General features: G+C 37.6%; 224 protein-coding genes, 6 pseudogenes and 1 riboswitch (1 of these 231 cut by a window edge). Of the genes and pseudogenes, 99 read left to right on the forward strand and 131 right to left on the reverse strand.

Annotated elements, in window-relative coordinates; all coding sequences use genetic code 11:
• Window positions 1-427 (forward strand): annotated as a pseudogene (locus G6R09_RS00005) (ISNCY family transposase); the annotation flags it as partial.
• Window positions 428-540: 113 nt separating this feature from the next.
• Here the strand turns inward: G6R09_RS00005 and G6R09_RS00010 are convergent.
• Complete coding sequence (locus G6R09_RS00010; RefSeq protein WP_065176414.1) at window positions 541-855, reverse strand: hypothetical protein; 315 nt, start codon at window positions 853-855, stop codon at window positions 541-543.
• A 145-nt stretch (window positions 856-1000) separates the two neighbouring features.
• Between G6R09_RS00010 and G6R09_RS00015 the strand changes: the two genes are divergently transcribed.
• Together G6R09_RS00015 and G6R09_RS00020 are read left to right on the forward strand one after the other, a co-directional pair.
• Window positions 1001-1519 (forward strand): hypothetical protein, encoded by a 519-nt coding sequence (locus tag G6R09_RS00015; RefSeq protein ID WP_240345669.1) that lies wholly within the window; start codon window positions 1001-1003, stop codon window positions 1517-1519.
• A 374-nt stretch (window positions 1520-1893) separates the two neighbouring features.
• The gene (locus G6R09_RS00020; protein WP_163919933.1) at window positions 1894-3954 is read left to right on the forward strand and encodes a P-loop ATPase, Sll1717 family; all 2061 of its coding nucleotides are present in this window, start codon (window positions 1894-1896) and stop codon (window positions 3952-3954) included.
• A 368-nt stretch (window positions 3955-4322) separates the two neighbouring features.
• Here G6R09_RS00020 and G6R09_RS00025 read toward each other — a convergent pair whose 3' ends face one another.
• From G6R09_RS00025 to G6R09_RS00040, 4 genes are all read right to left on the reverse strand, one after another.
• Complete coding sequence (locus G6R09_RS00025; RefSeq protein ID WP_163919935.1) at window positions 4323-4703, reverse strand: DUF3653 domain-containing protein; 381 nt, start codon at window positions 4701-4703, stop codon at window positions 4323-4325.
• A gap of 98 nt (window positions 4704-4801) precedes the next feature.
• Entirely contained in the window at window positions 4802-4945 is a 144-nt protein-coding gene (locus G6R09_RS00030; protein ID WP_163919937.1) for a hypothetical protein, read from the reverse strand.
• 77 nt (window positions 4946-5022) lie between these two features.
• A complete protein-coding gene (locus tag G6R09_RS00035; RefSeq protein ID WP_163919939.1) occupies window positions 5023-5517 on the reverse strand; it encodes a hypothetical protein in 495 nt (164 codons plus the stop codon).
• Between the two features lie 27 nt (window positions 5518-5544).
• A complete protein-coding gene (locus G6R09_RS00040) occupies window positions 5545-5910 on the reverse strand; it encodes a hypothetical protein (protein ID WP_163919941.1) in 366 nt (121 codons plus the stop codon).
• A gap of 371 nt (window positions 5911-6281) precedes the next feature.
• Here G6R09_RS00040 and G6R09_RS00045 point away from each other — a divergent pair, with 371 nt between their 5' ends.
• Together G6R09_RS00045 and G6R09_RS00050 are read left to right on the forward strand one after the other, a co-directional pair.
• Entirely contained in the window at window positions 6282-7055 is a 774-nt protein-coding gene (locus G6R09_RS00045; protein WP_163919943.1) for a nuclease-related domain-containing protein, read from the forward strand.
• 130 nt (window positions 7056-7185) lie between these two features.
• The gene (locus tag G6R09_RS00050; RefSeq protein WP_163919945.1) at window positions 7186-7920 is read left to right on the forward strand and encodes a hypothetical protein; all 735 of its coding nucleotides are present in this window, start codon (window positions 7186-7188) and stop codon (window positions 7918-7920) included.
• 790 nt (window positions 7921-8710) lie between these two features.
• Here G6R09_RS00050 and G6R09_RS00055 read toward each other — a convergent pair.
• Together G6R09_RS00055 and G6R09_RS00060 are read right to left on the reverse strand one after the other, a co-directional pair.
• A complete protein-coding gene (locus G6R09_RS00055) occupies window positions 8711-9463 on the reverse strand; it encodes an endonuclease (RefSeq protein ID WP_065167683.1) in 753 nt (250 codons plus the stop codon).
• 146 nt (window positions 9464-9609) lie between these two features.
• Window positions 9610-9801 carry a YwbE family protein gene (locus G6R09_RS00060; protein WP_065167485.1) on the reverse strand — a complete coding sequence of 64 codons (192 nt, stop codon included), beginning with the start codon at window positions 9799-9801 and terminating at the stop codon, window positions 9610-9612.
• Window positions 9802-10001: 200 nt separating this feature from the next.
• Here G6R09_RS00060 and G6R09_RS00065 point away from each other — a divergent pair, with 200 nt between their 5' ends.
• A complete protein-coding gene (locus G6R09_RS00065) occupies window positions 10002-10472 on the forward strand; it encodes a protease inhibitor I42 family protein (protein WP_163919947.1) in 471 nt (156 codons plus the stop codon).
• A gap of 77 nt (window positions 10473-10549) precedes the next feature.
• Here G6R09_RS00065 and G6R09_RS00070 read toward each other — a convergent pair whose 3' ends face one another.
• From G6R09_RS00070 to G6R09_RS00085, 4 genes are all read right to left on the reverse strand, one after another.
• Window positions 10550-10888 (reverse strand): hypothetical protein, encoded by a 339-nt coding sequence (locus G6R09_RS00070; RefSeq protein WP_065167487.1) that lies wholly within the window; start codon window positions 10886-10888, stop codon window positions 10550-10552.
• Window positions 10889-11004: 116 nt separating this feature from the next.
• Window positions 11005-11892 carry a LysR family transcriptional regulator gene (locus G6R09_RS00075; RefSeq protein WP_065167488.1) on the reverse strand — a complete coding sequence of 296 codons (888 nt, stop codon included), beginning with the start codon at window positions 11890-11892 and terminating at the stop codon, window positions 11005-11007.
• A 124-nt stretch (window positions 11893-12016) separates the two neighbouring features.
• Window positions 12017-12793 carry a helix-turn-helix transcriptional regulator gene (locus tag G6R09_RS00080; protein ID WP_163919949.1) on the reverse strand — a complete coding sequence of 259 codons (777 nt, stop codon included), beginning with the start codon at window positions 12791-12793 and terminating at the stop codon, window positions 12017-12019.
• Between the two features lie 101 nt (window positions 12794-12894).
• On the reverse strand, window positions 12895-13374 hold the full coding sequence (locus G6R09_RS00085; protein WP_163919951.1) for a YbhB/YbcL family Raf kinase inhibitor-like protein: 480 nt from the start codon (window positions 13372-13374) through the stop codon (window positions 12895-12897).
• Between the two features lie 200 nt (window positions 13375-13574).
• Between G6R09_RS00085 and G6R09_RS00090 the strand changes: the two genes are divergently transcribed.
• The 3 genes from G6R09_RS00090 to G6R09_RS00100 all read left to right on the forward strand — a co-directional run bounded on the left by G6R09_RS00090 (window position 13575) and on the right by G6R09_RS00100 (window position 14827).
• Entirely contained in the window at window positions 13575-13988 is a 414-nt protein-coding gene (locus G6R09_RS00090; RefSeq protein ID WP_065167491.1) for a hypothetical protein, read from the forward strand.
• Window positions 13989-14100: 112 nt separating this feature from the next.
• Window positions 14101-14349: a DinI-like family protein gene (locus G6R09_RS00095; protein ID WP_163919953.1), complete on the forward strand. Its 249-nt coding sequence runs from the start codon at window positions 14101-14103 to the stop codon at window positions 14347-14349.
• A 100-nt stretch (window positions 14350-14449) separates the two neighbouring features.
• On the forward strand, window positions 14450-14827 hold the full coding sequence (locus G6R09_RS00100) for a cupin domain-containing protein (RefSeq protein ID WP_065167493.1): 378 nt from the start codon (window positions 14450-14452) through the stop codon (window positions 14825-14827).
• Window positions 14828-15206: 379 nt separating this feature from the next.
• Here G6R09_RS00100 and G6R09_RS00105 read toward each other — a convergent pair whose 3' ends face one another.
• Window positions 15207-15566, reverse strand: a complete 360-nt coding sequence (locus G6R09_RS00105) for a hypothetical protein (protein ID WP_065167494.1) — start codon at window positions 15564-15566, stop codon at window positions 15207-15209.
• A 282-nt stretch (window positions 15567-15848) separates the two neighbouring features.
• Between G6R09_RS00105 and G6R09_RS00110 the strand changes: the two genes are divergently transcribed.
• Genes G6R09_RS00110 through G6R09_RS00120 form a run of 3 tightly spaced genes read left to right on the forward strand, consistent with a single transcriptional unit; the run spans window position 15849 to window position 18573 of the window.
• On the forward strand, window positions 15849-16838 hold the full coding sequence (locus tag G6R09_RS00110; RefSeq protein WP_235859658.1) for a substrate-binding domain-containing protein: 990 nt from the start codon (window positions 15849-15851) through the stop codon (window positions 16836-16838).
• Between the two features lie 17 nt (window positions 16839-16855).
• Window positions 16856-17596, forward strand: a complete 741-nt coding sequence (locus G6R09_RS00115; RefSeq protein ID WP_240345670.1) for an ATP-binding cassette domain-containing protein — start codon at window positions 16856-16858, stop codon at window positions 17594-17596.
• A complete protein-coding gene (locus G6R09_RS00120; RefSeq protein WP_065176426.1) occupies window positions 17593-18573 on the forward strand; it encodes an ABC transporter permease in 981 nt (326 codons plus the stop codon). The genes G6R09_RS00115 and G6R09_RS00120 overlap by 4 nt, the downstream gene beginning before the upstream one ends.
• 61 nt (window positions 18574-18634) lie before the next feature.
• Here G6R09_RS00120 and G6R09_RS00125 read toward each other — a convergent pair whose 3' ends face one another.
• Window positions 18635-18982, reverse strand: coding sequence for a hypothetical protein (locus G6R09_RS00125; RefSeq protein ID WP_065176427.1), 348 nt, complete (start codon window positions 18980-18982; stop codon window positions 18635-18637).
• 320 nt (window positions 18983-19302) lie between these two features.
• Here G6R09_RS00125 and G6R09_RS00130 point away from each other — a divergent pair, with 320 nt between their 5' ends.
• The gene (locus G6R09_RS00130; RefSeq protein WP_163919957.1) at window positions 19303-20751 is read left to right on the forward strand and encodes a tyrosine-type recombinase/integrase; all 1449 of its coding nucleotides are present in this window, start codon (window positions 19303-19305) and stop codon (window positions 20749-20751) included.
• 130 nt (window positions 20752-20881) lie between these two features.
• On the forward strand, window positions 20882-21148 hold the full coding sequence (locus G6R09_RS00135; RefSeq protein WP_065167499.1) for a hypothetical protein: 267 nt from the start codon (window positions 20882-20884) through the stop codon (window positions 21146-21148).
• Between the two features lie 49 nt (window positions 21149-21197).
• On the opposite strand, the gene G6R09_RS00140 is transcribed toward G6R09_RS00135, so the two are convergent.
• Window positions 21198-22442, reverse strand: coding sequence for an Nramp family divalent metal transporter (locus G6R09_RS00140; RefSeq protein ID WP_373423667.1), 1245 nt, complete (start codon window positions 22440-22442; stop codon window positions 21198-21200).
• Between the two features lie 464 nt (window positions 22443-22906).
• On the opposite strand from G6R09_RS00140, the gene rpoS reads away from it, so the two are divergent.
• Window positions 22907-23785 (forward strand): RNA polymerase sigma factor RpoS, encoded by an 879-nt coding sequence (gene rpoS, locus G6R09_RS00145; protein ID WP_065167500.1) that lies wholly within the window; start codon window positions 22907-22909, stop codon window positions 23783-23785.
• A gap of 66 nt (window positions 23786-23851) precedes the next feature.
• Window positions 23852-24397 carry a DUF1439 domain-containing protein gene (locus tag G6R09_RS00150; protein ID WP_065167501.1) on the forward strand — a complete coding sequence of 182 codons (546 nt, stop codon included), beginning with the start codon at window positions 23852-23854 and terminating at the stop codon, window positions 24395-24397.
• Between the two features lie 41 nt (window positions 24398-24438).
• On the opposite strand, the gene G6R09_RS00155 is transcribed toward G6R09_RS00150, so the two are convergent.
• Window positions 24439-24735: a hypothetical protein gene (locus tag G6R09_RS00155; RefSeq protein ID WP_065167502.1), complete on the reverse strand. Its 297-nt coding sequence runs from the start codon at window positions 24733-24735 to the stop codon at window positions 24439-24441.
• Window positions 24736-24898: 163 nt separating this feature from the next.
• Window positions 24899-26050, reverse strand: coding sequence for a chromate efflux transporter (gene chrA, locus G6R09_RS00160; RefSeq protein WP_163919959.1), 1152 nt, complete (start codon window positions 26048-26050; stop codon window positions 24899-24901).
• A 237-nt stretch (window positions 26051-26287) separates the two neighbouring features.
• Here chrA and G6R09_RS00165 point away from each other — a divergent pair, with 237 nt between their 5' ends.
• Complete coding sequence (locus G6R09_RS00165) at window positions 26288-27211, forward strand: LysR family transcriptional regulator (RefSeq protein ID WP_065167504.1); 924 nt, start codon at window positions 26288-26290, stop codon at window positions 27209-27211.
• Window positions 27212-27265: 54 nt separating this feature from the next.
• Here G6R09_RS00165 and G6R09_RS00170 read toward each other — a convergent pair whose 3' ends face one another.
• Window positions 27266-28381 (reverse strand): 1-acyl-sn-glycerol-3-phosphate acyltransferase, encoded by a 1116-nt coding sequence (locus tag G6R09_RS00170; protein WP_065167505.1) that lies wholly within the window; start codon window positions 28379-28381, stop codon window positions 27266-27268.
• Window positions 28382-28642: 261 nt separating this feature from the next.
• Here G6R09_RS00170 and G6R09_RS00175 point away from each other — a divergent pair, with 261 nt between their 5' ends.
• The gene (locus G6R09_RS00175; protein WP_163919961.1) at window positions 28643-29320 is read left to right on the forward strand and encodes an AraC family ligand binding domain-containing protein; all 678 of its coding nucleotides are present in this window, start codon (window positions 28643-28645) and stop codon (window positions 29318-29320) included.
• 74 nt (window positions 29321-29394) lie between these two features.
• Here the strand turns inward: G6R09_RS00175 and G6R09_RS00180 are convergent, their stop codons facing one another.
• Together G6R09_RS00180 and G6R09_RS00185 are read right to left on the reverse strand one after the other, a co-directional pair.
• On the reverse strand, window positions 29395-29946 hold the full coding sequence (locus G6R09_RS00180; protein ID WP_163919962.1) for a hypothetical protein: 552 nt from the start codon (window positions 29944-29946) through the stop codon (window positions 29395-29397).
• 3 nt (window positions 29947-29949) lie between these two features.
• Window positions 29950-30492 (reverse strand): nicotinate-nicotinamide nucleotide adenylyltransferase, encoded by a 543-nt coding sequence (locus G6R09_RS00185; RefSeq protein WP_060997882.1) that lies wholly within the window; start codon window positions 30490-30492, stop codon window positions 29950-29952.
• 243 nt (window positions 30493-30735) lie between these two features.
• Here G6R09_RS00185 and nadE point away from each other — a divergent pair, with 243 nt between their 5' ends.
• Window positions 30736-31572, forward strand: coding sequence for an ammonia-dependent NAD(+) synthetase (gene nadE / locus G6R09_RS00190; protein WP_065176433.1), 837 nt, complete (start codon window positions 30736-30738; stop codon window positions 31570-31572).
• Between the two features lie 81 nt (window positions 31573-31653).
• Here nadE and G6R09_RS00195 read toward each other — a convergent pair whose 3' ends face one another.
• The 12 genes from G6R09_RS00195 to G6R09_RS00250 all read right to left on the reverse strand — a co-directional run bounded on the left by G6R09_RS00195 (window position 31654) and on the right by G6R09_RS00250 (window position 43738).
• Complete coding sequence (locus G6R09_RS00195; protein ID WP_065167509.1) at window positions 31654-32181, reverse strand: HD domain-containing protein; 528 nt, start codon at window positions 32179-32181, stop codon at window positions 31654-31656.
• A 158-nt stretch (window positions 32182-32339) separates the two neighbouring features.
• Complete coding sequence (locus G6R09_RS00200) at window positions 32340-32525, reverse strand: YoaH family protein (RefSeq protein WP_065167510.1); 186 nt, start codon at window positions 32523-32525, stop codon at window positions 32340-32342.
• An 84-nt stretch (window positions 32526-32609) separates the two neighbouring features.
• Window positions 32610-33809, reverse strand: a complete 1200-nt coding sequence (locus G6R09_RS00205; RefSeq protein WP_306439997.1) for an NnrS family protein — start codon at window positions 33807-33809, stop codon at window positions 32610-32612.
• A 140-nt stretch (window positions 33810-33949) separates the two neighbouring features.
• A complete protein-coding gene (locus G6R09_RS00210) occupies window positions 33950-34834 on the reverse strand; it encodes a DUF2861 family protein (protein ID WP_163919964.1) in 885 nt (294 codons plus the stop codon).
• An 18-nt stretch (window positions 34835-34852) separates the two neighbouring features.
• Window positions 34853-35512: a response regulator transcription factor gene (locus tag G6R09_RS00215; protein WP_065167511.1), complete on the reverse strand. Its 660-nt coding sequence runs from the start codon at window positions 35510-35512 to the stop codon at window positions 34853-34855.
• Entirely contained in the window at window positions 35487-36926 is a 1440-nt protein-coding gene (vxrA, locus tag G6R09_RS00220; protein ID WP_065167512.1) for a sensor histidine kinase VxrA, read from the reverse strand. The genes G6R09_RS00215 and vxrA overlap by 26 nt, the downstream gene beginning before the upstream one ends.
• 172 nt (window positions 36927-37098) lie before the next feature.
• Window positions 37099-38475, reverse strand: coding sequence for a Re/Si-specific NAD(P)(+) transhydrogenase subunit beta (gene pntB, locus G6R09_RS00225; protein WP_065167513.1), 1377 nt, complete (start codon window positions 38473-38475; stop codon window positions 37099-37101).
• A gap of 10 nt (window positions 38476-38485) precedes the next feature.
• Entirely contained in the window at window positions 38486-40039 is a 1554-nt protein-coding gene (locus G6R09_RS00230) for a Re/Si-specific NAD(P)(+) transhydrogenase subunit alpha (protein ID WP_065176435.1), read from the reverse strand.
• Between the two features lie 374 nt (window positions 40040-40413).
• Window positions 40414-40692, reverse strand: coding sequence for an HlyU family transcriptional regulator (locus G6R09_RS00235; RefSeq protein WP_065167515.1), 279 nt, complete (start codon window positions 40690-40692; stop codon window positions 40414-40416).
• Window positions 40693-40941: 249 nt separating this feature from the next.
• A complete protein-coding gene (locus tag G6R09_RS00240) occupies window positions 40942-41136 on the reverse strand; it encodes a hypothetical protein (RefSeq protein ID WP_163919966.1) in 195 nt (64 codons plus the stop codon).
• A gap of 226 nt (window positions 41137-41362) precedes the next feature.
• Window positions 41363-43111: a bifunctional UDP-sugar hydrolase/5'-nucleotidase gene (locus tag G6R09_RS00245; protein ID WP_065167517.1), complete on the reverse strand. Its 1749-nt coding sequence runs from the start codon at window positions 43109-43111 to the stop codon at window positions 41363-41365.
• A 231-nt stretch (window positions 43112-43342) separates the two neighbouring features.
• Window positions 43343-43738: a VOC family protein gene (locus G6R09_RS00250; protein ID WP_065167518.1), complete on the reverse strand. Its 396-nt coding sequence runs from the start codon at window positions 43736-43738 to the stop codon at window positions 43343-43345.
• Between the two features lie 148 nt (window positions 43739-43886).
• Between G6R09_RS00250 and G6R09_RS00255 the strand changes: the two genes are divergently transcribed.
• Together G6R09_RS00255 and G6R09_RS00260 are read left to right on the forward strand one after the other, a co-directional pair.
• The gene (locus tag G6R09_RS00255) at window positions 43887-45557 is read left to right on the forward strand and encodes a DUF2813 domain-containing protein (protein WP_065167519.1); all 1671 of its coding nucleotides are present in this window, start codon (window positions 43887-43889) and stop codon (window positions 45555-45557) included.
• A 171-nt stretch (window positions 45558-45728) separates the two neighbouring features.
• A complete protein-coding gene (locus G6R09_RS00260; RefSeq protein ID WP_065167520.1) occupies window positions 45729-46724 on the forward strand; it encodes a sensor domain-containing diguanylate cyclase in 996 nt (331 codons plus the stop codon).
• A 37-nt stretch (window positions 46725-46761) separates the two neighbouring features.
• On the opposite strand, the gene G6R09_RS00265 is transcribed toward G6R09_RS00260, so the two are convergent.
• The 12 genes from G6R09_RS00265 to rlmF all read right to left on the reverse strand — a co-directional run bounded on the left by G6R09_RS00265 (window position 46762) and on the right by rlmF (window position 57585).
• Window positions 46762-47331: a DUF3833 domain-containing protein gene (locus tag G6R09_RS00265; protein ID WP_306440003.1), complete on the reverse strand. Its 570-nt coding sequence runs from the start codon at window positions 47329-47331 to the stop codon at window positions 46762-46764.
• Window positions 47332-47403: 72 nt separating this feature from the next.
• Window positions 47404-47901 (reverse strand): chalcone isomerase family protein, encoded by a 498-nt coding sequence (locus G6R09_RS00270; protein ID WP_065167521.1) that lies wholly within the window; start codon window positions 47899-47901, stop codon window positions 47404-47406.
• Window positions 47898-48413: a DUF2878 family protein gene (locus G6R09_RS00275; RefSeq protein WP_065167522.1), complete on the reverse strand. Its 516-nt coding sequence runs from the start codon at window positions 48411-48413 to the stop codon at window positions 47898-47900. The genes G6R09_RS00270 and G6R09_RS00275 overlap by 4 nt, the downstream gene beginning before the upstream one ends.
• A 2-nt stretch (window positions 48414-48415) precedes the next feature.
• Entirely contained in the window at window positions 48416-49651 is a 1236-nt protein-coding gene (locus tag G6R09_RS00280; RefSeq protein ID WP_065167523.1) for a cyclopropane-fatty-acyl-phospholipid synthase family protein, read from the reverse strand.
• 14 nt (window positions 49652-49665) lie between these two features.
• Window positions 49666-50484, reverse strand: coding sequence for a DUF1365 domain-containing protein (locus tag G6R09_RS00285; RefSeq protein WP_065167524.1), 819 nt, complete (start codon window positions 50482-50484; stop codon window positions 49666-49668).
• On the reverse strand, window positions 50471-51814 hold the full coding sequence (locus G6R09_RS00290) for an NAD(P)/FAD-dependent oxidoreductase (RefSeq protein WP_163919967.1): 1344 nt from the start codon (window positions 51812-51814) through the stop codon (window positions 50471-50473). The genes G6R09_RS00285 and G6R09_RS00290 overlap by 14 nt, the downstream gene beginning before the upstream one ends.
• Window positions 51811-52557 (reverse strand): SDR family NAD(P)-dependent oxidoreductase, encoded by a 747-nt coding sequence (locus tag G6R09_RS00295; protein WP_065167525.1) that lies wholly within the window; start codon window positions 52555-52557, stop codon window positions 51811-51813. Before G6R09_RS00295 ends, G6R09_RS00290 begins: the two co-directional genes overlap by 4 nt.
• Window positions 52554-52991, reverse strand: a complete 438-nt coding sequence (locus G6R09_RS00300; RefSeq protein WP_065176445.1) for a nuclear transport factor 2 family protein — start codon at window positions 52989-52991, stop codon at window positions 52554-52556. The genes G6R09_RS00295 and G6R09_RS00300 overlap by 4 nt, the downstream gene beginning before the upstream one ends.
• A 26-nt stretch (window positions 52992-53017) precedes the next feature.
• Complete coding sequence (gene phrB, locus G6R09_RS00305) at window positions 53018-54505, reverse strand: deoxyribodipyrimidine photo-lyase (protein WP_163920984.1); 1488 nt, start codon at window positions 54503-54505, stop codon at window positions 53018-53020.
• A 48-nt stretch (window positions 54506-54553) separates the two neighbouring features.
• On the reverse strand, window positions 54554-55351 hold the full coding sequence (locus tag G6R09_RS00310) for a MerR family transcriptional regulator (RefSeq protein ID WP_065167528.1): 798 nt from the start codon (window positions 55349-55351) through the stop codon (window positions 54554-54556).
• Window positions 55352-55398: 47 nt separating this feature from the next.
• Window positions 55399-56346: a 2-thiouracil desulfurase family protein gene (locus tag G6R09_RS00315; protein ID WP_065167529.1), complete on the reverse strand. Its 948-nt coding sequence runs from the start codon at window positions 56344-56346 to the stop codon at window positions 55399-55401.
• Window positions 56347-56562: 216 nt separating this feature from the next.
• Entirely contained in the window at window positions 56563-57585 is a 1023-nt protein-coding gene (rlmF, locus tag G6R09_RS00320; protein ID WP_065176448.1) for a 23S rRNA (adenine(1618)-N(6))-methyltransferase RlmF, read from the reverse strand.
• 235 nt (window positions 57586-57820) lie between these two features.
• Between rlmF and G6R09_RS00325 the strand changes: the two genes are divergently transcribed.
• Entirely contained in the window at window positions 57821-58954 is a 1134-nt protein-coding gene (locus tag G6R09_RS00325; RefSeq protein WP_163919969.1) for a transporter substrate-binding domain-containing protein, read from the forward strand.
• Window positions 58955-58997: 43 nt separating this feature from the next.
• Here G6R09_RS00325 and viaA read toward each other — a convergent pair whose 3' ends face one another.
• Window positions 58998-60455, reverse strand: coding sequence for an ATPase RavA stimulator ViaA (gene viaA, locus G6R09_RS00330; RefSeq protein ID WP_065167531.1), 1458 nt, complete (start codon window positions 60453-60455; stop codon window positions 58998-59000).
• 58 nt (window positions 60456-60513) lie between these two features.
• Window positions 60514-62169 (reverse strand): ATPase RavA domain-containing protein, encoded by a 1656-nt coding sequence (locus tag G6R09_RS00335; protein ID WP_163919971.1) that lies wholly within the window; start codon window positions 62167-62169, stop codon window positions 60514-60516.
• Between the two features lie 399 nt (window positions 62170-62568).
• Here G6R09_RS00335 and G6R09_RS00340 point away from each other — a divergent pair, with 399 nt between their 5' ends.
• Window positions 62569-63390, forward strand: coding sequence for a phosphate ABC transporter substrate-binding protein (locus G6R09_RS00340; protein ID WP_065176450.1), 822 nt, complete (start codon window positions 62569-62571; stop codon window positions 63388-63390).
• A 117-nt stretch (window positions 63391-63507) separates the two neighbouring features.
• Here G6R09_RS00340 and G6R09_RS00345 read toward each other — a convergent pair whose 3' ends face one another.
• The 3 genes from G6R09_RS00345 to G6R09_RS00355 are packed head-to-tail and all read right to left on the reverse strand — an operon-like array spanning window position 63508 to window position 65816.
• A complete protein-coding gene (locus G6R09_RS00345) occupies window positions 63508-64365 on the reverse strand; it encodes a sulfurtransferase (protein WP_065176451.1) in 858 nt (285 codons plus the stop codon).
• 16 nt (window positions 64366-64381) lie between these two features.
• Window positions 64382-64936, reverse strand: a complete 555-nt coding sequence (locus G6R09_RS00350; protein ID WP_065167535.1) for a nucleotidyltransferase family protein — start codon at window positions 64934-64936, stop codon at window positions 64382-64384.
• Window positions 64937-64967: 31 nt separating this feature from the next.
• Window positions 64968-65816 (reverse strand): DUF5718 family protein, encoded by an 849-nt coding sequence (locus tag G6R09_RS00355; protein WP_373423693.1) that lies wholly within the window; start codon window positions 65814-65816, stop codon window positions 64968-64970.
• Between the two features lie 182 nt (window positions 65817-65998).
• On the opposite strand from G6R09_RS00355, the gene G6R09_RS00360 reads away from it, so the two are divergent.
• On the forward strand, window positions 65999-67123 hold the full coding sequence (locus G6R09_RS00360; protein WP_163919973.1) for a serine protease: 1125 nt from the start codon (window positions 65999-66001) through the stop codon (window positions 67121-67123).
• Between the two features lie 102 nt (window positions 67124-67225).
• Window positions 67226-68167 carry a bifunctional precorrin-2 dehydrogenase/sirohydrochlorin ferrochelatase gene (locus G6R09_RS00365; protein ID WP_163919975.1) on the forward strand — a complete coding sequence of 314 codons (942 nt, stop codon included), beginning with the start codon at window positions 67226-67228 and terminating at the stop codon, window positions 68165-68167.
• A gap of 88 nt (window positions 68168-68255) precedes the next feature.
• On the opposite strand, the gene G6R09_RS00370 is transcribed toward G6R09_RS00365, so the two are convergent.
• A complete protein-coding gene (locus tag G6R09_RS00370; protein ID WP_060997916.1) occupies window positions 68256-68717 on the reverse strand; it encodes a DUF1097 domain-containing protein in 462 nt (153 codons plus the stop codon).
• A 239-nt stretch (window positions 68718-68956) separates the two neighbouring features.
• Between G6R09_RS00370 and nagZ the strand changes: the two genes are divergently transcribed.
• Window positions 68957-69961 (forward strand): beta-N-acetylhexosaminidase, encoded by a 1005-nt coding sequence (gene nagZ, locus G6R09_RS00375; RefSeq protein WP_065167539.1) that lies wholly within the window; start codon window positions 68957-68959, stop codon window positions 69959-69961.
• Window positions 69962-70020: 59 nt separating this feature from the next.
• On the opposite strand, the gene G6R09_RS00380 is transcribed toward nagZ, so the two are convergent.
• The 5 genes from G6R09_RS00380 to G6R09_RS00400 all read right to left on the reverse strand — a co-directional run bounded on the left by G6R09_RS00380 (window position 70021) and on the right by G6R09_RS00400 (window position 75629).
• Complete coding sequence (locus G6R09_RS00380; RefSeq protein WP_240345672.1) at window positions 70021-71580, reverse strand: EAL domain-containing protein; 1560 nt, start codon at window positions 71578-71580, stop codon at window positions 70021-70023.
• A gap of 559 nt (window positions 71581-72139) precedes the next feature.
• A complete protein-coding gene (locus G6R09_RS00385) occupies window positions 72140-73054 on the reverse strand; it encodes a cation diffusion facilitator family transporter (RefSeq protein WP_065167541.1) in 915 nt (304 codons plus the stop codon).
• Window positions 73055-73287: 233 nt separating this feature from the next.
• Entirely contained in the window at window positions 73288-73770 is a 483-nt protein-coding gene (locus G6R09_RS00390; RefSeq protein ID WP_065167542.1) for a hypothetical protein, read from the reverse strand.
• Window positions 73771-73931: 161 nt separating this feature from the next.
• Window positions 73932-74618 carry a VC0807 family protein gene (locus tag G6R09_RS00395; RefSeq protein WP_065167543.1) on the reverse strand — a complete coding sequence of 229 codons (687 nt, stop codon included), beginning with the start codon at window positions 74616-74618 and terminating at the stop codon, window positions 73932-73934.
• A 246-nt stretch (window positions 74619-74864) separates the two neighbouring features.
• Complete coding sequence (locus G6R09_RS00400; RefSeq protein WP_065167544.1) at window positions 74865-75629, reverse strand: hypothetical protein; 765 nt, start codon at window positions 75627-75629, stop codon at window positions 74865-74867.
• A 558-nt stretch (window positions 75630-76187) separates the two neighbouring features.
• Here G6R09_RS00400 and nagA point away from each other — a divergent pair.
• Window positions 76188-77321: an N-acetylglucosamine-6-phosphate deacetylase gene (gene nagA / locus G6R09_RS00405; protein WP_163919977.1), complete on the forward strand. Its 1134-nt coding sequence runs from the start codon at window positions 76188-76190 to the stop codon at window positions 77319-77321.
• A 111-nt stretch (window positions 77322-77432) separates the two neighbouring features.
• Here the strand turns inward: nagA and G6R09_RS00410 are convergent, their stop codons facing one another.
• Window positions 77433-77852, reverse strand: a complete 420-nt coding sequence (locus G6R09_RS00410) for an NADH:ubiquinone oxidoreductase (RefSeq protein WP_065167546.1) — start codon at window positions 77850-77852, stop codon at window positions 77433-77435.
• 899 nt (window positions 77853-78751) lie between these two features.
• Between G6R09_RS00410 and G6R09_RS00415 the strand changes: the two genes are divergently transcribed.
• The 4 genes from G6R09_RS00415 (at window position 78752) to G6R09_RS00430 (ending at window position 81986) form a co-directional block, all read left to right on the forward strand.
• A complete protein-coding gene (locus G6R09_RS00415; protein ID WP_235860136.1) occupies window positions 78752-79387 on the forward strand; it encodes a hypothetical protein in 636 nt (211 codons plus the stop codon).
• A 188-nt stretch (window positions 79388-79575) separates the two neighbouring features.
• Complete coding sequence (locus tag G6R09_RS00420) at window positions 79576-80496, forward strand: DUF368 domain-containing protein (protein ID WP_065167548.1); 921 nt, start codon at window positions 79576-79578, stop codon at window positions 80494-80496.
• A gap of 173 nt (window positions 80497-80669) precedes the next feature.
• Complete coding sequence (locus tag G6R09_RS00425; protein WP_163919979.1) at window positions 80670-81287, forward strand: SCO family protein; 618 nt, start codon at window positions 80670-80672, stop codon at window positions 81285-81287.
• Between the two features lie 435 nt (window positions 81288-81722).
• Window positions 81723-81986 (forward strand): Lpp/OprI family alanine-zipper lipoprotein, encoded by a 264-nt coding sequence (locus G6R09_RS00430; RefSeq protein ID WP_036790326.1) that lies wholly within the window; start codon window positions 81723-81725, stop codon window positions 81984-81986.
• Window positions 81987-82268: 282 nt separating this feature from the next.
• Here G6R09_RS00430 and G6R09_RS00435 read toward each other — a convergent pair whose 3' ends face one another.
• The 3 genes from G6R09_RS00435 to G6R09_RS00445 all read right to left on the reverse strand — a co-directional run bounded on the left by G6R09_RS00435 (window position 82269) and on the right by G6R09_RS00445 (window position 85174).
• Window positions 82269-83174, reverse strand: a complete 906-nt coding sequence (locus G6R09_RS00435) for a L,D-transpeptidase family protein (protein WP_065167550.1) — start codon at window positions 83172-83174, stop codon at window positions 82269-82271.
• Between the two features lie 291 nt (window positions 83175-83465).
• The gene (locus G6R09_RS00440; RefSeq protein WP_163919981.1) at window positions 83466-84599 is read right to left on the reverse strand and encodes a fatty acid desaturase; all 1134 of its coding nucleotides are present in this window, start codon (window positions 84597-84599) and stop codon (window positions 83466-83468) included.
• Between the two features lie 89 nt (window positions 84600-84688).
• Window positions 84689-85174: a hypothetical protein gene (locus G6R09_RS00445; RefSeq protein ID WP_163919983.1), complete on the reverse strand. Its 486-nt coding sequence runs from the start codon at window positions 85172-85174 to the stop codon at window positions 84689-84691.
• Window positions 85175-85365: 191 nt separating this feature from the next.
• Here G6R09_RS00445 and msrP point away from each other — a divergent pair, with 191 nt between their 5' ends.
• From msrP to G6R09_RS00460, 3 genes are all read left to right on the forward strand, one after another.
• Window positions 85366-86379 carry a protein-methionine-sulfoxide reductase catalytic subunit MsrP gene (gene msrP, locus G6R09_RS00450; protein WP_065167553.1) on the forward strand — a complete coding sequence of 338 codons (1014 nt, stop codon included), beginning with the start codon at window positions 85366-85368 and terminating at the stop codon, window positions 86377-86379.
• Window positions 86379-87050: a protein-methionine-sulfoxide reductase heme-binding subunit MsrQ gene (gene msrQ, locus G6R09_RS00455; protein ID WP_163919985.1), complete on the forward strand. Its 672-nt coding sequence runs from the start codon at window positions 86379-86381 to the stop codon at window positions 87048-87050. Before msrP ends, msrQ begins: the two co-directional genes overlap by 1 nt.
• A 203-nt stretch (window positions 87051-87253) precedes the next feature.
• Window positions 87254-88585: an MATE family efflux transporter gene (locus G6R09_RS00460; RefSeq protein WP_163919987.1), complete on the forward strand. Its 1332-nt coding sequence runs from the start codon at window positions 87254-87256 to the stop codon at window positions 88583-88585.
• A gap of 117 nt (window positions 88586-88702) precedes the next feature.
• On the opposite strand, the gene G6R09_RS00465 is transcribed toward G6R09_RS00460, so the two are convergent.
• Both G6R09_RS00465 and G6R09_RS00470 read right to left on the reverse strand, forming a co-directional pair.
• On the reverse strand, window positions 88703-90085 hold the full coding sequence (locus G6R09_RS00465; protein ID WP_065167556.1) for a peptide MFS transporter: 1383 nt from the start codon (window positions 90083-90085) through the stop codon (window positions 88703-88705).
• A 615-nt stretch (window positions 90086-90700) separates the two neighbouring features.
• A complete protein-coding gene (locus G6R09_RS00470; RefSeq protein ID WP_240345673.1) occupies window positions 90701-92269 on the reverse strand; it encodes a phospholipase D family protein in 1569 nt (522 codons plus the stop codon).
• Between the two features lie 379 nt (window positions 92270-92648).
• On the opposite strand from G6R09_RS00470, the gene pflB reads away from it, so the two are divergent.
• Window positions 92649-94946, forward strand: a complete 2298-nt coding sequence (pflB, locus tag G6R09_RS00475; protein ID WP_163919989.1) for a formate C-acetyltransferase — start codon at window positions 92649-92651, stop codon at window positions 94944-94946.
• A 267-nt stretch (window positions 94947-95213) separates the two neighbouring features.
• Window positions 95214-96689 carry a DASS family sodium-coupled anion symporter gene (locus tag G6R09_RS00480; RefSeq protein ID WP_065176458.1) on the forward strand — a complete coding sequence of 492 codons (1476 nt, stop codon included), beginning with the start codon at window positions 95214-95216 and terminating at the stop codon, window positions 96687-96689.
• A gap of 82 nt (window positions 96690-96771) precedes the next feature.
• Here G6R09_RS00480 and G6R09_RS00485 read toward each other — a convergent pair whose 3' ends face one another.
• Complete coding sequence (locus G6R09_RS00485) at window positions 96772-97785, reverse strand: methylenetetrahydrofolate reductase (protein WP_065167559.1); 1014 nt, start codon at window positions 97783-97785, stop codon at window positions 96772-96774.
• 376 nt (window positions 97786-98161) lie between these two features.
• Between G6R09_RS00485 and G6R09_RS00490 the strand changes: the two genes are divergently transcribed.
• From G6R09_RS00490 to G6R09_RS00500, 3 genes are all read left to right on the forward strand, one after another.
• Window positions 98162-98743, forward strand: a complete 582-nt coding sequence (locus tag G6R09_RS00490; RefSeq protein ID WP_163919994.1) for a DUF1471 domain-containing protein — start codon at window positions 98162-98164, stop codon at window positions 98741-98743.
• A 181-nt stretch (window positions 98744-98924) separates the two neighbouring features.
• Window positions 98925-99281: a YibL family ribosome-associated protein gene (locus tag G6R09_RS00495; protein ID WP_065167561.1), complete on the forward strand. Its 357-nt coding sequence runs from the start codon at window positions 98925-98927 to the stop codon at window positions 99279-99281.
• Between the two features lie 170 nt (window positions 99282-99451).
• Window positions 99452-99559 carry a 3-ketoacyl-ACP reductase gene (locus tag G6R09_RS00500; protein ID WP_107204498.1) on the forward strand — a complete coding sequence of 36 codons (108 nt, stop codon included), beginning with the start codon at window positions 99452-99454 and terminating at the stop codon, window positions 99557-99559.
• Here the strand turns inward: G6R09_RS00500 and G6R09_RS00505 are convergent, their stop codons facing one another.
• The 3 genes from G6R09_RS00505 to G6R09_RS00515 form a co-directional block, all read right to left on the reverse strand.
• Window positions 99560-100318, reverse strand: a complete 759-nt coding sequence (locus G6R09_RS00505) for an SDR family oxidoreductase (RefSeq protein WP_065167563.1) — start codon at window positions 100316-100318, stop codon at window positions 99560-99562.
• 105 nt (window positions 100319-100423) lie between these two features.
• The gene (locus G6R09_RS00510; RefSeq protein ID WP_163919996.1) at window positions 100424-101623 is read right to left on the reverse strand and encodes an enoyl-CoA hydratase/isomerase family protein; all 1200 of its coding nucleotides are present in this window, start codon (window positions 101621-101623) and stop codon (window positions 100424-100426) included.
• 164 nt (window positions 101624-101787) lie between these two features.
• Complete coding sequence (locus tag G6R09_RS00515; RefSeq protein ID WP_065167565.1) at window positions 101788-102069, reverse strand: hypothetical protein; 282 nt, start codon at window positions 102067-102069, stop codon at window positions 101788-101790.
• 255 nt (window positions 102070-102324) lie between these two features.
• On the opposite strand from G6R09_RS00515, the gene G6R09_RS00520 reads away from it, so the two are divergent.
• Entirely contained in the window at window positions 102325-103431 is a 1107-nt protein-coding gene (locus tag G6R09_RS00520) for a hypothetical protein (RefSeq protein ID WP_240345674.1), read from the forward strand.
• Between the two features lie 69 nt (window positions 103432-103500).
• Here the strand turns inward: G6R09_RS00520 and G6R09_RS00525 are convergent, their stop codons facing one another.
• Complete coding sequence (locus G6R09_RS00525) at window positions 103501-103854, reverse strand: hypothetical protein (RefSeq protein ID WP_163919998.1); 354 nt, start codon at window positions 103852-103854, stop codon at window positions 103501-103503.
• Between the two features lie 121 nt (window positions 103855-103975).
• The gene (locus G6R09_RS00530) at window positions 103976-104446 is read right to left on the reverse strand and encodes a hypothetical protein (RefSeq protein WP_065167567.1); all 471 of its coding nucleotides are present in this window, start codon (window positions 104444-104446) and stop codon (window positions 103976-103978) included.
• A gap of 312 nt (window positions 104447-104758) precedes the next feature.
• Here G6R09_RS00530 and G6R09_RS00535 point away from each other — a divergent pair, with 312 nt between their 5' ends.
• Window positions 104759-106414, forward strand: coding sequence for a P-loop NTPase fold protein (locus G6R09_RS00535; protein WP_163920000.1), 1656 nt, complete (start codon window positions 104759-104761; stop codon window positions 106412-106414).
• Between the two features lie 64 nt (window positions 106415-106478).
• On the forward strand, window positions 106479-107507 hold the full coding sequence (gene rhuM / locus G6R09_RS00540; RefSeq protein ID WP_163920002.1) for a RhuM family protein: 1029 nt from the start codon (window positions 106479-106481) through the stop codon (window positions 107505-107507).
• Between the two features lie 293 nt (window positions 107508-107800).
• On the opposite strand, the gene ppiC is transcribed toward rhuM, so the two are convergent.
• Complete coding sequence (gene ppiC / locus G6R09_RS00545; protein ID WP_060997947.1) at window positions 107801-108082, reverse strand: peptidylprolyl isomerase PpiC; 282 nt, start codon at window positions 108080-108082, stop codon at window positions 107801-107803.
• 566 nt (window positions 108083-108648) lie between these two features.
• Here ppiC and G6R09_RS00550 point away from each other — a divergent pair.
• From G6R09_RS00550 to G6R09_RS00560, 3 genes are read left to right on the forward strand one after another with little or no spacing between them, the layout of a single operon-like run.
• Window positions 108649-108999: a PepSY domain-containing protein gene (locus G6R09_RS00550; RefSeq protein WP_065167569.1), complete on the forward strand. Its 351-nt coding sequence runs from the start codon at window positions 108649-108651 to the stop codon at window positions 108997-108999.
• Complete coding sequence (locus G6R09_RS00555; protein ID WP_065167570.1) at window positions 108996-109655, forward strand: response regulator transcription factor; 660 nt, start codon at window positions 108996-108998, stop codon at window positions 109653-109655. Before G6R09_RS00550 ends, G6R09_RS00555 begins: the two co-directional genes overlap by 4 nt.
• Window positions 109645-110982: an ATP-binding protein gene (locus tag G6R09_RS00560; protein ID WP_065167571.1), complete on the forward strand. Its 1338-nt coding sequence runs from the start codon at window positions 109645-109647 to the stop codon at window positions 110980-110982. Before G6R09_RS00555 ends, G6R09_RS00560 begins: the two co-directional genes overlap by 11 nt.
• A gap of 84 nt (window positions 110983-111066) precedes the next feature.
• Here G6R09_RS00560 and G6R09_RS00565 read toward each other — a convergent pair whose 3' ends face one another.
• The gene (locus tag G6R09_RS00565) at window positions 111067-111360 is read right to left on the reverse strand and encodes a hypothetical protein (protein WP_065167572.1); all 294 of its coding nucleotides are present in this window, start codon (window positions 111358-111360) and stop codon (window positions 111067-111069) included.
• A 252-nt stretch (window positions 111361-111612) separates the two neighbouring features.
• Here G6R09_RS00565 and ltaE point away from each other — a divergent pair, with 252 nt between their 5' ends.
• Window positions 111613-112617, forward strand: a complete 1005-nt coding sequence (gene ltaE, locus G6R09_RS00570; protein ID WP_202906638.1) for a low-specificity L-threonine aldolase — start codon at window positions 111613-111615, stop codon at window positions 112615-112617.
• A 212-nt stretch (window positions 112618-112829) separates the two neighbouring features.
• On the forward strand, window positions 112830-113291 hold the full coding sequence (locus G6R09_RS00575) for a hypothetical protein (RefSeq protein ID WP_163920003.1): 462 nt from the start codon (window positions 112830-112832) through the stop codon (window positions 113289-113291).
• Between the two features lie 10 nt (window positions 113292-113301).
• Here the strand turns inward: G6R09_RS00575 and G6R09_RS00580 are convergent, their stop codons facing one another.
• Both G6R09_RS00580 and G6R09_RS00585 read right to left on the reverse strand, forming a co-directional pair.
• Window positions 113302-115008 carry an SgrR family transcriptional regulator gene (locus tag G6R09_RS00580; protein ID WP_163920005.1) on the reverse strand — a complete coding sequence of 569 codons (1707 nt, stop codon included), beginning with the start codon at window positions 115006-115008 and terminating at the stop codon, window positions 113302-113304.
• A 622-nt stretch (window positions 115009-115630) separates the two neighbouring features.
• Window positions 115631-116638: a transposase gene (locus G6R09_RS00585; protein ID WP_163920007.1), complete on the reverse strand. Its 1008-nt coding sequence runs from the start codon at window positions 116636-116638 to the stop codon at window positions 115631-115633.
• A gap of 187 nt (window positions 116639-116825) precedes the next feature.
• Between G6R09_RS00585 and G6R09_RS00590 the strand changes: the two genes are divergently transcribed.
• The 3 genes from G6R09_RS00590 to G6R09_RS00600 all read left to right on the forward strand — a co-directional run bounded on the left by G6R09_RS00590 (window position 116826) and on the right by G6R09_RS00600 (window position 119489).
• Window positions 116826-117617, forward strand: coding sequence for a nitroreductase family protein (locus G6R09_RS00590; protein ID WP_163920009.1), 792 nt, complete (start codon window positions 116826-116828; stop codon window positions 117615-117617).
• Window positions 117618-117803: 186 nt separating this feature from the next.
• Window positions 117804-118976: a MerR family transcriptional regulator gene (locus G6R09_RS00595; RefSeq protein ID WP_163920011.1), complete on the forward strand. Its 1173-nt coding sequence runs from the start codon at window positions 117804-117806 to the stop codon at window positions 118974-118976.
• 3 nt (window positions 118977-118979) lie between these two features.
• Entirely contained in the window at window positions 118980-119489 is a 510-nt protein-coding gene (locus tag G6R09_RS00600) for a GNAT family N-acetyltransferase (protein ID WP_163920013.1), read from the forward strand.
• Between the two features lie 95 nt (window positions 119490-119584).
• Here G6R09_RS00600 and G6R09_RS00605 read toward each other — a convergent pair whose 3' ends face one another.
• Together G6R09_RS00605 and G6R09_RS00610 are read right to left on the reverse strand one after the other, a co-directional pair.
• Window positions 119585-122905: an Ig-like domain-containing protein gene (locus tag G6R09_RS00605; protein ID WP_163920015.1), complete on the reverse strand. Its 3321-nt coding sequence runs from the start codon at window positions 122903-122905 to the stop codon at window positions 119585-119587.
• Window positions 122906-123225: 320 nt separating this feature from the next.
• Window positions 123226-123657 carry an Ivy family c-type lysozyme inhibitor gene (locus G6R09_RS00610; RefSeq protein ID WP_065167621.1) on the reverse strand — a complete coding sequence of 144 codons (432 nt, stop codon included), beginning with the start codon at window positions 123655-123657 and terminating at the stop codon, window positions 123226-123228.
• Window positions 123658-123876: 219 nt separating this feature from the next.
• Here G6R09_RS00610 and G6R09_RS00615 point away from each other — a divergent pair, with 219 nt between their 5' ends.
• From G6R09_RS00615 to G6R09_RS00625, 3 genes are all read left to right on the forward strand, one after another.
• On the forward strand, window positions 123877-124419 hold the full coding sequence (locus tag G6R09_RS00615; protein ID WP_240345675.1) for a hypothetical protein: 543 nt from the start codon (window positions 123877-123879) through the stop codon (window positions 124417-124419).
• A 175-nt stretch (window positions 124420-124594) separates the two neighbouring features.
• The gene (locus G6R09_RS00620; RefSeq protein ID WP_065167623.1) at window positions 124595-125134 is read left to right on the forward strand and encodes a heme NO-binding domain-containing protein; all 540 of its coding nucleotides are present in this window, start codon (window positions 124595-124597) and stop codon (window positions 125132-125134) included.
• A 1-nt stretch (window position 125135) separates the two neighbouring features.
• Window positions 125136-126875 (forward strand): ATP-binding protein, encoded by a 1740-nt coding sequence (locus G6R09_RS00625; protein ID WP_065167624.1) that lies wholly within the window; start codon window positions 125136-125138, stop codon window positions 126873-126875.
• 45 nt (window positions 126876-126920) lie between these two features.
• On the opposite strand, the gene mrdA is transcribed toward G6R09_RS00625, so the two are convergent.
• Window positions 126921-128900: a penicillin-binding protein 2 gene (gene mrdA / locus G6R09_RS00630; RefSeq protein WP_163920017.1), complete on the reverse strand. Its 1980-nt coding sequence runs from the start codon at window positions 128898-128900 to the stop codon at window positions 126921-126923.
• 233 nt (window positions 128901-129133) lie between these two features.
• Here mrdA and G6R09_RS00635 point away from each other — a divergent pair, with 233 nt between their 5' ends.
• Both G6R09_RS00635 and G6R09_RS00640 read left to right on the forward strand, forming a co-directional pair.
• Window positions 129134-129748, forward strand: coding sequence for a PolC-type DNA polymerase III (locus G6R09_RS00635; protein WP_065167626.1), 615 nt, complete (start codon window positions 129134-129136; stop codon window positions 129746-129748).
• A 130-nt stretch (window positions 129749-129878) separates the two neighbouring features.
• Window positions 129879-130925: an endonuclease/exonuclease/phosphatase family protein gene (locus G6R09_RS00640; protein ID WP_240345676.1), complete on the forward strand. Its 1047-nt coding sequence runs from the start codon at window positions 129879-129881 to the stop codon at window positions 130923-130925.
• Window positions 130926-131028: 103 nt separating this feature from the next.
• Here the strand turns inward: G6R09_RS00640 and G6R09_RS00645 are convergent, their stop codons facing one another.
• Entirely contained in the window at window positions 131029-132483 is a 1455-nt protein-coding gene (locus G6R09_RS00645; RefSeq protein ID WP_065167628.1) for a DEAD/DEAH box helicase, read from the reverse strand.
• A gap of 165 nt (window positions 132484-132648) precedes the next feature.
• Window positions 132649-132843 (reverse strand): DUF2986 domain-containing protein, encoded by a 195-nt coding sequence (locus G6R09_RS00650; protein WP_163920018.1) that lies wholly within the window; start codon window positions 132841-132843, stop codon window positions 132649-132651.
• A 184-nt stretch (window positions 132844-133027) separates the two neighbouring features.
• On the opposite strand from G6R09_RS00650, the gene G6R09_RS00655 reads away from it, so the two are divergent.
• A complete protein-coding gene (locus tag G6R09_RS00655; protein ID WP_065167630.1) occupies window positions 133028-133645 on the forward strand; it encodes a DJ-1/PfpI family protein in 618 nt (205 codons plus the stop codon).
• A gap of 11 nt (window positions 133646-133656) precedes the next feature.
• Here G6R09_RS00655 and G6R09_RS00660 read toward each other — a convergent pair whose 3' ends face one another.
• Window positions 133657-133977: a DUF1840 domain-containing protein gene (locus G6R09_RS00660; protein WP_065167631.1), complete on the reverse strand. Its 321-nt coding sequence runs from the start codon at window positions 133975-133977 to the stop codon at window positions 133657-133659.
• Window positions 133978-134158: 181 nt separating this feature from the next.
• Between G6R09_RS00660 and G6R09_RS00665 the strand changes: the two genes are divergently transcribed.
• The gene (locus G6R09_RS00665; protein WP_065167632.1) at window positions 134159-135592 is read left to right on the forward strand and encodes a hypothetical protein; all 1434 of its coding nucleotides are present in this window, start codon (window positions 134159-134161) and stop codon (window positions 135590-135592) included.
• A gap of 4 nt (window positions 135593-135596) precedes the next feature.
• Here the strand turns inward: G6R09_RS00665 and G6R09_RS00670 are convergent, their stop codons facing one another.
• The gene (locus G6R09_RS00670) at window positions 135597-136100 is read right to left on the reverse strand and encodes a hypothetical protein (RefSeq protein ID WP_163920020.1); all 504 of its coding nucleotides are present in this window, start codon (window positions 136098-136100) and stop codon (window positions 135597-135599) included.
• 502 nt (window positions 136101-136602) lie between these two features.
• A complete protein-coding gene (gene aroG, locus G6R09_RS00675) occupies window positions 136603-137655 on the reverse strand; it encodes a 3-deoxy-7-phosphoheptulonate synthase AroG (protein ID WP_304622178.1) in 1053 nt (350 codons plus the stop codon).
• A 451-nt stretch (window positions 137656-138106) separates the two neighbouring features.
• Here aroG and G6R09_RS00680 point away from each other — a divergent pair, with 451 nt between their 5' ends.
• The 6 genes from G6R09_RS00680 to G6R09_RS00705 all read left to right on the forward strand — a co-directional run bounded on the left by G6R09_RS00680 (window position 138107) and on the right by G6R09_RS00705 (window position 143557).
• The gene (locus G6R09_RS00680) at window positions 138107-138844 is read left to right on the forward strand and encodes an amino acid ABC transporter ATP-binding protein (RefSeq protein WP_304622172.1); all 738 of its coding nucleotides are present in this window, start codon (window positions 138107-138109) and stop codon (window positions 138842-138844) included.
• Between the two features lie 10 nt (window positions 138845-138854).
• Window positions 138855-139655: an amino acid ABC transporter permease gene (locus G6R09_RS00685; RefSeq protein ID WP_065167637.1), complete on the forward strand. Its 801-nt coding sequence runs from the start codon at window positions 138855-138857 to the stop codon at window positions 139653-139655.
• A gap of 37 nt (window positions 139656-139692) precedes the next feature.
• Window positions 139693-140508 carry a transporter substrate-binding domain-containing protein gene (locus G6R09_RS00690; RefSeq protein WP_065167638.1) on the forward strand — a complete coding sequence of 272 codons (816 nt, stop codon included), beginning with the start codon at window positions 139693-139695 and terminating at the stop codon, window positions 140506-140508.
• Between the two features lie 2 nt (window positions 140509-140510).
• Window positions 140511-141449 (forward strand): amino acid ABC transporter permease, encoded by a 939-nt coding sequence (locus G6R09_RS00695; RefSeq protein WP_163920022.1) that lies wholly within the window; start codon window positions 140511-140513, stop codon window positions 141447-141449.
• A 394-nt stretch (window positions 141450-141843) separates the two neighbouring features.
• Window positions 141844-142680: a hypothetical protein gene (locus tag G6R09_RS00700; RefSeq protein ID WP_163920024.1), complete on the forward strand. Its 837-nt coding sequence runs from the start codon at window positions 141844-141846 to the stop codon at window positions 142678-142680.
• Between the two features lie 64 nt (window positions 142681-142744).
• The gene (locus G6R09_RS00705) at window positions 142745-143557 is read left to right on the forward strand and encodes a DUF2797 domain-containing protein (protein ID WP_065167641.1); all 813 of its coding nucleotides are present in this window, start codon (window positions 142745-142747) and stop codon (window positions 143555-143557) included.
• Between the two features lie 86 nt (window positions 143558-143643).
• Here the strand turns inward: G6R09_RS00705 and G6R09_RS00710 are convergent, their stop codons facing one another.
• Window positions 143644-144342 (reverse strand): RimK/LysX family protein, encoded by a 699-nt coding sequence (locus G6R09_RS00710; protein ID WP_065167642.1) that lies wholly within the window; start codon window positions 144340-144342, stop codon window positions 143644-143646.
• Window positions 144343-144438: 96 nt separating this feature from the next.
• Window positions 144439-145329, reverse strand: coding sequence for a phosphotransferase (locus G6R09_RS00715; RefSeq protein WP_065167643.1), 891 nt, complete (start codon window positions 145327-145329; stop codon window positions 144439-144441).
• Between the two features lie 598 nt (window positions 145330-145927).
• On the opposite strand from G6R09_RS00715, the gene G6R09_RS00720 reads away from it, so the two are divergent.
• The 3 genes from G6R09_RS00720 (at window position 145928) to G6R09_RS00730 (ending at window position 151117) form a co-directional block, all read left to right on the forward strand.
• Window positions 145928-147574: an ABC-ATPase domain-containing protein gene (locus G6R09_RS00720; RefSeq protein WP_065167693.1), complete on the forward strand. Its 1647-nt coding sequence runs from the start codon at window positions 145928-145930 to the stop codon at window positions 147572-147574.
• Between the two features lie 194 nt (window positions 147575-147768).
• A complete protein-coding gene (locus G6R09_RS00725) occupies window positions 147769-149067 on the forward strand; it encodes a DEAD/DEAH box helicase (protein ID WP_163920026.1) in 1299 nt (432 codons plus the stop codon).
• Window positions 149068-149437: 370 nt separating this feature from the next.
• A complete protein-coding gene (locus G6R09_RS00730) occupies window positions 149438-151117 on the forward strand; it encodes an ABC transporter substrate-binding protein (protein ID WP_065176590.1) in 1680 nt (559 codons plus the stop codon).
• A 103-nt stretch (window positions 151118-151220) separates the two neighbouring features.
• Here G6R09_RS00730 and G6R09_RS00735 read toward each other — a convergent pair whose 3' ends face one another.
• Window positions 151221-152240: an HAD family phosphatase gene (locus G6R09_RS00735; protein ID WP_240345677.1), complete on the reverse strand. Its 1020-nt coding sequence runs from the start codon at window positions 152238-152240 to the stop codon at window positions 151221-151223.
• A gap of 79 nt (window positions 152241-152319) precedes the next feature.
• Window positions 152320-154170 carry a beta-ketoacyl synthase gene (locus G6R09_RS00740; protein WP_163920028.1) on the reverse strand — a complete coding sequence of 617 codons (1851 nt, stop codon included), beginning with the start codon at window positions 154168-154170 and terminating at the stop codon, window positions 152320-152322.
• A gap of 164 nt (window positions 154171-154334) precedes the next feature.
• Between G6R09_RS00740 and G6R09_RS00745 the strand changes: the two genes are divergently transcribed.
• Window positions 154335-155315 (forward strand): GlxA family transcriptional regulator, encoded by a 981-nt coding sequence (locus G6R09_RS00745; RefSeq protein WP_065167648.1) that lies wholly within the window; start codon window positions 154335-154337, stop codon window positions 155313-155315.
• Window positions 155316-155393: 78 nt separating this feature from the next.
• Here G6R09_RS00745 and G6R09_RS00750 read toward each other — a convergent pair whose 3' ends face one another.
• Window positions 155394-155675, reverse strand: coding sequence for a hypothetical protein (locus tag G6R09_RS00750; RefSeq protein WP_163920030.1), 282 nt, complete (start codon window positions 155673-155675; stop codon window positions 155394-155396).
• A 256-nt stretch (window positions 155676-155931) separates the two neighbouring features.
• Complete coding sequence (locus G6R09_RS00755; protein ID WP_065167650.1) at window positions 155932-156546, reverse strand: histidine phosphatase family protein; 615 nt, start codon at window positions 156544-156546, stop codon at window positions 155932-155934.
• Between the two features lie 435 nt (window positions 156547-156981).
• Between G6R09_RS00755 and G6R09_RS00760 the strand changes: the two genes are divergently transcribed.
• Complete coding sequence (locus tag G6R09_RS00760; protein WP_163920032.1) at window positions 156982-158868, forward strand: FAD-dependent oxidoreductase; 1887 nt, start codon at window positions 156982-156984, stop codon at window positions 158866-158868.
• A 112-nt stretch (window positions 158869-158980) separates the two neighbouring features.
• Here the strand turns inward: G6R09_RS00760 and G6R09_RS00765 are convergent, their stop codons facing one another.
• The 5 genes from G6R09_RS00765 to G6R09_RS00785 all read right to left on the reverse strand — a co-directional run bounded on the left by G6R09_RS00765 (window position 158981) and on the right by G6R09_RS00785 (window position 162002).
• Window positions 158981-159271, reverse strand: coding sequence for a putative quinol monooxygenase (locus G6R09_RS00765; RefSeq protein ID WP_065167652.1), 291 nt, complete (start codon window positions 159269-159271; stop codon window positions 158981-158983).
• Between the two features lie 3 nt (window positions 159272-159274).
• Window positions 159275-159928 carry an oxygen-insensitive NAD(P)H nitroreductase gene (gene nfsB / locus G6R09_RS00770; protein ID WP_065167653.1) on the reverse strand — a complete coding sequence of 218 codons (654 nt, stop codon included), beginning with the start codon at window positions 159926-159928 and terminating at the stop codon, window positions 159275-159277.
• A gap of 134 nt (window positions 159929-160062) precedes the next feature.
• The gene (locus G6R09_RS00775; RefSeq protein ID WP_065167654.1) at window positions 160063-160908 is read right to left on the reverse strand and encodes a patatin family protein; all 846 of its coding nucleotides are present in this window, start codon (window positions 160906-160908) and stop codon (window positions 160063-160065) included.
• Window positions 160909-161146: 238 nt separating this feature from the next.
• Entirely contained in the window at window positions 161147-161407 is a 261-nt protein-coding gene (locus tag G6R09_RS00780) for a 4Fe-4S binding protein (protein ID WP_065167655.1), read from the reverse strand.
• Complete coding sequence (locus tag G6R09_RS00785; protein WP_082955699.1) at window positions 161400-162002, reverse strand: molecular chaperone TorD family protein; 603 nt, start codon at window positions 162000-162002, stop codon at window positions 161400-161402. The genes G6R09_RS00780 and G6R09_RS00785 overlap by 8 nt, the downstream gene beginning before the upstream one ends.
• Window positions 162003-162149: 147 nt before the next feature.
• Between G6R09_RS00785 and G6R09_RS00790 the strand changes: the two genes are divergently transcribed.
• The 3 genes from G6R09_RS00790 to G6R09_RS00800 are packed head-to-tail and all read left to right on the forward strand — an operon-like array spanning window position 162150 to window position 166077.
• A complete protein-coding gene (locus tag G6R09_RS00790; protein WP_163920034.1) occupies window positions 162150-164594 on the forward strand; it encodes a DmsA/YnfE/YnfF family dimethyl sulfoxide reductase in 2445 nt (814 codons plus the stop codon).
• Window positions 164594-165223, forward strand: a complete 630-nt coding sequence (locus G6R09_RS00795) for a DMSO/selenate family reductase complex B subunit (RefSeq protein WP_065167657.1) — start codon at window positions 164594-164596, stop codon at window positions 165221-165223. Before G6R09_RS00790 ends, G6R09_RS00795 begins: the two co-directional genes overlap by 1 nt.
• The gene (locus G6R09_RS00800; protein ID WP_107272691.1) at window positions 165223-166077 is read left to right on the forward strand and encodes a DmsC/YnfH family molybdoenzyme membrane anchor subunit; all 855 of its coding nucleotides are present in this window, start codon (window positions 165223-165225) and stop codon (window positions 166075-166077) included. Before G6R09_RS00795 ends, G6R09_RS00800 begins: the two co-directional genes overlap by 1 nt.
• An 85-nt stretch (window positions 166078-166162) precedes the next feature.
• Here the strand turns inward: G6R09_RS00800 and G6R09_RS00805 are convergent, their stop codons facing one another.
• The 4 genes from G6R09_RS00805 to G6R09_RS00820 form a co-directional block, all read right to left on the reverse strand.
• A complete protein-coding gene (locus G6R09_RS00805) occupies window positions 166163-166549 on the reverse strand; it encodes a DUF2541 family protein (protein ID WP_065167658.1) in 387 nt (128 codons plus the stop codon).
• A gap of 267 nt (window positions 166550-166816) precedes the next feature.
• The gene (locus G6R09_RS00810) at window positions 166817-167113 is read right to left on the reverse strand and encodes a hypothetical protein (protein WP_163920036.1); all 297 of its coding nucleotides are present in this window, start codon (window positions 167111-167113) and stop codon (window positions 166817-166819) included.
• Window positions 167114-167197: 84 nt separating this feature from the next.
• Window positions 167198-167458 (reverse strand): hypothetical protein, encoded by a 261-nt coding sequence (locus G6R09_RS00815; RefSeq protein WP_065167660.1) that lies wholly within the window; start codon window positions 167456-167458, stop codon window positions 167198-167200.
• A 307-nt stretch (window positions 167459-167765) separates the two neighbouring features.
• Window positions 167766-168362 carry a hypothetical protein gene (locus G6R09_RS00820; protein ID WP_163920038.1) on the reverse strand — a complete coding sequence of 199 codons (597 nt, stop codon included), beginning with the start codon at window positions 168360-168362 and terminating at the stop codon, window positions 167766-167768.
• Window positions 168363-168761: 399 nt separating this feature from the next.
• Here G6R09_RS00820 and G6R09_RS00825 point away from each other — a divergent pair, with 399 nt between their 5' ends.
• Window positions 168762-171359 carry a hypothetical protein gene (locus G6R09_RS00825; RefSeq protein WP_163920040.1) on the forward strand — a complete coding sequence of 866 codons (2598 nt, stop codon included), beginning with the start codon at window positions 168762-168764 and terminating at the stop codon, window positions 171357-171359.
• A 225-nt stretch (window positions 171360-171584) separates the two neighbouring features.
• On the opposite strand, the gene G6R09_RS00830 is transcribed toward G6R09_RS00825, so the two are convergent.
• The 9 genes from G6R09_RS00830 to G6R09_RS00870 form a co-directional block, all read right to left on the reverse strand.
• Entirely contained in the window at window positions 171585-172211 is a 627-nt protein-coding gene (locus tag G6R09_RS00830; protein WP_065167663.1) for a YoaK family protein, read from the reverse strand.
• A 203-nt stretch (window positions 172212-172414) separates the two neighbouring features.
• Window positions 172415-172924 carry a superoxide dismutase family protein gene (locus tag G6R09_RS00835; RefSeq protein ID WP_163920042.1) on the reverse strand — a complete coding sequence of 170 codons (510 nt, stop codon included), beginning with the start codon at window positions 172922-172924 and terminating at the stop codon, window positions 172415-172417.
• A gap of 26 nt (window positions 172925-172950) precedes the next feature.
• Window positions 172951-173424, reverse strand: a complete 474-nt coding sequence (locus G6R09_RS00840; RefSeq protein WP_163920044.1) for an ankyrin repeat domain-containing protein — start codon at window positions 173422-173424, stop codon at window positions 172951-172953.
• Window positions 173425-173506: 82 nt separating this feature from the next.
• The gene (locus tag G6R09_RS00845) at window positions 173507-175015 is read right to left on the reverse strand and encodes a catalase (protein ID WP_163920046.1); all 1509 of its coding nucleotides are present in this window, start codon (window positions 175013-175015) and stop codon (window positions 173507-173509) included.
• A gap of 375 nt (window positions 175016-175390) precedes the next feature.
• Entirely contained in the window at window positions 175391-176632 is a 1242-nt protein-coding gene (efeB, locus tag G6R09_RS00850) for an iron uptake transporter deferrochelatase/peroxidase subunit (protein ID WP_163920048.1), read from the reverse strand.
• Between the two features lie 18 nt (window positions 176633-176650).
• Window positions 176651-177604, reverse strand: coding sequence for an EfeM/EfeO family lipoprotein (locus G6R09_RS00855; protein WP_240345678.1), 954 nt, complete (start codon window positions 177602-177604; stop codon window positions 176651-176653).
• Entirely contained in the window at window positions 177540-178376 is an 837-nt protein-coding gene (locus G6R09_RS00860; RefSeq protein WP_163920050.1) for an FTR1 family protein, read from the reverse strand. Before G6R09_RS00860 ends, G6R09_RS00855 begins: the two co-directional genes overlap by 65 nt.
• A complete protein-coding gene (locus G6R09_RS00865) occupies window positions 178373-178720 on the reverse strand; it encodes a cupredoxin domain-containing protein (protein WP_163920052.1) in 348 nt (115 codons plus the stop codon). Before G6R09_RS00865 ends, G6R09_RS00860 begins: the two co-directional genes overlap by 4 nt.
• A gap of 71 nt (window positions 178721-178791) precedes the next feature.
• Complete coding sequence (locus G6R09_RS00870; RefSeq protein ID WP_163920054.1) at window positions 178792-179343, reverse strand: iron transporter; 552 nt, start codon at window positions 179341-179343, stop codon at window positions 178792-178794.
• 355 nt (window positions 179344-179698) lie between these two features.
• Here G6R09_RS00870 and G6R09_RS00875 point away from each other — a divergent pair, with 355 nt between their 5' ends.
• Window positions 179699-180544 carry a hypothetical protein gene (locus G6R09_RS00875; protein WP_163920055.1) on the forward strand — a complete coding sequence of 282 codons (846 nt, stop codon included), beginning with the start codon at window positions 179699-179701 and terminating at the stop codon, window positions 180542-180544.
• Window positions 180545-180661: 117 nt separating this feature from the next.
• Here G6R09_RS00875 and G6R09_RS00880 read toward each other — a convergent pair whose 3' ends face one another.
• The 7 genes from G6R09_RS00880 to G6R09_RS00910 all read right to left on the reverse strand — a co-directional run bounded on the left by G6R09_RS00880 (window position 180662) and on the right by G6R09_RS00910 (window position 188026).
• Window positions 180662-180835 carry a hypothetical protein gene (locus G6R09_RS00880; protein ID WP_156673539.1) on the reverse strand — a complete coding sequence of 58 codons (174 nt, stop codon included), beginning with the start codon at window positions 180833-180835 and terminating at the stop codon, window positions 180662-180664.
• Window positions 180836-181017: 182 nt separating this feature from the next.
• Window positions 181018-181353, reverse strand: a complete 336-nt coding sequence (locus G6R09_RS00885) for a hypothetical protein (protein ID WP_163920057.1) — start codon at window positions 181351-181353, stop codon at window positions 181018-181020.
• A 264-nt stretch (window positions 181354-181617) separates the two neighbouring features.
• The gene (locus G6R09_RS00890; RefSeq protein WP_065167674.1) at window positions 181618-182835 is read right to left on the reverse strand and encodes an MFS transporter; all 1218 of its coding nucleotides are present in this window, start codon (window positions 182833-182835) and stop codon (window positions 181618-181620) included.
• Between the two features lie 559 nt (window positions 182836-183394).
• Complete coding sequence (locus tag G6R09_RS00895; RefSeq protein WP_163920059.1) at window positions 183395-183997, reverse strand: putative adenosine monophosphate-protein transferase Fic; 603 nt, start codon at window positions 183995-183997, stop codon at window positions 183395-183397.
• On the reverse strand, window positions 183990-184445 hold the full coding sequence (locus tag G6R09_RS00900; protein WP_012535201.1) for a YhfG family protein: 456 nt from the start codon (window positions 184443-184445) through the stop codon (window positions 183990-183992). The genes G6R09_RS00895 and G6R09_RS00900 overlap by 8 nt, the downstream gene beginning before the upstream one ends.
• 490 nt (window positions 184446-184935) lie before the next feature.
• Window positions 184936-186660, reverse strand: coding sequence for an AAA family ATPase (locus G6R09_RS00905; RefSeq protein WP_163920061.1), 1725 nt, complete (start codon window positions 186658-186660; stop codon window positions 184936-184938).
• A gap of 442 nt (window positions 186661-187102) precedes the next feature.
• A complete protein-coding gene (locus G6R09_RS00910; protein ID WP_163920063.1) occupies window positions 187103-188026 on the reverse strand; it encodes an arginase family protein in 924 nt (307 codons plus the stop codon).
• A 252-nt stretch (window positions 188027-188278) separates the two neighbouring features.
• Here G6R09_RS00910 and G6R09_RS00915 point away from each other — a divergent pair.
• Window positions 188279-188500, forward strand: a pseudogene (locus G6R09_RS00915) (phage integrase N-terminal SAM-like domain-containing protein); the annotation flags it as partial.
• A gap of 299 nt (window positions 188501-188799) precedes the next feature.
• Here the strand turns inward: G6R09_RS00915 and G6R09_RS00920 are convergent.
• Window positions 188800-189777, reverse strand: a complete 978-nt coding sequence (locus tag G6R09_RS00920) for a hypothetical protein (RefSeq protein ID WP_065176576.1) — start codon at window positions 189775-189777, stop codon at window positions 188800-188802.
• Between the two features lie 239 nt (window positions 189778-190016).
• Here G6R09_RS00920 and G6R09_RS00925 point away from each other — a divergent pair.
• The 4 genes and pseudogenes from G6R09_RS00925 to G6R09_RS19890 all read left to right on the forward strand — a co-directional run.
• Window positions 190017-190256 (forward strand): annotated as a pseudogene (locus G6R09_RS00925) (phage integrase N-terminal SAM-like domain-containing protein); the annotation flags it as partial.
• A 159-nt stretch (window positions 190257-190415) separates the two neighbouring features.
• The gene (locus G6R09_RS00930; protein ID WP_065176575.1) at window positions 190416-190688 is read left to right on the forward strand and encodes a DUF1778 domain-containing protein; all 273 of its coding nucleotides are present in this window, start codon (window positions 190416-190418) and stop codon (window positions 190686-190688) included.
• The gene (locus G6R09_RS00935; protein WP_175354183.1) at window positions 190685-191191 is read left to right on the forward strand and encodes a GNAT family N-acetyltransferase; all 507 of its coding nucleotides are present in this window, start codon (window positions 190685-190687) and stop codon (window positions 191189-191191) included. Before G6R09_RS00930 ends, G6R09_RS00935 begins: the two co-directional genes overlap by 4 nt.
• A gap of 213 nt (window positions 191192-191404) precedes the next feature.
• Window positions 191405-191643, forward strand: a pseudogene (locus tag G6R09_RS19890) (phage integrase N-terminal SAM-like domain-containing protein); the annotation flags it as partial.
• A gap of 955 nt (window positions 191644-192598) precedes the next feature.
• Here the strand turns inward: G6R09_RS19890 and G6R09_RS00945 are convergent.
• Window positions 192599-193141, reverse strand: a complete 543-nt coding sequence (locus G6R09_RS00945; protein WP_163920065.1) for a hypothetical protein — start codon at window positions 193139-193141, stop codon at window positions 192599-192601.
• Between the two features lie 208 nt (window positions 193142-193349).
• On the opposite strand from G6R09_RS00945, the pseudogene G6R09_RS00955 reads away from it, so the two are divergent.
• The 8 genes and pseudogenes from G6R09_RS00955 to thiE form a co-directional block, all read left to right on the forward strand.
• Window positions 193350-193574, forward strand: a pseudogene (locus tag G6R09_RS00955) (phage integrase N-terminal SAM-like domain-containing protein); the annotation flags it as partial.
• Between the two features lie 321 nt (window positions 193575-193895).
• Window positions 193896-193996: riboswitch (TPP riboswitch) on the forward strand.
• Between the two features lie 108 nt (window positions 193997-194104).
• Window positions 194105-194947: a bifunctional hydroxymethylpyrimidine kinase/phosphomethylpyrimidine kinase gene (gene thiD, locus G6R09_RS00960; protein ID WP_163920067.1), complete on the forward strand. Its 843-nt coding sequence runs from the start codon at window positions 194105-194107 to the stop codon at window positions 194945-194947.
• On the forward strand, window positions 194937-195704 hold the full coding sequence (locus tag G6R09_RS00965) for an ABC transporter ATP-binding protein (protein ID WP_163920069.1): 768 nt from the start codon (window positions 194937-194939) through the stop codon (window positions 195702-195704). The genes thiD and G6R09_RS00965 overlap by 11 nt, the downstream gene beginning before the upstream one ends.
• Before the next feature lie 70 nt (window positions 195705-195774).
• A pseudogene (locus G6R09_RS00970) lies at window positions 195775-196500 on the forward strand (ABC transporter permease); the annotation flags it as partial.
• Between the two features lie 57 nt (window positions 196501-196557).
• Window positions 196558-197520, forward strand: coding sequence for an ABC transporter substrate-binding protein (locus G6R09_RS00975; RefSeq protein WP_373423670.1), 963 nt, complete (start codon window positions 196558-196560; stop codon window positions 197518-197520).
• 11 nt (window positions 197521-197531) lie between these two features.
• A complete protein-coding gene (tenA, locus tag G6R09_RS00980) occupies window positions 197532-198209 on the forward strand; it encodes a thiaminase II (RefSeq protein WP_163920073.1) in 678 nt (225 codons plus the stop codon).
• Window positions 198202-199035, forward strand: a complete 834-nt coding sequence (gene thiM / locus G6R09_RS00985; protein WP_163920075.1) for a hydroxyethylthiazole kinase — start codon at window positions 198202-198204, stop codon at window positions 199033-199035. Before tenA ends, thiM begins: the two co-directional genes overlap by 8 nt.
• On the forward strand, window positions 199032-199685 hold the full coding sequence (gene thiE / locus G6R09_RS00990; protein WP_163920077.1) for a thiamine phosphate synthase: 654 nt from the start codon (window positions 199032-199034) through the stop codon (window positions 199683-199685). Before thiM ends, thiE begins: the two co-directional genes overlap by 4 nt.
• 58 nt (window positions 199686-199743) lie before the next feature.
• On the opposite strand, the gene G6R09_RS00995 is transcribed toward thiE, so the two are convergent.
• Together G6R09_RS00995 and G6R09_RS01000 are read right to left on the reverse strand one after the other, a co-directional pair.
• Window positions 199744-202428, reverse strand: a complete 2685-nt coding sequence (locus G6R09_RS00995) for an ExeM/NucH family extracellular endonuclease (RefSeq protein WP_163920079.1) — start codon at window positions 202426-202428, stop codon at window positions 199744-199746.
• Window positions 202429-202689: 261 nt separating this feature from the next.
• Window positions 202690-203013: a YkgJ family cysteine cluster protein gene (locus G6R09_RS01000; protein ID WP_065168326.1), complete on the reverse strand. Its 324-nt coding sequence runs from the start codon at window positions 203011-203013 to the stop codon at window positions 202690-202692.
• A 241-nt stretch (window positions 203014-203254) separates the two neighbouring features.
• Here G6R09_RS01000 and G6R09_RS01005 point away from each other — a divergent pair, with 241 nt between their 5' ends.
• Both G6R09_RS01005 and G6R09_RS01010 read left to right on the forward strand, forming a co-directional pair.
• A complete protein-coding gene (locus G6R09_RS01005) occupies window positions 203255-203902 on the forward strand; it encodes a MarC family protein (RefSeq protein WP_065168325.1) in 648 nt (215 codons plus the stop codon).
• 209 nt (window positions 203903-204111) lie between these two features.
• Window positions 204112-205716, forward strand: coding sequence for an ABC-F family ATPase (locus G6R09_RS01010; protein WP_082967962.1), 1605 nt, complete (start codon window positions 204112-204114; stop codon window positions 205714-205716).
• Between the two features lie 81 nt (window positions 205717-205797).
• On the opposite strand, the gene G6R09_RS01015 is transcribed toward G6R09_RS01010, so the two are convergent.
• Entirely contained in the window at window positions 205798-206775 is a 978-nt protein-coding gene (locus G6R09_RS01015) for a Gfo/Idh/MocA family protein (RefSeq protein ID WP_065168324.1), read from the reverse strand.
• A gap of 114 nt (window positions 206776-206889) precedes the next feature.
• On the opposite strand from G6R09_RS01015, the gene G6R09_RS01020 reads away from it, so the two are divergent.
• Window positions 206890-207390, forward strand: a complete 501-nt coding sequence (locus G6R09_RS01020) for a peptidylprolyl isomerase (RefSeq protein WP_163920081.1) — start codon at window positions 206890-206892, stop codon at window positions 207388-207390.
• Window positions 207391-207455: 65 nt separating this feature from the next.
• Here the strand turns inward: G6R09_RS01020 and G6R09_RS01025 are convergent, their stop codons facing one another.
• Together G6R09_RS01025 and G6R09_RS01030 are read right to left on the reverse strand one after the other, a co-directional pair.
• Window positions 207456-207827 carry a DUF3703 domain-containing protein gene (locus tag G6R09_RS01025; protein WP_065168322.1) on the reverse strand — a complete coding sequence of 124 codons (372 nt, stop codon included), beginning with the start codon at window positions 207825-207827 and terminating at the stop codon, window positions 207456-207458.
• A gap of 64 nt (window positions 207828-207891) precedes the next feature.
• Window positions 207892-208206 (reverse strand): heavy metal-binding domain-containing protein, encoded by a 315-nt coding sequence (locus G6R09_RS01030; protein WP_087844304.1) that lies wholly within the window; start codon window positions 208204-208206, stop codon window positions 207892-207894.
• Between the two features lie 176 nt (window positions 208207-208382).
• On the opposite strand from G6R09_RS01030, the gene G6R09_RS01035 reads away from it, so the two are divergent.
• The gene (locus G6R09_RS01035) at window positions 208383-208757 is read left to right on the forward strand and encodes a DUF2541 family protein (RefSeq protein ID WP_065168320.1); all 375 of its coding nucleotides are present in this window, start codon (window positions 208383-208385) and stop codon (window positions 208755-208757) included.
• Between the two features lie 163 nt (window positions 208758-208920).
• Here G6R09_RS01035 and G6R09_RS01040 read toward each other — a convergent pair whose 3' ends face one another.
• Window positions 208921-209241, reverse strand: coding sequence for a hypothetical protein (locus tag G6R09_RS01040; RefSeq protein ID WP_065168319.1), 321 nt, complete (start codon window positions 209239-209241; stop codon window positions 208921-208923).
• A gap of 330 nt (window positions 209242-209571) precedes the next feature.
• Between G6R09_RS01040 and G6R09_RS01045 the strand changes: the two genes are divergently transcribed.
• Window positions 209572-210693, forward strand: a complete 1122-nt coding sequence (locus G6R09_RS01045; RefSeq protein ID WP_065168318.1) for a TDT family transporter — start codon at window positions 209572-209574, stop codon at window positions 210691-210693.
• 69 nt (window positions 210694-210762) lie between these two features.
• Here G6R09_RS01045 and G6R09_RS01050 read toward each other — a convergent pair whose 3' ends face one another.
• Window positions 210763-211662, reverse strand: coding sequence for a DMT family transporter (locus G6R09_RS01050; RefSeq protein WP_163920083.1), 900 nt, complete (start codon window positions 211660-211662; stop codon window positions 210763-210765).
• Between the two features lie 221 nt (window positions 211663-211883).
• Between G6R09_RS01050 and G6R09_RS01055 the strand changes: the two genes are divergently transcribed.
• Window positions 211884-213347 (forward strand): C69 family dipeptidase, encoded by a 1464-nt coding sequence (locus tag G6R09_RS01055; protein WP_163920084.1) that lies wholly within the window; start codon window positions 211884-211886, stop codon window positions 213345-213347.
• 154 nt (window positions 213348-213501) lie between these two features.
• A complete protein-coding gene (locus G6R09_RS01060; RefSeq protein WP_163920086.1) occupies window positions 213502-214635 on the forward strand; it encodes a cupin domain-containing protein in 1134 nt (377 codons plus the stop codon).
• A gap of 56 nt (window positions 214636-214691) precedes the next feature.
• Here the strand turns inward: G6R09_RS01060 and G6R09_RS01065 are convergent, their stop codons facing one another.
• Window positions 214692-215276, reverse strand: a complete 585-nt coding sequence (locus G6R09_RS01065; protein ID WP_163920088.1) for a MarR family winged helix-turn-helix transcriptional regulator — start codon at window positions 215274-215276, stop codon at window positions 214692-214694.
• Between the two features lie 162 nt (window positions 215277-215438).
• Between G6R09_RS01065 and G6R09_RS01070 the strand changes: the two genes are divergently transcribed.
• The gene (locus G6R09_RS01070; protein WP_373423694.1) at window positions 215439-216161 is read left to right on the forward strand and encodes a hypothetical protein; all 723 of its coding nucleotides are present in this window, start codon (window positions 215439-215441) and stop codon (window positions 216159-216161) included.
• A 117-nt stretch (window positions 216162-216278) separates the two neighbouring features.
• On the opposite strand, the gene G6R09_RS01075 is transcribed toward G6R09_RS01070, so the two are convergent.
• The 9 genes from G6R09_RS01075 to G6R09_RS01115 form a co-directional block, all read right to left on the reverse strand.
• Window positions 216279-216953 (reverse strand): DUF3313 domain-containing protein, encoded by a 675-nt coding sequence (locus tag G6R09_RS01075; RefSeq protein WP_163920092.1) that lies wholly within the window; start codon window positions 216951-216953, stop codon window positions 216279-216281.
• Window positions 216954-217154: 201 nt separating this feature from the next.
• On the reverse strand, window positions 217155-218267 hold the full coding sequence (locus G6R09_RS01080; RefSeq protein WP_163920094.1) for an NADH:flavin oxidoreductase: 1113 nt from the start codon (window positions 218265-218267) through the stop codon (window positions 217155-217157).
• 231 nt (window positions 218268-218498) lie between these two features.
• Window positions 218499-218780 carry a hypothetical protein gene (locus tag G6R09_RS01085; protein WP_163920096.1) on the reverse strand — a complete coding sequence of 94 codons (282 nt, stop codon included), beginning with the start codon at window positions 218778-218780 and terminating at the stop codon, window positions 218499-218501.
• A gap of 88 nt (window positions 218781-218868) precedes the next feature.
• Entirely contained in the window at window positions 218869-219339 is a 471-nt protein-coding gene (locus G6R09_RS01090; protein ID WP_163920098.1) for a pyrimidine dimer DNA glycosylase/endonuclease V, read from the reverse strand.
• 51 nt (window positions 219340-219390) lie between these two features.
• Window positions 219391-219867 carry a prolyl-tRNA synthetase associated domain-containing protein gene (locus G6R09_RS01095; protein ID WP_163920100.1) on the reverse strand — a complete coding sequence of 159 codons (477 nt, stop codon included), beginning with the start codon at window positions 219865-219867 and terminating at the stop codon, window positions 219391-219393.
• Window positions 219868-220144: 277 nt separating this feature from the next.
• Window positions 220145-220390 carry a DUF3297 family protein gene (locus G6R09_RS01100; RefSeq protein WP_061000383.1) on the reverse strand — a complete coding sequence of 82 codons (246 nt, stop codon included), beginning with the start codon at window positions 220388-220390 and terminating at the stop codon, window positions 220145-220147.
• Window positions 220391-220483: 93 nt separating this feature from the next.
• Window positions 220484-220870: a type II toxin-antitoxin system RelE/ParE family toxin gene (locus G6R09_RS01105; protein ID WP_163920102.1), complete on the reverse strand. Its 387-nt coding sequence runs from the start codon at window positions 220868-220870 to the stop codon at window positions 220484-220486.
• Between the two features lie 72 nt (window positions 220871-220942).
• Window positions 220943-221437 (reverse strand): peptide-methionine (S)-S-oxide reductase MsrA, encoded by a 495-nt coding sequence (gene msrA, locus G6R09_RS01110; protein ID WP_065168311.1) that lies wholly within the window; start codon window positions 221435-221437, stop codon window positions 220943-220945.
• A gap of 286 nt (window positions 221438-221723) precedes the next feature.
• A complete protein-coding gene (locus tag G6R09_RS01115) occupies window positions 221724-222731 on the reverse strand; it encodes a transposase (protein WP_163920104.1) in 1008 nt (335 codons plus the stop codon).
• A 251-nt stretch (window positions 222732-222982) separates the two neighbouring features.
• Between G6R09_RS01115 and G6R09_RS01120 the strand changes: the two genes are divergently transcribed.
• Window positions 222983-223588 (forward strand): hypothetical protein, encoded by a 606-nt coding sequence (locus G6R09_RS01120; RefSeq protein ID WP_163920106.1) that lies wholly within the window; start codon window positions 222983-222985, stop codon window positions 223586-223588.
• 91 nt (window positions 223589-223679) lie between these two features.
• On the opposite strand, the gene G6R09_RS01125 is transcribed toward G6R09_RS01120, so the two are convergent.
• The gene (locus G6R09_RS01125) at window positions 223680-224711 is read right to left on the reverse strand and encodes a cytosolic protein (RefSeq protein WP_065167226.1); all 1032 of its coding nucleotides are present in this window, start codon (window positions 224709-224711) and stop codon (window positions 223680-223682) included.
• A gap of 198 nt (window positions 224712-224909) precedes the next feature.
• On the opposite strand from G6R09_RS01125, the gene G6R09_RS01130 reads away from it, so the two are divergent.
• Complete coding sequence (locus G6R09_RS01130; RefSeq protein WP_065167227.1) at window positions 224910-225599, forward strand: DUF305 domain-containing protein; 690 nt, start codon at window positions 224910-224912, stop codon at window positions 225597-225599.
• A 67-nt stretch (window positions 225600-225666) separates the two neighbouring features.
• On the opposite strand, the gene G6R09_RS01135 is transcribed toward G6R09_RS01130, so the two are convergent.
• Window positions 225667-226353: a pseudouridine synthase gene (locus tag G6R09_RS01135; protein WP_163920108.1), complete on the reverse strand. Its 687-nt coding sequence runs from the start codon at window positions 226351-226353 to the stop codon at window positions 225667-225669.
• Window positions 226354-226508: 155 nt separating this feature from the next.
• The gene (locus G6R09_RS01140) at window positions 226509-227999 is read right to left on the reverse strand and encodes a cobyric acid synthase (protein ID WP_065167229.1); all 1491 of its coding nucleotides are present in this window, start codon (window positions 227997-227999) and stop codon (window positions 226509-226511) included.
• A 142-nt stretch (window positions 228000-228141) separates the two neighbouring features.
• Between G6R09_RS01140 and G6R09_RS01145 the strand changes: the two genes are divergently transcribed.
• From G6R09_RS01145 to G6R09_RS01155, 3 genes are all read left to right on the forward strand, one after another.
• A complete protein-coding gene (locus tag G6R09_RS01145) occupies window positions 228142-228993 on the forward strand; it encodes a CPBP family intramembrane glutamic endopeptidase (protein WP_163920110.1) in 852 nt (283 codons plus the stop codon).
• Between the two features lie 67 nt (window positions 228994-229060).
• Window positions 229061-230155, forward strand: a complete 1095-nt coding sequence (locus G6R09_RS01150; RefSeq protein WP_163920112.1) for a nucleotidyltransferase family protein — start codon at window positions 229061-229063, stop codon at window positions 230153-230155.
• 113 nt (window positions 230156-230268) lie between these two features.
• Window positions 230269-230686: the 5' portion of an alpha/beta fold hydrolase gene (locus G6R09_RS01155; RefSeq protein ID WP_065167232.1), read on the forward strand. The gene runs 383 nt beyond the window's last position; only the first 418 of its 801 coding nucleotides appear in the window; it begins with the start codon at window positions 230269-230271; its stop codon lies off the right edge, out of view.

The following is a 230686-nucleotide window of genomic DNA, read 5'->3' on the forward strand; positions in this document are numbered from 1 at the left end:
TGATATTTTTGTGTGGCAAGAACCAAGGAAATTATCAAAGTCACTGACATTTCAATACGACAAAGTTATCTATTTAATTGTTCCAACTGAAGAAAATCAACGACTTGTACATCAAGTTGTTAACGTTCTAGATCGCCCAGATGGCACCATCGCCATTCAATACGGCCATCGTAAATTAGAATTTAAAGTGTTTGATAAGCTCGAAGATGTTGACCAAGGTCAGGTGGTCGATAATAAACGTTTGGGCGCAGTATTGAAATTTGCCCAGGCGAAACAGCAACAATATGACCAACAACAAACACGTAGTCGTAGTAAAAAAGCCCCCAAACGAACCGCCCAACAACGGGCAATCCGTCAACTTGAAGCCATCAATCCAGTGTTAGTTCACCCGGAACAATTTAAACCCAGTACCAGAAAAAAGCCGTGACTTCCCTACTCTATAACCCCAAATTCACCCTAATGAACTACCTTAAAAGGAGACATTTTAATCGGGGAATAATGAGGACATTTTAAACAAAATACCGTTATAAGAAATGGCAACTACTCAAACAATTCATCATCAGACATATCTTTATATTTTACATAATCACTAGCGCTTTTACTTCGAATCCCATTTAGTGCTTTTTGGGCTCGAATTATTTTAGATTCAAGATCGGGACTTAATTGCTTTTTGATTGATGTAAAACCATCCAAAATATTCATCATTGACTCAAAAGTTTCAGCGTTAACTATGTATCCTGTTACTTTATTATTGTTTAAAAGCGCTGTTGTACCGTTATCTAAACACTCTTTTATATGACTTCTTGCGTAAGTGACACTAACAACCTTTTGAGAATATATCTTTTGTATCGTCATATTTTTACCTTATAACGTAGATTATCCAATCGTGATAAAAACGTTTTATTGGTTATTGTACCACCAAAGACTAAGTTTTATGACTTACTGCATATCGACACCCCTATTATCCAAACCTTATTAGATAACTACAGTACCAATACTGTTGAGTAAACCGCATTTGCTTATTACTGATCGTGAGCAAGGTTATATCACTGTTGGTCAGAACGTGCCGTTTTTGGTATCAAGTGAAGTAACGGATGGTGGTAATACGATCCAAAAAATCGAGCGTCAAAATGTAGGTGTATCACTACGAGTAACACCGCATATCATAGGTGATACGGTATTGATGAATATTAACCAGACATCAAGCAGTGTTAGTAATAGCGATATAGCTAGCGACATCATCACCAATAACCGCCAAATACAGACAGTGATTCAGGCTAAAGATGGCCAATCAATCATACTTGGTGGCTTGGTTGGTGAGGAATCAAGGAGTAATGATACGGGAGTGCCAATTCTTAAAGATATACTGCTAATAGGCTCGCTCTTTAGCTCTACATCAGGCAGAGAGATCATCGGTATTGATAAAGGTCAGTATCATCTAGTTTTTGCTTTTAAAAACAAAAAAGAAAACTTTGATGGTCGGAGGCCAAATTTAAAAGCGCGTTCCCCACTCCATTAGGATTGTGGATAACGCGCTTTTTTATTATCCACATGACATATGTGAAATTAAGAAAGGATCACTAAGATTGCTCTAAAGAAAGGCTAACAACGGTCATAAGAAAAGTTAGTATTTTAGGGTTTTTGATATGCCACAGCGCGCTATGCGCGGTAGAAACGTTTAGTAACACACTCAACAAACTGTTAACGGCATTTTATTGTTACTATCGGCATAGAAAGTGTACCAAAACGGGGTTTATTCTCTTGTTTTACTTGAGATGTAATCACATGGTGTGTGAAAAATTGCATATGTTAAATAGAGTGTTTTTAGTGGCTATATTAACTAATGCAGCATATTTATGCTCATTTAGTTCTTCATATATTTAGGATGCAGAAATGAACGGAAATATTTTAGGTGATATTCGAGCTGAGAATGATCTCAAAATGCTTGAAAATGCTTACTATGAATCATCTGACTATAAGGCTCTTGTTGAGTCTTATGACCGACCTATTGTCGTTGGTAGGCGTGGTACAGGAAAGAGTGCATTAGCCTTTAAGCTTCAAAAGCACTGGGAAGCAAAACCTAAGACACAAACACTATCAATCGCCCCTAATGAAAATCAAATTATTGGCCTAAGGGATGTATTTTGCTTATTTGGAGATAATTATCTTCATATAAAAGCTGGAACAAAGATGGCGTGGAGATATGCCATTTATATGGAAGTTATTACTGATTTAAATCATCACTATAAATATAAAAATAATTTAAAAAGTCAGTTAATAGCTGAACATATTTCAGGTTGGGGACCTAAAGGACGGAATATTTCGTCAAAGATAAGGACTAAACTCCAAAGTTTATTCACTATAGAGCAAAGTCCACAGTCAAGAATAGCCGATTTAGCAGATGTTTTAGAGTTAGAATTACTTGAGGAAGTAATTTTAGATGCTCTGAATCGGTCTAAAGTACAGTATGTTATTTTTGCAGATAGATTGGATGAGGGATATAGCCCTGATAATCTTGGTGTAGCTATTATCGACGGCTTTGTTCAATCAGTTATAGATATTAAAAGTACCCTAAAAGAGAAAGTTATCGCTTTTGCTTTTGTCAGAGATAATATCTACAGAGCGATTTCTAAATTAGATCCTGACTTTACTCGTAACATTGAGGGACAATCTTTACGACTCCATTGGGATGAATATAGTCTTTTTAATCTTGTGTGTAATCGAATAAGAATTGCTTATGGGGTTGATATAGAGAATAACACAAAAATTTGGAGCAAGTTCACAGCTCGAGAGCTAAAAGGACGAGAAGGATTTCGATCTGCGTTAAAACTGACATTGTATCGTCCTCGAGATATATTAGTACTTTTAAATGAAGCATTTCTTAGAGCTAACTCTCAAGAACGACAAGAAATTATCCTTGACGATATAGATTTGACCGCAAAAACTATTTCTCAAAATCGCTTATCAGATTTACATAAAGAATATGATCAAATATTTCCTTCGTTAGAAGAGTTTACTGCTGCTTTTTATGGTTCAACTTCTGAGGTTCGTGGGGACCACGCCCTAACACTTATTGCTAAAGTATTGCAAAAGGATAAATTTGAAAGACAAAAGCAGCAAGATATTTTTCTATTTGAGAATGAAAGTCAGGTGTTGCAGCGCCTTTATAGTGTAGGTTTTATTGGTATTCATAATGAAATGTCAGCCTCTTTTGTTTTTTGTCATGATGGAAAAGATCCAGATAGAAATTTTGCTAATAACATGCGTCTTCTAATTCACCCTTGCTATTGGCTTTCATTATCAACAACTCAATCTGAACTAAAATTAGATGAAGCAGAAGATATCAATGATGAATATGACATTGAGGTTACATCTGTTTCTGAAGATCAAAGGAAGCAACGAATAGGCGCTTTATTAGATGAAGTTGATAATATTCGTGAGGGTGCCAAAGATGCATATGACTTTGAAGCCTGGGTGCTAAAAGCTTTAAAAATAATATTTGCTGGGGCATTAACTAATATCGAAGCTCATCCTAATAAAAATGCTTTACAGCAAAGGGATATGGTAGCGACAAATCTAGGTGATTCAGCTTTTTGGAAGAGAGTTCTTCAAGACTACAAATCAAGGCAAGTTATTTTTGAAGTTAAAAATTATACAAAATTAGGTGCTGATGAGTACAGGCAAGTAAATTCTTATTTAATTAATGATTATGGAAATATCGCTTTTATAGTCTGTAGAGACCCAACAAATAATTTGACTAAAGGTAAAGACTTGAATTGGACGAGAGAATTGTATCAAGAACATCGTAAAATAGTTATTAAGCTTTCTTATAAGTTTTTAGAGAAGCATTTAAGAAAAGCGAGAAGTCCACAGAAACATAATGCTGTAGATAAAGAGTTAAATGCTCTTCTTGATACGTATATTAGGCAGTATATGCCTAATAAATGTAGGTAAATGCAACCCTTTACATGTGCACTAACTAACTGTTAATTAAGCAGTCTTTGTGTGTTTATTGGAAAACAGTAAAGTCTATTTTAAACGTGGATTTTGCTGTTTTTAATAAAAGCCTATTACTGTCATTCGGTATATTTCTCTATATAATGCATTACAAAGTCCTATTCTATGACTAGTTAGTTTAGGTATTAGCTCCCATTTTCTATTCTTAAATCTATTCAATAGTCGAGTACTGCATCTAAGCTTTTGTGTGGTAGTTATTTTACTTCTTTTAAATTTTACGTGGTGATTTTTGCCCTTAATAACAATAAACTATTTAAATCAATAGAGTTAAAATATAACCTGTCTTAGTAACAGGTTATATCTAGCTATTTTAACTTCTTCAGCATCCTAGCTGTCCGCAATACTTCACGTTGAAAACGCAGCTCATCAGTCGCTCCTATTTCTATAAGAGCATTCCCCATAATGATCCTGTTTGGTGTTAACGGCCAACCATCAGGGGTAATCAACTTTCCTTTGGATACTTTCCAGCCTTGCCAATCATCATCAAGTGGTGATAAATCTCGGCAAGCATACATTTTCATCAAACGCCTACAAATGGGTGGTATTGTCTTACCTTTATCCCACTGTAAAACCGTTTTCGGTGTCTTAAAGCACAGCTTTGCTGTCATCTCAACGGTTAGGTTACAGGTATAGAATCGAAAGATTTCATTATCAGTAATGCGGCGTTTCTTATTGATTTTGTTCATTTCTTTGCTAAAGAAAGGATATTATCATTTCCATGAATGCTTCATGTGTATAATAAATGCGACATTATGCTATTACTGATGTTTATGTTATTAGACAGCTAGGGTAAGTTCTTTAGCATCCTTGCTGTCTGAATGATCTTCGTTTTAAGTCCTCTTTCATTATCTGAGTTAATCTCCATCAACGCATAACCCATTAATATCTGCTCTGGCTTGAGTGATATGCCTGCCTCGTTGGTTCTCATAACATAGGACAACCTTAACCCTGCTTTCACCAAATACAAAAATACCGCCACAGTGGACGGTATTAGATTGGTTCTAGTTATTTAGACTTAGCAGTGCTCTTCTCTAAACCATCAAACATTGTAGGCGGTATGTCTTTTAAAATTAATGACCATGCATTGCCGACACCATCACCGCTAAAATTGTTTTTCTCGGTGTCTTTAAACCAATAGTAAGTCGGCAATCCTGAGTACGTTAGTTGTAACTTGTTAAGCTCATTATTGTATACCGCGCCAAATTTTGGATCTTGTAAGATTAACTTTTTCATTTCTTTCATAGTGACGATTGCGGCGGGCCATCTTGCTAAGCATGAGCCTAACGGGCCTTTGTCTTTCATGCTGGTACATTTAGGTGGAATGGGCGAATTAACGTCTTTTTTAAACGTGTATAGCGCCAAATCGTCTTTACCAACCAGAAGGTTGCCTTTAGGTGTTATTTTAAACGTCGGTTCTGTTGGGTACTCTACATTATGAGCAAAGGCACTAGAAGAGATTGATAATAAAAGTAATGAGGTATTAATTAATATTTTTTTCATGATGGTTACCATTTCAAAGTCGTGTGGTTATAACGTCTTGTCAGATGTTGTTGCTTTATAAAAAAAGAACGATGAGCATCCTCCCCATGCAACAATATTAACCATCAACGCTTTTATGATATTAATTGGCGTGACAGGAATAGTTTGAAAGACAAAGAAAGTACATAAACTTGCGATAAAACCGACGACGATACCTTTGATAAACCATCTCTGTTTTAAAAAAGGCAAGCAATAAAGCAGTGCCCATAAACCGCCCCAAAAAAACTGTTTATAGACAAATATATGATCGGGTTGGGACAATCCTTGTAATGGGTTGATGAGATAAATCGCAGCGACATTGGCGATACTACCAATAAACCCTGCCCCTAAAGCTATTGTGATATTTTTAAGCATATTGTTCCCTATGTGCCAATTCTTGAAGTAATAGAACTTTGCACTAAAAGAAAAATTTCACCGTTATGAGAATAAATTTTAAGGGCGTTATTTTGCGCGTGTTGATGTCACTTCGATACTGATTGCTAATTAGTTACAGTGTCACTCTGTGTTGTATGAATCCGGTGCATGGGGTGTTTGTTGTTGCAATAGTTAACTGCTCGATAACTATCAAATATATTCATTTATAGAGATAGCTCGCGAAAAAGCTTTTTTATACTTTTGTTTTATCAATTGAAAAATAGAATGTGACGTTTTTTGTGACTAATTTTTAGCACAATATAATTAGGCTTTTAGCTAACCATTAAATTGCTCGTGAATAGGAAATCAAAGTGGATATATCGAAGCTATTATTTGAGATGCTTGAACAGGTTTGGTATCTAATACCATTAGTTATCTTGGTTAATATCTTCAAAAGCCGTTGGTTTAAAGGTATTTTTGGTGAGTTTGTTGTAAACCGCCTTTTACTCAAGCTTCCAAAATCGGATTATACACTCATCAAAGATGTTACCTTGCCGACCGATGATGGTACGACTCAAATTGACCATGTTGTTGTGTCTAAGTTTGGCATATTTGTCGTTGAAACAAAAAATATGAAAGGTTGGATTTTTGGTTCTGCTCGGCAAAAACAATGGACACAAAAAATTTATCGGCATTCCTCAAAGTTTCAAAATCCTCTTCATCAAAATTACAAACACGTTAAAACACTTGAATTACAGCTAGGTTGTAGCGGTGAACAATTGCATTCCGTGATTATTTTTATTGGTGATAGCACTTTTAAAACTGAGATGCCACCTAACGTTACTTATGCTCGTGGCTGTATACGTTATATTAAACAGTTTGATGAGGTGGTGTTTTCTGATGATGAATATTTGCGATTAATAGAATCTTTGAATCAGATTAAGTTAAAACGTGGAATAACGACCAATGTAAAGCACCGTCAGCATGTACAAAAAATAGTTGCTGAGAAAGAGTCTATAAAACTGTGCCCTCGTTGTGGCTCTACAATGTTAATGCGTGAAACAAAGCGTGGTGAGAATAAAGGCAAACAGTTTTGGGGCTGTTCTACGTTCCCTAAGTGTCGAGCGGTTGAACAATCTAACTGATTTTATGAGTGATACTGCTTTGTTTCTATAGTCACAATATTAACCAAGTCTCATTCTATAGTATTCAATACAATGCAATAATGTGATTTAAATTTACTGCCAATTGCACCTCATTAATTCAAGGATGAATATGAAGTATAACCAACTGCTTTTAACGGGCTTAGTGCTTATTAGTTGCCCTTTATTTGCCTCTGAAATCTACAAGTGTTCTGTTGATGCTCAGGTAACGTTTCAAGATTTTCCATGCGAAGAAGCTTATGATTATGGAATGGATGAGTTTGCGACTTTTGATGGTTGGAAATATGGTATGAATATTCTAGCTTTCAAAAAACAAGCTAAAGAAAGGCAACTAGCTGTTAATGTCGGCCCTTCATTTATATATGGTAAATATAATGAAAAACACATTAATAGTAACCCTGACGCACGAACATATTCTTACAGAGCAACCGTTGCAGGAGAAAGTGCAAACATCAGTTTGTTTTTTACTCGTCAATCCCAAGCACTTTATCAAGTAAACGTTACTTTTATCGTTAACGGTCTACCTTTGGAAGAAAAAAAATACTTTTATGTCAGTTTAGTTAATCACCTTAGCTCTAAGTATGGTCAATACATTGAGGCAAAAGATTATCCTATTAATGTTAATCCACTTTCAAAGGTATTCTTAAATAATTTGGTTGGAACAGAAAAAGTATGGGGTTCTAATTCTGATAGTGTGATCTCTCTTACTGGAAATGCACCTTCGATTATCGCTTATAAGCTTGATTACAAATTTATTCCTCTTTTAAATAAAAGCATAAAAGAAACCACTCAAGCAATAATGACGCATACTGATAAAAATTTCTCTGTCGGTGCAGCGATACTATAGCCATTTTTATCCCCTACAGAGGATAATTACCATTTATCCGCTACAGGGGATAAATAACAGTAGCAATAATGAAGATAGCCTGATCTACGTTGAATAATAAAGTGGTTAAATATCTGTGTGGATTTTAGAAAATGCAGCTTGTGATGGGGATATGTGAGTAACAACAGCGGTAGTAATATGGTTGACTAACCTACTACTATTGTCGAAATAGTAGTAGGCCAAACATCATAAATAGAAAGATTCTATTCTGCAGTTTGTTGAAGCTTACTAAGCTCTATTTCGATTTTTTCAATTTCAGCAGTGTAACGTGCTTTACTTGCACCATCTCGAGTAGATTTAGACATGGCTTGTAACTTAGAAAGCTTTTTTGTAAGGGTAGCTAATTGATTCTGAGTTCTACGATTGCTGCTCATTAATAAATGGTACTCCAATAAATAAAATTTTGTGTGACATACAATATGAATAGTATGTTAATACAACACGTTAACTCATCAAACGGTTAACACAATTGTATTTCTAGCTCGTTACATTTATAGCGTAGCATATAAGACTACAAAAAATAAAATATTAATAGCGTTTAGTTTCGTTTTGATAACTAGCGCCTGTTATTAATGCTATAGAGCGTCGATATTCCCACTAAGATCATAACATTAAGATTACCTCGTTTGTCTTTTGTTAACAATTGAAGATACTCACAATTGTTGTATTAGGCTTTTATTGCTTTTATAAACAAAACAAAAAAATCCATATCGCGAAATATGGATTTTTTAGGTGTGATTTCAAGTCGGTTTTAGCCGATGTTTTTACAACGTGAGGCTAAGATAGGATCCACATTGCCTTGAATTTTTTGAATTTTAGCGGCACGTTCACATTCCCATTTTGATACTGGGTATTGTTTATCCCATGCAGTCATTAATTGACGCTGCTGACGGCTCATTTTGTAGCTTGGGTATACCGCTTCAAAATACATGTAGGTACGGGCGATAACACCACGTGCGCGCTCTGGTGGCTGTGCATCATGGTCTTTTTTATCAATGATCATGTCGCAGCTACCAAATGAACGATAGTCTTTGCTAGCTGTTTTAGGCAGCATTACATAGTTGTAGTTCTGACGAGCCGCATTCACAGCACCTACTGCTGGGAATAAGTTATAAAGGTCTGATTGCATTAAGCGGTATTCAGCATTGGCTTTTTCAGCACACTTACGGCCTTTAAATGATTTGCCTTTGCTATCAACACAAACTTTAGCGCCATCACGCCATTCACTAAATGCGCGACCAAAGTTCTCCGCTGGTACTACGTGTTCTGCTTCCCAACGTTTAACGCGCTTTTTATATACGTCCGTTGTAAAGCCTGAAGGTAATGTAACGTACTTTTTATTGTTGAAATCAGCACCACAGTAAATAGTTTTCATATCTACAGGGTTAGTATAGATCTGCTGTTGCATGATCTTTTTAGCTTTGCTGAATGATTGGTTAGTGGTGTTACCTTGTGGAGTTTGTGCAAATGCTAGCGTTGGTAAAAGTGCAACACTAAGTAGCATAATTTTGGTTCGATTCACGATGTTCTCTTTCTATATAGTACGATCAATTTGTCACGTTAATGACATGCTGATATACCAAAACCAGACTTGGCTTTGGTTATGATTGGATTAAATACGATGGTAAGTTGTTTGTTGGCGACCTACGTTTAAAGGATCACTTTCACTCGGCCGACATCACCTGTTGTTAGGCGTACTTTTATGCCGTGGGGATGGGTTGGTGAGTTGGTAAGTATTTTCTCAACCGTACCTGATGTTAGCGTGCCGCTACGTTGATCTTGCTTTAATACGATTTGAACGTCTAAACCAACATGGATATTAGAACGGTTTGTACCTGACATATTGACTCTTTTGTTTTTAATTTTTAGAGCTGTATTATTGATTGTTTACAGTAAAACGCAACTGAATATTAATAGTTGGTTGTTTTTTGGACATTACCGTCAGATTTTTACCCATTGCTGACGTTTTTTTACTGGTCTAGCGTAAGCACTGGGTTATTTGTTAGGCTAATAAAGAAACAACAAATATGAAGGACAGTGACATGAAAGCAATGAAACACATTCTATTAGCAACAACACTTGTAACTATCAGTGGTGGTACATTTGCGTCTGAACAAGCTCAATCAGTGCCACAACCTGTATGTGACGCGGGTTTTACCACTATTGTGACTGGCGATTATAGTAAAGTACCGCAAAAAACATGTTTACCAACTGATCAAAAACAAGCAATAACGATGAAGCTAGGCCAAACGTTTAAATTAAGTTTGCCCGCTAATCCTTCTACTGGTGCTTCTTGGGCGCTGCGCTCAATGCCAAACTCATTAATGTTGTTGAGTGTTGATTACCAAAATTTGCCACAATGTAAGAAAGGCATGGTCGGTTGCGCCGGTTTACGTTCATATACTTTTGAGGTGGTTGCAGCAGGTGTCGGAGAGCTAAAACTTAACTATGGCCGCTCATGGGAAAAAGACAGCTGGGAAAGCAAAAATATTGCGATTTCAGTACAACCTTAGTTGATTGTATATATTTAACTGAGCGAACAATGGCCCTCCGAAAGTGATGATCTGGAGGGCTGAGTGTTATTATGTGATTATCGGTGTTGAAGTGCTGGGCAATCTTTGGGAAGTAATTGCTCTGGTATTGCAGGCCCAACGCCCATATCAGCAGTCCACCCTTTTAAACCACCTGTTTTAGGATCAAAATCACTGCATTTGTAAGGCTTATCTTTAACTTGCAGCGCTGGAGCTGAATCTGAATTTGCTGCTTTTGGTAATGCCGCAGTGGGTACTTCAACGGCTGTGTTATCTTGTGTCTGCTCGATAACGGTATTGCTCTTTGTCGTTTGTTCACTTTTGATGATTGTAAATACTAAACTGCATATCACGATTCCACTAAGGACTGCGATGGCAGACTTTGTCGACTTTTTCATGAGCTATCCCTCTGTAAACACGCATTGGTTATCTATGGGCTATTTAAAGTCTATTTTATAGAGAAGATCAAATTATGTATTAAAACAAAGTCATTATTGCTTGTTTAATCATCTATTTAATGACTTATTTTTGTCAGTAATGGCATTATTGTTTGATAACGTACCGGTAACTGACGATGCTGTTTTTGAATGATGTACAGTTTTTCAGTTACGGCTGTTAATGGTGGCGCAATGTATAATTTATGTTTATCGAAAAAGTGTGCAATAGCGCTTTGAGGTAAAACGGTAAACCCTATCCCTTCAGCAACGGCGATTAAAATCTGACTAAGTTGATTGATATAGCTCGTTATCGGTAATTGCTCAATTTTAATATCGACTAAATGTGTTTGGCCGCAACTACGAAAATATTTGGTTAGATAATACTCGGCATCTGGGTGATTAATAAGCCCACAATCGGTTAATAGTTCGAGATTAACATCAGTATCTTTATAGCGTAGCGGTAACACTAAACATAATTGTTCTTGGCCAATAACGGTTGCTTTTAGTTTATCATTTTCAGGTGGTTGAGTGACAATGCCTATATCAATGCTATTCGTTTCAATATCTTCTAAAATTTTATGATTAGGCGCGGCTTCGAGATGGAAATGGAGCTGAGGGTGTTGTTGTTGTAAACGTAATAACTGCGGGTATAACGATAAAGCAAACGAGCCAGAACAAGCTAATTTACAGATACCAGCATGAGGACTGTCAGTTTGTAGACTGTTGATTAAGCTTTGATACTGTAGTGTTTGTTGTTGAGCATATTGATAGACAAGCATTCCCTGCTCTGTGATCTCAAATTGTTTGTTATAGCGGGTGATCAACTGATAGCCACAAGCTTGTTCTAACTTTTTAATATGCTGGCTTACACCTGGCTGTGTCATGTGTAAAACATCAGCTGTATGTGTGAAATGCCCTGTCTCTATTAATGTTTTAAAGGTTGTTAGCCATTGGGGATTAATCATTATTTACCGCACATCATTACAAAATGTTATTGTAATGAGAGTAAATGATAATTTAATACGCATCAAGCATTTGCCATTGTTATATGTCTATTGACTAAGGGATGGGCGATATTGTTCAACCCTTTTAGTTTAGAATCGTTTGTTGATATTCTTTAAGTGATAAGCCAAATTGTTTTTTAAACCGTTGCGCGAATCGTGTCTCTGACTGATAACCACAAAGTTGCGCTAAATCAAGCTGAGTATAATGCTGCTTTTGAAGTAACGTTAATGCGTAACCCATTCTTAACTCGGCTAAAACTTCTCTGAACTGGGTAGATTCTTCACGTAGGCGACGAATTAAGGTCGATTTACTTAATCCAAAATGCTGACATGCTGATTCAATACTATGTTGTTCAGCTGGCTGTTGTTTAAATAACGCCACAAGTTTGTCTCGCCATGATAAATCTTGTGAATGAAAGAGCTGATGTAGCCTACCGACATTTGCTAAATATTCAAATAATGCGTTCACCATGCACTCTTGCACGTTACGTGGTAACGATTTCGGCATATTAATGACATTCATAAATAAATACTCACCCGCATGATCAAATTGATAATCCGGCGCCACATTGCTACTAGCCTGCTGACGCGAACGATTGATAAGCTCTGTGGTCGGTTTAATGAAAAAACAGAGTTGCAGCGATGAAAATATACTCTGTGAGGGTTGGTTAATAAATGTATATTGTGAGTGGCCAGAGGTTAATAGCCAATGCTGGGGATCAATGCTTATCCAATCATTTTGCCATTGTAATTTTTTCACACCCGTCTGTACCCAAACAATGGATGGATAGATAAAAGGAACATTACGTAATTGCTGTGACTTTTGACCGCTGTAATGAATGCATTGCACAATTGCCGACATGTTATTCTCCTTTAATCTATTTATATTGCTGCTATAAAAAAGAAAGCCTCATAATAGATCGCTATAAATGAGACTTTTCTTTTTCACTGTCATTAGAACGATTAACGCTGGTAATGAGCTGTAATCGTTGATTTAGCTAATGCTGTACCGTTAAGCATAAAGCTGACTAAAGCACATGATGCATCATCTGGTACTTCCATCTTTTCACAAGGCAATGCCCATACAGTGAATACATAGCGGTGAACACCATGACCTTCTGGTGGACATGCGCCGCCGTAGCCATTAAAGCCGTAATCGTTACGCATTTCTAAACCAGCAGCAAGATCGGTTGATGCGCCTTCTGCAAGCTCATGGGTTGATGCTGGAATATTAATGACCAGCCAGTGCCAAAAACCACAGTCAGTTGGTGCATCAGGATCAAAACATGTAACAGCAAAACTCTTAGTGCCTTCAGGTGCATTTTTCCAAGCTAACTGAGGTGAGATATTATCGCCATCGTTACCAAAACTATTAAATGAAAAACGTTTATCGTGATGCTGTTCTTCTGCAATGCTGTTACTTGTCATAGTAAATGTTGACATGATTATATACTCTTGTTTGTTATCGATGGAGTAACTATACGGCTTTTTTATTGTCTATTTTCACCTTTAAGTGTCAAAATTAGTTTTTATTATCGCTAATATGACATTTTTTGTTGTTTGTTAAATGTTTTGACGGTTATGGTTGCGAGGTATGATAAAAAGGTATATTAAAATCAAATCGATTATAGGATGATTATTTAATGAAACTGACGCCTTTGTTCTTATTCGCTAATCTCTTCTCTGGCGCTGTTATGGCTCAGTCTACTTGCTCTGTTACCCACTTTGATACTGTTAATATAGAACCAACAATAGAAGCGGTTAACTATGATCAACAATCGCAAATGGCAGAGGTACATCATTCAGCACCTATGCGTTGTGCTACCATTAGTTTTCAAACAACACATACACTAAATAAAGTCGCCAATGCTATTCATGATGAGTTTGAAGCGACATATGCAGATATGACAACGGCAAAATCACATCTTATAACCTTCTCTGAGGATGATATTGATTCGGGTTACGTTCAATTACGCCGCCATAAACCTCAAACTGTTTATGCATGTTTCTCAACCTCAAATACACCAATTACATCAATTAGCTGTAAGTTTGAGTAACTTATGTTTAATAAACATTACCACTTAACACCATAAAGAGATTAAATTGCTCAGTCTATTACGCTGTATATATAATCAGTGTTATTTTATCCAGTGTAATAGATGGACTTATATGCGCATAGAGTTAATGGTTAATAAAAATAATGTACCACAAGATGTTTTTTGCCAAGTAGAACGCGAGTTTTGTCGCCGCATGGCGATATCTTGGCCAGATGCTTTAGTTCGAGTACGTTTAGGTGGTGCAAATGAATTAAATGTCTTAGGTGGATTAAAGGATGATAAACAACACGTTGAGTCACAACTTGAAGCCATGTTTGATGAAGCAGATGATTGGTTAGAGCAGCCAAGTTACGATATGTAGTGCGTTATAATTGCATATTGAGCTTGCTGATTTAATACATGATGATGTTACTGATAAGCGCTTATAATAATAACAATGTTATTTATTGGTAGTTTTTATTATGAGCACGTTTATTTCAAAAGATATTTGGTCTGATTTTACTGCTGATCCTGAATTTCCTGGATTTAGTTTTCGAGACACTGATGAAAGTAATGCCAATTGTGTCACTGCATTACTTGAGCGCTGGAAAGCAGGTACAATCGAAGATCCGCATCATCACCCTCATGATGATATGTCTATTATCGTTACTGGTGAGATTGCTATTCAATTTCATCTTCGTGTTGATGGCAAGTTAGTAAAAGATGGCGAACCAATGATCTTAACAGCGGGTCAAACGGGTTACATTAAAGCCAATCGCATTCATAGCGTCGTGTACACAACAGACTGTGACATGGTCTATATTCAAAATAAAACATTTGGCTTTGAAGTCGATCATTAATCATTGCTAAATATTGCACTTTTAAAAAACTCTCACGGTCATTTGTGAGAGTTTTTTTATGACTATTTTTTACTGAGATAATTTTCTACTATGTTGATTAAAAATAGATTTTTGATATGAAAGCAATAATGTAATGAAAGAATGAATAACACTTTTTAATTTTGTGGTTTTTATCGCATGTTATTGAAACTATTCTGACTCAATTACCCAATGCTATATATATTAACTAAATGTTAAATCTTATGGTGTTGTTATGTTTACGTTAGTAGCGAAATTTGTATGTCCTAAGTGTGGGAAATCCGAATACCTTGAAGGGAAAAATCTTATTATGTGTATTTGTGGTTATCGTGTTAATTATATTGAAGCATAAAAAGATCCACTAATAAGTTGATAAAATATCACTGAGTATTGCTGATGCTTGAATTTGAGTGTTAGATGGCGTGGTATAAGCTTTACAATATTTATATGCAATATCTTTTTTTATATCGCTAGATAGTGTGTCGTATTTTGTTTCTTCTGCTAGCGGCAAGTCTTTTAGAACGTAAGTTAATGCATACAAATTAGCAATAGTTTGCAAGGCCTCGGTCGGTTGCTTGAGATCAAAAGGCGTAATTGAATGTATGTAGCCTAAGCGAAAAATCTCAAGCTCATGTGCCGTCTTCACTTTGATGTCAGCATGCGCTAAAGAATTGAAAAATAATGAAATACCAAGCATAGATAGTGTAATTGTCTTTTTCATAACCTTTTATTCCTTTTTGCATTGATAAAGCTATTTATAGCATATATGTTATAAAATGCATATTTGATCTTTGTTAGTTTGTTGTTATTTATTTAAATTTATGAATAGCTGATAACATTTACCCTCAATGCACCCATCCATACCCTGCCCATATTGCTGACTTTTATGATCGATATGACAATATAGCCGCAATAAATTCTACTTATTAATAGTTAGCGTTTTTAACAAATAACGATAAAATGCTTCACTAATATAGATAGAATTCAAATTGCTGGTGAATATATGAAACATCTTTCAAAAAAATTCTCGACAGTTGTTATGGCGAGTCTTGCATTAGTCTCTACCAGTGTCTGTGCAACACCTTCTGGCACAAATATGTCAATCTGGATTGATGTCGGTGGCCCTGTCGGTGGTCCTTATGCAACGGTTGTTCAAAATGGAGCAAAGCAAGCAGCAGAAGATCTTGGGGCTAACTTACGGGTTGTTTATTCTGATTGGCAGCCACAAAAAATGATTGAGAACTTTAAACAAGCCGTTGCTGCTAAGCCTTCTGGTATTATTATTATGGGTCACCCAGGCGACAGTGCCTATCAACCTTTGGTTATGGAAGCTGAGAGTAAAGGTATTAATGTCACTGCAATTGATACCGCTTTACCGGCAAGCATGAGTGCAATGCAAGGTAAAGGTTTTGGTTATGTTGGAGTAAGTAATGCTAAACGTGGTATCAAACTAGCAGCCGAAGCGCTACGTCGTGGTAAGTTTAAAGCTGGTGATCATGCATTAGTTTGGGGCATAAAAGACATAGCTGAAAGAAGTAAATCTACTCGAGGTATGATCAAGACCTTAGAACAAGCTGGGTTAACCGTTGATTTTCTACAAATTTCACCTGAAACAGATAAAGATCCTTCATTAGGTACGGCTGCGATCACATCATACCTTGCCAGTCATATCAGTACTAAGCTCATCTTAGTTGATCATGGATCCCTCACCTCTCAAATGGCTAATTTCTTACGTAATGCTGGTGTTAGACCTAAAGAGATCTTTGTTGCAGGTTTTAGTTTATCTCCTGCAACCGCTGATGCTATTCGTAGCGATTATGTTCAGTTAGTTGCAGATAGCCAACCTTACCTGATGGGATATTTATCGGTTGTGCAAACAGTATTAAGTAATCGATACGGCTTTTCTGGTTTAAATATAGATACTGGTGCTGGATTTGTTGATCTCAAGAATATTAATTTCATTGCTCCGCTAGCAGCCAAAGGTATTCGTTAATGTGCTCAAAGGCATTAATGCTAACAGACGTAAATAAGTGGTTTGGGCCTATTCATGCGTTGCGAAACATTAATCTCAGTATTAATGAAGGTGAAGTAATTGCTCTACTTGGCGATAATGGCGCAGGAAAATCAACCTTAATTAAGCTGATTGCAGGGATTGAAGCATTTGATTCTGGTGAGATCACTATTCAAAATGAACTTGTTGATAAACAACAATATAATGTGAAAAATGCCCGTAAATTAGGGATTGAAACAGTGTATCAATCAGGCTCGCTTGGTGAACAACAATCGGTATGGCGTAACTTATTTTTAGGGCGTCATATTCGTAATCGGTTTGGATTTATCGATCAAAAACAAGAACGCCAACAAGCACAACAGTTACTGAAGAAACTTGATTTCCGTGGTGTCGGTGCAAACATTGATAGTTGTGTGTCGCAACTTTCTGGTGGTGAACGTCAAGGTTTAGCCATTGGTCGAGCAATGTTATTTAATGCAAAATTAGTGATACTTGATGAACCAACAACGGCATTATCGTTAGGTGAAGTTGAGAAAGTATTATGCTTTATAGAACAATTGAAAGCACAACATCGTGCTTGTTTGTTGATTACGCATAATATGAATGACGCTTATCGAGTTGCTGATCGTTTTGTGGTGATGGATCGTGGTACGATCGTTGCTGAATACAGTAAAACTGAGATGGATCAACAATCATTACAACATGCGTTACTAGCAGCCGTTGGTCGAGGTGCTGCATGAATATATTTATGGTAAAACACCGCGCCCCTATTATTACTAGCTTAATGTTAGTCAGTTTATGGTTATTGTTTACGGCTTATAGCCCCCAAACATTTACTCATATGCGTATTTATACGTCGTTCATGTCAACGATCCCATTTACAGCAATGCTCGCTTTTTGTTTGACGCTATTAGTTATTGCTCGTGAAATTGATATGAGTTTTCCATCGGTGATTGCACTTGGTGGTTATGTTTTTGCTGCGACATTTCAGGCGACACAATCTCCGGTTATTGCTGTTGCAGCTGCGGCTATCGTCGGCATTTTATGTGGCGTCCTTAATGGTCTGCTAGTGGTATGTTTTAATATACCCTCGATTATTGCAACCATTGGTAGTCAATTTTTCATTGGCGGTTTAACGACAGTCATTGCAGATGGATTAGCATTAAGTTTACCTCAAGTACGTGATAGCTGGTTCCATACCATGATGGTGGGTCGAATTGCTGATGTGATCCCTGCACAAGCGGTATGGTGTTTGGTAATTTTGGCCGTTTTATGGCTGATATTATCGCGCCATATTTTTGGTGATAATATCAATTTCATTGGCGATAACCCTAAAGCTGCTGAAATGATGGGCGTACCTGTTGCTCGTACTCGATTGTTATTATTTGTTTTAATGGGATTAATGTCGGCAGTTGTGGGCGTTTTTGTTAGTCTTGAAATGAGCAGCTGGTGGCCAAATCAGGGACAGGGTTATATGTTACTTGTTTTTGCTTCGGTTTTTATTGGTGGCACATCAGTGCTTGGCGGACGCGGTACATTACTAGGTACATTTTTTGGTGCGTGTATTATCGGTATTTTAGAAGCTGGTATTATTAGCGCAGGACTTGCAGGATTTTGGACCCGATTGGTGTATGGCGTAATTATCATTGCTTCGTTAATTATTCATAGCATATTGCTTAAACAGCACCAAGGTACATGGCGACGATTAATGCACTAATATATGTTTTAATATGACAAAACAAAGAGAGCCTTACCCGCTCTCTTTTTTTGTTTGTCGATTACAAAACAATCCATGGTTGATGGGTTGTTAAGCTAAAAATAACTTGGTTATCGTTAATAACGAAAGGCAGTTTTTCTTGAAAAGTATCAATTTCATCTTGGTTATTACACGGCCAGAAAAAGTGAATACCATAACTTACATGTGCTAAACCTGAATGGTGATCATCATCAAACTCAACCATATCCACCCGTAACGATGCTGTCGCAAATTGAAATCGAGCATCTTCTACATTGTGTTTTGAAAAAAGCATTGGTGAAAATTGTGATTCATGGCCCTGAACATAATTAATGATCAATTCTGCAATAGAAATTGATGGATTAACGACAAACGATATTTTATCTACCATAACTTATGCTCCCTAAAAATACTTCTATTAATGATAGTCTTATTTACTTCCTCTTTCATTAGATAATTAACCCAATAGTGACACCGTAACACTTTAAAAGTTGTGGATACACTAGAGCTATTAACCATAATTTGCAAAAATAGTGACGATAAAAATAGCTGATCAACGGTGGTTATTATGGGAAATTTGCTATTTATTAATGTTTTCATTCGATCGCTGTATGATCTTTTAATTTTTATAAATATATGAATTATATAGCTTTAATATTTCAGTCTTATATAATATCTCTTATAGCAGATCAAGAATAAAGACCTATAATAATGACGATCAACCCATCAAACTCCCTAGTAGATAACGACTTCAATCTTCGACCTGGTACATTACGCCAACAAACAGCCGTTAGCCAACAGATCCGTCACCATGATCATTTTGTTTCTAATCCAGCATTAGCTTATGTCTATTCTTTAGCCGCTACCGATACCACTGGTGGTCAAGCAAATGCCCGTTATACATTAGAACGTTTTAGCCGATTTTTATTAGGATCCAGTTTTGATCAAATGGATTGGATAATATTACTTACGAGCCCAGATCTTATTAAACAATCGATGGCGGCATTTTTGATTCATCGCGCTAAAACTAAAGTGACAATGAAAGGCTTAATTTATGATCCACAACGGTCACTTAAGAATTTACATATTAATCCATTAAAAAAAGCACTACTGGTTATTGGTGATTATTATTATCAGCAACAACAAATCTCGTTATCTCAATTAACTGCATGGCAATCTGTCATTAGCGGTTTTTCTGTTCATGAGCATAAAGAGCAACAATTGGATTCAGGTTGGCTGTCTCCTATTTCGGCACCTCAACCATTAACGATTGAATTAACAGCTCAAGCTCAGATAATGTTAGAAGCATTTAGCTGTTTTTGTTTAAGATCCTGTATTGAAAGGATGGATTGGCAAACTGTACTCTACGCCCCAGTATTACAAACAGCAATGCAATCGTTTTTGTCGTCACGTTTAATGATGAAAAGCACCGATAAAAAACAAGATTATGCCCCTGCTACTGCAGATAATTTACTAAGAATGTTACGTGGTGTTGCTCATCATGCGTGGTTATCTGAGTCGATTTCTATTGAAACTCTTCAGCGAATTAAGGCGATAAAACTACCGCGAGGTTCTCGTCAATCAAGTGGTCGTTACTTAAGTTATGCTGATGTTGACCGCATATCGGCACTAACTTTAGCACAATCGAATAAGATAAAAGCCATTAGAGATAACGCAATATTTTGGCTAATGTATGAATCAGGCTTACGTCGTGCGGAAGTTATTGGGCTTGATATCGGCGATATTGATCTGTATTTATGTAAAATTAGCGTAATGGGTAAAGGTAATAAGGAACGGCATGTGCCTTTTTCAAAAAGCAGTGATTTATATTCAGCGATTGAGCAATGGTTGACGATCCGCTCCCAACATTTACACAAAATATCGAGTTTTTTCTGTGGTGTTAATCGCTATCAGCAACTCACCTCACAACGACTGACGACCCAAACGCTTAATGATCTCTGTAAAAAAGTTCATCAAAATGGTTTTTCACGTCAAATATCACCCCATGATTTTCGTCACTCGGTAGCGACCAACCTACTGCGATCTGGATATGATTTATTATTAGTCAGTAAATTTATGGGACACAGCAGTATTAGCACAACTCAACGCTATGACCGCCGTACAGATGATGAATTACAAGGTGTTACACCTGGCCGTTAACAGATCACATTATTCTATTAAGGTTACATAGGTTGTGAAGCAGACTGTTGGATAAGTATTATTATTGTACGATATTATTTTATATTTCTACTGAAGTGATATCGTATCCTAAATAACAATTGGATTTATAATGATGATAATTATTCGACTTTTAGTGATTGTTTTATTTTTTGGTTTTCATATTTCAAGCTCTGCATTAACTATTGAGCAATATAAAAACCAATATGGATTACTGCCTTGTACTGGACTAGAAACACGTATTATTAGTTTTGATAAGAAAATAACAATGAGATTATCTAATGCATCAAAAAAAGAAAAATCTGATCTTAAAAGAGAATATAAGGCATTAAATATATTATATAAACAAAAAAAATGCCATAAAAGAACATCTCGATAATAGTCATATTACCGAGGTGTTGATAATGACGGGAGTTTGATGTTATAAACTAAGCAAGCAACGTGTAACTTAGGTATAAATTAAGAGCAAGAACAATAGCAATAATTATTAAACCAAGAGCAGATACTATTTTATTATTCTTGTATTTACCCATGATTTTTTTACTATTGGTAAAGTAAAGTAATGGAACAATTGCAAGTGCGATACCAAAACTTAAAACAACTTGGCTCATGACTAATATTTCAGTGGTGTTGATAGCAAGTGCAATAACAATAAATGATGGAATCATCGTGATTAAACGGCGTAACCACATAGGAATTGTAAATTTTACAAAGCCTTGCATCACGACATCACCCGCCATTGTACCTACGACAGTCGATGATAAACCTGATGCAACTAATGAAATGCCGAATAAAATAGAGGCAGCCTTACCGACTAATGGCGTTAATGTTTTATAGGCAGTTTCTATTGCAGCGATATCTTGATGACCTGAGTAATGAAATACTGCCGCAGCCATCGCGACGATTGCAATATTAACAAATCCTGCAATAACCATGGCCATTAATACATCATATTTTGTTGACCGTAAACGGGTTGATACTTTTTCACCATAGGTGTTTTTAAATAATGCTGAATGTAAATAAATAACATGAGGCATTACTGTTGCACCAAGAATACCTGCAGCTAAATATATTTGGTGTGGACTGTTTAATGTCGGAACGATTAAACCTTTGATTAATTCATTAGATGCAGGTGGTGCAATAAATAATTCAAAGATATAAACAGCAGCAACTAATAATAACAAGGATCCAATAATGACTTCTAACGGTTTTTGACTTTTATTATTTAGCATTAATATCATAACGGTAACTATCGCAGTAATGACAGCACCTTCCATCAAACTTATGCCAAATAATAATTGAAAGCCAACAGCTGCACCGATGAATTCAGCTAGATCTGTTGCCATGGCAATGATTTCTGCTTGTATCCAATACGGTATTATTGCCCATTTAGGAAGATGATCACGTAAATGCTCTGCTAAATTTTTACCTGTAACGATACCTAATTTTGCTGATAAATATTGAATCAACATCGCCATTAAGTTTGCCCACAACACTACCCATAGCAGCTGGTAGCCAAAAGCTGAACCTGACTCTATATTTGTTGCAAAATTACCAGGATCTATATAACCAATCGCAGCTATAAATGCAGGACCTAATAAAAGTAATTTCTTTTTTAATTTCAAGCTAAATGGGGTTGGTTGCATATCTATAGCAATGGTTGCTTTATTCATAGTGACTCCTTTGTCATGAGTCAACTTTACGACAAATGCAAATGATAATCAATATCATCTAAAGCTCAAATATGGTTGCTAATGTTCCATGTATGGATGCTATGCTATTGATAGATAAAAACTATGTGGTAATAGGTGTAGGGTATCAAAAATGTATATTTTATCATTTAATGATTTTATTATGTGAAATATATCAATAAAACGTGATCCTTTTTCAATAATATGTGCTAAAGAGTTTTATATTTTATGAAAAATCGATATTCTCGTGGCGGATAATTAGTATATCTTTAACGCATGATGAGCTTGGGTGTTAATCCTTATTAGAAATAAGTGTATTGTGGTTTTACGATAAACGTCATCGTTTTGTAAGATTCGATATTAATAATAAACACAAGTAATTATTAATAAACACCTCACTGCTGCAATTGTGATAGCAAAATGGATGTTGAAAAGAGGGATGTAATATGGAAGCTGAAGTAAATCGTAAGACTCAAAATTTTGATACTGATGTAATTCAATTATATCTTCGTGATATTTCTATGAAACCACTCTTAACAAAAAATGAGGAGATCCTCTATAGTCGCAAGGCATTAACAGGTGATGCCACGGCAAAAAAAATAATGATCGAAAGTAATTTACGCTTAGTGGTTAATATTGCAAAACGTTACCGTGGTAGTTCTATTCAATTAAGTGATCTTATTGATGAAGGAAATATAGGACTTATTACAGCTGTGGATAAATTCGACCCAGAAAAAGGATTTCGGTTTTCTACTTATGCGACATGGTGGATCAAACAAACAATAGAACGTGCGATTCACAATCAAAGTCGTACAATTCGTTTACCTGTCCATGTATCAAAAGAAATTAATACGATAATACGAACGCATAAACATCTGCTAAATACTCAAAATAAAGAGCCAAAACATGAGGACGTCGCAGAAACACTCGATCGAAATGTTAACGAAATATCTACCCTTCTATCTTATGATGCTCCAATAATATCTTATGACCAGACAATCAACGACGATGCTAATTCACAATCACTTTCAGTATTTTTAACGGATGATAAAGCCATTAAGCCAGATAGCCATTTAGATGATCTCGATATAAAACACATAACATCTTCTATTTTAAATTCACTATCTCCACGTGATAAAGAAATTATTTGTCGTCGTTTTGGCTTGCTTGGACATGAGTCACAAACTCTTCAAGAAGTTGCTGACGAAGTAGGATTAACCCGTGAAAGAATTCGACAACTACAAGTTATTTCATTGAAAAAGCTGCGTAACTATCTTCAGCGAGATAATTATGACATCTCCATTCTATTTGCTGACACGGCATGATAGATTGTTTGCTATTATTTAGAAGAGCACTTAATGTGCTCTTTTTTTGTTATAGTAAGGTTTGTTATGCATTTAAAATCATTATTGGTTGCGGGTTCTGTATTATTTTTTTCAGGTTGTGCTAGTTACGGTGTAACTGAAAATGAAATGCAATCATACCTAAATAAAGAAACCCAGTTTAATCATTCTGTTGGTATTCAAGGGTTGGCCTATGCGACAGGTAAATTTGATAATATCAAAGTTGGTATTGGTCGTGTTGCTAAAGATAAAGTCAATGTCGCAGCGACTGCAACTGCAGACTTAGAACTAATGGGTCAACCAACACAAAATATTTCAATAAAAGCTAATTTCAGTGCTATTCCTTATTACAATCAACAACAAGGTGCTATCTACTTAAAAGGCCTTAATATTGAATCTTTAGACATTACCCCTAAGCGATTAAATAATGTCTTAACAAAACCAGTAATCACACCTATTGTGTCTTTTTTAAGCCAAGTATTATCAACCAAGCCCGTATATAAACTTAATGATAATGAATTAGAACAATCACTGTTGAAAAAAACCAAGCCTGAGTTAGTTATTGAGAATCATAAATTAGTGTTAGATTGGTAACATTATATATTTAATAAAAAGCTCTTTGTTATAAGAGCTTTTTAATCATTTACTTTTGATTGTTCTAAATAGTGTGTACCTGATGCGTCATCTATCATCTTGATTGCCCTTTCCATTTCAAAAGATCGTTTCATTGCATCTGCTGCATAGTCTCTTGTCGTTGGAGTTTGGCTAGTAATAATGAGCATTAATACAAAAATAATTGTTGCTACCGATAATATTGCTGCAGTATATATTCGTCGAGTAATGCGTTCTTCACTAGCATTTATTTCTGCTTTTACAGCTCGCAATACATCATAATTAGTAATGTTTGAACGTATTCTTTGGTTTTTATCCATCTCAAATTTTTTGTATGATTCACCTGTTAATTATTTTAACAAGCATGACTGAATTTAAGCTGACATAGTTATATATTTTCGATGATTAAATATTCTTTTTATTAAAATAAAGTTATAGTGCATTAGAGGGTTTAAAAATCAGAGCTCAAAGGCTCTGATTTTGTTATAGACTAGAAATTAATACGTATATTAATAGTAATATCGCCAATAACCATACAGGACATTTATACTTTTTAATTAAGCAATAACCTATAATGACAGCAATAACATCGGTTATTGATTTAATAGAGCTAGTAATAACAGGATCTATTAATGCACTTGCTAATAGACCAACAACACAAGCATTTATTAAGATTATTGCTTGAGCTAAACGAGGATGACTAAATAAAGCTTTCCAAGCAGGTAAAAATGCAAATAAGAGTAAACTACCAGGCAAAAATACCGCTATTGTTGCAATTAAACTACCTATAATTGGCATCTGAGGTATTGCTGAAGCGCCTAAGTAACTGGCCATGGTAAACATAGGTCCAGGTACTAATTGGGCAGAAGCATAAGCACTTAAGAAGCTATTATCCGATACCATACCATCAAGCATTGGCTGTAATAATGGTAATACAACATGACCGCCACCAAAAACAAAACTTCCAGCTTGATAGAAAATTGAAAATATTTTAATACTGTCGTTGGTACTTGCAATCAATGGCAATAGAATTAATACCCCCAAAAAGATCACAACGAAACTAATATTTGGCCGTATTGGTTTGATTAACGATTGATTGATGTTCGGTTGGGTTTTAAATGACCATAAAAACCCCATAATACTGGCTATAATAATTGGTAGAATTTGGCCAAATAACCCTTGGCTAAACGCTAACCATACTATGGTTAATAAAGCTGTTACGATAGTAGGTATTGATACAAGATTTTTCTTTGCCATCCCCCATAACGCATCACTAACAACTACAACAGCTAATAATTTAGCGGCAGTAATGATGTGCTCAACACTGGCTGACCCACTAAATTTATTATTAGCAACCGCGAGAAATGTAAGTAACGCAAATGATGGTAGCGTAAAACCAACAAATGCAGCCATTGAACCTAGATAGCCTGCTTTTTTATAACCAATATACATTCCAAGCTGACTACTCGCAGGCCCAGGTAAAAACTGGCATAACGCAATAGCTTGAGTGAAATCTTCATTACTAAGCCATTTCTTTTTAATGACAAATTCTTGTTGAAAATAGCCTATATGTGCAGCTGGCCCACCAAAACTGCATAGACCTAGCACTAAAAACTGCCAAAATACCGTTAACATTAATCACATCTCCTTTAGTGAAGTTATTATATTAACGATTGTTTATCTATTACTGAAATCGTTTGTACAGATATATATTATTATTGTTATCGATGGTGGTTGACTTATGTTGTCGGCTTTTATTTTCAAGCTATTGATAATCCTTTATGATAGAAAGTAGGTTATTCTTTTGTAATAACAGGCAAAGTTATATATATCGTCCCCTACTTTGCTTTTCTCTTCTAAGAGTAAATGCTTATGCTAGAAAATCTTCAACAAATGGTAATCTTGGCTGCGGTTGGCCATGAACAAAGTTTCACTCGTGCAGCTGATAGATTAGGCATATCTAAATCTCAGGTCAGTAAGCAAATTCGTTATTTAGAAGAACGTTTAGGTTGCCAACTTGTGCAACGCAGTACGCGTACAGTCGCTTTAACTGAAATTGGGTTGCAGTATGCTGATTACGGTCAACAACTGGTTGATACCGTCAATGAAGCTGAAGCAATGGTCGCCGGTTATCGCAATGAAATAAAGGGCGTGTTACGCATTGGGATCGCCCAATCTTTTGGTAATATCCATATCACCTCTGCTTTGGCTGAATTTCAAAAAGCCAATCCTGAATTAGAATTAGAAATCAGTCTATTTGATCATCGTCCAAATTTATTAGAAGAAGGCTTTGATTGTTGGATAGCCATTCATGAACACCCGCCAGAAGGCATGGTCGCACGTAAATTAGCTAATTGTGAGTTTATCGTCGTTGCTTCACCTGATTATATTGCGTTAAATGGAAAACCAGTCACGCCTGGTGAACTGCGCCATCATAATTGTATAACTTACCAAAGCCGTGAACGTAAATATGTTAATTGGGCTTTTTCTCGTGATGGTGTACAACAATCGATTCGAGTCAGAGGAAATTACCGTATAGATAACGCACCAGCTGTATTAGATGCAGCAGTTAGTGGTTTAGGGATTGCGTATTTATCAACCTATTTAATGACTGATGAGATTGAAACGAAGAAGCTGATACAGTTATTGCCTGAATGGAAAACAACAGTTGATTTACCGATTTATGCTGTTTATCCTCGCAGAAAATACTTAGCACCTAAAGTGCGGTGTTTTATCGATTTCATGGCTGAACGTATGGCACAAGCGCCTTATAAAACGCTACCAGCTATACGCTAATCATACAACAACGCGGCCATGATAGCCGCGTTGTGTACTATTAAGTAAAGCGGTTTATTCTACTGATTGTTTTTTCTGTGCCGGTAACGCATACATACGACGTAATATCGTTTGTACGCCTTGTGGTTGATCAGCTAATTTTTGTTCAAATAACTGACACTCAGCGGCTGTCACTTGCTCTGATTCAATATCAGCAGCAATATAGTTTGATGGGAATAAATGATAATTTTCAGTTATTTGTTTATCAATAATTGCAGCTAATTCATCAGGGGTTTCTGGTGCATCAGTGATGACATCACCAAAGCTAACGTGAATGCGACGTTTCTGACCAACAATACCTTGGACGATACTTTCGATATCTTCAAATTCAGATTTCTCATACGTACCCGTGGTTTCTTTTTGGTAAAGCTCTTGCGCTTTCGCCAAGTCACAAGGGTCATTTTCATATGAAATAGCCACAGGAACAATATTAAGACCGCTCATAAACTCTGCAAACGGTAATTTTTGCTTACGTCCTTCCATAAAGAACATTTTTAGGATTGCAGGATCGGTTTTGTCATTACCGTCTTTCGCTCGTCCTTCTTTTTGCGCAATCCAAATATTATTGCCCGTTATTAAAGAATGAGAAATGTAGCTAGAAAGTAATCCTAATGACTTCATTAACTCACGCGGGCCTTTGGCTGAACGTTTAACAATAAAGCTTTTGTTCAAACGCATTAGCTCAGTCGCACATGGTTTTTTAAGTAAATTATCGCCAATCGCAATACGAACAGTATTAAAGTTATTATTGAATAAGCACCAATTTACCATCGCTGGATCCATAGCGATATCACGATGATTTGAAACGAATAGATAAGCTTTATTAGGATCTAGCTTATCTAATCCCGTTACTGTTACACCGTCACATGAATGATCGATGGTGGCTCGCATATACTTCGCTACATAATCTTGGACATTTTTAACGCTGGTTACGTTCGACCATTTTTTCACAAGAAAACGTTTTATTAGCGGAATCAGTAACCAACCAAACATACCGGAAGCATGAGGAAAGCGGTACTTTAAAATGGCATTGATAAAATCTTTATCATCAATCAGACGTTGGATAGCCCCTTTAACTTCGTCATCATTGTAAGGGCGGATTTCTTTATAAATATCGTTATCTATACACACAATAAGGCTTCATCTTGAAAAAACTGGGTCATTTTACAGGTAAATACTATCTTTACCCAATAACCTAAATCAATAAGGAGTATGGTTGGAAACCGAACCACGCCGAGTCGCTGAATTTTCAACCACAATTAATCATAAAAAGTGCGTTCTAATGCAAAAACGACCAATCATACACTGATTTTGATTATTGTCGCCTATGCAATGTTGACGATGTAACAAAAACAGCCGAATATGTGTGGGATATCGAGTTAGAGAGACATTATGAAACAAGCTATTGAGTTTTCCCAAAACGAGCACCCTTTTCTTTTCGTCGGTTCTCGTCGTAAAAGTCACAATGCCTATTTTATTGTTGTGACCAGCGGCAGCATATTAATGCGCTTAGGTAAACATGAACATCTTGTCTCTAAAGGACATGGCTTCTGGGTTCCTTTTGATTGTTTGCATGCATTAACGGTTTTACCTGGCACTTGCTTTTTTAAAGTCGCTTTTTCAATCCGTCTGCAACAACCATTATGCCGTGATGCTGGTTTTTTTGTGGTTAGCCCACTGCTTGACGCTTTATTAGTTGAACTTACAAAGCTGCCAACAGAAAAACACGATTGGAATGGTGCAGAAGGACGTTTACTCAAAGTTATTGCAGATCAAATATCAAACCTATCTGCGTCAACCCAATCGCTATCGCCTGCGATTAATAAACAATATCATAATGCATTAGCACTATTACTTAACGGTAACAAGATCACAGAGCAATCTGCTGTGCAAGCTATCGAACCCATTATTGGAATGACGTTAAAAGAGTTTGAGTCTTGCATTACCATACGTGAGGCGTTGAAATTAATACGCTCAGGAAGGAAGCTACCGCAAATTGCCGCTCAACTAAATACATCTGAAGTGTTACTTGAAGCGCTAGCAATGCCTATTTTGGGTAAGGCTTTTTAATCGCGGTAACTGATTGTTAAAACATATCGTTAAACAACGCCCATTAATGCTAATGAGCGTTTGTTTATTAATGATTAATCAAACGGGACATGGACTTGTAGCGATACTCCATCATCAACATTACTCTTAGTATGCCAACGATAATCTAATCGTACATGGGTGCTGTTATTGCTCGGATCACCAAAACCAATACTCATTTGGACACCGTGATTTAATACCCACTGCTCAGCATCAACAATATCTTCAACCTGTTCACTATCATATTCTCTGGGTAGCCAGAATCCTAAGCCATAGTATATTGAATCATCATATTCAGTGAAAATCGGATGATCGGAAAAATTATCACTCCATTTCTTCCAAAAATCACTGCTGTTATAGCCATGATCTTGTTTCCAATTACTAAACTGCTTAACTTGTTCGCTTGAATGAAGGCTTGGATTAAGTAATGGAATACTATCGTATTCAACTTCTTGACCACATAACGACTGATTATTTTGAAAAAAATCAGTCGTTATTGAAGATTTTGGCGTTGGAATAAATTCACAAGAAAAAGCATACACAGATGACGAGTAAAATAAATTACCAACGAGAGCAAGCATGCATACTTTAACTTTATTTACGCGCAATGATTAACGTCCTTGTTGTTCATCGTTAAACTTAAATCTGTTGTCGTTTATTAGCATTGAAGCCACTGTAGGCGTCGTGTAGTGACTAATATCACTTTTATTGACCAATGCATTTCGTATCAATGTACTGCGTATTGGTAGCGTTTCAGGACATGCCATCACCTGCCACCGTTTGAGGATCTCATCAGCGTTATAAAAACGCTGAAAGCTTAAAAAATTATCTGGGCCAATGACAAAAGTAATATTGCTATCAGGATACTGCAATTGTAATGCTTCTAGCACAGCAAAAGTTGTGACAGCATTATCATCAATAGCAATTTGTTGCTCTAGTGTAGATAATTCTAGATTAGATTGACCAATATCGCTGATAAATGCACCGACCAAATCACAACGGGCATTATAATCAAGCATGACCTTTCCCCACGCATGCTGATAACTCGGTAGTAATAATACTTTATCAAATTGACCTAAGCGCTCTAATACTGAACGGTGACCTAGGCTTGGAGGGTTAAATGCGCTACCAAAAACTGCCAGTGTGTGTTTCATAAATCAATCAGCTAACCTCTGTTGCTACATCTTTGAAAGACAATCTATTGAACTAATTTAATAATATGATGCTGTTTTTATGCTAAAACAACATTATTTGAAAGAAATTTACGCTTGAGCATTGATCCTTAGTTAGAGTTATCGCATGATTTTGATAAAGGTGTAATGGCTGAGTTCTCATTTTTCCATTATACCAACTTAAGTGATTAATATTTGGGCAAAAGCCTTAAGGATTCATGACCCATGGAACAACTTATCCGTGACGAAATGCGTGTGCTGCCGACTATCGATGTTGAATATGAAATTCAGCGCCGTGTTGCTTTCATCCAGAAAAAACTCAAGCAATCTGGCTGTAAATCTCTAGTACTCGGTATTAGCGGAGGTGTTGATTCAACCACTTGTGGCCGTCTAGCACAACTTGCTATTAACGATTTAAATGCCACTGCTGCTACCAACGATTATCAGTTTATTGCTGTTCGTCTACCTTATGGCGAACAACAAGATGAAGACGAAGCTCAACATGCTTTGCAATTTATTCAACCTAGCCAATCGGTCAGTGTTAACATCAAAGCTGGCGTTGATGGCTTACATGCCAGTGCGTTACTAGGATTAGAAGGCACAGGGTTAATTCCAACTGATGCTGCTAAAGTTGATTTCGTAAAAGGCAATGTAAAAGCAAGAGCACGTATGATTGCACAATATGAGATTGCAGGCTTAGTAGGCGGGCTTGTTATTGGTACAGATCATTCAGCAGAAAATATTACTGGTTTTTATACTAAATTTGGTGATGGTGCTTGTGATTTAGCGCCTCTTTTTGGCCTAAACAAGCGCCAAATTCGTAGTATCGCTGCGAAGTTAGGTGCACCTGAGCATCTCGTTGCTAAAGTTCCGACTGCCGATTTAGAAGAATTAGCACCACAAAAAGCAGATGAAGATGCATTATTAGTTACTTATGATCAAATTGACGATTTTCTTGAAGGGAAATCTGTTGATGACTTTGTTCGTGATCGCTTAGTCAGTATTTACCGTGCAACACAGCACAAACGTCAACCTATTCCGACGATTTATGATATTGACTAATATATTAAAATCATAAAGTTACAGATAAAATAAAAGGCCTAACGAAATGTTAAGCCTTTATTTATTTTATTCATTAATTTTTCACTTACACAATATAGCTTCAGGCTGACCGATAATAAGTGCATTGAGTTCTTCCCATAGACCATCACAAAGACCTGAACGATATACAGCTTGTTTAAAAGCAGGATGCTCATGTTGATACATTTTATAGTGACGTGGTGAACTCTTACTGCTCGAGCGTACATTAGCTAAACGATCACACACTTTCACGATCAAAGCTAAACGAGCAGCTTCTTCTTCAATATTTAAAGCTGCTAATCGTTGATTTATTTCTAATTTACGTTTAGCACGATCTTCTAACTTAACATCGGTAACATAGTTAACAGCATCTGCAATAGTAAAGCCAAAATATTCTGCTAACTCATTAAAACTAGTATTCGTATCTTCAATAATATCGTGTAACTGTGCGACGATCATTGCATCTAAACCAAAGGGTTCGGCAAGTTTTGCTACAGTATCAAGATGAACAGAATACGGGAACTCACCATATTTTTGATTGCCATGGCGATTTTGGGCAAATGCTTGTGCTGCTAAATAACGACTATCCATCTATACTTCCTCAGTACTTTCTTCTTTTATTTTTCCATTGTAGAAGCAAAACATACCTTTGTGCTAGTCGTTTATTTGGCATAATAATGATCCAAAAATAAAAAAAGAGCCTTACGACTCTTTTTATTAATTAGATAGTTACGAATGATAAACTATGGTTATTCTTCTTCATCTGCAGCAAACTCACCCGCAGCTTGACGACGTTTCATGTCAGCTTCACGAATTTCATTCGCAACAATCATGATAGCTTCACCGCTACTGATACCTTTAGACATAAGATCATGAATACGCTCAGCAGCTTCTTGTTGCTCTGAATGCGTTAATGTCGGCGTGTGATTATACATATCATTCTTCTTAACTTCGTAAACGGGTGAGTATTCTAGAAGTAATGTCAAACAATGTCACTGTTTATCCACGCTGAACGCTAATTAACCAGGATGGCCGTCGGCTCGAGCTTGAGTCAATATTGGAAAATACACCACTGTAAAAATTGTGAATGCGACTATCCATAATATAGCTGAGATAACATACGGATTAACAGCGGCGACAGGCATAACAAGAACTAATAATGTTCTCGCAACCAATGAAGCAAATAAACTCATAAATGCGACCGCCATCCACTTTCCTGTTTGTAATTTTCGCCCAGTATGCCCCAATGAAACACGTGCCATCATTGCAAGTATCATGGATCCAATACCACCAATAGCGATAAAGTGAATCCCTATCGTTGGGCTCATACTGTGATAAACATAGCTTCCGCCTAGCCATGCAAGACCGATTATCATTGATAAATAAGCGCCATGAAGCGACCACAACAACGGTATCGTTAAGGTTTTGTGGCTACGCCAACGGCACATGCGTATTAAATTAGTCAATGCAGCAATAAGATAAGTTGACGCTAGCACTGATGAAGCAATTGTCACCGGCAAAAGAGTGAAGATCAACACTATCCAGATAGGGATTAATGCGGCATATTCTAACAGTGGTATACGAGTAATTGGTGCTGTCTGGGTTGCTCGTGAAGTGAAAAATGGAATTACTCTACCGCCAACAACAAGGACTACCGCAGCGATAATCGTTAATGTTGCTAACGCCGTCGCTTGTAAATCAAACGGGATCACCTTAAGTACCATCAAATGGTATTTTATATTAAGCAACGTAAACATAATCAGCACAGGAATAAAAAACATATTACGCCATTGCTTAACTTTGATGATTGGTATTGCTAAAAATATCATCGCCATAACAATCCAAGCACAATCAATAATCATCCATAGGTAGCTCGGCGTTGCAAACATCAGTCCCAACCGCGCGATTAGCCACAGGCTAAATAAAACAGTGAGCTTTGTCCCCTTGACCCCTGTTTGCCCTGTCCATGTCTGTACGGCTGTCAGTAAAAAGCCGACAATTACTGCGCCTGCAAACCCAAACAGCATTTCATGAGTATGCCACCATAAAGGATTACTATACATAAACTGGCTTAGCTGGGGGTTACCCGCCCATAGCAACCCCCATAGTGCCATTGAAACGACAGCATAGACTGCTGCTCCGATAAAAAATGGTCGAAAAGCAAGCCTAAATATCGGTGGGATTTTCTCTTCTTGCGCGCGATCGATAATTTGCATCATACAGCCCCTTATAAACATGTATAAATTATACATGTTTATAGTGCTATTGCTACCGTTTCTATTTCTCGTTTTATCATCCTGAATTTAGATAAAAAAATGGCCATCACACTAATGTAATGGCCACATAATTATTACGATGATTAATCATCGTCACCGACATAATCAACAGGACGCGTGATCCGTTGAATATCTAAGATTGATATTTCACCTTGCCATCGTGTTTTTACAACACCAACACTTAACCAATAACGCCCTTCTGGAAGGTTTAATTTAGGTAATGTTGTCGGCCAATTTGAGTCTGATTCTTGACTCCAGATAGCATGCCATGTTGTATCATTAAGATCATATAATTTAATACTTAATGTCGGCGACGGACAGTTACCGCTATTTTTTTCAATGTTATCAATTCGCCAGGTTTTACTGTCTTTCCAACTAATTTCTTGTTTATCCGCCGGAGAATTCAGCACAATCCATCCAACCCAAGGTGGCTTGTTTGCAGCGGTGATAGAGAGCTTATATAGCCCAGCTGATACTGGTTCATCTAACCGTTGTGTTTCCACCGAAAAATAGCCGCCATCATCGATAAAAGGCGCACCTTTCAATAACGGCTTATTTGGCCATTGAGTCAAACTTATATTGGTAATATCACTGCGAGTTAAACCGACAACTGAAATTTTTAATAATTGTTGATTAAGATTTTGTTCAACTTGACGTTCAATTGATAATTTAGGTAACCAGGTCGGTAAGACTTTACGCTCAAGGCTATGACCACAATCTTCAGTAATGGCTAAATTAAGTAATTGATTGAGATTGTTAGCTTGAACGCTACTAGGTGATTGTTGCCATGCTTGGATAATCGTCTGAAAAACGGCATCAGTATTATCTTCAAGAAGTTCTTTATGTGCCATCGTATAAAGATCTTTTGAGATAAACCAATCAGACGATGCAAATGCACTCGAAGGAAATAACATCGAGTGCATTAGCAATAATCCCATAAGCCAGCGTGTTTGCTTTTTTATTCTCATGGAATACAGACCTACGCGTTATGGCTTCATTCGGTATCCGACACCACGTAATGTCTCTATCTCAATATCAGGCAGTTTTTGACGCAATTGCAGAATATGAGTATCAACAGTACGTGTTGTTGGGTAGTGATTGTAGCCCCAAACTTGGTCTAATAATTCATCACGAGTAAATACACGACCTGCATTTTTCGCTAAGAATACTAATAATTCAAATTCAGTACGCGTTAAGGTCACGCTTTCACTACCATGAAAAACTTCACGGCTTTCTTGGTTAATACGAATATTACCAACAGAGATAATATTAATCGCTGCCATATCGCCATCTTCACCACGCAGATGTACACGAACGCGAGCTAACAATTCTTCTTCCGCAAAAGGCTTAGTTAAATAATCTTTTGCCCCTGAGTCTAACCCAATCACTTTATCGTTAATGGAAACCATCGCTGTTAATAAAATAACAGGTACATGTTTCTTTTTTAACCAACCTGACAAGTAGTCGAGTGAATCACCTTCCGGTAATTGACGATCGAGTACAACAAGATCTGCATCTTTCCACAATGCTTCAACTTTAGTGGCACAATCAGCGTATAAGCAGTTGTATCCGGCTTGCCTTAAGCAATCGAGTAAACCATCAGCAAGGTTACGGTCATCTTCAACCAGTAGCAGAGTTTGATTCACACGGTATCTCCAAAATAAACGTTGTTGGTGGACCAATGAGTTTCATTCGGCCCCCCATTCTATTAATCATCGATTCAACAATTGTTAAACCCAAGCCTAAACCTTGAGAACTAACAAAAGGCTTTCTTAAGCGAGACCAATCTTTTGCGCCTAATTGTCCTTCATCTTGAACAACCAGCTTTAAGGTCCCATTCTTATACGATGACGATAAACTAACTGGTGCTACGCCGTACTTATGAGCATTAGATAATAAGTTATCAAGACACGTACCTAGCCAATAAATATTAACCAGCACACTTCTATCTTCACCTAAGTTCAGTATAACATCGTACTTTTCTGCTATATAACCTAACCATTCATTCAGTGATTCAACTTCTTGAACACTTAACTGTTGTTGGTTAGCTTGTAAATAATCTTTACTCGCTTCAGCTAACTGACGCAACCGTCGCGAATCTTCTGTTAAACGACGAAACTCGTCGTATAAACCTTCTGGTAATTCATCAAAATGACGTCGAAAACCTTCAACTGTCATAGCTAAACTCGCAATTGGAGTACGTAATTCATGGGTTAAAATTTGTAATACTAACATCCGTTCTTCCATCGTACGACGGCGGATCCTGAATCGGTAAATACTCCAACTCAACAATAACCCAGCATTCATCACCAGTAAGCCTATTAATAAATAATAGGTTACATGCGACTTATTATCTTCACGCCAACAAATATTACCATTTTTGGCAAGACAAAAATCATTTTGATCTAAGCGTTTAAAATGCAACTGATAACGATTAAGCATTTTAGACCATGTTACTTGGCCAAAAACGCGGTATTCATTATCGTTTCGAACCCACAATTCACCATTTGATATGAAAAATTGCGCACCAGAAATAAACGCATGGATCTCATCATTATTCATTCGCTGCAAGCGGCCTAAAATCGTTGTAGCTGCAGCAATTGGGCGTTCTTTTATATGTAAATATTTACTGTATTTTATCGCCATATCAGGATGTTTCTGAATATAACGATAGGCATAACTACCACCACCGGGATGAATATATCCTGAACGTACAAACCAACTTGATGGTAATTTTGTTTTAAAACACATCGCACGTGTAAATACAACAGGTTGAGTAACTAATGGCGATAATGGCCACGGTCCTTTACAGGATATCGAATTATGATAAAGCTGGCGCAACGCTTCTAGTGGATATTCACCCGTTTGCGGTAATAGTGTCTCAGGGACTAATAATCGCCCTGGATATAAGCTCTGAAGTTTACGAAAATCGTATGTTGCTAAAGGCTTACGTTTTAAAATATCAGAACGAGCCGCATTTAACCGTTCTGGAAATGTTTGAGCTTCTGCAAATGATGCCGCAGAAAATAATAGAGAAAAGACTAATACATACGTTTTCATGCTTTTAGTTTAACACTATAGAACAGTGTTTTGTCAAAGAAATGTTAACACAATAACCATTTGAATATAGAACATTTAATTGAACATGACTCACTTAAAACACCATTTTTGGTTATTAATTTAAAAAAAAACCACTCAACCCTGAGTGGCTTTATTTATACTACGGCTATTTTTATAGATGTTCAAGAATAGATAAACATGACGCTTTTGCATCACCAAACAACATCTGGCTGTTTTCTTTAAAGAACAGTGGGTTTTGTACCCCTGCATAACCGGTATTCATTGAGCGTTTAAATACAATCACGTTACTTGCATTCCACACTTCAAGAACAGGCATACCCGCAATCGGACTGTTTGGATCTTCCATTGCCGCTGGGTTAACAGTGTCGTTAGCACCAATAACTAATACCACATCAGTCTTAGGGAAATCATCATTGATTTCATCCATTTCTAATACAATATCGTAAGGCACTTTCGCTTCTGCCAATAATACGTTCATGTGTCCTGGTAAACGTCCAGCAACAGGGTGAATACCAAAACGTACTTCTACACCTTGAGCGCGTAATTTATCGGTAATTTCGTGAACAGGATATTGTGCTTGTGCAACCGCCATGCCGTATCCTGGAGTAATAATAACTGATTTAGCATCTTTCAATAATTCAGCAACTTCTTCCGCTGTTGTTTCACGATGCTCACCATATTCTTCATCATCACTCGAAGCTACACCATCGGAACCAAAACCACCCGCAATAACACTTACGAATGAACGGTTCATCGCTTTACACATAATGTAAGACAGAATAGCACCTGAAGAACCGACTAGTGCACCAGTAACAATCAACAGATCATTAGCTAACATGAAGCCTGCTGCAGCTGCTGCCCAACCTGAGTATGAGTTAAGCATCGACACCACAACTGGCATATCAGCGCCACCGATAGAGGCAACTAAGTGATAACCAAATGCAAACGCAATCAGAGTCACTAGAATTAATGCCGCCATCGAACCTTCAGCTTTCACAAACCATACTAACAATAGCGCTGAAACAATCAGAGCAACGAGATTTAGCTTATGACGATGTGGTAGCTGTAATGCTGACGTTGATACCAAGCCACGTAATTTAGCAAACGCAACCAGTGAACCAGTAAAGGTGACGGCACCAATGAAGACCCCAAGGAAAACTTCCACTAAGTGAATGTTTAACAGTGCGCCTTCTAGCGGTTGATGGTGTAAGAAGGTATTAAAGCCAACCAATACTGCTGCCATACCCACAAAACTGTGTAGCATTGCAACAAGCTCTGGCATTTCAGTCATTTCTACTTTTTTAGCGTAGAAAATACCGATTGCACCGCCAATGATCATTGCGAGAATAATCCAAACAGTCCCTTGTGATTCAGGGCCAAAGATAGTGGCGATAAGCGCAATAGCCATACCCGCAATACCGAAATAGTTACCCTTTCGTGCGGTTTCTTGCTTGGATAATCCAGCAAGTGACATAATAAACAATACGGCAGCAACAATGTATGCCGCTTGTACGATTCCTGCAGACATGTATTACTCCTTATTTATCTTTACGAAACATTTCTAGCATCCGCTTGGTAACAGTAAAGCCACCAAAAATATTGATACTAGCAATGAGAACAGCAACAAAAGCCAACACGGAAACAATTCCGGAGCCTTGTCCTATTTGGAGTAATGCACCTACGATGATGATGCCTGAAATTGCGTTAGTTACTGACATTAATGGTGTGTGTAAAGAATGGCTAACATTCCATACTACGTAGTAACCAACCACACATGACAATACAAAAACGGTAAAGTGAGCAAGAAATTCAGGTGGAGAGTAATGACCAACCCAAGCAAATAATGCAATGCCAGCCGCCATCATGCCGTATTTCTTAATCGGTGACATAGGCTCAGCTTTTTTAGGCTGTACTTTCTCTACTGCTTTAGGTTTTTGAGCAACCGCTGAAACTTTAATGGGTGGCGCAGGCCATGTAACTTCACCCGCTTTGATCACCGTTAAGCCACGTAGTACTTCATCATCAAAGTTAATATCTATGTTGCCGTCTTTTTCTTTGCACAGCAGCTTTAATAAATTAACAAGGTTAGTACCATAAAGCTGTGAAGCTTGAGTCGGTAAACGACCTACCATATCGGTATAACCAATGATTTTTACACCATTAGCAGTAGTAATTACTTTATCAGCTTCAGTGTAAGCACAGTTGCCGCCGTTAGCTGCTGCTAAATCGACAATCACACTGCCCGACTTCATTGAGTCAACCATTTCTTTAGTGATCAATTTCGGCGCAGGGCGACCAGGGATAAGTGCAGTTGTGATGATAATATCAACATCTTTTGCTTGCTCTGCGTATAAACGCTCAGCGGCTTTGTTGAATTCATCAGACATTTCTTTAGCGTAGCCATCACCCGTTGAAGTATCTTCTTTAAAATCTACTTCAAGGAATTCAGCGCCCATTGATTCGACTTGCTCTTTCACCTCAGGGCGAACATCAAATGAACGTACGATGGCACCTAGGCTACCGGCCGCACCAATTGCAGCCAGTCCAGCAACACCAGCACCAGCCACTAACACTTTTGCGGGAGGGACTTTACCTGCAGCTGTAATTTGACCGGTAAAGAATCGACCAAACTCATGCGCAGCTTCAACCACGGCACGATAACCTGCAATGTTTGCCATCGAACTAAGTGCATCAAGCGCTTGAGCACGTGAAATACGAGGTACTGAATCCATCGCCATCACGTTAATATTTTTGGTCGCTAATTTTTCTAATAATTCAGGGTGCTGAGCTGGCCAAATAAAGCTAACTAAACTTGCTCCCTCTTTTATTAGCTCACATTCATCAACACCCGTTGCAGGATTAACCTGAGGAGCATTAACTTTCAAAATGAGATCGGCTTGCCATACTTTGTCAGTAGAGGCTAGTTCTGCGCCAGCGGCTTCAAAGGCTGCATCATCAAAACTCGCCAATGCACCCGCTCCATGTTCAACAACAACGCTGAACCCCATTTTCAATAACTGCTCAACCGTTTTAGGTGTGGCAGCAACTCGCGTTTCGTTCGCGAAAACCTCTTTTGGTACACCAATCTGCATTATTATTCCCTGAACATTGGCTATAGATAAATATTTTGTATCCAACCTTAAAAGCAATAGCAAGCTTTTTACCGTCAAATCCAAAAAACCCCACAAATTTCATCAAAAAATAACATTTAAGTCATTTCATATCGAAATACAAGCACCTTTTCATCCGTGACAAATAGGTTAAAAAACATAAATTACATAATCTTAGTAATATTAACCAGGCCTAAAAACTGACTCAGCTAACATTCCCTTTAATATTGCTTTTAACACATTCAAACACTGCTAACTTAACAAAAAAGCAACATCTAAGCGTTTATTTTAATCGCTAAAAACAAGATACCCAGCAAACAACGTGATTGCAATGAAATATGTTGTATATAGGATATTTATTTAAACATTCTATCGCCAGTTTGATCAATAAACATCTGTGCTTTTTTTACCATAAATGTTTCTGCATCTGCTTGAGAAGGTAAAACATCAGAACGTATAAAGTGATGAGTTTGCAGTGTTTCATCTGTTTTTTTACAAATACGTCCAGCAATACGGAATTGACCGCCCTCTTGTTTAGGCTCGGGATAAATCAAATAGCCGTTATATTCAATCGGTTCAACATCAACAGTTACTGCTGCTGTTTTATTACCAAAAAACCAAGAAAATAAACCCATCACTACCTCTTATTATTTTTATCAATGGCACTCGTTACTACGAGCCCCTTGCTAGAATATCAATCTGTTCAATACTATATAGTTTTCTTCATCGAGGAAATAACCACTGCCCCCATAATCAAATGAGAACAGCAATAATATTGGCGCTAAATGGTGATACAGCAGGTATAAAAAAACCAGCACAATGGCTGGTTCTCTTTTTTACTGAAAAAGCATTTTATTATTACGGCTTTTTGTATATTTAAACTATCAGCGATATAAGCCAATATCTTTTTGAATATGTAACGGTAAATCTGAAATATTACGCGTTTTTGGTGTTGTTACTGAACGGCTAAAAAGAATATCACGAGCGTGAACAAGCAGGCCTTTAAACGTCAATGAATATGCTTTTTGATCATTCGTAATAGGTGCTGGAATAGAATCAAAATCAAATACCTGTGCCATGATGCCTCTCGTATTAAGCCGTTACTGATGGGATTGGCAGCATAATAGCGCAACGTTAGTCATACTGAATAATGACATTATTTAAATATTAGCATTAGATTATCTAATCCAAGAGTTTGAAGAAAAATAACCGTTAAACCACAGAATATCGCACTATAAAAGGTGACTGTTCATCGATCAAGTGCGATTAATGTGCTTTTTATTCAACAATAATCGCCATAAATAATTAGTTCTGATTATCACAAGCAATGAAAACAGTTAAATTCTCAAGCGGTTTATTAAATTGATGCTGTTGTTTTGCAAACGCTTCAAATGCATCAGCCATGGTGACATTCAGTGCTTGAGGTTCAACCACATAATCAAGTAGCGGTGCATAGCCCTCTTTTCCTGTCGCGGTATAGCCAGATGAAACAGAGGTGTAAATATCATCGTCATTAACAGCTCGCCATTGTCCTTGGGTGTAATACTCTAATGTTTCAATCCGCTCACCACTTGGTGCTCCACAGCGATACACATAACGCAAGTCTGCAACATAGGGAAAACTGCCATCACCGGTACCTTCAATATCGTTATTAATGGCGTTATCAATTGCCCCTTCAAGAGCTTGACGAATACGTAGTCCTTTAACGCTATACATCATAATACCAATCGCAAAAGGTAATAATCGGCCAGCAACATCAGCTGGCGTTATTTCACCAGGATTAAGCGAGCACCTTACGCCACCAGCATTATGAATTCCAAAATCAATATGGTGACCTAACTCTCTTGCCTGCCAAACAAAGCTTTTTACTACCCATGGTGCGATATCACTCGGGCCTTTCGCATCTGGCACTCTAATATGGCGCAATGGTTCATTAATACGGGCTATTTTTTCCGTTTGTAATGCGCGTACTGCAGGTCGGTAATATTCATTAAGAATGTTTTCTATACGCGGTTCTTTTACCACAAAACGAATATTTTGCTGCTGCTGTAAATAATCTCGCACTTTATTATGATTATCATGATCAAGATGTTGAGTACGCCCAGCATCAATTGTAAATTTACGTCCAAGTAATAATTGATTACAACCAGTTGCACTTTCCACACGACCATCAGCATTAAATACCAGCGTTAATTGACCAAGTGCCAGCGCATTACAACCTGCTTGCACAACACAAGTATTGTTTACCATCAATGCGTAATTGTCTGTTTTACCGTAGCCAATATTAGTAAAATCACCTTGCATAGTATGGGTATGGCCACCAATAATCGCCCCAATACCATTAACTTCTTGGGCTAATAATAAATCTCGGTCGTAACCTAAATGGCTTAAAATAACGACTTTATTAATACCCTTTGTTTTAAGTAATGCGATGGTATTTTGTGCAACCGTCGTAACATGATGGAAAAAGGTATCTGGATCTGGACTTGATATGCCTGCCATATTTTCAATCGCAAGACCAAAAATAGCCACAGGCTCACCATGGACACGCTTAATAATATAATGCGCTGATTGGGTTTTATTATCATACGCGTAAACATTTCGTTTATTACGTAAAGGATTTCGTTTGGTTTGATCTTCTTGTGATAAATCCCAATTACCGGCTAATAATGGAAATGCCGTATGGTCAAGAAAATCAGCGACAACATCATTACCAATATCAAGTTCATGATTACCTAATGCCATGGCCTCAATACCAATCGCATTAAGCAATACCGCGTTTGCCATGCCCTTATAGAGGGAAAAATATAACGTGCCTTGAAAACAATCTCCCGCATGCAAAAACATAAATTCACGCTGATGAAGAAAAGCATCCTGTTTAACTTCTTTAACCGCAGAATAAATACGCGAAAAACCACCACAACTGGCATAAACAGATGTTTCAGTTTTTAAGACATCAGCCGAGAGGGATAACGAAATGGCGGAAGGCTCAAAGTTAGAGTGAGTATCATTGATATGAGCAAAAGTGATCGTTGCTGCGTGATTAACAGTCATAATAATTTCAGTTCCTCCAGAACCATCAGTACCAACTGACAACTGATTTATAACGCTCACAGCATTACAAAAATAAAGATCGTCATTTAATAAGAAAACAGATTACATTGAACGACATAAAAATGAGATCTCTATTAAAATATACCATTTTTCACATTAAATCGCTGAGCGAATAACCGCTTAATACCTTTCGACTAATTTTTACTCACTCAGCAATGCCTCTATTATTAATTATTGGTAACGGCCATGACGCTGTAAAAATTCAATTTTGTAGCCATCAGGATCTTGAACAAAGAAAAATTTAGCCAATAACACCCCCTCACGATAAAACTCTTTAATCTCTGCAGGGTTATAATTAAGCGCTAATAATTTTTGATATTCTGCTTCAAGATCATCAACAGCGACAGCAATATGCCCGTAACCCGTACCATGAGTGTACGCTTCTGTTGTGCCTTCATTCCACGTTAATTCAAGTTCCATATCATTTTCATTATTACGCAGATACACTAAGCTAAAACCATCAAAATCAAGTCGCTCGGCAATTTCTAAATCTAACGCTTGCTTATAAAATGCTAATGACGCATCAAGGTCAATAACACGAATCATAGCGTGAATCATTTTAGCCATTGGATCATCCTTTATAATTGTTTTCGTTAAATATTCAGCATCGATATAGTAACTTTTTTAATTTGAAGATTGTATCAATAATGTGAGCGAAACGATCCCTTTCTTATGCTTGCTGCGCTATGTTTTAAAGAAACAATAAGGAAAAACCATGCATTTAGAGCACATTGAAATTGCTGGATTTCGAGGTATTAAACGGCTATCACTCTCATTTAATCAATTAACCGTACTTATCGGAGAAAACGCATGGGGCAAATCATCACTGCTTGACGCATTAAGTTTAGTGCTATCACCCACTGCAGAATTTTACGAAATGAAATTCTCAGATTTTCACGTCGATCATGCTATTGGTTATCAACGTGCTTCTTCTCTACAAATAGTATTACGCTGGCATGAAGATTATCAAGGTGAATATCGTGCCCGCCGCTACCGTGCCTTTGAGCCATTTTGGGTTGAACAAAATAATCTCAAGCATATTTATATACAAATCGATAGCCACATCGAAAACGATAAGATCATTACTCATCGTCACTTTTTACATGCCGACGGTCAGGTGATTGAACATCCAGATACCAATAAGTTTTTACGGCAACTGATGGTGTTACACCCAATCGTTAGAATTCGAGATGCGCGCCATTTAGAATATAGTAATACCTATAGCGTGCCCCACAATAGCTTAGCAATGCCACCAGCAAAGGATCGTGAATCTACTCGTATTCAACGTCGGCTTGATAATACTTGCCGTCGCCTAATGACCCAACCTGGCCATGTTAGTAGCGCCGAAATCAAAAGTAGCATTAATACATTACGCTCATTAGTTGATCATTACTTTGCTTTCGCGCCGCACTCACGCAGTAAAGCCCAGCCTCAATCTTATTATCCCCTGCACAATCAACATGATGATCACAATACCAACCCTTTTGATCAACTGATACAACCTAAAATGACCAAACAAGCAAAACTGCTATTAATGGGGTTGCTGAATGAATATATTCGTGCGCGAGGTACAGTCGATCTTAAACGTATTTCTCGGCCTATTATGATCTTAGAAGATCCTGAAGGACGGTTACACCCTATCATGCTCCATCAAGCGTGGGCATTTATCCAAAATATGCCGATGCAAAAGATATTAACCACTAATAGTCCAGAGTTATTAAGTGTCGTTCCACTTGGTGACATTAAACGCTTACAACGTACGCCACAAAAAACCATTGTGCATGGAATTAATAATGGCGAGTTAAATAAAGATGATATTCGTAAAGTAACCTTTCATGTCCGTATGCATCGCCCCAGTGCGTTTTATGCTCGAGTATGGTTATTGGTCGAAGGAGAAACTGAAGTTTGGCTATTTAATGAAATGGCGCATTTAACTGGATATAACCTTGCAGCTGAAGGTATTCATGTGATTGAGTTTGCTCAAAGTGGACTAAAGCCATTGATTAAACTCGCCCGTTTATTAGGTATTGAATGGCACCTTGTCGCTGATGGTGATCCTGCTGGTCGAAAATATGCTGATAAAGTCAGGCTGTTATTAAATGATGACAGTGAACGAGAACGCTTAACCGTATTACCCGCTAAAGATATCGAGCACTTCTTATTTAAAAAAGGTTATGAGCCCTTATTTCGCCAACTTGCCAATATTTCAGAAAATGATCACATGCCTATTCGAAAAATCATCTATCGCGCGTTAAAAAAACACGCTAAACCAGATATTGCACTTGCTATTGTAAAATATACTCAAGAATCAGAGTCAGATAAAATGCCGTTATTAATTCGGTGGGTGTTAAAACGAGTGATAATAATGGCAAGAGGTATAATTTAAATGAATATATTTATTTTTTAAATTAGAAATAATATAAAAAAAACATTATAAGTCACTTATTAAAACCAATAATTAACAAACAATGCTTCTATTATTTTAAATAATTAGTATAGTGTATCAGTAGAAAGCAACTTAGTTTTAACGTTTCACATATACTATTAGGAATACCATATGTCCGGTGCATTAATTACAGCATACCGTTCGTTTAATAAAATATTAAAACATTTACCCGTAGAAGGCTCACTAGCTGAAATGTTATTACGTGTTATTGAACTAACAGAGACGACCTTTAATGACCGACAAACATCAATTCTACTTTTTGATAAAAACAAAAATAAGTTCATGCCGTTTAATAATAACAACAGTAATCAAACATGTTGTGAAAGGTTTATGATCAACCCCGCTAAAATTCATTTTGAAAGCGTTTGTTCAAAAAAGAAAATAATAATATCTGAACACATAACCACCAGCAATGAATACCGAAAGTATTATAGTCTAAAAACAATTAATCATTTAAACTCTTGCTATGGATTACCAATTATATCTTCAAAAAATAAAGTCTTAGGAATTATTTACTCGCATTGCTCACAGAATTCCATGCTCAGCGATGATGAATATGAGTTACTTGAAATGGCAGCGACAGTATGCTCAATTGCAATTGAAAATGACATTAAACAACAAGAACTTAACCACATAGCATCGTATGACAGTTTAACTAACATTTGGAACAGGCGTGCTTTTTATCGACATATAAATAAAGCAATTAAAAATATAAAACTTAAAAATGAATATATCGCTATTTTCTACATAGACATCAACAACTTTAAAAAAATAAATGACCAATATGGGCATCGCTTTGGTGATCGTGTTTTAAAAAAATATGCTTCTAAATTACAAAATTTGACGAATGATAAAACGGGTGTCGCACGTTTAGGTGGTGATGAATTTATTATCTACAGTGAGGTTAATACACAAATAGAAGCTGACATAAAAAAAACGCTAATATTATCTCAACTAAGCCACATAGAAATTGATGATATTATAATTACAGCATCGATTGGCACCTATTACATTCACGCCAGTAATATTAAAGATATAAATATTGACTGTATGATTAATCAAGCAGATATGAGTATGTATAAAGAAAAGCATTTATTGCATTCATAATAATTATTTATAATAAAAACCATTTAAATTACGCTCATCACTTTTGAAAAAATAACGTTACTGTTCCAACAGTAAAACCCCATTTTGTCATTTTAGCTATATTAAATAACTGGTTATTATTTTGATAGAACATCCAGTCATCAAAATTAATATGATATGTTGAACCATTGACATCCATTGCTAAGACATATTGCCAATTAAGTGCATTACCTTTTTCATAACCCACAGCTTCACCAATAACGTCGTCAGCGGTACCAAGGTAATGCCCGTCTGCTTGCTTGGTGATTATCCAGATTCGTTGTTGCGTTTGATTATCATCAAAAACAAAGTCTTCGGTAAGAACGAGTTGATTGCCAGTAATAACCCCATTGAGTTCAACATTAAATCGGCGTATTTGTTGACCTTTATAATCTTGAACCATTCCCCATGCCTGAGTTTTACCTTCAAAAAAGTGAAACAACTCAAACTTAGGTTCAGCATTTTGATAGTCATCAATCGAAGTTGTGCAGCCATTTAATAACAATATCAGCCAGCCCATCAGTAACCTAGATAAGAAGGGAAACATTTTTTGGTTGCTATGAGTGATGTGAGTACGATGAATATACATAGTATCTCCCTTTGCTGTTTTATTAACGTTTGTTGTTTTAATAATAAGTAGTAATTTGAAGAGTGCTAGCCATTATTGGCCAATAAGTTGTAACCGTAATTTAGGGTATTCAGTATCCGTCGATAACCAGATACTGATAAACGCATTGCTTAACGCTTTTGAAAGTGGTTTTCCCAATGGTTTGCCATGTTGATAAAATCGTCCTTCGGTCACGTTGGTGACAAAGACTAATCTATCGCCCTTTTTTACACTCGGCCATTGCTGTGCCAGCTGTCTCAACCATTGCTGTCGCTGGTGTGGTGTAAAACCTAAATGTTGCCATTGGTCATCGGTTGCTTTTAACAGATCTTGTTTATCAATATCACGCAAATAACGAATAATCAGTGCTAAATCATTTCTATCATTGGCGATATATTTGCCCGTTGGGGTTTTAAGTTGCGCGGTATATATCTTCCACCAGCCCCATGTTAATGTTGATTCACCCACGGTTGGCCATGTAAACCATGACGAAGCCTGTGCTGGTAAACTCACCGTCATCATTAATACCAGTAGTATCGAATATGTCTTCATCTGGTCCTCCTTTGGGTCATTCGATGTAATAACCACCATAAATAGCTACTGTATCCCCCCCAGACGACGACTATAGCGATGAAAGTAATGCCTTCACCATATGGCCATATAACAGCCTCTAAGGCTAATCCTGTCCAGTAGCTTAATGCGCCACCTAGGCTGCCACCAATGATCACCCACAATAGTGGCAACCTTTGAATTTGGTTACGCATGATCCATACCATAGAGGTAAAACCTAACCACAATAAGATTAACCATAGCGGTATGACCGTACTAAAAGGAGCAAACAATGGATCCGTCGGCAATGGAAACTGCATAACCCCTAATTTAAACAAGATATAGTCGCCACAAATCCCCACCGCGCTTGCTATTAAAGCAAAGGTAAAACTACGGTGGTAAAACAGCCAGCAACCAATTAAGAGTGATATCAAAATACCGATATACTGATATTGCCCCCATACTGCTAACAGCCAGAACAGATTAAAACTAAGTCCTATCACTACATATTTCATGATTAGCGCCACTGGGGACGACTAGCCAATAATTGAACAGTACTAATGGTTCGCTCTAAGAATCCACCTTCGCAATAACAGAAATAATAACGCCACATGCGCATAAAACGTTCGTCATAGCCGTATTGACTGAGTGCTTCACTATTACGATTAAACGCCACATGCCAATCAGCAAGGGTTTTTGCGTAATCTATACCGATATCTTTAATATCACGAGTAACAAAGTCACTGTGAAAGGTTAAGTGTGATTGTAAGACACTAATTGACGGTAAAAATCCACCAGGAAAGATATGCTTTTGAATAAAATCAACATCTTTACTGTAACTTTCATAGCGTTGATCGGCGATGGTGATTGCTTGAATAGCGAATAACCCATTGGGTTTCAATAATGATTGGCATTTTTTGATATAGGTAGGCAAGTACTGCTTACCGACAGCTTCAATCATTTCAATCGATACTAATTTGTCGTATTGGCCGGTTAAATCACGATAGTCTTGCAGTAATAAAGTGATCTTATCCTCTAAGCCTGCTTGTTTTACTTTCTCTTGCGCCCATTGGTATTGCTGTTGAGATATGGTGGTCGTGGTAACATGGCAACCATAATGCTGAGCCGCATAAATTGCCATCCCTCCCCAGCCTGTGCCTATTTCTAATAAGTGATCTTGCTCGGTAAGTTGTAATTGTTGACACAATCGTGCCATTTTGTTGATTTGCGCCTGAGCTAGCGTATCGGAATCAGATAAATACACTCCCGCAGAATAGAGCATATTGTCATCGAGAAAGTGACGATATAAATCATTACCCAAGTCATAATGTGCTGAAATATTATCTTTGGCATTTTGATGGTTATTTCGATGCGAAAAGTGGCTTAATTGCTTTGCTAGTTTGGTTATCCAACCGACTTTCGCTTCAATTTTATCAAGCGTTGTCAGATTTCGAGCCAAAATACGCACCACATTGGTTAAATTAGGGCTATCCCACCAGCCATCAATATACGCTTCACCCGCACCAATACTGCCATCAGTTAATAAGCGTTTATAAAAGTGAGGATTAATCACTGTAAGACTCGCTTGTAAACTGGCTTGCTTATCACCAAAGAAATGGGTATCTCCGTCATGCTCAGACAGCGTTAAACCAACATTTGATAATTGCTTCAATAGGGTAAAGATAATGCGTCGTGACCGCTCATGGTTTAATAACTGAGTTGATGTTACTGGCTCTAATTCACTTCTAAGCATAGTATCTTCCTTTACTATTTATGGTGTTGATTAGGATGATCGTAAATCGGTGCGCCCTTGCGCCACAGTTTAAACGCTTGCCAATATATGCCGACCATGACTTTGATGGTCATAATGGGCGTTATTAACAACTGCCGTAATAAAGTTTTAGTGGTAAAGGGCTGTTTCTGCATTGCTAACGTAGCATCAAAGGTTTTAGTTGTGACAGCGTCATTAAGATGGCTTTTTTCGTCAAGGTCATTTTCACACTCTCGACGAATGCTATCTTTTTTTGTATGAACCTCTAGGTGGATATTAACAATGCTATCAGGTAGAGAAAGCTGCCATACATAGTCTTGATCCATTGGATTAAACGGTGAAACATGAAACGCTTTATCATCAATATAATGCTTATGTGACCAATATTGCTTGGCTGGTATCGCATAATAATGACGCTGATTCCAAGGCGTATTACTCACTTCTGCGAGTACATATTGCCAAACACCTTGCTGATCAAAAACGTAATACATATTTAATGGGCTAAAATACAATCCACAATATCGCAAATGACACAACATGCTGACCTTGCCAGTAATACGCTTTCCCGTCAGTTGGTGAATTTTATCGGTTACCGCTTGGTTAATATCATCAGCACCGGCGATATAATCTTGGCGACGAAACCGAGCAAAATGGAACCATTGGCGTCCAAAACCCATTACACTGTCACAAATAGTGTCAATTTCATCAACATCGAGATACACCATAAACATCGAATAGCGAAAACGATGTAATACCGGTGTAAAACGACGATGACGCACATCGCCACTATAAATACCACTATTAGTAATGCGCATAATCTTGGCCACTATTACCTATCGTCTTGATTGATTCATTACTGTCAGTAACATGCTTTAATACTGAATGACGAATAGGATCGGTATGTGTAATCGCTTCAATGACATCAAGTGCACTTCTTACACCATCTTCATGAAAACCGTTATACCAATAAGCACCACAGAACCAGGTGTTATTGATGCCATTAATTAACTGTCGCTGTTGTTGAGCATTAATACTGGCACGATTAAACATTGGGTGCGCATAGGTGAATTTACGTAAAATCTTATTGGGATCGATATTTTGGGTTTGATTTAAAGTGACGCAAAATGTTTCAGGTGCGTCGATACCTTGTAAAATGTTCATGTTATAGGTCAAGGCTGGCAATTGCTGCTGTGAGTCACCATTGATGAGCGGTAAATGATAATTCCATGCCGCCCATGCTGCTTTAGCATCTGGCAAAATACTGTCATCGGTGTGTAGCACCACTTCGTTATCTTGATACGCCATTGCAGATAATAGCTGCTGTTCATCATCACTACTGTCAGCCAGTAGCGCTAGTGCTTGATCACTGTGACATGCAAAAATCACATGATCAAACACTCTCACCGTATCGTTAACGGTAATATAAACCTGCTCATTTAAACGACTGACATGCTGTACTGGCGAGTTTAATTGAATCAGATTACCTATTTGTAGCTGCATGCGTTTTACATATTCACGAGACCCACCAGGGATCACATACCACTGTGGCCGATTCACAATATCTAGCAGGCCATGATTTAGGAAAAATCGTAAAAAGAAATCTAACGGTATATTACGAATATCTTCTAATGAAGATGACCAGATAGCCGCCCCCATTGGTAAGATATAATTATCGGTAAAATAATCACTAAGCTGATGCTGGTGTAAAAAATCCCCAAGTGTTTGTTGCTCTATCGCAGTATTAGCTGTTTGTTTTGCGAGTCGATTAAATTTGGTAATTTCATATAAGAAGTGAAAAAACTGCGGCTTAAATAGATTCTTTTTTTGAGCAAATAGCGATGCGACATCATGACCATTATATTCCAACCCGTTATTATCATTATGAACACTAAAACTCATCTCACTGGCTTGACCTTCAATTTCAAGTTCTTTTAATAACTGTTCAAAATTGGGATAAGTACGATCATTAAAGACAATAAATCCGGTATCAATCGCATATTGACCACTATTAACTTCAACATCGACGGTCGCTGTATGTCCACCAGCATAATCATTGGCTTCAAACACAATAATATCGTGTTGATGACGTAAATACCAAGCAGAGGTTAACCCTGAGATACCTGATCCTATAATGGCTATTTTCATGATGCTTTCCTTGTCATCTGTTGAATAATTACCCGTTGAGCAGCGATAGGTAATAAGGCAATTGCTTTGAGTAATAAAGTGAATTTTTTGGGAAAATGTATTTCTGCTTGTTGGTTAAGAATACCATGACGTATTTTGTCTGAGGCGTATTCGCAACTAACAATCATTGGCATTGGGAAATCATTTTTATTGGTTAGCGGTGTCGCAACAAACCCTGGATTAACTAAGGTAACAGCTTTTACTTTTTGTTTTAAATCAATTGCTAAACCATTTGAAAAATATGAAAGTGCAGCTTTTGAAGCACCGTATGCTTCGGCGCGAGGCAAAGCGGTATACGCTGCTGATGAGCTGATAAATACCAGATGCGTTGCCGCAGTAAACCGATCTTGTATCGCCTCTAAACAATGAAGAATGCCAAAAAAGTTGACCTCAAATACACGCTTAAATAAATCACTATCAATCACACCATCATCGATATATTCACATGTCCCTGCATTTAAAATAATCAGCTCTGGCAAAACATCTAATTGTGATAACACCTGCTGAGTTTGGTTTGCATCAGTGACATCAAATATCAATGGCGTGATATTTCCTACGGCTGTAGGTGCAACCTCCATAACTAACTGCTGTAGTCGTTGTTGGTTTTGGCCGCAGGCATATACTTGCCAACCTTGATTGGCATAATCCAGAGCTAATTGCTGACCAATCCCCGAACTAGCACCAGTAATAAGTACTGTTTTCATTGGCCTAACCTCGCTTTAATGTGTTTGATAACACCACCAATGACAGGTAGCCCTTCGTATAACATCGCACCTAAATCAAAAAAATCACGATGATAAATAATCTGTTGCTGCGCAATGGTTAGTTGAGTACATCCTGTTAATATTCGCGGTTTTCCTTGTTGTAATCGTGGATGTGAAAAGGTCATTGTCCATTGTAGAAAAGCATGCTCATTTTCAACAACAGCCTGATTAATTACAAAAGTACAGCTATTAATGTTGCAATACAGCGCCTTAAAATATTGCTGTAGTGCGTCAATACCGGCGATATGATGTGCAGGATCTTCAAATACAATATCAGGATGATAGACACTATCAAGCAGCGCTAAATTGTGCTTATTTAGCTGACTATAAACCTCAATAAAGGTATTAATTACCGTATTATTTGTGGTCACCATAATAATGTCCTTGTTATTGTATTGACTTACAGCTGATGTTGATTGTCATGCCATGTTTTGGCTTGCTTATAACTATCAATGGCCAATAATCGCATTTGCTTGTGATCAACAATTGGTAATGGGTAATCAACACCCCCAAAGCCCGACCATAATGAAGGCGCATGAATATATTTATCAGGAACCGATTCTAGCTCTGGTATCCATTGACGAATAAAATCACCGTCGGCATCAAAACGTTCACTCTGAGTGGTGGGATTAAAAATACGAAAATACGGTTGCGCATCAGTCCCTGTCGATGCCGCCCATTGCCAACCACCATTATTGGATGCTAATTCACCATCAATAAGTTGCTGCATAAACCACTGCTCACCGATACGCCAATCGCATAGCATGTCTTTTACTAAAAAGCTGGCACTGATCATCCTTAAACGATTGTGCATCCACCCCGTTGCCGCAAGTTGTCGCATCGCAGCATCGACAATCGGATAACCGGTTTGTCCTTGCTGCCATGCTCGCACATGATCACTATTTTCTAACCACTGAATATTATGGGTATATAGCTGAAATGGCTGGTGTTTACTTAAACGATCACAACTATCAAGTAAATGGTTATAAAACTCACGCCATACCACTTCACTGAGCCATACAAAAGCGCCATTATGGCTATTTATTTCGACGCACTGCGGCTGTGTTTCAATTAAAGCCGCTAAACACTGACGCGCAGATAATGCACCGATAGCCAAATAAGGAGAAAGGCAGCTGGTGCCATCGGTAGCAGGAAAATCTCGTTGTTGCTGATAATATTCCGCTTTGGTTTCACAAAACATTTGCAGCCGTTGTTGAATAGCTTGTTCATCAACAGGCCATAATAAGCTGTCTTGTTTACTGTAGTTAAAGGGTTGAAAAGAAGCGTTATCGTCAAGATTATCGTTGATTAAATTCAAGCAATGCTGACTAAACGTTACCTTGTCACTATTTGTAGTCGGTTGATAATTATGTTGTAAAAACTGTTTTAGCCATGCAGTACGAAATGGCGTAAACACTTTGTACATTTGCTGTTGCAGCGTTACTACTTGACCTGGCGGTACAACACAATAATCATCACTGCAGTACCAGTGTTTATTGTCGGTAATTAAAGCTTGCTCAACAGCGAGATCACGTTGTTTTTCATTCCATCCATGCTGACGATTGCAATAAACTGCGCTAATTTGATGCTGCTGACACAACTGTATAATAGCCTCAGGTACGGTAGAAAAATCGTTACACTCAAGTATTAACAACGGAATATTAATATCGTTAAGCTGTTGTTTAACAACTTTTAATCGTCGTTCAATAAGATCAACTTGTCGACCTGAAATATGATGCTGATACCACTGCATAGGCGTTGAGATATAAATCGCAATCACGGGTAAACCTGATGCGATAGCGCAATTTAAGGCTGTATTATCATTAATGCGTAAATCAGCTCGTAGCCATAGCAGCGCATGGTTTGTTGATTGAGGCTCAGAATTCATCATTATCCCCTTGTTAATGCTACTTTACCGCGCTTTAAACTTACTTGGTTACTGTCCATGAATAGTTTTAATACTGCCGACAAAATGTAATTTCACTGCTGTTTCTTGAGTGATCATTTCAATATCTGCTAATTGACGGCGACTTAATTTTGTCTCGCCCACCACCACTAAATGCTGAATGCCCCGCTCACGAACAAACGCTGAAATACCCGTTAAGCGACCCGATAGATTATCTATAATAGTGACACCGTCACCTTTATAACACCAAGCTAGTGCGTGTTGCCAAATGTGATGATTATTATGCTTATCAAAACTAAGCAATAAACAATTGAGTTTTTTTTCATTATTAACTTTAGCTATAATATTTATAAAACATATAGTTAGAGTTGTTGACCATAGACTTTTTTGAATGGCAGATAACGGATTGTCTTGATGCTCAATAACCAGATTAACTTCGGCTAATAATCGTTGTTCAATGACTTTATAAGGATAAATTTTCAATGCTTCATTGATCAATCGCTCTAATTTAAACCCATTAAGGTCTTGGATTGCCGTCAGTATTTCAGCGGTAATATCTAAGGCTTGTTGTGGCTCTGGCATCGAATCGCAATTACCGGCTAATAACGGTTTCACTTTACCAATAGAAACACCTTTGGATAACCAATCAAGAATTAACTGAATTTTAGCAATATCTGCTTGAGTATATAGACGGTGGCCTTTCGGTGTTCGTTGAGGCACCAGTAATCCATAACGGCGCTGCCATGCTCTTAATGTTACCGAGTTAACCCCTGTAATTTCAGATACCTCACTGATTGCAAACAATTGATTTTCAGTAAGATGACTCATAAAACCCCTTAGTATTAATGATTAAGCATCTATAATAATTAATGTTTTTATAACGAGTAACGCAACTTCAGACTTTCGGGATAAAGCTCTAGATAGGTTTGATCGGCCAAATAACTATCTGGATGTACTTTTAAATGGTGATTAATCAAGGTTAATGGTGCTATTAACGGTAAATTTCCTTCGCGATAACGCATAATCACATCACGCAGTTCCGCTTTTTGTGGTTTGTCTAAATCTCGCTTAAAGTAACCCTGAATATGCATTAATACGTTGGTATTATTTTTACGGCTGGCTCTTTGTTTTAATGCCGTCATAAATAACAGACGGTATTCAACAAAGAATTCATTCAAGTCATCCCACTGATGAATATCAGAAACAAAACGGCCTAAATCACGATAAGCTTGCGGATCATGTGCCATCAGACACAATTTATAACGTGAGTGAAATTTAATAATACTATCGCGGGTAACTCCATCAGCTACCGAGCGGTATAAATCATCTAACGCGTAAATGCGGAAAATAAAGTTCTCGCGTAATACTGGATCTTGTAAACGACCATCTTCTTCAATCGGTAACCACGGCATTTTATTCATTAACCGTTGTGTAAAAATACCAACAGAGCCACCCGGCACTGTATTACCATTGTCTAGGTATAATTTAACCCGCTCCATGCCACAAGTTGGCGACTTGGCACACACAATGTACCCACGCAGATCGTCAAAGCTCGGTAATTGATTATCAGTAAATGCGATCATTTTATCTGTGTAATCAATACTATTATCTTTACTATCAACAAGACGAACATCAATGGTGTTATCAAGTAAACGAATAACTGGACGCGGTATCGTCATTCCAATACCGACCTCAGGACACACAGGTTTGAAGTCAAAATGTTCACTTAATTCTTCATCAGCAAAACGATTTCGTTTATGTCCACCGTCAAAGCGAACTTTCTGCCCTAAAACACAAGCACTAATACCAACTGGAATTCCCATGCTGCCTCCAAATCACACTCTAAAGTTGTACAATTGTTAAATATTGTACAATAAATGTAGCGAAGATATTTACGTTGTACAACTTTTTTTTTTGTACAACCTAGTAATGGGTTTATCAATAAGGTGTGTACAAATCGCAGCCATAAAAAAAGCGACCATGATGGTCGCTTTAAAGAAATGTATGTAGTGATTACAAAGTTACACAATATTAGGCTGTTACGCCCAACGTTCTGCTTGCCACTCTGCTTGCTGTTCTTCGTTTAAGAATGTCCACGCCACAACACGTGAGATTTTCTGTCCTTGTGACATTTCAATGGTCTTTACTTGGAATGCGCTGACTTTTTCAAGCTGCTTATAGATAACACCAAGATTTTCTTTCTTAGAAACCAGTGTTGTGAACCAGAAACACTGTGTCGCTTTAGTTGCACTTTGGTTGATCATCTTTTTAATGAAGCCAACTTCACCACCTGTGCACCACAATTCAGCCTTTTGACCACCAAAGTTAAGCACTGGCGTTGTTGACTCAGATTTGGCATTAACTGCCGAAAGCTTATTACTACGACCATGAGCTTGACGCTTTTTATTTGAGTTAGTCGCAAGGTTACGTACTTTGCGCTCAGATCCCGCCATCGCTTCCGCTTCTGAACCGTGGAATGGTGGATTACACATGGTGAAATCAAATACTTCTTCATCGTTGATCATATCAGTAAAGATATTATCAACATTATCTTGAAGACGGATCTGAATCGCACCCTTTAAGCTCTTATTATTGGCCGCTATAAATTTCGCTGATTTAACCGCTAATTTATCGATTTCTGAGCCAACAAACTGCCAGCCATATACACGATGGCCAATAATAGGATAAACACAGTTAGCGCCGATACCGATATCTAAACCACGAACACCTTTGCCTTGTGGAACAGCACCGCCATTAGATTGTGCCAATAAATCAGCAATGTAATGAATATAATCAGCACGACCAGGGATCGGTGGGCACAAAAAGCCTGCAGGAATATCCCAGTAATCGACTTGATAAAAATGCTTTAGCAGCGCTTTATTTAACGCTTTTACTGCGAGAGGATCAGAGAAGTTTACGGAAAGATCACCATAAGCATTTTCACTAACATATTGTGCCAACTCAGGTGTTGATTGGGTTAGTGTCGCAAAATCATAACGCGCACGGTGTGGGTTACGTGGATGTAGGCCTTGTTTAGGCTGTGCGGCTTTCTTTTGGGTCATCTTTGCTACTCGCAGGAATCAAATACAATTGAGCGCAGCATTGTACATGCTAAATCCAGATAACCTTAGCACCTTAATAGCCAAATGCGCGAAAAACACACAATTGATACTAAAAACTGATCGCTTAGTGTTAAAAACTCACTGCATCAACCAATAAACGACCTGTTGTAATATCTATTATTGTTAAAGAAGCACTTATACTTAAATATTAATCTATCTTATTTGGAGTGATATTATGCCAATTAACTCCCTATTGTCTGCGCCTTATCTAGCACGTTATTGTTGGTTATTATCTATTATCGCTATGTGGGTATTGATCGCATCTTATTCTGCTAATACTCATGCTGAGGCTAACATCAACAATAAAACACTCCGCGTCGGCACCTATTCTTGCCCTCCTTTTGTGATGATTGATAATGAAAATAACTATCAAGGCTTAAGCTTTTTACTGTGGAATAATATTGCGACCAATCTTAACCTTAATTATTCAGTGCAAGTTCTGCCACTCAAAGAGCTACTGGGTGGTGTTGCTAATGGCAGCCTTGATATTGGCTTATCGTGTATATCTATCACCCCTGAACGCGAAGAAATATTAGATTTTTCACATTCTTTTTACGAGACCAATCTAGCCATCGCAGTTAAACAAAAAAGCCATTGGCAGACGTTTAGCAGTATTATTTTCAATAAAAAACTGTTACAGATTCTAGCCATTATATTGATAACCGCAGCGACGGTTGGTGGTATTTATTATCTACTTGAGCACCGTGTTAACCGTAAACTTTATTCAATGAAATCACCGCTAGCTCGGTTAGTTGAAGGATTTATCTTAGGGCTATTATTTATCACCAAAGGCCCGTTTAATTATTATGAATTTAAAACATTAACTGGGCGAGTGCTCACCGTGTTATTAGCCGTAGTTACAACCTTATTTATAGCCAGTATCACTGCGGTTCTAGCAAGTTCATTTACTTTAGGTCTGATTAATAGTGATATAAAAAGCCCCAATGATTTAGATAATGTGCTCACTGGTGCCAAGCAATCATCGACAGCCTCAAATTTTTTAACGAACCACAGCATTAGTCATAAAACTTACCCGACCGTTGCCGCAATGCTGGTGGCTTTGAATAACGGCGAAATCAATGCACTTGTCGATGATGATGCTATTTTAAGGTATCAAATAAAAAAGGCGAAAAGCCAAGGTGATTACCAACGATTACAAGTGCTTCCATATCAATTTGAAAAACAAAATTATGGTATCGTACTGGCAGAAAATAGCCCTTATGATGAAATCATTAATCGTGAATTATTACAGTTTCGTAAAAGTAACCAATGGAAAAAGGCACTGACAGAGTATTTCAAAATAAAATAAAGGAGCCTCAAACGTGCTCCTTAAATTACAGCGTAAATAGTCGTTAACGCAATTTAAACAGCCGTCCAAGCTGACTTAACGTTGACGGATGATAAGACCAACAATGATCAAATAATTCCAGTAATTCTGGATTACCATATTTCGATAAATTGACAGCATGAAAACGGTTCTTTTGCTGTTTTAGCTTTTGTACTCGTGACTGCATCGCTTCTGGCTGACTTGGCGCAATAAAATCTGATAGCACCACCAAATCAGCATTTTTGTATTTCCCTTCAGCCATAAGATCGATTGATTGATCCAATACTGGCCCTAAATCCGTTCCACCATGAAATGAGTATGACAAAAAGTTAACCACTTCATGTAATCCATCTTGTTTGGTTAATTCATAAGTGATTTGTTGGGTTGAGAACATGATCACAAAACAATCGCGCTCTTCAACGAGCGCTATTTGCATTAACCCATATGCAAGTGCTTTGGCACAATTTTCAGGAAAACCAGACATTGAGCCAGACGCATCAATACAAACAATAAATGGTCCTTTTGGCTGATCAACCTGTTTAGTTTGACGCTGAAAAGCCTTTACCTTACGTAGTTTTCGCTGTGTGCCTTGCATGCGATAATTCATTAACCGCTTATCGGCTAAGTGTTTATAAAAGATCACTTCAAGTTCAGGGTAAGCTAAAAACATCGCCTCATTAGGTAATAACTTCGTCAAATCATCACTTTCATGGATACCAACAATATCATCGGTGACATTGTCACTAATTTCTTCCACCAGCTTCATTTGCTCTGCTTTTACACGCTCTTTATTAGGATCGTCAACGTCATTTGCCATTCGACCTAATTTTTCAGCGATATCTTGCAGACCATTATTCTTTTTTAAGAACGCTGCAATTTTTTTCATGACATCAACATCTGTTTTAGTCAATTTCGCTTGTGCCATATCCCATAAACGCCCCGCTTTACTGGCATCACCAGCATCCGTCACTGTCGCCATTTTTTTCATGGTTTCAATGCGCTGATAGAGATCTTGCAGCAATTTGTCTTTTTGCTCTTCTACTTCAGACTCTTGAGCTTCACGCAAAGCATGGGCAAGGTAGTCATACCATTTATCACAGAAGAAGCGTTGAAACATAGGATTATGCTGATTTTGTTCTTTTGCAAATAAGCTTTTAGCTTTGAAATAAAATGCCGATTGCCCTTCTAATCGCTTAACGATCTGCTCAGAATGAGCAATAAAGTATTCTTGATTCCAAGTGCAAACCTGTTGGTAAAAATTGATCTCATCACTGAATTGTTCAACAACCGTCCCTTTAGCAGTCTTCTTTAGCATTTGACCACGCCATTTCATGATTTGATTCTTCATGGCGGTTTTCACTCCAGGACTCGCTTCAGCTGCCATTAACAATTGTGGCCGTACCATAACTTCATGTACAGCCGAATCAATAACACCCGACTCTGCAAGCATCAAAGCAAAATTTAACCCTTCAGATACTGGCATAGGCATCTATCCTTACTGTCTTTTTCATTATCTATAGCAATGTTGCTTGCTATCTCAATCACTGTTGCGAGAAATATTCATCCATGTGAGTAATTCTAAAAGCACTTTTTTCAGCAACGAGTTTGACTTCTGCGACCTCTTCAACACAATCACTCAGACTTTGCTCGATCATTGCAGGAAAATCACCACTAATAAAATTATGTGGTAATGCACCATGAAACGAAGTTCGCGCTTTAATTATATTATGTTCAGACTCAGTAATTTTCGCCATTGCCTGATCAACATCTTGTTGCCACTGTTGCTGTTGTGAGGCCTTTAAGCCTTTATTACCAGTCACACCGACTAACACTGGTCGATTGGCAATATCTTTGATCACTAATCGATTTTCAGCATCTATTTCAAACTGTAGTCGACATAGATGCGTATTTTTATTTACGAAGCCATAAATATCGCATTTTCCAGTACGAATTTTTTTATCAAACTCATCTCCATCAATATAAACCCAACGACTATCACCGAGTTCTTGTTCTGACACCGAAGTATTTTGCTGCAACATCACGAGTTTGATCATGCGTGGATTATTATTAATATTAAACCGCGTTGCTGTGGCAAAATTATATTTAAACCACTCTTTACGCATCGTACTTTCGCGTGTGAAGGTTAAAGCAAGCTGAGTGCATATATCTTGATTAATGGCCTCAATCAGTACCAAGGTTTGTTTGGCATCGGCGACGGCATCTTCCTGATTAAACGCATATTTGGTGGCAAATTCTTGCATGATACTGACGATGACATTACGTGATTCTGGGCTGTGCCATAGGCAATCTTGCAGCAATAGTAAATCAAGAGGATTGATTTGATCTCGACCATTAAAAAATGCACTTGCTTTCAATAACCGCACTGATTTTTTCCAACGGCGATCCGAGATATACAGCTCGCTCTCTGCTGCACGTTCGGTGATTTCACCTGAACGTGCTTCTATCATTGACTTTAACTGATAAATTTTTTCAAAAAGTGTGTCAGTTAGAGTGACATCTTCAATATGTTGTTGCCAGTTTTGATACTCATCATCTTTGATGGTTAGTGCCGGATCTATTGAGGTTAGCCCGCTGCCATCACCCATTAGCATTGACTTAAAGTTGCTTTTTTCTTGAATCCGATTAACAAATACTCGAACTAACATTCGATCATACAATGCATCTAAACCGCTATCAGCATCTGGTAATTCATTAGATGCAGTAATCAATAGCCGCATCGGTATTGGCAAAATATCCTGACCATTTTTAAATGTACGTTCATTAACAACAGTTAATAGTGTATTAAGTATAGCTGGACCTGCTTTCCAAATTTCATCAAGAAAAACTACCTGAGCGGTTGGTAAGTAGCCATCAATTAAACGAACATATTTACCGTTGTCTTTTAGCTCTTGAATAGACAATGGACCAAATACTTCTTCAGGAGTAGAAAAACGGGTCATTAAATAATCAAAGAATTTACTATCATCAAAAGCTTGGATTAATCGCTTCGCAATTAAGCTTTTAGCAATACCTGGAGGCCCTAATAAAAATACACTTTCCCCTGCTAATGCGGCTAAGAGGCATAATTTGATCGTTTCTTCACGTTCATAAACGCCATTAGAAAGCCCACTAATCAGCTTTTGAATACGTTCTGATAAAATAGCTTTATTCGGTGCTGCTGTTGCGACTGTAAGCATATATCCAACCTTGAATTCTTTTCCTACCCTATATTGGTGTCTCGCATACTACTTGTAATACGTAAAGCCACACCAATACGTTACTGCTTTGTTACAGTTATAGCATGATTTTATATCTGATACATCTTATACACTTATTTAATAATAAGGATTAATTGAAGGTTGATAAATAAAATAGTAACAGCTCTACAAATATAGCTGACAGAAATGCAGTGAAAGCGAATAATATAATAAATCAAATAGTTGTAATTCAATCTAAGGTTATATAGCTCTTTTAAGACTCGGTTTTGCATAGATTAGCGCGTTATTAAGTTCATAAAATCGTGGTTTAAGTTTCACATTAACGTCATATAAGCGTAATAACATATTTGCTTATCATTAAATTAATGGAGTAAATAAATGTTAACTAAGGCAACTACTTTATGTGTGCTCTGCACAACACTCGCATTTAGCGTTCAAGCTAACGATACCGTCACTGTTGCCGGCTCAACCTCTGTTAGTCATGTTATGGATATTCTTGCTGAACACTATTCGGTCAAACATCCTGACACTAAAATCAATGTGCAAGGGATCAGCTCATCGGCAGGGATTGTTGCCCTGCAAACAGGTACTGCTGACATTGGTATGAGTTCACGTATTATAAATTCAACGGAGCTTGATAATAATTATACAATCACTCCTATCGCTCATGACGGTATTGCGCTGGTGGTAAACCCAAACAATCCTGTAAATAATATTACTCGTCTAGAAGTGGATAATATTTATCATGGGGTCACTAAAAACTGGCAACAGGTGGGAGGAAAGAATAATAAAATAGCCGTTGTTAGCCGTGAAAATGCATCAGGTTCACGTTTCTCATTTGAACACTTTATGAAACTGACCAAAGATATAGACGGTTTTACGGTATCAGACATTAACCCTGAAGTTTTAGTCGTAAGCACTAATGGCATGGTAAAAAGTTTAATTGCTCGCAATCAGCAAGCCATTGGCTATTTATCTTTTGGCTCTGTTGATAGTTCAATAAAACCGTTATCTTATAATGGTGTATCTCCAAGTATTAAAAATATTCGTTCTGGTGAGTATAAAATGGCACGTCCATTTTTGATTATGTATAAGAAGCAAGGTTTATCAGCTAACGCTAAACAATTTATCCAATTTTTAAACTCTGATGACGCCAAGAAAATCATTAACGATAATGGCTATATTGCCGAACAATCTTAATCACGGTGTATCTGCAGCGTGACAGCCACTCGTGATAAGTAGTACGTTTTAACAGCAAAAGTAAAAAGGCTTTTAGTTAGTAAATCTCACTAAAAGCCTAAGTTGTTTAATTATTGATTATTTAACTACCGGATAGTTATCGTTGGCGCCCCATTCTGTCCATGAGCCATCGTAAACAGTGACGTTGTCACGCCCAGCTTGCTGTGCTGCGAGTGCTAAAATACAAGCCGTTACACCAGAACCACAACTAAAGATCAACCGTTGCTGATTATTACTTAACGCATCAAACTGTTGTTTTAATTGCTCTGTCGCGAGAAAATGACCATTGACCAATAAATTACCAAACGGTAAATTTTTAGCGTTAGGCATATGACCACTACGTATTCCTGCCCGCGGCTCTTTTACTGTAGCGAAAAAGCGAGCACTTGGACGTGCATCGATAATTTGAACCTGTTTATCATCCAGTTTTTGACACAATGTATCAGCATCAATCACCCAATTAGGCCGAAATTTAGCACAAAAATCACCGTTTTCAATTGCAACTGGCTCACCCATTTGAGTTGCATAACCTGCTGCTAACCATGCTGGTAATCCACCATCAAGTACTGAAACGTTATCATGCCCCATTGCTTTAAACATCCACCATCCACGCGGCGCTGAAAACATGCCTTGGCTATCATAAATTACAACATGGCTAGTATTATTGACGCCTAATGTTGCAACTTCAGCCGTGAATAAATCCGCTGGTGGCAACATATGCGGTAAATCAGTGTTTGGCGCCGCTATTTGGTGATTAAAATCAAAAAATTGTGCCGTTGGAATACGAACATCAATAAACTCTTGCTTAGGATCACGAGGAACATCAGGCATAAAAGCACTGGCATCCAACACCACAATTGATGCAGCTAAAACAGCATCAGATAATTGTTGATTGAGCCATGCAGCAGAAACGATATTATTAGCAGGCGATATCATGAAACAGTCCTTAGGATTAATCCGCAGTCATAATCATTAAATTAGGCCACAATACCTGCCAATTTTTGTCTTGAATACGCTGTTGATAAACGGCAGGTCTTGGGTAATGTGGATTGATGCTAACATGTAATGACCAGTTATGCTCTAACCCATAGGCAGCGGTAAAAACTAAGCTATTATCTGCTGTTAAGCGAACGCCAACACAGGTTGGAATTTCAACCCAGCGTGAAATAGCGTCGGCACTATTTTGATAAGCTTGATGTTGATGCTTAATGTGCATTCGCGCTTGGTTTTTCACTTCCCAATTAAAATGCGGTAATTGCTGTTGTAACAATGCCGCATAATGCGCTTCAGTCGCTAATGAACAATCATCACGATCAAAATAAACCACATCAATATCATTTAAAGGCGTCATCGGTAGATCGTGTAAATGATCCCAGATGGCATTACGAACAAACCCTGCGGCAATAAACCAATCCGGTAAATTAAGCTCACGTACTGCCCGTAAACATGCCATTCTAATTGAATCTCTTTCGATGACAGCTGCGGTATCAGAAACTAATTCAGTCATCGTATTTCAATTCCTTACTGTTAATAACACATTACAATGGATTAACTTGCTGAATTAACACAGACATACTCGCCTCAGTTAAATCATTAGTTGCTGCCATCTGCATAATTTCATCAGCACTATAACGTCGACCATCATAAACAACCACAATGCTAGTATCACCGTTTTGTAAGAAATGAGTTTCACCATATGGCGTATAACGCGTCGCACCAATACTGATAATCGCTTGCGTTGGATACTGGCTTTGGTGTAGAAGTTGAGCAATGTTTTCTGTTGGACCAACATCTTGCTGATGATTCATACGCTCAACAATCCAACCTAATAACGTATTATGAAAATAACTGTAACCGACCACTGCACTATCTTCACCATAACGATGAATGTCTCCATCACGGTAATGAAAACTCGCAATCCGATAATGATCTAAAATACCGCCTTCAGCAAAGTGATCGATAGCAATTAGATTGTCACTGATACCTTTACTGTTGATACCCCAATTTTTCTTTTCGCTGATCTTTTTTGCATGAGGTTTACGAATAGAACAATCGTTATAGGCACCAAAATAACGTGGCACTAACGCAGCGACGGTTTGGTTTATACCGTCAGCATCAAGGTTATATACCACATCACAAATCAGTGCGACTTCAGGCTCAATTTGCAGATTATCGGCATCATTTGGTGGTGTAATAGTGGTTGACGATAACGGGTAAACGGCTAATTGCCCACTTTCAAGATTAGGTAAATAAAAAGGGAAAATAGCTTTGGGTTGAGTAGCTTCTTTCACTTCAACAGTAATAAAATCTGCAGCTTCACCGGCTTGTTCCAAATGACCTGCAAAATTACCTGCAACACCAAAACCAATATATTGATTAAACAAAATTTATCCCTAAATACTCATAAAAAATAGGTCGCTATAATAACCATTAATATGACGACTTTCCGTTATCGAGTTAACAATTATTGGCTGCCATCACATAACATTCTTATTTTTGATTCAAGCCTGATCACAATTTAGTCATACGGTAACTACCCTTAAAATAACAGTAGTAATAAGGGATTATCATGCCGTTACTTTATTTAAAGCGTACAATGCGTCATTTACTATTATTAGTTGTCATTGCTACTGGCTATATTTCACAACATGCTAATGCCGCGCAAGCAATTCCTAAAGCAATTAACAGTAATCCAGCCTCTCTTTACGCGCCATTATTATTGCCTTGGCAAGCTGCATTAACCTCATCAAATACAACCGATGTCTACTGCGGCGCTGTTATCATTAGTGACCACTGGCTAATAACAGCAGCTCACTGTAATAATAATTATATTCATCATGTTATAGCTGGCGTATCATTAATACCTAAATGGGGCTCTCAGCCACTCTCTGAACGCTATAAATTCAATATTACTCATCGAGTTAGCCACCCTAATTATGATGAGACTGTTTTTGCTAATGATATCGCGTTAATTCGAGTTGATCGTTCATTACTCACTGTAGCAAAACCGATACTTATTACCTCACTTTCTGAGCAACAAACAGCCGATAATATTTTTGCTAATCAATGGGTAACACATCAAAACTCACAAGCAAACCTTATTGCTTCAGGTTGGGGAAAAACCAATGTAGCTTCAACATTGAGTTATCCGACACAATTACAGCTGATTACATTAGCTGGTGTGCCAGATGATCATTGTCGCGGCTTACGCACAGATAACGCCCACATCATTTGTGCCGATTCAAACATTGATGGCTTAATTAAAGATGTTTGTAGTGGTGATTCTGGTGGTCCTTTAATTTGGCAAGATCCGCAAAAAAAAGCCGATAATGATTTTGGGCTACGTGTCATTGGTATCACGAGTAATGGCGCACAATGTCAAGATCGTCTAAATGATCCAACTCACCAATACCAACATCTTCCAGGTCAATACACACAATTAGCTCCGCTAAGATCATGGTTAGAGTCTTATATTAAACAATACGATCAGTTAACCGATTTTTCGCTTTCAATACACCATTCCCCCCCTAATTACAATCAAGATCCTTTTATCGTTGCTGACGACTACCCTCATCAAGATTACCAATTAGTAGAAACACACTCATCATCAGCTGGGCGTATTCCTTTAAGTACCTTAACTATACTTATAGTGATAGCTTTATTTCGAAAAAGAATAGATTATGGTAATAAATAACAGTTAACACGCTATTTTTGGATAATAAAAAATACAATATTGCTATCAAGCTTTATTACGTAATAATAGAGAAATATTGAGACTTATAATGGATATTATAAAATGGATTTCTTCCCAGTATTTCTAAAAGTAAATCATAAACACATTATCGTTATTGGTGGTGGTGAAGTTGCCTGTCGAAAAGTAGACTTATTATTAAAAGCACATGCCAATGTTACAGTGGTATCACCGCAACTGCACCCTCACTTACAAACCCTACTTGAGCAACAGTTAATTGCGCACATTAATCAGCCTTATCAAGCTTCGCAATTAGTCGGAGCTGATCAAGTTTGGGCAACAACAGACTCATCGACACTTAATCATCAAATTTATCATGATGCCAATGCCTTAAAAATTTGGACCAATGTGGTTGATGACCCTGATTTTTGTGACTTCATTACACCTTCAATGGTCGATCGTACTCCAATCCAAGTGGCGATATCAAGTGGCGGCGCTTCTCCGGTTTTAGTTCGTTATTTGCGAGAACGCTTAGAAACCTATTTACCGCAAAATCTAAGTTTATTGGCGACCTTCTCAGGTAAACAACGTCAACGCATTAAACAGCACTTCACTACTGTTGATGAAAGACGCAAATTTTGGGAACAATTCTTTCGCTTAACCGCTGTAGAACATGCACGTACCAATGAAGCATTAGAAACCGCTTTTCAGCAATTATTAACCGAAAAAAATAATCACAATAGTGGCAATGTTTATTTAATTGAAACAGGCCATGATCCCGAATTACTGAGCCTTAAAGCCCTACGCTTAATGCAGCAGTCAGAACATGTGCTATACCATGATGATGTCGCAGAGGTGTTTGTAGATTTATGTCGACGAGATGCTGATCGTGAACGCTGTGATTATAACAATGTTCAAACACTGACAGATAAATTAGTGCAGCAAGGTGTTCGCGTATGTATCTTAGCCACCAAGGATAATCATCGCCCAGCAATTAAGCATTATTGCACCCATAATGAAGGTATTTTCGTGCCTATTTTAGGTTAAGTTAACCCCTATTTTAAACAATAGCTTTAAACAAAAACGCAGAACAAAAGTTCTGCGTTTTTATTATCACTATTTACGAAGCACGACGTTATTCATAATGCGGTGACATTTTTGCATGTAACCAGATGCCGGTTGTTTTCATTAAATAGCCAAAGATCACACCAACAATAAGCGACGGAATAACTAATTGCCAATTCCCTGCTGCTGCAAATGTTGCACATGAACCAATAAATGTACCAGGAATAAAGCTCAACCAACGTTTTTTAGCTTGAGCACACATCATAAATGCCACTAAAGCCGTGATAATATAGCCAACAATCTCCAAATTAATGATTGAAGATAATTTAATAATTACCATTGCCCAAAATACACCACTAAGGTTAGTTGCAATACTTAATCCTACCCCTTTGATGCCATCACGTTGTAAAGCAAAATATGTTGTACATCCTAAAAAGCCGCCCCAACTAAGCAAACCAAGAGAAACAGCAACCCAACCCCAAATTCCAGAAAGGATACCTGTTGTTAAGGCGATAGCGATAAGCAAAGACATTATTGATCCCACATCAATTTTTTAACAATGCGTAGTCTATAGGAAGCTTCATCGCACTTAAAACGATTTAGATCACATATAGATAAATAAAGTTACATTCAGTTACTTTTTTTCGAGATAAGTATCACGCGATCATTTACCACTAATGCGGCATAAACAAAATAAAATAAAGATTAGAAATTGCGGTTACTGCAAACTGTGATAATTTATTCGCTCTATTTGTTTGCCGGAGTACCTTCATGGGACCTTTAATGCTTGATGTTTCAAGCTATGAACTTGATGCAGAAGAACGTGAAATTATTCAACACCCAACTGTGGGTGGCATTATTTTCTTTGCCCGTAACTATGATAATCGCGATCAACTTCGAGCACTGATAAAAGATATTCGCCAAACAGCAAAACGCCCACTGATTATTGGCGTCGATCAAGAAGGTGGCCGCGTGCAGCGTTTCAGGGAACAATTTACTTTACTCCCTCCTGCACGTGCATTTGCTGAATCTGACAATGGGTTAGCATTAGCGACCACTGGCGGATGGTTAATGGCCGCTGAATTATTAGCCATGGATATTGATATTAGCTTTGCGCCAGTTTTAGATTTAGGCTTTGATTGTAAAGCAATTGGTGATCGTGCTTTTTCAAATAACCCAGCTGATATTATTCGTTATGCGTCAGCCTTTATTGATGGTATGGCAACAGCTGGCATGGCAGCTACAGGTAAACATTTCCCAGGGCATGGTGGTGTTATTGCCGACTCACACCTCGAAACACCTTACGATTCACGCGACAATATTAAGCAACATGATATGTCTGTGTTTAGTCATTTAATCAGTAACAATAAACTACAAGGGATTATGCCAGCCCATGTCGTGTTTGATGCTTATGATGAACGACCAGCAAGTGGTTCCGAATATTGGCTTAAACAAGTTCTTCGACAAGATCTCGGCTTTAATGGCGTTATTTTTTCTGATGATCTTAATATGAAAGGCGCAGATGTATTAGGCAACTACAGTGAACGTGCTATTGCCGCTCAGCAATCTGGCTGTGATATGGTGATGTTATGTAATAACCGTGAAGGTGCTGTACAAGCTCTTGATGGGTTACCACAAACACAAGTGCCTATTCTTAATAGCTTATTAAAACAACCGACCGCTGAGTTTAGCGCATTAATGCAAACTCGCGAGTGGAAACATGCACAACAAGCTGTTTCAATTTTAGTTGATAAATGGCATAACAAAAATAACTAATTAGTTATGTATTACAACAACACCTTATGTGTTTTTTGCACATAAGGTGTTGTTAAACATTACTTTTGGTCTTCTTTAAAATAACGACTAAACTGCTCAAATTTAAGTGGCTCTGAAAAATAAAAACCTTGCTGTAAATAGACGCCATTTTGTAATAAGTAATCAGATTGTTGTTTTGTTTCAACCCCTTCCGCAATCATCTCCATACCTGCCTTTTTACCAAATGCAATGATTGAATCTAATACAAATAATTTATGATCATGTGTACCAATCATATCAACAAACATCTTATCTATTTTCAAACTTTGTAAATTTAAGTTTTGTATATAACTAAAGCTTCCATAGCCCGTACCAGCATCATCTAATTTAACATTGATACCTTGTGCTTTTAAATAATCAATCACGCTGGCTGCTTTATCTAAATCAGTAAAAGACATTCTTTCTGTAATTTCAAATGCAATTTGTTTCGGTGAAATAGAAGATTTGATAATTAAATCAACAACCTTCCTCATATGCTGTTTGTTTTCTAATTGTTCAGGTACCAAATTAATACTAATAATAGCTGAACTCTTTTGCCAATTTAATGAACTTAATTCTATTAATGTTTTCTCAAGTAAAACATCAGTAATATCTATAATTAAGCCACTTTTTTCCGCATAAGGAATAAAGTTATCAGGTGATATCAACTCTTTTTTATTAAACCACCATCTTACTAATACTTCACAACCATACATTCTATTATTATTCACATTTATAATAGGCTGGTAGTAAGGAATAAACTCTTTACGTGTTATTCCTTTTTCGATTAATGAATGCAATGATAACTTTCTTTTAATATAAAAATTTATTATTAAAAAAACAATAAACCCTAATATTCCACCAATAATAAATAACAATGGTTTTAAATCCATTGAAATAATAGAGAGTAATTTAGGATCAACGTAATTACTTAACACTAAACCATTGCTAAATACATCACTGGTTATTGGTGGTAATTTTAATAAACTCTTTGCATCGTTATGCGAGTATATTTTTTTATCTGTATTTTCAACTGTCGATATAACACTGAAAATACAATTATCACAATATTTATTGCGTATAACATCTGAAATAATTGGTTCAAAACGAATAACGACTTGGCCTCGTTTACCTTTCCATACCAATGAAAGTATAGATTGCTCATTGGTATTATTAAGTGTGGCCCATAATGAAAGATTCTTATCCAGTCTTTTTATAAACACTGACGTTGAATTATATTCAGATTGATGATTTTCAAAGCTTGAGCAGTGCTTATTATCACTCGTTTCAATATCAATCTTTCTAATATAATAGTTATTATACGCTAGTTTTTCTATGTAATTTTGATCACGAATGCCACAGTCAAAATTAATATCTTTGACGATTGGTTTTATAAAAGATGGGTAATCCCCTATCGTCGTGGTGTAATTATCAATTAAATCACTGGATATTGTTTTTAGCGTAGAAGATAGCTGTACTCTCGCAAAATAATGAGAAAATAACGTAAAACACATTGCCATAATAATAACAATTATAATAGCAACCAAGCTCATAGTTGTAGAGTACTTAGCTATTAACTGCGTTTTAAGCCATGCTTTCACTTTATATATTACTCTCATTATATTTATAATATTAATCTTCTATTGACATTTACTTATGATAGATAGAATGTTAACTGAAATATTTAATTTCAACAATAATAATATTCATAAGTTTCAAAGACAAACAGACGGAAATTCATTAATAGATTTAATATAATGATATTTGTACACTAATAATACATAAAAGTACCCTTCGGCACTTTTATTATATTATTCGGTAATAATAACTATAATACTTAATTATATATCTAAGACTATAAACTATCTTTTGAATAATCAACGGACTTCGAGCATTTCTTTTTCTCTTTCAAGATAATATAAAATGCACCAACAATAAACGCTACAGTGAGTAAAATCTCCATAATTAACCTTTATATCTATAATAACAAATTTTAACTGAATAACTTCATATAATCAGTAATTGTAATTTGACTGTATTGCCACCAAATTTGCTATTAATCTACACGATTGTACTAGCAATGCCTAAATTAAGTTATAAAGTTGTGATAATTCGCGGTTAAAATTTAGGATAAACGCAAAAAATTGCACAAAAAATAGACTACAACCACCGTTCTTGTGCTGTAAAGCTCACAGACAACCATGTTTCACCCAGTTCATCAGAGAGTCGATCCCATAGTTGTTGGCGAATATGATCTTGTCGTTTGGTTGGCCATTTGTAATCATCTTTCACCAAAATATTTATCTCTAAATCGTACTGTCGCCCTATTTTCGCAAAATGGTGAGTATAATCATCAAATCCATATTCTTTGGATAATGCTTCAATTACTTGATCAACATGCCGTTGTGCACCATTTTGAGGAGCAACAAGCAGCACCTCTTTAAGATTTCGACGTAAAACCTTAATCGGTAAGATAGAGGCGAATAGAGCTAATGTGGTCACTAAAACAGGATCAATATAAGCATTCCATTTACTGTAGCCTAACCAATCACAAATCATCACTGAAATAAAACCAATTAAAATAGCGGCACTCAAAATACCATCAATTAACCATTCTTGTGAATCGACTCGAACTAACTCTGAGTCAACACTTGATGCAATGTGCTTTTCAATTGCATAAATACTAAAGCAACTTATGGTTGATAATACGGCATAAATAAGTGCATCTTTGAGTATAATATTATGACCGCCATCTATAATGGTGAGAACACCCGTTATAAAAGCAAACACACAAGTAACTAAGATCATAATGCCATTAACAACATTAATTAACGGCTCTAAATGCGCGTAACCAAACTGAAATTGTGCATCATCGGGTTTGCTGACCAAATAAGCGGTATATAAACTTAACCCTGTCATTCCCATACTGAGTAATGAAAACATACCATCAAGTAAAATTGCATTTGATCCAACATAAAACCCGTAACTAATACCGAGTATTGACACAAAAACAGTACCAGCTAATGATAGTTTAAGTGCTGCACGTTCTTTACTAACTTTACGGTAAGCAACCATAATGTCCTCCCAAAAGACAATATCCTTATTATTTTCAAGGTTGTATATTATTGCTACGCCGTAAATATGGTTACATTGACTAACGACGATATAATGACTGTTGTATTAAATATAGTATTTAATACAAATTAAGCCTCATCGTTGATAAGCATTTATAATAAAAGAAAAAAATAGAAACATTAAATCATTATTAATCAGAGTGTTAATTAATAATTCACGCTAAAATAAAGCTGTTATTTTTGTCGAATTAACTCTAAACGCTCAACATCCGTATAAAATGTCACCATTTTTACACGACTAATAGCATATTCAAAACTGCTTCTCTGACACATTATTTGTGATGATGAAGCAATTCGATTCCGAGGCTTTCGCTCAATATGATGATTATATTGCTGTTCTAACGCAGTACAATTCGCATGACGTTGACAAGCGTCATAACGTGCCTCTTTCAACGTCAACCAATAAGCTTCAAATTTATATAGTGCATTATGCAACTCATTCATATTATCTTTGGTTATCTCTCCTTCTAATGCATTAACTTGTTGTAGCTGTATAGCTATAAAGTCATTAAAATAATCATGCGTTTTAGGTGACAAATAATTATCACAATGAACACCACCATTACCGACACTATTATTTTTATTTAGTTCTGCGACATCCGCAGATGAGCATGCCATTGTCAGCAACAATGTGCAGAGTAATGGAAATGGCTTCATATTACTCTCCAATAATAATAAATAATAATATCATTATGGCGCACTCGTTATAGCACTGCTTTAATTCTACAAAATATCTTATAATTAAGATTGTTCGTATATAAAAAAAGCCAATAATGTTTGATAACATCATTGGCTATATTTTGTTTTATAACACTTTTTTATTGTGTTTTAAAAATTTGTACCGTTTCAAGTTTGGTCATTTTACGAATTTGACGCCAAACAAAATAAAATATCCCCATCATCATCAACATCGATGGAATAGCAATAACGGGATAGCTTAATAGTGTCATTCGTCCTAGCTCTTCATTAAATGCTTCAGTTCCTGCAGGACTAGTAACAATAACGGTAGCAAGAATATAATTCATCACTGATGAGAAAGCGAAAGTACTCGCAAATAAATAATTAGATTGAACTAAGCAACGATCAAAAGCTTGCTGCTGGTTAGATTCCATTAATTTTTGTTTAATAAGGCCTAAATTTAAAATACTATCGTTAAAAATCATTTTGGTAACAATAGGATACTTAGTAAACGTTGAACCAAGAACAACAATACCAATAATACCTGGAATCAACGCCTCTTTAACAGCAAGCCATTGGGTATCAAGTTCTAACACACCAATACCACCAGTAAGTAACACGCTCACGATACCAAGTATTGCAATAAAATTGAATTTCTTGTTCTTGAGTAACTCATAGCCACCAAATGCGACAGGAAAAGCTAAAGCAACCAGCAATGCCCCTACCGAACCAAGACGATCATCACCACTCATTTTCATTAAGATGATGGATGGAACAACGACGTTAAAAATAATTTCATTTAACGGATTGGTTTTCTTTTCAGCCATAATTCCTAATAATTTCCTTTATTCATAATTATGTTACTTTGCACTTAACACACTAACAATATCTCTTAATACTCAACAATGCGTCCAAACTTATTGCTCGTATCATAATAATTCTAGTTAAAGCTTAAAAGTCTGCTATTTCTCTACTTTGATTGTTTCGTTTATCAATATAACTGTAAAGAACAATATCGTTACAAACCATTAAAAACATAGCCATCATATTGCTGAAACGATGGCTAACAATGACTAAAAACTACCACTCGCAGTTAAGCTTGCTATAAGTGCTAAAGTACATGCACATGCTAACATCGCTAACACTGGCTTGGTTTTTGTAAGTAATGACATTAACCATAGCCCTGTTGCGCTTAGTAAGCAGCCTATGCTGATCATACGCCAGATAAACGGTAATAGAATATCATGTTGTGTTTGTTCAATAAGCGTTGCCACATCTAGGCTTGCAACAATCAGTACCACAACAGCGATAAAGGAACCAAAGACCGGTAAAGTGATATTTAGAGGATCAACTTTATGCTGCGCTTTGACTAGCATTGCATGTGCTAATAAACTGCCACCAAAACCAACACTAAAGATAATAGTTATTACATTACCAGTATTACCGTTATTAGCACTAAAACTTAATATATTGATAATATAAGCAATACTCCATAGCAGCATCATCACAACGATGCTTTTTCGAGCACTTTCTTTACCGAGGAGACGGTTTTCACATAAACTATAAATTAGTGTTAACGCGACAAACACTAATACAAACACAACCGCACTAGGGTTTGCCACATTAATACTTGATTGCACTATCATTAATGTTGCTTCACGAATTAATAACGAAGCTATTAATAGCCAACTGATTAAAGGTAAAAGCTTCATTACACGATCATGCTGCCCAAAGCATAATTTACCCGACAGTATTACCCCACCAATAATAATGAAAGCACCTATCGCAAATTGTGCCAAAACACCTGATAACACTATTGGCCAATCATTCCACTGCATTTTGACTCCTAATACAGTCTTACTCTAAGCACCATCATTGACAGAACCAATCCAATTCAAAATGCCATAACGTATTTTAATAAAAGGCTATTTTGCCTAATAGTAAGAATGAGTGCAAAAGTCTTGACGTAAAAACACAAATTTAGGCATCAAAAAAAACACTATAGGAATCAATTAAGCCTATAAAGCAAAATATTACAACATATCAGCCTTAAAGGCATATATTGAATCGTTGATTACTAAATCATATCGTTAACAAAAGCGACAATTTGCTTTTGTATAACAAATCGATTAAAAAAGGCGATAATCATACAAATTTTACTAATTAATCAGATAAAAGATTGACGAAGGATGATTGAAACAGGTATCTTATTTTTTATAGTGAAATAAGATTTCATACTCAGTGTTAAATCTTATTTCAAACCAATTATTCGGTACTCTATATATCATTTACACAGTGTCGCTCTCATCTAATGAGGCTCCACTCGACATAGAGTAAAGTCACTACTTTGTCTGCTGATTAATGATCAGACTATAAAAATTCAAGTGAGTAATCATATGTTTGCAATTATTAACACTAACGTATTTGATGGTAACACTATCCAAGAAAACCAAGCCATCTTTATTGAAAATGATATTATTTCACGCATTGTTCCAATGTCTACTGTTTCAGCTGCTGAGTTACCAGCAGAAACATTTGATGCTAAAGGCTTATTAGCATCTGCAGGCTTTATTGATGTGCAACTAAATGGTTGTGGCGGTGTTTTACTTAATACTGCTATTAACAAAGAAACATTAGATATCATGAATCAAGCAAACTTAAAGAGTGGTACAACACAGTTTTTACCTACTTTTATTACTAGTGATGCTGAATCAATGGTTGAAGTGCTTAATATGGTTGATGCTATTGAGGATCCAGCACAACAAGGTGTGCTTGGTTTGCATTTAGAAGGCCCTTTTATCAGCACAGAAAAGAAAGGTGCACACCGCGAAGAGTTTATTCGTGAATTAGACCTAAAAACAGCGCAATATTTAGCTGATAATGCAGATAAAATCTGTGTACTAACTGTAGCACCTGAAAATACAGCACAAGAAGTTATCGATATTGTACGTAATGCTGGTATCACAGTGTCATTAGGCCACACAAATGCAACTTATGACCAAGTTGCAGAGAAAGAAGGCCTAACCATGGCTACTCACCTTTATAATGCCATGACACCACTTGGTTCTCGTGAACCAGGCGTTGTTGGTTACATCTTCGATAAAAAACCACATGCAGGTATCATTGTTGATGGTATCCATGCTTCTTTCCCATCAGTTCGTATCGCTCATGAAGTGTTAGGTGAGCAACTATTTATGGTAACAGATGCTGTAGCGCCAGCAGGTACAGATATGACTGAGTTTGATATGGCCGGTCTACATGCTTATGTAACTGATGGTAAATGTCATTACAAAGATGGCACTATCGCAGGTTCTGCCGTTACCATGATTCAAGGTCTAAATAACTTGATTGATCATGTTGGCCTTAGTCGCGAAGAAGCACTACGTATGGCAACATTATATCCAGCAAAAGCGATTAAAGTTGATAACGAATACGGCCTATTAAAAGCAGGTTATAAAGCAAACATTACTTTGCTTTCTGACGATAATCAGGTAAAGCACGTTTACCAAATGGGTAAAAAAGCATTCTAATTTAGGTTAACATTCTAATATTAAATGCAATAAAAAAGGCTGGCGTTCAAATGAACGGCAGCCTTTTTAACAGTATTTCATTCACGTTTATGTTATCAGAATTAATCTTGCTTAAATCTTTGCAGTCATCGCAGCTGTAACGACAGTTGATGACGGCTGCTTTGATGTAGAAAGTACAATAGTATTGCGTTTTGCTACTACAGACATTTGATATTCACGTAATTTAAAGTAAGCATAACTCACAACGATAGAGAAGAATAAATAAGACAATGAGAATACAAATGGTGAACTGAGTACGCCAGCCTTAACCACCCATACTACTCCCGTCACGGTAATCGCTAATTTCGCCGTCATCGCAACAAGCAGCATCAATAGTGCGAGTTGTGGATAACGCGTTGTACGAAAAGCTAACCAATAAGCTGTTCCTATCGCGACGGCTGCAATACCAAAACCTGCCATAAATGAATGAAAATGCTCACCTGACAGTATACCTGCAACGACGGATAACAACATAATCAACCCAAATATCATCTTTATCCTCTCTTATACTATCTACAAAGTGTCTAAATGTAGTCTCTGAAGGTATTTTGTCATCTAAATGCCACATTGTATATATGGAGTAAAAGATTCCACTTATGAAACGGAATATCTATTAAGAAAATATAACCACCTAATATATTGTTATTAAATAATTATAGTTAACAAATCGAGTGATAAACCAATTAATAACAACAAATCTCATTACTTGTAAAAAACATACTTTATAGCGATTAATCCTGAAAAGTAGCCACAATAAGCGTTTTCTATAACCAACACTCGCTAACTATACCGAGTAGTCACTATTTGATCGGGAATTTAGCTATTATCAAAATTTATTTTTCAAATATAAAAAACCACTATAAGCATTATCTACTTATAGTGGTTTCAGAAACTAATGAATAACGGTGAGCATAAATATACTGATAGCAAGTACTATCGCCCCCACTGCCAACAATAATTCAAAGATATGTTTTGGCATATTACACCACTGATTCAGCTACACTGTAACTTATTGCAGTTAATAAATACCATCTGCTTTTATAATAAGCTTGAGGAATTAAGTCGTTGTTTCTAGGACAATAGTATAACTATCAATACTAAATATTAGCTGAACAACATACTTCTGAGTGTTGAATATGATATAGATATTCACCCAATAGATTGATGGATCTATTGTTAAATATTACGAGCCATAGTTTGTTAACGCTGTTATCTAACCTCAGCATCGACACAGTAATTTAATGATTGTCACATTATGACTGAATAAAATTGTAATTTATGTTAATAATTCAGATACTTAAAAACCTATTGTTCGTATTATAAGTTATATGTATTTACTTTTTTCACATCACTTTTTAGTTTGTTTAGCTATTATTACAACGAGCTTAATAATGGCGCAGGCTGTCGCCGCACCGATAAAAGCTGTCATTAAATTATCACCTGAACCTATAACCCAGCAAACGATTGATCTTCCACTTAATGAGTATCATGCATTAAAAATTTTAGCCTTAGCAAACGTAAGTAGTAGTCAGGTTCCTCGCCCTTTTGACACACCGTCACCTTCAATAGCATCGCCGATCTCTGATTACGATATCGGTATTGATGTGAATAATAACAATATAAGGGATGACTATGAACGACGCTTACTCTTTCAATACCAACGCCCAGAATATGTTGCGATGGGGATACTAGCAGCTGCGCATTGGGATAGATTAGCTGCGAGTTATTATCAACAAGATCGTATACCATCCATAACTGCTATCACCTTAATTACTAATAATATAGCGATTAATCAATGCTATTACGCATTACAACAAATAGATAACGCGTTAGTTTCACCAATCTTCCATTACTTCAATACCGAGCATAGACTATTAATAAAGCAACAAGCTGAAGATAAATTATTAGATATTATCGCGACATCTGCGTTTACAGTGGATTTTGAACCACAACCTTGCCAACGCTTTATCTTATTAGCTGAGTCGATGTTGCAAACAACCTTAACCGAAGATGAACTAGCACACTAATCTGACATAAATAAAACACCATAATTTATACGTTATGGCACCATAACGAATTACAGATCATCCAGCATTAGTATATTTTCACTATTAGCCATAAGTAAATACTATACTTATGATTTTATAGTGGTTTTTAATCGTTCGCTGTATAATGCTCAACCTAAATTATTCAGCTATCACTGTTACGGAATCCAATGAGTAAAATATCAACTTTCTTAAAAGGCATGGCAATGGGCGCAGCTGATGTTGTCCCTGGAGTGTCAGGTGGTACTATCGCCTTCATTACAGGCATTTACGATACGTTGCTTGAAAGTATTCGTCGTATCAACCCGAGCTTAATTGGGGTGATCCGCAAAGGTGGCATTAAGGCTGCCTTTGAGCACGTTAATGGCACATTTTTAATCTGTCTCTTTGGTGGTATTTTAACGAGTATCTTTACCCTCGCTAAATTTATCACTTGGATGCTACATACTCATCCAATCCCATTATGGTCGTTCTTCTTTGGTTTAATCATAATTTCTGTGATTCACATGCTAAAACAAGTCGAAAATTGGAATATTGGGCGCATTATTTCAGTTGCCATCGGTGTTGGCTTTGCTTACGGTATTACCGTACTTCATCCTGTTGCAATGGACCCTACACCATTAAATCTTCTTATTGCTGGTGCGATTGCGATTTGTGCAATGATTCTTCCAGGCATTTCTGGTAGCTTTATTTTACTACTACTTGGCATGTACGCACCTATTCTAGCAGCAGCAAAGTCAGTTGATATCGTGACTCTGGGTACTTTTGCTATCGGTTGTGTGCTAGGACTACTAACATTTTCTCATGTATTATCATGGGTATTACGTAGCTACCGTGATATTGCGCTTACTTTCCTTACTGGTTTAATGATCGGTACTTTAAGTAAAATATGGCCGTGGAAAGAAGTTATTTCGTGGCGTACAAACTCACACGGTGAGCAAGTACCACTTATTGAACATAATCTTTCACCGTTAAGCTATGAGCATGTTACAGGCCACCCTGCGCTATTAGGCTATGCCGTCTTTGCGATGATTTTAGGACTCGCTGTTGTATGGGGTCTTGAAAAATACGCTGAACGTAACAGCGACTAATTTTCTTTTTAAACAACTTATCAAAGCAGCCTTCGTGGCTGCTTTTTTATTGTTTTGTACTATCAATGTAGCGACATCACAAAAAATTACTTCACACCTACCTTTTATAGACATCTCTATTCATAATTAACTTATCCCAACGAAATTGTTAGGGAATATTTAAGGATGAATAAATGAAATACCAGTGGGTTATCCTTGCTCTTGCTTTAGTTGCAGGACTATTTACCAGTTACATGATGGACAGTAACGATCCTGATGTAACTCGTGAACCTTATTATCCCATGAATTTTTTAGAATCAGGTACAGAGGTTATCGACTTATTTGACCCAGAGGATAAGCGTATACGTTTAGTCTATTTTGGTTACACACAATGTCCTGATGTATGCCCAACGTCATTAGCAGTATTATCTGCGGCTTTAAAAGCACTTCCGCAACAACAGCGAGATCAATTATGGCCTGTTTTTATCTCGCTTGATCCAAGCCGTGATACCGCCATGATAAGTGCACAATATGCAGCCCATTTTGATAATACAATTACAGGTGCAACCGGAACAGAACAACAAATTAAAGCATTAGCTGATACATATGGTGTGCTTTATATAAAAAACACCTTAGAAAATTCAAAAATAAAATACGTTATAGATCACAACTCTTATTTTTATTTTTTGAAACCAAATGGAGAGCTTATTAAAAAGCTACCTCATTTAGCTAACCCTTCTCAATTAATTGCCACAATACCAATAATAACAGCTAAGATGACGAACAATGAAATAATTGGTAACAGCCAATAACTAAACCAACATATTACACATGACGCATATTAATGGCTTTTAATAATTAACAGTTATGTTTTTCTTTACTATTAATAATAAGTTATCAAACATTTTCACTATCGTTTTTTTGTGTGTTTTTTAATCAAATATGTTATTTATTTGAGTGTTGGCAAAATTTTACATTACTCTGACTTTATCTATTACTAAAAACAAGAAATTACTTATAACTCCTTATATTAAGCGGGTTTATGCTCCTTTCAAATTAAATATCAATGCAAAAAAATGGTTAAATATGTAGTTTTTTTATTCGAAAACGAGATATTAATCAGATTTTTTTTCCTTAGCCAAAAAAAATTAATGAGCAATTATAATAAGTTATGCCATAATGAATTTGCCAACTCAAACTTTATTCAACAGTTGTAGTGGCTAAATCAATATGGAGATTATATAAAAATGAAACGTACTGTATCTATCTTAGCTGGTGTTTTACTAAGTGCTTCACTTGTAGGTTGTTCTAGCTCTGATGAAGTAAGTCAAATGCAGCAACTAACTAACAAAGTTGACACATTGTCTGAGCAAGTTAGTGCACTACAAGGTCAACAAGACCAAATCGTAGGCGCAGTAAATGACTCTCGCGCAGCATCTGACGCAGCATACCAAGAAGCAATGCGTGCTAATAAGCGTATTGATAACATTGCTGGTTCATACACTAAGTAATTTATATTTAGTCGTAAAATACCTAAAGAGATGGCTCAGGCCGTCTCTTTTTATTTATACCTATTTATATTATCCATATTTCTTCCCTGCTTTAAAATCCTATGATTAAACATCTACCATATTATATTCAATAAAAAACAACCACTGTTCACAATTACATCTTCGAAACTAATACACTATTATAATTATCACCACTAGTTTCATCATAACGCTAAATACGGATACAAAAAAAACGAGATAGTTATATCTCGTTTATAATTAAAGTTACAATCTAATGCTTAGCTATGATTTTAAAATAACAGGTAAACCCGATTGCTTATCTAATTCAGCATTTAGTCGTTGTGTTGCCTTAGCGTCACCTTCAACATCATCCAATAATGCTTTTGGTGCTTCTACACTTTGCTTAACACCAACTTGAGATTCATCTTTCGATAATGGTGCATGCACCTCAACTATCAACTCGCCATCCGCAACACGGGATGTTTTTACGGGTTGATTGATAATTTGAACTTGCGTACCAAGAGGTACCTGTGGGAACAACCATTCAACATCCCAAGGGTTCATACGAATACAACCCCCACTAACACGCATACCGATACCGAAATCTTTATTGGTACCATGAATAAGGTATTCACCATGACCATAAGCGAGTCGCATTTTATAGTCACCTAATGGGTTATCAGGACCCGCAGGCACAACAGCAGGTAGAATATCACCTTTTGCAGCATGCTCTTTACGAATGGATGCTGGAGGTGTCCAGGTTGGATTTTTTACTTTTTCATTAATAGTTGTAGTCATATTAGGCGTATCACGACCCACTCGACCAATACCAATAGGAAAAACATAAACAATTGAGGCATCGTTTTTAGGAAAATAGTAAAGACGTAACTCAGCAAGATTCACCACGATACCTTTATGAGCGACATCAGGCAGTATAACTTGGGTCGGTATTTGTAGTAGTCTTCCCGGCTTAGGTAAAAATGGATCTACGCCTTTATTGGCAGCCATCATTCCAAGAAAACCTACGTTATATTTATTGGCAATATCAGAAAGACTATCACCTTGTTTTACTTCGTAATATTCGGTTGTACCAACGATGTTACTACCATCGCTAGGTAGTTTATATTCAATTGCATGCGCTGCGGATGAGGCTAAACATGTGAGTGACAAAAGTAATGCGCGGTACACGACAATATCTCCGGTTAAGATTTTACAAACATATAATCATGGATGTAAAACGCTATAATTAATTATGCACACAATAACTATTTTTAATTATTACATGTGCTTTTAAGCTTTACTGCCATACTACTTGATATCATTTTAATCTACTAGCTTATCGATAACAGTAAATCTACAATAATATAAATAGTAACATGCTAACTAACAGCACAATGACGCTATATAATTATAACCATAAATAAAAAAGAGCTGTTAAATCTTGGTAAGACCTAACAGCTCAATAACGATTATGTAAAATTAAACGGTATATTGTTGTACTAAATATTTCCAATCACGACGTTGTTGGTTTAATTTCTGCTTAATCGATTCATATTGTTGCATAAATTCAAAATTCTCATAATCATTGGCCAATTTCTGTTGCCGCAAATCGATCAGGCGTTTCTTCACTTGATAATAATCAGAAATTTTACTAATCAGGGCTTCATACTCGTATTGTAATTGCAATAAACGCGCACTGTTATTTGGCAATGTTTTAAATTGATATTGCAACCGCATAAATTCCATTTTCGCGCGTGTTTTCTCAATTCTATCGGCAGAAGTAACTTTTAGATTTGTCGTCCACCCTAACCATGAACAACTCTTGATCAGCCATTTCGTTGGATCAAACTGCCACCAGCGAATACCATTACGATAATCATTCTCAAAAATATGGTGATAATTATGATATCCCTCACCAAATGTTAGCCATGCAATTACGCCATTATCACGGGCTGTATTTCTGTCAGTGTAAGGTTGAGATCCCCATTTATGCGCTAACGAGTTAATAAAAAATGTCGTATGGTGACTTAACACCAGTCGTAATACGCCAATAAATAATAACGCTCCCAAAACATTACCAAGTAGTAATCCGATAATGACAGGAACACCAATATTCATCATTGCCGCTAGTAAAAAGTAATATTTATGCTGCCAAACAACAATAGGATCATGTTGTAAATCAGAGCAATTTGAATAATCGTGATAACGACTGGCTTGATAGTGTCGTAGCATCCAGCCAATATGACTATAAAAGAACCCCATTTTAGCTGAATAGGGATCTTTAAGGTTATTATCCACATGGCGATGGTGTACACGATGATCAGAGCACCAATGTAGAATACTATTTTGCAACGCAAATGCGCCACCAAGGGCAAATACCAATCGCAAAAAGCGGTTTGCTTGATAACTTTGATGCGCCCATAAGCGATGATAACCCGCAGTAATTGACATCCCGCAGTAACAAAATGCCACTACTGTCATTACAATAAGCGCAACATCAAGGTGATAAAAATAGAGATAGAGTGGAACACCGATAACTGCAATGGCAAATGTCAGTGTAAATAGAGCCACGTTCAACCAAATAATTGGCGGGTTTTGCTGTTGAGGTATCATCCTTTTTCACCTTATTTCAGCGTACACATGTAAGCTAGATTATACTGAGCACTTAAGGTGATTCAACCAACCAGCAATATAAACTGTTATTACGACATCAATAATGTGATTCCAGCCGCATCAAAGCGTGTATTAACACGACGGTAATCGTTATGTAATGGTTGATAATAACTTGCTGGCATCGTCTCTTTCACCCCTGCTTTTATTAAAGCATGGTGTTCATCCCGTGTCATGATGACGTATTCAAGATGATCATCAATAATAGCTTTAATGCTTTCGATCGTCGCTTCATCATCGCGTACTAGTGTTTTGAAATGCCCTATAATCACTGATAATGGCATCATCATCTCTCTAACAAGCAATTTTCGTTCCTGAATATGCGCAGCAGCAACTGTTCGCTTTCCCACATTAAAAATTTGTATCCAATCGGGTTTTCCTTGTTGAGTCACTAATCCATGTTGATAACAATAATAAGCCTCTAAAAATATCCGTAAATGGCTATAGCGCTCAGAATACACTTCGAGGTAAATATGCTGTAATTCAATATCGGCATTACATTGATTCATTACATTCATGTGAACGATTACCTTTAAAATTAACACTTAAACCTATTTACACTGGCACAAAATACCATTTAATCTATTGTTTTATAAGTATATTAATAAAAAAACAAATAAACATTATCAACGATTGAAATTTTTATCATCAACTTACGGTCTACTTTAGTAGTCGTTATTATTGATTTAAATATCGCAATAGGCACCTTATGCAAATAAAAATACGTCCTCGTTGGTCATTATCAGAAAACCAAGCGACTCCAGAATCGGTGTATCACCAACGCCGAGATATTTTGAAGAAATTAGGTATTGCCGCTGTTGGCTTGCCGCTATCAACTAATGCCCATGCTGGCTTATTTGATTTTATCTCATCGCCAGAAGAACAAGCTGTTGATCATCGTCGCCAACTTAACGGCAAACCGTCATCACTCTCTAACTCAACATTGTCGCTGACACCTGAAGATAAAGTACTTCACTACAATAATTTTTACGAATTTGGTACCGATAAATCATCCCCTGCTATACGGGCAGAGAAGTTTATCACTGATCCATGGAAGGTCACTATTGATGGGATGGTAAATAAGCCATTTAGCCTTGATTACGATGACTTATTTAATCAATTTACCTTAGAAGAACGTATATATCGTCTCCGCTGTGTTGAAGCCTGGTCAATGAATATTCCATGGATCGGTTTTAGTTTACGCGACATCATTAAAAAAGCAGATCCGCAGCAACGAGCAAAATATGTTGCTTTTGAAACCCTATACGATCCTAAACAGATGCCAGGCCAAGCGTCATCACGTCTTGGCGGTGGAATAGAATACCCTTACGTAGAAGGTCTACGTATTGATGAGGCAATGCATCCACTGACGATGATCTCAGTAGGCCTATATGGCAAAACATTAGCCCCGCAAAACGGTGCACCGTTACGCTTGGTTGTGCCGTGGAAATACGGTTTCAAAAGTATTAAATCGATTGTACGAATTCACTTAACCGATCAACAACCTCCAACAACATGGAACCGTCTTGCTGCAAGTGAATATGGGTTTTATGCCAATGTTAATCCCAACGTTGATCATCCTCGCTGGAGCCAAGCAAGCGAACGCTTTATCGGTCAAGGCAATGTATTTAGTAGTCGCCGTCAACCAACACTGATGTTTAATGGTTATGCAGAAGAAGTGGCTTCACTATACCAAGGCATGGATTTAAAAAGGAACTATTAATGCTCACTCGAAATGTTCAATCATACCGTCTTACGCCTACACATATTTTGATAATTAAAGTCGTTATTCATGCGATTTCATTATTGTTTGTTGCGCTGTTGGTTTATAACACACTTAACGGTGGCTTTGGTGCAGATCCCATCAAAGGTATTGAACATTTCACAGGCAAAGCAGGGTTAAATACGCTAATTCTGACCTTGCTATTATCACCACTGGCGAAACGATATAAGCAAGGCGGCTTAATTCGCCTCAGACGATTACTCGGGCTATACACATTCTTCTGGGTTGTATTGCACCTTGGCGCTTATCTTGCACTCGACCTTAATTTTGATTGGGCACTATTAGGCAGTGAAATTATTCAACGTCCTTATCTTGCGATTGGTGCAGTAAGCTGGATTATTCTGTTATTGCTTGCGTTAACATCCCCAAAATCAGCACAACGCCGTTTAGGTAAATCTTGGCAAAAACTGCATAATTGGGTTTATCTTGCACTGTTATTAAGTCCAATTCATTACTATTGGTCGGTTAAATCAGGCCTTGTTGAACCTACTTTTTACCTGTTTATTTGTCTCTTTTTACTCTATTGCCGCAAACAAAAGCTAACAACTTGGCTTGCTAAAAAAAATATCGTATCCCCTGCTAGGCCGATCTCAAAAACATTCCACCGCTAATTCTCGCTAGTATTACAACAAATATACGAGCTTAATTTGTTGTAATCGATTGCTTAGGGATCGAGCATCAGCAAAATTAACACTCAAATCACGTGATCTCGACACCATAAATACAGATTGTTGGATTGACTAAGCCACTGAACACACAGACAATGCGCACTATTTTTTGCATCTATTTCTGCGGTTTACATGGAATTTCTCCGATGACAGTATCAACAACTCAGCCATTATCCTTACGTGATGATTCGATTTTTCGCCTTTTTTTGCGTTATACCTTACCCACTATTGCAGCGATGCTGATTACTGGCATCTATGTTGCCGTCGACGGAATGTTTGTTGGTCACTTTATAGGTGAAGATGGTCTTGCCGCGATCATACTTGGCTACCCTATCGGATCTATTTTATATGCCATTGGTGCTATGATCGGCATGGGAGCGTCAGCACTTGTTTCGATAAAAATGGGGGAAGACAACGTTCAACAAGCTCGCAAAATTGTTGGTAATGCACTCACTCTATGTATTATTGCTGCGATTGTTTTCTGTAGTTTTGGCTTGGTTTTTGGAAAAGACATTCTGATTTGGATCGGCGCCAAAGATCATATCTTAACCATGGCTACAGACTACCTATTTTGGTACTTCACCATGGGTAGCTTTGCTATTGTTTCAATGGCATTTTCTGCACTACTACGTAATGATGGTCAACCTAATCGTGTTACCCTGATCATGATTTTAGGTGGCGTACTCAATATCTTTTTAGATTGGTTATTCATTGTTGTTATTCCGTGGGGATTAACCGGAGCGGCCATTGCAACAATGTTATCGCAAGCAGTGACCTGCCTATTATGTTTACAACATTTCTTCTCAGATAAGACCCAATTACGTATTGGATGGGATAGCCTTAAAATTAAACTTGATACTGTGTTACAGATCCTAAAATTAGGTACTTCAAGTTTATTAATGTATATGTACTTGTCAGTTGTATTAATCCTTCATAACAAAGCATTTTTATTGGTTGGAAAACCGATCCATGTTGCTGCTTACAGTATTGTGAGTTACACCGAAGCCCTGTTTTATTTAGTTTTTGAAGGTATTGCATTAGGCACTCAACCACTGGTGAGTTTTAATACTGGTGCAGGTCTTAAAGATCGAGTTAACAAACTTCGTAATCTTGCCTTTATAACAACGCTATTAATTGCAGCGATTGGTGTGATAACTTTATACAGTATTCCAGAAATCGTGGTGTATATGTTTGCAGGTGACAATCCAGTACTCCAGCCTGTCGCAATTAACGGCATGTCACTGTACTTTTGGGGATTACCTTTTGAAGGTGTGTTATTAGTTGGTGCAACTTACTTTCAGGCGATCAATATGCCTAAAGAAGCTTCATTACTCACTGGCGGTAAGTTACTGTTGATCTCAATTGCCATTTTTGTACTGGCTTATAGTGTCGGAGTTAATGGGGTCTGGTTAGCATTACCACTTTGTAGTGCTGCACTTACGTTATGGATGGTGTATCGATTAAAGAAACTTGCATAAATAGCTTTAATTTACAGTAACCAATACAACGAAACGTAATAAAGAAAACCGATAGTCTGTATTTATAACAAATACAGCTATCGGTTTTTTTATTGCTAATCAGCTATAGTGCATGAATTAAACTTCAGCGATAACAGCTTCTTTCTTCTCAACAAGATGACCTTCTGCGCCATGCATCCATTGAATAAGTTTATTTGAGAATAAAAACAGAATAATCGATGAAGCCACAGCTGCAATTGCAATACCGGCAAAGATATGGAGCGCACCCGCATCACCGACATGCGAGCCTATGATTCCTGCAACATAGTTTGCCAATGCGTTAAATGCAAACCACACTCCCATTAGTAACGAACACAAACGTAATGGTGCCAGTTTAGTTACCATTGATAAGCCAATCGGTGAAATACACAGTTCACCTAAGGTATGGAAGAAATAGGCTCCTACTAGCCATAACATTGATGTTTTCACCGTTAAATCACCGCCTTGCTGCATTGCCGCACCAACCATAAATAGAAAGCCAACCGCGAGGAACAATAATGCAAACACAAACTTTATTGGTGAGCTTGGCTCTTTAGGCCCTAATTTGATCCAGAATGCCGCAATAATCGGTGCTAATGTAATAATGAAGAAAGGATTTAATGATTGGAACCAAGCTGCTGGCACTTCAAAACTGCCAATCATACGATCTGTATATTCTTGTGTGAAAATATTCATCAAACCACCAGCTTGTTCAAAACCAGCCCAAAAAACAACAACAAACAAGCCTAGGAACATAATCACTTTCATACGATCCCGTTCAACGGCTGTTAATGGCTCTTTCTTACCTGATGCATTTTTAGCGGCATCACGTTTTGCTGCTGGCTCTATACCGATTTTACCCAATAGACGTTTAGCAAAAACTAGCTGTAAAAGTAAGCTCACTAACATACCAATACCGGATGCTGCAAAACCTGCTTTCCACCCCCAAAAACTAACGGCGGTACCAGCAATAACACCAGCAAGCAAAGAGCCGAGGTTAATACCCATATAGAAAATGGTAAATGCACCATCACGACGATTATCACCTTCAGGATAAAGATCGCCAACCATGGTCGATATATTGGCTTTAAATAAACCATTACCAATAATCATCAAACCCAAGCCACAATAAAATGCGCTTAATGCAAAAGTGCCAACAACAGAGTTTGGTAGCGCAAGAATAAATTGGGCAATGGCCATACAAATACCGCCCAAAATGACACAACGACGTTGGCCTAAGAAGTTATCAGCAATCCAACCACCAATAAGAGGAGTTAAATAAACAAGACCAGTATATGTAGCGTATAGACTTAGGGCATCCTTGGTTGTCCAACCAAAACCGCCATTCATTGTTTTATCTGTTAAATACAATACAAGGATGGCACGCATGCCGTAATAACAAAAACGTTCCCACAATTCAGTACTAAACAACAAGAACAACCCTTTTGGATGTCCCATAAAAGTACTCATATCCCTACTCATAATTATTCCTTACTTGTAACTATTTATTCAATCTTTTAATCCCCTCCAGTTATAAAGGACAACATAATATCTTTCAAGAGTATAAATTATCATGATATTACGTCATAGTGGTAACATCTTGAATAAGCGAGAAAAATAAAATAACCACAAACAAGCTGAAACATTTTGTTACACTCTGTTTTTAGCGCAAAAAACCACTAAGTTATGCTTAGTCTGGCATTTAAAACTAGATTAAACCATAAAAGTAGAATATTAACGCTTAATTTAAAATATTAATGAGTAAACCTCACCTCGAGTCAACATTTAAAGCAATATGTTCTAAAAATCATCAATTCTTGATAATAATTGCCATTATAAAACCATCAAAAGTAAAAAATATCCCCCAAAATAAGATTAAACAGCATGCACATACTATTCAATTTCAGGGTGTTTTTTACTGGTAAATTTAAATTCTTAATACACAGCTTAAACTCTGCCATAAGGGATAAAATCAGAGTTATACGCCATCATAATAAAAGAACGAAATATAGTTATTAACGCTAGGAGTATTCAAATTTTGATGCGTGGTATCGGAATAAAAACAACGGCTATTAGTATGTATGAAAGAACAATCAATTATAATAAAAAATTAAACATCCATGACGGCAACCACATGTATTTCATTTTAGTAAGATCAGGATCTCCAGCACCATAAACATTAACTTTATTACCTTCATGATCGGTTGCTTCATTCTCGGCAACAATTTTATAGCCTTGCTGAGCCCGTGAGAGGATACTACTTTCCACGGCTTGAACCAGTTCATCATTACCCTTACAAAATAACCCCATTTCAGTATTATAATGATTAGAGCGGTTATCAATATTATACGTACCCACCATCACCTCATTGCCAAGGCTGCGTTTATAAATCTGAGTTTTTGCGTGCATGCCCCATCTCGCTTGTTTTGTTTGAGGATAAACCACATCTGTCTCAGCGATCCACTCACCAGCATGCACATAGGTTGTAATACCTAATTTCTGCCAATCATAAACATGGTGATACAATTGCGCTGCGACATAAGAGGCGTCTGTCGATGACAATGAATTGGTATAAAGAATGAGTTTAACCTGCTTATCTAACATGGTTTGCATGAGATGCTCAGACTTACGGTTATTAAGTAAGTAAGGCGATGCCAAAATAAGTTCTTGATCAACTGACATCACTTTGTCAAAAATCGTCTTACGTAAAAATCGGTAATTATCACTGTATGGATCTTTAAAACGCGTCCAAAATGAGCCACCGGGAGCATCGGTTGTAAAGGTGGTTTCTGGGCATAAATAGCGTTTTTTATGTAATAATAGTGGCCGTGCAATCGCTTCTATTTTAATTCGAGCTGCTTGCTCAACCTCACTAGGCGCTAAAAAATCAGCAACTTGTGCTAATCGTCGTTCATATTTTTGTAATTCAACCCTAAAAGTCGGTTTTTGGGGCGATTGGAAACGTTCACTTATACTGTGTTCATAGTAAGCATCAAACGAATCGGCCATTGCTGCAACAATAGAGCCTTCAACATATAAATCCCGATCAAGAAAATTATAATGCGTAGATAAATCAAAATAATCGTTTTCTATATTGCGCCCACCAGTAATCGCTTCTCGATCATCAACCACCAACAATTTGCGATGATTTCGAAAATTAATCGTTGAAATATAATAAATTGGTGCCGCATTGTAATAACGCACCTCAATATTATATTGCTGCAACGCCTGTGCATAAAACTCATCAAATTCAAATACCGTCGCTGACTTATCAATTAATATTCGAACATTAACACCGCGTTTAGCTGCTGCCACCAACTCACGAACGATAATCTTGCCACTTAAATCAGGCGAAAATATAAAATATTCAACATCAATACTTTGCTGCGCTCGACGAATCATATCAATGCGTAATTGTAGTGCTACCACACCACTGTTTAATACTTGGATTTCATTTCGATAAAGATCGGTATTTGGATCGTAAATATCCACTTTATGATAAGGGTAAGGATTCGTTTTTGATAAGTCGTGATAACTATCAAAGTCTTCGTCCCAATAAACAAGATTACACCCAGCGAGTCCACTAGCAGCGGCGATCACAGGCAAATACATTAACCGATAATACCATCGACACTTGTTACGATTACTGCTTTGGTTCCAATTCATGTGCTCTCCTTCCTTGTTGTCATAAAAACTCATCACTACATCCAGTTATTATTATAACCCCTTCTTATTTTACAACATTTCACCAACAAACATCCGACACCATTAACAAATGCACAGGGCGCATTTAAAAAATGAAAAGCATTCATTTTACTCATGCAGATATTAGTCATACTATGAACTTAAGGCAAACAGGCAGCATATTACGCCTAAGTTAGGTTTGATTTTGCAGCAATAAAAAAAGCCTACTTATTAATATAGAAAGTAATAATCAGCACCTCGATTCAACACTTGTAAGGTTGAATGAACCGTACTCAATCATATAGCGATCAGCCGTAACTGTTGATCACTGCATTCAAATTTTTAGTTAGAGGTAAGTATTATGACAATCCCAACAACTGACATGCTTGAAGCATGGCGCGGCTTTAGTAAAGGTGAATGGCAAACTAGCGTTAATACGCGCGATTTCATTCAAACTAACTACACCCCTTATGAGGGTGATGAGTCTTTCTTAGCCGATGTAACAGATGCGACAACATCATTATGGAATGATGTTATGGAAGGCATCAAGCAAGAAAGCAGCACTCACGCACCAGTTGATTTTGATACTGACTTACCTTCAACAGTTACCTCTCATGGTGCTGGCTATATTAACCAAGATCTTGAAACAATTGTTGGTCTACAAACTGATAAGCCACTAAAACGTGCAATTATCGCCAATGGCGGTATTCGCATGGTGAAAAATTCATGTGAAGTTTACGGTCGTGAATTAGACCCAATGGTTGAAAAAATCTTTACTGATTACCGTAAAACACATAACAAAGCATGTTTTGATTTATACACTAAAGAAATTTTAGCTTGTCGTCGTTCTGGTATTATCACAGGTCTACCTGATGCGTATGGTCGTGGCCGTATTATTGGTGATTACCGTCGCTTAGCACTATACGGTATTGATTTCCTTAAAGCCGATAAATTAGAGCAATATAACTCGACCCAATCTTTCCTTGAACAAGGCCAAGATTTAGAAAAAACCATGCGTCTACGTGAAGAACTTGCTGATCAAGTTCAAGCACTAGAAGATATTCGCACAATGGGCCTTGCATACGGCATTGACATGTCTTTGCCTGCTAAAACAGCACAACAAGCGATTCAGTTTACTTACTTTGGTTACCTTGCTGCCGTTAAATCACAAAATGGCGCTGCAATGTCACTTGGTCGTACTTCAACATTTATTGATGTCTTTGTTGAGCGTGATATTGCTAACGGTTTCATCACCGAGCAACAAGCGCAAGAAATGATCGATCATTTCATCATGAAACTACGTATGGTGCGCTTCTTACGTACACCTGAATACGATTCACTGTTCTCTGGTGACCCTATTTGGGCAACAGAAGCAATGGCAGGTATGGGTGTTGATGGCCGTACTTTAGTTACTAAGACCACATTCCGCTACTTGCATACTTTGCATACAATGGGTCCTGCTCCTGAGCCAAATATGACTATTCTTTGGTCTGAGCAACTGCCTATTGCCTTTAAACAATATGCAGCTAAAGTATCGATTGAAACGTCATCTGTTCAGTACGAAAACGATGACTTAATGCGCCCTGATTTTGACAACGATGATTACGCTATCGCATGCTGTGTGAGCCCACAAATTGTTGGTAAGCACATGCAATTCTTTGGTGCGCGTGCCAACCTTGCTAAAGCACTGCTATATACCATCAATGGCGGTATTGATGAGAAGTCACAAGTACAAGTAGGCCCTCAGGTTGCAAAAATCACTGATGAAGTACTTGATTTTGATACTCTAATGCCTCGTTATGATGCCATGCTTGATTGGTTAGCGACTCAATATGTGACAGCACTAAACATTATCCACTACTCACATGACCGTTACAGCTATGAAGCATCACTTATGGCATTAATGGATCGCGATGTACGCCGTACTATGGCATGTGGTATTGCTGGTCTTTCTGTTGTTGCCGACTCATTAGCTGCCATCAAGTTTGCTAAAGTAACACCGATTCGTGATGAAAATGGCGTTGCTATCGACTTCAACATCGAGGGTGATTACCCTAAATTTGGTAATAATGATGCACGTGTAGATGACATTGCTTGTGATCTTGTTGAACGCTTCATGAAGAAGATTCAAACAATGCACATGTACCGTGAAGCGATTCCAACCCAGTCAATCTTAACCATCACATCTAACGTTGTGTACGGTAAGAAAACAGGTAATACACCTGATGGTCGTCGTGCTGGTATGCCATTTGGTCCTGGTGCTAACCCAATGCATGGTCGTGATGAAAACGGTGCCGTTGCATCACTAACATCTGTATCAAAACTACCCTTTGCTTATGCGAAAGACGGTATTTCTTATACTTTCTCTATTGTTCCAAATGCATTAGGTAAAGATGAAAATACACAAAAGCAAAACCTTGCGGCATTAATGGATGGTTACTTCCACCACGAAGCAGCAGGTACAACCGACGGCATTGAGGGTGGTCAACACCTAAATGTGAATGTTTTAAATCGTGACACATTATTAGATGCTGTTGAACACCCAGAGAAATACCCACAGCTAACCATTCGTGTTTCTGGTTATGCGGTACGTTTTAACTCACTGACTCGTGAACAGCAACAAGATGTAATTACACGTACATTTACTAGCAAGATATAAAGACGATAATAATAACGCTAACTACCAGCAAACAATAACATCCAAACAAAATGGCATGACTACCTAATTTTGTTTGTGCTTTCAACGCCACTTAATCTGTCTCTTTCTGTTTGAAAGTTTTTAAGTGGCGTTTTTTTATTATTTAACACGCTATTTTTGATATGGAATATACATTCAATGATTAATAACCATATCAGTTATTTTTACCGTGAGAATTACTTGAATTTTATATACCATAAAGGAATATAAAATCATAATAAGAACCCAATGAGCGCTATATCACCCAATAAAACGGTTTCATCAGCCAAAGAGCCACTGTTTGCTATCAAAGTTATTCCAGCAGTCTTTATTATATTGCTAAGTACACTTTGTTGGCGCTATATAACCATTCCTATAGAATTAAATATCGCTGCATTTCATACTGCGATTATTTTTATTGCAACGATTGTTGCGATTGTAACTAATATATTGCCCACAGGTGCAGTTGCCGTTATCGGTGTCTCTGCCTATGCGTTACTTCATGCTGGAGGTGAAACATCTGCTAAAGCCGCTATCATGGCAGCGACCAGTAATTTTAATAACGTCCTAATTTGGCTAATAGTGATCGCTTTTATGATTGCACGAGCCTTTGCTAAAACAGGATTAGGAAAACGCATAGCTCTCATTTTATTAAGTTGGTTTGGTCAGTCATCATTACGCATTGCTTACTGTTTAGGCATTGCTGATTTTCTCATCGCACCAGCAACACCCAGTAATACTGCTCGTTCTGCAATTATCTCCCCTATTGCCGATTCACTAGCGAAAGTCATTAATAAAGATGATCATAAGTTGGGTCAATACCTTATTTCTTCGGTAAGCGCAATGAACGATGCTTCAGCTGTAGGTTTTCAAACGGGTTTTGCTGGCAACCTTGCTTTAGTCGGTATTGCCGCTTCGGTTGCAGATATAAATATAACCTTTAGTTACTGGGCGCTGTATTTACTGATGCCTGCTGCCGTTTTACTATTAACCATCCCTTTTATTCTATTTAAGTTTATCAATCCAGAGACCAAGCATACCCCCCAAGCACCAGCTTATGCAAAACAAGCTTTATTGCATTTAGGTCCTGTCAGTGTTGCTGAATGGAAACTCATCGCGGTCTTTATTGGATTAATTGTAATGTGGGTTGGTGGCCAATCGCTCCATTTACATGCAACCACCGCGGCATTTATTGGCTTATCTGCCCTATTAATATTAGGAGTGTTAACCTGGGATGATGTTAAATCAGAAAAAGGGGCTTGGGATACACTGATTTGGTTTGCCGTATTGATGGGCATGGCGAGTCAACTAAAGACACTCGGTTTCACTACATGGGTCGGTCATGGCGTATCGAATTTAATCAGCCAATATATGGGCGATACAAGTCCAACCGTTATTTTAATCGTTATGATGATCTTCTATCTGATCACTGCCTACTTTTTTGCATCTGGTACCGCTAAGGTTGTTGCACTAGGGCCAGTAATCATTGGTTCATTAATCGCATTAGGGGTTAATCCGCTTATTTCCATTTTAGCCGTTGCCGGTATAACCAATATAGGTTGTAACCTCACCACCTATAGCCATGCGCGTAATCCACTGTTAATGGGTTACCAATACCATAATGATAAACAATGGATGACAATCGGTTTGATTATCTCTGGTGGTGGCGCAATTATCTTTATGGCCACTGGCATTATTTGGTGGTCTATTTTAGGCTTAATGTAATCGTATAAAATACTTCGATAAATAAAATCAGCCGCGACAAATACCACTTGCAGCGGCTAATTAATTTCAGCACATCAATCAATTATACAGAGATCAGTTTATTGCGCTGTAAAGTACGAAATTCATGCTTAGCTAAATGGCTGTCCATCGAAGCACGTAACAACTTATACAGTAAAATTGAGCCGTCTATTTCCTCTTTGCGGTTAGTTAAACTTTCAATGTTTAATCCTAACGGAAGATCATATTCAACCACTGCATCTAAAATCTGATTAAGACTGTTACAACACATTTTAATTGATTCATGTAACGGGTTAGAAGCATTAAGAATACGCAAACTGGTTGCTTCTGGCACACTCACTCCAAGCCACTCAATAAACTCTAATGTTTTGGCACTGCCACATGGCGAAAACGTCAATAGAATACGTTGTGGTTTTATTCCATCTTGCTTACACTCAATCGCATAACGCGTCAGAATATCAATGGTTGCTTGAGTGTCGTAAATCGCTTGAGAAATAAAGAAATTACAACCTTGCTGATATTTTTCTATTAAACGGGCATGTTCATTACCTTTTTTAGCATGGCGTTCAGCAATCATTATACCGCCAGTAAAAAAGTTATTGTTATTTTCAGCTAAGGTTTGATAAGCGGCAGATAAGGGTAACGATACCTCATTTTTAGCCGATGGGCTGCCCACCAGCACAATGTCACGAACTTGATACTCATGCCAAGCTTCATTTAACCACTCATCAAATGCATCGGTTTCTGATTGAACAACACTTTTATAAGTAATAACAGGTCGGCCTGTTTTCTTATTTAGTAATGATGAGTAATAGCGTGGATCATGCGTTGATTTAAATGGGAATGGGCGTGGTTTTTGAGTTCGCGAGACTTCATCTTGAATGTCGTAAACAATCAAACCATCAATCGCAAGATCTTTAATACGATTCACTAGACGATCTGCAATGCCCTCTACTTCCTCTAAAGGAGTACTCGTCTTAGGTGGTGTTGTTCCAATAAAATACACGCCACGAGTAATATCGTTATAGCGTACCCGTAGTTCTGATTCTGTTTGTGTTGTTTGATCTAGATTTACCATTAATAATCACTTCCATGTGTTGTAATAGACGGTAAGCAAAGCCGTTATTGATATCCCGCCTACTATGACAAATATTGCTTAATAGTCGCTAAATAACACCGACAACTGCTACATCCTTGGGTTAAAACGGTAACAACGTTCAACCAAATACTAATTACATTGGCATCAAATTAGTTACTTTTTTATAAAAGATTATTTACTTGTACCTAATCAGCACGCAGAAATCAAAATATATTAGTTATATTTTCAATAATATAGTCTTTTCAGCTGCTTTAATTGAGCCATGCGCAATACGCTATTTTTAACTTGTTTCATTGCGATAACAATACCTTTACGTTATATTCCACGGCCATTTCAATAAAGCAGGTTATAAATAATGAAAACGGTTACTCTTTTGATCATCACAAGTCTATTAACCACAGGTTGTGTTACTCGAAAGATCCACGTGTTACCTGAAGCTGATAAGATCACTATGCTATCACCTGCTCTAGCAAAACAAGAACATTGCCAAATCATTGCAACCCACACTATCAAAGATGCTCACCCTAATAATGTTGATCGCGAGCTGAAAAATACCACCTTTATTAAAGGTGGTAATCATTACGCTATTGTTAACGTACTCGATACGCGTCGCTCTCGTCCAAGTAGCGTAGTTGCCGAAATATATAACTGCACCAATACCACTGAGGTAAATAACAATCATGCGATTCTGCCAGGAGCTGAAATTGTACTTCCACTACGTATTAGTGAAACAGAAGCAAACGCATGTCGCTTACTCAATACCGAGGTCGTAAAAAGCACTAATCCTAATAATCTGCAGACACAAATAGCAAACCAAACTTATATGCTTGGTGGTAACCGTTTTCATATAACTCAAGTAATTGAAATGAAGAACGATCTGCCGTCATCTGTTGTAATTGATGCTTATCGTTGTAAAACAACAACCATTACTAATTAGCTATATAACTAAACTGTAAATGTGGCATATATACCGATAAAAATGTAATTTATAACAAAAATAGTTGCTGGATAGCGATCCCGTTAGCAAAAATTTAATGTATACTAGCGGCAACTCAATACCTATTCATCGTAAACACTACGATTTAGTGTATTGCGAGTGTAAATACAAAGGTAATGACATGAATTTAAACGAAGAGCTTCAAAATCTTAATAACCGTATGGACAAGTGCCAGCGTAAACTTGCTGCTGCTATTCAACGTGATGATAAAGTTATCATCAAGCAGTTTAAAGATGAGCTTCTTAGCCTAAACAAAAAAGCGCAGAACGTTAAACACCGTAAGTCAGCAGAAGTGAGTGGCAAAAGTAAAGATGTTAAATCTCTTGCTTTCAATCGCGTGTTAACTAAAGCTGAACAAGCAGATATGGGTAAGCTGAAAAAATCAGTTAAAGACCTTGTCGTTGTTCACCCGATGACAGCATTAGGCCGTAGCATGGGCATTAAAGCAGTTACAGGCTACGCACCAAAAGCATTCTAATTATTGCTTAGTCACATTATTGACTAAACAAATATGGCCGAATCGGCATAAAAAGATCGTCTGATGACGATCTTTTTTTATGTAAAAAAAACAGAAAACCTCAACATTAGCGCTCATTGGTGCTAAATATGAGGTAAAATCTATTCTTTAATTGCTACTTGGACTTACCAATGGAAAAATTAATGCCGTATATGGCAAAATTCGCGTTTGGTCTATCAATGCTCATGTTTGTTGTTGGTGGCGTTTTAGCATTAGTTGCATTGTATAACCACGTTTGATTACAACCGTAACCCGCCATCAATTTCAAGTACCCTGCCGGTGAAATAATCATTTTCAATAATGTATCTCACCGAATGGGCAATCTCGGTTGGCTCGCCCAAACGCGCTAGTGGTACCATCGATAGCATTTGCTCAAGTTTGTCATCATTAATTTGCATTGCCATTGGCGTATCAATAAGGCCCGGCGCAATAGCGGCTACACGAATACCGTATTGGCCTAACTCTCTCGCCCAGCCAACCGCCATCGTGGTTACCGCAGCTTTAGAAGCCGCATAGTTTGTTTGACCGATATTTCCGGCGCGAGCAGCACTTGAAATATTAATAATAACGCCTTTAGTTTCATTCTCAATCATCCATTTAGCTGCTTCTCTACCACATAAGAATGTACCGGTTACATTAACATCCATCACGGTTTGAAACTGTTCTAAAGACATTTTACTGATACCTGTTGGGCTCTTTTGCACCAATAAGCCATCATCAAGGATCCCAGCATTATTAATCAGTACATCAATATGCTCAAAATCTTCAATAATATTCAAAAAAGCTTGTTCAACTTCAGCTTCATTAGTGACATCTGCTTCATAAATATGTGCCATGCTGTTTAGCATATGGCATTGATCTTGTGTTTTACGTAATCCCGCCGTATTCACATCAATTAAAGCAAGTTGTGCTCCCATCTGCGCAAGCGTCACCGCCATCATTTGGCCAAGCCCTTGACCGGCTCCTGTAATGACAACAACACTATTATCAATGTTCACGTTAATTTGCTCCTAAACCTGTTTATAAAATATTCTAAAGACACTGATTAACATTACTAACGACAAAAACAGAGAAAACACAACACCGTTTAATTCTGGTTATAATTAGACTAAATCAGCTAATGGATTTTGTTGCTGGTGCCATAAAGGTGTAAATAAACAATCCACCAGACGTGTATCTACGTCCGAAAGCGTTTTATATAACCATTTTGGCTGATTATCTTTATCAATAAGTCGTGCTCTAACACCCTCTTGAAACTCTCCTATCAAACCGCATCGAACAGACAGTGATAACTCCATTAAGAAGCAATCAGCCAAACTTGCTTGTTGATAGTGCTGCATTTGATGGAAACAAACATGGGCGGATAATGGACAGCCTTCATTCAAAGTTTGCTTTGCATTTTCAAGCCAAGTTCCCATACCTGAAATAGCCTTAATTTGCTCATAAACAATATCAACTGTTGGCGCAACACAGGCCGCTTGAATTTGAGCGAAATACGGGATCATTTCACTTGGTGGACGTTGTTTTTCTGAATCTGTTGCTATTGCAGTCAAAATTTCAGTAACAACAGTGCCAACACGCTCTTGTGCAATATTCTGCCAAGGATAATGTTTTAGCTGCTTAATTAAACGTTCACGATCTTTATCCACAATGAGATGATCTGCCATAGCAAGATCTAACGCATCACTGGCATTAACATCGGCTCCTGTTAGACCAAGAAATAAACCAATCCCAGCAGGCAACTGATTTAAAAACCATGTCGCACCAACATCAGGATAAAGACCAATCTTCATTTCTGGCATCGCAAGGGAAGCTGAAGGTGTCACAATACGATGACTTGCCCCAATAAATAATCCTAGTCCGCCTCCCATAATTAAGCCATTTCCCCAAGCAATAATAGGCTTAGGATAATGATGAATTAAATAATCACAGCTATATTCAAGTGTAAAATAATCAATTAAAAATGGCTTAGCTAAATAACTTTGTTCATTATTAGTACGCTGAATATAATCATCCGTTGTCGCAGCAATACTCTGATTAACCGCCGTTACAGCAGGGTCATTTTCTAATGCATAATAAAGCGCGCGAATATCAGCACCACAACAAAATGCCTTTTCACCAGCGGCTTGAATAATGACACTCACTATATTTTCATCATGTTGCCAATGTAATAACTGCTGCTGAATCGTTTTTAGCATCGTCAAGGTTAACGCATTGAGTGATGATGTATTATCTAACTCCAATACACCTATTGCATGCCCACTACCACAACGAATTTCAAGTATATTTACTGTTCCAGTCATCCATAAACCTCTCAATAAGAATCCATTTATTTAGCAATAATATGCTCTTTATAGCCTCTCGCTTACTTATTGTTAATAAAAAGTGTTGAAAACAGAGTTTCCAGTTTTATAACAATGACATTTATTACTAACATATCGCTTCTATAAAGCTATCATGATACACATTAACAATCACTATCATGGCGAATACGAATCTCAGCCTCAAGTTCAGTTACCGCCTCCCATAACGATTTTTCACGTATTCGCTGACGCTCTAAATTAGTATTAATACCATCAATAATATTTTGCTCCATCGGACCTAAATAATTATCTGCGGTATCAGCAATAATAACGCGAAATTCTTCCATCGTCGGTAAGCGGTTATTAGACTCTTCAAAATCATCAAAGATAGCATTCACTTTTCCCGACATTTCTTGTTTGATATTTTTAAATTCTGAATTATCCATATCACCCTCCAGTAAAACCACAATAATGATAGTCAACAATGATGTTCAAAAAGCGATTGTTCTGTCTTATTTATTGTATTAACCTCTCAAAAATAAACTACAAATATAAAATGTTATTCTTATCAATTAACACAATAAATATAACTATATTCATCTACACTGTAGCTATTAATTATTAATTTCTTAATCAGTATAGTTGTCATACATGATATAAAAATTAAATTTAAGCGATAAAAGTAAGGATATAAGACTGCATTGAATACTTTTAATAACATTATTATCTATTACCTTTCTTTGCCATTATGCTTTTGCTATACGGCGACTATTGATGCAGCAACGATAACGCCCAAAAGTGACACTGTAACTAGTGAGCCATCGCATAGCCTACCAGCTAACAATGATAACGCTGATAATAACCCACAAACGATGCAGCAATGGATAGATAGTTCTCAACAATCTATTTGTGACTCAGTACATGACATTGGAAAATATATTGATCACAGCCTTACCAAAGAAGAAGATAAAGCGATCCTGACTAACCGCAGCTATCTTCGTATTCGCCATCGAGCAGTCTATTCCCACCGAGGAAAACTAGAAAATGACTTCAAGGTCTACTTTAAACTCGATTTACCACATGTTAAACGTGATTGGAAAGTGATCATCGATTCAGAGCCGAGTGATTATGACAGCCTTGAAAGTAAGCAACGCGGGATTGCATCTGGTAGTAAAACTCAAACAGGCAATACTATTGGCGGATTTAGGTTACAAGATGCACGGTTTGGCAACTGGACATCGGATTTTGATATTGGTGTTAAAATAAAACTCCCGCTTGATCCTTTTACCAAAGCGCGCCTTTCTCGCGTTGATAGCATTAGTCAAAATTGGACTACCCAATTTGACCAAGAAGTCTTCTATTATCATTCAAAAGGGCTTGGCACACTTACTCAAATGAGTGGCTTTTATGCTCTGACGCCTAATCAAAAAAACATATTTAGAACCACAACCAGTGCACAATATTTACAACAAGATGATAAATGGGAACTGGTACAACAATTCAATATTTATCAACGTACTACCGATAAAGATTTATTTGAATATTCAATGGGGATAAGTGCAGATACCGATGAAATAAAAGAAGTGACTAACTATTGGGTTTCTGCAGAATGGAAACGTCGAGTATATAAAAACTGGCTATATCTTGCTGCTCGACCACAGCTTGAATTTCCACGTGATTACAATTATCACGCGAATCTTGGCATTATGCTTGAACTTGAAATGTTCTTCTCTAAAAACCGTAAAATTGATGAATTAGGCCGTTATATTCCAAAACCTGTAAAGCAACGGACCCAAACTCATCAATAATACAAAATATTCTCAACCATAACGTTTAAGCAAAGCGATAACTGAACGACACAATCATTACCACTTAGGTTACTTTTGTTGATGTGAAATTGGCATTGTATCGTTGATTTTTACTGGCCCTAAGCCAACAACACAACGCTTGTAACCTTGCTTCCAACCTTCAACATACCGCATTTTCTCAACCCCTCTCATGTCATCAAGGATCATTTTTGACGGCTGCCATTGATTATTCAGAGCATCTTTACAACCATCATCATAACCATGCTTAATAAATTGTTCAGTGAGCGTTAGTGGCTTGGTGGTCTGAATAGATGTTGTTTTTGGTGTTGGTGTTGGTGTTGTAGAAGACGTCGAAGTTAAAGCTGCTGTACTACAACCCGATAAAAGTGCAACCACACCAACCATCATTAATGAATAACGCATACCTTTCCTTAAACATAAATTTCTATTATTAAGGCTAAGCATACTCTTATATCGCTTAATGGAATATTAATATTGGTTGCGACACGCTGCCACAACCAATTTGACTCGTATCAAGCGAGCTTTACGCGGTTTTTACTTTGTCGACAATAAGGTTATTTACCCACATCACCACAAATAAAACTATCAATGTGCCGATAAACGTTGTCACTCCGTACTGCAAAGACAGCGTACTAAGATCGGTCAAGGTTGATGAAATCAACGCACCTGAAGCAAACTCTGATAACACAATCATGTTAATCACACTTAAACCAGAAAATAAGCTCAGCATGCACAATGTCATCATTGATTGTCTTTTAATAGTAAATAACTTGTTGCTACGGCTACCTTCATACAGCAGTTTTTGTCCTAAAGAATACGATACAAACAATAATAAGGTGCTATATCCAAGCGAAAACATAAAAATAGAAATCGAATACAAGGTTTTACTTGAGCCTAATAAAAAAATAAATTTTGCCGCTTCTAAGGCACTGAAAAAAACAATTGCCGCGAGAGTGTAAAATACGCCTCCACGAATAAGTCGATCTTTGTTCATTGTAATAACCCTACCCAAACATCACTATAAGACAGGTTGACTAAATGCGTTAATTTGGTCTAATCACCCTCGCCTCATTACCGCCACAAAAAAGCGCCTTGTTAAACATTATCACAATCTTATCGATTAGGTGCGGTATAACACTTTAGAACTATGTCAATTTTTCAAACTTTATAAGGTAATGATGATCGCATTCCTTTATTAATCATTCTATTAGTGATAGATATCATATATTGATACAACAAAGCACAACACTCATTTTTATGCACATGGTAAAATAGAAATATATTGCATTCACTAACGACTGTATAAATGACTATCTCCTTTAACTGGTCAGAGCCAGAACTGAACATCGACTCAAAATATGAAACATTCCCAGCAGATCAACTCGACCGCGAGAAATACGCTAATTTTTTGACAACATTCTTAGCTAAACAAGGTTATGACAATGCTCGTGATAATGATCAAAATAAGCGTAATTATGTTCTGAATCTCAATGCTGAATGGGGAGCTGGTAAATCATACTTTCTGAAACGTTGGGCGCATGATTTAAAGGACCACTATCCTGTTGTTTATATCGATGCTTGGAAACAAGATTATTCTGATGACCCGCTGATGACGGTTATATCATCAATGATAAAGCAGTTAAGAACCCAAGCTGGTAAAGATGCTGATAAAGCAATCTTCAAAGTATCGCGTAAGTTTGTTGGGCTATTAAAAGCAGCAGCACCGACTTTAGCGAGAGGAATTGCAACAAAGTATCTTGGTGTTGATCCGTTAAAAATAATGGAGATGGCTGATGATAAAGCAATTGGTGAAAATATTGATAGTGATGGAAAGTCTATTGATATGGGACTTGCAGCTCAAAAAATGGTTGAGCACTTAATCAATGAACATGATTCAAAAGCAACAGCTATTGAGAGTTTGAAACTCAATGTTGAGCAATGGGTAGAAGCTGTCATAGGTAAAAATAATACAAAATCATATCCCGCTTTTATCTTCATTGATGAATTAGACCGCTGTCGTCCAAGCTATGCTGTTGAGATGCTAGAAGCGATTAAGCATATATTTAATATTCCTGGTGTCGTATTTGTTGTTGCTACTGACACAGAGCAATTACAACACGCAGTTAAAGCTATCTATGGCGAAGGATTCAACGCCAAACAGTATCTAGGTCGTTTTTTTAATAGTCGCTATACATTCAAAGCTCCGTCGTATGAAAAGCTGATTAACGTTCATTGTGACATATATAAGTTATCTGATGACTATCTGAAACAAAAAGAAATAATTACTTTCCCAGATTCACTTGATCAGATTCATGATGATAAACGCATAACATTAAAAAATCTGACTGTGGTTTACGATGCATTTAACCTATCAGCAAGACAAGTCATACAAGTTACAGATAGATTGATCGCCACGATAGATAACATGAGTCATGTTCCATGCTTAAATATTGTCTACCTTACATTCCTGTTGTGCTTACGAGAAAAAGATTCAGAAATGTATGATTTAGTTTGCAAAAATAGATTTGACGCTGACGTAAAGATTAATGGTAATACTCGTAAAATAGTACAGCATCTATCATGGGGATATTTGTGGGAAGATAAGAATTTAACACTTAACTTACAGCCTCAATCTATTATTTCAGTCTTCATGAGTGGCACCTCATATGGATCAACAAACACATGGGCAGATGGTATTTATCAATGTAGTTTATTTAGCTTTATTAATGGTATTCATGACTGTTTGCAACAAGTTAAATCTGAACGTGATGTTACTGTAAATAATGAGTATACAACGTATAGTCGCTCCCGTAATGACCAAGGCTCAATGACCGACTATTCAAAGGGTAACTTTTGGGTTAAGCCTGCATTTAATAAACTGACCCCATCTATTGTAGATATATCCTACTACAAAGACTTAGTTGAACTTGCTGCTAATCTTGATCATATAGACGATGAATAACCTTATAGCATCGATAGCCATATCTATGAGCAATGTAATCAACAATTTATCAAAAAGAGATAAAATGAATAATAATGAGTTAATCATCTATACAGATGAAGGTTATGACGCTGAATTAGTTTTAATTGATGGTAAGCCATGGGCGAATCAAGAAACTGTCGCAGAAATTTTCTCAACTACAGTGACAGAATTAGCACCTCTATTACGTGATATTTTCAAATCTCAAGAATTAGACGTTGCTATTCATGCCCAACAACTAAGCATTAATAGTCAAAATGATAAAGACTGGTTCGTAAGTGTTGATGCAATTATCTCTGTTGGTTATCGCATCAATGCACGCAAAGCAACTCAATTTAGGCAATGGTCAACAAATATAATCACCAAATATTTGCGTGATGGCTTTGTACTTAATGAGGATATTCTTAAATCTGATCCTCAAAAGTTAAATGAATTAGCAGCTAAAATTCGAGAACTACGAGCAAATGAAAAGAGTGTTTATGCATCCGTTCGTGAGTGTTTTAAAATTGCAGCAAGCGATTATTCGCCATCGTCAAAAGAGGTCAGATTATTTTATGCTTTGCTTCAAGATAAGTTTCATCACGCAATAACACGAATGTCAGCATCCCAATTGATTTTAGATAGAGCCAATTACAACGACAACAATATGGGTCTTCAAACATTTAAGGGTGCAATTCCTTCAGCGCAAGAAGCACTAATAGGAAAGAATTATCTCAGTGAAATTGAAATGTATAGGATGTATTTAATTTCTGAACAATTCTTACTCTTTGCTGAAACAACAGCACTCAGCAATCAATTTATGACGATGGGTAAGTTACATAAAAAACTAGATGAGCTTCTCATAGTAAATGGATACGAGGTTTTTGATGGGTATGCCGACTCATATAAACAGCAAGCAAAAGAACATGCACAAAGAGAATATGAACGATTTATAGAAATTAAAAAACTTGAGATCCTTGGTCTCAATGTTGACCTTGTATCTTTTGATATGGGTGAATATGATGAATATAAAATAGAAACAGCCAAAATTTCAAAGAGACAGCTAAACAAAGCACTCTCTGTACTACCACATTAAGTTTAATTATACGCTACCTTCTATATGCAATTTATATTGGAGGTAGCTACATTACCCTTTTCAATTTCAATGTTAAATTTACAGCGACCATAAGATTATTTTTTCGTTAAATAATTCACTCATATATGTTTAATTACGCTCAGTAAAATGTGATAGATAATACGAATACAAGCATCACTATAAGACAGGTTGACTAAATGTGTTAATTTGGTCTAATCACCCTCGCCTCATTACCGCTACAAAAAAGCGCCGAATCATCAGCGCCTTATTAAACATTATCACAATCTTATCGATTAAGTGCGGTATAACACTTTGATAATATGGTAACCGAATTTAGTCTTAACTGGACCGATTGGCTCTAGCACTTTACCGCTAAATACTGCTTTATCAAACGCTGGCACCATTGCGCCTTTTTTAAATTCACCTAAATCACCACCTCTTTTACCTGATGGGCAAGTTGAATACTTTTTAGCAAGCGTCTGAAATTTAGCACCTTTTTTAAGCTGCGCAAGAATATCGTCTGCTTGTTCTTTATGTTTTACTAAAATATGGAGTGCTGCTGCTGTTGAAGCCATGCTAATCAACCTATTATCGCTATACTATGAAGGTTTAACTTATGCGGTGATTATCGCATTAGTTATTATAAAACGCTAATGCGAGCGTTATATTGTAACTGTCGCTGAAGGCATAACTTGCCCTAACGACCTCATTATAATCAATTAGTTAATAAACTCGTGAAAACATAAGATATCCTAATTCTATTCTCATGTTAAAAGTTAGCGGATAGTTCATTAGCGCAGTTAAGGTACGACAGAATCGCTTAGTGAACACACATGCAAGAAACATGGGACAACCATAATTTTTAATAAGGATTATCCATAAACTATTCATCCTGTGTTTGTAGGGAATGACGGAATTTGGACGCGGGCATGTATTGTGGCTTAATCAACTTTAGTATTGCTAACTTAATGTATAATAAAACGACTAAACTTAGTCTAGGCATCTTAAAAAGACACTTTTATGCTTTCAGCGACAGTAACTTTAAAAAGCTGAAAAAATTTAAAGGCTTACAAAATAAATAATCTATCTATAATAGGGCTATTCATTTTCCATTCATGGCTACTTAGTTACAGTTATAAATATGAAAAAACATTACAAATATTTATATCTTATTGGATTTATCAGCTTCTTTAGTTATCAGGTGGTTGCCGCGCCGACGACGGATGTTGATGAACATCATGATAATGTTATGGATGCTGTCGCCCAAGGACTGATTCAACCTTTTTCAGCACTACAACATCGAGTCCACCAGCAGCTATTAGCCCGTATTATTCGTGTCGAATTAGATAAAGATGATAATGAATGGATTTACGAATTAAAGCTTATTGATGCTAACAATAATATTATAAAAGTCGAGTATGAAGCCCGTACTCTTAAAATGATAGAAATAAAAGGACGCCACCTTGAAAGTGTCCTTAAGGTTCCAAAATGAAAATTTTAGTCGTTGAAGATGATGTAACATTAGGTGAGCAAATTGTCACCGGTTTAGAGCAAAATGGTTGGGTTGCAGAGCACTCTGCCGATGGTATTGATGCACTTTATCGTGCGACATCTGAACCATGGGATGCAATTGTGCTTGATTTAGGCCTACCTAAACTTGATGGTATCACGGTTTTAAAAGGCATTCGTGAAGAGAACGTTAATTGCCCGGTAGTGATCCTCAGCGCACGTAATGAGCTTACTCAACGTGTTGATGGTTTAAATGCTGGTGCCGATGATTACCTCACTAAACCGTTTCAAATGGTTGAATTAATTGCGCGTGTCCGTGCCCAGTTACGCCGCGCTACAGGTAATGTATCACCAGTCATTCAAGCTGGAGAGTTGAGTTTAGACACGCGTACTTCAAAAGTAACTTGGCAAGATCAAGTGATTGATTTAACAGCTCTTGAGTTTAAAGTATTGTCATATTTAATGCACAATACCGACAAAGTTATCTCTCGAACTGAGTTAGTTGAACATATTTATAAGCAAGATTTCGATCGCGATTCTAATACTATTGAAGTGTTTATTGGCCGTATTCGCCGCAAAATTGGTAATGATGTGATCAAGACAGTACGTGGTCTTGGATATCGTATCAATGCTAACTAATCCAATAAAAAATCGCCAACCAAGTATTCGTAACCGACTGCTGATTGCTGCAGCAGTTTGGTTATTGGCGATTACATTATCCGCCGGTTACCTTGTTCCCTCTTTTATTAAAACCTACTTAATTGAACAAGAAAAATCACAGCTATACCTCTATATGGATCAAATTACCGCACAGGTAGATATTGATAAACACGGTCAATTATTTGTTGATGGCCGCCTATCAAACCCACGCTTTAATTTTCCATACAGTGGTTTATATTGGTCATTAAAACTCAATAAACAAGTTTTACGATCACGCTCATTATGGGATACCACCATCAGAGGCAATGATAAGAAAGGCTTTGAAGGCCCTAATGATCAATCACTTATTGTTGTAAAGCGTAAGTTTAGTTTGCCTGACAGTGATTACCCTATCGAATTATCAGTGGCGGTTAATCAAGACAAACTATTAAAAACACTACAGCAATTAACCCATGGTTTGTGGGTGATTCTGACCATTATGGCAATTGGCATTTTAGCATTAACAACATTGCAAGTGAGTTGGTCGTTATGGCCATTACGTAAACTGCGTAAAAACCTAATTGAAGTACGTGAAGGTCATTCAACCGAGCTTACAGGCCTTTATCCGGTTGAGATCCAGCCCGTTATTGATGATCTAAACGCACTGCTTTTTCATTATCAAGAGTTGTTATTACGGGCAAGAAACCACTCGGGGAATTTATCCCATGCGCTAAAAACTCCAATTGCGATCCTTAATAATGAAGTGTCGTTATTAGATCCAACAACGCAAGCTAAACTCGCTCCTGCATTGCAACAATTGCAGCAACATATTGACTATCATTTAGGTCGTGCACGCATGGCTGGTGCGATGAATATTCTTGCGACTAAAACGGCACTGTCACACCGCATTGATGCAATCTCATTGGCGATGGATAAAGTCTATGCCCATCGTGGCGTGGTGCTGGTGAATGAACTTGATAGCGATGTGGTAATTGCGGTTGAAAAAAGCGATTTAGACGAAATGATCGGTAACTTGATTGAAAATAGCTATAAATGGGCCAATAGTCTCATTCGCGTTTATCAAGAACCCATTGTTGATGGGCATATTGTGCTAGTAATTGAAGATGATGGCCCCGGTATCGCCACTGAAAAGTGCCAGCAAGTGCTAAAACGTGGAGTTCGATTAGATGAGAATACACCAGGTACTGGACTTGGGCTCAATATTGTTAACGAGCTCGCACATAGTTATCGTGGTGATTTAGTCTTAACTCACAGTACACTAGGTGGCTTAAAAGCAATGCTTTATCTACCTATTCCACGAAACTAACATCTAAAACACAAAAAAAGCCCTACAAGGTACGACACTTGTAGGGCTTAATTCGATAACATCGACATATTATTTCCCTAGAACCTACAACGCACGCATCAGAATTTCAAACTCTTCCTGTGCTGATTCAATTAAACATTCAAGCTCTTTGGCATCTTTATTAGTAAGATCTAATTGCCAACAGACCTGCTCTTGTTCACGGCATACTAATAATGTTTTCATGCCTGCTTTGTTAAACCATAATTGTGAAAATTCTGCTTCACATAAAGATTCATCATCAGCAATAATAACTTCTAACTTCCCTGTAGGAATCACTCTTACACAAGCATTACCTTGTTGATTACCACATAACGTAAAATTTCGTTGTTCCACTAGCATTACAGATCTCTCCCTGTTTCTTATAAAATCGAGTGTTGTGCACCCAGCCACATAGCTTTAATAAGTGTAGATTCATAAATTGATGTTAGAGCAGTTTTTATAATTTTTTATCACTCTTTTAATACATTCAATTTCTTATTCATTCATCATTACCCCTATAAAAAGTCACAACTACTATAGATTCTTCAAATAATGGAGTGATATATTAAAAATCTATAATGGAAAAGCCCAATAGGATGATAATAATAAATGATAGATTTTCGCTCAGATACAGTAACTCGCCCATCAGAAAAAATGCGTCAGTTAATGGCATCAGCTGCTGTTGGTGATGATGTTTATGGTGATGACGCAACAGTTAATGATCTTGAACAGTGGGCAGCTGATCGGCATGGCTTTGAGGCAGCAATTTATTGTAGTTCCGGAACGCAAGCTAACTTACTTGCACTGATGGCACATTGTGAGCGTGGTGATGAATACCTTTGTGGCCAACAAGCACACAACTATAAATTTGAAGGTGGCGGTGCGGCTATATTGGGTTCAATCCAGCCTCAACCTTTAGAGAATGATCCCGACGGTAGTATTCCATTTGCGAAACTCAGCGCCGCAATTAAGCCACTCGATCCTCACTTTGCACGCACTAAGCTACTTAGCCTTGAAAATACCATTAACGGTAAAGTGTTACCGCTTACCTATATTCAGCAAGCACGTGAATTTGTTGATCAACACGGCTTACAAATGCACCTAGATGGCGCACGTGTTTATAACGCTGCGGTAGCAATGAATGTTGATATTACAGACATTGTTAAATACTTCGATTCATTTACGATTTGTCTATCAAAAGGCTTAGGCGCACCTATCGGCTCTTTATTATTAGGCGATAAATCCTTAATCGCAAAAGCCCGTCGCTGGCGTAAAGTGCTCGGTGGTGGTATGCGTCAAGCAGGAATTATTGCTGCGGCAGGTAAACTTGCATTAACAGAAAATGTTGAACGTCTTGCTGATGATCACCGCAACGCGCGTTATTTAGCAGAGCAACTAAATAGTGTTGAAGGCTTTAGCGTAAACCTTGATCATATTCAAACCAATATGGCATTTGCTAAAGTAGATCAGCATATCGATCAAGCTCAATTAATCGATACCTTAAAGCAACAAGGCATTTTAATTAGCGGTGGTAATCCAATGCGTTTTGTTACCCATCTCGATGTTTCAACAAATGATATTGATACTTTTATCGCTGCATTAAAAAGTGCTTTATAAACGCTTATAACTGATTAAACGACGAATTAGCCCATATCATTCACTCATAGATATGGGCTTTATGACAAAGATTGATATTCATCACAACCCCATAAACGATATCTAATAATTTTCCCCAAATAGCGCATATCAGCTACGCTTATAAGTACAGGTAACAATAAACAAATCCACCTACAACATAACTGTAACCGCAATCAGCCAAGGACGATGATATGGATAATATACCAGTATGGCTAGCCACAATTAAAGCGTGGTATCGTGAAGACAACCCCAATAATATACCTCCGCTTATTGCTATTATTACCACCACACCATCAGCGATATTTACAATGTCTGAGATCAATAACACCAACGTCCATCAACAAGAAGAAGCCCTTGCGTATTGGCTTGATGGTTGCCAAAAAATCTGTCAGTTTTATCACCATCAACAACCGCAACTTGCCTTTACTTATATTCAACTCCCCTACGCCAAATTACAGGCTTTAGTCTGCGATCCGCTTCAGAGTGCTACCACTAAACGCTGGGGATTAAAAAAACTCGATACCGTTATTGTCACATTACTTGAGTTTTGCCAAAGTCAGCCACAATCACAATGGCAGCAACAAAGCCAAGATTTAATTGATTTGCATGTCACTTTTATGGCAGCTCAGCAACATTTAAATCTTAGGTATTAAGCTGTAACGGTTAGGTATTTTGAGGTTTGCTCCACACCGATTTAAAATCAAACCAACCGAGTAAGTTCGATTCCATCCCTTGTAGCTGGACACTATCATCGACACCTAGCCAGTTATGGAATAAAGGGATCGTTTGTCCGGTTTGCGACAACGTTTGGCCAATAATATCACTGGGAAATGCCCTTTTAGGCGTTGAACGCCATTCACTGATCACCTGCTGCAACTGTTTAAACTCATTAGTAGGCATAACACGTTGAATATGATCAAAATTATGCAGCCATGACAAAATCGCATCACTACGGGTACTACCAAGGCTCATACCATTTAGCCAAATATCAATTTTTTCGACCTGCTTACCAAGAATAATATCTTCATAGCTCAACTCTATGATTTTTAGTCGCATGCCATCTTTGGCTAACAATTTCTCAATCAAATCGGCAACGTAAGGATAAATAGGATGCTCTTGCTGATAAGCCAATGTCACTAGCCTTTTATTTGGAATAACCACAGGCTCAGGCAATTGCTGCGTATGGATCCAACCTGGCAATAAGCCATAAGCATTGAATAATTTAAAATCCCCGACTTGAGTTAAATCCATTTCACGCATCACATTAAGGCTATACAAACGTGACTGAAAATAATTCAACCAATCAGCCTGTTGTGCTAAACCTGAAATACGATTTAATAATAAAAATGTGCAGCCTTGATCCATCGATAGACGTGATGAAATATGAATATTGTGTTCCAACGTGTCGCTGCTTGTAGGCTGTAAATAGCAGGCGGCGAAGCTATTTAAAATCCATACTTCAACGACATCAGTTAACGCTCTAAAACCAAAATATTGCTCAAAAGCTTCCAATTTAAAGCGCTGTTTATCGTTCACCACCACTTTATAAGGCCCTGTACCAATAGGAAAAGTCTCATAATCGGGCAATGATGCATGGTTCGCTGGCTGGATCATGGCATTTGTATTGGCGAGCAAATCAGGAAAGTGATAATCGTCTTGCGATAAATAAAAATCAATAATATTACTAAACGGTGAAGTAACCTCATCAATATGAGCAAACAATGACAATTGCTTTACCTTAGCAAAGGTCGCAAAAATATCGTGGCTATCTAACAAATGCCCATCATGAAAGCGAATTGCAGGTCGAAGGTAGAATCGCCAATGACGTGGTGTAATAGCTTCCCATGTGTGAGCGATATCACCAACAACAGTTCCTTCTTCCCCTTTTTCCTCATTTAGCTGTGTTAATCCGCTAAAAATTTGTCTTACCAAATGTTGCTCTGAACGACGTAATGGCTTTAATGGGGTAATATTTTCAAAGCTGCGATAATAAGGTAAACGAACAATTTGCTTACCTTGATGATGTGAAATACCGAGTTGTTCTTGAATTAATTGCACCAGTTTTTCAGCATTATGATCTAAGGTAACTAACGCTGGTTCCAGCTTCCCTTCTGCCACTAATTTTCGCGCATGATTAAGCTGTAACTCACTGTCTGTGTTATTAAAAATAAGTCGAGATTGTTTTCCTCGCCCCACTGCAGGTTGCCAATCGATCCAACCTTCAGACACCATTTTATTGATCACCATGCGTACGTTACGTCGAGTACAAAATAAGACTTCTGCAATATCTTGCAAATTAGTCTCAATGCTATCGCCGCCGAAGTGATTATAAAGACGCTGAAATTGCAATTTAAGCCGTTGACCACTCATAAAAGGGGAACCTTATTTATTAATTTATGCTCTTTTAACTTTTCTACTTTAACTTAAAATAGGCATTGTCAAAACAAAAACGTACGACTACAGAGTAAAAATACACATGCTTACTTTACGGCGTTAATGTACTGACAAGGTTAATGAACATTGTCTTTAATAAGTTCCCCCAACATATTATGACTCCTGAGTGATCATTAATAACGCTGGCTGATGTAATACCCATATGATATCAGCCAGTTTTCCTCTTTTAAGACTCAGTACTGTTCCAATACCACCCGCATTACGTCTTTATTTGATGATTTAAGTTACATACAGATAAAAATATACTCATAAAATGATTATCACCACCCCCTAAGCCATTCATTAACCTCAGTGTTTTTCCTCTTTCATTTACAGATCTATAAAAGCAGAATTGTGGACAGCCATATATTTTATTCTGCAATCAAGTTTCTAAAGAATTAATCTATTTCGCCAACAGAAGATGCTTTTACTGTAAAAATGACCGCTTCTTATTTAATTTATTAGTAAAATAACCGCTATTATCATATTTCACGATCGACAATACCCACAACCCTAACTGCTATTGCGGTATTTTCATTCGATTATAAATAAGTTAACTTTAGTTAGGATGTAACTGGTGACTCGCTGATTTTCCTTTGCACCAGTGTCCACCTGCATGTTGTTTGAAAGCACACATTCTGGACCACTTACCGCTTACATTAGTGTAACGCTCCATAAATTGTTCACTATGCTCAATCCAAGCGTCTGGCGTTATTCCCAATTGCTGTAAAATCTTTGGCTGATTAGATGTTATAAAACCTTGTTTATCTTCACGAATACAACGACCAGTCCAGTCGATAAGTTCAAGATAATCGGCAAAGGCAAAGTTTATTCCTGCCGTTTTAGCCTGATGTTCTGCGCCAACAAAGGGTAATAATTGAAAATGACCACTCTTTGATGGTGATTGTTTAGTGATGGTTATAGGCTGCTGATATTCACAGATCCGTTGCTGAATGGAGGTGTAATCTGATTTTTCTAGTGACGGTGTAACGCCAGCTCGAATAGGATTTAAATCAACATACATCATGCACGATAGCAATGCTTTTTCATCCAACAATGCTTGAGACTTAAATCGCCCTTCCCAAAACGCGCCTTTACATTGATCTTCTTTATTGGCTTTTCGTGCTATTTCCTCATTAAGGCAGCGCATAAACCAACTGATACTGCCTAATCGTTGCCGCCATTCAGTGACTAAATTTGATAACGCCTGCTGTTTTTCTGCGCCTACTTGTCCTTCTTTTAAGAAATTGACCGCAATAGGATGACCATTAAATAGCTGCAACCAGCGCGATATTACCGCTTTCGGCGTTAGCTTTTGCTGTTGTTCAGTATCTATTTTCAGTACCAAATGATAATGGTTACTCATCACCGCATAAGCGCACACATCGATACAAAAGACAGATGCTAATTGTTTGATTTTATTTACTATCCAACCGCGACGATGATGATAGTTCTTGCCGTTATAGGGATCGTCACCACATAAATACGCACGCCGTACACAGCGATTAATCACATGGTAAAAAGGTGTAATTTGAGGCTCGATCAATTTGCGTCTTGAGATTGTCATTGGTTTCACCATAAGCAACTTGAAGCTTAATTGTAGTCGCTGATAGTTGATGTGCAATGTTATGGCTGTCCTCTTCTCTTCTATAGAGCAATTTGCGACTTAGAAAACCGTCACCCACTTGCTTAACAAGCCAATAACAGGTAGAAATATGAACAATTATTTTTATCGATAAATAGGTTGTTTTGCCATGATAGAAACACCAGAGCAACAGCAGTCCAAGTCTGTTGAACCTACTCCACGTCCAAATGAAGTTTCCAAAGCTGAACAATATGCAGCATTAGTCCATAGCCGTCGTTCAGTGCGTAAATATGACGCTAATAGTACTTTTGATCATGATGCTGTACAACGCGCACTTGAATTAGCGGTGCTTTCGCCTAATAGTTCCAACATGCAGCTATGGCAATTTCATCGAGTGATAAATGGCGATAAACGCCAGCAATTAGCTAAGTTATGTATGGGCCAAAATGCAGCCAAAACAGCACGCGAATTAATTGTCATCACTACCACGCCTTATAAGTGGAAACAGCGTACTAAAATGAATGCGGCGCAAGTACGACAGGCGTTTGAAGGCCGTGAAGATGCCACCTCAAAACGAGCACTTAAATATTATGAAAAGCTGATCCCGTTCTTATATCGTAATGATCGCTTTGGTATTTTTGGTATCGCTCGTAAGGTAATTGTGACGTATTTAGGCCGTAACAAGCCGATGATGCGCGAAGTCAGTAAAGCAGATTTACGGGTATGTTTACATAAAAGTACCTCTCTTGCGGCAATGACGTTTATGACCGCAATGCGTGCTGAAGGTTACGACACCTGCCCTATGGAAGGTTTTGATTCTAAACGGGTAAAACAACTGCTAGGCTTAAACTCTCAAGATGAAATCACCATGATCATTGGTTGTGGCCCTCGCGCGCAAGATGGTATTTATGCTGAGCGCCACCGCGTGAACAATGCAGAAACCATCATTACTCATGTTTGATAACAGCTCTTTATAATACATGGCGGATATCAATCTGCTCTCCGCCATTGTTTAACACCTCATTTTTCTCTCACTATCCCCTATTACACTCATTCTGATAGATAAAATGGCCTTATTATTCATTGGGGCTTGACATGTCTAAAGCTTTATAGTTTATGATGCCGAATCTGTTGAGAGGACTCCTTTATGTACCATATTTCTGAATTAGCCCAGCACGTAAATTTAAGTCGCTCAACACTGCTTTATTACGAAAAACTTGGGTTAATTAAGGCTAAAAGACAAACCAATGGCTATCGGTATTATTCTGATAACGATCTCCAGCGCATTAGATTGTTACAGCAATTACAAGCAGGTGGACTCACCCTTAAAGAATGTCAGTCTTGTCTTGACGGTAAAATAAACCGCGACATGTTAATGGATAGGTTGCAAGTACTTGAGCAAGAAATAGCTACGAAACAGCACGCTAAACAATTGCTCTCATCAATGCTAGGAATGAACGCTTCATGTAATTGGCATGAAACTATTGAACGTACCGCTCCTTTAGCGCATTTAGAATGGCTTAAACAACAAGGCTTCAATGAAAAAGAAGCATTAAGACTCAAATGGCTATCAAAAAACATCAATGAACATGAGCAGTATATGGCTGATTTTGAAAGTATTTTTTATGGGCTGGATCGACTAGGCCCTAGCGACGATGATGACTCGCTGCAAGCCCTACATGCCTTACCTATTAACACTGGCAACGCATTAGACGTTGGTTGTGGCAAGGGGCTCACAACCTGCCTACTAGCACACCATTCTGGTTTTAGTCTAACGGCACTGGATAACGATGAATATCACTTAAGCTGTTTAAAAGAAAAGATAAAACATCAACCAATTAACGAACGTATTACAACCCGTTGTAGCAGCATGATGGCAATGCCATTTGAAGAACAACAGTTTGATGTAATTTGGGCTGAAGGCAGTGCTTATATCATGGGAGTCAATAATGCACTGAAACAATGGCAGCGATTTCTCAAACCGCATGGCTACGTAGTCATAAGTGACTTGGTATGGTTGACCGAGACTCCTAGCATTGAAGCATATGAGTTTTGGCAGAAAAATTATCCCGACATGACCTCAAAACAACAAAGAACGACTGACATCATAAATGCAGGCTATGAGGTCATCACCAGTTTTACCCAAAGCGAGAAATCATGGCTGAATTATTTAGTTCCAATAAAACAAAAACTTAATGACATTGATGATAACGATTATAAATCAAACGCAGTTAATGATTTACGTCAAGAGATCCACATTCACGATCAATACTTAGGTGAATACGGATACCACTTATTTGTATTAAAAAACAAAAGGTAACGCATGGAAATTAGAGCAGAAAAAGCATCAGATAAAGAAAACATTGCCGCATTAACGTATTGTGCATTTGAAAACCACCCCCACCATGAACCAGGGGCAAAACCAACCGAACATCTGATTGTTGATAGACTACGGAAAGCCAACATGTTGGCACTTTCTTTAGTTTGCGAAGATGATAACAACATTATCGGCCATATTGCTTTTTCTCCGATCTTAATCAACGGTGACCAATCAACTTGGTATGGATTAGGTCCACTATCAGTCACACCTGAACGCCAAGGCGAAGGTATTGGTAGTGCGCTGATTCATTTCGGATTATCGCAACTAAAAGCACAAGGCATTGAGGGTGTGGTATTGCTTGGTGAGCCACAATATTATGCGCGTTTTGGGTTTGAGTCACAGCCAAATTTAACATTCGCTGGTGTCCCTGCTGAGTACTTTATGGCGAAAGCACTCGCAAATAACATTCCTACAGGTGAGGTTGGCTACCACTCGGCATTTTTTGAAAGCTAACAAAAAAAGAACCCTACTTCAACAGCAGGGTTCTTGATTATTTACAGCTTATGTTTACCAATAATTGAATGTAAACCAGAACTATTCGTTAATCATTATTGTGGATTAAGACCTAACTTCTGTAGTACTAACTTAAAGTTATCTTGACGCTCTTTAACGTTATGCACATCACCCGTTGAACAGGTTGAATCAGGACAACCACGGTTTACAATACCTGATACATCATCAATGAACGCAGTGCCAGTTAAACCACCATCAACATACTTTTTCAGTTCGTTGTAGTAGTTCCAACCTTCGTATGGACCACCGTCATTTGAGTAGGCTTGTACTGATGTTACCCAGTAGAATAAGCCTGCAATCCACTTAATTTCTTTGTTCTCTTCCGAGCTACAGATCAAGCCTGGATTTGAACAGAAATCAAGATCGGCATACAGAGGGTTCGCTGGCGGTGCTTCAACAGTTACCCCATCAATAGTTTTACCAATTGTCGATGGATCAACGTGTGAACGACCTAAGTAATGGTTAAGGGTACCGAAGTTCTGACGACCAGTAGTTTGAATTACACCACGTCCCCACCAACCACAACCTTCAACGCTGTCTTTACTGCTGCCATCCCATAAGAATGTACCCGCTTTTTGACCAACGTAAATCTTACACTCACCACGTTCCCACACTTGTTTTGAAGTATCAACGCTTTCTGGCACGTCATTACAGTGACCATTATTCGTCCAACGACCAACATGTCCGTTAACTAGCAGGCCACGCTCTTCTAATACCGCATCTGGTGCTGCAAATACTGGCGCTGGCGCACCGTACCACTTCGCATGCGTTAGAGCACTAACTTCCATCTTATTATCACGAGGACAAGAGTAAGCGTAATCTAAGCCTGATACAGGGTTAACACCGTAATCTGCGTATTTCTGCCCCAACTGACCACAGCTTGCCGTCATCGGATAATCCGTTGGCGCACCGTATTTCACTTCAGACCAGTTATTTTCATCACAGGCGTTATAACGAATTGTCTCTTGCATACTTTGGGCTAAGAAAGCTGCAATAGCGACTTTAGCGTAGATAATATTGGTGGCATCATCCACTTCATCGGTCAGGAGCCAGAACTTATTACCAGCAACACCAATGTTGTGCATTGCATTTAAGCCATCAAGGAAATCATTCCACTTATACACAGTAGATGGTACCCACTGTGATTGCGGTGTTTCATATAAGAAAGCTTCATTATCCATCACATCAGCAGCGTTAGATAACTGTTGATTTAATGCTTCAATACGAGTCAATGCGCCTTTTTCTAGCTCTTCACCAACATAATATAGCGGTACTTTGGCAGCTTGATAAGCTTCAATCTTAGCGGTTAAGTTAGCGTTATTGTCGTCAAACAAAATCGCAAACACATTACTGTGTGCCGCTTTACGGATTTTCTGCTCTGCGGTTGTATTACCCATAAAGTAGTTAGCAGCTTGAGATGTTGATATCTCAGCCAACATCGCTGGCGTATTAACATAATCACTGACTTGCTTGACGTACTCTAACGCGTTATGCCATTGATCAGCTGATAATGCCGCAGTAGCACTCGATTTCGTAAAGCTAATAAAGTCTGCTTTAGTGGTACTATCTGCTTTATATAGCGCAAATGTCTTTAATAGATCGGCGCTATAAATAGAGGCGGAATCCCACACTGACTGACGACCAGAATGAGTATCAAACGCAAACTCTCCAATTGATAACGACCAACCAAATGGCGCTTGTGGAGCAACGGTTGATACGATCAAGTTATGTGCTTGCGCCCAGCCTTTAACATCATTGCTTAGCGCATTAACCGCGGTAATATCAATCTTGCTGCCTGTGATATCAATGGCATTGGTTAATGCTTGTTTCACTTCAATCGTACCTAGCGCTAAGCCTTTATCACGCGTTGCTTGATCAAGTACATCACTACTAATGATAACCGATGCTGTGTTGGCTTGATTCGCTTGTTCAATAACAGCAACAAATGCAGCCGTTAGCTTATTAACATCGGCGAGATCAGCACTGTTCGCCGTCGCAATGGTGATTGTTTCAGGTGCAGCTGTAGATGGGCTTGCTACTACAAATGTGTTTGGCCAACCTGCGACTTCTAGGCGAACAGGATCCATTGGATTTGGTAATGAAAGCACTGGTGCTGTTCCTGGCTCGGAACCATCACAGTTTAGATGCAGTAGCCACGAACTATCGCTGCCTGGTAACGTTTGCGTCCAGTAAACCGCTGAATATGCGATATTTTTATGGACCATAATATCGCCACCGCCAGCGTGATCACCTCGAGTCCAATCAGGATAAACATTAAACTCCTCACACAATCCGCCAACGGGTGGCACTGGTGGCTCAACGATATCTTCTTTAATGGTGATTTTTAATGAAGCAGTAGAAGAAAGATTTTGCGCATCTGTTGCAACAGCATTAAGGGTTACAGTACCGGTTTGGGTTGGTTTCCAATCACAGCTAAAAGCATCGACAGCAGCATCAAAACTACAAATTTGTTGGTTATTAGCATTAACAACCACAGAAGATAAATCATTATCGGCATCTGATGCACTAACAGAAATAGACACGGTGTCTGTTTCATTAACCGTTGCACCATTCGCAGGTGCCATAAAGTTAACCACTGGTGCGGTAAAATCTGTTCCACCAGCAAGTTCTACTGTTACAGCAACAGATTGTTGCTCAAGTTGTTGATTGTTTTTATCAAGCACAACCACCTTGATTGCAGCATTACCTGCATCTGTTGGTGTCCATGTTTGTGAATATAGTGTATTGCTTGAATCAACGGTTTTTTGAGCCAACTTAGTATTATTTGCCCAAAACTCAACTTTTGATGCCAGCTTTCCTTCAATACGAGTTTGAATAACGAAAGGTTTATCAACGGTCAGAATTTGGTTTGCTGTTGGTGAAACAATTGCGACCTCTGTCACTCCAGGCTCTGGTTCACCTGCACACTCTGTTAATTCCCAAAACCATGAACTTGTACTTGGGGCTTCCCAAACGCCAGGGCTATTTTGAGCTATAAAGCACTGACCTTCATAAGAAACAATATCGCCATTATTAACTTTTGTCTTTCCTGGTACAAATGGAATAATACCGCCTAAATCAGGGTCTGGATCGGGAACTGGCTCAGGATCTGGATTCAGTGTTGGCTCTTCTGAACACTCAGCAGCTTCCCAGAACCATGAATTTACTTTGGGTGATTCCCATACTCCTGGGTTATTTTTTGCAACGAAACATTCACCATTATAAGAAACCACATCGCCATTATTAACTTTTGTTTCTCCAGGTACAAAAGCAACAATATTTCCGTTAGCAGCATATATATTGCCGCTAAACATCACACTAAATAGCGCTAATGTTATTTTGTTTATCTTTTTCACAATAAGATCCCTTCCATTCCCACGCACTCAACAGCCAAACATTGGTTATTGATACCAGAACTCCACACAACTCATCTTGAGTTAATACATTGTTAACACATGTAAAAACACGTCACAATATTGCTTTTATTCTCAGCGCGAAATATGGTAGGTTGCTCTAATAATATGTAAGTAAAAAAAGTATGCTAAACGTACAAAATGAGATATTACTCAAACATAGGTGGATGAAATGATAAGGGCTATTATTAGTGAATAAAGAGTGTTCACAACCACTAAACACTCTTTTATTTAACAATTAGTTACTGATAACAACAGCGACTTTATTGCCAATTTGGATTTTGGCTCAAGGCTTGGTTAAACACACTTTTCACTTGTTGATCAGGATCGCCAATATATTGATAAGAGGCATAAATACTCGGAGTATTCAGTGCATCCGGTACATCTTTGACATGTACAATCATCGAGTATTTCTTATTATTATCTGCGGTTAAGGTGATCATAAAATCACTAGCACAATCATGAGGCTTACAATAAGAAACGGCATCATAGGTATGCCCGCCCATAACAATCGCCTCTAATGGTGAGGTGACGGTATTATCTTTAATCCAATCTGGAAGCTGTTTCTCAACACTCGCTATCGATTGTACAGGATTCGCAGCAGTATTATTATTTGTCTGAGATGGTGTCGAGTGAGAGCTATTACATCCAACCAACATCAAGCTGATACCCGCTATTAGCCACAATTTTTTCATTTTGACTCTTTTTTCCAAAGTTCGATTTATCATTAAAATTTACGTAATCAACATGATATAGTGTTCCTATACCTAATAACCATCACTTTATTCACCAAGTGTATGTAATATTTCAGGTAGGAATACGTTACCTGTAAGTAATATAAATATCGAATCATTTAATCAAAAACAATCAAATAGCATACCTTCTTATGTGAATTTAGGTTATGGTGTCGACAATTGAATAAAAGAAGTGATGATATGCCACTAATTACAGAAAAACTGATTACTTTAAAAAACGCGTGGATGGCTAGCCATATTACTGATGCTGAATTTCCAACCCCATTAAGTGAAAAAGGTTTACATCTGTATCAACTCGCACACTCTGAATTATCAACGCAAGTTGTTGACTCAGTCATCTCTCCTAGTGAATCATCGTTAACTTTCTACCCTGTCGATTGTCATCCCCTGACTATTCGCTATGCATTAGTATATTCAAGCTACTGGCAACAAGAAGAACAGCAACAAGCACTAGTAGAGTATCTCACCCAAATAATGTTTGAAGCGGATGCAAATGCACAACTTTATGTCGGTTTCTATAAAGGTAAACCTGCGGCAACAGGTATGATTTATACCGATCTCGATGAAGGTAAAAAAGTCTCCTTAGTCAGTGATATACATGCATTGCCATTACTTAATCAAGATCAGCTAATTCAGGATATGGAGTACTATCTGTTAGCTCTTGCTCAATCAGCCTCGGCAACGGTTATATTGCAAAAATAATATCTATTATCAAGATACAATCACATTGTATCTTGATATTTTTATTACCTATAACTCAAAAATATAATCTTGTTAGCACTCCTTTTTGACGCATTAATAAACTCTGCCATAATTACTAATACAACTTTATTTATAGTGGTTAGTTGCATAAAAAATTAATCGAACAAGGACTGATATGAAAGGGATTATTTTTACTGAGTTTATTTCGATTGTTGAGCAAAACTTTGGTTTAGACATTAGTCAGCAAATGTTTGATGGTGCTAACGATAGCGGTATTTATACAGCTGTCGGTAGTTATGATCATCGTCAACTCATTAAATTGATTATCAGTTTAAGCAACATTACTGGTATTTCTGCATCACAGCTTCAACAAACTTATGGCCGACTGGTTTTCCCTTCACTATTAGGAGCGCTCCCTATTCCAGATATTGAAGCAGATGACACCTTTAGTTTTATTAGAAAAGTTGAACAACACATACATCTCGAAGTTAAAAAACTCTACCCTGATGCAACACCGCCTAAATTTATCTTTAGTAATCAAACACAATCGACCATGACGATGGACTATCATTCCGCACGTTGTATGGGACATGTTTGTATGGGGCTTCTTGAAGGCTGCGCACATTATTTTAATCAGTCACTCACTATTACCATGCAACCCATGAATGACTCTCAAAACCACGTAAGATTTTCATTAACACTCACTGGTGACTAATATGGATGCCAAGCGCCAGATTATGTTATTAGAGCGAAAGTTAGAACGAGAACATGCTTCTCGAGTAATGGCTGAAAAATTATTAGAAATAAAAAGTCGTGAGCTTTTCACGACCAATAATATTTTAGAAGCATCATTAAAAAAACTACGGTTACAAGCTGAATTAGACTCAGAACAACTCGCCTACCAAACCAAAATTGAAAATTTGCTGTTAACCTATGCACGGTTATTTTTGAAACAAGCCCCTTCTCAGCATAATATTCAACAATTGATCGATAGTTTGGTTGATGGTCGCTATATTAGTGCCTGCCATATCTCTATTATGCCGATAGAAAATATTACTATTAGTGGCAACTATTGCAGTGGACGGCAACAAATCTGGCAACCACCAGCAGATCTTAATGATAACGTCTCATTTTGGGATACCGATACTCACCTTTATTGGATCCCCCTTACCAATAGTCGCGGTACTGTTGGTTATTTTGCTGCCCAAATATCAAGTCCAAAAATCAATATCGCAGCAATCCAACAACGTTTAGCTCTATTTTGTGAGTTATTCCGTTCCGCAATTGGTCGTCAAATCACACTGAGTCAAGCCATTCATGCGCGCCAACGTGCGGAAGATTCTGAACAATCTACTCGTGATTTTTTAGCGATGATCAATCATGAATTACGCACACCACTCAATGGTTTATTAGGCTCTGCAGAGTTATTACAAGACACACCATTAAATACCAATCAAACTAAATTGCTCACGACATTAAACCATTCAGGAGAGTTACTACGCGCGATTATTAATGACTTACTTGATTTCAGTAAAATAAACGCAGGCATGTTAGAGCTAATCGAAAAGCCGTTTGATAGCCATTTATTAGTCATTAAGCTTAGGGATATATTTTCCCACCGAGCACTAGAGAAACGATTAGATTTTAAGATTGAATATAGCACTGATATTCCACGATCTATTCGTGGCGATGAAGATCGCCTTAAACAGATTTACGTCAACCTTATTGCCAATGCGATAAAGTTTACTCAGCAAGGATTTGTACATGCTAAATTTGATTGGGTAGACGATTGTCTTATTTTTACTATTAAAGATAGTGGCTGTGGTATAGCACAACAACTGCAACATAAGTTATTTAAACCTTTTAGTCAGGTCGATATTTCAAGTAAACGTAGCCATGAAGGAACAGGATTAGGGCTCGCAATTTGTAAGCAGTTGTGCCAACAGATGGATGGTAATATAACCTTAATCAGTGAACCTGATCTTGGTACCACCTTTTCAGTTACCATTCCTTTGGCAATTAGCATCACTGATAATACCCAACCTCACTCCTCTCCAGCATCGCATAAGGCATTACAGCAATTACGCATTTTGGTTGTAGAAGATTTAAAGACTAACCAAATGATCATTGAACTAATGTTAAAAAAACATCAAATTGACATCACTATCGTTGATAATGGGCAAGCCGCTTTAAATATTATCGCCCAACACGATTTTGATATTGTGTTAATGGATTGCCGTATGCCCATTATGGATGGTTATTGTGCAACGAAAGCATTACGTAAACAGCATTTCGATAAGCCTATTATTGCTTTAACAGCTGGCACCACAACCGCTGAGCGCGATGCTTGTATTAATGCTGGCATGGACGATATTTTATGTAAACCCTACATGGCCTCTGAATTATTAGCGATGCTTCACTTATGGTCCAACACCTCGTCAGAACACAAATTCTAATAGCAAATACTGCACCACAGCTTATATATTACGACTAATTTTTCATCACTTTGGAGGCTGTGGTACAGCACCAGTCAATCCTGCCAATGATGGCGATGGTTGCTGTACTAACTCATTTGGCTGTGGACTTAATGTTGGCTTAACTAACACATACTCCATAATATCACGTGCAAATGGCGCAGCGTGCCATCCCCAACCTCCGTGTTCTAATACTACGGTAACTAAAATACTCGGATCATTAGCAGGAGAAAAACCAGTAAATAAAGCATGATCTTTAAAATGCTCAGCCACTTCATTAGCGTCATAATGCTGAGTATCTTTTAATGAGTACACCTGACTGGTGCCTGTTTTACCCGCCACCTGAAACGGCATATTTTTAAACATTTGACTGGCGGTTCCTTTTTCAACCACCAGCTCCATACCTTTTTTAATGATCGCCCAATCTTTTTGAGGCACCGACGTCAACGGTTTAAAATCAGCAAAGGTCACTGGCTGTTGAGTTTTACCGTCGATAATGTCTTTCAACAAATGTGGCCGATGTTCAACACCATCTTCAGCAACCACAGAAGTCGCTTTAGCTATTTGTATTGGTGTTGCGGTCCAATACCCTTGCCCAATGCCGAGCGGTATAGTATCTCCCTGCATCCATGGTCGATGAAAACGTGCCATTTTCCATGCGCGAGTCGGCATAGTACCGGTAGAATCTTCATCGATATCAATTCCCGAATGTTGACCATAACCAAATTTAGTCATCCATGCCGACAACCGATCAATACCTAAACCATAAGCGACTTGATAGAAATAAGTGTTTACAGAATCTTCAATCGCTTTATAGATATCAACATTTGCAAAACCTTGTACTCTATCGTCCCTAAACTTACGACTTTTACTATTAGGAATACGCCACCAACCGTGATTGTTACGTACAGTGTGAACAGTAATAACTCCGGTGGTTAAGCCTGCAGCCGCCAGTTCAGGTTTTACGGTCGAGCCCGGAGGGTATAAACCCAATGTGTCACGATTGATCAATGGATGAGCGGGATCATTTAATAATGCCGTATACGCTTTAGATGAAATCCCATTCACGAACAAGTTAGGGTTATAACTTGGGCTAGATACCATGGCTAAGATCGCCCCATTTTTAGGGTTCATAGCCACAATTGCGCCACGCCGTACTTTGGTGACCATTAAGCCTGTGGTGGGATCTTTTTGTTGTAACGTCAGCAATTTTTGCGCATACAGCTGTAAATTAATATCGATGGTTAATTTTATATCTTTTCCTGCAACAGGTGGTACATAAGATAACGTTCTTACTACCCGACCATGGCTATTGACTTCAACGGTTTCATAGCCTGTTTTACCATGCAACATATCTTCATAATAATGTTCAATACCTAACTTACCAATACTACGAGAAGCTCTATAGTTATCGTATTTACCACTCTTTTTTAACGCCGTAATATCACGATCATTAATTTTGCCAACATAGCCTAATAAATGGGTTAATGATGCACCGTAAGGATAATAACGCTCGAGATGAGCATCAATATTAACGCCTGGATACTCAAATTCATTAACTGAAAATACAGCAACTTGTTTATTATCCATATGCGCAATAAGTACTACCGGTTTAAAAGCTTGAGTTTGTTGTTTGGCTTTATTAAACGCCGCAATATCTTGATCTGAGATCCCTAATAGTTGTTGCAGCTTAATTAGTACTTGCGGCAAGTTTTTTACTTGATCGGGAATAATTTCTAATGAACAAACAGGAATATTATCCGCTAATATCACCCCATTACGATCATAAATACGGCCACGATTAGGCGCAACGGGAATTAGCTTAATACTATTATTATTAGCACGTGCTTTATATTCACTGTAATCTTGCACTTGTAAATGATAAAGATTACCAATTAATACGCAGGTTAAAATAATAATAGCAATAAAGGCTTGAATCGCTCGACGTATAAATAACGCTTTTTCTTGCTTATGATCGCGGATTTGATAGCGGATATGTTTTTTCATAGAACGATTGATAAGCTCATAATCAAGAGGGTGAGTTCGTTAGGCATTAAATAATAGCACCGTAATGATTCCCTCAGGGAATAAAAACCGCAAATATGATTTAAAAGACAGTAATTTTGCATGCATTTGTTGTTAATTTCACCATTACAAGTCAAATAAAATTGACTAACGATGATTTACAACGTCATTGATAGCGCTACAATACTGTCCTTCTTATAGCTAAAGATTTAAAAATGATAAGTTCTCGTTCTGCAAATAGCGTTATCGTGCTCGACTTTGAAACCACAGGACTGTCACCAACACAAGGTGATCGTGCAATAGAAATTGGTGCGGTAAAACTTGAAGATGGCCATGTTGTGGCACATTTTCAACAATTAATGAACCCTGGCTTTCGCATTAGCCATTTTATCGAAAACTACACAGGTATTAGCAATAACATGCTTCGTACAGCTCCTTGCTGTGAAGATGTTATGGCTGAATTTGCTGATTTTATTGGTGATGCCAATCTTGTTGCCCATAATGCTTCTTTTGATCAACGCTTTCTCAATGCCGAGCTTGAATTAATCGACCGTAAATACAGCGATCAATTTGCATGTTCAATGCTCATTGCTCGACGTTTATATCAACATGCCCCTAATCATAAACTGGGGACGTTAGTGGAATATAAACATATTCATCATGATGGTGTATTTCACCGTGCATTAGCCGATTCTGAAATGACGGCTCGGTTATGGCTTGTCATGATTGATGACATCAAACAACAATATGGTATTAACGATGTTCCCTTTTCATTAATGCAAAAATTAGCGAAAACGCCCAAAGCCAATATCAGTAAACTATTTCGATAACCTACTTATTGTGGTTATCAACAACCATCACTGTTAATAAGCTGTCACTCTGGTATGCTACTTATCAATAATGTAGCGTAATCTTAAAGCCGAAGTTATGCACTTTGGCTATATTTACTGAGAGTGTAGTGTGCCAAACATCAATCAACCCTCTTATGAAGTGCCTGTATCTACTGTTAAAATTGCCAGTTTTAACTTATTAAATTATCTTGAGCCACCAATGGCTTATTATGATTTTCAGAATATTTACACCACCGAGCAATGGCATAAGAAGCAGGCGTGGATCACTCGCTTTGTCACTAACAACCAACCTGATATTATTGGTTTTCAAGAAGTATTCAGTAGTGATAGCCTGCAAGCATTACTAAAAAGTGCAGGTTATCCTTATTATGCTGTTGTTGATACGCCAACAGTTATCGACGATTTCATTTATCGTAGTCCTGTTGTTGCAATCGCATCCAAGTATCCTATCGTAGACATTGCCCCAGTTGATGCAGATCAACAGGCTGCAGCATTACTCGGTTTAACTGAATTTCATTTCAGTCGTCAACCTTTACGTGCCACTATTGATATTCCACATATTGGTTTAACTGATTGCTATGTCACGCATTTCAAATCAAAGCGTTCGTTGTTTGATGATCCACTTCCTGAAACCATCTTACCAACAGATACCGCATTATCGCGGTTTATAGGTCAACGATTAGGAAGTTGGGGATCTGCAATGTTACGTGGCACAGAAGCCAACCTGTTATTGTTAGCGATTTTAAAACAGCGCGAAGTTAGCACTCGTCCAATGTTATTGATGGGTGATTTCAATGATGAACTCTCAAGCTCATGCCTAGAACAACTGATAGCAGGCAACGTTTTTGGCATGTCTGAAAGTGAGATAGAACGTTTAATTGGTTATTACCGACTTTATGATAGTTGGAGCCTATATACCGAAAACATTCAACAGCCAAATCTTTCTCGCCCGCCAACGCACTATTTCGGCACTAAAACCTCAGTGCTTGATTATATTTTATTATCACAAGAATTTAATGCTCAATACTTAGGTTCACTGTTTGAAGTCAGTGACTATCACACCGAAAATAAGCATTTAATTAACAGTAGCTTTGATGAAGATGGTTACAGTACCGATCACGCTATTCCCTGTGTGACGTTGTCACTGAGAAGCTAACGCCAAATTTGAAATAAAAAAACCAGCGTTATGATTATGCATCAATACACGCTGGTTATTTATCAGATCGATTCAATCGACCAATTAAACTACTGACACAAGATTAACTTGCTGTCGTTGCTGCAGGCTTACGGTTACGTTGAGGAGCACGACGACCGTCAGTCTTTGGCTTTTCATCATTGTAACGACGTGCTGCTGGCTTACCATCTGTTGCTTTAGGCTTAGCGTTTGCAGGACGTGGCTTACGTGCTGGCTTTGCACCTTCAGTACGCGGAGCATCATCACTGCGTGGTGTTGGTTTACGGCGCGTTGTAGGCTTGCCGTTAGAGCGCGGACGCTTTTCACCATTCGCTGAAAATGATTGTGCTTTCTTTGGCTTTTTAGACACTAATGGACGCGTATCTAATCGTGATACAGGTAAATTGATTGACGGTTCAAAACCTTCAACAATTTCACGATCTAGCACTTGCTTGGTTAAACGCTCAATAGCAATCAAATCACCAAATTCATCAGCACAAACTAATGAAATTGCTTCACCAATACAACCCGCGCGGCCAGTTCGGCCAATACGGTGAACGTAATCTTCAGCAACATGTGGTAATTCAAAGTTAACCACTTGTGGCAATTGTTCGATATCTAAACCACGCGCAGCAATATCAGTTGCAACAAGTACACGAACGTCGCCTGATTTAAAGTTCGCCAGTGCTTTTGTACGTGCACCTTGGCTCTTATTTCCATGAATAGCAGCAGATGAAATACCACGGCTTTCTAAATGAGTCGCTAATCGGTTTGCGCCATGCTTCGTTTTAGTAAACACTAAAACTTGTTTCCATTTGCGCTCATTCAACAGCTTAGTTAGTAAGTTGGCTTTTTTCTTTTGATCGACAGGGAAAATCCACTGCTTAACCGTCGGAGCGGTTTGGTTGCGTGGGTTAACATCAATCTCAACCGGATTATTAACTAACCCTTTAGCAAGCGCACGAATATCATCAGAGAATGTCGCTGAAAACAGTAAGTTTTGGCGTTTTTTAGGTAGTAACGCTAAAATTTTACGAATATCACGAATAAAGCCCATATCCAACATACGGTCAGCTTCATCTAACACTAGAATTTCAACATCACGGAATTTAACCGCATTCTGACTGTGTAAATCCATTAAACGACCCGGTGTGGCAACTAAAACATCAGCACCTTGACGTAGACGATTGATTTGTTGATGAGCTTTTACGCCGCCAAAAACAACCGCTGAATTTATTGGTAAATTTTTGCTGTACTTTGCAACATTATCACCCACTTGAGCCGCAAGCTCACGCGTTGGTGTTAGAATAAGTGCACGAATATGATTTGAACGAGCAGATTGACCACCAGATAATTTTTCTAGTAGTGGCAATGTAAAACCTGCTGTTTTGCCTGTACCCGTTTGTGCCGCCGCCATGACATCCTTGCCTTCGATAATCGCTGGTATTGCTTGCGCTTGAATTGGGGATGGTTTTTCGTAGCCTTGCTTAGCAACAGCTTCAAGAATTGGGGCGGATAGGCCTAAAGAGGCAAAACTCATAGCATCTCTCTTGTATAAATTAAACGCACAATCGCGTAGATAAGTTGCTCATCTAATGATAAGCAAGCATTATCCCACCAGTCACGATAGGTATAATGCGAAAAAACAGAAAAACGACCAAAATCATATTTCTGTTTAAGATATAAATTTCATTTTTTCTATTGATTAACTAGCTGATTCACTATCAATAGTAGTATCAGATGTTACATCTGTAGTTTCAGTAACCAGTGCAGCTTCTTCATCAAGCTTGGCACGTTCTGCTTTAGAAATATAACGAGGCTTATTGCTTTTGTTTAGCTTAGCATTTGCCTTCTTCATTCTCTTTTTTAACGTTTCGTTAATTTTTTTCTTTCTATTCATAATCGTGTCAGCTGATATTTTGAGCCATTTTTAAACAGGGGGCTGATTGTAATCATTCGCCGCTGAATAACAAGCATTATCCTCATAATGCAATTATAAAAGCTAAATTATCATCTCCAACACAACTAAACATGACTTTTTAGACTATTACTAATTACATTATCTTTATTACAAGGTATATAAAATGGCCACACGACAAACTGTTACTGTTTTGCTTTTTGAACAATTTGAGTTACTTGATACGTTAGGTCCATTACACATGTTTGGTTTATTACCTGAATATTACCAATTACAAATAATCACGATAGACGGTAAAAACGTTAGCAGTACGCAAGGTATTAGCCTGCAACCAATGCTCAGTTTTAATGACGATATTGCTGCAGGGATTCTGATTATTCCAGGTGGCGTGGGGATTCGATTTGCTACCCATAATAAGCATATTTTAAATTGGTTAAAAAAAGTGGCGCCCCAGCAACAGATTATATGTTCAACCTCAACGGGTGCAGCATTACTTGCTAATGCTGGCCTACTTAATAATTGCACAGCAACAACGACCCAAAAACACCTCGACTGGGTATCTCAGTTTGGACGTAATATACAATGGCAAACATCTGCTCGTTGGGTGCATAGTAATAACATTTTTACAGCATCAGGCAGCTCAGCGAGTCTTGATATGTCATTAGCGATTATTGGCCATCAATACGGTGATGCCACTGCGCGTCGCATTGCTGCCGATACTGAATATCTATGGTTAAATGATCCTGACGATGACCCATTTGCACCATTACACTTAGTAAAATAAGCCCTTAAGTCTTATTCCCACATCACATAATTTTTTGCTGAAATCGCCGCTTTAAGTAAATCGATAAGAGGAACGGCTCGAACATCAAGACTAATTTGAATATCGGTTTCGCTTTCGTCTTCATTATCAATTTCTTGCACTATATTTTCTGATTGTTGTTGCGTTATCAGTGCAAGTTTTTCCTCTAAATTTACTAACGCACAAGCGACATCTTCTGCTCTTATTGCCCCTGGTACATCGGTTGTAAACCCCATCATTGTAATTAATGAGTGTGCAACATCACCAAACATAGTGACATTACCATAAGATTTACTACTAAATGTTACTAACATAATCGCCTCTAAGCTCAATTTAAAATGTTGCTATATTTAACCATACAACCACTATTGATTACATAACAATCACAGTAAACAACCAATTACTTACCAAAAAAAACAAGCATTATGCACCTTGTATATTACACTTATATAGGTATAATAAAATCAATGGCAAAGTAAATGTAACTATCTAAAAATGAACATCTTTTCAAGCGTATCTTTAATTTTTTTATGCATCGTTACTGGGTGTGATAATTATAACCATATTGATTATTCATCTTTTAATATTGATCCTAAAATCATTACATCTCAAGATCAGCAAGGGTTCATTATTACTGATACATATAGTCCTTTTACTATCCCCTCAGATTTCGCTAATCTTAAAAATGCGTCACAATCATTAATTAACTCAAATTGGTTATCTAATCCACATTACCTCGAAGATATTTATCATTTAATTTACCAATTTAATCAAACTCATATTGATGATTCAACTATATTTGTACAATCGCTTTATAACAGTGCATTAATTTATAAAAAAAACATGATTGAAGTAAATATGTTAAAAAGACAACTTCAAGACGATGTTAATAATAAACTAAATTATTACCAACAAGAAATAGCATTAATCAATACACGTTTATCGATCATGAAAATGACAGAAGAACAGCATATTGAAAATATTGCAATGATAAAAAACACTATTAAAGAAAAGCAGCAATACTATACGAAATTACGCCGAGAACTAAAAGAAGAGTTACACGCAATTCAACTAAATAATGATTTAATTTTCATTTTAATATCTGATATTAAATTTAAATATAATGCACATAACACTATTAATTGTTCAACATATTTAGGTGATTATAAAAAATTAAATCTCGTTTCACCCTATGCTTGTATTTATTATAATCATGATGAATTAATCACTAAAGTTCCAGTTAATAACCAACAACAAATTAATGTTATTTTTGAGCATTATGTTCCAAAATTATGGCATACAATGGTAGAGCTCAATGGCCATTTTGAGCCGAGTTATGGTAAACAAGTTTTCAATAGCTACTTACAGAAAGATTTAGTCATTGCTAACAATAATTTAGCTGAAAAACGTCTAATGAGTACAAAACCACGCCCTTATGATGCTATTGGTTTAGAAATAAAGCGACTGATGAAATTAAATTTTGAAATGAATACTAACATCAATAAAGCCTTACTTGATGATAATAATCATATCAACATATCAACACCTACATTCTATTCTAAATTAGCGCCATTATTTTCTAATGGAAAAATAAGAGATCCTATAATTAACTTTTCATTACTTTGTAAAAATAATAGTTTAATTGAAAAATTCACTCAAAAATATGCTGTAAAAATACTTAATGAATATCCCAAATCACTCACTTTTCAGATAGAAAAAAATGGTACTTTTACTCTACCTAAAATAAGAGCAAAACATTATAAAATTGTGCTTAATGTTAATGAAAATTACAGCGTTATTTATAATGGTCGTCGAGTGTTAACACCACCAACAGATTTTACTCAGGCTTCACCAAATACAACTACTGTACAATATAATCTTAATCGACTTATTAACCAGCAGTTATTTGAAAAATGGATCGATAGTTAATCATCTATTCATTAAATCCGAAACGTTGAGCAGTCTGCAACCATGTTTTCGCTATGTTTGGGTTTTTATTGAGCATTGGTAATACTTCAATAATCTGTACGATAGTTGCCTGATTGGTCGCGCAATTATTAGCCTCATAGTCACTGATAACCGTATAAAAAAGAGGTTGCTGTGTTTTTGAGGTCGTACACCAATGATTGGTTAGATCACCCCCTCTTTTAATACAAATATCAGTAATAAAACGTTGGTAATTGTTTATTGACTGTTGCTGAGTATCATTACACCAAATTTGTTGATACTCCATGTAACCTAATGTTGGATGATAGACAATATTCTGCTGCGGCTGTTGCACCTTCGTCTGATGGTTAATAAAAGCCTGAGTTGCTGAAATCACAGTTGATGTTGAAGTGATATTGTTAGCATAAGAGACTTGAGCACACATACTAAAGAAAGCTGTGAATAGTAAGCCAATATTTACTATATATTTCCATGTTAGATTACGCATCATTTTTTCCTTTCTAATAAGGACAACAAAACGCTTTAGCACTATAAGCATATACCTTATTAAGTATTAGCAACTTTAAATCAAAAAGAACAATTCCCTTAGTAAAGAATAATAATAAATAGTGTCCTATTTACTGTACATATTGGATGATTTATTTGCCTGCCGACGTCATATCAACTGTACACTTACTATAATTACCAACGTATTTTCATAGTATGACTTATTATCTACAGTCTTTAGGGATCATTATGGATAAAAAAACAATCATAGCTGATACCCATGATATTTTTGATTCTTTTATCATTAATGGGTTACATCATAACTATAATATATATTGTCAATTCCCTTTTAATGAGCATCTCGTTAATCAACATCATTATGGCGATCATTTTGATATTGAATTTAATGATGGTTACAGACTCCACCAATAAAAAAGCCCCTACTTTATATAAAGCAGGAGCTGTGATTTTATTATGCTGTTGCGGCGCTTTAAGCCACTAACTTTTTATTGCTGACGACGAGATCTAACATCACTAGCAAGTTGACGCAGAACTGTGGCTGTGTCATCCCAACCAATACATGCATCAGTAATGCTTTGACCGTATGTTGGTGTCTCACCCTCGACGATATCTTGACGACCTTCAACTAAGTGACTTTCAATCATCACCCCAAAAATCGCACTATTACCATTTGCAATTTGCTGACCGACATCAGCAGAAACCACCACCTGTCGTTGATACTGTTTTGAACTATTAGCGTGGCTAAAATCAATCATGAGTTTATTACGTAAACCTGCATCTATAAGCTGTTGCATAATTTGATTGACGTCATCAGCACCATAATTCGGAGCTTTACCGCCACGCAAAATAATGTGGCAATCTTCATTACCAGCCGTGGCTACAATCGCAGAATGGCCGTATTTGGTAACCGACAAAAAGTGATGAGGTGCGCTTGCTGAGCCAATAGCATCCGTTGCAATTTTGATATTACCATCAGTACCATTTTTAAAACCTACTGGACAAGAAAGCCCGGATGCCAACTCACGATGCACTTGTGATTCGGTGGTACGTGCGCCGATAGCTCCCCAGCTGATAAGATCCCCCATATATTGAGGTGTGATCATATCTAAGAATTCACCAGCTGTTGGCAATCCTAAATCTGTAAGATCTGCAAGTAGCTTACGCCCAATGCGTAAACCATCATTAAGCTGAAAGCTATTATCCATATACGGGTCATTAATCAACCCTTTCCAGCCAACAGTCGTACGTGGTTTTTCAAAATAAACTCGCATTACAATCTCAAGATCGCCTTGAAGCTCATCTCTAAGTTGCTTTAGTTTTTTACCGTATTCCAATGCAGCCACGGGATCATGAATAGAACAAGGGCCAACAATAACCAACAATCGATCATCTTCATCATTTAGAATGTTATGAATCGCTTGGCGTGATTGGTAAACGGTTTCAGCTGCTTTATTAGATGCAGGAAACTTTTCTAACACCGCTATTGGTGGTAAAAGCTCTTTAATTTCACTGATTCGAACGTCATCCGTCTTATGCATATTCATACTTCCTATAATTCCTTTTAATACACGGTAATTAGCCAACCAAGACAAATAACCATATAATCCTTAATCTGAAACATTTACTTAACTTATCGTTTAAAAACTTAGAGTGCAAACTGTTATTTAATCAAAAACTGAATGAACCCTGACATTTCTTTATAATTGTTGCGTTATTCTGCACCTAAATGACAATATATGAATAGAAAACATTAAAAATATAAAAATAATTATTACACGAGGGAATAGAAAGCCTGTAAAATATACCAATATCAACTAACTAATGTGAAACCTACAATTTTTTAAAAACATACACACACTCAATATATTTATGAATTTAATATTGATAACAATTAATATATGCTTTTAATAATTATGTGATTCTTTAATCATAAAAATACATAACTAATGATGTATAAGTAGATATCAATTACATTTAAGGGATGCTGCATTGTCTGAAAACAATATAATCACATTTAATAATGTTGATAAATGGTACGGCCATTATCATGCATTAAAAAATATTAATCTTTCTGTTAAAAAAGGTGAACGATTAGTCATTTGTGGGCCTTCAGGTTCAGGAAAATCGACATTAATTCGCTGTATTAATGGTTTAGAAAAATATAATAATGGTGAAATAACCGTTGCTGGGCATTCATTAAACCATAAAGAACTTCATGCAATACGAGGTCAGGTAGGTATGGTGTTTCAACACTTTAACTTATTTCCTCATATGAGCGTATTAGATAATTTAACATTAGCACCTCGCCGTGCGTTAAAAATGTCTAAAGCTGATGCTGAAAAGCTTGCTCGTGACTTTTTGGAACGTGTGCATATTGGTCACCAAGCGGATAAGTTTCCAGGGCAACTTTCAGGTGGACAACAGCAACGTGTTGCGATCGCTCGTTCTTTATGCATGAAACCTAATATATTGCTATTTGATGAACCAACATCTGCACTTGATCCTGAAATGATCCGTGAAGTTCTTGATGTAATGAAAGAACTTGCCGATGATGGGATTACAATGGTATGTGTTACTCATGAAATGGGGTTTGCACGTCAAGTTGCTGACCGCGTTGTGTTTATGGATCAAGGTGAGATTGTTGAAATGGCGGCTCCAGCACAACTTTTTGACCATCCTCAGCATAAACGTACACAACAATTTCTCGAAAATATTCTTAGCTATTGAGATCAAAATAATGACCCAAGATAGACGATCTCGAATCCCTCAGCTTATCGCTATTACATTACAAGTGATTTGCGTTGCTTCAATTATTATGCTGTTGCTTAATAGCGGGGCAAAAGCAATGCATTATCATTGGCAATGGTACCGTATTCCTGAGCACCTATGGTTTTATGAAGATGGCCAATGGTATCCTGGTGAGTTGATTGAAGGGTTAATGGTAACGCTGAAAATATCAGGCTTCAGTTTAATCTGTACTATAGTGATCGGTTTTATAACTGCATTATTACGAATGTCAGATTCGATCGTCGGTCGCAGTCTTGCTCGTGGTTATATTGAAGTTATTCGCAGTACACCTTTGCTTGTGCAAATTTATTTACTGTATTTTGTTTTTGGGCCGGTATTAGGTATTGATCGGACAACAACAGCAATCTTAGCGTTATCATTATTTCAAGGTGCATACAGCGCTGAGATTTTCCGTTCTGGTTTACAAGGAATACCTAAGGGTCAACTTGAAGCCGCAGAAAGTTTAGGTCTATCACAAATAGATAGTTATCGATTTGTTGTTATTCCACAAATGTTTAGAAAAATTATTCCACCGCTCACAAATGAAGCGGTGTCCTTAGTAAAAAATTCTTCCATTGTCAGTATTATGGCTATATTTGATTTGACAACGGAAGGACGAAATATTGTCGCTGATACTGCGATGCCATTTGAAGTATGGTTTACTGTCGCAGCAATATATCTATGTATAACATTAACATTATCAGCACTAGCAACTTGGTTAGAACGTCGTTTAATTATTCCTAACCACTAACATTTATAATGAACCATATAAACCAATGGAGAAAGCTATGAAACGCTTCATTGCGGTATTAGTTACCGTTTTTACTTGCTTATTAGGGGCTAACAACGCCTTTGCGTCAGACAATACAAATGCTTTACAGCAAATAAAAGAAAGCGGCACACTACGCGTCGGTTTATCTACTTTTGTTCCTTGGGCTATGCGCGATAAGCAAGGTGATTTGATTGGCTTTGAAGTTGATGTTGCAAAACGTTTAGCTGCTGATGCGGGTTTGAAAATTGAATTCGTACCCACCGCGTGGGATGGTATTATTCCAGCGCTATTAGCAGGTAAGTTTGATGTTATTATTGGCGGCTTAACGATTACACCAGAGCGAAATATGAGTGTTCTTTTCACTCACCCATATTCATACTCTGCAGTACAAATGGTTGCAAACAAAAAGCTTGCATCAAAAATGACCACTATTGCTGACTATAATAAACGTAGCGTAACCATTGCTGTTCGTAGTGGTGCCTACCCTGTTCAAACAGCACGTAAATTATTTCCAAAAGCAAAATTACGTCAGTTTGATGATGAAACTCAAGCTTTCCAAGAAGTATTAAATGGTAATGCTCAAGCTGCACTAGCATCAACACCGACGCCTGAGCAAATGATGCTTAAAAACCCAGATAGCTTATTTATGCCATTTAAGAAACCATTAACACGTTACGCAACAGGTTTTGCGATTCGTCAGGGTGACTTTAACTTACTTAACTTCCTCAATAACTGGATTCAAGTGCGCACTGAAGACGGTTGGTTAAATAGTCGTTACCAGTACTGGTTTAAAACCATGAAATGGCAAGATCAGGTTAACGAGACTAAATAATAATGACTGTAACTAAAACGTCATGTAACAACGTACCGCAGGCGGGTTCTCCCCCGCCTGCGGGCCGTCACTTTAAGTTTAAGCTAAATAAACTCGATGTTATTTTACTCATCATTATTGGCTGTTTTATTGGATGGTTAGCCTACCGCTCATCGGTGGGTATCCACTATAACTGGCACTGGCATCGAGCACTTGAGCTGGTATTTACGTGTAGTCACGATGGCGGTATCCCTTACTTTATTCAAGGGATTATTAGTACAATTCGAGTCAGTATATGGGGAATGATTTTTGCAGCCACAGTAGGCTTATTACTTGCGCTTGCACATCGTTCATCATTTAAGATAATCAACTTGATTGCGAGTAGTTACATTCAAGTTGTACGTAATATACCCCCGCTTGTTTTTGTATTTATTTTTTACTTTTTCATTTCAAATCAACTCATTCCACTGCTTGGATTGAGTAATTTATTCCGCCACTACAACGGTCAAGAAAATGTATTACAAATAATATTATTTGGGCACAGTAACTTATGGGAAAACTTGTTCTCAGGTGTTTTATGTGTTGGGCTAATTGCGGCAGCTTATATTGCTGAAATTATTCGCTCTGGTATTGATACAATTAGTAAAGGACAATGGGAAGCTGCTGATTCATTAGGGTTATCTACATACAGTCGATTTCGATTTGTAATATTCCCGCAGGCATTTTCTGCTATCGTTCCCACGCTGGCTGGACAGTTTATTTCCATAGTCAAAGACTCGTCAATTATCTCATTGATTTCTATACAGGAAATGACTTTTACTGGTTCTGAAATAGCTAATTCTTCTGGGTATATTTTTGAAATATGGCTCATTGTTGGTGCTGTTTATTTTATATTATGCTTTAGCTTATCGCTATTATTCAGAAAACTAGAAAAGCACAGTTCACGTCATCTACAACGTTAATAACGACTTAGGCATCCCTAAATATTGATTATTTGGGGGTGCTTCTTTTCTATTTGCAGTATTAGCATTAAATATATTCACTTATACTGATTATATATTTTTTCTTACTGACTAAATCTATATATTTAGTCATCCACCCTAGTATAAAAACCCTCATATTATATCACCTGTATTAATAAATTTATTAAAGTATAGTATTAATTCTGATGTTTGATATAAAGATGACGCTTTTTATATAAATAAAAGATCGAGACAAATAATACGATGTAACACACACTGTATGCATAAAGATTTATAATTGTAAATATTCATTATTTGTGATTAATATATATCATATATAGTATGAGTAATTTTGAATGATTAGTTGTTGTTTTAATAATGGGTAGGAATCATCATGAATAGAATCCAACGGTTTTTTATTTCATTATTTTTATCGATAAGTATCATTATTACAGAGGCGATTATACTTAGTCATATGTCAACAGGAGCTGGGATTATCATAGGATACCCCCTTTCATGTGCATTGTCTGTTATCGTATTTATCATAAGCTATAATTGGATACTTAAAACCATTAGATCCACATTACAAAAATTCTCTATTATCGTTACTATTTTTGTCTTCCAATTTTGTGTACTTTTTTTCTTTCAACCAATGGAAGTAAAAACACCTTATCGTCTAACAGCAGATGTTATAAAGGTACTTTCAAAATACAATAGTTTATCCATCGAAGACTTATTCTCAGGATCAAGTGAACAAAAAATGGTGGTAAGTTACAAATTCCAACATTTTTTACCTGGATATCTGGTTTTTTTTTATACTAAAGAAAACAACTGTCATAAAAAAGCAAACTATAACATTGCTAATATTTATATTCACAATGATAATTACTACTTTAGTGATAAACATATAAAAATAAACAAAAAAAATAACACTCTGATTATTAAAGATAATATAGTGGTAAACCTAACATTATTATCTGATTTCCCTATTAATAACAAACCGCTTGCCCTTGAGAGCATAAAACAAAGTTCCAACTGCTCTGATCACAATCCCATATTATTTGTAACTAAATTCAAGTTATATAATTCTAAAAAATATGCTCAATTAGATATGCGTAGCTTTATTTCAAAAAAAATATTAAGCATTTTTTTCTCTCCTCAAGAAAAAACACAGCCACTTCAATTAAAAGTAATATCAAAAGCAAAGTTAGTTAATACTGTAAATTATTAAGATATCTAGGGGTTAATACCAATTCCTGATACACTCATAAAAAAAATAAACTGTGAGCAAGAGCATGCAAGGAACACTCAGCAAAATGAAATCATCGCTTGGAGAGGTTGTCGATTACTACCTTCCGATTGGCGATCAACAACTTCACCTAAACCCTTTCATTGGTAAACAATTAACCCTTACTCATACTGGCAATATATTCTGCTGTTCATGCGGCAAGAAAACCAAAAAGAGTTATTCACAAGGCCATTGCTTTCCGTGTATGAAAAAACTGGCAAGCTGCGATATGTGTATCATGAAGCCAGAAACTTGCCATTATGCAAAAGGAACCTGCCGTGAACCACAATGGGGGGAAGATAACTGCATGGTGCCTCACTATGTGTATCTTTCTAATACCTCTGCACTAAAAGTCGGTATTACTCGTCATACTCAGCTTCCTACTCGCTGGATAGATCAAGGTGCCACACAAGCACTGGCAGTATTAAAAGTAAAAACACGCCAAATTTCAGGTTTAGTGGAAGTTGCTATTGCTGAAATGGTGGCAGACAAAACCAATTGGCGCACCATGCTAAAAGGCAACAATAGCGATATCGATTTACACCAACAAGCACAATTACTATTGCCTGAAGTAAAACAAAAACTAGCCGAGATCACCGCAGAGTTTGGTGAAGATGCTATCGAATATTTGAATAATGATATTGTTGATATTCATTATCCTGTTGATCATTTCCCAACCAAAATAGCGTCTCACAATTTTGATAAGGAGCCGGTTGTTAGCGGTATTCTTGAGGGAATAAAAGGCCAGTATTTATTATTTGATACAGGTGTGATTAATATTCGTAAATTTAGTAGTTACGAAGTTATTGTTACTGAATAACTATAAGCAGCAGATAGCTCAAAACGGCATTGTTCTTAAGTAAGAATAATGCCGTTTCTTATGCGTTATGGTGGGATAAATAAACCTTATTTCGCTTTAGGCTGTACATATTTGCGTTGGCTATTTTGGATGGCAATATCACGCATAAAGTTTTCGCCTAATACTACCCCATTACCACCATCTATTAATTGGTATTCAACTTGATCATTTCGATCACCCAGCTTGGTGCGTAATAAAACAATAGGTAGACGGATGTTATTGTCAACTTTTGACCAAGCTTCTACAGGATATTTGTATTCTTTGCCTTGGAACACAAATTTAACCCAATTATCGCCGTTACGTTCAAACTCAACCAGATTTTTCACACCGACGCGAGATGTAGAAGATTTGGGATCAACATAAGCAGAAATATGTTTAGTGCCTGACAACATCAACACCCACTCATGATGGCCTAACACTAACATACCATCTTTGGTTTTAGAGCTGGCTTTATGATTTACTGTGGTTAACTTCTTTGATGCCGTTGAAGCGGTAATTTTATCGGTTGTCACTTCAGTTGCAGCTAAGACCTGTTTTTTAGCTCTATGGGCTTTTTTTTCGGCCGCAATAGTTTGAGCTTTTGAGGCTGCTTGCATTTCAGTTGCCGTAACCATCGAAGCAAACACCAAAGGTTTTACTGTTGGCGACGTTGTTGAAACTGTTGGTTGTAGTTGGTCTTTTAGTGAGGGCTGTTGAGCACAACCAAAAAGCGACAAGGCCAATAAACCTACTGCAGTTTTCTTCATAAATACTCTCTTCTATTACATTTATACAGGCCGTAATTAACCATAATACGTGGTTTAACGTTATGCCAAATAAATCATCTGCCATCAACGTCCTTTCTAATGTGCTGCCGCTTCATATAATGAAAACTTATTGGTTAACCATTGTTCATTATACCACCCCATATTACGGCTATGTTTAGCATCATCCCATAGACTGAAAAAATGGCGTCGCTCTTCAAAACCATCATCTAAGCAACTTTTTTCAAGATAACGCTCTGCAATATGTAAATCACTACGGACATCAAACAGATGAATAACATCTAGTTCTCGATGTTTAAAGCCACTATCGCAAGGATCTAACAAACCAGCGACTTTAAAAGTCGTAGGATCAAACAACACATTAGCAATATGACAATCATCATGAACAAATGATGATGACTCATGAGCAATCGGAGCTAATACTTTGGTTCTATCTTCCCAAAGAGCGGTAAATTTATCTTTTAGAGCACCACTAAAGGGAGAGCCCATACTCATCAAATAGTGATATACGCTTCCCATCCAATCATCAAATGCTGAACCCAAGTTTTGACTAAAATCGCCATTTGATAGTTCAAAACCTTGTGGATGCTGATGCTCATGAAGTGCTAGTAGAATATCAGTATAATCTTCTCTAAATGTCATCACCGCTTTAGAATCTTCAGGTAATTGATGCGCAGAAACCCCTTCTAACCAATCTAAAACGATATAGTCATAGCCACCTTCTCTGCCAAATAAATAAATCTCAGGCACAGGGCATGACACAATTTTACGTAACTGCTCTAAACTCGCGACTTCTTTTCCGATGCGACCGACTTCACGTGAAAATTTAACCACAATTTTCGACTTCCCTGAGGCCAGAAAAACGACCCAACCATAAAAGGTTTCCTGAATATCACACACGTCAGCTTTGCGACGAAACATTGCCATAAACGCATTTTCAGCAATGGCTTTTAGCTGAGGTTTATTCATTTTTAAGTACCTTGATAATCATGGTCACACAATACAGATGATTTATACCTTTATGGAATAAATCATTGGTTTTATGTGACTTTTCGTTGTTTTATGTTTTAAGAATGCATCATAACAGCAAAGATAACCAGTATTGAGGGATAGAAAAGATGAAAATATCTTACTTTTAGTTACAATTTCATTTTTAGTGATAATAATCACTTTTTTTTGATGATAATTTAGAGTTCTAAACTATGTAATTTCATCATATAAAAATAACTAATTTATAACGTGCAAAATCCAGCAAAAAAATATATAGATACGAGGTATACATATACCACAAGAGTATGTGGGTAATGCAAATTGTCTTTGACCGTTAATACATCATAAAAAACACTTCGTTTTGTAACGATATAATCGAATTATGTTTTTTTGTTCGATATAAAATGACTTTACATTTGCATCATTACAGTTATTGAAATACGCCTACTTTTTTAGCTGTTTTTTGTGAGCTAGCTAAAGTTTTCATGCCAAAAGCCAGTGTTTAGTGTAATATCCAGCGACCAGAGCCGACCTCATTATGCGCTCTGCATTCAATAACGAACGATATCGGGGCGATATGCAATTACTCGAAGCCAAACTCCATAAAATTGACCGTCATAACTACCGCAGCTATTCAAGTATGCGCGGTGAATATCACTTTGTTGATTTCGACTTTTTTATCGATACCGTTCAGTCGGATCCCTTTGCGCCAGCTTCTCGCGTTCGTGCTCGTCGCGCATGGTCACTCACTGACCTTGAATGGCTACGTGGAAAATCGACTGATTATCAGCGTGCAGCTCGTGATTTTATTGCACGCTTCTTTGCTGATTTATCTCAGCAAGACAATGCTGTCTTAATTGACATGCCAGGACAAACAATTCTAGATCGTACCTCTGTCGTATTTGACGATGAAGGTATTGAATTACGCTTCCGCATTAATCTGCCATCAGATGGCCGGACTATTATTGCGAAAAAAACGCTAAACCTACTGACATTCTATTTACCAAAAATGATTCGTCGTGCCACTATTGCACGTGAATTACCTATGGATGAGTTACAACGTCACTGTGAAGCGGTTGAAGATCAAGTTGCGCTACGTAGCCAACTAAAACAGCATAAATTATTAGCCTTTGTTGCTGATGGCAGCTTACTACCTCGTATTGCAGGTAACAGTGATTTACCGCTACCGGATGCTATTCCATTCCTAAGCCCTGATAACCTCGCTGTGGAATTAGAAGCACCACACAAAGGTAAGATTCGCGGTATGGGTATTCCTGAAGGTATTACGCTTATCGTTGGTGGTGGTTTCCACGGTAAATCAACATTATTAAGTGCTATTGAACGTTCTATCTATGATCATGTTCCTGGCGATGGCCGTGAATATGTAGTAACCAATGATGCTGCAGCAAAAATTCGTGCTGAAGATGGCCGTTGTGTTCACAATGTTGATCTATCGCCTTACATCAGCAATTTACCTATGGGTAAAGATACGACTGCGTTTAGTAGTCAAAATGCGTCAGGTTCAACCTCACAAGCATCATGGCTGCAAGAGTCGATTGAAGCGGGTGCTGAAGCGTTATTGATTGATGAAGATACCTCTGCGTCTAACTTCATGATCCGTGATGAGCGTATGCAAGCATTGATCTGTAAAGAAGATGAGCCAATTACACCATTAGTTGACCGTATCGCACTACTGCGCGATCAGCACAACATTTCAGTAATGCTAGTAATGGGAGGTTCTGGTGACTATCTTGATGTCGCAGATACTGTTATTCAAATGCACAACTATGATGCTATTGACGTAACAGAAAAAGCTCGTGCCGTTGTTGCTTCTCATCCCACTCGTCGTAAGCAAGAAGGAACAGAAGTTATTGTTCATCCTCGCACACGACAAATAAACCGTAGTGCCTTGCAATCGATGTTAGAAGAAGGCAAGTTCCGTATTCAAGTAAAAGACAAAACATCACTGCGTTTTGGTCGTGAATACATTGATCTACAAGCACTAGAGCAAATTGCTCATTCAAGCCAACTATTGGCTATTGGTTACTTGTGGTTCCAACTAGCACAAACTAAAGGTTGGGAAAAAAATCCTAGCCGTGCGTTTGCTAATATGTTGCACGATAACTGGGCAGATATGATGCCTAAATACGGTGAAATGGCTAAGCCTCGCGTTATCGAGGTAATGGCAGTTTTAAACCGAATGCGTAAAGCTGAATTTAAGTAAGCCTTAGGCCGAACTCGGTTATTCTTTAAACCCCGCTCAATGCGGGGTTTATGTTAACTCAGGATACAGTAGCGCAATAAGCTACAATCAACTATAATATGCGGTCATTTTATTCGCAGATTGCATTCATAAGCTGAAAATAATCATTAGTTTATGAATGTAATCGGCATAGGCCGACAGTTTAGGAACACAGCATGTCATTTTTATCTCAAGGTTTTTCTCAAGATCTCGTTAAAGCATTAACTGAGATGGGTTATGAGAAATTAACCCCAATTCAGCAAAAAGCCATTCCTCAAGCACGACGTGGTGCTGATATTTTAGCTTTAGCGCAAACAGGTACCGGTAAAACAGCGGCCTTCGCATTACCTATTATTCAAAAATTGTTGGATAAACCAGCAACCAAAACCCGTTTTAACGTTCGCGCATTAATTCTTGCACCAACGCGTGAATTGGCTGAACAAATCTCAGTAAATATTAACGATTACGCAAAATATACTGACATTAATTGTGCCGCTATCTTTGGTGGTAAGAAAATGTCATCGCAAGAAAAACGCCTAGAACAAGGTGTTGATATTCTTGTGGCAACACCGGGTCGTTTAATTGAGCACATGGAACAAAATAACGTTTCATTAGCTAACCTAGAATTTTTAGTATTTGACGAAGCTGACCGTATGCTTGATATGGGCTTTATCGGTGCGATTCGCGTTATTCTAGAAGATATTCGTACTAAGCCGCAAACAATGCTGTTCTCTGCAACGTCTTCAGCACAAATGAACGCATTAGCGGCGGATATTCTACGTAAGCCACAACGCATTACTGTGACACCAGAAAACAGCACGGCATCAACAGTTGCACACGTTGTTTACCCTGTTGATGAAGATCGCAAACGTGAAATGCTATCTGAATTGATTGGTAAGAAAAACTGGCCACAAGTATTAGTTTTTGTGAATTACAAAGAAACGGCAAACCAACTAGTTAAAGAACTAAAACTGGATGGTATCAAAGCAGTTCTTTGCCATGGTGATAAAGCACAAAGTGCACGTCGCCGTGCGTTAGAAGAATTTAAAGAAGGTAAAGCTCGCGTGATGGTCGCAACAGAAGTTGCTGCACGTGGTCTAGACATTCAGAACTTACCGTATGTTGTAAACTATGACATGCCTTTCCTTGCTGAAGACTATGTACACCGTATTGGACGTACTGGTCGTGCAGGACAAAAAGGTAATGCGATTTCATTTGTTAGCCGTGAAGAAGAACTCACCTTAGTTCAAATCGAGCGTTTGATTAATCAACGTATTCACCGTGTGCAATTAGAAGGTTACGAGCCAAAGAGCCGTGAAGCATTAGTTGAACGTATGAACTCCAAAGCGGCTTACCGCGATCGTGCAGGTCGTCAAAATAATCCGACTCAAGATCAATCTGCTGCTGAGCGTCGTGCTCGTTTGCGTAAAGCAATTAGCAGCAAAGCAACTAAGATCACTCGTTTGAAGAAGTAATTTTCAAATCTGAATCAATCATAAAGCTTCGATGGTTAATCACTATCGAAGCTTTTTTTGTGACAACACTCTGTAATTAATCGTTATTACATGCAACGTAATATTATTTATTATAATGGCTCATCATCTTGTTAAGCGCCACTTTATCTGTTTTATCACTCACCTAACCGCCATTATTATCTATAAAATATGATCTGTTTCATAAAATAAATCAACGGTGATGATCGAATAACACCACTTTTTTATCTTCCCCTTCTAAGCCTCTATCAAGAATGCATTTATGCTATTGATCAGTGTAAAAATACACCTTTTAATAACCTCACAAAATTATGTTATTGATTGATATTATTTAACTTTGTTTGAGGTATATATGCGACTATCGTTGACCTTTATTGCCCTGCTATCCACTATGTCTACCGCTGCTTTAGCGACTGAACAAACGGATGAAAAATCATACTTAACCATTATTCCCAATCACAACCCGCAGTTAATTCGAAATTTTAATCCGTTTATAAATTCTCGTTTACACACTGCTCGTGATTTTATTTATGAACCTTTGGTTATATTTAATGAACTTAAAGGCAATATTCCGGTATTTCGTCTCGCCAAAAATTATACCGTTAGTGATGATTTATTATCGTTAACATTTGATCTTCGTGATGACGTTAAATGGTCAGATGGTGAACAATTCACCGCCGATGACATTATCTATACCTTTGATATGATAAAACAAAACAGTGCATTAGATGACAGAGGGATTGCTAAACGTATCAGCAAAATAAAAAAAGATAATGATTACGCAATTACGTTTACCTTTAATGAAGTCAATACTAGCCTAGTTAATGATGTGGTCAGTATTCCTATTGTGCCACAACATATCTGGAGCAAAATAGATAAACCAGAAACCTTTACCAATCAACATCCTGTCGGTACAGGGCCATTTACAGAGATTGAACGCTTTACTCCGAGTCTCTTTACTCAATGCCGTAACCCTCATTATTGGGATAATGATAAGTTAAAAGTCGATTGCTTGCGTATTCCACAAAAGAACCATAATGATCAAGTATTGGCTGATTTAATCAACTCTGAAATTGATTGGGCTGGTTCATTCGTCCCTGATATTGATCGAGTGTTTGTTAAGGCATCTAAAAATCATGGCTATTGGTATCCACCAGCGGGCACACAGTCTTTTGTATTAAACTTTAATTCAGCAGATCCTGCCAAGAAAGAAGCCCTTGAAAATATTGACTTTAGACGTGCTTTTTCAATGAGTTTAAACCGTCAAGAAATCATTGATATTGCTATTTATGGCAATGGTAAAGTGAATGATTTTGCTTCAGGGCTTGGCTATGGTTTTGAGTCTTGGTCAAATAAACAAACCCATGAAAAATATAAACCTTATATGACTCATAACGTGAAAGAAGCCAAAGCATTACTGAAAAAAGCAGGTTTTATTGATAGAGATGGTGATGGGTTTGTAGAGACACCAACCGGTAAAAAACTGACATTAGAGATACAATCGCCTAATGGGTGGACCGATTTCAATAATATTGTGTTACTAGCATCCGAGCAAATAAATGCGATAGGTATTAAAACTCAAGCGCGTACACCTGATTTTTCTGTCTATAACCAAGCGATGATCACTGCTGATTATGACATTGCTTATACCAACTATTTCCACGGCGCTAGCCCGCATAAATACTGGGAATCTGCCTATCATTCTCGTTATCAAAAGAAAGATGGTATGCCACGTTTTGCAATGCACTTCTGGAAAAATGCAGAGCTAGATGGCTTACTTGATAGTTTTTACCAAACCAATAAACATGATCAGCAAATGACTATCGCACATAAAATTCAAGCATTGTTAGCTGAGAATATGGTGACGATACCTGTTTTATCTGGTCCTAACTTCTATCAATACAACACCAAACGCTTTACTGGATGGTGGAATGAAACTAACCCGAAAGGACGCCCTATGATATGGGAAGGAACGCCTGAGCGTGTATTACATGTGCTTGATCTTAAACCTGTAGCCACACCGAAAGCATAATGTTTCACTAACAAAAAGCCGAGTTAAGATTACGATCTTACTCGGCTTTTTTAGTTGTGCTTCAATTATGTACTGAAGCGAGATAACAGCGTTATATAACTCACTATAATGAACGACGCTCCGCTTTTGTCGGAAAGATTCGGCACCAATCTTTTTTCATATCAACCACTTGCCACTGATGCTGTTGTGCAGCTTGCATCAATGCTGGTGTGAATTTACCTTCAAAAGAATCAGCGCCATATTGCCACTCACGTTCAGCATCAGTGTGATGGATCAACATCCCTAGGCTGGCGCCTTTTTGAGAGGTTGTCCATGATAGCATCGCTTTATCACCCGTTGAGTTACCCACCGCAAGGATAGGACGCTTACCAATAATGGTCGCAATATTGATCGCTTTTTGTGGGCCGTCATCAATGTAGACTAACTTATTATTTTTAATCAAAGTGCCATCTTTATAAGTGTAACCAAAGGCAGTACCAATCACGTTTTCAGCGGGAATGTGATAGATAGCTTCGCTCCACGGTTTAACAAAAGCACCACCAGCACCCGTTACAATAAACACCTTAAATTGATGCGCATGGAGATAATCTATCAGCTCAATCATAGGTTGATAAACTAAGTCGGTATATGGGCGTTTAAAACGAGGCGACTGCGCTGTTGAGAGCCAATTTAAGACATCTTTATTGTATTGCTCAGGTGTTAACCCAGCTTGAGATGTTGCAAGAATAGGCAGTAAAGCGCCCCAACCTTTTGCAAAAATAGCGTTGGTGTTGTTATCGAGTACCCACTTATACGGTGTTTCTGTTTTCCACTCAGGATGTTGTGCACTTTCATGCTTAATCTGACTAAAGGCAAACAAAAACTGCGTATAAGTTGGCTTTTCAGGCCACAAGGTACCATCATTATCTAACACTGCAATACGTGCACTGGGCTTGACGTAATCAGGATTACCGATGGTTGTAACTTCGTTAACAAACTGCGTAATAGCACTACGACTCGTACTGCTATTCCACAATGGTAAAACATCACTATCATGAGTACATGTTGCACTATAAGCCGATGTTGATGCGGCAAATAACGTGGCGATACCCACCCATATTGCTACCCTTTTTTTTCTAGTCACAAAGCTAGATCCTTGTTATTCATTGTGGATAGTAATAAAAAGCAGGTCATCAATAACCTGCTTGTTGTTTTCTTTGATTCTAGTTGTAATCTGCGTAAGGGTTAACACTATCAAGCACAATAGCGTGTTCAAACTCAGACAATTTAATCGCATCAGGTGTAATCGTTACTGAATGCTCGTCCATCACCGCTTCACCAAACTGATAACGAATAGTTTCTTGTCCTTGGCATGCATTAATATCATTACTACTGGTAACAGCTTTAACAGCCTGATGGCGTACTTGATAAGCAGCCATTACATCATGACCGTATTTGGCGGTTAACATCGCAATAGTTTGTTGTGGTGATAGCACTAAACCCGAAGCATTATTACCACCAAAACCTTTCGCATTAAGAATAACGGCTTTGTAGTTTTGACCGCACTCACCCGCATAGGTGTGCTCCATTAAAATATTTAAATTAGAGCAATGTACATCATCAGCAATATGATCAATGGTATTAATCGCGGGTAACCAACCGTATTGCCATACACCAAGAGAAGCAACAAGTTGATCACCAGCAGCGACGCTCATTGAATGACCTACATACGATTTAATGGCAGCAACAGGCCAACTTTCAATGCCAAACGTTTTAGCAACTTCATTAAGAATATGGCTTTCTGTTACGCGGTTTTGTGGTGTTCCGGTACCATGTGCTTGGACAAATGTTTGCTTCATGCCCTCTTCACCAAGGATCGCCTTTGCCAATGCCGCCGCTTTTGCCACAGTGACATAGTTACCTACACCTGGCGCTGAAATTGACTTTTTATTGGCATCTGCATTAACAAACACATCAGCTACAGAACCATAAATATTAGCACCTAACTCAAGAGCTAATTCATCATCCATCAGCACCACAAATTGGGCAGACTCTGCCATTGTAAAACCAGCATTAGATGAGAATGGACGACAAGCTCGACGGTTATCAACACTATCTATACCATCAAGCGCTTTTAATTGTTCGTCTTCAGCTAGAGCGCCCATCACTCTAAAGCCTTCCATGATCTCAGGCTCTACCGGTGCTTCAGCATTACCGACAATCACAACTTTTGCTTTGCCATGCTGGATATCATGCATACCTTGGCGAAGGTTATAAAGGAACGTTGCACATGCCCCCATATTCGTACCTGTTGCGCCAATACTGTTGATCACATAGCCGTTAATAAAATCTGCTGGCATTTCGGCAAAGGATAGTGCCATCATCTTTGAACTAACACGCCCACCAGTAAGGTGTGCAGCAATCATACCTCCTAACGAATTATCATCAATTTGTGCTAACCCGCTACCAGCGTATACAGATACTTCATCAGGGCGAATATGACGTAACACTTCATCCCACTCAAAACCTAATGAATTAAGGGCATCTGAAGCGCCATATACCGTTAGCGACAAGCCTCGTGGGTGAAAGCGAGAATTGTATAATTTGCTTGGTTCAAAACCAGTAGGAATATTACCGCCACTTGAAACAGGAAAAGCAACGCGGCCTTCAACTAATGCGTCAAGGTTACCCGTTACGGTGATCACTGCTTTTGCACCTTGAATATCAACTTGCCAGTTCGACGGAATATGATTGGGTAATTTAGATTTACGTAATGTAAATGTGATCTGATCATCTGCTGAATTTAAATTCGCTTTATATTGATACAGCAAATTATCAGGATCGAAAGAATGAATACGGCGCACACAGGTGCCTGCTTTAATCGCGGTAATAATATCTTCGGTAATAGCGCCATCGTCACTCAATCCCATACGTCGAGCGAGATCTTGCCATGTTGATTGCATTGCATCATCAGAGAGCACATCAGCGATCATCAGCTTATAACTATGAAAACCTGAACTACGACCAGCGGCATTGATGCCACCTAAACCAACAATGAGCGGTAATTTTGCCATTTTAATATCCTGAGATCGATTTAATACACCGTTGAAATCAGAATATCAGTATTAACCTATGATTCACTCTACGTTTGTGCCAAAATTACTTGCATTCCAGCCAAACTAACCAAAATATTACACTAACGTATGTTTTGTAATCAATTATCACGGAAACAAAAATAATGCGGGTAGGTTTTATTCTTTTCCATCGAGCACTTATCACTGGAATCTCATTAAGTGCAGAGATGTTAACCAGCGCCGCAAGTCTGCGTGATCGTAAAACTCAGCAACAATCGCCGTTTGAAATTAAACTGATTGCTTCTAGTTTAGCATCCCCTACTTTAACCGCAGGCATTCGCATTCAACCCGATATTACCTTTGAAGATGAGACAAATTTTGACATCATTATTGTGCCTCCGATGTGGGGAAACCCGATATCTTCAATCGCAAAGCATCCTCAAATACCCGCATGGCTAATTAAGCAATACCATAATGGTGCGCAAATAATAGCCACAGGGACAGGTGTTACTTGGTTGGCTGAAACCGGCTTATTAAACCACCAAACAGCCACGACTCATTGGTACTTTTATGACAAATTCTCACAACGCTATCCACAAATAAAACTTAACCGCCAAGCTTCTATTACGTCGGCTAATGGCCTTTATTGTACTGAAAGTATTAACTCACAGACAGAAATGGTGCTGTTTTTAATTTCTAAATATTATGGCCAGAAAATCGCCAATACTATCGAAACTCATTATGGGCATGAAATTAGCAAATCGGGTCATCAACCTTTTTATGAAATTGGTGGCCAAGTACAATTTGATGAATCTATTGCTCAAGCACAAGATTGGATGCAGCGTTGTATGTCACAACCATTAACGACTCAGCAAATTGCTCAGCATTGTGGCCTACCTTTACGTAGTTTCAATCGTAAATTTAAAGACCAAGTCGGCCAAGCACCGCATCAATATTTGCAAAAGATACGAATGGAAACCGCTAAAGAGTTGTTGCGTGATTTTGGAATGTCATTGTCTGATGTATCAGAACAGGTGGGATATAAAGATCCGTATCATTTTTCAACACGGTTTCAAAAAGAGTTTAATATTAGCCCTTCTCAGTATCGTAATATGGTGAAGGCAAAAGCCTACAACGTGCAATAATCAACATTTCAAAAAACCAATAAAAACGCCTAGCAATAAGGCTAAGCGTTTTTATTATGATAGGTATGTCGGTGTCGATTAAAATTTTCGAATTGTTACATCTTCGCATTCGCCATCAATCACATTTGATGTCGTTTGACGTTGTTGACGAAACACACTATTCATTGTTTCATCTTGGCCAGCAAAACCTTCTGTAAAGTTCTTTTCTTCGTATTGCATACCTTCGGCAGCAAGTTTACGTTTAATAAATGGTTTCGCAATCATCGCTGCAATACCAAGAAATAGTGCCATAATAGCAGCAAAAGAAACTGCAAATAAGCCGATTACAACAGCAAAAAAACCAGTAAGTAAATTTCTCATGGACACGCCTCTCTAAAATCATATCAATCAGGCCGTTAAGTTATCTTAACATTTATCATCTACCTGATATGTCTGCTTATGCGAACATTAATTCAATACTTTTATTATCGTTCTAAATAGTAGCGCCTTGTAAATGAACCAACCATGAACACAAGTATAAATTTGTCACTTAAAGTAAGTTTTATTACACTTTATCGTAAAAGGAAAGATAAATCGTTAAAGATAAAAAGGATACTTGGCTTGCTGTGATAATGATTTAAACCGTCAGAGTCATGGCACTGTGAATATCACATTGAATACGACTAATTTTATCATTTGCTAATAAAAAATAAGCATCTTGCGGTAAATCTTGAGAGAACACCTCATCATAGGTCATGCCAACATACACGCCACGAAAAACAGCCCCGGTTAAACCATGTGAAATCACAATCGCATTATCTGAAACTGAGATATCGGCTAAAAAGTCTTCAATGCGATCTTTAACGCCATAATATGATTCAGCGTTTGGTGCCATTAAATACCAATCTTTCTGCTCACAAAGTCGTGGCTGCTTGATTTTAAGATCTGGAATATAAGCTTGTTCCCAATCCCCCAAACAAAACTCTTGTAAACGCGCATCTTGCACAATATCACTTGGGTCAATACCTATTTGTTGTGCAACAATTTCGGCAGTTTGAACTGCACGGCCTAATGGACTGGCATAAATAGTCCATTGTCTTTTATTGGCTAATTTATTTTTTAGTGATAGACCAATCGCTAATGCTTGCTGCTGTCCTAAATCTGTTAACTTAGAATTACAATGTCCTTGTAAACGCTGTTGTGCATTAAAGACTGTTTGGCCATGACGTAATAAAAAAATACTTTTTGACATTGCGTTCCCCCTTAAAATGGACATTAGATTATACCATCTGAGCATTACCAACAATAACTAAGCCAAAAACAAACGTGAATAAATAATAATTATTCTTATTAGTCTCGCTCAACATCCTGCTGTAAATAACGATTAAACTGGTGTAACGCAAACGCTTACCTTATTTAATCTAATGATTTTAAAAGAAATAAATCAAAAAATGCCACAATCAAGGCCTCTTTATCCCTATAAGGTATCATGCTATTATGCCGTCCCTATTTGTACTACGAATATAAAATAGACAGTTTACTCTCTGCTTTTTATAAACAATTCGTATCTTTGGCTTATACGGATATAGCCTTTTAGGTAATTCATACAATAATTAAAAATCACTGGGGCACACCACGTTATTAAAACAACTTTGCTCTCAGTCGATGACAAGAATAGAGACTCTTAATGGTAAATATCATTATTGACGGTAAAACGTTTAAGGTAAATAAAAGTCAAACCTTACTCAAAGCTGCACAACAATGTGGCATTACAATCCCATCACTCTGTGATCTCGATGGTTTTGATCATAATTGTGATTTATGTGACGTGGAAATTGAGCACCGTGGAACAGTTAAATCATGTCGTGTCTACCCTACTGAAGGCATGAACGTAACCACCATCTCTTCTGCTTTGATCCAACAGCGTAAGCATGCGCTTGAGCATCTTTTATCTGCACCTAATATCAGTTGTAGCGTGCCACCTTGCCAAGTTGCTTGCCCAGCAGATGTAGATATTCAATCTTATCTGTATTTTATTGCCACTAATCAGCCGCAAAAAGCGATTGAAGTTATCAAGAAAACCTTACCAATGCCACTGTCTATTGGTCGAGTGTGTCCTGCTTTTTGTGAAGCCAAATGTCAGCGCAAATTAGTCGATGGTTCAATTGCAATTCGCCAAATTAAACGCTATGCCGCCGATATAGATTTAGCATCAATGCAGGCTTATACGCCAACGAAAAAAACAGCTAAACCACAGCGAATTGCTATTGTTGGTGCAGGCCCTGGTGGATTAAGTTGTGGCTATTTCCTGAGTAACGAAGGTTACACCGTCACTATTTTTGAATCAATGCCACAAGCTGGCGGTTGGTTACGTTATGGTATTCCAGAATACCGCTTACCTAAAGATGTGTTAGATCAAGAAATTGACATCATGTGTCGTAACGGTATGACAATCGAAACCAATAAAAAATTAGGGACTGATTTTAGCTTATCGTCACTAAAACAAGATTATGACGCAGTGTGTCTGGCTGTCGGTGCTTCACTTGCAAGTGAAATGCGCTATGAGGGTACAGACCTTGAAGGCCATTATCTTGGTGTCGACTTTTTAAAAGATCAAATATTGGATAAGCAATACACGATTGGTAAAAAAGTGGCCGTGATTGGTGGTGGTAATACAGCTATCGACTGTTCTCGAACAGCATTACGCTTAGGCGCAGACACGACCCTGATCTATCGTCGTACTCGTGATGAAATGCCCGCTGAATTATATGAAATTGAAGAAGCTGAACATGAAGGCGTTAAATTCTTATTTTTAACCAACCCTGTTGAAAATATTGCAGATGAAAATGGTCGCGTATGCCAAGTTAAATTAGAAACTATGGCACTGGGTGAACCTGACGCTTCTGGTCGTTGCTCACCTAAAGCAACAGGTGAATATATCTATGCTGAATTTGATACTGTGATTGCCGCTGTTTCACAAAAAACAGATACGCGCTTTTTAGATGATGATAACGTTGAGTTACCAATGAGTCGTTGGAACACGCTTGATACTGATGAGCAAACGATGTATTCAGGCGTCGACAAAATTTTTGGTATCGGTGATTTTCGTCGTGGACCAGCAACAGCCATTGAAGCCATTGCTGATGGTCGTAAAGCAGCACAAGCTATTGATGCTAATTTTAGTGGCGATATGGAGAAGCTTTACACTGAATCATTCCGTGAGCGTAATGTTAGCCGTGGACACTTAATTCGTCCAGATCATGTCAACAAGCTCAAAGATGTGATGCGTTCATTATTATCAACTAATAATGCCACTGATATTGAAACAGAACTAGAACATGCTTTAACACAAGTTATGCGCAATAAAATGGCAGAACTTAAGCTGCATGAACGCCATTTAAGTTTTAATGAAGTTGAAACAGGTTATAGCGATCAAGTTGCGATTAATGAAGCTAAACGCTGCCTTAGCTGTGGTTGCCATGATGGTAATAACTGTAAACTACGTCATTATGCGACCGATTATAAAGTTGACAAAAACCTAATAATTAGTGGCTTACGCCCAACTACAGCATAATCATTTCTAAAACAGCCTGAAGGCTCAATAAAAAAGCCACCGCCGATATTTGTTATTCAAACAAATACCATCAGTGGCTTTTATTTAGCGTATATCATGATATAACGCTAAATTACCCAACTAAATTCATTGGACGTAATTTCACATACTCAAATAATTTATATTCATCAGCGGCAGTTAAAAAGTTAAGAAAATGAGCACTTTCTAAATGCGCATCAAGATGTGCTTGTGACTGCCACATTTCTTGCATTACAAATAAACCTGCTTCATTTTGATCAGCAAACAATTTATAACTTTCACAGCCTGCTTCTAAATGTGTTGGCGCAATAAGTGACTCTAATAATGCTTGTGCTTTCTCAATACAATGAGCATTTGCTTTAATTTCTGCTAATAAATAAATCATCAGTTAACACTCCGTAAAAATTGTCTCATTCTGCCAACGTGATTTTGGCACCTCAGCATTAAAATCATCAGCACTATGATAACCGATAGGTACAACAACTAAGCTTGTAAAACCTTGCGCATTAAGATCAAATTCTTTATCTAAAGTCTCACGATCAAAACCTTCAAGAGGCACCGCATCAATTCCCATTGCAGCAACACCTAATAGCAATGAACCAATATTAAGATATACTTGTTTCTGCATCCAATGATCAGCGTCACCTAATGTTTTTCGATGAAAATCAACGAAGAAGTTACGTCCATCAACCATGCGTTGCTTGGATTGTTCATTTGAGAAACGACCATCTTGCTGTTCACACGCTAATAGATCATTTAAGTAATCATCATCTATCGTTGTTTTTGAGCAAAAAACTAATACATGTGACGCATTTAAGATTTTAGGTTTATTAAATACATACGGCCCTTCTGCAGCTGTCGCTATACGCTGTTTTGCATCATCTGTAGCGGCAACAATAATATGCCAAGGCTGTGAGTTTACACTAGAAGCACTTAATCGAATTAACGCTTTAATTTGTTGTAATTGATCATCTGTTAACTTACGAGAAGGATCAAAAGCTTTGGTTGAATAGCGCTTCTTCGCAGCATCTACAATCGTCATATTGTTTTCCTGTACCGTATAATCTTTAGTGCTATACCATACTCTTAGATGATAAAAAGGAAAACCTATACACTGTATCGATTTTCCAAAACTCATTTTTACTACCAGAAACTATTAATACAATATGGTACGTGTTACTTCATATCCTCTTCGATAGCCTTAAGTCCTGCTTGACGTCCTAGCTCATAACCTGCATTTAATTTATTAACATCACGTGTTAAGCGCTTAATCAAAAAATCTTTATTAGGAACAATGGCAGTAATGCGACAATCTGCTGGCGGGTTACGAATAAAATACAATGCCTTATTATAACGAGATTCTTTCGTCAGGAATTCTTGGCCGAATACTGGCGTGGTTTTAAAAAATTTACGGGTTAACCACGGCACTTGGTGGCTATGAACAAAATTAGCCTGCGCATGAGACAGTACGACGGTAATATCACGTGCCCCACGGCGATAGGCTTCAATAACGGGAATAGGATCAGCAATGCCGCCATCACTCATCGCAATACCATCAACTTTAGGAAAATTACGGTAAACAATCGGTAATGCACAAGTTGCGGTCATCAGACTTTGTAAATTATCACGTTTCACTTCAATATAATCAGCATCACCAGTGGCAATATTGGTTGTGGTAGCAAAAAGCGGGATCCCTTGGCTTTCATATTTATCAACTTCAAGTGGCAAGTTATTAATACTTTCAGACCATAGCCAATCAATATCAATAAGATTGCCCCCTTTTGCAAAGCGAACGTAGTTAATAAATGACTTACTGCGTGCATATTCCGTAATCACTTGATAATTACGTTTGTGGTTTTTACACAAGTAACCCATTAACACCATCGATCCTGCAGAAACACCGATCGTAAAATCAAAAGGGTTATAGTCTTTTTCAAGAAATGCATCAAGAACACCCGTAGCAAAAATACCACGCATTGCTCCACCCTCAACAACCAAAGCACGCTTAGGTGTATCATTCATAACGTTTATCCTTATAAGTTATAAACTTATTGAAATCTAATTTTACATGTCACTAGAGTATCAATATAAGCTGAATATTACTGTGCACAATAATAGAAAAAGCATACTTTTATTGCATATTTCACTTTAAAAACAACCACACAGTTCGATGAGGGTTATTCCACTTAGTAAATATATAAGCTTTTTTTTAACTTACAAAAATAAAACACTTAATACCACCACAATTATCCGTTTACATTTACTCATCAGCCACCGTTATTGCTGAAATAAAACACGCATCAATGCACTGTTGGCAACGGTTGCATTTATTGGTATCAATAACAGGCTTTTGATCTGCACACCATGTGATTGCCTGCTTTGAACACGAATCAACACAGTTTTCACAATAGCCGTATAAATTATCACAAGTATTACTGATCACTAATCGAGACTGTTTAACTGGTGGCCGCGCAAAATGTGTGAATAACTGACGACGGCTATATTGCTTTGACTCACGCATTGAAATAAATCTTAGTCGGTGTTTTAACGGCATCAAACTGCTGAGTAAGTTCTGTAATAAAATGTTGACCTAATTCAGCTAAGTCACGATAAGCACCAACGGGTGCTGCTTGTTGTAATAATTGTAAATAATATTCAGACCAAGGCAATAAATGGTCGGATAATAACTCGGTAACAGCCTCAAATCGTTGATCTTCAATTAAGCTGGCGATTACCATCACCATTAAACCAAATTGATCTTCTGGCTCATTATGTTTTGCTTCAAATTCAATTCCGTTTTGCTGTAAAAAATGACGAAATGCAAGGGTTGAATCACCAAATACTACCGATTCTTTATCTAAATAAACCGATCCCCAGGGTGGCGCTGCCATCTCACCAACCCCTGTGAATAATTGATCGTGCCAGACAGATAATGTATGAGGATCTGTCGCCGAAATGGCAGCGGTGGTTTTATCAAACAGAGAAAATCCGCTGTTATCTAACGCTAAAACAGCATTTATTCCTACCGTTTCATATTGGCTCGGATGGTAATAAAACAAGCCACCAATAATTCTGCTTAATACTTTTACATTTTCCATATCATTACAAATGAACATAGTTTCTCATCATCTATTAATTTATATCGTTAACATAATAATGCTTTGAAACTATTTTACATATATTGACACAAAACAATAAATGATAATTTGATAAAGGCATAATTGCGTCATCACAAACAAAAAGTAATGTCGTAAGGATATATTGTGTCAAATACAAAAAAGCCATTGAGCATAACTCGTCGTAGCGTGCTTAAAAGTGGCTCTTTACTGGCCGCTGCCGCAGGAGGAATGTCCCTACCATTCACCAGTGTTAAAGCCATTGCTAAAGAAACACCGATCAAACCCAATGAAGACATTGTTTGGTCATCATGTACTGTTAACTGTGGTTCTCGTTGCCCATTACGAATGCATGTCGTTGATGGTGAGATTAAGTATGTTGAAACAGATAACACTGGTGATGATGTCTTTAACCATTCTCATCAGGTACGTGCCTGTTTACGTGGCCGTTCAATGCGTCGACGCGTCTACAACCCCGATCGTCTCAAATACCCATTAAAACGTATTGGTAAACGTGGTGAAGGTAAATTTCAACGTATTAGTTGGGATGAAGCATTTGATATCATCGGCAATAGCCTCAAGTATACAATCAAAGAGTATGGTAATGATGCGATTTACCTCAACTATGGCACAGGAACCCTTGGTGGAACGGTAACAAAAAGTTGGGATCCATCAAGCACGCTTATTGCGCGTATGATGAACCTTTGTGGCGGTTACTTGAACCACTATGGTGACTATTCTGCGGCAAACATTGAGCGTATGAGTGAATTTTTCTACGGCGCATTTGTTGATAATAACAGCATTGATGATGTTCAAAATGCTGATTTATGTATCATGTTCGGTAATAACCCAGCAGAAACACGTATGTCTGGTGGCGGTCAAGTTCACAGTTTTGTTGATGGCCAAAAAATCCATCATACTCGCACTATTTGTATTGATCCGCGTTATACCGATACAGCCGGTGGACGTGAAGATCAGTGGATTCCAATTAAACATGGTACTGATGCGGCATTATGTGCGGCAATTGCCCATATATTAATTACAGAAAATAAAGTTGATCAGCCTTTCCTGGATAAATACTGTGTTGGTTACGATGCCACCACATTACCGTCATCTGCACCTAAAAATGGCAGCTACAAAGACTATATTTTAGGTAATGGCGATGACAAAACAGCAAAAACACCACAATGGGCAGCCCCTATTACTGGTATTCCTGCTGATATTATCATCAAACTTGCACGCGAAATCGGTAATGCTAACCGTACCTATATTACTCAAGGTTGGGGATTACAACGTTCTGCCAATGGTGAACAAGCATGTAAAGCTATCATGATGTTATCTCTACTGCGTGGTCAAGTAGGCCTTCAAGGTGGTGGTACTGGTGCTCGTGAAGGTAATCATAGTTACCCTTTTGTTCGTTTCCCTAAAATTGATAATCCAATAAAAACAGCTATCCCAATGTTTTTATGGACCGATGCTATTTTCCGTGCCAACGAAATGACAGATAAAACTGATGGTATTCTTGGCGCTGAAAAACTCAATAATCCAATTAAGTTTATCTGGAACTATGCGGGTAACTGTCTGATTAATCAACACTCTGACATCAACCGTACTCACGATATTTTACAAGATGAAAAAGCCTGTGAAATGATTGTGGTAATTGATAACCACATGACGTCATCAGCCAAATACGCAGATATTGTTCTACCAGACTGTACCACATCAGAACAATCAGATTTCTGCATGGACGGTGCTGCAGCATCTATGCCCTATTTCATTTTTGCAAGCCAAGCCATTAAACCACGCTTTGAATGCAAACCTATTTACGACATCATGTCTGGCGTTGCTAAGCGTATGGGTGTTGAGCAAGCCTTTACTGAAGGTCGTAGCCAAGAGCAATGGTTACAGTGGATGTATGCTGAAACTGTTAAGCAAAATAATGACCCCGATTTACCTGATTACGACACTATGCGTAAACAAGGGATCTACAAAAAGCAATTTGATCGCCCACATGTGCCTTATGAAGATTTCCGCGCAGATCCGATTGCTAATCCACTTCCAACACCATCAGGAAAAATTGAAATTTACTCAGAGCAATTGGCTGTTATCGCCAAAGAATGGACTCTTGGTAAAGATGAATTCATCACTCCTATCGCTGAGTATCACTCAACGTTTAATGGTTGGGATGCTAAAGATCGTGAACAGTTCCCGTTACAATTAACCGGTTTCCACTATAAAGCGCGTGCCCATTCAACTTACGGTAATGTGGATATTTTAAAAGCTGCAGCGCCGCAAGAATTGTGGATGAACCCTGTAGATGCAGCACCTCGCGGCATTAAAAATGGTGATTTAGTTAGTGTTCGTAGTCAGCAAGGCGAAGTTAATGTGCGTGTCAAAGTCACCCCTCGCATCATGCCCCATGTTACAGCTCTTGGTGAAGGCGCTTGGTATTCACCCAACAGTAAAGGTGTTGATCAGGCAGGTTCAATCAATGTTCTCACTACCAGCCGTCCAAGTCCGTTAGCAAAATCTAACCCATCTCACACCAACCTAGTTGAAGTGAAACTCGTTAAAAGCATGGGAGCTGTATAATGACACCGAAAAAACAATACGGTTTTTACATCGATTCAAGTAAATGTACAGGCTGTAAGACCTGCCAATTATCATGTAAAGACAATAAAGATCTGGGCATTGATCGTAACTTTCGTCGAATTTATGAATATGTTGGCGGTAATTGGAGTGAGAATAACGGCGTATTTCGCCAAGATGTATTCTCATATTACCTCTCAATTTCATGTAATCACTGTGATGATCCAGCTTGTACTAAAGTGTGCCCATCAGGTGCTATGCATAAACGTGAAGAAGATGGTTTAGTTGTCGTTAATGAAGATGTGTGTATTGGTTGTAAATATTGCCACATGGCATGCCCATATGGTGCGCCACAATACAGTGAAGAAAAAGGCCATATGACTAAATGTGACGGCTGTTTTGAGCGTGTCGCTGAAGGATTAATGCCAATTTGTGTTGATAGTTGTCCACTACGTGCTATCGAGTTTGGGGAAATCAGTGAACTGCGCAAGAAATACGGCACCAATGCTAATTGTGCTCCACTGCCAGATTCAAACATTACCCATCCAAACTTGATCATTAAGTTAAATCCAAACGGTAAGCCTGTAGGTGATACCAGTGGCTTTTTACAAAATCCTCGAGAGGTAAAATAATGCTATATCCTGAATTACCCCTCGTCGCCTTTACTGTATTAGCACAAACAGCCGTCGGCGGTTATATCATTACAGCAGGACGGTTATCTCAATTGGGATCAGCAGCCAAACATCGCCAACCTTTAGTACTAAGTATGATTGTATTATGGGCATTTATGGCAATCGGTTTTGCCGCATCTACTATGCACCTCGGCAGCCCTTTACGGGCATTTAATGCGCTTAACCGTGTTGGTCACTCTGGTTTATCGAATGAAATTTTAACTGGTAGTATATTTTTTGCTGTTGGCGGCCTGTATTGGTTAGCTGACCTGCTCAAAATAGTAACTGAATCAGTATTAAAAATTGCACGTATTATTGTGGCACTCGTTGGCATTATATTTATGGCGGCAATGATCAAAGTATACCTAATTAATACTGTACCTGTTTGGAATAGCAGTTTTACTTACGTTGAATTCATTGGCACTGTATTAATGTCAGGTGTATTACTGGGTTATGTATTGCTCAATCTAACCCAAACAACCACTGCGACATTAAACACTAAACTAGCAATTTTTGGTGTTTGCATGATTGCATTACATGTGGTTATCACTGCTTGGCAATTGGTTGATATTGCAACGATTACCACGTCAATTCAAACTGGGGCTGAATATTTAGCGGTTTACTCAGGGTCAATTATTACGCGCTTGGTATTGCTGATGATAGCTGGAGGATTATGGTTGTTCTCTGCACTTAAAGCACACCAAGTTAAAGCCGTTACTGCCATTAGTTTACTGGCTTTTATCGTGATGTTTATTGCAGAGCTCATCGGTCGCGGAGTTTTCTACGGCTTACACTTCACTGTTGGCATCATATAATTGATTTAATGCTATAAGCACACATCAATAAAACGCCATACACCTATTAAGCAGTTGTATGGCGTTTTTATATTAATCTACTAATTTATTTTTGACGACCAAATACTTTAACGCCAGCACGAGTACCGTCAGAATTACCAAACACTTCTAACTTCTTCACACAACGCTTGTATGAGAATTTACGCCAGCTTGTTTCTTGATTCTTTTTAAGATCACGATAAAACGAAATATTACGTGTCTCACCGTTTCTAAACGTTACTTTTATACGCTCAAGACGTAAATTACGCTCTGCTTTTACTTTAATCGCATCAGTATTACGGCATACTATTAAAGGAATTTTTGCGCCATGGTTACCAATTTCAAGTAAAATAGTACGCCCTAGTGTAATTTGGTCATAAGCATGAGCCGTTGATAGGCTACCGAAAAAACTAAGGGTAACAAACAGGTAAGGAAGAGCCTTTTTTATATTCATGATCTCATCAAATAAACAAGCTAAAAATTGCCGCTATCGTAACGTAAATTAACTCGAAAACGAGCAATTATTCACAACTAAAACAAATTAATAGTCACAAATTAAAACCTTTAATATTCTAAAATGTGTCATTATTATCTATAAAAGTGGCTAATTAAATCACCACACCACAACCCACACACCAAGAAAACAATTAAATTACAATATTAACAACCAGAGAACACTAGTAACTTTGTTTTTTAATAAATAAAATATCATCGACAATTCTTATGAAGTCGCTTTGGTATTTAAATAAGATTTTACCGCTCTAAAACTAGCAGCAAACGTTAACCCTGCAGTAATAACGGGGAACACAAACATTAATGGCCTTAACGTTGCCATTATTGCAATGACGGATTCTGATGTTGGTTGATAAAGAGGCAGATAATAAACAATGCTGTAACTTAAGCATAATGTAATCACTAAAAATACAGCAGCAACAATAACACCGAATAACCATGACTCATCGGTTAATTGCGCAAACATTTTACCATAACGTTCAGCACCAGATTTACTTATACCCACCACTAACTTCATCCTTTAAGTACATTAATAATAGATCATCTCCAATATAATCATTATATCTATCAGAGATGATGTATTGTTTTACTAATTACGGTATAACGTCACAATGTTTTGAGGGGTAAAATTAACCATATCACCCTGAACAAGCATCTCTAGTTCGAGATCAGCACTCATTTCAATCACTTCACCTTTCATAAAATCAGACTGACAATCGACAATTTTAACTTTAATTTCATGCCTATTTGAGCGGAGTTTTGCAGTTTCACCTATTTCAATAGGTTTATAAATATCAACCGGTGCTTTGCCAAAGAAAGATCTTGGGCCATTTACGTCATCCCACTGCATCGTCATTTCCTTATGATTAATGTATCTTATATGACTTACTCATTATTCATTCCATGCAAGTCAGATAAATTGGTTATTACATCTGTAACATAACCATCACATTCTATAGTGAGTTTAATTATTTATTCAACGAAAAAATCAACAAAAAAGGTGATTAAATCCACGAATATAATCTATTTTATGCTGCTTTTTTTTAGTATACCGTAGCTATGTAATACTTTGTTTCTTTAAATAACTAAATTCAATATTTTATCTAATAAAGACAATTAACAGGTAATGTTTATAATAACCAAGAATATCTGGACGACTATAATGCATCAAAGTCAGATTTCCTTCTTTCGATGCTTACAAATTTGATGATCTGCTCCCACTTACTTGAGTGGTATGTCATCATTAAATACCCTCTGCCATCGGATAAGCCTTTCAACTCAACCATTGCCTGGCTGCCATCCTTTCCATTCCAATGAGACAACCAGCTACCACAATCATTAGACTTTAAGCATTGATAGAACGCGCTATCACTATCGTTATCACTAGCTGAATAATCAGTAACTTGAGGAGGATAATATTTTTTAGTTAAGCTTTTCTTTATTTGGCTGTATAACGCTTTTCCTTCAGCACCTAATTTATCGCTGGTAATATTTCGACTAACAAGGATTACTTTTTGGAGCCCATGCTTATGATCGATGACAACGATATAACGCTCACCATAAGAGACTTTTTTAATCGGTTGTGTTGTTTCACACATCATTAAATGTTTTCTTGTAGAACAATCAGTTAATAATACTTTGCTGCTAATTTGTTGATACGATTGCCCCCATACGAAACCAAATGGCGCTTCTATTTCATTTGCCATTGAACTAAATGATAATGTAACCAAAAAAAAACCAAAAAAAATCTTCATAACAAATCCTTTTGTTTCACTACATTCATGGTCAAAATTCAACCAGCCAGCTGATATTCAATATTAACAGCTAACAGTCAGCATATAAACCAAATGGCATATTATTGTGTGGTAATTATTTTTTCGACATTTCAGTAAAAATAAATTTGTGACACTATTCTCAAAAAACAGCAACAACAGCCTAATATTTTCAATAATTCATCGAATCAATTGACTTCTTAAAAAAACAAAAAATAAAAGCAAAAAATAGAGACTAACGAAATATAAGTATATATATTGGCAAGTAAAGGAATTACTTATATATGAGTTTGACGGTAACGCTCTGCAGCTAACAACTGCAATGTAGCTGTTATCTATCATTCACCACGTTATCCTATTATTAATTTTATGGAGTTCTATATGCGTAGAAACTTATTATCTATAGCAATGTTACTAACTGCATCTGGATCGGTATATGCCACAGAAACATATGATCCAAACAAAAGTTATTCAGCCAAAGAACAAGTACAACTCAATGGCAATCTTTTTGAAGCTCAATGGTGGGCAAATGCAAATGAATCGCCTGCTAACATCACTCAAAATACTTGGGAATCACCATGGATCTTTATTGCTGAATTAGAATCAGACACTGTTCCAGAAGAAGTATTGCCTCCACCTCCTATTCCAGAAATCACGCCAGATCTTGATAGTGCTAGTCAGGTTAAGTACGTTCAAATCATGAACGAAATGGCAAATAAAATGGTTCAGCGTGTTCAGGAGCTAAAATCTTTTGCTAATAATCCTGACTTTTATTTCTTTAAAAACGGTAGAAAATTCATTGAATTAAATGGCGTTAATTATGAAATAGATCAACAGCATGGTACACCTATCGTACCACTGCGTAATTGGGCTGATGATAGTGCGACCCGAAATTTATTCAGTTTCTTTGATCAAAGCTGGGAATTCTCCATGTATGAAGGCGGTGTCGTTGTTGTTAATAAAGAGTGGGGAAATTATGACTGGGATAATGGTTGTGTACTTGAATATTTACCCGATGGTCATTTAGATACTAATTATGTATTAAATGAAGCACTGACTTGTTTTGTTGGCTCAGAAACAAACGAACCATTAGATGCAACTCACCTTGCACCGTATAAATTTGGTGTTAATGCAGAATACGCTAATATGGTATCGATTGAAAATATTGGCGACAAGATTATTGTGGCACAATCACCTACAGCAGAAAATAGTCAATATGATGTTCCAATGGTGGGTATTTATGACACCAAAGAAAATACAACCACTAAAATCTTTGGGATTAGTGAAGATCAACCGTACAAAGGCTTAGACGATTTACGTAGCTACAAATCACAGTTATTTGTCTCTGCTATTAGCGCCCATAATCGCATTGATGTTTTTAATGGTGAAAATAGCCAATACCAGTATTCTTATGCTGTTCAGCATACAGGTCAGGCGAAAATCGCTATCAATAACCAGTATATTTTGGTTGCCGATGCTGAAAAAATCACCGTTTATCAACATGTCCCACTAAAAAATGGTGAAACACAATCACTACAACCATTTGCTTACTTAAGTTATGCCCATGGTCACCCTACTTCACTTGAATTTATTGGCACTAAACTCATTGCCGGCGGCACTCAAGGCTCTGCTGTCTATGATTTAGCATCGCTATCACAAGGTGTAACGCTACAACCAATACATAAAAACCTAGGTGGCGTTGAAGCAATGGATGCCAATGGTAACTATGTTTTCGTAAAAGAAAATAATGGCCAATATGTCGAATCGACTACGCGTTTTGCTATGTATGATATTCAACAATTTATTGCCAATGATTACCAATTTAAAGACGCAGAAAAAGCGGTTTATCTTATTGATCATTTTTGGGTAAACGGTAATGACTTGCTGGTTCGTGATAATGAAATTGTTTCTTTAACCAATTCGATCATTGAAACAGTTGCACTGGATAAATTAGATACACTTACGTTTACGCCAAATGCATATGTACCTACAGCGCAATTAGCATTTGATGATTTGCCACATACAGCCAACGTTCGTAAAGTATTACAAGATGGCCTTAACGAAGGTTTATGGTCAATTTCTGCCAATATGGGCTCAATGGTTAATGTCCGTCTTGTTGACCGCCATACCGTTGAAATAACGAACTTCACTGAAGTCGATCTCCAGCAGCTAGATCTTGATATTCGTGCACATAGTCAACATAGTTGGGCGCGTTTAGCTCAGTTAGATAAACTTCCAGCTTACACCCGTATTACATTGCCACTTGCTGATCTTAATGTAGACAACAGCTTTAATACTGTTGATGGACGTGGCGTTTATAATTATACCAAAATGTTAAGCACGCTTGACGGTGTAGGTAACACATACGGCCATTACGGCACACAGCATTTGATTGATGCACGTTACAGCACAGCCACTAAACATCCGTTGTTGGATAAGTTAAATAAAATAGATGCAACTTGGGACGTCACATTTACCAATCAATTACTCACGAATCCTGTTGCAGAAAAGCCGTGGGATGCAAATAGTATTAAACGTCATATTGAGTTAATCTCAAATGTTGCTTATATTGTTTCAAGTGATAATTTCAAAAATAAGCTGCTGAATTATAAAGAAACATATGGCCATGATATGTTCCTGTATGGCACGACATTTAATACCGACGCCCTGTATGCCGATTTACTTGATAAGACCTTAAATTCAAATGGTTTTGTTAATTACCGCAAGCAGTCTGGATTCCAAGATACATTCAGCTTTGGTAAGAGTGCTGGTACCGTCTTTGGCTTATCCGATGGTGAACTAGATAAAGTTGAACGAGGTGAAATGTATGACTTTGCTCTATACCTCGGTGAGCAAATTGGTAACAGTTGGTATGACGGTTGTCCTCCAGTGCCATGTAACTGGAAAGAAATCCACTTTGCAAAACTATTTGTTGATGTTTACAACGAGTTAGATAAAGCTGGTGAATTACCTTATTAATATACTCTCTTAGTCAGAAGTATATTTTAAACAAAGGGTTGCGGCGTATTGTCGCAACCCTTTATTTTATTCTTAACCTTTCCACTATATGCATTCTACAATTACGATAATAGCTTGGTTCACTACACATCTTTATGGTTATTAATATATAGGTGTATAAATTTGTTCACTTAATTAGATAATTGAATGGTTATAGAAAAGCAGAATATTATTTAAAATAGTCAATTAATCGTCATTGGTTAGATCTTTTAACCAAAAAAGTAATCCTGTAATACACAAACACAATACAACAGGTACGACTAATGCGTAATTTAATGAGAACGCCATTAAATTACTACCGACTATCGCACCAATAAAAATAGCAAGCCATAAGCTAAGTTGCTTTAAAAATAACTGTTTATCACCTTGTCCAAGCAATAATAACGCCAGTTCTCGGCCTGTATTTGCGAGAAAAGCAGTTGCAAAGGTTAATGGCATCGCCTTACTGATTGTGATCCTTAATGCAATATTTTGTAGCCCCATCGCAAAAGCGAGTACAAAGTTAGTTGCCATTGGAACGGTAATTTTTTCGATAAAAATAGCGCTACATAACAATATAGAAACAGCACTCATCACCAGCCAACGATAATTTTTTTTCTGCAATACAGCAATCATCTCACCAACAGTGATCCCGCTAACAAATAGCAAAATCACTCCTATATAAGATATTGATTGTCCATATTGATGACTGGACAACAACATTGCCACATGGGTTGTATTACCGCTCATGAAGGATACAAATAGACCATTTTTAAGATGGATAAAACCAATTGCGTCAACAATACCAGCACTAAATAATAACAAGAATGGCATTGCCGAAAGGATAGAAGATTTAATTAAGGATAGGTTCAATGGATTATAATATTAAATAATGATAACAATATCGTCAGTATTACATTTATTTTGAGAATTTAACATAGATTAAACAACAGCTTGTTTAGCTAATAACTCAGTTAATAAGTAAATAGTTAAACATAGCCATAATAGTTTTGATTATATTATGGCTATATCATTTATTACTTAATTACGCCACAAACCATACGTGCGCCACCACCACCAAGAGGTTTAGGGTGATCTGAATGGTTATCACCACCAGCATGAATCATTAATGCTCGGCCTTTTAAATCAGCCAACGTTAATCTAGGTGCTAAAACAGGTTGCTCAACATTACCTTTCATGTCGACATAAAGAGGGGGTAAATCACCTAGATGGTTATCGTCCGTCCATGCATAACCGTGTTTATTAGTGTTCATAGGATCATAGTGCCCTCCCGCTGCTCCACCTAAAACAACTTTACCCATTTTTTCTGTCGTATCACATGATGGATTAACATGAACATGAAAACCATGTAAGCCTGCTGGTAATCCGGTTAAATGTGGAGTAAAAACAACACCATATTTTGTTTGCTGTGCCGATATAGTCCCGACCATTGTACCAGTATTAAGATCTGTCATCTTAACAGAAAGATCCGCAGCACTTGCACTCGCAGAGGCTAAGATTAAAGCTGATAGTAGTATTTTTTTCATGTTTTTTATTCCTTTTATTAATTATCCTACAACGGCGGTTGATTAAATGTTTCTAGTACTTTTTGTTGTCCAAATAAAGTAGCAAATTCAGTCAGACTTAGTCCTGATTTATTTCGATGATCACCATAACGACAATCAGCCTTATATAACTTCCTTGCTATATTCACTTCACCTTTGATTAAAGCGCCCATAAAAGCAGTATTGCCTCTTTTATCCTCAATACAAGCATTAGCGCCTTCTTTAAGTAATAAATCGACTGATGATTCATTACCATAATAAGCTGCAACCATCAATGCGGTATAGCTCTGACTGTTGGGCTCATTGAGAGGAAATCCAGCATAAATAAATTCATGCAATACTTCATTATTTCCAATTCTAGCAGCATCAAAGAATAATTGGATTAACTGATCAGCATCTTTTTTATGATTTTCTAAGGCCATTGCAAAATTTGATGACGCTAATAACAGCAGAGAAAACGTCATATAAATAATATTTTTCATTTTCTTAACCTCTAAAAAATAAGAAACTTACAAAGATACTAATCGGGGGAAATTAGCAATATTCTTTGTAAGTTAATATTATTTATTTACTTTTGTTCATTATTTTATCTAATGGAACATTTGTCGCTTTTGCTAAGCGCATTCCATAGTTTTCATCTGCTAAATAAAAATAACTCACCATTTTAATTTTTATTGCTTCATTATTAACTTTATTTAGATCACCAGAGAGATTATGAATAAGATCTGTTTTATCTTGCTCACTCAGACTTCTATAAAAAACACCTGCTTGATAAAAATCACGCGGATTAGCGATCGCTTTTTGTTGAGTCACACCGCTCAGTTTTGTTTCAACATTTTTATACTGCTGATCTTCTGATAACTTTATATTATTACTTGGCTCATAGTTAATATTTGAATCATGGTTAGCGTTATTACTAAATCCATCTTGATTATAGTTATTCACTTGAGCTAATGGACGATTTATCGGTAATTGAAATTGATTAACTCCAACACGATGCATTTGCGTATCAGCGTAAGCAAACAAACGCCCTTGTAATAAACGGTCTTCAGATGGTTCAATACCAGGAATTAAATTAGATGGTGCAAAAGCAGCTTGTTCCGTTTCTAAAAAGAAATTATCAGGAACACGATTTAAGGTCATCGTGCCTACTTTTTTATCCGGAATATTTAACCATGATTTAGTTGCATCTAATCCGTTATATTCAAGTTTACTCATTTGCTCTGGAGATAATACTTTTACGTATAGATCCCATTTAGGATAGTTACCAGCTTTTATCTCTGTGTACAGATCGTTGGTTAAATGGTTAAAATCTTTACCTTGAATCTCAGTAACTTCATTAGGTCTAAGACTTTTTACACCTTGTTGGCTTTTCCATTGAAATTTAACATAATTAACATCGCCTTGCTTATTTATCCATTTATATGCGTGAACACCAAATCCATCCATTGTTCGATAGCTAGCAGGCGTACCTAAATTACTATAAACCCATGTCAGCATATTGGTGGCACTAGGTTGTAAACTAAAGAAATCAAAAAAGCGATTTGGATCCTGTATATTAGTGATAGGTGATGGTTTTAAAGAGTGCACCATATCAGGAAATTTAATCGAATCACGTATAAAAAATACTGGCAAGTTATTACCAACTAAATCCCAATTTCCCTGTTCAGTATAAAATTTAGTCGCAAAGCCTCGAGGATCTCGTAATGTTTCAGGAGAGCCCTTAGAATGGATCACTGTTGAAAAACGAACAAAAACAGGGGTTTTCTTGCCTTTATCTGCAAAAGGTGCAGACGATGTTAACTCTGAAAAATCAGATGTTGCAACAAACTCACCGTGTGCGCCAGTACCTCGAGCATGAACAACACGCTCTGGAATACGCTCTCTTGCAAAACGCTGAAGTTTTTGAATGAGCTGAACATCCTGAAGCAGTACAGGGCCATTTGCACCAGCAGTTATTGAATTCTGATTATCGCCAACAGGAGCACCATTATCTTTTGTTAGTGTTTGAGCTTGTAAAGAGGCACTGACTAACACTGTCGTTATTAACAATATATTATTTGACGTTCGCATAATTATTTCCCTTATAAAAATATTCCATGAACACAGATATCTGTATCTGACGAATTTTTACTTCGCTGCAAAAGTATATTGATATATTCAAAATGCATAATTGTTAATATCAATAGCACTAATAGGAATTTCCAATGAAATTTTAATGAGAAATTCAATGCTATAAGTCATTAATTTCGAAGATAATGTTAAATCAAAATAAATACTTAAAGGGAATTTATTGCTACTAATGGACTAAAATAGAAGATCAAAGACGCTGGGACAGCCATATGTTTTTTATACATAAATAACGACACATCGGTAAATAGCTCACATAAGCAACACGAAGATTAGTGTAATGGCTAGCTAGAATCGGCACTGTATTGGTTGTCCCCATTAAACATCATTAAATAACGCTTGACCAAGGTAGTCATCGTTTGCTTTCACTCCTGGCAGTACAAAATAATAACTACCACCAAAAGGTTTGATATAACGTTCTAGAGGTTCTCCATTGAGCCTTTTTTGAGTATCTATGAAGCCCTTTTGAAGATTTTTTTGGTAACAGATAAAAATAAGCCCCATATCCAACATACCAAAATTATTGATCCCAAGTGAGTAACTGTAACTTCGTCGGCGTAATTTTGCTGTGTATCGTTCAGGGTTACGAGGCTCTGCTCTGCGGATATGTGAATTAAACAAAATGCGATCACCATGTGGATCTGTCTCATACTCAGGCGAGTCATGCTCATGTTTCATTCCAATAGGAGCACCTGTTATTTTATGGCGACCGAAGTCATTCTCTTGATCTTCTAAAGGTGTCCTATCCCAAAATTCAAGATTAAAACGGATCAAACGAACCGCTTGATATGATCCACCAATACACCAATCGGGCTCTTTATCCTTAGCTGTAACCCACACTAAATCATCCATCAAATCCGTATTATTCGCTGGCGCATTACCGGTACCATCTTTAAACCCAAACAAATTCACTGGTGTTGTTTTATTATCAATATCACGCGAAGGTAAAAAACCGTCCATTTTCCAGCGTGGGACTATATACATACTCGTATGTTGTAAAATATCACGTAAAGCGTAAACCACACTCTCGGGACTATTAGCGCAAATCTGCAGCCCAATATCTCCTCCGCACCAATTAGGATCTAACTGATCATTAGGAAAACTTTTCATTTCTACTAGATGGCGCGGCTTTAATTGCTTTAATCCAAACCGAGAATCAAATAAATTCGCCCCCAAAGAAACCGTCACAGTCAGTGAATCTGGATCTAAATGTTCACCCAGCATTCCTGACTCGAAAGGTGGCATCTTATCATTAGCATTCACGACTAAATTGTTAGATTGAGTTAAATAAGCAATTCTTGCAGTCAGCACTTTAAATAACATCTTCAGCTCAGCTAATGTCATAGCAGTTACGTTACAGCTAATAAAAGAAACATTTTTTTGTTCTTTCGTAATCACTCCAGCTTGATGAAAACCTTGATAATCAATCTTTTTTTTATAATGGCTTTCATGCTCACGCTCTTGTGCCACTATTGCAGGAACAGTAAAAACAGCACTACCAATAACCAATGTTTTTAATGCATTACGTCTAGATAATTTAAAACTTGATGGTGTTTTCATTTGTTTTATTCCCCTATTTTAATATTGATATTTGTAATACACATCAAGGTTTAATGTTGCCCTTAGTGTTGCTAATAAATAAGCCTGCTGTGTTAATACAGAAAATAACGCCGCTTTATCTTTATCACTTAAATCGTCATAAGGTTTATATTCATTGGTCTTAATTTTATAGTTATCTAGAATTTCAGTGATTTTATTAAAATTTTTCATTATTGGCGCTGATGTTGAGTGTGGTAGAAAAGGTATAATGTCATCAATGATATATTGAGAACCTTTTACATTAGCAGCAATATCAGTCAAATCAGAATCACTATAGATATTTTCTTTACCAGCAAGTTTGGTTTCTAATATCATTTCAAGAAAATCGGCGGATGATTGGATCAGTTTTACAATATCAACCTGTTCTGTTTCAACTCTTCGCTTTACATCATTTAAATTCATCAATAATTCATCAACAGCATTCAAAGTTGCTTGATTGTTCTGTTGATCAAAAAGCAAATATTCAACCAGATGAAAGCCTTTGAAACGGTAGTCCTTCACTCCAGCAAGAAAATCATTTGAACGTGAATTAATAATTCGATCGGTATGACCAAATATTATCACAATAGGCCGAACCGTTTCATAATATTGATGTGCTTGAATATAAGCCATCTGCGCTACTCTCACATCATTATTTTTTAGGCTTTGCTTTAAATGATTTAACTGTTCAATCGCGTTATGAATATTTTTGACAGTATAATCCATATACTGCGTAGTTATTTTCTGATATTTTTCAGGGGTTAGAATATCACCCTTAGCAATAATAATCTCATTGCCAGTTTGTACCGGAGATCGCAAGGCTTTTGCGACAGCTACTTGTGAAAGCAATAACCCAATCATTAAATATGCAATTGAAATAGTCGTTTTATTACGCATGCTTTTTTCTCCGTAAAAACAGAGCAGAGATAGCCATCCAGTACGCAATAAATACAATGACGCTTAACCAAATTGGCTGTGAACGATAACCAAAAAATGCATTTAACAAATTACCAACGACGCTAGAATCATCAATGATTCCGGTTGAATTCCAAGCGGGTAAATAAAGAAAATCAGGAATAGGATAATCATATTCAAGCAGTAAATTAATGCCCTCTTCTACACCTTTAAGTAATAGCGATACAGCAAGGAATAACAATACAACTCCGGTAACATTAAAGAATATACGCCAGGGAACATAATGATTAACCAATGAGAATAAATATAATGTCAACGCAGCAATTGCAATTCCTCCAGCGACTTCTGTAAAGAAATCAATCGCATTAGTTGCATTAAGAGACATAATAAAACCTGATAAGAACACTACAATTTCACTACCTTCACGCGCAATCGCAATCGCAACAATAAACGTAACCCCCCACCAGTTTTGTTTTTCAGTTTGCTGTTCTAATCCAGAAACAATATCAGACTTCATTGACTGACTGTGACTATTCATCCAATAGACCATTTGAACAATCAATATACAGGCAGTAAACTCCATAATAATCATAAACAATGATTGTTCTGTATCGTTTAACACATTAAAAACACCATAAATAAGCAGTGCTAATAAAATAGAAGATCCAATACCAATGGCTATTCCACTCCACAGGTAACGTAAGCCACTTTGGCTATCGACATGCTGCTTGATCCACGCGTAAATAATGCCAATTAAAAGTAAGGCTTCAATACTTTCACGCCAAATTACAAATAAGACTTGTCCCTTCATTGGCTTGGCTCTTTAGCTATAATTTTCCCGTGTAAATTTTCTAAGTGAAAATCATCAAAAAAGGTGTATGTTCCTTGTCTAAGAGGAGCAATAATCACTACAGAACTTGCACCTGGTGCTAACACCTTTTCTTTGCGTAATTGAGTACTTTCAAATTCTGCAGGTTGATTACCTATATTTGAAATTTTAATTCTTATGATTTTATTAGTCGGCACATTTAAGACAGGAGGAATAAACTCACCATTATTAATTTCCAAATAAACCGTGTATTTTTCAGCTGCATAAACAGATATTGGCGAAAATAAATAAAATGATAGAATAATAAAAGGAATATACTTTTTCATTTTGCCTCAAATTAACTTAATTAATAAAAATAAGGGAAGTCGAACCTTCCCTTTTTATTTATATATAACGATTAATAACTACTTTTACGTCCAACACCGGCATAATTAAATTCCCACGATACATCAAAAGGCTTAAACCAAGGGGCAACACCAGTCTCTTTATCTATATGACGGAAAAATGGGGCATTCTTATTATATGAAGGTGGATAAATGGTAAAACTCACTTTATATTTTCCCTTACCATCAAGTTTAATATTTTTACCGTAGTGTGGGCCATCACTAGCAATCATTGGCATAAACATACCGGACTGTGTGGTTTCTTTATCACCTAGTTTAGTAACCGAGTATTTAATCGTTAGATATGGAATCCAATCTCCCTCTGCAAATCCATTTGGGTTTTCTTCAACAGCATGAATATCTGCTTCTAAATGAACGTCAGCCTTACTCGCGGGTAGTTGATCCATACCCGTTCCTTCCATATCCATGGTAATCGGCTGTAAATAAACCCCTTGTATTTCCATTCCATCTTTAATTGTCGGCTGGCCTAAAGGGTATTCTTGAGAAATTGCAGTGGCTGAAAACAAAATTAACGTTGATGCGATTGCGATAGGTGTTTTTTTCATTATCTATTCCCTGAATGATTGCAACAAAGATGCTAATGATATTGATTATCGTTACCGTTTATCAACTATTATTAATTACGATAAATGAAAACTAACTTTACAAAATCAATACAATTAACCACATTTATTTACGTGGTTTAACAATCTATTCAGTAAAATATATTTAAAGATCTATATTATTGGCATTGAATTTGATTCTTGAATGCTTACCAATCAAAATGCATATTAATAGTCCCTATTTAAACATTGAGATAGTTATGTTATTTCTTTCCAATTACCGCTCACCCACGTATATTTAATCGGTTTTATTACTATCTGTTACTCATTAATAACTCAAAGCATAAAGGAGTGTGCAATGCATCAAACAATCACATCATTACTTATTATTGATCCTCAGTATGACTTTTATGATGTTCCATTACATGAGCAACGTAATGTAGCCACACAGACAATCTCTCCCGCCCTTCCTGTTCCCCATTCATGGGAAGACGCGCAACGATTGGCTCGCTTTATTCATCAGCAACAAACTAACATCAACAATATCGTGGTAACCCTTGATAGCCACCATGAGTACGATATTGCACACGCGATTTATTGGCAAAATAAGCTTGGCCAACACCCAGCCCCATTTACGCTTATTAGCTATCAAGATATTGTTGATGGTCTGTGGCAGCCAACCGACCTAAAACAACTTAACCATGTACTTGAATATACTCAGTCTCTTGAGCAAACAGGTAAATACAGCCTCATTATTTGGCCAACACACTGTGTTATTGATTCAGTTGGTCATACCGTTGTAGCCCCAATTCAAACAGCGATTGAGAATTGGGAGAAGCAGAAAAACATTTCACGTCACACCATATCTAAAGGTGAAAACCCACATACTGAGCACTATGGAGGATGTGAGGCTGAATACCCACTCCATGATGATATAAAGACCCAGTTTGATCCCCAATTAGCAACATTAGTCGTACAGAGTGATCGTGTTTTTATCTCAGGACAGGCGCTATCTCACTGCGTCGCCAGCACCGTAGAGCAAATGATCGACAAGCTACCGCGCGATGACATTCGTAAATTAACGATTCTCATTGATACCACCAGCGCTGTTGCTGGCTTTGAAAAACAAGCACAAGCCTTTGTTGAAAGAATGCTCGCTTTAGGTGTTAACATCGCTAATACAACCGATATTATCCGCCGTTAGATCTCATATTGCGCAATGTATTACTGCGCAATATGAATAGGAAAGAGAATATTGAAATGTTCAAAATAACGGTGCGATTAGCAATGATTGTTAGAATTATTGAACATTAGTAGATGGTTACCATTTTTTCTTTGAATAACTTTGTTCAAATTTTTTCTGCTCAGATTCTAGTTCAATCAAGAGTTGAGGCAGTTTTTCTTTATTACCGCAAAGAATAGCAACTCTAACTTCTTGTAGTTTTTTTTGTAATTGATATTTCACTTTCTTGGTAATTAATATAGATGTTTTCATAGCTAACACTTCCCCAAAAGCACAGTGTCTATCTAGAGTATTAATTTATAACTAGACATAGTGGCAGGATATAAAATTTCACTGTTTGATTATTATTTTATAAAAAACTCACTTCCCGATATAATCATTCCTTAATAAATGACAGTCATGGGAAACTTCACTCAGTACACATTTAATATTTTTTATGTATTGTCTAATTGATTATAATGTTGAATTACAGCTTTCAATGTCAATAACAGCTTGATACTTGTGATTTTTTTCTTATTTAAATGTCTATCAAGCCCCCAAAGACTACCTAAAAAAATACCATTATTATATTGCCTGATTGAAAAGAAATAATATTCCTCATCTAAAGAAACATCATGGCCAATTTCTTTTGAAACAATTTGAATATACTTTTCATTAAATTCATCCTTCCAAAGAAAGTATTCCACAAAACCACGAATATGAAACTTAGGCGCTCTATATGTAATATTGTCACAGCGAGTCATACACGTACTGTCATTTTTTATTTCCATATAGTTTCTCTTAATTACTCAATAGCATAAACACTCCCTTAAAAATACCTATACCACGAAATTTAAATATCTCATAATCATAAAAAGCTGTATTGTTAATCGCTTTTTCCTATCAACTAGCCTTTAATATTTATAAATTTAAAATAACGTCATATATATCAATGTGTCTGTTACTATATAAAATATAAAAAAGGACAGCCATATAAACATATAGCTGTCCTGTCTTTTTTAGTCTTATCTTTGCCTTAAAGAAAAGGGGATTTATTAGCTCTTTTGCATCTGTAACTGCAATCGTAATACTGGCTTATCATTTATAGGTAAGTGAATTAAAGCTGCGATAAATGCCATTACAACCGTTAACCACCAAATTGGGGTATATGAACCGTAAAAGTCATAAATTCGTCCACCAACCCACGCACCAAGGAAGCTACCAATTTGATGAGTAAAAAAGACTAATCCGTATAGTGTTGATAAATAACGTGCACCAAAGATCTGACGAACTAATCCTGATGTCAATGGCACCGTACCTAGCCAACAAAAACCAATCGCACCACCAAAAATAACAGCAGTGATTTCCGTCACAGGGACAGTAATAAAGGCAGCAATAACGACAGTACGTACTAAGTACAAGGCTGTCATTACATAACGTTTATCATATTTATCCCCCATGATGCCCCAAAAATAAGAGCCAAAAATATTAAAGACCCCTACGTATGCTAAGGCCATCGCTGCTGTTTGAGCAGGTAACCCTTTATCACCAAGGTAACTCGGTAAATGGGTAGCGATAAACATGACATGAAAACCACACACAAAAAATCCCATGTGGATCAACCAATAGTTTTTATTGGTAAAGGCTTCTTTTAACGCCTCTTTTAATGTTTGTGAATTATCAACAATCGGCGCATTCGCAGCAGTGGTTTTACTGACTTTCATAAAAGAAGCAAAAGCAACCATAACACAACAGCTTAATGCAAAAATTTGCATCGCTGTTTGCCAGTCAAAGTTATGTAATAAAGCTTGAGCACCAGGGATCACCGCAAACATACCAAATGAACCCGCAGCCGTTGTCAGACCAAAGGCCTTTGCAGTATGCTCAGCAGGCACGACTTGAGCAACGGCACCTAAAATTATTACATAACTCGTTGCACTTAAGCCTAAACCAATAAGCATGCCAATACTTAAATAAAGCATACTAGGCTCTGTGGCAATTGAGGTTAAATACAAACCTAAGCTATAAGCAATTGCGCCACCAATGATGATACGACGAGAGCCAAAGCGATCTGCAGCCATACCAATAAAGGGTTGAAACATACCAAAAAGAAGATTTTGAAGGGCAATTGCAAAACTAAAGAATTCACGTCCAGTACCAAACGTCTCTGAAATTGGCATCATAAAAATACCAAAAGATTGTCGTATACCTAAGCTAAAAATTAAAATACCAATACCCAGCCAAACTAATGGCGGGAAACGGAAAATACTCATTGATTGTGCTCTATTTATTGTTCGTGTTGATGGCAATGGATTGGTTTATCTGTAGCCGTGACGCTATTTTGTTGGTGGCATCCTCCGCTCGTTGCATTAGTTGCTAATGCGTCTAACAAAGGCTGACAATGATGAACAGCGACTAAAGTTACAGCGAGTAACAGTGCCATTCTTAACAATTGGGCGCTGATAGATTGTGATCGTATTAATGTGTTGATATTTATAGTGAACACCATGCGTTAAAAAAGAACGCGCATGATAGAGAAAACAAAAAAACGAAACAAATGAATAAAACACAACAATATTATGCATAGAAAGCATAGCGAATTTTAGCTTGCCATCCGTTTAACGGCGCAACCTTTTATCTATGCTGCCTGCATGTGATGCAATTGGCGGGAATTTTTAGACTCTGATAAAAACGAAAAATAATAAAGATAATGCTCGACTTCTTTTCAGCATCACCTTTCATGACATTCGCAATATTTGCTTATATAAGGTTGTTCGGGCTTGTCCAACACTTCGCATAGGTGTCGGCTACGCGACACATATTGTTATTTGGTTAACTGCGCTTTTCCGCTTTAGTTACACAAACAGAAAACAGCTCTTTCATTGGCACATAATTACAATGATAACCATGGATATTTGCGGCTACCCACTGATCAGAAGTAGTACCAGAAAAATTAATATTGTAACCACAGTTGATTGCAATATGCTCAAACAACAAACGTTGGGCACGACCATTTCCTTCACGGAATGGATGTAAAACATTAATATCGCAATAATACTCAGCTAACTTAGTAACAAATTCATCGTATGGTAGATCTACTAAATACTTATCTTTTTCTAACATTGAAAATAGATTATTTGCTTCTTTTTCAATCCTAGCTACATTACAGAAACGTGTATTTCCCTTTGAAATATCAATCATTCTTAACTCGCCAGCCCATTCAAATAGATCGGAAAATAACATATGATGAATTGAACGCAGATAGCTGAAATCGTAAGGAGGCAATTGAAACTCTATATACATTGCAGCTAACGTTGTTAAATCACGCTCTGCAGCCTCTAATACCGCTTCATTGTTGATATTTAGCTTATTAACAAGAACCGTACTATTTTCGTAAGTATAAGGATCTTGTGTTGTGCCATATTTATCAGCCATTGAGCGCCTCTAACGAATTTACGTTTGAGTATTTGTTTAACAAAATTTGACGTTGTTGCTCTCTGTCGAGTGATAAATCGAAATTACTAGCAACATCATGCCCCTCTAAACGCATACTCTCTTTAAAGTTATCCATTTTAACTTGCTCGAAATAGGCATGCTTTTCTTCGTAAGAAGAAAGCATTGAATTACTTGGCATAACTAAATCAATATCATTAAGTTGAGACTGGATCGCTTTCCCTGATTCAAAAACACCCCAGCTATTAATAGAAAAACGGAAAGTTCGGCCCTGGCGCTCTCTTTGAATGTTTAAGCCTAAATTTTCAACTAATGAATTAACTACGGATTGTACTTTACGCTCAGAAATCCCAGTTGCAGCCACGATAGCTTGAGTATTTGGAGATTCTAATCGTGTCATTGCAGCTAAAACTAATAATTCGTATTTCATGCTTACCTCGCACATTTATGCGGAAATCATATTAGTTTACAACTCAAAGGGAATGATTACCATATTTGAAAGCTAAATGAACAGAACATAGAACAGCCATAGCTTTATTTTAAAAACTCAACGCGCGGTTAGTAGATTCCCTATTGCCCTCGCGGGCATTAAAACAATCGTGTCCCATCTATGCCCCATGTAAAAAAATGATGGTCGTTGAACCATTAACACTTTTATGGCTGTCCTATCTTTAGAGTACCGCCATAGATTACGATAGTTATGGATATCCTATGTTTTCTTAACGCGTAATAATTAAAAAGGAACTAATTATAAAACAATGAATTAAATTGATTGGTTCACAACAAGGATAACGCTCGACTTCTTTTCAGCATCATACTTTATAATATTTTCAATATTTACTTATATAAAACCACTCGGGCTTGTCCAACACTTCGGATAGGTGTCGGCTGCGCGACACATATCCTTATCTGTTATATTTTTATTTAATACCTTTACTCGAAGACAATATTGATTTTAGCAGATTAAGAATATTTGAATATTCTGTTCTATTTGTCTTCTGTGATATAAAACAACCTATAAATAAATCATATAGTGAATCAACAGGAATACCTGTTTTATCTGATAACACTTTGAACTTTTCTTTACTGTTTTTTATCGAATCCAATTCATTAATATCTACGAACGAAAACGCACATAATATATATGACCGATCATAAATAATATCTTCAGGTATTTTCTCTGGTAAGAACATAACTCTTTCTTTATAGAAAGAAATGTATTTTTTGTAGAGTTCTAATCTTTGTTCTTTATTTGAACCTTGTTTACCACCATCAACATGAAAAGGAAAATTATTGATATTAATACCTGTAATTAGCTTTATCTGCTCCTCCAGATAGATTTTGGTTTTATCTGACTCTGGGATTTTTGATAAATCAACCACCTCAGTTTTAAACATATCACCATCAAAAACGATAAATTTTTCAGCATCATCAACTTTAGAGAAAGTTGTAATCAGCGAGGTCTTTATGCTAGATGCCCCTCCAGAAAAATACCTTATATTAAATTGTTTATCTAATCTTTCACTAAGTGCTACTTTATCTAAGATCTTTTTAGCCAAGTCATCTTCTACAATAATACTCACACAATCAAAGCTAACACCTAAATTATCAAAAGCATTAAGGTAATTTACGCCTTGCTCAATAATCGTTTTTCCTGATTGATTAGAAATAAAATTCTTAACACATATACTTGGTATATGTTCCACAAAAGATTGAGAATGTGTAGATATAATAATTTGAATTTTTTTCTTGATTATTAAATCAAGAAAAAAAGAAAATAGTTTTTTTTGTGCGCCTGAATGCAAGGATAATTCAGGTTCATCTAATAACAAGAGTGAGCCTGATGGAATTGATGACAATTTATTAACTATATTAGCTACTATAAATTCTCCACTTCCAGAGTTTGCCTCAGAATATACATCCATAGAATTAAATATAATACTGGTTCCCCAAGTCCCACTAAAAAACTTATGTTCTATTATTTTTATTTCAGTATAGTTCTTACCTAAAATATCATTGATTATTTCAACATTACTTTGACTAACATTAATAACTCTAGCTTTTTTACCATTATTAGTTTTTGTATCTATCGATTGCTGAACTTTTTTAGTAACCCTTTTCGCATAATCAACTTTTGATTTTAAATCTGCTTTAGATGTCTGATTATCAAAAAAGGTGTTTTTCTCAAAAGAACCTATTAGTGACTTAAATTCGATATCAACTATTTTTGAATAACTTTTACCATTATTATTTTGTTCTAAATAGTCTTTTATTTCTTTATTTGAGTTTAGACTTTGTTCATCTTTAGCAAAAACCCAGCTAAAATGTTGAGTATTAATTTCTTTATAGGCAACGTTATCAAGTTTGTAGCTAAACTCAGATACCCCTTGATCATTGAATTTATCCCACTCTGTTTCAAAGAAATAGTTATTAGGTGTACGACCTTTAGCCATTGACTTAACGAGCTTTAATAGAGTTGACTTACCCGCCCCATTTTTACCAACTAAAATAGTCAAGGGGTGATCGAAATTTATACTTAAATTTTGACTAAACTGCCTGAAATGACGAATATTCAAATATTCTAGCTGATTTTTTATGACACCTTTTGAATACAATTCATCGATTGTTTTTATCTTAGAAAGCATCTGAACTCCAATTAAAAATATAACAACTTATCCGAATTTGTTCTTTGAACATGCGCCCGTATTTATCTCGTAATAATATAAAAATCGTTATAAATCAGATATATTTTCAATTATTAATCCCGATAATAATCACAAAATCGGGCACTTGCTATCTAGTTTCTGGGTTTTCGACTAGTAGTCGTCAGCAGAACATAAGACAGCCATACCTTTATTTTAAAAACTCAACACACGGTTAGTAGATTCCCTATCGCCCTCGCGGGCATTAAACAATCATGTCCCATCTATGCTCGAGTTGAAAAATGATGGTCGTTGAACCATTAACACTTTTATGGCTGTCCTGTCTTTCGTGTCTTTCGTTTACTTATATAAAGCCGCTCGGGCTTGTCCAACACTTCGGATAGGTGTCGGTTGCACGACACATATCCTTATCTGTTATACGAAATTACGCACGGAATCCCCATACTGCATCAATGAGTTTGACTATTAATTCTTTAGATACACCGTTTTCATCAAGCTCTGGCATATATTCAACAAAATCAGCGCCTACAAATTTAGGACTAGAAGATATTGTATGAACTAGATGCAACGCTTCCCTAGCCGTTAAACCACCTACATTTGGAGTTGCACAGGCTCGAAATATGCTGCCATCTAAAGCATCATAATCAAATGACAAATAAACATGGTCATAGTCTTGTTCTAATTTTGCCATTAGGATTTCAACAACAGTATTGAAACCATGTTTTTCAATAAATGGCATATCATAATTAGTAATGTTCAACTCATTAATTAGGTCAAACTCATTACGCATTAAATCTCGCACACCAATATAGTAAACATCTTCGGGCTTAACTTCGAGGTCAGTTGGAATGTTCCATTCATTATGAGGATATTGATTCATTAGCAGAGCAAGTGGCTTACCGTGCAAATTACTATCTAAGCCGTTATTTATGTCGGCATGAGCATCAACCCAAACAACTGCGACTTTCTTACCTTGTTCTTTTTTGTAAAATTCCATCGTTGCTTGTAACGTGCCAACCGCAATAGAGTGGTCGCCACCAATTGTGATAGGAATACGATTATTCTGATAACTATTTAAAAGTGTAGATTTCAAATCATTTGCATAGTGATAAAGTGCTTTATCTTTATCGCCGTTATCAATGAAGCTTTTAACTTCAGCCGTTACAGCAACATCACCTAAATCAACGATATCTGAAGCCCAGCGTTGAGTTCTCACTTGAACCCAATCAGTAAGTCCTACCCATGAACGTTCATCCATTTCACGAAGACCATCAACCGTATTTTGTTCAGTTGTCACACACCCAAGTTTATTAAAAGGTGCGCCTATAATATCAAAGCTTTTTTTCATAAGTATTCCATACACTTAATTAAGTCCATTTCGTATAACGCCTGCATAACACGTTTGCTACTATGCAGACCAAACTGAATTTTACTGTCTTAATCACTGAAATTAAAGGCAAACTGACAACGCCGAGTGTAGCAAATCGTGTTGATGTATTTGTTGAACGAAGCCGCTGCGCGGCAGAATAAAGCAGACAGCGATTAAGCTACCTTTAATACTCCTTTTAATGGGGTATTTATGATGAATAACGAACAATAACAACGTTCAGATTATCTTTATGAACAACATGTTACCCACCTAACCTTGCAAGGTAAACGTCCAGCCACGATTGATGGTTATAGTCGTGCACTTCGTCGCATTACTCACCATTTAGATAAATCACCTGATACGTTAACCACTAATGATCTCAAGCGATACTTTGCTCAACTGATTAAAACCCATTCATGGAGCACTGTCAGAATTGATCGAAATAGATTACGAAAGTTATGGGTGTCCTATGTTTTGACGCTATGTTTTGTGATGCAATTGGCGGGAGTTTTTCGCCCCAAATAAAAACGTAAAAAAATAAGGATAATGGCATTAACGCGTAATAATTAAAGATAATTTTAAATCAAAGCATTAAGATTATTGATTCACGCCAAGGATAACGCTCGACTTCTTTTCAGTATCACCTTTCATGACATTCGCAATATTTACTTATATAAGGTTGTTCAGGCTTGTCCAACACTTCGAATAGGTGTCGGCTGCGCGACACGTATTGTTATTTGTTATGTTTACGTTCACATTACTTTATTTAGGTAAGTAGCTATTTCGTTTCCAATATTTTTTTGAAACTCTACACGATTAAAACCATCAGGATCTTGTGCAATTACACCTAACTCAGCTTTTAAAAAATCAGGGTAAGCAGTTAAAAATGAATAATGGCCGGCATTAGGGATTATTTTATAAGTTAACAAGCCTGTATTTTGAAGACCATTTTTTATTACGTTGAAATTGTATTTCTCAGTTAACTCCTCATCTTTCTCAGAAACTAATAATAAAGTAGGAATATTTACATTCTCAAATGAGTTCTTTGCCAAGAATGGTGCCCCTACAGGCGCCATTAATACTTGTGCGCTAATTCGAGCATCTTTAGAGTTCACGATTACGTTTTGAGTTAATAAATTTCCAAGCACTGGTGCACAATACGGGTCTGATAGTGTTGGCACATTTTTGCACAAATCAATTAATTCTTTGGTGCTAGCTACTCCCCCTGACACAACAAGGGCGCTGTAACCACCAATGGAGTGCCCTAATACAGCAATTCTCTGTGTATCAATATGTGAACTTAAACTAGGTATTGATAATGCTTTGTCTATAGAGGCAGAAATATGCTTCGGCCTATTTACATAGTTCTCTACCTTGCCTTCTGACGAATTATCTAAATAATTATTTTGAAGATGCGAAGGCATAACAACAATGAAACCATTCTTAACTAAAGAAAGTGCTATGTCCTTATAAGACAAGCTACTACTTCCGGAACCATGCGATAGAATAGCTAATGGATAACTACCATCTTTGATTGCTCCAGCTATTGCAACGTTTAATTTAAACGGTCCAAAAGCTACAGCCTTTGGTTCCGAAGATGTTGGATACAATACAGCCATAGATAAACCATCTTTTGAAACATTATCTATCTTCCTAAACCCAACATCATTCGCATTAGCTGACAGAGATAAAAACATTGTTAAAGCAACAGCGATTCTAAATTTTTTCAACTGGCAAATCCTTTTGTAATAGCACATAAGCTAAAGTAAACATAACGCCTGCATAACACGTTTACTACCAAGCAATTATACTTAAAATTGACGTCCTAAAACGAGAAACACCCGACAACCTGAGATGTCGAGTGTAGTAAATCTTGTTGATGCATTTATTGAACGAAGCCGCTACGCGGCAGAGTAAAGCAGACAGCGATTAAGCCACCTTAAATACTCCTTATAATAGAGTATTTATGATGAATAACGAACAACAGCAACGTTCAGATTATCTTTATGAACAACATGTTACTTACCTAACCTTGCAAGGTAAACGTCCAGCCGCGATTGATGGTTATAGCCGTGCACTTCGTCGCATTACTCACCATTTAGATAAATCACCTGATACGTTAACCACTGATGATCTCAAGCGATACTTTGCTCAACTGATTAAAATCCATTCATGGAGCACAGTCAGAATTGATCAAAATAGATTACGAAAGTTATGGGTGTCCTATGTTTTTTCTTCGGATAGGTGTCGGTTGCGCGACAAATATCCTTATCTGTTAACTGCGTGCCAAAGTGACACAAAACTTGTCAGCGTATAATAATTAAACTACAATTCACTTGTGCCACTTTGACACTGAATGGAGATTATTATGGCGACTGCATTACCTCGTATTACAGCACGTGTAGATATTGATACACAAGAACTACTGTCTCAAGCTGCGGCTATTGCCGGTATGTCTAGCATTAACTCATTTGTGCTTAGTGCGGCTGTAGAAAAAGCCAAAACTATTATGGAACGTGAACGTGCCTTACAACTAAGTAAACAAGATGCTATGACGTTAATGACTGCGTTAGACCAACCAGCTAAACCAAATAGTAAATTACAAAAAGCCGCTTCACGTTATATGGATAAAACTCAATAATGAATACTGTCCAATTAGAAAAAGCTAAACATGACCGAAATCGTTTTGATTGTGGTATTACCGCACTCAATAATTACTTGAAAGTTATGGCAAGCCAACAAGCTAAGAAAGACAATACTCGTACTTTTGTTCTTGAAGATAAGCAATGCCCAGAGCACATTATTGGTTATTACACATTAACCATGACTCCGATTGATATTCAGGATTTACCACCTAAATTACAAAAGAAACATCACAGTGTAACTTCTGGTGGTTTGATTGCCCGCTTAGCAGTTGACCATAGATATAAAGGTCAGGGTTTCGGTGAGTGGCTTTTGATTGATGCGCTAAGAAAACTATTAATGGCAAGTGAAACAGTCGCCTTTCCTGTTGTCATTGTTGATGCAAAAGATGGCGCTGAGTATTTCTATGAAAAATACGGTTTTACCGCATTCAAAGACGCTGATAACAAATTGTTTATTACAATTGCAGACATTAGAGCCAGTATCGGTGAATTAATTTAAACCGAGAAGCAGTTAACGCCTGCATAACACGTTTGCTACTATACAGACCTAGCTGAATTTTAACGCCTTAATCACCGAAACTAAAGGCAAACTGACAAAGCCAAGCGTGGGGAATCACTATTAAATTGTTTGTTGAACGAAGCCGCTGCGCGGCAGAGTAAAGTAGACAGCGATTAAGCCACCTTTAATACTCCTTTTAATGGAGTATTTATGATGAATAACGAACAACAACAACGTTCAGATTATCTTTATGAACAACTGTTACTTACCTAACCTTGCAAGGTAAACGTCCAGCCACGATTGATGGTTATAGTCGTGCACTTCGTCGCATTACTCACCATTTAGATAAATCGCCTGATACGTTAACCACTAATGATCTCAAGCGATACTTTGCTCAACTGATTAAAACCCATTCATGGAGCACCGTCAGAATTGACCCAAATGGATTACGAAAGTTATGGGTGTCCTATGTTTTTTCCAAGGATAACGCTCAACTTCTTTTCAGTATCACCCTTCATGACATTCGCAATATTTACTTATATAAAGCCGCTCGGGCTTGTCCAACACTTCGAATAGGTGTCGGCTGCGCGACACATATCCTTATCTGTTATGTAAACCTGTTTTAGATCAACATAAGCAACTTTAAGTGTATAGACAAGACCGAATTTACAACTAAAATACACGCCTATTTTAATCTGGTGATAGGAAGAAACCTAATCACCACTTTTATATTTTTAGGTAAAAAATGACGACAACCGCTCAAAGCAGCTTGAAAAAAGTAACGCTACTTACTTGTGTATTCACTTTTCTCTTAGTTTTCTTTGGTAACTTCCATATATACTTTGGTATTGAAAAATTCTCACTACCAACTCTTCTATCTCACCCCCAAGCTTTCGCAGAGCTAATTGCTGAAGCTCTTGGAGGAAGTTTATTTTTACCCCTGATTCACATCGCTATTTCATCTTTCTTCAAGTCACAAAGGAACGCTGCTTCACGCTGTAAAATCCTAATTGGCTGGTGCTTAGTGACAATCATTTCGAAGTCGTTAGCTTTGTACAACTACGTATATGTCACCCCTCTTCTGAACACGTTAAACTAAAACTTAAATATTGAAAGCGAAAGGTTACATAACAACTTATTATACTAACAAATTACCCGAATTTGTTCTTTGAACACAGGCCCATATTTATCCCGCAATAATATAAAAATCATTATAAATCAGATACATTTTTAGTTATTAATCCCGATAGTAATCACAAAATCGGGCACTTGCCATCTAATTTAGGGGGGTTCGGCTAGTAATCGTCAGCAGAACATAGGACAGCCATAGCTTTATTTTAAAAACTCAACGCTGAAGTGGTCAAGTAAAACTGTACACTTTTATGGCTGTCCTGTCTTTCATTAGAATTATAGCGACACATACCCTGTAAATGAGGGTTTCTTATAATCTCCTAGAGCATCAAACGTAACATCATGAACATTTACTGAGGGGAGGCGCATATGTAATAGATTGGTTTCAGCATCAAAGGAGCTTATTTTTAACTCTGCAAAATCGTCCTTTGACAACAATCTTACAAACAAGTTAATTGGCAGCTCTTTAACTGAGTATTCCTTGCTATGTTCAATGCCATGGAATATTTCTGAGTAATTTACAATTAAACTCTCTCCTGCTTTTACCACAAAAGAGGTGTCCACCAATGCATCTTTATAAATTCTATCAGCCTTAACTTCGTACTCGTAAGCATAAAATACGTCATAGATTACTTCATCACGATTCCCCAAGTTAGAAAATGCCAACTTAGTATTCAAATTTTTGTCATCAATATCCACGTTTAGGACTGAAATAACCAAACCTTCTGAGTGCCAAAAATACTGAGCCACAAACGCACAAATACTTAATATCAACGCCGCACTCGATAAGGCAATTGACCATCTAGCTGTTTTGTCCATTTTTACCTCTCCATCACCTAACGCCCTGTTAAGGTGTGAGCAACGCAATACCGAGGCTTCCGCATACAACCTTAAACACTAAACGCAACGCATAGTAAAAATGCCACGCGTTGAGAATCACTCTTAAACAGTTTTTGAACGAAGCCGCTGCGCGGCAGAGTAAAGCAGACAGCGATTAAGCCACCTTTAATACTCCTTTTAATGGAGTATTTATAACGAACAACAACATTCAGATTATCTTTATGAACAATATGTTACCAACCTAACCTTGCAAGGTAAACGTCCAGCCACGATTGATGGTTATAGTCGTGCACTTCGTCGCATTACTCACCATTTAGATAAATCGCCTGATACGTTAACCACTAATGATCTCAAGCGATACTTTGCTCAACGGATTAAAACCCATTCATGGAGCACGGAGAACATACGGAGAACATAGGACAGCCATAGCTTTATTTTTAAAACTCAATGCGCGGCATGTAGATTCCCTATCGCCCTCGCGGGCATTCACTGTAGGGAATGACGGCTGTTGTTTTGAGTGTATGGGTTATCTGAAAGAATGAACATAGGAACATAGTGGAGGAACAATTGAAAAAATAACAGTCGTTGAACCATTAAAAAGCCACACCCCATCACAACAATAAAACATTCACCAATTTAATATGTTATGTGTTAACAATCTCGCGTAGTATTCGTAACGTGTTATTTCTTAATAAAATAGAGTGACAATTAAATTATTCTGAATTAGGATAATTGCCATTAGTCGGGGGGCGTTAAGCTGAGATCACTGTAATGGTGGGACCCGTTGAACCTGAACCAGTTAGCACTGGCGGAGGGAACTAACTATCAACGGATTATCAACGTTAATAGATGCAAGCTAAGTCAACTGCACACTCTCATACCGCAGTTTACACTTCCCCGCTTGATAACTTGTTCCTGATGCTGGCGCGTAAGGAATGAAGTATGTTACACACCCCATCATCGCATCACACAACTACCCCTATTGTATTAACCATTGCTGGATCCGACAGTGGCGGCGGCGCGGGCATTCAAGCTGATATTAAAGCCATTTCAGCAACAGGCAGTTATGCTTGCTCGGTTATTACGGCGATTACCGCCCAAAATACGCAAGGTGTTAGCGGCATATTTGCCATTCCTCTTGATATGGTTGAGCAACAGCTGGACGCCGTATTCAGCGATTTAAATATTCAAGCCGTTAAGATTGGTATGCTCGCTGATAGTGATATTATTCGGCTGGTTGCGGCTAAAATTCGTCATTACCAACCGAAGTTTTTAGTCATTGATCCAGTGATGGTTGCCACCAGCGGTGATGTGCTATTACAACAACAGGCTATCACTACTCTCAAAACTGCATTGCTACCACTGGCTGATATTATTACCCCTAACCTACCAGAAGCGGCGGCATTAACGGGTTTAGACATTCCGCAATCCATGGCTGATATGCAAGCAATGATCAGCGCATTGCGAAACATTAATCCTCATGCGGTGTTACTCAAAGGTGGTCATTTAGAACAAAGTCGTGATAGCACTGATTTACTCATTCTCGCTACTGATGTTATCGAGCTCACTACCCCTCGCATTAACACTCACAATACTCATGGTACAGGTTGCACCCTATCTGCAGCTATCGCGTCTTATCTCGCCCAAGGTAACAATCTTACAACGGCAACGTCCTTGGCTAAACGCTATATTACCGCTGCTATAACCGCCGCCGATGAACTCAATATTGGTTATGGGCATGGTCCTGTGAATCACTTCTTTGCAGGTCATCATCATGTGCGCTGATCTGGAAATAACTATTACTAATGGCAGTTTACGCTACCACTCAACGAAAAATGACCAGCAAAATAACGCGGTAATTGAAAACCTTAACCTGACTATTGCCGCTAATAAATGGACTTGCTTGGTGGGCAAAAGTGGCTGCGGTAAAAGCACCCTGATCAAGTTTTTGGCTGGATTACTCAACGAGCGCACTCAATGGCACGGACAGCTCAATATTTCAGATAATCAGCCTTTAGCTGGGCGAGTCGCTTATATGGCGCAACAAGATTTGTTATTGCCTTGGTTAACGGTATTAGACAATGTTTGTGTTAGCAGTAAGTTCGGTCATCACGATTCAATACCCAATTTAAAACAACGGGCAATGACATTATTAGAGCAGGTTGGTTTAGCAGATAAACATCAGTTATTGCCGCAACAATTATCAGGCGGTATGCGGCAGCGAGTCGCCCTTGCGAGAACACTATTACAAGACCAACCAATTGTATTAATGGATGAGCCATTTTCAGCCTTGGATGCCGTCACCCGTTATCGCTTGCAAGATCTGTTTGTGAAATTACTCAAGCATAAAACCGTGGTGCTGATAACCCATGATCCTCAAGAAGCAATTCGATTAAGTGATCAGCTGTATATGTTGCAAGGCGAGCCCGCTTTTGCAACGGCGTTATCGTTACCCACATCATTACCACCACGGCGCTTTGATGCTGAATCAGCCAGCCACCAGCAACGTATTTTTGACCTATTGGCGCACGATCATGACTGATATTACCCGTTTAATCGCTACCAAATCGCCGCGTCAACAGCGGCACCCACAGCGTGAACTTGCAACACCGATACGATTACTGATCAGTATTAGCGTGCTACTTGGGTTATGGCAACTCACCGTGATGGTGTTTCACTTGCCGAGCTTTATTTTACCGCCACCACTGGCTGTAGCGCAGCGATTAGTCTCCCGCTATGACGTCCTGTTAAGCAATACCTGGGTGACCAGCCAAGAGATCATTCTAGGGCTGATACTCGGTTTATCATTAGGGTTATGTTTTGCCTTACAAATGCTGCTGTTTAAGCCCGTTAAACGATGGTTATTACCGTTATTGATTGCCAGCCAAGCCATCCCTGTATTTGCTATCGCTCCGGTATTAATGCTGTGGTTAGGCTATGGCATTGGTTCTAAAGTAGTAATGGCAGCGTTAATTATCTTTTTCCCTGTCACCACATGCTGTTATGACGGCTTACGCAATACTCCCACCGGTTACCTTGAGTTATCCGCCACCATGGGCGCGACCAAATGGCAACAACTTAAATATATTCGCTTTCCTGCTGCACTACCGGCATTAGCTTCCGGTATTCGCGTCGCGGTGGTTATCGCACCAATTGGCGCAGTCGCTGGCGAATGGGTCGGCGCGAGCAAAGGCTTAGGCTATTTAATGCTGCAAGCCAATGCCCGCATGATGATAGATGAAATGTTTGCCGCGCTATTTATTTTATCGCTGTTATCAATATCGCTGTATTTCATCACGGACAGATTATTAAAACGCCTGATCCCGTGGCAACCATAACAACACAGGTAAATATAACGCCCCTCATTTTGATACTTAATATTTAAAGGATTGATTGTGAAACGTATTTTTTTAATAACAACCATAATGTTGCTGCTATTTGGAATCTCAATTAGCGCTGAAGCGAGCCCACAACCTCAAAAACTCACCAAGATAAGTCTGATGCTTGATTGGTTTGTAAATCCCAATCATGGCCCGATTATTATTGCTCAAGAGCGTGGTTATTTTAAGCAGCATGGCATCGAAGTTGATATTCAGCAACCTGCCGATCCATCATTACCACCGAAATTAGTTGCCGCTAATAAAATCGATCTTGCCGTTACTTATCAACCTAATTTAACCATTGATGTTGCTGCAGGTTTACCGTTAATTAAAACGGCAACTCTGATTGCGACACCGCTTAATACATTGATGGTATTAAAGAAAAGTGGCATCACTGATTTATCGCAACTGAAAGGAAAGACAATTGGTATTGCCGTCGCTGGCAATGAAGACGCCACCATTGGCACCATGCTCGCGAATCACGGCGTCAAGCTAACGGATGTCAACATCGTTAATGTCGGTTGGGCACTATCATCGTCATTGGCCTCAGGTAAAGTTGATGCTATTTGGGGCGGATTACGTAATTTTGAAACCAATCAATTAGCGTTAGAAGGCTACCCTACCCGATCGTTTTTTCCTGAAGAGAACGGCATTCCTAGTTATGATGAATTGATCTTTGTTGCCAACAGCAAACATTATAACCGCCAAGCGATCACCGCTTTTAATGCTGCTATTACTCAAGCGACCACCTATATCATCAATCACCCTCAAGCGGCATGGCAACAGTTTATTCAATACGCCCCCGATACCTTGAATAACAAACTTAATCATCAAGCATGGAATGACACCTTAAGCCGATTCGCGCTGCGCCCAGCAGCAGTTGATCTTAAACGCTACGATGATTACGCCCAATTTCTATTTAAACACCACGTTATCACCCAACTACCGCAAGCCAAAACTTATATTGGCAGCTTCTAAGGAGAAATCACATGACATACCAAGATTTAATTGATGCTTGCCAACCCCAATGGACCACTTATACCCAGCACCCTTTTGTGATCCAACTTGGCCAAGGTACACTGCCTCACCATTGTTTTATGCATTATTTAAAGCAAGATTTTTTGTTTCTCAAACAATATGCCCGCGCTTATGCGTTAGCGATTTATAAAGCGCGTACTTTAGCTGATATGCGTCGTGCGCTACCAAGTGTGGCGGCTTTATTGGATCATGAAATTGCCCACCATATTGATTACTGTGGCGGTTGGCATTTAACCGAACAAGATATGGAACAAGAGCCAGAAGATGTTGCCACAGTGGCTTATACCCGTTATGTATTAGATGCGGGTATGCAAGGAGATATCATTGATTTATATGTCGCCCTTGCGCCATGTGCGATTGGCTATGCGGAAATTGGCAACTTACTGGCTAATGATGCAACAACCGTGTTTGACAATAATCCCTACCATAGCTGGATCGCGTTATATAGCGGTGAAGAGTACCAACAAGGTGTAGCCACAGCGACGGTATACCTTAATAACCTCCTTGCAGAAATTCCGCTGCACAGCCAACGTGGTCAGCAACTTGTTCAAACCTTTAAAGTCGCCACGGAAATGGAAATTGCGTTCTGGCAACAAGGTCTCAATGCAGGAGCTGTCAACAATGGATAATCTATCACAGCGCTCTCCTATCTCAGCTACTTTGACTACCAAGATTATTGCGGCACTGGCAAAAGTGAGAGCACAAAAACCGTTAGTGGTTAATATTACTAATTATGTCGTGATGAATAATACCGCTAATGCCTTACTCGCCATTGGTGCGTCACCGATTATGGCGCACTCACGTCAAGAAATGGCGGAAATGATGCAAATAAGCGGCTCATTAGTGATCAATATTGGCACCCTTGATAGCGAATGGATTCAGCGGATGCTATTTGCCGTTGAACAAGCCAATGCCAATAACAAGCCGATTGTATTAGATCCGGTTGGCTGTGGCGCAAGTATATTACGCACTCACACTGCCCGCACTCTGGCAGCGAATGCCAATAATCTGATCATTCGTGGTAATGCATCTGAAATTATTGCCCTTGCAGGTGAAACCAGCCAAACCAAAGGCGTTGATGCGCTTGATAGCAGCGATACCGCATTCGTCGCCGCACAAGCATTAGTCGCACAATACCAAGCTAATGTGGTTATTTCAGGTGACGTTGATTATGTAGTGACAGCGTCACAGACTATCCGCCTTCGCAATGGTCACCACATGATGCCTTATGTCACTGGCATGGGCTGTTCATTAACCGCATTAACGGGCGCATTTGCCGCAATTGGAGAAACGTCAGGGCTGGCAGCGACTGCAATCTATGCCATTGTCGGTGAAATCGCCGCCGAGCAATCAGCAGGGCCTGCCACTTTGCAGCTCAATATTATTGATGCTTTATATCAAATCAGTGCCGAGCAAATTCAACAGCGACTCAATATGGCAGTAGTAGCGTCATGATAACCAGCAATCACAATCCTTATTTATTGTATTTAGTGACTGACGATCAACAGAGCCTGCCCACCCTTGAACATGTAGTACGAGAAGCGGTGGCTGGCGGCGTAACCATGGTGCAAATTCGTGAAAAACACGGTGACGTACGAGCTTTTATTAAACGCGCTCAAACCATTAAAGCGATTTTACAACACGCGTATACGGCAACTGGTCGTTATATTCCGTTGATCATCAATGATCGGGTTGATGTGGCGCTGGCGGTGAATGCGGATGGGGTGCACTTAGGTCAAACAGATATGCCAGTAGTTATAGCGCGACAACTGTTAGGAAAAGATAAACTAATAGGACTATCGATTGAAACTGAGCAGCAACTCGCCGATTGTGCCAGTCTGCCAATTGATTACATTGGACTTAGCGCTATTTTTGTCACTGCAACTAAAACTAATTTGGTGACACATTGGGGACTAGCAGGTTTACAGCGTGCGGCAGCGATTTGTCCATTTCCGATAGTGGCGATTGGTGGCATTAACCATACCAATCTAACTGATGTTATCGCAGCAGGTGCTGATGGAATCGCAATTGTTTCAGCAATAAGCCACGCTGATGATCCACGCCAAGCAGCGATGACTATCAGATCTTTACTTAACAATAACTAATCGCGTTTATAAAAAATGGGCTGAAAATATCAGCCCATTTGACGGTATCAATGTCGTTTTAGTGTTTGCGCCTAAACAGACTTAAGCCTAACAGCGATAACAAACCCACTATTCCTAATGTACCACCAGCGTTATCATTTGGCGGAGTAATATCATCATCAGCCTTAACACCATCACGATGTTTTACATTCACCTCAAGTTGCTGTGTCGCGTTATCAGCCACCGCTTTGCTTGTTGTTGAACCGATTAATGACAAGGTGAAGGTATATTTACCCGCTTTTAAGCCATTAACATCAAACATAATCGTTTGTGCACCGCTTTGCTGTAACTCGACCTTAGGTAAAGAAATTTGCGCTATATTTTCAGGGGTTGGTGAAATTGCAATAGTCGCAATATCCCCTGCTTGTGCCGTTGCTGGCAATGTATATGGCACTGATAAGCGGCTACCATCAAGTAACATTTGCAGCGGTACTTCACCGGCTTGATTATAACGGTATGCTAACGCCAAAATAGCAGGATCATGATCCGATGAGCGGTAAGCATCCGCACTGTATAATAAATCAACATTGTCGCCTTTATGCTCTTGGTTATAATCAAATAACGTCGATTCAGCAGCGTTGATATGCCAGTCTGTTGCATCTAAAACACGATCTTTGAGTGAAGGACTGACCAGAATATGATCAAGCGCGCCAATTTCATCATTGTATGAATAGCTATAACCCGCGTATGGCTTAGCTTTACTCATCATTTCTACCGCATTGATATAGCCATAACTGCGGCTGATCACTCCACCTTCAGCACCAAACTGAGGCTGTTCACCGATAAAGGTATCACGTGCTGCTTTAAGTGTTTTAGCGGTTGGATTATCTGTTAAAACCAGCAAAGCATCTTCATGAGCATAGGAGTTTAAATCACCAACAATAACGCGATCTCCGCCCCATTTTTCCATCTGCTTACCAATTTCATCAGCTGCCGCAACTCGGAAATTTTCACAAGAGCCTTGGAAATCAGGATCTTTAACTTTGCCTTTTGCTGAATCGAAATTATTCCACGTTTCCCAGCCTTGCCAATCTTCCCAACATGTAGAACCTTTTGATTTAAGGTGATTAACGCCAATGGTTAAACGTTTACCAGTATTATTAATAATAAACGAAGCCGCCAACATATCGCGTTGATAGTTTTTGCCGTTTTCACGCACTTTACCTTTGCTGTCAACTACAGCATCACCATTTTTATCCGCAACCACAGGCGCTTGTTGTGATGGCATTAATACTTGTTTTACTTTTTCTAACGATACTCGTGCAGGACGGTACAACATACCTGAAGTGATCGCATCCCCACCAAAGGTATCTAATTTATCAATGACGGTATCGCCGTTAGCATCAATACCAATAAAGGCATAGCGATTATCAATATGATCATCTTTAGCATGATCACCTGAATCTTCACGGTTATATTTTAAATTAACATTATTAACTAAACTTGAAATAGCACCAGCGCTACCATAGCCGTTATTTTCTATTTCCATTAGCCCAAGGATATCAGCATCTAAACCATGAATAGCCGCAACAATTTTCGCTTGTTGACGTTCAAATTCAGCTTGCGAATCAGCGCCACGATTTGATTGCTGTGGGTTGGCATCACCACCGAACGGTGAATTAAAGTAATTCAATACATTTAACGTCGCTACACGTATATCAAAACTATGATGTTCAGTTTTATCATTCACTGTCGGTGTCGGCTGGCGAGGTTGATGCTTAATAATGTTTTCAGCTGTGATTGTATTTTGCGTAATTAAACGAAAATTATTATATGAGTAACTTAATACCCCTTCTAAACCTACAATAGCATCGTTAATGCGTAGCGGATTATTCTGAGGATCAATGCCAAAATCAGGATAATAAGGGATCACGCCATTGGCAGCTTTGCTGTCTGTTTCAACATAAAGGCGGCGATCGTTATTGTCTTCAGCTTGCTGTTTCGCTTCCTTACTGCCAGCAACATAATGTTGGTTAGGTTGGAAATTTGGTCGTTCAAATGCTAAGACTAAATTATTACGATAACCGCTGTAATCAAAACTGAACGTACGAGAAATACGCATTGTTTGATCATCTTTCTGCTCAGGCACAATATCTGCAGGCAAGCGTACTAACATTCCTTCATGGCGTTCTAATGTTGCTTGAAAACTATTGCCATCTTCTGGAATGTTAACTAAATCTATTGCTGCAGGTTTTCCGGCATTAGCATTAACGACTTCCCATAAACCATCTGTAGCCACCACTTTGGTCATACCATAATCTTCTGCGATAAAACCACGCACACAGATTTCTTGACCGATAAGAGTTGCGTCTAACGGTTTATCAGTCTCAACAAAGATGCCATTTGATGTAGTAGTGATGCCATCATCGTCAAATAGGTAAAAACCTTTCTCTAACTCTGTTGTAACCGCACTAACAACACCCGTTACAAGGTATTCTTCATCACTGATATATTTACCATCAGCAATAAGCGGAGAACGGTATGAACTTCCTTGAATCTCACCGATACGTTTGTGGCTTATTCCCGCTGCATCACGACATGGTGTCACCGATACTGATTTTATGGCTGATATTGCTATCGCTTTATTATGTGAAGGATCTTCTATTGAGTCTGAAATAACAATATTATTAATATCTGCACAAGCTGCTGAACTAAAAGCGGCACTTACTGCTATAGCTAATAATGAGAAAGTGTTATTTTTCATTTTATTTAATCCGTTAAAATTAGAAATATCGATGCGCATTAATATAATTTTTTGATTGTTGGATTATTAACACTGCACATAGTGTTTGGACATTAATTTAATTAATAAAAAACTCAATAATAAAAGTATATTTTTGTGATGGCATAATCACTAATAACAATAAAAAATACTCAAAAAGTATGGTCGTCGTTCGAGAATCAACAGCATTACGTTATCTTTATTTTATCAACGCAATACTGTTTTATTATGAATGGCTTAATATTATTTTGCTGCAGCAGGTAACCGTGGCGGCATCGTAGCACGTTCAATGCTGCACTCATACGAGCCCATTTCAAACTCACGACAAATCCACGGACGATTTTCATAAATAGTACACAGTAAAGTATCGCGATCGACCGCGGCACACCAACCATCTTCAAGGCGTAACATAACTTCACCGCCCCACTCATCAATATCAATGTATTCTTCGGGAACACCAGTATCGGTAATAATCATTACTTCCAATCGACAACAACATGCTTGGCAAGTACTACATGTCATGGTTGGATCTGGCTCTGTGCTTATATTAGTTACTTCAATCGTCATATCTATATACCGCTAGGTTTTCTTGCGCGCATAGTAACCTAAACCCATACTAAAAACACGGAACGGATGTTATTCAATTATCGAATCCAATTGATATTCTGCAGCTAAAAAATCACAAACCTCAATATATAGACGATAAATCACTTAATTACTGTTTTTGTCCAGATATTTACGTCCATCACTCAAAAAACCATGCTATTGTAATCAATTCAATAACAATAAATTAACCAAAAGGATGGTTATGCACGATATTACAACAATGACAATCACAGTATTTATGGGTTTCTTTGCCATGATGAATCCCATTGCTAATACCGCTGTTTTTGTCGGAATGACAGGAAGTCAAACCCCAGAACAACGCCGAAAAACTGCATTTAAAGCCCTTACCGCTGCCTTTTTTATTATTGCTACCTTCTGTTTATTAGGTAAAGGGATCTTTGAACTGTTCAGTATTACCTTACCCGCATTGCGACTTTCCGGCGGTATTTTAGTCTTTCTGGTTGGCTATCACATGCTCCAAGGTGATAGTTCAAAAATGCACTCAGACGCAAAAAATGATCAAGTCACTGAAGAAAAAGACATTTCAATTTCACCATTAGCGCTGCCTATTTTAGCTGGCCCTGGCACCATAGCGACAGCGATGAACTATTCGGCATCAGGTTCATTTCTACACACGATTATTACAATTATTGCTTTTGCTACCTTGTGTTTAATTACTTTAGTGTGTTTTCTTTATGGCCCTAAATTGGTTGATAAAGTCGGTGAAGCAGGCATTACTATCACCACCCGCTTAATGGGGTTAATTTTAACTGTGATCGGTATGCAAATGTTAATTCAAGGTGTACATGATGCATTCATGTTATTTGACACCGCTAATTTAGCCAAATAATTGGCTGTAATTCACCTCTTCGCCCCCTGATAACAGCCTTAACCTTTCTTTTTATAAGGCTGTTATCTTGCCTTGGTTACATTTTCACCCTCGACATTTACAAACAAACCTCTGTATAATCCGCCCCCTTTACATCTATCTCTGTTTTCGTGCATCTTCTTTTGGCACATTGTCAAAAAATCACCGAATAAAACTGCTAGGACTACCTCTTGATATCTACCGCAAACATTACAATGCAATTTGGCGCTGAGCCGTTATTTGAAAACATTTCAGCTAAATTTGGTAACGGTAACCGTTATGGTCTTATCGGCGCGAATGGTTGCGGCAAATCGACCTTTATGAAAATCCTTAGCGGCGCACTAGCACCAAGCTCTGGTAACGTGTCTATTTCTCAAGGCCAGCGTTTAGGTACGCTAAGTCAGGACCAGTTTGCGTTTGAGCAATATACGGTTGTTGATGCTGTTATCATGGGTGATGCGGCGTTATGGAAAGTAAAACAAGAGCGTGACCGTATTTATGCGCTGCCAGAGATGACAGAAGAAGACGGCATGGCTGTGGCTGAGCTAGAAAGCGAATTTGCAGAAATGGATGGCTACAGTGCAGAAAGCCGCGCAGGACAGCTACTTATTGATGCCGGTATTGATGAAGAGCTGCATTATGGCTTAATGTCACAAGTTGCTCCTGGTTGGAAACTGCGAGTGTTATTGGCACAGGCATTATTCTCTAACCCTGACATTTTGTTACTTGACGAACCAACCAACAACTTGGACATTCACACCATTAACTGGCTTGCTGGCGAGTTAAATCAGCGTAAATGTACCATGATCATTATTTCTCACGACCGTCACTTCCTAAACTCTGTGTGTACTCACATGGCAGATATCGACTACGGTGAGCTGCGTATTTACCCTGGTAACTACGAGAAATTTATTGAAGCATCAACACTCATTCAAGAGCAGCTATTATCTGAAAATGCTAAGAAAAGTGCTGAAATCAATGAACTACAAGATTTCGTAAACCGTTTTGGTGCTAATGCTTCAAAAGCCAAACAAGCAAGCTCTCGCGCTAAAAAAATGGATAAAATTAAGCTTGATGAAGTTAAATCATCAAGCCGTTTAAAGCCATCATTAAGCTTTAAGCCCGGTAAAGCACTTTACCGTCAGGCTTTAATTTTAGAAGAATTAGGCCACGGCTTTGATGGCGAGACGTTATTTGAAGGCGGCGACCTCATCCTAGATGCGGGCTCTAAATTAGCCATCATTGGCGAAAATGGTGTCGGTAAAACCACTATGCTGCGTTGTTTAGTCAATGAACTAAAGCATAACCATGGCGTGATTAAGTGGTCTGAAAATGCATCAATCGGTTACTGCCCTCAAGATAGCTCAGCTGATTTTGATAACGATTTAGGTATCTTTGATTGGATTTCACAGTGGCGTACTAAAGACCATGATGATCTAGCTGTACGCAGTATTCTTGGTCGTTTATTGTTCACAGCTGATGATATTAACAAGAAAGTGAAAAACTGTTCTGGTGGTGAAAAGAACCGTTTATTATTTGGCAAACTAATGATGCTAAATATTAACGTCTTGGTAATGGATGAACCAACGAACCACATGGATATGGAAGCGATTGAAGCACTAAACAGCGCCCTAAAAGTATATGAAGGCACGTTGATTTTTGTTAGTCATGACCGTGAATTTGTATCATCATTGGCAACACGCATTATTGATATTCGTGACAAACAAGTGATTAACTTCCACGGCACATTTGACGAATACATGTCAAACCTTGCTCTTGAAGGTAACGTCGCTTAATAACACTTAGTAGCAAGTTATACTCTGATGTATAACTTGCTACTTAAAGTGACAGCGTCACCAGTTACTATTTGCCAGCAACTACTCGGCAGCAACTATCTGCGACATTACCCAACCTGTATGTGCTGCTGTTTTACCTGTCGATGGATGTGGCTGTCCTTCTAAAAGTTGCTTACGCATATTATCAATATGGTACAACTGAATATTGGTCGGATTTTCAATAACAATCTGTTGCTGCTTATCACCAATAATGACTTCTATCGGAGCTTCATCAAACACTGAAAATCGAATTTCACCCAAGCTGCCATAAATCACGACGTTATCTTGTCGTGAGTGACCACCAAAATTCCAACTGCCACTGCCTGTTACACCACTCTCATGTAACCAACATGCACAGACTGCATCTAACGCGGTATATAAATGCTGTTGATTAATTCCAAGACCTTTTACGCTAGCAAAATCACCTAACAAATAACCAAATAAGTCTAAACCGTGGCTGGCGAGATCATCAAAATAACCACCAGCAGCAATGGTTTTATCGGTGCGCCAATTATATTGCTGTGACAGATCCATTGGGTTAGCTGGTTTATTTAAATGCCAACTAATATGGCGTATTTCTCCAATTTCATTATTATCAAGCAACTGCTTTATATGATTAAACCGTGGTAAAGAACGGCGATAATAAGCAACGAATAATGGCAATTGTGCAGCTTCAAATGCAGCAACGATGGCTTGGCAATCCGCATAATTAGGAGCTAATGGCTTCTCCACACAACAGATCTTCCCAGCTTGTGCCACTTTCAAAGCGAGTTCTTTATGGCTATCGGGTGGTGTTGCAATATAGACCGCATCGATAGTCGAATCATTAATAAGCATATCAGCGTCAGCGTATACCGCCTCAATATTATGGCGTTGTGCATAATCATGTGCCAAAGCTTGATCACGACGCATAACTGCCGCTAGAGTGAAATTTTCAACTTTATGATAAGCAGGCCCACTTTTAACTTCAGTCACCGCACCACAACCAATCATACCCCAGCGGATCATCTTCGTGTTCATTACCTTAGTTCCTTTCAACGTATTGTATTTTTGTTGTTTTACTAACTGTCGCAGCTACAGTTTAGGTTATAAATTACGTATACTGCGAATAATATCCCCAATCAGATAGTGACGATGACAACCATTACTTTAATCACCAATGTCGGCAATATAGAAATTAGCCTTAATAAACAAAAAGCCCCTGTCACGGTACGTAATTTTATTCAATATTGTCGTGATGATTTTTACAACGATACCATTTTTCATCGTGTTATTAATGGCTTTATGATTCAAGGTGGTGGTCATAATGAAGATTTAGTCGAAAAGCCCGCCCGTGATCCGATTGTTAATGAAGCCAACCGTGGTCTTAAAAATACCATCGGTACCATTGCAATGGCGCGCACAGATGCACCTCACTCAGCAACGGCGCAGTTTTTTATTAATCTTGCGGATAATGATTTTCTTAATTACACCGCAACAACAAATAATGGCTGGGGTTATGCTGTGTTTGGTAATGTCGTGGCAGGAATGGATGTTGTCAATCATATAGCCAACGTAGAAACAACCACTAGCCAAGGTTATGAGGATGTACCTTGTTGTCCTATCATTATTCAGCAAGTAATGATTAACGAATAATTATTTAATAACGATTGTGGAGCGATGAATTATCACCGCTCCAAACAGTACTAACAGAGTATTATTTAATGAGATGAGTCTTTGGTTTTAATAATGATCTCTGCATGTTCTGCTGATATGGGCATGACTTTGAGTGCATGAACATTGCTGCCACCAGTATTCCCCATTGGTACACCGTCAATAGCCGTTAATAATGCCGCACCAACAATACGTATAAGTTGCCCTACCACTTCTTTAACATCACGTTGTTTAATAGCCCAACATAACATCAAATAATGTACCTTAACATGCCAATAAGTTGATTCTTGACCAAGTACATGTGCATTTTCCAAATGCCAAAATTCTGCGGCCGAGTCTCCCCTTTTTTGGGCTCGATATGAGCGAATCAATTCCCTTTTAACATAAGGCGCTATATTGTGACTAAAGTTACTCATCATCCCTCCGAGTTATTATTCATCCTTAAATAATTAGCCCACTCTCAATGTATTAATGTACATTGTATTAACGTAATTTTACAGCGGTACCAAACGCGAGTAATTCACATGCACCATCCATTATAGCACTGGTTGTAAAACGCACACCAATAACTGCATCAGCACCTAATGCTAAGGCCTCTGTTTCTAAGCGTGACATTGCTTGATCTCGCGCTTCATTAAACATCTCGGTGTAACCTTTTAATTCTCCACCAACAATTCCCTTAAGACTCGCCATAATGTCACGGCCAATGTGCTTAGATTGCACTACATTACCCGTTACTATACCTAGTATAGCGATAATCTCACGTTCAGGGACCGTTTCTGTTGTTGCTAAAATCATTATGTAAAACCCCTTCTAAAATACTGATATTGTTTTTCTTACAATAAGAAAGCAAACATATTGATATAATCATGACAGGACTCATTGGCAATAGAAATACCTAGTTACAAGTAAACCCTTGAGTTTACATTGTAGAGTGATATACTTTTTGGCACAAATTCAATAGAGTGTAAAAAATGAAAAAAGGCTTAATTGGACTAGCGCTACTTGCAGGTGGCCTTGTCACATCTCTTCCAGCAACTGCAGGTACGTTTACTTTAGGCCACACTTGGCTACTTGAAATTGGTAATATAAAAGGAAAAATCCCTTTTCCAATTTGCCGTAATGCGAAAGGTTTCAAAATCAAAGCACAACGAGATCTTAAACTTGATCGTGTAAAAGTGCGCTTCCGTAACGGCGAAGAAAAAACCTTTAACTATTATCGTGATGTGAAGAAAGATCAAAATACTGGCGTACGTCTATTTGGTTATGAGCGTTGTATCAAGCATATTGAAGTATCAGGAAACTCTGAAGGTACGCGTGCTGGTGTTAAAGTCATCGGTATTGATTAATACCTTTATAACGATAATAAAATAGTGATTTAAATAGCGTAATACTCTCTCATATCAAATGAGCACAGTATTACGCTTTTTTTGTTTTTCATAATGTCCAAGATTAGACAGACCTCCATAAAATAAGTGATTGCATAAACCTAATAGCTAACGCCAACCAATATTACAAATCACTACAACTGCAAGTAACTGCTGGTAAGTAAATCAGTTTATTTTCACGAAATAGTCTCATTGCAGTATCAATTATTACTTCGATTTTATCAGGTTCAAATGTTACTGGCAGCTCATAGATCCAACCACTACAGCCATAACCTACTAAGGGTAAACTTTCACTATCAATTGTCTGATCTTCAGCAATTTCGATAGTTATCGTGGTTGACGTCGATGACAGACACCAACAATAACCCTGTACGACACCTGAGCCTGATATTGTTGTATTAATAGTAATCTCACCACGGTAATAATCATTATTTATTGCGTACATTATATTACTCCCTATTTATTAGAATTAGATTTATATGATATTGCTTATAATAAAACTAATAAATACAATAAGATGAAAAATAATGGCCTCTAAATATGCAAAAATAATAACTATCGAAGCATGTTAAGCTAAAGTTAAACCCTTATTCATTATATTAAGTTTTACAAAATAAAAAATAACGCTATAGTTCTTACGTCTTTTAAACAACGTAATATTAGTAATAAATATCTTCTTTTTATTTTAAAGATATAAACTAATACCAATCCTTATTATAAATAAACAGATATATCATGCGTTATCGTGATTTTTATCTCATTGAAAAGTAATTATATGTCAAATAATAAACAACAAATTGAGCTACAAAAAGAAATGGGCCCCAATTGGTTTGCCTCGGTAATGGGTACCGGTATAATAGCTAATGCTGCTGTTGGTCTACCTTTTATTGGCAAAAGCTTAGCCGGTTTCTCAACTGTCGTTTGGTTGATTGCGTTTGCTATGCTCATTTTCATGACAATCTTTAAAAGTTATCAAACAATTACTAAGCCACATATTATTAAACGACAATTTAATGATCCGGTGATGTCGCAATTCTTTGGTGCACCACCAATGGCATTCCTAACGGTTGCTGGCGGTACACTTTTATTAGGTCCACATCTTTTTGGTGAAAGCCTTGCACTTGATATTGCTTGGCCATTATTTTGGATCGGTACCATTAGCGGTATTATTACGGCTATTATTATTCCTTACCGTTTATTTACTCATAATGAAGTTCACGATGACGCAGCATTTGGTGGCTGGTTAATGCCAGTGGTACCGCCTATGGTATCTGCGACTATCGGTTCAATGTTCTTAGCTCATATGCCCCATTCTGCTGCTCAACAAACATTGCTTTACGGCATGTATGCTTGTTTTGGTATCAGCTTAATGGCGTCGATTATTATTATTACGCTCATCTGGAGCCGCCTAGCACATGCTGGTACTTCAGGTAGTGCTCGTGTTCCAACATTATGGATTGTATTAGGTCCACTTGGTCAATCGATTACGGCTGCAGGCTGTCTAGGTACAGCGGCACTGATTACCGTTAATGAACCAATTGCAAGTGCAATGAATGTGATGGCGATTTTATATGGCGTGCCTATTTGGGGCTTTGCTATGTTGTGGTTCTGTGTTGCAGCATTATTAACCCTACGTGCTATGCGCCGTAAAATGCCATTTGCATTAACATGGTGGGCATTTACCTTCCCCGTTGGTACCTGTGTAACCGGTACAACTCAACTTGCACACCATACAGGTTTACCTGCTTTTCAATGGGCTGCAATTGTTCTCTTCGCCTTCTTAATTCTCGCTTGGGTTACAGCGGCATTAGGCACCTTGAAAGGCTTTAAGCAAGGTAAGATTTTCCATAATCCTACATCAGTTGTTCATATTAAGGCGAAAAAAGGTAATAACTAAATATAAAAAGCCCAGCAATCTTTACCTTATCAAGGTTACAGATTACTGGGCTGTTTGTTTTTGTATATTTTAAACTTTTAGTGTTTTTTGAGCGCGAAGACTACCAATCACATTAACGAGTGCTCCAACAATAATCATCGTTCCCCCTGCTAATGTCCACACTGAAGGCACTTCACTAAAGACTAACCACCCTAATACAATCGAAAACACCACTTGAATGTATGAATAAGCGGTTGCCTTACTCGCTACTTCTGTTTTCATTGCTTTGGTTAGACCCACTTGCCCAAACTGAGTGAAAATACCGACAAATAGCAATAATCCAAGCGCTTCTTTAGATGGCATAACAAAGTCATTGCCCAATAAAATCACTGATAAAGGTAACGCTATTAGTGGGAAATAAAGAATGATCACCGAGCTATCTTCAGTGGCACTTAACCGTTTGACAATAATGTAAGACACACCACTACCAAACGCGCCTAATAGTGCAATGCCAATGCTAAATAAAGGCAACTGTTGAACATGATCTAACGTTAACCCTGGCCCAACCATCAGTACTAAACCAATAATTGAACAAAAGATACAAATAATGGTGGTGATATGGATTTTTTCTTTAAGGAAAAGTATCGCTAAAATTGCCGTAAATACTGGATTTAGATATTGTAAAATAGTCGCTTCAGCAAGCGGTAACGTAGACACGGCATAGTAAACACAAATTAACGCCAATGACCCTGTTACACCACGAGTTAACAATAGCTTACGATTGTTCCCCCATACACAAATACCTTTACGTTTTACATCTGCATAGCTAATCAATAATGACACAATTGCGCGCGCTGCAACGATTTCAAACACTGGAATACCATAGGTATGCACTAGTTTTACACAACTCGACATTAATGCGAATGCCAATGCTGACATCAGCATATATCTGACGCCAATAGGAATTTTGTTCAAAGAAAGATTGGGCATAGGGAGCAGTTCGTTAACATAAAAAATCATTTTATGAAAAAAAACATCAACCTCGCAAGCGTTATCTTGTTTAGGTGAATACGCCATGATGGTTATCATCGCATCAATGATGGCTGAAAAATGAACTGAAAATTAACAATATGAGATTTCTATTGCTGATCTGTTCATTTTGGTCAGCGAGCCTAAAATAAATTCTAATTTTATAAACTTGATTAACTATTATGAAAACACTTCCTATATTGGCTTGTGCTATTGCAAGCTTAGTTGGCACTCAAGCTGCAAACGCATGTACAACACTCCTTGTTGGTAACCAAGCATCGACTAACGGCGCTTATTACATGGCACGTAATGAAGATTATAAAGCCGTATGGGCAAAACATTTTGTACTCCATCCACGTACTGTTAATGAGAAAGGTGAGTTTCATTCAAACACTGACGGCTTTACTTATCCATACCCTAAAGTGTCATTGTCTTATACCTCAATGCAAGATTGGGATACTCATGATCAAACCATGGGTGAAGTGGGTTTAAACTCAGCGGGGGTTGGTATTACCTCAACTGAAAGCCTAACTAATCGCAAAGCAGCACTTGCCGCTGATCCTTATATCCCAAATGGCATTAATGAAGACTCAATTGAAAATGTGATTTTACCTCGTATTCACAGCGCTAAAGAAGGTGTTGAATTACTAGGTAAAATCATTGAAGAGCGTGGCGCTTCTCAAGGCTTTGGGGTTGGCTTTATTGATAAAACGGGTATTTGGTACTTAGAGACAGGCAGCGGTCATCAATGGATGGCACGTAAAATTCCTAGTGACGCTTATTTCATCTCTGGCAATCAGGCGCGTTTAAAAGAATATTTACCACATAATGCTGATTATCTTGCCTCGCCTAATTTGGTTTCGTTTGCAGAGCAGCATGGTCTATATATAGCAAAAGCAAATCAACCGTTTGATTTCCATGAAGCGTATGGCACAACCGGTGGCAAAGAAAATATCACTTATAACTACCCTCGCGTATGGATTGCACAACATATTCTTAACCCTGGCTTAAAAACGCAAGTTGATCGTGACCAACAAAACTATCCGGTATTTTTAACACCAACCCATAAAATCTCACTGCAAAAAGTTGAAGATATTATGCGTAATCATTATCAAGGCACTGCAATGGATCCCTATGCTAACGCTGATCCTCTTGGTCATTACCGCCCTATTTCTGTGTTCCGTTGTGCTGAGTCACACATCATTGAAGTCCGTCCAAACCTACCAATCGCAATTGGTGAAACAGAATATATTAACCTTGGTATGACAGCCCTTGGAGTTTATATACCGTTCTACCAAGGCACAACCAAGATCCCTTATGGTTATGATATTGGTACTAATGTCGCAAGTAACGGTTCGATTTTCTGGGACATGCGCAAGTTACAAACACTAGGCATGGCAAATTGGAAACAAAATGCACCAATTATTCGTGCAGCCTATGACAAATATGAATCCGACACTGCTATTGCTCAGAAAAAAATGGAACAAAAGTACTTAGCTATTTATAAGCAACATCCACAGCAAGCCACTAATTTGATTAATACGTTTGAGAAAACAGCAACAGATAATGCGCTTAAAGTCACCAACGAAATATTTACTACGTTGACTCAAAAAGCCGATATGGCATCGCATTTCGCTGGTGCTTAAGCAATAGCAATTGAATCATCTAAAGCGCCTACATTGGCGCTTTTTTGTAGATCATCGATTTCAATGCCGCCTTGTCAGTTCACAAAAACAAATACTACCCCTAAAAACGGTTTACGTTATAATCGCCGTCCAGCTCAACAATAAATAGCGTGTTATGTACCAACTGACGTTTTCATTTGAAGAATTTCTTGCCGAGTTTTGGCAAAAGAAACCGACCATCATCAAAGGTGGTTTTAACAATTTTGTCGATCCTATTTCGCCTGATGAACTAGCAGGATTGGCAATGGAAGAAGAGGTTGATTCGCGTTATATCGCTCAATTAGCCGATACTTGGGATGTTCGTCATGGTCCACTGACGTTTGATGATACGCCAGAAGATCATTGGTCATTCATTGTTCAGGCTGCTAACCATTGGCATGAAGGTGCTGCACAATTAATTACTCCATTTCGTCAATTACCAGGATGGTTACTTGATGATTTAATGATCAGTTATTCAACCCCTGGCGGCGGTGTTGGGCCACATATTGATCAATACGATGTATTTATTACTCAAGGTTCTGGCAAACGCCATTGGCGGGTTGGGCCTAAAAAAGATGATTACGAAGAAGAATGTCGTCATCCTGCTTTGCGTCAAATTAAAGGTTTTGAGCCGATTATTGACGATATTTTAGAACCTGGTGATATTTTATATATTCCACCTGGTTTCCCTCATGATGGTTACGCGATTGAAACCTCAATGAGCTTCTCTGTTGGTTTTCGATCACCTAAAAAACAAGAACTATTAAGCAGCTTTGCCGATTTCGTGATTGCAAATGATATTGGTGATGTTCACTACCATAATCCGAAACTTCCTGCTCGTAAGAATAACGGCGCTATCTTGGCAGAAGAAGCCAAAGATCTTGAAAATATGATGCGTAGCTTGCTTGATCATCCGCAGTTATTAAAACAATGGTTGGGTGAACATTTAACTCAAAATCGCCATGAACTCGATATATTGCCTTCAGAACCACCATGGCAAGATAATGAAACCTATCAATTTTTAGAAGATGGTGAAGCATTTAAACGCATTGGTGGTTTACGTGCGTTTTACCATCCTGATCAAGCGCACCTTGTCTATATCAATGGCGAACAATACCAATTACCGCCAGAGTGTGCCGATGCGGCTAAATTGCTGTGTGATGAAGAACAAATAACTTATCTTCAATTGGGTGAGCAACTTGATCATCCTGCTTTTCTAGCCATGTTAACGCAACTGATTAACCTTGGTTATTGGTACCCTGTCGAGTAAGCACTGTTGTGACTTAATGAACTTGAACACCAAAATAAGAGAGGCTACCACCTCTCTTATTTTTCTTTCGTGGATGGCTGGTGCTCAACACAAATCAACGTTATATCATCAACCGTTAATGGCAATTGGGTTAAACCGCAAACATAACTACCGTTACTATTAAGATGATACTTACAACTCGTACAGACCCCAAAAGATCGATACTGATGTTGTTTTTGGATTGATGCTAATAATAAGGTTAATTGTTGCTGCAATAGCGCAGGATCAAATTCTGTATTTCCTCCCTCAGTATCAGAACAAGCAGCTAACAGCTTTTCTGACGGAAAATAATCACTTAGTAATTGTCGACCTTTTTTAGTCATGATTAGATGTGTTATACGTTTATCATTACGATCAGCGATTTTCTCAACATAACCTTTTATTTCTAACACTTTAATTGTCTGTGACACAGTCCCCTTCGTTAAGCCTAAAAATTCAGTAACCGCTTTGGGTGTATTTGAAAAACAATTACAAATAGACAAATAATATAACGCATCAAATTGGACGGGTTGTAATCCATGTCCAATAAGTTCTGTACGCATTTCAGTTCTGATCATGTTACTAATGCGCTCAAGTAACTGTTGAATAATGATAATGTCCATTAGTTAATAGTATCGACTCAAAACAAAATTGACAACTGTATTTTTATGTTCTTATATAAGTATAGTGTTGAGTCGATACTTTATTAATGTGTACTATACTCAATTCACTCAACGGAGGATGTTATGAACACTTCAACCACGCGAAAAACGATATTAGCCATCATGGTTACAGCAGTTTTCACTGTCGCAGGTTCCGTTTCTGCCCATTCAACACACAGCGGTGGGCTCCAAGCAAAAGCCAATAACGTTAAACTGGCCCCGTTTGATATTATCCATACTAAAATCACCACCAAAGGCAATATCGCGACTTTTCATATTGCTGTTTCAGGCAAAGCTGGAGAGATCACCCCCACCCCTATTGGTAAATTAGCAGGCAGTGATGTTTTTTCTTATGTTTGGCCGTTAACATTAAATAGCCATGCGGTCGGTTTTGAAAAGGATGCCGGTATTTTAGCCTTAGCTGTTACTTCTCACCCCGATTTTGATGACACCCCTGAATATGATGAGAATGGCGATGGTAACAAAAATAATGACGGTAATGTATGGCACAGCCACTGGGTCGTATTAGCACCCAATGAAAAATGTGGTCCTAATGCCCTTGGGGTCGTTGATATTCCAAAAGGTGAGAAACCGAAGTTACCTAAGACATGGCCTGGATTACCGTTATTAATTGATAGTCCTAATTATAAACCCGAGTTTAATGGTCATGATCTTAACGTAAAGGTAAGATTTGATAATATTGATGCCCTTAAAATGGCAAACTTTGATAGTGTAACAGCAGGACTAAGGATCAATACCAGCGCGCATTCACCATTATTATGTGTGAAAAATGTATTTGATGTTGCTTCTGGTGATTTAAGCCTACCTGGTAAAACAAATCACTAATGGTTATCGAACCATCGTTTAAACACTCAAAAACTAACCTTACTCTCTTATAATTAGAGTAAGGTTAACTGCATGTAAACATTAAATATTTGACATTCGTTATGATTAAACGCTAATTTATGCTTTATATTGCGCTAATGTCAGCGATAATCGCTTCACCCACCAATTAATCGCATCTTTAATATCATCTGATGAATCAATCATCGTACCGAGATCTTTATTACCCACTCTGCGATCAATAGCCGCAATAATTGGCTCTCCTGTTGTCGCATCACTGACTAATATTTCCATCGAAGCCGAACCGACATTGGTATGCTCCCCTGTTAATACTTTGGAGATTGTTGAAATACCTAACCCAACGGGTAACACGCTACTTGTAATAGCTAATATAGGGTTAGGTGTTTGAACATTGGTAATCGCAACGGTGACCCGTAATGTTTTAAGCTGTGGCTGTTCAACCACTCTTAACGTGGTATTTAATGATTTTAATTGATTAATAAAGTACTTTTTTATCTCGATAATTTCATCATCAGACAAATGGTCGCTCTTTTGCTTATCAAGCACAATATGAACTTGATCATAAATAATATTATCGTATTGAGATAATTGACGTTGTAATGAACGCTGATTAAATATACCGCGTTTAGCCCATACTAAATCAACCCCATCTTTGGGACCGAGACGAAAATCTTCAAAGGTTTCAAATGTTTTTGGCTTTAGTATTTGGTGATTACTGGCACAACCCGTTGCCGTTATAATCATAAACATTAGTAACCAGATCTTTTGTTGCATGTTTTCATCCTCTCATCCATTTAGTAATAACTATATTGTTTATTACTACACGATTATCTAGACTTCACCCTTAAACAGCACGGCATACCTTAAATCAATATTAAACATGATGCAAAGAAAACATGAATACAAAAATAAAGACAAAAAAAGAGCTAGCACAATGGCTAACTCTCTTTAGAAGAAAAACAACTATAAATGCAATTACAAACGCGCTAATTCTGCTTTACGAGTTTTATTTACTACACAGAAATTACCACGACGGGTACGACACTTTGAGCATCGTTCACATTCAACATTTGCTTTATAGCCCTCAAGCCAACGTTTAATTAGCTTTGGCTCTGACAGTAATGGTCGTGATAATGCAAAATATTCAATCCCAGTATTATTTGCCATCGCTTCAATCGCATTAAACTCACTTAAGCCACCAACAGTAATAACAGGGACATTAACGTCTTGGCTGATCACATCACCATATTGGTGGAAGTAACCTTCAGGCTCAATGGTATAGCCATCATAAGATTCGCCAACCATAGTATCAGCTTTACCATGAACGTTACCCGAAATGATGATCGCATCAACACCAACAGCTTCTAATTTTTTACAAATCAGGCGCGTTTCAGCAAATGTTAATCCACCTTCAAAAAACTCTGAGGCCGTAAGTTTCACCAAAATTGGAAAATCATCACCCACTAAGGTTCTAATTTTTGCGTAAATTTCTAATAAGAAACGCATACGATTATCAAGGCTACCGCCATATTGATCATCGCGTTGATTATAATATGGGCTTAAAAACTGATTAATTAAATAAGTGTGCGCCGCATGAATTTCAACGCCATCAAAACCAGAATCTTGAGCACGTTTAGTCGCTAATGCAAAAGCTTCAACAATATAATCAATATCAGCTTGAGTCATTGCCTGACCCAATGTCTGAGTGCCTTTTTCAGCGACAGCACTTGGTGCAAAGATCACTCGCTCACCAACGTTATAGGTTGTTTTAGTACCACCATAAGCAAGCTGCATTACAATTTTGGCATCGTATTGGTGAACAAGATCTGTGAGTTTTTGATATTCTTCGATAAAAGAATCGTTATACATACCCATCATGCCTGCATTGGGTTTTTCTTCTTCGACAATATTTGCATAACCCGTTACGATCAGCCCCACTTCCCCTTGTGCAAGCTCTTCATAAATAGCATAAAGTTTGTCGGTCATATGACCATCTTCTGTTGCCATATTTTCCCATGTTGCACTACGAACAAAGCGGTTTTTTAATGCCATGTTACCAATACGGGTTTCTGTAAACAAAGTGCTCAAATCAAATCCTCTTAAATATCGTTTGGTCTTATTCTCCAGCACTCCAAAAAAGCTAAAAAGAACAGCACCTTAATACTGTTCTTTTTATGTGCATTTTTACTATAAGCGCTAAGCTAGAATGAATAATAACGCTAATATACCTAAAAATCTTTAATCTGGATTAAGATAATGTCAGCTCGATTAGTTATATTCTTATAAGTGATTTTGATAATATTTGGATCGTCACATTCATTAAAAAACAGTAACACCTTCTGTTTCAAGCACACTATTTGCGCCTGCACGATCAATGATTTTGACTAACACAGATTGAATAGTTTCGTCTTCACGCACATCATTATCACTGACAAATTTTTGTTGTTGAGGCTCAGTATCTTCTGCTAGCGTAAATGTAACCACGACTTCTGTCGCCACATCAGCAGTCTTACCAAAATAGGCCAGAGATAGTTGAGGATATCCCTTAAATCCCTTTTTAACTTGTTTTGCAATCCGCTTTTTTGCTTTATCTACATTCATGGTTAATCCTTACTCATTTTCTTATAAAATCAAACGGTAGAGATTTATAATACGTTGATTTCATGAGCGATAATACTTAAATTACGCCCTAATCAATCACAAACCAAGGCGGTGGTGCACGTTTAGTCCATTTAGCAAACGCTGATTTATCACCTCGATAAAAATCACGGTAAGCCGTAACCGCATCACCTTCTACCTTGTAAGTATCTGGCATAGCTTGAGCAAAGGCAGTTAGCCCTATAGCTTCATATGAACATGCAGCAATAGTATTCAGTACAGCAATCGATTTATGATCATTATCTTTATTGTATCGATATTTATACTCTTTATTTAATGCTAGCGTTAATGCCTTTAGCCACAAAAAATTATCGTATGATTGCTCAACCCACAATACACAAGGGTGATTAATGTGGGTTGATTTATAAGGTGTCGTAAATCCCTTTTTATTGAGAGCAGTACATAAAAGCTGCACACTTTCTAAAATCATTTTAACCACATGCTGATCGCAGTGGTATTGCGCGCACTTTTCAATATCATCATCTAAAATAAAAATATTCATCGAATCATCCTTTATTTGATGTACTAATAGTTTAGAAGAAAATAGTCATTATTATAAATCTATTTCAATATACGACCGTTGATAATGAGCTAATAATTGCTGTACCCCCGTAACACTAATATCAAGCGTGGCGGTGTTAGTAAATGGATGGCATTGTAATGATGAATAGTTAAATATCGATTTATCAATAACTAATTCAACCTCATGATGGTGATCTTTAATTATATCTAAAATAGAGACCGCTCCTGGAATAGTGCCAAGATATTTATCTAACCGACGTGGAGAAGCAAAACGTAAACTTGTAACACTAAGCTGTTGGCTAAGTGACTTTAAATTTACACTTTTATCAGCGATAACAACCACTAAGAAGTGTCGACTTCCTTTTCTATCCCTAATGAAAAGATTTTTAGTTGCCACACCGTCAATATTCAAATCTAAGAGATGTGCTTGCTCACAGTTAAATACTGCGGGATGATCATATCGTTGATAATCAACCGACAATTCATCAAGTACATTATATATATTCATTATTCAGCCTTTATTAAATTTAAAAATAACCCTAATAAATAAGCTATATTTATTTGCTCATTTATATTATTTAAATTTAATTAGAATTGATAACAATATTGAGTATTTATTTAAAAAAAGAAGACTGAACATAGTAAAGCAGGAACTGAACGCATAGAGCCTAGAACAGGCTAGGCTCTATGTGATGCAAGTAGTCAGTATTATAATGAGAAAATATAACTACCACATCAACTAAGCAAAAGCAGAACTTTGCTTAGCAATAAAGCTAAGGCGCGTTTTACTTATAAAAAGCTTCAACAGTGCCTTTTAAAGTAATCAGTAACGGGTTGCCGCGACGATCTAATGCTTTAGACGGCACTTTGATCCAACCTTCACTGATGCAGTATTCCTCAACATCAAAACGCTCTTTGCCGTTAAATAGAATGCCGATCTCATATTCAAAAGCAGCTTCTAGGTAATGTGGGCTACGAGGATTACCAGAAAGGTGATCAGGTAAAGTCGGACGTGATGTAGTATCGTTCATGTTGATGCCTGTCGAAAATCAAAAGTGCGCTATTGTAGACAATCTAAGACTAGCGCTCAAGAGTTGTATTCTTTTGAGTAGATAAAATATACATCATTGACGAAGCATTATCAGCGGCTCGATTTTTATATCGTCCAACTGTTGGTAGACATTGATTGCCTGTTTTGCTTCTTTCTTAGGTGTTTTCTGAGTCGACTTTAAAAAACCATGAATAATAACTATGTCACTGTCTTTTGTTTTAACGAACAATACCCTTGCTGATTCTTTACCATTATCAACTCTTAGCTTATAAATTAACCCTTTATATTTCCATATTTTTGGATTGAGTAACTTTAAGCTTTTACAATGATAAATATCATTATGGTTTTGGTACGATTGAAATTTATGCACAATATTTACATGTAACTTTTCTGAAATGTCATCAAAGAAGTTATAAAGTGCTACCGTTCTATTTTCTTTTTGTACTCTATAAATATTCATTTTGTATCGTTAGCTTAACGCATGATAACTAGCATTAGGCTCCTCAAATAATGAAAAGCCAAATGATTATTTTTATTCCGGCAGTACCCAATCTGGACGTGGAAAATGACAAGTATAGCCATTCGGTTGATGCTCAAGATAATCTTGATGTTCAGGCTCTGCTTGCCAAAAATCACTCGCAGGCACGATTTCCGTCACAATAGGCCCCGGCCACACACCAGAAGCATCCATCTGTTTAATCAAATCTTCAGCAATGCTCTTTTGCTCATTAGACGTATAAAAAATAGCAGAGCGATAAGATGTACCAAGATCATTACCTTGACGATTTACAGTCGATGGATCATGGATTTGAAAGAAATAAGCGAGGATTTTAGTAAAGCTTGTTTGCGTGCTATCAAAAATAATCTCAATCGCTTCAGCATGAGTTCCATGATTGCGATAGGTTGCATTATCAACATACCCACCAGTGTAGCCAACCCGTGTAGATACCACACCGTGTTGGCGACGAATAAGATCCTGCATACCCCAAAAACACCCACCAGCCAGTATTGCTTTTTCGATACTCATATCATCACTCCTATTGTCACATTGCGTGAACCCATGAGCTTTCATACAACCACAAGTTAATATTTATCGCAATTAAATATCTGTGGACAGCCAAATTTTTTAACTCTCAAATATAGCTCATCAAAAACAAACCATTCCACTCGCAATAAACCTTCAAATCTAAACTTTACAGCTTATTTATTTAAATTCCTCATAAAATCAATACCATCGCCATATTTTACGATCGACAACACCCACAATCCTGACAGCTATTGCGGTATTTTTATCTCGTTATAAAAAGCGATGTCTAATTAGGATGTAGCTGGTAACTCGCCGACTTTCCTTTGCACCAGTGTCCACCAGCATGTTGTTTGAAGGCACACATTCGAGACCATTTCCCACTTACATTGGCATACCGATCCATAAATTGCTCACTATGCTCAAGCCAAGCATCTGCTGATATTCCCAATTGTTGTAACATTTTAGGCTGGTTAGGTGCAATAAGCCCTTGTTTATCATTACGAATACTGCGACTAGTCCAGTCAATCAACTCGAGATAATCGGCAAATGCAAAGTTTATTGCTGCTGTTTTAGCCTGATGTTCAGCACCCACAAAGGGTAATAGTTGGAAGTGGACTTTATGTGAAGGTGGTTGTTTAGCAGAGGTTTTTGATTGCTGATATTCACGAATGCGCTGTTGTATTGAAGTGAAATCTGATTGTTCTAGTGACGGTCTAATACCAGCTCTGATAGGGTTTAAATCAACGTACATCATGCACGATAGTAACGCTTGTTCATCCAGCAGAGCTTGAGATTTAAACCGCCCTTCCCAAAACGCGCCTTTGCATTGATCTTCTTTATTGGCTTTTCTTGCGATTTCTTCATTAAGGCAACGCATAAACCAGCTAATACTGCCTAATCGTTGTTGCCATTCCGTGACTAAATTTGATAACGCCTGCTGTTTTTCAGCACCTACCTGCCCCTCTTTTAAGAAATCGACCGCAATAGGATGACCATTAAATAGCTGTAACCAACGCGATATTACCGCTTTCGGCGTTAGCTTCTGTTGTTGCTCAGTATCTATTTTCAGTACCAAATGATAATGGTTACTCATCACCGCATAAGCGCAAACATCGATACAAAATATAGTAGCTAATTGTTTGATTTTATTTACTATCCAACCTCGTCGATGATGATAGTTTTTGCCATTATACGGATCGTCACCACACAAATACGCCCGTCGTACACAACGGTTAATCACATGATAAAAAGGCGTGATTTGAGGCTCGATCAATTTGCGTCTTGAGATAGTCATTGGTTTCACCATAAGCAACTTGAAGCTTAATTGTAGTCACTCATGGTTAATGTGCAATGTTATGGCTGTCCTTATTCTTTACTGTCCCCCATAGATCACAAGTTAACCATTCAGTTAAAAGCATGACTAAATACAGTTATTATTTTAAGAAATGAGAGCTAGGCTACAAAACGTCACGACTAATCGTTGTCTAATCCACCCAATGAAATTATTTGAATAATCAGACGATTGTATAGCTAACGAAGATATATATGAACAATATAACCATAGCGCAACCAGCAACACTAACAATGCCTTTACTGCTTACTCAAGTAAACACTGAACTTAGCCAACATCGACTTGATTTGATCGCAATAAAAGGATCATATTCGCAATTTTTTGATTATTTTAGTGCTCAATTAGCTCCATCGATTAGTGGTTGGGTTGATGCGGTTAATAGTGATCTTCAAACCCAATCAAATCTCAATCGTCATTATGGTGATTTAGCTTTTGCGCATTATCTTGCCCGTCAATATGATGCTAGTCGTTGGTCAGAAGAAGTGACGGTTATGACCCGTGGTTTTATCACTATCACAGATCAAAAACTGTCTTTTAGCCCGATTAATATTCATCATATTTACGATTATCTGCTTATAGAAATAGTCGATATGAATATGCTAAAACATCAGTTACGGCACTTATTGATCACTGATAATATTAATTATTTATATCGCAATACTCCACCGTGTATACACAGATATGCTATTGATGATTCGGAAAATATAGCGAAGCGGATACAGCATAATATCTCTTTCTTATGGATGTTATACATCAAAACAATCGCGACCACGACTCAAGCCATCATTAACACGAAATAATGACCAACATAGCAACGCCACATCATTCAGTAGTAGATACCTCTTACTGAGTGATATGGCGATAAGAATCGATGCTGTAACAGCAACTAGTTTAAAGTAGTTGTCTTAGTTTATATTCAACTGATGGATCGTTAGGAACAAGTTGCTGGGCCATTTCTAGCAGTTGAATCGCATCTTGTGGGTGATCATCTTGATGTTTGATCGCGATATCAATTAAGGGCTGTACATCAATTTGAGCTTGGTGCTCTTGTACATGCGCTTCTTTTTCATCGATAAGAATATTATGTGCAGTACTCAATAAACCAAGACGATGCTCAGAGTAAGCATTGGCTTTATTGAGGCTCTGATAATACTCTTCTTTAAAACGTAATGTTTTGGTTTGCTGACGGAACTGTGCAATATCAATTTGCTGATGACGTATAAAATCTACTGCAACCTGCTTATAAAAACCAAATTTATTAAGATAAGTCGCATGAGTTCCATGCCCCATTCCAAATACCCGTAAATGCGTCAACTCAGGGTAACGTTTGGCATGTAAGCGATCGATATGATTAGTCGGATCGTAAATGATATAACCTTTGGCTTTGCCTAAATCAAGATCATGATAGTTACTTTCCCAATCAAACTGCTGTGCTAATGCAGTACTTGATCTGTCATCCCACGGTGCAATCGCTTGATTCTTGGTGCTCACAGGGTGAAACAATAGCACTTGATCAAGTTGTAATAAGTTCGCAAATGCACCCACAGCAAAACCACCACGACTTAACCCATAACCTAATCGATATGTAAACGGTTCAAGTAAGGTTGATAATTGCTCAAGAAAGAAAATTAAGTTACGACTACGAAACCAATTACTTTTACCTAAATGCTGAAAAGAAATAACATTAACTTGCTGTTTTTTAGCTAAACGATACCCCCATGGTGCAAAATCGTCATGTAGATCTTGTTCCAAAATATTGGTACCCGCAGGTGAAAAAGTAAATAGTAATGGCTTATTAACATCAATAAACTCATACTTAACAAACACATCACCAACCAGGTCTCCCCCCGCCATTGGTAATTGTGCTTGTTGCTGCGAACGAGAGTGTGTTAACCACTCATCTAACCAATACAATAATTTCATTTAGCCCACCTTTAAAAACAACCGCGAAAGTGTAACAAAGATCACAGTTAAACGAAAATATTAGTTAGATCACTAATCATTAGTTCTGTTATTAAATTTCAGGTAAAACACCCAACACCTTATTATTAAACAATTTGTTGACCTTCCCCATAGTGGAAGCTTTATAGTGTTACGCAAATAAAACATAACGAGATCACCATGAAAAAATCATCTATCGCTGTTCTTTTTTCGGCATTACTTTCTACTACAGCTTTTGCAACTGACACTGTCGCCGAGCATAGTCAGCATATGCCAACAATAAATCTAGCCGCATCAAAAACAATGATGGATGATTCGATGGCAGCAATGTCAGGAATGCATTCTTTGAAATTAACAGGTGATCCAGATTTAGATTTTATTGCTGGTATGCTACCTCATCATGAGGGCGCTATCGTGATGAGTGAATCGATCCTACCGACACTGACTGATCCCGCGGTACATCAATTAGCTCTTGATATTATTAAATCACAAAAAGCAGAAGTGATTTATATGAAGCAATGGCTAGCCTCTCATAAAGAGTTACCACTTGCTCAACGTGATATGGCTAATTCAAAAGAGATGATGATTAAGTCAATGAAAATTATGCATAACATGATGGAAGTTAAACTAACAGGCAACCCTAATATTGATTTTATGGCGGGGATGCTGCCTCACCATGAAGCCGCTGTCGAAATGGCTGAAGTCATCATGCCTTACTTAAAAGATCAGTCGACGAAAACCTTTGCGACGGCCATTATAAAAGCACAACTTAAAGAAATCGCATTTATGAAGACATGGTTAAAAGCTCATGCTCCCGCGATGCAAAAAACAACGGCTACCAAATCAATAACGGGACATGATCACCATTAATCATCGTTAAATTTATTATTCATATCTAAAAAAATCCGGCTCATTTAAGCCGGATTTTTATGGTTATTTAATCGATTGAAAATTCTTTATATTGACCACTTTCAAGCCCATCAACCGAAATATTCCCTACAGAGACACGATGTAACGCTAATACTTCATTTTGAAAGAAGCCAAACATCCGTTTTACTTGATGATATTTACCTTCAACTAATGACAACCGCGCTTTATAGTCAGAGAGTATTTCTAAATCTGCGGGCTTGGTCGTGATATCCTCATAGCCAAAGTAAATCCCCTGTTTAAATACTTGAATATATTCATCGGTTAATGGTTTGGAGAGCGTAACCTCATATACTTTTGCGAGCTTTGTTTGTGGCAAACTTATCTGACGCGACCATGCACCATCATTGGTTAATAGCACTAACCCTGTGGTATTAAAATCTAAACGTCCCACAATGTGTAACTGCTCTTTTTGCGGATGATCGATAAGATCTAATACCGTTTTATGTTTTGAGTCTTTGGTTGCACTTACAATACCTTGCGGCTTATGCAGCATGATATAAATCGGTTTATTGTTCTGCATACATCGACCATCTAATTCGACCGGTGTAAATTGAGTCACTTTTTGATGAGTGGAATGTGCTACCAATCCATCGACGATAATTCTTTTTTGGGCGACTAAAAGGCGTGTATCTGAAATGGAATGAGGACTATTTTGACTAATAAAACGATCGAGGCGATAAGTATACGATTTCATGAAATGATGATAACCATAATATAGAGAATATTTACCGTTGGAATAATAACAGAAATAAGGCGTAGCTATCTTTTTAAATATTAGAATGCAGTTTAAAAAACGCCCTGCATTCTAAATAAAATACCTGCTAAAACCGACTGTTTAGTAAGATAAAATTAACGCGTAAACTGATCAGCCCATTGCGGCCATAACGCACCAAGATCCATGTGCTCTTCGATGGTATCAGCAATACGATCAATACCTTGCTCACGAACTTGGTCAAAATCAGGGGTTTGTGTAGCTTCTAAACCCGCCCATCGTAAAATTGCATCACATGCAACTTGCTGTTCAAAAATACCGTGTAAGTAAGTGCCAAACACCTGATTATCACAACCTAGCTGACCATCAGGGCCATCGGTTAATTGTAATGGCGCATTAGCACTGACACCTTGAGTTACACCTGCATGAATTTCATAACCTTTTACCGCAACAGGCGCCTGATTCGGCAGAGTTAGCGTGCCCTCTGTTTGTTGCAGGCATTTGTTCTTCTCAATGGTTGTCGCAATAGATAAGTAACCTAAACCACGGCTTACCCCTGCTTCACCTTCAATTGCATACGGATCGGCAATGGTTTCACCTAACATCTGATAACCACCACAAATACCCATTACTTTGCCACCTAAACGCAAATGACGCTGAATCTGCTTATCCCACCCTTGTTGGCGTAAAAAGGCTAAATCGCTACGTACACTTTTGGTGCCAGGAATAATGATCAAATCTGCGGCAGGAAATGGCTGTCCTTTACCGACAAACTGTAAATTAACTTGAGGGTGCATGCGCAGTGGATCAAAATCAGTATGGTTACTCACTCGTGTAAGAACAGGCACAACCACTTTTAACTGATGATCTGCGGCTTCAACTTGCTGACAATTGATCGCATCTTCAGCTTCAAGCATTAGGCCATGCAAATACGGTAAGACACCTAATACGGGCTTACCTGTTTTTTGCTCTAGCCATTCTAAACCAGATTCAAGTAACTTGATGTCACCACGAAAACGGTTGATTACAAAGCCTTTAACACGTGCTTGTTCCGATTCAGATAACAATGCCAACGTGCCATAGATATGCGCAAACACGCCGCCACGATCAATATCTGCAATAATAATCACGGGTACATCGGCTTTTTCAGCAAAGCCCATATTAGCGACATCATTGTCACGTAAATTAATTTCTGCTGGGCTACCCGCCCCTTCAATAATAATAGTCTGATACTGTTGTTGCAGCAGCGTGAAAGATTCCATAATCGGTGCCATCACCACTTTCTTATAGTTGTGGTAACCAACAGCATTCATGTCTGCTAAAGCTTTACCCTGCACGATCACCTGCGCACCAACATCGGTATTCGGTTTGAGTAATACCGGATTCATATGCACGCTCGGTTCAATGCCACATGCTTGTGCTTGAACAGCCTGTGCTCGCCCTATCTCGCCACCGTCTTGGGTTACGGCACTGTTCAAGGCCATATTTTGTGATTTAAACGGAGCAACGTTGATTCCACGGCGTGCCAATACACGGCATAATCCCGCCACCAGCACACTTTTACCTGCATCAGAGGTGGTGCCTTGTACCATTAGTGCACGTGTTGTCGGCTGTAATGTATCCGTCATTTACTCATTCCATGTTAATAGTATTAAGCAGCGGTAATCACTGTTCGTCGGTACTTAATTAAGCATCCGTTATAAAAAGGCGTTTCAATTATCGCTAATATGATATAAATAGTTACCATTATCATTTTCTATTTATCCTTTTATGAATTATCTCCTTTTTCCCTCCATGTTGGTATGGTTATTACTTGCCATCAGTATTGGTTGTATATTAGCCAAAAAAAACTATTGGCAACTGCCATTAATACTCACATTAGTAGCAGCAATGACATTTAATGTTCTGACACCCATCGGTGCCACTATCATCGTCAGTGGCCTTGCCATTGCTTATTTTACTGCGCAGCAACATAACAAAGTGCTTATTTATGTTGGCCATAGTGCTGTTATATTATGGATCATTGGCTTAGTGCTTCACCTCTATCCTGGCATCAATAACTTATTGGTGCTTGATCAAGTCAATAGTGGCCCACTCAGCCGTCCGTTTACGCTTTATTTCAACCTTGATAAACCAATGCTTATTTTTGCACTACTGCTATTAGTGCCAAATATAGTAAGCAATAACCAATACAACTGGCGATCTTTTTCACTCTCACGTTCTCAAATAAGTATTATTGGTGGTGGATTGATCACATTGCCGTTATTCGCGTGGGCATTACAGCTAGTGCGCCCCGAATTAACACTGCCATCATGGTGGTGGATCTTTGCGATGAATAATCTTATTTTTACTTGTGTTGCCGAAGAAGTGCTATTTCGAGGTTATATTCAAGGCTTTTTATGCAAAAAATTGACACCATCAATTGCCATTATCATTGCTAGTGTTTTATTTGGTTTAGCACACTTTAGCGGTGGCCCTTTGTTTATCATAATTGCAACATTGGCTGGCATACTTTATGGGCTAAGCTATTATTGGACTAGGAAGATAACGATCGCCATCGTGGTTCATTTTGCATTTAATTTACTACATTTAGTATTTTTTACTTACCCACTTCCATTGTAAACATGCAAATCTGAATATCATTCGATGTGATTTAATAATACAACGCAGGGATAAGGAGCAAAAGGATATGTCGAAATTATTGCTCATTGATGTTCTCAATAATCCAAAAACATTACTCAAGATTGATGCTAAACACAGCTATCAAGTTATCACCGAAGCACGGCACCTATCACTATTAGGCCAATTAAGAGCGCGTTGCCATCAAGCACAAATTGAACAAGATCTGCCGCTGCACACACAGCAGCAATTAATGTCAGGCTTTCATAGCTACCAAAAACAGCAGCAGCAACTTTTACTTGAACATCAATACCTTACTGATATATTGCAAGGTATTGTTAGCAGTTGGCGTTATTTACGAGGCAGCGCATTACAATGGCTTGATTGTGATATGTTCGCAGGAAGAGTTAAACATAATATTGATATTTACGTACCACCACAACATGTAGCCAATGTTGAAAAGGCCCTGTTAAGTAATGGCTGGCGCTATAAAAATATTGCTGACTATGAAGAAACCTTTTATCGCCGCTGGGCGCAACAAACCACCCCGCTTATTCACAAACAACGCCGAACTGAACTGGCAATTCACTTTCAATTATTACCCAAAACCTTGAGTAATAAACTTAACTCAGCGCCTTTATTACACCATCATTTATCACCTCGTATCTGTGAGCCTGCAACATTATTATCACCCGATGCAATGGTACTTCACCAAGCCATAATGTTATTCAACCAAATAGATTATCAGTATGGCTTACGTGATATTTACAGCTTATATTTGCAATTTGTTTACTTTAGTCAGCACCCTATTTTTTGGCATAATTTGATTCAACTCCAACAGCAAATCGGTAACGATAATAGCCTGTATATTGCAGTAAATTTATGTCGCGATTTATTCAATTTATCAGTTCCTGAAACCGCACTCGCTTATTTTCAACAACAAAAATCACATCGCGTCTCTTATTGGATTTATAAGCAACGTTTTATTGATGCGTTTATTTATCAATTTCCTTTACATCGTAATGCTGAATATCGAGATGCGGTAAAATCATTACGCTTTCGAGGCCGTTTAAAACAAATGCCAATATATTGTATTGTGCCTCATATCATTAAACGATTAATTATTAACAGTATTCCACACGACGATGAAGAGGTGATTTACTAAATACGATAAACCTCTCATATCATCACTCCTTACACCGATAACACAGCCATAAATAGTCATTGTCATGCTATTATGCGAAGTCATTCTTTAGCAAGGAAAGCAACTTGAATAACATGCTGTTTTACAAAACATATCCGCATAAACAAAGCAAAGAATGGGTTGTATTTGTACATGGTGCCGGCGGAAGTTCCGCCATATGGTTTAAACAAATAAAAGCCTATAAACAGCATTTTAATTTATTGCTACTCGATTTACGTGGTCATGGTAAATCTAATACCATGTTTCAAGATATGATGAATAATAGCTACACCTTTAAAATGGTGACGAAAGATATTATTGATGTGCTTAATCACCTCAAGATTCAATCTGCCCATTTTGTGGGGATTTCATTAGGCACTATTATTATTCGTCATTTGGCTGAGTTGGCTCCTGAGCGAGTGCAAACAATGACCCTTGGCGGTGCAGTCACGCGACTCAATACCCGCTCTCAATTACTAATGAAATTAGGCAACCTGAGCAAACATATTCTGC

It is taken from the genome of Photobacterium sp. Alg240-V54, assembly GCF_900537155.1.
GTDB lineage: Bacteria > Pseudomonadota > Gammaproteobacteria > Enterobacterales > Vibrionaceae > Photobacterium.

Excerpts from the sequence above, each read along its gene's own strand:
- G6R09_RS00010 (WP_065176414.1), bottom strand. The coding sequence starts at position 855 with ATGACGATACAAAAGATATATTCTCAAAAGGTTGTTAGTGTCACTTAC.
- G6R09_RS00020 (WP_163919933.1), top strand. The coding sequence starts at position 1,894 with ATGAACGGAAATATTTTAGGTGATATTCGAGCTGAGAATGATCTCAAA.
- G6R09_RS00025 (WP_163919935.1), bottom strand. The coding sequence starts at position 4,703 with ATGAACAAAATCAATAAGAAACGCCGCATTACTGATAATGAAATCTTT.
- G6R09_RS00030 (WP_163919937.1), bottom strand. The coding sequence starts at position 4,945 with ATGAGAACCAACGAGGCAGGCATATCACTCAAGCCAGAGCAGATATTA.
- G6R09_RS00035 (WP_163919939.1), bottom strand. The coding sequence starts at position 5,517 with ATGAAAAAAATATTAATTAATACCTCATTACTTTTATTATCAATCTCT.
- G6R09_RS00040 (WP_163919941.1), bottom strand. The coding sequence starts at position 5,910 with ATGCTTAAAAATATCACAATAGCTTTAGGGGCAGGGTTTATTGGTAGT.
- G6R09_RS00050 (WP_163919945.1), top strand. The coding sequence starts at position 7,186 with ATGAAGTATAACCAACTGCTTTTAACGGGCTTAGTGCTTATTAGTTGC.
- G6R09_RS00055 (WP_065167683.1), bottom strand. The coding sequence starts at position 9,463 with ATGCTACTTAGTGTTGCACTTTTACCAACGCTAGCATTTGCACAAACT.
- G6R09_RS00060 (WP_065167485.1), bottom strand. The coding sequence starts at position 9,801 with ATGTCAGGTACAAACCGTTCTAATATCCATGTTGGTTTAGACGTTCAA.
- G6R09_RS00065 (WP_163919947.1), top strand. The coding sequence starts at position 10,002 with ATGAAAGCAATGAAACACATTCTATTAGCAACAACACTTGTAACTATC.
- G6R09_RS00070 (WP_065167487.1), bottom strand. The coding sequence starts at position 10,888 with ATGAAAAAGTCGACAAAGTCTGCCATCGCAGTCCTTAGTGGAATCGTG.
- G6R09_RS00075 (WP_065167488.1), bottom strand. The coding sequence starts at position 11,892 with ATGATTAATCCCCAATGGCTAACAACCTTTAAAACATTAATAGAGACA.
- G6R09_RS00080 (WP_163919949.1), bottom strand. The coding sequence starts at position 12,793 with ATGTCGGCAATTGTGCAATGCATTCATTACAGCGGTCAAAAGTCACAG.
- G6R09_RS00085 (WP_163919951.1), bottom strand. The coding sequence starts at position 13,374 with ATGTCAACATTTACTATGACAAGTAACAGCATTGCAGAAGAACAGCAT.
- G6R09_RS00090 (WP_065167491.1), top strand. The coding sequence starts at position 13,575 with ATGAAACTGACGCCTTTGTTCTTATTCGCTAATCTCTTCTCTGGCGCT.
- G6R09_RS00095 (WP_163919953.1), top strand. The coding sequence starts at position 14,101 with ATGCGCATAGAGTTAATGGTTAATAAAAATAATGTACCACAAGATGTT.
- G6R09_RS00100 (WP_065167493.1), top strand. The coding sequence starts at position 14,450 with ATGAGCACGTTTATTTCAAAAGATATTTGGTCTGATTTTACTGCTGAT.
- G6R09_RS00105 (WP_065167494.1), bottom strand. The coding sequence starts at position 15,566 with ATGAAAAAGACAATTACACTATCTATGCTTGGTATTTCATTATTTTTC.
- G6R09_RS00110 (WP_235859658.1), top strand. The coding sequence starts at position 15,849 with ATGAAACATCTTTCAAAAAAATTCTCGACAGTTGTTATGGCGAGTCTT.
- G6R09_RS00115 (WP_240345670.1), top strand. The coding sequence starts at position 16,856 with ATGCTAACAGACGTAAATAAGTGGTTTGGGCCTATTCATGCGTTGCGA.
- G6R09_RS00120 (WP_065176426.1), top strand. The coding sequence starts at position 17,593 with ATGAATATATTTATGGTAAAACACCGCGCCCCTATTATTACTAGCTTA.
- G6R09_RS00125 (WP_065176427.1), bottom strand. The coding sequence starts at position 18,982 with ATGGTAGATAAAATATCGTTTGTCGTTAATCCATCAATTTCTATTGCA.
- G6R09_RS00130 (WP_163919957.1), top strand. The coding sequence starts at position 19,303 with ATGACGATCAACCCATCAAACTCCCTAGTAGATAACGACTTCAATCTT.
- G6R09_RS00135 (WP_065167499.1), top strand. The coding sequence starts at position 20,882 with ATGATGATAATTATTCGACTTTTAGTGATTGTTTTATTTTTTGGTTTT.
- G6R09_RS00140 (WP_373423667.1), bottom strand. The coding sequence starts at position 22,442 with ATGAATAAAGCAACCATTGCTATAGATATGCAACCAACCCCATTTAGC.
- rpoS (WP_065167500.1), top strand. The coding sequence starts at position 22,907 with ATGGAAGCTGAAGTAAATCGTAAGACTCAAAATTTTGATACTGATGTA.
- G6R09_RS00150 (WP_065167501.1), top strand. The coding sequence starts at position 23,852 with ATGCATTTAAAATCATTATTGGTTGCGGGTTCTGTATTATTTTTTTCA.
- G6R09_RS00155 (WP_065167502.1), bottom strand. The coding sequence starts at position 24,735 with ATGGATAAAAACCAAAGAATACGTTCAAACATTACTAATTATGATGTA.
- chrA (WP_163919959.1), bottom strand. The coding sequence starts at position 26,050 with ATGTTAACGGTATTTTGGCAGTTTTTAGTGCTAGGTCTATGCAGTTTT.
- G6R09_RS00165 (WP_065167504.1), top strand. The coding sequence starts at position 26,288 with ATGCTAGAAAATCTTCAACAAATGGTAATCTTGGCTGCGGTTGGCCAT.
- G6R09_RS00175 (WP_163919961.1), top strand. The coding sequence starts at position 28,643 with ATGAAACAAGCTATTGAGTTTTCCCAAAACGAGCACCCTTTTCTTTTC.
- G6R09_RS00185 (WP_060997882.1), bottom strand. The coding sequence starts at position 30,492 with ATGAAACACACACTGGCAGTTTTTGGTAGCGCATTTAACCCTCCAAGC.
- nadE (WP_065176433.1), top strand. The coding sequence starts at position 30,736 with ATGGAACAACTTATCCGTGACGAAATGCGTGTGCTGCCGACTATCGAT.
- G6R09_RS00195 (WP_065167509.1), bottom strand. The coding sequence starts at position 32,181 with ATGGATAGTCGTTATTTAGCAGCACAAGCATTTGCCCAAAATCGCCAT.
- G6R09_RS00200 (WP_065167510.1), bottom strand. The coding sequence starts at position 32,525 with ATGTATAATCACACGCCGACATTAACGCATTCAGAGCAACAAGAAGCT.
- G6R09_RS00205 (WP_306439997.1), bottom strand. The coding sequence starts at position 33,809 with ATGATGCAAATTATCGATCGCGCGCAAGAAGAGAAAATCCCACCGATA.
- G6R09_RS00210 (WP_163919964.1), bottom strand. The coding sequence starts at position 34,834 with ATGAGAATAAAAAAGCAAACACGCTGGCTTATGGGATTATTGCTAATG.
- vxrA (WP_065167512.1), bottom strand. The coding sequence starts at position 36,926 with ATGAAAACGTATGTATTAGTCTTTTCTCTATTATTTTCTGCGGCATCA.
- pntB (WP_065167513.1), bottom strand. The coding sequence starts at position 38,475 with ATGTCTGCAGGAATCGTACAAGCGGCATACATTGTTGCTGCCGTATTG.
- G6R09_RS00230 (WP_065176435.1), bottom strand. The coding sequence starts at position 40,039 with ATGCAGATTGGTGTACCAAAAGAGGTTTTCGCGAACGAAACGCGAGTT.
- G6R09_RS00235 (WP_065167515.1), bottom strand. The coding sequence starts at position 40,692 with ATGGGTTTATTTTCTTGGTTTTTTGGTAATAAAACAGCAGCAGTAACT.
- G6R09_RS00240 (WP_163919966.1), bottom strand. The coding sequence starts at position 41,136 with ATGGCACAGGTATTTGATTTTGATTCTATTCCAGCACCTATTACGAAT.
- G6R09_RS00245 (WP_065167517.1), bottom strand. The coding sequence starts at position 43,111 with ATGACTGTTAATCACGCAGCAACGATCACTTTTGCTCATATCAATGAT.
- G6R09_RS00250 (WP_065167518.1), bottom strand. The coding sequence starts at position 43,738 with ATGGCTAAAATGATTCACGCTATGATTCGTGTTATTGACCTTGATGCG.
- G6R09_RS00255 (WP_065167519.1), top strand. The coding sequence starts at position 43,887 with ATGCATTTAGAGCACATTGAAATTGCTGGATTTCGAGGTATTAAACGG.
- G6R09_RS00260 (WP_065167520.1), top strand. The coding sequence starts at position 45,729 with ATGTCCGGTGCATTAATTACAGCATACCGTTCGTTTAATAAAATATTA.
- G6R09_RS00265 (WP_306440003.1), bottom strand. The coding sequence starts at position 47,331 with ATGTATATTCATCGTACTCACATCACTCATAGCAACCAAAAAATGTTT.
- G6R09_RS00270 (WP_065167521.1), bottom strand. The coding sequence starts at position 47,901 with ATGAAGACATATTCGATACTACTGGTATTAATGATGACGGTGAGTTTA.
- G6R09_RS00275 (WP_065167522.1), bottom strand. The coding sequence starts at position 48,413 with ATGAAATATGTAGTGATAGGACTTAGTTTTAATCTGTTCTGGCTGTTA.
- G6R09_RS00280 (WP_065167523.1), bottom strand. The coding sequence starts at position 49,651 with ATGCTTAGAAGTGAATTAGAGCCAGTAACATCAACTCAGTTATTAAAC.
- G6R09_RS00285 (WP_065167524.1), bottom strand. The coding sequence starts at position 50,484 with ATGCGCATTACTAATAGTGGTATTTATAGTGGCGATGTGCGTCATCGT.
- G6R09_RS00290 (WP_163919967.1), bottom strand. The coding sequence starts at position 51,814 with ATGAAAATAGCCATTATAGGATCAGGTATCTCAGGGTTAACCTCTGCT.
- G6R09_RS00295 (WP_065167525.1), bottom strand. The coding sequence starts at position 52,557 with ATGAAAACAGTACTTATTACTGGTGCTAGTTCGGGGATTGGTCAGCAA.
- G6R09_RS00300 (WP_065176445.1), bottom strand. The coding sequence starts at position 52,991 with ATGGTGACCACAAATAATACGGTAATTAATACCTTTATTGAGGTTTAT.
- phrB (WP_163920984.1), bottom strand. The coding sequence starts at position 54,505 with ATGAATTCTGAGCCTCAATCAACAAACCATGCGCTGCTATGGCTACGA.
- G6R09_RS00310 (WP_065167528.1), bottom strand. The coding sequence starts at position 55,351 with ATGAGTCATCTTACTGAAAATCAATTGTTTGCAATCAGTGAGGTATCT.
- G6R09_RS00315 (WP_065167529.1), bottom strand. The coding sequence starts at position 56,346 with ATGGGAATTCCAGTTGGTATTAGTGCTTGTGTTTTAGGGCAGAAAGTT.
- rlmF (WP_065176448.1), bottom strand. The coding sequence starts at position 57,585 with ATGACCCAAAAGAAAGCCGCACAGCCTAAACAAGGCCTACATCCACGT.
- G6R09_RS00325 (WP_163919969.1), top strand. The coding sequence starts at position 57,821 with ATGCCAATTAACTCCCTATTGTCTGCGCCTTATCTAGCACGTTATTGT.
- viaA (WP_065167531.1), bottom strand. The coding sequence starts at position 60,455 with ATGCCAGTATCTGAAGGGTTAAATTTTGCTTTGATGCTTGCAGAGTCG.
- G6R09_RS00335 (WP_163919971.1), bottom strand. The coding sequence starts at position 62,169 with ATGCTTACAGTCGCAACAGCAGCACCGAATAAAGCTATTTTATCAGAA.
- G6R09_RS00340 (WP_065176450.1), top strand. The coding sequence starts at position 62,569 with ATGTTAACTAAGGCAACTACTTTATGTGTGCTCTGCACAACACTCGCA.
- G6R09_RS00345 (WP_065176451.1), bottom strand. The coding sequence starts at position 64,365 with ATGATATCGCCTGCTAATAATATCGTTTCTGCTGCATGGCTCAATCAA.
- G6R09_RS00350 (WP_065167535.1), bottom strand. The coding sequence starts at position 64,936 with ATGACTGAATTAGTTTCTGATACCGCAGCTGTCATCGAAAGAGATTCA.
- G6R09_RS00360 (WP_163919973.1), top strand. The coding sequence starts at position 65,999 with ATGCCGTTACTTTATTTAAAGCGTACAATGCGTCATTTACTATTATTA.
- G6R09_RS00365 (WP_163919975.1), top strand. The coding sequence starts at position 67,226 with ATGGATTTCTTCCCAGTATTTCTAAAAGTAAATCATAAACACATTATC.
- G6R09_RS00370 (WP_060997916.1), bottom strand. The coding sequence starts at position 68,717 with ATGTCTTTGCTTATCGCTATCGCCTTAACAACAGGTATCCTTTCTGGA.
- nagZ (WP_065167539.1), top strand. The coding sequence starts at position 68,957 with ATGGGACCTTTAATGCTTGATGTTTCAAGCTATGAACTTGATGCAGAA.
- G6R09_RS00385 (WP_065167541.1), bottom strand. The coding sequence starts at position 73,054 with ATGGTTGCTTACCGTAAAGTTAGTAAAGAACGTGCAGCACTTAAACTA.
- G6R09_RS00390 (WP_065167542.1), bottom strand. The coding sequence starts at position 73,770 with ATGAAGCCATTTCCATTACTCTGCACATTGTTGCTGACAATGGCATGC.
- G6R09_RS00395 (WP_065167543.1), bottom strand. The coding sequence starts at position 74,618 with ATGGCTGAAAAGAAAACCAATCCGTTAAATGAAATTATTTTTAACGTC.
- G6R09_RS00400 (WP_065167544.1), bottom strand. The coding sequence starts at position 75,629 with ATGCAGTGGAATGATTGGCCAATAGTGTTATCAGGTGTTTTGGCACAA.
- nagA (WP_163919977.1), top strand. The coding sequence starts at position 76,188 with ATGTTTGCAATTATTAACACTAACGTATTTGATGGTAACACTATCCAA.
- G6R09_RS00410 (WP_065167546.1), bottom strand. The coding sequence starts at position 77,852 with ATGATATTTGGGTTGATTATGTTGTTATCCGTCGTTGCAGGTATACTG.
- G6R09_RS00415 (WP_235860136.1), top strand. The coding sequence starts at position 78,752 with ATGGCGCAGGCTGTCGCCGCACCGATAAAAGCTGTCATTAAATTATCA.
- G6R09_RS00420 (WP_065167548.1), top strand. The coding sequence starts at position 79,576 with ATGAGTAAAATATCAACTTTCTTAAAAGGCATGGCAATGGGCGCAGCT.
- G6R09_RS00425 (WP_163919979.1), top strand. The coding sequence starts at position 80,670 with ATGAAATACCAGTGGGTTATCCTTGCTCTTGCTTTAGTTGCAGGACTA.
- G6R09_RS00430 (WP_036790326.1), top strand. The coding sequence starts at position 81,723 with ATGAAACGTACTGTATCTATCTTAGCTGGTGTTTTACTAAGTGCTTCA.
- G6R09_RS00440 (WP_163919981.1), bottom strand. The coding sequence starts at position 84,599 with ATGATACCTCAACAGCAAAACCCGCCAATTATTTGGTTGAACGTGGCT.
- G6R09_RS00445 (WP_163919983.1), bottom strand. The coding sequence starts at position 85,174 with ATGAATGTAATGAATCAATGTAATGCCGATATTGAATTACAGCATATT.
- msrP (WP_065167553.1), top strand. The coding sequence starts at position 85,366 with ATGCAAATAAAAATACGTCCTCGTTGGTCATTATCAGAAAACCAAGCG.
- msrQ (WP_163919985.1), top strand. The coding sequence starts at position 86,379 with ATGCTCACTCGAAATGTTCAATCATACCGTCTTACGCCTACACATATT.
- G6R09_RS00460 (WP_163919987.1), top strand. The coding sequence starts at position 87,254 with ATGACAGTATCAACAACTCAGCCATTATCCTTACGTGATGATTCGATT.
- G6R09_RS00465 (WP_065167556.1), bottom strand. The coding sequence starts at position 90,085 with ATGAGTAGGGATATGAGTACTTTTATGGGACATCCAAAAGGGTTGTTC.
- G6R09_RS00470 (WP_240345673.1), bottom strand. The coding sequence starts at position 92,269 with ATGAATTGGAACCAAAGCAGTAATCGTAACAAGTGTCGATGGTATTAT.
- pflB (WP_163919989.1), top strand. The coding sequence starts at position 92,649 with ATGACAATCCCAACAACTGACATGCTTGAAGCATGGCGCGGCTTTAGT.
- G6R09_RS00480 (WP_065176458.1), top strand. The coding sequence starts at position 95,214 with ATGAGCGCTATATCACCCAATAAAACGGTTTCATCAGCCAAAGAGCCA.
- G6R09_RS00485 (WP_065167559.1), bottom strand. The coding sequence starts at position 97,785 with ATGGTAAATCTAGATCAAACAACACAAACAGAATCAGAACTACGGGTA.
- G6R09_RS00490 (WP_163919994.1), top strand. The coding sequence starts at position 98,162 with ATGAAAACGGTTACTCTTTTGATCATCACAAGTCTATTAACCACAGGT.
- G6R09_RS00495 (WP_065167561.1), top strand. The coding sequence starts at position 98,925 with ATGAATTTAAACGAAGAGCTTCAAAATCTTAATAACCGTATGGACAAG.
- G6R09_RS00500 (WP_107204498.1), top strand. The coding sequence starts at position 99,452 with ATGGAAAAATTAATGCCGTATATGGCAAAATTCGCGTTTGGTCTATCA.
- G6R09_RS00510 (WP_163919996.1), bottom strand. The coding sequence starts at position 101,623 with ATGACTGGAACAGTAAATATACTTGAAATTCGTTGTGGTAGTGGGCAT.
- G6R09_RS00515 (WP_065167565.1), bottom strand. The coding sequence starts at position 102,069 with ATGGATAATTCAGAATTTAAAAATATCAAACAAGAAATGTCGGGAAAA.
- G6R09_RS00525 (WP_163919998.1), bottom strand. The coding sequence starts at position 103,854 with ATGCGTTATTCATTAATGATGGTTGGTGTGGTTGCACTTTTATCGGGT.
- G6R09_RS00530 (WP_065167567.1), bottom strand. The coding sequence starts at position 104,446 with ATGAACAAAGATCGACTTATTCGTGGAGGCGTATTTTACACTCTCGCG.
- G6R09_RS00535 (WP_163920000.1), top strand. The coding sequence starts at position 104,759 with ATGACTATCTCCTTTAACTGGTCAGAGCCAGAACTGAACATCGACTCA.
- rhuM (WP_163920002.1), top strand. The coding sequence starts at position 106,479 with ATGAATAATAATGAGTTAATCATCTATACAGATGAAGGTTATGACGCT.
- ppiC (WP_060997947.1), bottom strand. The coding sequence starts at position 108,082 with ATGGCTTCAACAGCAGCAGCACTCCATATTTTAGTAAAACATAAAGAA.
- G6R09_RS00550 (WP_065167569.1), top strand. The coding sequence starts at position 108,649 with ATGAAAAAACATTACAAATATTTATATCTTATTGGATTTATCAGCTTC.
- G6R09_RS00555 (WP_065167570.1), top strand. The coding sequence starts at position 108,996 with ATGAAAATTTTAGTCGTTGAAGATGATGTAACATTAGGTGAGCAAATT.
- G6R09_RS00560 (WP_065167571.1), top strand. The coding sequence starts at position 109,645 with ATGCTAACTAATCCAATAAAAAATCGCCAACCAAGTATTCGTAACCGA.
- G6R09_RS00565 (WP_065167572.1), bottom strand. The coding sequence starts at position 111,360 with ATGCTAGTGGAACAACGAAATTTTACGTTATGTGGTAATCAACAAGGT.
- G6R09_RS00575 (WP_163920003.1), top strand. The coding sequence starts at position 112,830 with ATGGATAATATACCAGTATGGCTAGCCACAATTAAAGCGTGGTATCGT.
- G6R09_RS00580 (WP_163920005.1), bottom strand. The coding sequence starts at position 115,008 with ATGAGTGGTCAACGGCTTAAATTGCAATTTCAGCGTCTTTATAATCAC.
- G6R09_RS00585 (WP_163920007.1), bottom strand. The coding sequence starts at position 116,638 with ATGACAATCTCAAGACGCAAATTGATCGAGCCTCAAATTACACCTTTT.
- G6R09_RS00590 (WP_163920009.1), top strand. The coding sequence starts at position 116,826 with ATGATAGAAACACCAGAGCAACAGCAGTCCAAGTCTGTTGAACCTACT.
- G6R09_RS00595 (WP_163920011.1), top strand. The coding sequence starts at position 117,804 with ATGTACCATATTTCTGAATTAGCCCAGCACGTAAATTTAAGTCGCTCA.
- G6R09_RS00600 (WP_163920013.1), top strand. The coding sequence starts at position 118,980 with ATGGAAATTAGAGCAGAAAAAGCATCAGATAAAGAAAACATTGCCGCA.
- G6R09_RS00610 (WP_065167621.1), bottom strand. The coding sequence starts at position 123,657 with ATGAAAAAATTGTGGCTAATAGCGGGTATCAGCTTGATGTTGGTTGGA.
- G6R09_RS00620 (WP_065167623.1), top strand. The coding sequence starts at position 124,595 with ATGAAAGGGATTATTTTTACTGAGTTTATTTCGATTGTTGAGCAAAAC.
- G6R09_RS00625 (WP_065167624.1), top strand. The coding sequence starts at position 125,136 with ATGGATGCCAAGCGCCAGATTATGTTATTAGAGCGAAAGTTAGAACGA.
- mrdA (WP_163920017.1), bottom strand. The coding sequence starts at position 128,900 with ATGAAAAAACATATCCGCTATCAAATCCGCGATCATAAGCAAGAAAAA.
- G6R09_RS00635 (WP_065167626.1), top strand. The coding sequence starts at position 129,134 with ATGATAAGTTCTCGTTCTGCAAATAGCGTTATCGTGCTCGACTTTGAA.
- G6R09_RS00645 (WP_065167628.1), bottom strand. The coding sequence starts at position 132,483 with ATGAGTTTTGCCTCTTTAGGCCTATCCGCCCCAATTCTTGAAGCTGTT.
- G6R09_RS00650 (WP_163920018.1), bottom strand. The coding sequence starts at position 132,843 with ATGAATAGAAAGAAAAAAATTAACGAAACGTTAAAAAAGAGAATGAAG.
- G6R09_RS00655 (WP_065167630.1), top strand. The coding sequence starts at position 133,028 with ATGGCCACACGACAAACTGTTACTGTTTTGCTTTTTGAACAATTTGAG.
- G6R09_RS00660 (WP_065167631.1), bottom strand. The coding sequence starts at position 133,977 with ATGTTAGTAACATTTAGTAGTAAATCTTATGGTAATGTCACTATGTTT.
- G6R09_RS00665 (WP_065167632.1), top strand. The coding sequence starts at position 134,159 with ATGAACATCTTTTCAAGCGTATCTTTAATTTTTTTATGCATCGTTACT.
- G6R09_RS00670 (WP_163920020.1), bottom strand. The coding sequence starts at position 136,100 with ATGATGCGTAATCTAACATGGAAATATATAGTAAATATTGGCTTACTA.
- aroG (WP_304622178.1), bottom strand. The coding sequence starts at position 137,655 with ATGCATAAGACGGATGACGTTCGAATCAGTGAAATTAAAGAGCTTTTA.
- G6R09_RS00685 (WP_065167637.1), top strand. The coding sequence starts at position 138,855 with ATGACCCAAGATAGACGATCTCGAATCCCTCAGCTTATCGCTATTACA.
- G6R09_RS00690 (WP_065167638.1), top strand. The coding sequence starts at position 139,693 with ATGAAACGCTTCATTGCGGTATTAGTTACCGTTTTTACTTGCTTATTA.
- G6R09_RS00695 (WP_163920022.1), top strand. The coding sequence starts at position 140,511 with ATGACTGTAACTAAAACGTCATGTAACAACGTACCGCAGGCGGGTTCT.
- G6R09_RS00700 (WP_163920024.1), top strand. The coding sequence starts at position 141,844 with ATGAATAGAATCCAACGGTTTTTTATTTCATTATTTTTATCGATAAGT.
- G6R09_RS00705 (WP_065167641.1), top strand. The coding sequence starts at position 142,745 with ATGCAAGGAACACTCAGCAAAATGAAATCATCGCTTGGAGAGGTTGTC.
- G6R09_RS00710 (WP_065167642.1), bottom strand. The coding sequence starts at position 144,342 with ATGAAGAAAACTGCAGTAGGTTTATTGGCCTTGTCGCTTTTTGGTTGT.
- G6R09_RS00715 (WP_065167643.1), bottom strand. The coding sequence starts at position 145,329 with ATGAATAAACCTCAGCTAAAAGCCATTGCTGAAAATGCGTTTATGGCA.
- G6R09_RS00720 (WP_065167693.1), top strand. The coding sequence starts at position 145,928 with ATGCAATTACTCGAAGCCAAACTCCATAAAATTGACCGTCATAACTAC.
- G6R09_RS00725 (WP_163920026.1), top strand. The coding sequence starts at position 147,769 with ATGTCATTTTTATCTCAAGGTTTTTCTCAAGATCTCGTTAAAGCATTA.
- G6R09_RS00730 (WP_065176590.1), top strand. The coding sequence starts at position 149,438 with ATGCGACTATCGTTGACCTTTATTGCCCTGCTATCCACTATGTCTACC.
- G6R09_RS00740 (WP_163920028.1), bottom strand. The coding sequence starts at position 154,170 with ATGGCAAAATTACCGCTCATTGTTGGTTTAGGTGGCATCAATGCCGCT.
- G6R09_RS00745 (WP_065167648.1), top strand. The coding sequence starts at position 154,335 with ATGCGGGTAGGTTTTATTCTTTTCCATCGAGCACTTATCACTGGAATC.
- G6R09_RS00750 (WP_163920030.1), bottom strand. The coding sequence starts at position 155,675 with ATGAGAAATTTACTTACTGGTTTTTTTGCTGTTGTAATCGGCTTATTT.
- G6R09_RS00755 (WP_065167650.1), bottom strand. The coding sequence starts at position 156,546 with ATGTCAAAAAGTATTTTTTTATTACGTCATGGCCAAACAGTCTTTAAT.
- G6R09_RS00760 (WP_163920032.1), top strand. The coding sequence starts at position 156,982 with ATGGTAAATATCATTATTGACGGTAAAACGTTTAAGGTAAATAAAAGT.
- G6R09_RS00765 (WP_065167652.1), bottom strand. The coding sequence starts at position 159,271 with ATGATTTATTTATTAGCAGAAATTAAAGCAAATGCTCATTGTATTGAG.
- nfsB (WP_065167653.1), bottom strand. The coding sequence starts at position 159,928 with ATGACGATTGTAGATGCTGCGAAGAAGCGCTATTCAACCAAAGCTTTT.
- G6R09_RS00775 (WP_065167654.1), bottom strand. The coding sequence starts at position 160,908 with ATGAATGATACACCTAAGCGTGCTTTGGTTGTTGAGGGTGGAGCAATG.
- G6R09_RS00780 (WP_065167655.1), bottom strand. The coding sequence starts at position 161,407 with ATGCGTGAGTCAAAGCAATATAGCCGTCGTCAGTTATTCACACATTTT.
- G6R09_RS00785 (WP_082955699.1), bottom strand. The coding sequence starts at position 162,002 with ATGTTCATTTGTAATGATATGGAAAATGTAAAAGTATTAAGCAGAATT.
- G6R09_RS00795 (WP_065167657.1), top strand. The coding sequence starts at position 164,594 with ATGACACCGAAAAAACAATACGGTTTTTACATCGATTCAAGTAAATGT.
- G6R09_RS00800 (WP_107272691.1), top strand. The coding sequence starts at position 165,223 with ATGCTATATCCTGAATTACCCCTCGTCGCCTTTACTGTATTAGCACAA.
- G6R09_RS00805 (WP_065167658.1), bottom strand. The coding sequence starts at position 166,549 with ATGAATATAAAAAAGGCTCTTCCTTACCTGTTTGTTACCCTTAGTTTT.
- G6R09_RS00815 (WP_065167660.1), bottom strand. The coding sequence starts at position 167,458 with ATGCAGTGGGATGACGTAAATGGCCCAAGATCTTTCTTTGGCAAAGCA.
- G6R09_RS00820 (WP_163920038.1), bottom strand. The coding sequence starts at position 168,362 with ATGAAGATTTTTTTTGGTTTTTTTTTGGTTACATTATCATTTAGTTCA.
- G6R09_RS00825 (WP_163920040.1), top strand. The coding sequence starts at position 168,762 with ATGCGTAGAAACTTATTATCTATAGCAATGTTACTAACTGCATCTGGA.
- G6R09_RS00830 (WP_065167663.1), bottom strand. The coding sequence starts at position 172,211 with ATGCCATTCTTGTTATTATTTAGTGCTGGTATTGTTGACGCAATTGGT.
- G6R09_RS00835 (WP_163920042.1), bottom strand. The coding sequence starts at position 172,924 with ATGAAAAAAATACTACTATCAGCTTTAATCTTAGCCTCTGCGAGTGCA.
- G6R09_RS00840 (WP_163920044.1), bottom strand. The coding sequence starts at position 173,424 with ATGAAAAATATTATTTATATGACGTTTTCTCTGCTGTTATTAGCGTCA.
- G6R09_RS00845 (WP_163920046.1), bottom strand. The coding sequence starts at position 175,015 with ATGCGAACGTCAAATAATATATTGTTAATAACGACAGTGTTAGTCAGT.
- efeB (WP_163920048.1), bottom strand. The coding sequence starts at position 176,632 with ATGAAAACACCATCAAGTTTTAAATTATCTAGACGTAATGCATTAAAA.
- G6R09_RS00860 (WP_163920050.1), bottom strand. The coding sequence starts at position 178,376 with ATGAAGGGACAAGTCTTATTTGTAATTTGGCGTGAAAGTATTGAAGCC.
- G6R09_RS00865 (WP_163920052.1), bottom strand. The coding sequence starts at position 178,720 with ATGAAAAAGTATATTCCTTTTATTATTCTATCATTTTATTTATTTTCG.
- G6R09_RS00870 (WP_163920054.1), bottom strand. The coding sequence starts at position 179,343 with ATGAAAAAAACACCTATCGCAATCGCATCAACGTTAATTTTGTTTTCA.
- G6R09_RS00875 (WP_163920055.1), top strand. The coding sequence starts at position 179,699 with ATGCATCAAACAATCACATCATTACTTATTATTGATCCTCAGTATGAC.
- G6R09_RS00880 (WP_156673539.1), bottom strand. The coding sequence starts at position 180,835 with ATGAAAACATCTATATTAATTACCAAGAAAGTGAAATATCAATTACAA.
- G6R09_RS00885 (WP_163920057.1), bottom strand. The coding sequence starts at position 181,353 with ATGGAAATAAAAAATGACAGTACGTGTATGACTCGCTGTGACAATATT.
- G6R09_RS00890 (WP_065167674.1), bottom strand. The coding sequence starts at position 182,835 with ATGAGTATTTTCCGTTTCCCGCCATTAGTTTGGCTGGGTATTGGTATT.
- G6R09_RS00895 (WP_163920059.1), bottom strand. The coding sequence starts at position 183,997 with ATGGCTGATAAATATGGCACAACACAAGATCCTTATACTTACGAAAAT.
- G6R09_RS00900 (WP_012535201.1), bottom strand. The coding sequence starts at position 184,445 with ATGAAATACGAATTATTAGTTTTAGCTGCAATGACACGATTAGAATCT.
- G6R09_RS00905 (WP_163920061.1), bottom strand. The coding sequence starts at position 186,660 with ATGCTTTCTAAGATAAAAACAATCGATGAATTGTATTCAAAAGGTGTC.
- G6R09_RS00910 (WP_163920063.1), bottom strand. The coding sequence starts at position 188,026 with ATGAAAAAAAGCTTTGATATTATAGGCGCACCTTTTAATAAACTTGGG.
- G6R09_RS00930 (WP_065176575.1), top strand. The coding sequence starts at position 190,416 with ATGGCGACTGCATTACCTCGTATTACAGCACGTGTAGATATTGATACA.
- G6R09_RS00945 (WP_163920065.1), bottom strand. The coding sequence starts at position 193,141 with ATGGACAAAACAGCTAGATGGTCAATTGCCTTATCGAGTGCGGCGTTG.
- thiD (WP_163920067.1), top strand. The coding sequence starts at position 194,105 with ATGTTACACACCCCATCATCGCATCACACAACTACCCCTATTGTATTA.
- G6R09_RS00965 (WP_163920069.1), top strand. The coding sequence starts at position 194,937 with ATGTGCGCTGATCTGGAAATAACTATTACTAATGGCAGTTTACGCTAC.
- tenA (WP_163920073.1), top strand. The coding sequence starts at position 197,532 with ATGACATACCAAGATTTAATTGATGCTTGCCAACCCCAATGGACCACT.
- thiM (WP_163920075.1), top strand. The coding sequence starts at position 198,202 with ATGGATAATCTATCACAGCGCTCTCCTATCTCAGCTACTTTGACTACC.
- thiE (WP_163920077.1), top strand. The coding sequence starts at position 199,032 with ATGATAACCAGCAATCACAATCCTTATTTATTGTATTTAGTGACTGAC.
- G6R09_RS00995 (WP_163920079.1), bottom strand. The coding sequence starts at position 202,428 with ATGAAAAATAACACTTTCTCATTATTAGCTATAGCAGTAAGTGCCGCT.
- G6R09_RS01000 (WP_065168326.1), bottom strand. The coding sequence starts at position 203,013 with ATGACGATTGAAGTAACTAATATAAGCACAGAGCCAGATCCAACCATG.
- G6R09_RS01005 (WP_065168325.1), top strand. The coding sequence starts at position 203,255 with ATGCACGATATTACAACAATGACAATCACAGTATTTATGGGTTTCTTT.
- G6R09_RS01015 (WP_065168324.1), bottom strand. The coding sequence starts at position 206,775 with ATGAACACGAAGATGATCCGCTGGGGTATGATTGGTTGTGGTGCGGTG.
- G6R09_RS01020 (WP_163920081.1), top strand. The coding sequence starts at position 206,890 with ATGACAACCATTACTTTAATCACCAATGTCGGCAATATAGAAATTAGC.
- G6R09_RS01025 (WP_065168322.1), bottom strand. The coding sequence starts at position 207,827 with ATGATGAGTAACTTTAGTCACAATATAGCGCCTTATGTTAAAAGGGAA.
- G6R09_RS01030 (WP_087844304.1), bottom strand. The coding sequence starts at position 208,206 with ATGATTTTAGCAACAACAGAAACGGTCCCTGAACGTGAGATTATCGCT.
- G6R09_RS01035 (WP_065168320.1), top strand. The coding sequence starts at position 208,383 with ATGAAAAAAGGCTTAATTGGACTAGCGCTACTTGCAGGTGGCCTTGTC.
- G6R09_RS01040 (WP_065168319.1), bottom strand. The coding sequence starts at position 209,241 with ATGTACGCAATAAATAATGATTATTACCGTGGTGAGATTACTATTAAT.
- G6R09_RS01045 (WP_065168318.1), top strand. The coding sequence starts at position 209,572 with ATGTCAAATAATAAACAACAAATTGAGCTACAAAAAGAAATGGGCCCC.
- G6R09_RS01050 (WP_163920083.1), bottom strand. The coding sequence starts at position 211,662 with ATGCCCAATCTTTCTTTGAACAAAATTCCTATTGGCGTCAGATATATG.
- G6R09_RS01055 (WP_163920084.1), top strand. The coding sequence starts at position 211,884 with ATGAAAACACTTCCTATATTGGCTTGTGCTATTGCAAGCTTAGTTGGC.
- G6R09_RS01060 (WP_163920086.1), top strand. The coding sequence starts at position 213,502 with ATGTACCAACTGACGTTTTCATTTGAAGAATTTCTTGCCGAGTTTTGG.
- G6R09_RS01065 (WP_163920088.1), bottom strand. The coding sequence starts at position 215,276 with ATGGACATTATCATTATTCAACAGTTACTTGAGCGCATTAGTAACATG.
- G6R09_RS01070 (WP_373423694.1), top strand. The coding sequence starts at position 215,439 with ATGGTTACAGCAGTTTTCACTGTCGCAGGTTCCGTTTCTGCCCATTCA.
- G6R09_RS01075 (WP_163920092.1), bottom strand. The coding sequence starts at position 216,953 with ATGCAACAAAAGATCTGGTTACTAATGTTTATGATTATAACGGCAACG.
- G6R09_RS01085 (WP_163920096.1), bottom strand. The coding sequence starts at position 218,780 with ATGAATGTAGATAAAGCAAAAAAGCGGATTGCAAAACAAGTTAAAAAG.
- G6R09_RS01090 (WP_163920098.1), bottom strand. The coding sequence starts at position 219,339 with ATGAATATTTTTATTTTAGATGATGATATTGAAAAGTGCGCGCAATAC.
- G6R09_RS01095 (WP_163920100.1), bottom strand. The coding sequence starts at position 219,867 with ATGAATATATATAATGTACTTGATGAATTGTCGGTTGATTATCAACGA.
- G6R09_RS01100 (WP_061000383.1), bottom strand. The coding sequence starts at position 220,390 with ATGAACGATACTACATCACGTCCGACTTTACCTGATCACCTTTCTGGT.
- G6R09_RS01105 (WP_163920102.1), bottom strand. The coding sequence starts at position 220,870 with ATGAATATTTATAGAGTACAAAAAGAAAATAGAACGGTAGCACTTTAT.
- msrA (WP_065168311.1), bottom strand. The coding sequence starts at position 221,437 with ATGAGTATCGAAAAAGCAATACTGGCTGGTGGGTGTTTTTGGGGTATG.
- G6R09_RS01115 (WP_163920104.1), bottom strand. The coding sequence starts at position 222,731 with ATGACTATCTCAAGACGCAAATTGATCGAGCCTCAAATCACGCCTTTT.
- G6R09_RS01120 (WP_163920106.1), top strand. The coding sequence starts at position 222,983 with ATGAACAATATAACCATAGCGCAACCAGCAACACTAACAATGCCTTTA.
- G6R09_RS01125 (WP_065167226.1), bottom strand. The coding sequence starts at position 224,711 with ATGAAATTATTGTATTGGTTAGATGAGTGGTTAACACACTCTCGTTCG.
- G6R09_RS01130 (WP_065167227.1), top strand. The coding sequence starts at position 224,910 with ATGAAAAAATCATCTATCGCTGTTCTTTTTTCGGCATTACTTTCTACT.
- G6R09_RS01135 (WP_163920108.1), bottom strand. The coding sequence starts at position 226,353 with ATGAAATCGTATACTTATCGCCTCGATCGTTTTATTAGTCAAAATAGT.
- G6R09_RS01140 (WP_065167229.1), bottom strand. The coding sequence starts at position 227,999 with ATGACGGATACATTACAGCCGACAACACGTGCACTAATGGTACAAGGC.
- G6R09_RS01145 (WP_163920110.1), top strand. The coding sequence starts at position 228,142 with ATGAATTATCTCCTTTTTCCCTCCATGTTGGTATGGTTATTACTTGCC.
- G6R09_RS01150 (WP_163920112.1), top strand. The coding sequence starts at position 229,061 with ATGTCGAAATTATTGCTCATTGATGTTCTCAATAATCCAAAAACATTA.